Source organism: Nocardia yamanashiensis, assembly GCF_021183565.1.
GTDB lineage: Bacteria > Actinomycetota > Actinomycetes > Mycobacteriales > Mycobacteriaceae > Nocardia > Nocardia yamanashiensis.
The window spans coordinates 4,735,203-4,964,128 of record NZ_CP089226.1; the positions used below are offsets into that span (position 1 = coordinate 4,735,203).

The following is a 228,926-nucleotide window of genomic DNA, read 5'->3' on the forward strand; positions in this document are numbered from 1 at the left end:
GTGGCCGAGGATCTGGGGCTGCTCAAGGAGGGCGTCAAGGTCTCCGATGTGGACGCCTTCGCCGCGGCCCGGGTGGTGGCCGCGAAACTCGGCCTGATGATCGGCGGCTCGGCGGGCGGCTCGGTGTGCGCGGCGCTGGAGCGCATGGACGAATTCCCGGCCGGGTCGACCGTGGTCAGCATCGTCTGCGACGGCGGCGAGAAGTACCTCGACACCGTCTTCGACGACGACTGGATGAGCGATCGCGATCTGATCGACGCCGATACCGAGAGCCGGATCGCCGCGCTGCTGGATCGCTACCGGCCGCGGCACCGGAACCAGCCGCACCGGCCGTCCTACGCCCACACCATTCTCGTGCCCGCCGGACAGCAGGACGGGGTCGTGGCCGAATGAACCTCGGCCTCCGGCAGTCCGACGGGCGCCAGCTCACCGCGCTGGCCACGCCCATCGCGCTGACGCAGCTCGCGCAGGTGGCGGTGTCGACCACCAATATCGCGCTGATGGGCACGCTCGGCGTGCGGCAGGTGGCGGCGGGCGGGCTGGCGCTGGTGCTGTTCAACCAGATTCGCACCATGTGCGTCGGATTGATCACCGGCACCGGCAATCAGGTGGCGACGGTGGTCAGCCGCGCCGAGAAGCGCGGGCGCACCGCCGACGCCGAGGTGCGGGAGGTGGTGCGCTCGAGTTTCCTGATCGCCACCTTCGCCGGAATCGTCGGCGGCGCACTGCTGATCGGCCTGGGCTGGGCGCTGCGCTGGCTCGGGCAGGACGCCGCGGTGCTGGCCGAGGCCCGGCCCATGATGGTGGCGCTCGCCCCGGGCCTGCTGCCCTGCCTGTGGTTCCAGGTGCTGCGCCAGTACACCGTCGGTATGCAGCGCCCGCAGGCGCTGCTGCTGGTGACGCTGGGTTCGGTGGCGCTGAACGTGGTGCTCGCGCTGGCGCTCATGCACGGCTGGTTCTTCCTGCCCGAACTCGGCCTGACCGGTATCGGCGTGGCCACCTCGCTGGTCTTCCTGATCACCTTCGGGGTGTTCTGGGCGATGGTGCGCCGGGACGCGAAACTCGGCGCGACGCTGCCGATCCGGATGTGGCCGGTACACGCCGGAACGGTGAAAGCCGAACTGCGCCTGGGCTTTCCCATCGCGCTCACCTACGGCTCCGAGGCCGGCATGTTCTCGGTGCTGGCACTGGTCATGGGCAGTATCGGGGCCGCCGCGCTGGCCGCGCACAATGTCGTCTACCAGATCGTCTACATCGTTTTCCAAGTGGCGATCGGACTTTCGCACGGCGCGTCCATCCTGGTCAGCAAGGCGGTCGCGAAAGACGAGTTCCCGCATGCCCGTTCGGTGGCGTGGCTGGCGCTGCGCTACGCGGCGGCGGTGGCGGCGCTCACCGGCATCGTCTACGTGGCGGCCCCGGACTGGGTGCTGCGGCCGTTCCTGGACGACACCGACGCCGATACCGTCGCGCTGGCGCACACGCTGCTGCTCATCGCCATCGTGCTGCAGTTCTTCGACGCCGCCCAGAACATCGGCGTCGGCCTGCTGCGCGGCTTGAAGGACACCAAGGCCGGGTTCCGGTTGTCCCTGGTCGGGTACTGGGCTGTGGGATTGCCCACCGCATTGCTACTTGCGTTTCCGGCGCATCTGGGTGCGGCCGGGGTGTGGTGGGGCTTGACCGCGGGGCTCGCCACCACCGCTGTGCTGATGCTGCGCCGCTACTTCACCCTGTTGCACGAACGTGAGCAGGAACATCCGCGGGTGCTGGCCGGTAGCCTCGGGCATTGAGCCGACACGTAAAACTCACCTTCTCGCAAGCATGCCGTCACTGGCCACGGGCACGCTGGAAGAAAGGGCTTCGCTATTCTGGCGAACTGAATCGGCAAGCCAGAGGCGCACACCCAGAGCCGGGGAGGATCCGTGCACATCTCGAGAGTCGCCGAGTACCCGAAGGCCGACCACGTGCTGTTCCATTTCAGCGACACCCACCTGATCGCGCCGGACGAAGACCTGTACGGCGATGTGGACGCCGTGGCGCGGTTGCGGGACCTGCTGGGGCAGGCCGAGCACAGCGGGATCCGGCCGACGGCCATCGTCTTCACCGGTGATCTCACCGATCGCGGCGAGCCCGGCGCGTACCGCAAGCTGCGGGAGCTGGTGGAGCCGTGGGCCGCCCGCATCGGCGCGCCGCTGGTGTGGGTGGCGGGCAATCACGACAATCGCGCCGAGCTACGCCAGCATCTGCTCGACGAAAAGCGTGCTGTCACACCGCTGGACAGCGTGCACATGTTCGACGGGCTGCGGGTCGTCGCGCTCGACACCACGGTGCCCGGGCAGCATTGGGGCGCGGTCACCGACAAGCAGCTGGAATGGCTGCGCGACGTGCTGGCCGAACCGGCGCCCTTCGGCACCGTGCTGGCCATGCACCATCCGCCCATCCCGTGCGTGCTGGATCTGGCGGTCACCGTGGAGCTGCGCGATCAGCGCCGGCTGGCCGATGTGCTGGACGGCACCGATGTGCGCGCGATTCTGGCCGGGCACCTGCACTTCTCCACCAGCGCCACCTTCGCCGGCATCCCGGTCTCGGTCGCCTCGGCCACCTGCTACACCCAGGATCTGGCCGTGGAGACCGGCGGCCTGCGCGGGCGCGACGGGGCGCAGGGCTTCAACTACGTGCACATCTACCCGGACACCATCGTGCATTCGGTGGTGCCGATCGGGGCCGGTCCGACGGTCGGCGAACCGGCCACGCCCGAGCAGGCGGCCAAGCGGCTCGCCGACGCCGGGATCGTGATCCCGCCCGCCGGCGGCATTCCGCACGTGCTGCGCCGCCGCGCCGCCGCCACCGAAGCCGACGGCGAGACCGTCGGCTAGCGGTTCCGGCCGGCGCGGTGAATCCCGTTCAGGCCGCGCCGGATTCGAAGGCGGCGAGGCCACCCGCGACGGTGTCGGGCTTCTCCCACGGCGCCGGTTCCGGGAAATAGGTCTCCAGGAACTCCGACACCGCGCGCACCCGTTCCACCTCGGGGACTTCCGGGAAACTGCCGTCGTTGAGGCAGAAGAAGTCCACATTGCGGCGCTTGGCGAGCCCGTCGAGATGCGCCAGGCCGGTGTAGAGCGTGGTGTCCACGTACCGCACCTTGGCCGCCTCCTGCGGCACCGCGCGGCCGGTGAGCAGCGCGTAGTAGTGATACAGCGAATTGGTCACCGAGATATCGGTGGCGGCGCGGAAACGGCTGGCGCGAGTGCGGGCGAAATCCTCCGGGAATGCCGCCTCCATCTCGTGCAGCACGCTGCGCCGCAACGGCACCGGGGTGTGCTCCAGATGCCGGATGATGATGTGGCCGAAGCGATCCGCCAGCAGGCGGCGGTTCACCCGGGCCGCGTTCTCGAAACCGCTGCGCCGTTCGTTGTTGGCGCCCGGGCCGATTCGGGTGCCCGCCTCGATATAGCGGCTGATCCCGGCCGGGGTGAAGAACATCGACGGCCGCACCGGGCGGGCGAAGAACATATCGTCGTTGGAGTACAGGAAATGCTCCGACAGGCCCTCGATGTGCTGCAGCTGGCATTCCACCGCATGGGAATTGAAGACCGGCAGCGCGGACAGATCGGAGAAGTGATCCGCCGCGCGCACGATGGTCACCTTCGGATCCTCGGCCAGCCAGTCCGGCACCCGGGAATCGGTGCAGATGAAGATGCGGCGGATCCACGGCGCGTTCTTGTGCACCGAACGCAACGCGTACCGCAGTTCGTCGATCTGCCGGATGCGGGCATCGGCGTCATCGCCCTCCCCGACCACCACTTGCGCGAGCATTCCCGCACGGCGCGCGCGGAATTCGGGATCGGTGCCGTCCACCCAGGAGAACACCAGATCGATATCGAAGCCGACATCGGTGGGATGCGGCGCGAACATGCCGGCCAGGGTGGGCCAGCCGACGTCGTAGAGCAGCACCGTGGTGTGCTCGACATCGGCGACGTCGAAGACATTGCGGGTCAACGCGTTCGGCCGCGGGCATTCCACGGTGTCGCCGTGGTGATCCCACAGTTCGAGCTCCACGTGATGCGCCGGATCCAGGTCACGACCCAGCCGGAACACATTGTGCTGCTTCTCGTTACAGGAGAAGCCCGCCACCATCGCCGCGCCCAGCACCCGGCGCAGGGCGGCGCGATGCGTACTGTCGACCGCCAGCACCAGCCGATGATCGGCATCGCGGACCAGCAGGAAGGACACCTCGGCCGCGGTCAATTCGGCTCGCAGATAACGCAAGTCGTCGATCACCGCCGCCGACACCACCAGATTCGCCACCGTGGCACTCGACACCATCTCCACCGCACCCGGTACCGGCTGCTGCCCCGAACCCATATCCACCATCACCGTCTCCGCTCTGTTGTTGCGCTGCTACACCTCACGACCGATCACCACGTGGCCGCGGCCCGCGCCGGTCCCGGAAGACCCGGAACCGGCGCTCGCCACGAAACCCGGTGTGCGCATTCAGAAGAACGGTGCGGAGAGCGTGACGCCCGAGGTAGCGGGCAACTGATCTGGATCGGTCCGGAACATCATTCGGGTTCACCTCTCTCACTCGATGGACGCGGGCGCGTCACCTTCGCATTGCTGGTTTGCGTTCGTCTCCGCCGAGAACTGGACGGACGATCTTCACCGGGCGGTCATCGGCCGGTTACTCGCAAGGCCCCGACTGGACGGGGGACTGTAACGAATGATGCAGCCGTTATCGCTTCTCGTCAATCCATTACCCCGCAGGTCCGGCCGTGTTTTCACACTCGTAACCGGCGAGTCGCGCCGGACGCGCCTGGCAGCCACTCGATTCGGACCCCAGCACGGTACGGCGGCAACGACATACACTCGTGACAGCACAGTCCAGCCCGCTGTGCGAAACCGATGGTGAGGTGACGCGGATGGTAGCCGAAGCGCGGGAACGTCAGGAGCCCTCGACGCATATGCACCCGGACCACCCCGAACTCGACACCCTGCCGGAGTGGCCCCAGGACACCATCGCGGTGCTGGTGACCACCGATCCGGCGCCGCACGCGATTCCGGTCTCGTGGCCGGTGCGCGCGGGTGACCGGCGGGTGCTGCTCAGCTTGAAATCCGATCGCGGGTCACTGGCCCGGCTGCGGGAGCGGCCGGAGGTGGCGCTGTTGATTCTCGGCGGCGGGAACGTGGCCCTGTGCGCGCGCGGCCGGGCGCGGGTGCTCGCCGATCCGATGCCCGGGACCGCGGACTACGCGGCGGTCGCCATCGACGTGGAGGTGATCGACGATCACCGGCAGTCCGCGTTCGCGGTACTCACCGGCATTCAGCGCACGGTGCTCGACCCCGCCGAACTGAAGTACCTGGAATCGCGGGTGGCGACGCTGCAGGAAATGGCGGCCGGACGGCGTAATTGAACGTGCGCGAGGGGTCCCCGCATCGACCATAATCGGGTGGGGATGCGGTGTGACGGCACCGCGGGGAAGGAGAACTGTGAGCGTCAGTCTGGCCAAGGGCGGAAATGTTTCGCTGTCCAAGCAGGCCCCCAATCTGACCAAGGTCGCGGTCGGCCTGGGCTGGGATGTGCGGACCACCACCGGGGCGGATTACGACCTGGACGCGAGCGCGCTGGCCTGTGGAGCGAATATGCGGGTGCTGTCGGACGCGCATTTCGTGTTCTACAACAACCTGCGCTCGCCGGAAGGCACCATCGAGCACACCGGTGACAATCTCACCGGCGCGGGCGAGGGCGACGACGAGACCATCAATGTCGATCTCGCGGGTATGCCGCCGCACATCACGAATATCTTCTTCCCGGTCTCGATTCACGAGGCCGAGATCCGGCGGCAGTCCTTCGGCCAGATCCGCAATGCCTACATTCGCGTGGTCGACGCCATGACGGGCGCCGAGCTGGCGCGGTTCGATCTCACCGAGGACGCCTCCACCGAGACCGCCATGGTGTTCGGGGAGCTGTACCGGCACGGCAACGAGTGGAAGTTCCGGGCCATCGGGCAGGGGTACGCGTCCGGGCTGGCGGGGATCGCCCGCGACTACGGGGTCAACGTCTGAGAGCCGGCGTGACATCGCCGAGCGGCGGCGCGGGCAGGGTCCGCGCCGCCGCTGCTCATTGCGGACCGGCCGGCGATCCGGAGCACCCCTCGAGCCCCAGTACCGCGTTGCGTACGAATGCCTTTCGGGTGGTCGGGGACAGACTTGTACTCACGGTAGCGACCGAACGCAACGACCGAATCCGCCGAATTACTCATCCGCTACTCATCGCAATCCGGTGACCCAGGCGGCGATTCGGCTGCGGCTGCCGAAACCGAGTTTGGTGAGAATGTGCTGCACATGGTTCTGGGCCGTGCGTTCGGAGATCACCAGTTCGCGGGCGATGGCGCGGTTGGTCGCGCCCGCCGCCACCAGCACCGCCACCTGCCACTCTCGTTCCGACAGTGGGGCCGCCGCGGGCGGGGGCGCGTCGGCGGCGCGCAGCCGCGCCACCGGTTGCGGCGGTTCCAGGACGGCGCACAGGCGTTCGGCCCACGGGATCATGCCGAGAGCGTGGGCGGCGCTGACCGCCGGTTCGGCGAAAGCCGTTGCGGCCGTGTGGTCTCCGGACCCGCGGGCGACCTCGGCTTGCAGGCAGGCGATCTCGACGGCGTAACCGGCCGCGCCGCTGCCGACGCAGGCCGTCGCGGCGGCGGTGAGTTCGGCGGCGGCCTTGTCCCCTTCGCCGAGCGCGATGGCGCAGACGGCGAGGGTCAATTCGACCGGCCCGAGACTGCCCGCGGTGCAGGTGATGTGGCGGCCGCGCCACGGGCTCAGCCGGCCGTGAAAGAAACGGACGGCATCGAGATCGCCGATCGCGGCGGCGATCCGGGCGCCGACGGCGTAGTAGGCCAGCCGGAGATCATCCGGAACATCCCACGCGGCAGGCGGTCCCGCGCGGCGGAACAGATGCTCGGCCACCTCGACGCGACCCTGATCGGCGGCGATCCAGGCGGGTGCGAGCAGTACGAACAACTCCGCCCGCACCTCGCCTTCGGCCCGGGTCAGCAACTCCCCCACGAACTCCGGCCGATGCCCATAATGATGACCCACCATCGTCAGCAGCCCCGCATAGGCGAGCACCCGCGGATACCCACCGGGTTCCAGCGTCTCGAACGCCTCCCTCCCGAGCCGCAGCGCCGCCTCGAATTCCCCACGCGCCTGCGCCATCCCGGCCCGCGCCCGCAGCAACTGCCACCGCGCCACCGGCCCGCCCACTCGTTCCACACACCACCCCATCCGGATGATCTCCCGATCCATCCGATCCAGCCGCCCCCGCTGCCCGTACACCTCCACCGCCCATAATCGCCCCCGCAACTCCACCTCCGGCCGATGCTCCGCCACCCCGATCTCGATCAACCGCCCCGCCAGCCGCGCCCCCTCCTCCACGAACTCCGGTCCCCCACAGGCACACTGCCGCGACCGCAGCGCATCCACCACCGCCTCGCCCCCAGCCCGATCCGCCGCGATCAACGCCGCCGCCGACATCACCTCCGCATCCCCGCCCGCCCCGCAATAGACCGCCGCCTCGGTCCGCCGCGCCACCAACCGCGCCCGCAACTCCCCTATCGTCGGTCGATCGTCACTGGCTGCGAGCACTTCCACCATCGACGTGCGATCCGGACCGGACAGCGGGAGGGCGGCGAGGGCGGCATCACACCAGTCTCGAAGGTCGCGGTCCCAGTCCAGGCGGCCGATCGGTTCCAGGGTGAGGGCGGCGGTCGCCAGGAGCAGCGGGTCGCCGGCGCGACGGGCGGCGAGAACGACATCGCGGCAGCATTGGCGGGCGGCAGGGAGCCGGCCGGCTCGGAACGCGGCGTCGGCCTTCGCCAGGGCCAGGTGACCGCGCGCGGTGAGCGGCAGGGATTCCGCGGCGGTCGCCGAGGCCAGGTCGTACAGGCGTTGCGCTTCGTCGAAATCGAGTTGCGACAGAGCGTATTCGGCGGCGCGGGTGCACCAGGCAACGGCGGTCGGGCGGTCGCCCGTCACCGCCACCGTCGACCAATGGTGGGCCAGTTCGGCGAGGTGGGCGTCCAGGCAGTCCCGGTACAGCGCTTCGATCGCCACCGCGGCGCGGTGATGGAGTTCGGTGCGGCGGTGCAGCGACAGGCCGGACATCAGGACCGAACGCACCAGACCGTGCACGAATTCGACGCGGCCCGGCGGCGCGGTCTCGGCCAGCACACCGGCGTGGACCGCTTCATCCACCTCGGGCAGGCATTGCGCCGGGGTCCGCTCGACCAGTCGCGCCGCCACCGCCAGGTCGAACTCCTGGCCGAGAATCGCTGCGGCGCGCAGGAATTCCTGGGTCGCCGGGGACAGTATCGAGATGCGGACGGTCACGATATCGGTCAGGCGGGGCGGAACGTCGAGGCCGGCGGTCTCGGAGATCTCGTCGTCGCCGGGGCGCAGCGGCGGATCCTGTTCGAGGGCGGCGGGCACCGTGAAGGTGAACGGCGCCGGGTCGCTGCGGCGGGACGCGTGCGGTTCCGAAGTGAGCTGCGGGAGCATCGGATTCGGGGTGGGATGGCGCAGGCCGCGGGCGAGTTCGCGGATGTAGAAGGGGTTTCCGGCGGTGAGCGCGTGGGCTTGCCGCACGAGCGGCACGGGTAGTTCGCGGCCCGATTCGCGGCGCAGGTAGGCGGCGGTGTCGGGGTGTGAGAGTCCTTGCAGCAGGACCGTTTCGACATCGGCTTCGGGGAGCAGGCGGGGGCGGACGGCGCGCCAGCCGGGTAATACCGTGTCGGCGGCGGTGCGTTCGGCGGCGCAGATCAGCAGGCGATGGCGGCGCAGCGAGCGGACCAGGTGCAGCAGCGCGTCCAGGGAGGGTTCGTCGGCCCATTGGATGTCGTCGACGATGAGCAGCGCGCCGTGCGCGGCGGTGAGCTCGTCCAGCCAGGCGGCGATGCGCTCGAAGAGCAGGGCGCGCTCGGCGGCGTCACCGGCTTCGGAAAGCGTGTCGGCCACGCCGGATTCGCCCATCATCTGCCGCCACAACCAGAACGGCGGGGAATCGTGGAGTTCGACCGAGCGCGCCCACAGCACCGGGACCGCGGCATCGGCGGCCTCGCGGGCCAGTGCGCCGAGCAGCCGGGTCTTGCCGATGCCCGCTTCCCCCGAGCACAGCACCATGCGAGAGCGCCCGGCCAGCGCCGCCGCGAGTTCGACCCGCAGCAGCCCGAGTTCCGCGTCCCGGCCGATCAATTCACCCTCGCCGGACATGGCGGAAGGGGTGGGAGTGACGCGGGACACATGGTCTGGGCACAACCTGCTAATCAGCGCCGATGCCGCCGGTGTTAGCCGCTCCCGCAAAGTCGACCGGAATGTCCGGTACGTGAAAGTCAGTGCTGTTGTTTGATCTTCGCCGCGATTTTGTCGGCGATGATCGCGGCGGTGCGGGCGTCCGCGGTGGCGCAGCTGGCCGTCTCGATCACCGCATTGCCCACCGTGCGAATGGTGTTCGAGCAGAACCATTTGTTCGACTTCGAGGTCAGCACCCAGTCCACCGACACCGCCGACGGATCGGAATTGTGCTGGATCGCCGTCACCCGCGTGGTGTTGGACTTACCGGTCTCGGTCGAGGTGTTGGTGACATCGCTGTCCTTGCAACTCGCCAGGAAAGCGCGATACTTCGCCACCAGATCCTCGGCCACCACGAAATTCTTGTAGGTGGTGACGGCCTGGAAAATATTGTGGTCGTAGTCGTCCCCCGGTTCCTGATACGACCGCAGCCGGTACCCGGTCCAGGTGTCGCCGTAGCTGCGCTTGTCCCCGCTGTAGAGCAGCGAACCGCAGTCCGGCGGACTGTAGGTGTACTTCGGGACGGTCGGCACCGTGTTCTCGAATTTCTGCACCAGCTTGCTCGACGCCACGATCTTGCCCGTCTCGTCGGGCGTCAGCAGCATGTCCGGGATCTTGTCCGCGGTCAGCTTCGGCAGCTTCACCACCGCCGGATCCGGTGCCGCCGTACCGTTCACGACCCCGCCGCAACCGGTCACCAGAAACAGCAGCGCCAGCCCCATGGCGATACCGCGCCCCCGCATATGCCCTCCTCGCGCCGCGGTCAACCCGAGCATAGCGGCGAACGGGTCGAGCGGCCGAACGTCCGGTGCGGACAGGTCCGGCATCCGGCGCGCCGGGCGTTTCAGGCGATGCGCTCCCGCATCCACTGCGGGATCTCGTCTCCGGCGCGCGGGAAGGCGGCCAGTTCGCGGCGGCACTGATCCGGTTCCGGGACCGGCACCCACTCCGGAATCTCCTTGCGCGACAACTGGAATTGCACGCCGTCGGCATCGACCTTGGTGGCCACCCGGCCGCTCAGCCAGGTGCCGGTCATCTGGTCGTAGGACAGCTCCTTGTGCCGGCCCAGCAGGGCCAGCAGCTCCTCGGCCAGCACCATGTCCTCGTCGGTCTCGTCGGCCAGCTTCACATTGCGCACCGATTCGTCGGCCAGCTGCACCTGGATGCCGGCGTGCCCCTCCTCGCCGACCAGCACGAACCACAGCACCGCGAACGCCCAGCCGGGCGGGAGCATATCGGTGAGCACGCCGACCAGCGCGGCCTCGACCATCTCCAGATCGGCGGACAGGTCGCCGGAGCGCGCCATCGGGGCCTCGTCGCCGTCGGCCAGCACCAGCGGCGGATAGTGCGCCACCATGGCCTCGACCGCCTCGGCCACCGGCACGGGTAGTCGCTCGGGCAGGATGTACAGCGGGCGATCCGGATCGCGGCGTTTGCGCACATCGCCCAAAGCCACTACCCGGGACCGGAATTCGATGGGATCGCGCAGGATCACCTCGGCGAAACGCTCCTCGTGGCCGCCGCGCCGCAACCGCCCCACCCGCAACCGCAGCCGCTCCACCTCGTGCCAGCCGACATGCGGAAATCCCCGATAGGTGAAGCCCGCGTCGGTGATCACCAAGGTCGGCTGCGGTCTGAACAGCTCGTGCAGCATGCCGTACACGCCGAAACCGAAGAGCGCCACGGTCACCAGCCCGCCCAGCCGCATCGCCGGATGCTCGGCGCTGTCCAGCACGACCGGCAACGGCAGGACGGTCAGCACCAGGAAGAACAGCAGCGCGCCGACGGTACCCGCCCGGGACGGGTAGAACTCGGTGACAGATCCACGCTCCTCGTCACTCACCCCAGTGACGCTAGCTGCTCCGCCTCCCCGGGACTAGAGCGCCCGGCCAAGTGCCGCTAACTCTTCGCAACGCGTGCAGGCGGCCAGGAGCCGAAACCATTTTGGGCGTACCCGGGGAGTTACCCCGATTCCCGCGAGATCAGTTGTCACCTTGGGCTGGGCCTTTCGGCCAATATTCGACCCAATCCTCGGCGGTGAGGGGGGCGCGTTCGCCGCGGGCGGATTCGGCGGCGTCTTCGGCGGTGCGGATGGCGGTGGCGAAGGTGAGGGTGGCTTTGCGGAGGCGTTCTTCGGCGCTGTCGGGGCCGCCGAGTTCCACGGTGCGGAGGGCGGTGGGGATCAGGGTGGCGGGGAGGCCGGCTTTGGCGCTGCGGGAGCGGACCTTCTCGGCGAGGGCCAGGGCGGGCTGGGCCATGGCGATGCCGTCCAGGCAGGAGCGGCGGGCCTTCTCGGCGGATTTGCGGATTTCCCAGGCGGATTCCTGGGCGGCGATCTTCTCCGCCAGAGGCGCGGCGGGGTCGATGGCCTGATCGCTGAGGTGGGGGCTGCGATTGACCAGTTTGGCGACCAGGGCCGCCGCCACGTCGGCGACGGTGAATTCGCCTGCGGCCTCGGCTATCCGGGAGTGGAACAGGACCTGCAGCAGCAGGTCGCCGAGTTCCTCGCGGATGGTGTCGGCGTCGGCCTCCTGGATGGCGTCGAGGAGTTCGTAGGTCTCCTCCAGCAGGTACGGGCGCAGCGAATCGTGGGTCTGGGTGACCTCCCAGCCGCCGAAATTCCACAGCCGGTCCATCACCTCGACCGCTTCGCCGAGCGCCTCGGTCATCCGGGCGGTCCCGAGCGCGGCGGTCATGGCCGCATCGCCGGTGCGGTCCGGGCTCACCGCGCCGCCGTGGCCTCGGTCGCGACCCGCACGTCGACCGCGCCCGGGGCCTTGCCGTCCAAGGCCAGCAGCAGGTCGGCGACGAATTGCAGCACCTGCACATCGCGCACCCGCTCCGCGCCCACACTGTCCTCCACCCGCGGCAGCGGCAACTGCACGATGCCGGTGGTCGGGCGGTAGGTGGCGTTCGGGTAGAGCCGCTTGAGCCGCAACTGCTTGGAGTCGGGCAGCTGCATGGGCGACACCTTGAGAGTGGTTCCGGTGACGCCGATCTCGGCGATCGAGTACTCGCGCGCCAGCAGCCGCAGCTTGGCCACCGACACCAGCCGGCCCACCTCCACGGGCAGCGGGCCGTAACGGTCCACCAGTTCCTCGACCACGGCCGCCAGCCCGGAATCGTCCTGGGCGGCGGCGAGTTTGCGATACGCCTCCAGACGCAGGCGGTCGGAGCCGATGTAGTCGGGCGGGATGTGCGCGTCCACCGGCAGGTCGATGCGGACCTCCTTGACCTCCTCGTCCACGGTGATGGGCCGGCCGTCGGCGGCGGCACGGTACGCCTCCACCGCCTCGCCGACCAGGCGCACGTAGAGGTCGAAGCCGACGCCCGCCACGTGACCGGACTGTTCCGCGCCGAGCACATTGCCCGCGCCGCGAATCTCCAAGTCCTTCATGGCGACCGCCATACCCGCGCCCAGATCCGAGTTCTGCGAGATGGTGGCCAGGCGGTCGTAGGCGGTCTCGGTGAGCGGCTTCTCCGGCGGGTACAGGAAGTAGGCGTACCCGCGCTCGCGGGACCGGCCGACGCGGCCGCGCAGCTGGTGCAGCTGCGAAAGGCCCAGCGCGTCAGCGCGTTCCACGATCAGGGTGTTGGCATTGCTGATGTCCAAACCGGTTTCGATGATGGTGGTGCACACCAGCACGTCGAACTCGCGCTCCCAGAAGCCCTGCACGGTCTTCTCCAGCATGTCCTCGTTCATCTGGCCGTGCGCCACCACGACCCGCGCCTCCGGCACCAGATCGCGAATCCGCTTGGCCGCCTTGTCGATCGAGGCGACCCGGTTGTGCACGTAGAACACCTGGCCGTCGCGCAGCAGTTCGCGGCGCACCGCGGCGGCCACCTGCTTGTCGTTGTACGCGCCGACATAGGTGAGCACCGGGTGGCGTTCCTCGGGCGGGGTGAGGATGGTCGACATCTCGCGAATGCCGGCGAGGGACATTTCCAGGGTGCGCGGAATCGGCGTGGCGGACATGGTGAGCACGTCCACGTGCGTGCGCAGCGCCTTGATGTGCTCCTTGTGCTCGACGCCGAAACGCTGTTCCTCGTCGATGATGACCAGGCCGAGGTCCTTCCACCGCACACCGGTCTGCAGCAGCCGGTGGGTGCCGACCACGATATCGACGTCCTTGGTGGTCATGCCCTCCAGGATTTCCCGGGATTCGGCGGTATCGGTGAAGCGGGACAGGCCCTTCACCACCACCGGGAATCCGGCCATGCGCTCGGTGAAGGTCTGCAGATGCTGTTGCGCCAGCAACGTGGTCGGCACCAGCACGGCGACCTGTTTGCCGTCCTGCACCGCCTTGAAGGCCGCGCGCACCGCGATCTCGGTCTTGCCGTAGCCGACGTCACCGCAGATGACGCGGTCCATCGGCACCGACTTCTCCATATCCGATTTCACTTCGGCGATGGCGGAGAGCTGGTCCTGGGTCTCGGTGAACGCGAACGCGTCCTCCATCTCCTGCTGCCACGGGGTGTCCGGGGCGAAGGCGTGACCGGGGGCGGCCTGGCGGGCGGCGTAGAGCTGCACCAGTTCGGTGGCGATCTCGCGAACCGCCTTGCGGGCCTTGCGTTTCGTGTTCTGCCAGTCCGAGCCGCCCAGCTTGGACAGCGACGGCATCTCGCCGCCGACGTAGCGGGAGAGCTGGTCCAGGGAGTCCATCGGGACGAAGAGGCGGTCGCCGGGCTGGCCGCGCTTGCTGGGCGCGTATTCGATGACCAGGTATTCGCGGCGGGCGCCGGCGATGGTGCGCTCGATCATCTCCACGAAGCGGCCGATGCCGTGCTGGTCGTGCACCACCATGTCACCGGCGGTGAGGGCCAGCGGATCGACCTGGTTGCGGCGTTTGGCGGGCAGTTTCTTGCCCTCGCCGGGTGCGGTGACGCGATTGCCGGTGAGGTCGGATTCGGCGACGACGACCAGTTTGGCGTCGTCGAAGACCACGCCGTCGTGCAGCGAACCGCACAGCACGCCGACCAGTCCGCGCACCGGTTCGGCGCCCGCGGCCAGGGGTGCGGCGGGGACCTCGGCGTCGGCCAGGCGTTCCTGAATGCGTTGCGCCGTACCGTGTCCCGCCACCACGATTACGGCGCGGCCGCCGGTGGAGACGTGGGCGCGCAGCGAGGCGAAGATGGTGGCGACGAGTTCCTCGGAACCGCGCGCGGACGGGGCGGCCAGCACCGCGAGCACGATCTCGTCCGGGTGGTCGGCGGCGAGCGGGCTCAGCGTCCACCAGGGCAGGCCGTGCCGGTCCGCGTCGGCGTGCACTTCGTCCAGGCCGCGGTAGGAGGACGCGGCGAGGTCCAGGCCGTACGCGCCGAGCGGGGCCGCGCCGCCGAAGGACGCGGCCGTCCAGGAGGCTTCCAGGAACTCCTGACCGGTGCGGACCAGGTCGGCGGCGCGGGTGCGGATCTTCTCCGGATCGCACAGCAGCACATGGGTTTGCGCGGGCAGCACGTCGGTGAGCAATTGCAGTTCGCCCGGCTGCAGCACCGGCAGCAGCGCTTCCATGCCCTCGACCGGTACGCCCGAGGAAAGCTTGTCGAGCATTTCCACCAGGGCGGCGTCGGCCGGGTTCTCGGTGGCGACTTCGGCGGCGCGGGCTCGCAGCTCGTCGGTCAGCAGCAGTTCGCGGCAGGGCTGCGCGACCACCATGTCGACCGGATCATCGTGCAGCGACCGCTGGTCGGCAACCGCGAAGGAGCGCAGCTCCGACACCTCGTCGCCCCAGAACTCCACGCGCACCGGATGATCGGCGGTCGGCGGGAAGATATCCAGGATGCCGCCGCGCACCGCGAACTCGCCGCGCTTGCCGACCATGTCGACCCGCTCGTAGGCGAATTCCACCAGCCGCGTGAGCAATTCGTCGAAATCGAACTCGGTGCCGCGCCGCAGCACCACCGGCTCGATATCGCCCAGCCCGTGCGCCATCGGCTGCATGAGCGAACGCACCGTCGTCACGATCACCCGCAGCGGGGCGCCGTAGATCCCCTCGTCCGGATGCGCCAGCCGCCGCAGCACCTGCATCCGCTTGCCGACGGTGTCCGCTCCCGGTGACAGCCGCTCGTGCGGCAGCGTCTCCCAGGACGGGAACAACGCGACGCTGTCCCCGAGTATCTCCGCCAGCTCCGCCGCCAGATCGTCGGCCTCCCGCCCGGTGGCGGTGACCACCACCAGCGGCCGCTCCCCGGCAATGGTGGCGGCCACGAACGGCCGCACCGCCGAGGGCGCCACCAGCATGGCCGAGTCGCGCCCGATCAGGTCTCTGACCTGCTGGAGAGCGGCATCGGCACCAGCCACCGCGGCCAGTCCCGCCAAAGGTGGACGATGCTCGGGCATAAGGAGACTCCTGGGCGCAGATCAGCGTTTCAGCACGACCAACCCACTCTAGTCGCCCACCCCGACACCCCCGTCAACCAACTCTCGGAGCTCTCAGGGGCAAGCCCCTGAGGACCCCAGGAGTGGGTTTACTGCACGTAGCGGCGGAGGCGGCGGGCGGCGAATTCGCGGAAGTAGGCGACCTTCTCGTCCGGGACGATGGAAGGGAGGAGGAAGAACCAGGCGCGTTCCATGCGGGTCGCCATCTGGTCGATGGATTCGGTGCTGACGGCGACGATGTGGACGCCGGTGGTCATCTCCTGCAGCAACAGGCCGATGGTCTCCGGGTCCAGGTCCGGCTTCAGGTCGCCCTGCTGGATGGCGCGTTCGGCGAGCAAACGGTGCGTCTCGCCCCAGGTCTTGGCGATATTGTCACCGGCCGCGCCGCGGTAGTCGCCGATCTGATGGGTGAGCTTGAGCATCGCGCCGACCATCGGATCGTTCATGGTCAGATCCGCCACCACGTAGGTGATTCCGATGCAGGCCTCGAGCGCCGGCACGCGGGGATCGAAGAAACCCTGGCAGGCGCTGACCAGTCGCTCGTTGCCCTGATCGACGACGGCGCGCGCGAGTTCTTCCTTGGAGCCGAAGTGAAAGTACAAGGCGCCCTTGGTCACATTCGACTGCGCGATGATCTCGGACAGGGACGCGTTCGCGTAACCCAGCCGCAGAAAGACATCGGCCGCGCCCGCGAGCACGGAATCGCGAGTGATCTCCGCACGCGCTTGCCTAGCCATCAGATCCGCCTGTCATCAAACCAGCCATCCTGAAGTAGACCGACATCCCGAAGTTGACCGACATCACAGTTCGAACAGCACTCGAAGGATGGGTGAACCGTACCACCCGGCTGCGCGATGCCAGCCGATTCGAGCATTCGGCCCGTCCTCCTTCGCAATTCGCTGGTTAACTGTCCAGTTCTACCGCCCGACAACGGACGTATCAGACCGTTGGGTTCTTTAAACCTTTGCCGCTCGGCCATTCCGAGGCGAGTTTCGGTTCCGACTCCAGATGGGTCAGACCGTTCCAGCACAGGTTCACCAGATGCGCGGCAACCACTTCCTTGGAGGGTTGCCGTTCGTCGAGCCACCAGGTGGCCGCCGTCGCGACCATCCCGACCAGCGCCTGCGCGTAGAGCGTGGCAAGCGAGGTGTCGAACCCGCGGCGCTCGAAATCCCCGGCGAGAATGTGCGCCACCTGATTCACCGCCTCGTTCAGCAGCGAGGAGTACGTGCCCTCGGCCGCCGACACCGGTTGATCCCGCATCAGAATCCGGAACCCGTCGGTGCGCTCCTCCATATAGGTGAGCAACGCCAGCGCCACCTGCTCCAGCCGCACCCGCGACCGGTTCTGCGTCAGCGATTCCCGGATCATCTCGAGCAAGGTAGACATCTCGCGATCGACCACGACCGCGTACAACCCTTCCTTGCCCCCGAAGTGCTCGTACACCACCGGTTTCGACACCTGCGCCCGCTGCGCGATCTCCTCTATCGAAGTCGCGTCGTACCCACGCTCCGCGAACAGCGCCCGCCCGATCTCGATGAGCTGCTGCCGCCGTTGGGTTCCGGTCATGCGCGGGCGGGACACGCGGCCCCCCTCACCCGAACTCATCGCTCCGCCTCCCTGCACATTCCGTACGTCCGTCCTGCTAACTGTTCCAGACACTCGCAGTCAAAGCATCGTGGGGACCGCCTGCGAGCTCCTCGAGACTTCGCAAACCTAACAACTGATCACGCAAGATCCGGGTAACTCACCGGGGACGAGCCGAGTCGGGCACGTTCTGAACAGGGACTCCGCGACGAGACCGGACACGGCACTTGCCCGTCGGCAAAAATTCCCGGAGAGGCGGGGGAGTAAAAATTCGCGGAGAGGCGGGGGAGCATGCGAGTATCTACATCGCAATGCCAGTCATGCAGCCGCGCGAACCGTACGGTCCGCGGGGTGATTGATCCGCCGTAGTGTAATGGCAGCACCACTGATTTTGGTTCAGTTAGTCCAGGTTCGAGTCCTGGCGGCGGAGCTCTCGAGCGGGGGCACTATCGTTGCCCCGGCACATAGCCGACACAGCAAAACTGTGGGCGGCGCAACCAAGAACTCAGCACGATGACCGGCAGCCGAGGGAGATCCATGCCACAGCAGACCGCCGTCGTCGTTCTCGCAGCCGGTGCCGGAACTCGAATGCGGTCCAAGACCCCCAAGGTATTGCACCCGCTGGCCGGCCGCAGCATGCTCGCACACGCGCTGCACGCGGCGAACGAGATCGACCCGACGTACCTCATCACGGTGGTGGGACACGACCGCGAAGCGGTCGGCGCCGCCGTCACCGAGGTGGCCGCAGAACTCGGCCGTGACATCGACCGCGCGGTCCAGGAAGAACAGCTCGGCACCGGCCACGCCGTGCAGTGCGCGCTCACCGAGATCCCGGAGGATTTCGACGGCGACCTGCTCGTCACCTACGCCGATGTGCCGCTGCTGGACGGACATACGCTCTCCGCCCTGCTCGACGAGCACCGCAGCTACTCCGACGGTTCGGCCGCCACCGTGCTGACCTTCGAACCCGAGGACGCCAACGGTTACGGCCGCATCGTGCGCGATGCCGAGGGCCGGGTGCTGGAGATCGTCGAACACGCCGACGCCACCCCGGAACAGGCCGCCCTCACCGAAGTCAATTCCGGCGTATACGTTTTCGACGCCCGGGTGCTGCGGGTGATGCTCTCCCAGATCACCACCGCCAACGCCCGCCACGAGCTCTACCTCACCGATGTGCTGAAGCTGGCCCGCGAGGCCGGGCACGCCGTTCACGGTGCGCGCCTGCTGGATTCGGCCAAGGTCACCGGCGTCAACGACCGGGTGCAGCTGGCCGACGCGGGCCGCACGCTCAATCGCTACATCGTGGAACGGCACATGCGCGCCGGGGTCACCATCGTGGATCCGGCCAGCACCTGGATCGACGGGAATGTGCAGATCGGCCGGGACGCGGTCATCCGGCCGGGCGTACAACTGCTGGGCCACACCGTGATCGGCGAGGACGCCGAGATCGGCCCGGACTCCACCCTGACCGACGTGGTGGTCGGCGACGGCGCGAAAGTCGTTCGCGCGCACGGCGAGAAGTCCACCATCGGCGCCGGCTGCAATGTCGGCCCCTTCACCTACCTGCGGCCCGGCACCGTCATCGGCGAGGACGGCAAGCTGGGCGCGTTCGTGGAGACCAAGAACGCCACCATCGGCGCGCACTCCAAGGTCCCGCACCTCACCTATGTCGGCGACGCCACCATCGGCGAGCACAGCAATATTGGCGCGTCGAGCGTGTTCGTCAATTACGACGGGGTCAAGAAGCATCACACCGTGGTCGGTTCGCATGTTCGCACCGGCAGCGACACCATGTTCGTCGCACCTGTGACAGTGGGTGACGGAGCGTATACCGCAGCAGGTACTGTGCTGCGTAGAAATGTTCCACCGGGGGCTCTCGCGGTGTCGGGTGGAGCACAGCGCAATCTCGAAGGCTGGGTGCAGCGCAATCGCCCCGGCACCGACGCGGCCAAGGCAGCGGAAGCGGCACTGGCGGCCAACGAAATTTCCAACGAGCAAAAGGATGGCGAACGTCCGTGACCGCGTTCTCTACCGACAACCAGAAGAACCTGATGCTGTTCTCGGGACGCGCTCATCCCGAGCTGGCGGAAGAGGTGGCGAAGGAACTCAATGTTCACATCACCCCTCAGACCGCCCGGGATTTCGCCAATGGCGAGACCTTCGTCCGGTTCGAGGAATCGGTTCGCGGTTCTGATGCCTTCGTGCTGCAGAGCTTCCCGGCCCCGCTGAACCAGTGGGTCATGGAGCACCTGATCATGATCGACGCACTCAAGCGCGGTTCGGCCAAGCGCATCACCTCGGTACTGCCGTTCTACCCGTACGCGCGCCAGGACAAGAAGCACCGCGGTCGTGAGCCCATCTCGGCTCGCCTGATCGCCGACCTGCTGAAGACCGCGGGCGCGGACCGCATCATCACCGTCGACCTGCACACCGATCAGATCCAGGGCTTCTTCGACGGGCCGGTCGATCACATGCACGCCATGGTGCAGCTGGTCGAGTACATCCGGAACAACTACGCGCTCGACAATATCGCCGTGGTGTCCCCGGACGCCGGTCGCGTGAAGGTCGCCGAGAAGTGGGCGAACGCGCTGGGCGACGCGCCGCTGTCGTTCATCCACAAGACCCGCGACCCGCTGGTGCCGAACCAGATCACCGCCAACCGCGTGGTCGGTGAGGTCGAGGGCCGCATCTGCATCCTGATCGACGACATGATCGACACCGGTGGCACCATCGCCGGCGCCGTCAAGGTGCTCAAGGAAGCCGGCGCGCTCGACGTGGTCATCGTGACCACCCACGGCGTGCTCTCGCACCCGGCCGCCGAGCGCCTCGCCAACTGCGGCGCCAAGGAAGTCGTGGTCACCAACACGCTGCCGATCAGCGAGGACAAGCGCTTCCCGCAGCTGACCGTGCTCTCGATCGCCCCGCTGCTGGCGCAGACCATCCGCGAGGTCTTCGAAAACGGCTCCGTCACCGGCCTTTTCAACGGGTCGGCGTAGAGACAACTCTCGTAACTCTCAGGGGCTACGCCCCCGAACCCCCAGATCGACAGCGCCGCCGTGCCAGTAGGTACGGCGGCGCTTCGTTGTGTGGTGGAGGAGGAACGCCTCCGCACCGGGCACATCGCCGCGGCACTGCCCCACCACCACGGGCCTCCCACGGCGGCGCTCGGCTCCAGACCTCGCGCGGCGCTTCGACCCTCCCTCTACCCGATCCTCACGCCCGCCGTGCCGCCAAGGCACGGCGGGCGTTTTCGTTTTCTGCTCACCGGGCACTTTGGTATCGAGCGGGTGCCAATCGACACCTGTGCCGGGGCGCGGCGGTAGCGTTGAGCGCGAACTCGGCGGTTTGCTACTGGTGCGCTGATGCGCGGAGAGGTGAGGCCGTATGGACGACCGGCGCAACGATGACGAGGACCAGTTGATGGACGAGGTCTTCGACACCGACGACGTCGAGGACCTCGACTACGACCTGGGTGACGATGATCAGGCCGATGAGGTTCGCGAGTACGAGCGGTACATCACCGACCCGCCCGAGGATCTGGTGATCCGCAATCGCGAGAGCGACGACGACGGCCGGTTGGGCATCGGCGAGGAACTCGATCAGGAATGGACCCGGCGCCGGCGGCGCGAGGAGTACCGGTCCGAGGACGACCGGCCCGCCGAGGTCGCCGCCATGGACATCATCGACGAACCCGGCGACTGAGGCTCCACTGTTTCGTTTCGGGCGCCCGGCTGTGATAACCATGGGGGGCTGTTCACACCACATCGAGGAGGGCGCGACATGAGCACGCCGCCGAATGAACCGCAATCCGACTCCGGCTCGGGTGAGCTCTTCAAGAAGAAGGACGCCCCCGAGGCCGCCGAATCCGCACCGGCGCCGAGCTCCGAAGCCGCCACGGGCTCCGAACCCACACCGGGCACCACGTCCACGCCTGGCTCCGAATCCGCGCCGGGCCCGCGTGCCGAACCCGTTCCGGGTATCCCGCAGCCGCAGGACGACATCACCATGCACTACCGGCCCGGCGCGGCGCCCGATGCGGGGTATCCGCCGTACCCGGGCAGCACTCCCCCGCCTCCGCCGGGCGGACAGCAGCAGGGGTATCCGGCGGGCGGTCAGTACGGCTACCCGCCCATGGGTTCCCAGCCCGGGGGTTATCCACAACCGGGATACGGACAGCAGGGATACGGGCAGCAGCCGGGCGCGGCGGGGCAGCCGGGTGGATTCCCGGCCTATCCGCAGCAGCCCTACGGTCAGCAGCCGTACGGCCAGGGCTATCAGCCCTACGGCCAGCCGCCGCAGCAGCACACCGGCCCGCAGGTGTTCTCCATCATCGGATTCATCTGCGCCGCCATCGCATTGATCTTCTGCCCGCCGGGGTTCGGCATCGCCGGCATCGTGCTCGGCATCGTCGGCCACAACAAGGGCGAGGCGCTGGGCAAGTGGGCGGCCATCGCGGCGGGCGTGTGCATGGTGCTGGGTTTGGTGATCGGTTTCTTGATCATCGACAGCGGAATGATCCCGACCGACAGCTGATATGACGCGATTCGACGGATTCCCGCTCGCCGGGCTCGATTTCTACGAGGACTTGGAAGCCGACAATTCCAAGGCCTTCTGGAATGCCAACAAGAAGGTCTGGGAGGAGTCGGTCCGGGACCCGATGAAAGCCCTTGCCGCCGAACTGGAAAGCGATTTCGGCACGGCCAAGATCTTCCGGCCGTACCGGGACGTGCGGTTCGCGGCGGACAAGACGCCGTACAAGAACCATCAGGGCGCGATCGTGCACACCGCGCAGTTCGGCGGCTGGTACGTGCAGATCAGCGCGGCCGGGCTGTTCGTGGCGGGCGGGATCTACGCCGCGCCGCCCGCCCAGCTGGCGGCGCTGCGCATCGCCATCGCCGATGACGTGCGCGGGCCGGAGCTGGAGGGCATACTGGCGCGGCTGATCTCGGCCGGCTACGAGATCGGCGGCGACAAGCTCAAGACCAAACCCAAGGGTTACGAGCTCGACCATCCGCGCATCGATTTGCTGCGGCACAAATCCCTCACCGCCGGAAAGCAATTCGGCGCGCCGAAATGGCTGACCACGCCGCGCGCCCGGGACGAGATCCGGAAAGCGTGGGAAAAACTGCGGCCGCTCAACGATTGGCTGGCGGCGGTCACCGAGCAGAAGTAGCTCAGTCCGGTCCGTCCTCGCGCGCTTCGCGCCGGATGGACCGGACGCTGAGCCCGATCGTCATCAGGGCGCTCGCCGCGATCAGCGCGGCAACCTGGGTGCGCGCCAGGCGATTCCGGCGGCACGGGACCACGAAGTCGGGTCCGGTGCAGCCGGGATCGCGGCAGATGGCGGGTCCGGTCCATTCGTGCCGGGGCGCGACCACCGAACCGCAGTCCACATCACCGGCCGGATGCGGGAGCGGGAGCAACAGCAGCGCACCCGCGCCGGCGAGCAGCAGCAAACCCGCCACCAGCCACAACCGGGCCCGGCGCCAGCCCAGCAACGACGGCAGAGCTACGCAAAAGGCGGCGACTCCGAGGACGAGGCCGAAAATCTCCCACGGCTTCACTGTCCCCGATCCTAGATCGGGGACAGGTCAACCACCGCCGGAATTGCCGGTTTACTACCGGCGCTCGGCCAGCAAAAGCGCGAACCGCTCATCCGGATCGGTCCACACCCGCTCGGTCGCGAAACCCGCTGCGCGCAACTCGGATTCGAGTCCCGCACGCTGAAACTTCGCGGAGATCTCGGTGCGCATCTGCTCGCCCGCCGCGAACTCCACGGTCATGTCGAGCTCCGGAATGCGCACGGTCATATCGGCCGTCGCCTCCAGCCGCATCTCGATCCACTCGTTCTCGGCATCCCATAGTGCGATGTGCCGGAAGCGTTCCGGATCGAAGTCCGCGCCCAGCCGCGCGTTGAGCACATGCAGCACATTGCGATTGAACTCCGCGGTCACGCCGGCCGCATCGTCGTAGGCCGGCACCAGCACCGCCGGGTCGATCACCAGCCCCGCACCCAGCAGCAACTGTTCCCCCGGCTCCAGCACCTGGTGAATCCCGCCCAGGAACTCGGCCCGCTCCTGCGGCACCAGATTCCCGATGGTCCCGCCCAGGAACGCGATCATGCGCCGCCCGCCGCGCGGCAGGTTCTCCAGCGTGGCCGTGAAGTCGCTGACCACCCCGTGCACGCTCAGCCCCGGGAACTCCGCCGCCACCTCGTCCGCCGAAGCGGTCAGCGCCGCCACCGAAACATCCTGCGGCACATACTTCTTCAACGGCCCTTCGGCGGTGAGCGCCTCGAGCAGCAGCCGCGTCTTGGCCGCCGACCCCGCCCCCAGCTCCACCAGCACCTCGGCCTGCGCGATCCGCGCGATCTGCCCGACCACCCGCTCCAGCAGCGCCCGCTCGGTCCGGGTCGGGTAGTACTCCGGCAGTTCGGTGATCTGCTCGAACAGTTCGCTGCCCCGAGCATCGTAGAACCACTTCGGCGGCAACGATTTCGGCGAAGCGCTCAGTCCCTGGCGCACATCGGCCCGCAGCGCCGCGGTCATATCGTCGTCGGTCAGATGAATCTCCAGCGTCGCCGAGGTCATGAACCAGCCCTTTCGTCATCGGTTTCGAGCGATTCGACGGTCAGCGACCCTGGCCGGACGACCACCAGCTGCCGGTCCGCAAGGGACCGCCAGCGGGCATCGTCGTCATACGGCTCCGAGGCCACCACCGCGAATTCATCGGTGACCAGCACCGCCAAAGAGTGGTGCCACGTTGTGGCCCACACCGTTTCCCCATCCCCCAGCAATAAGTTCAATCGCGCCTGCGGCGACCGAGCCAGCACCGCCCGAACCACTTCCCGCAGCACGGTTCCCGGTGTCGTCTCCCCGGCTGCCGATTCCGGCGCGTCCGCGCGGGTGAGCAGGCCGTGCAGGATCACCCACAGCGTGGCGGAATCGGTGAGCGATTCCGCCTCCAGCAGCGACGGCGCACCGAATTGCGCCGCGACATCGGTCAGGGTCCGGCGCCAATCCGGAATCGCCCCGTTGTGGCTGAAAGCCCAGTGGCCGTGCGTGAACGGCGCACAGGCGCCACGTTCGACCGGCATGCCGACCGTCGCCGATCGAATCGCCGCCAGTACGGCGGTGGATCGAAGTTGCGGCAGCACTTCCTCGACCGCCGGATCGGTCCAGATCGGCGCGGCATTGCGGTAGCGGCTCACCGTCGCCGCGCGATCCACCGCGGTATCGCGGGGATCGCCGGTCGCGCCGCCGTGCCAGGTGACGCCGGCGCCGTGGTCGGCGGGCGCCGCATCGGCGGGCAGCCACCAGGCGACGCCGAAACCGTCGGCATTGATGGTGCCGCCATCCCGCATTTCACGCGGCGCCCAGGACTGGGTACGCAGGGAATGCGTGCCGCGGGTGAGCAGTTCGCCGACCGCTGTCGGCGGGCCCAGGTAGGCCAGGTGACGGCACATCAGTATTCGTCCGGGCGTAGGTCTCTGGCCAAGCGGAAGCCGGAGAAGATCTGGCGGCGGATGGGGTGATCCCAATTGCGGAAGGTGCCGCGGACCGCCACCTGATCGGCGGCGAAGGAACCGCCGCGCAGCATCTTGTAGTCGCCGCCGAAGAAGACATCGGAGTATTCGGCGTAGGGGAAGGCGCGGAAACCGGGGTAGGGGTCGAAACCCGAAGCGGTCCACTCCCAGACGTCGCCGATGAGGTGGTGCACGCCGGACGGGGAAGCGCCTTCCGGATACGCGCCGATGTCGGACGGTTCCAGGTGGCGCTGGCCGAGATTGGCGGTGGCCGCGGTGGGATCGGCGTCGCCCCAGGGGTAGCGGCGGGTGCGGCCCGACGCGGGGTCGAAGCGGGCGGCCTTCTCCCATTCGGCTTCGGTGGGCAGGCGCTTGCCCGCCCAATTGGCGTAGGCCTCGGCTTCGAACCAGCAGACGTGCACCACCGGCTGATGCGGGCGGACCGGCTGCATGGTGCCGAAAACCCGCCGCCACCACTGGCCGCCCGCGTCCCGCTCCCAGAATTGCGGGGCGGTGAGGTTCGCTTCGAGGCGGTGCGCCCAGCCGCGCTCGGACCAGAGTTCGGGGCGGTCGTAGCCGCCGTCGGCGAGGAAGGCCAGGTACTGCTCGTTGGTGATCGGCGCCGCGTCGATGGCGAAGGCGGGCACGTGGACCGGGTGCGCGGGGCGTTCGTTGTCCAGGGCCCACGGGTCGGTGTCGGTGCCCATGACGAATTCGCCCGCGGGGATGATCACCTCGCCGGAGACGTGCACCCGGGACGGCGGCGGGGCGGGCGCCGACAGCACCGCCTCGCCGGTGCGGAGCTGATGCGTGGCCAGCATGGTTTCGTCGTGCTGCTGCTCGTGCTGGGCGATCATGCCGAAGGCGAACCCGCGGTTCACCAGCTCATCGCCGCGTAACGGACTGTGCTCCAGCACATCCAGCACCTTGTCGCGGACGGTGCCCACATAGGTGCGCGCCTCCACCGGGTTCAGCAGCGGCAGCGCGGGGCGATCCGCGCGCGCGTGCTTGAAGGCGTCGTAGAGGTGATCGATATCAGCGCGCACGGGTTCCCGGCCGCCGACATCCCGCACCAGCCACAGCTCTTCCTGATTGCCGATATGCGCGAGATCCCACACCAGCGGGCTCATGATCCGCGAATGCTGGGCCACCAGTTCGGCTTCGTCCACGCACTCGGTGAGACCGGCGGTGCGGCGGCGGGCGCGATCCAGGGTGTCGGCGATCTTGGTGCGGAGCTGTTCGGTCTCGGCGCGATCCGCGCCCGGGAGGTGAATGGTCATGAGAGAACTCCGAATTCGGTCATCGAGGTCGGGACGGCGGCATCCTCGGCACGGCGGCGCGGCGCGGGACGGCCCGGCGCGGGCAGCCCGGCCTGACGGTGGCGCGGTGGCGCGGTGCGGGTGCCGATCACGAGTGGTCCTCGGTCGGGGTGCGGCCACTGCGACATCGCTCCGCCGCGGCGGTCAGTTCGGCTGCCGCCGTTTCGGTTTCGGCGTGCGCGGCGGCCAGGTCGAACAGATCCACCGCGGCGGCGCGCAATTCGGGATCGGCCAGGCCGTATCGAGCCGCGTCGGTCCATCGGTCGGCGGTGGGCTTGGCCAGGGTGGTCGCCTCGGCGACGAGCTCCGGGCGAGACAACAGCGCGTCGAAGACGTGGATCGGCACCGTCCAGGTGTCGCCCGGCTGCGCGTCCAGGTAGCGGACCTCGAGGTGCCCCGAGGCCCGGACCGGCGGAAACAGCGTGGTCAGGTGGTAGTCGAGGTCGGCGCGGGTGGGCCGGCGGCCGAGTTCGTCGTCCAGCGCACCGCACAACCAGTCCGCGAAGGTGGCGCCCGGCGGAGCCGTCCAGTCCACGTCCTGGTCGCAGCGCACGCACAGCAGCGGAACGTCCAGGGCCCAGTGCGCGTACCCCGCGATCGGATCGGCCCAATCCTGTACGGAGGGCCGGGTGCGCAGCGGATCGAGCCGCATCCAGGCCCGCATGCGCTGCGAGGCCCACTCCCCCGGCGGCGCGCCCGCCAGCACCGGTGAGCAGGCGAAACCGGCCAGCAGCGCCGGTCCGACGCTGTAGAGCAGGGTCCAGCGCGCCGCCACTTCGGCGGCATCGGCCCCGGCGTCCACGCTGACCTGGGTGGCGGCGGTATTGCACATCATGAGCGCGCCGAACGGCCCGATACCGGCGAAGGACCGTTCCATGGCGCGATAGCGCGGTAGCCGCAGCACACGCTGCGCGGTCCGACTCGCGTCGGCGGCGGCGGAAAAGGTTCGAATGCCCCGGGATTCGAGCAACTCCCGCAGGCGGGAGGCATCGGCGCGCAGACTCGCGGCGAGCTCGGCGGCGGAGGCGAAAGGGGCGCTGGATAATTCGATCTGACCACCCGGTTCGATGGTCACCCGACTGCCACCCGGCAGCGCCACGGCCGGGGAATCGGGCGAGATGGACTGTGGCGTATGGATTCCCAGCGCGTCCGCCAGCACAGTCAGGTCCGGACGCGGATCCGATACCGAACTCCCACCCTGGGCGGTGAGCCATTCCAGTTCGGCCCCGATCAGGCTCGGTGGGCCCACCTTGAAGCAGACGCCGCCGATATACGCCTCGGCGGCCGCGCGGGAGGAGAACCCGACATCGGGCGACTGTTCGGTGCGGGATTCGGGCATCACCGTCACTGCCATGCCAACCTCCACTCCTCGGGCCGGCGGTCAGCCGACCCAAACCAGGGTAGCGACGGACTCCGACAACAAATCTGACGTTTTGGAGAACACACCACCCGTTATGGTCGATTCCATGGTGAACATCGCGCGGTTGCGCGCCGATACCCCGGGCTGCGAGAACCAGGTGTTCCTGGACAGCGCCGGTTCCTCCCTGCCCCCGCGGATCGTCGTCGACACCACCGTCGCCCACCTGCGCCGCGAGGCCGAGATCGGCGGTTACCGGGCCGCCAGCGAGCGCCTGGAGGACCTGCACGGCGTCAAGGTAGCCATCGGTGAACTGATCAATGCCGGGCCCGAAGCCATCGCGCTGAGCGACAGCGCCAGCCGGTCCTGGACCGACTTCTTCTACTCGATTCCGCTGGGCCCCGGCGACCGGATCCTGATCTCCGGCGCCGACTACGCCAGCAATGCCATCGCCGCCCTGCAGCGCGCCCGGCACAGCGGCGCGGTGGTGGAGGCCATCCCCAGCGACGGCAGCGGGCAGCTGGATCTCGACGCGCTGGCGGGCATGCTCGACGAACGCGTGAAAATCGTGTCGCTGGTGCATGTTCCGACCAACGGCGGCCTGGTGAACCCGGTCGCCGAGGCGGCCCGCATCGCGCACGGGGTGGGCGCGCTGGTACTGCTGGACGCCTGCCAGTCCGCCGGTCAGCTACCCCTGGACGTGGCCGAACTGGAGGTGGACGCGCTCTCGGCCACCGGCCGCAAATGGCTGCGCGGGCCGCGCGGCACCGGTTTCCTGTACGTCCGGCCCGAGCTGGCCGCCACCATGGAACCGGGCCGGCTGGACCTGCACAGCGCCGCCTGGACCGGTCCGGACGAGTACACCCTGGCCCCCGACGCCGGTCGTTTCGAGTTCTGGGAATGCGATGTGGCGGCCCGGCTCGGTCTCGGGGCGGCAGTGCGCTATCTGCTCGACCTCGGCCCCGCCGCGGTGTACGCGGCCATCGCCGAGCGCGCGGAGTACCTGCGCAAGACCCTGCAGGAGATCTCCGGCGTCACCGTGCGGGATCGCGGCACCCAGCACGCGGGCATCGTGTCGTTCACCGTGGACGGGCTGGAACCGATCGCGGTGCGCGACCGCCTGGCGGGCGAATCGATCACGGTGACGGTCAGCCATCGCGGTTCCACGCTGCTGGACATGACCGATCGCGGGCTCGGCTCGGTGGTCCGCGCCTCCCCGCACTGCTTCGTGAGCTTCGAGGATCTCGACCGATTCGCCGGAGTTCTCACGAATCTCACCGCCTGAACACGTACCGACCTCCCCGAAACGGTTAACAGGGTCCGCCGGCAGCGGGATAGTTAGAGATATCCCGGCCGGAATCTGCGTTGAGGGAGTTGGACCATGAGCCGGTTCACCGACGAGATGTACGCGACGGCCCAGCACTCTGCGCGCGGCTTGGTGACCGGCGAGCCGGACGCACCACTCCGGCAGACCTGGGGCGAAATCCACGGCATCGCACGGGCAATGGCGGGCGGACTGGCCGCGGCGGGCATCGGGCGGGGCGACGCCGTCGGCGTACTGGCCGGTATGCCAGTCGATATCGCGCCCGCCTGCCAGGCGGTCTGGATGCGCGGCGCGTCGATCACCATGCTGCATCAGCCCACTCCGCGCACCGATCTCCAGATGTGGGCCCACGACACCGAAACCGTGCTGAACATGATCGAAGCGCGCGCGGTGATCCTGGGCGCGCCGTTCGAGATCGCCGAGCCGCTGCTGCGCGAACGCGGCATCAATGTGGTGACCATCGGCGCCATGCGGGCGGGTGAACCCATCGACCCGCTGCCCACCGGCGAATCCGATATCGCCCTGCAGCAGTTGACTTCCGGATCGACCGGTTCACCGAAAGCGGTCCGCATCACGCACGGCAATTTCTTCGTCAATGCCTACGCCATGTTCGACCGCGTGAAATTCCAGCTGGACGACGACGTCATGGTGAGCTGGCTGCCGCTCTTCCACGATATGGGCATGGTCGGATTCCTCAGCGTCCCCATGCAATTCGGCGCGGAAGTGGTGTGCGTGACGCCCCTGGACTTCCTGGCCCGGCCCATCCTGTGGGCGGAACTGATCTCGAAATATCGCGGCACCGTCACCGCCGCACCGAATTTCGCGTATTCGCTGCTCGCGCGCCGGTTGCGCAACGCCCCCGACGGCGCGGTGGATCTGAGCAGTGTGCGCTACATGTGGAACGGCGCGGAACCGGTGGACGCCGACACCATGGACGCGCTCGCCGACGCCGGAAAACGGTTCGGGCTCAATCCCATGGCGCTCACCCCGGTGTACGGCATGGCCGAAACCACCCTGGCGGTGTCCATCCCGGATCCAGGGCTGGGCCAGGTCCTGGACGTGGTGGACGCCGACCTGCTGGAAGCGCTCGGCAAAGCGGTCCCGGTCCGGCATCCCGAACACCACCACGGCGGCATCCGGCGACTGCCCACCCTCGGCTATCTGGTCGACAATCTGGAGGGCCGGGTGGTGGACGCCGACCGGCAACCGCTCCCGGTGCGCAGCGTGGGCCTGATCGAATTGCGCGGCCCCGCGGTGACTTCCGGCTATGTCACCACCGCGGGCTTCCGCCCGGCACAGGACGCCGACGGCTGGCTCGACACCGGCGATATCGGCTATTTCACCGAGGACGGGCTGGTGGTGGTCTGCGGGCGCGTCAAAGACGTCATCATCATGGGCGGCCGCAATATCTATCCCACCGATATCGAGCGAGCGGCCTTGCGCGTCAAGGGAGTTCGCCCCGGCAATGCCGTCGCCGTGCGCCTGGACGCGGGCCAGAAACGCGAAAGTTTCGCGGTGGTGGTGGAATCCAACGACCACCAGAACCCGGACGAGGTCAAACGCATCGAGCACGAGATCGTGCACGCGGTGTTCTCGGAAGTGGGAGTACGCCCGCGCAGCGTGACCGTGCTCGGCCCCGGCGCGCTCCCGAAAACCTCGTCGGGCAAACTCCGTCGCTCCGCGACGGCAACGGCCTTACGTGACAACTGATTTCGCGACACTCAGCCGCGCGCTGAAGTCGCGGAGAGGCGGGGGCGCTCAGTGCAATTGGTTCTGCGCGGCTTCCAAGCCGACGCGGAGCAGCAATTCCACGGCGTCGGCGGCCTGCTCGACGATGACCGGGACTTCCTTGCGCTCCGGCGCGGAGAAGGGCTTGAGCACGTAATCGGCGGGATCCTGCCGGCCCGGCGGACGGCCGATGCCGAAGCGGACCCGCAGATAATCCTTGGTGGTGATGGCCTGCGAAATGGAGCGCAGGCCATTGTGCCCGCCCTCGCCGCCGCCCAGCTTGAGCCGGACCGCGCCGAAGGGCAGATCCAGCTCGTCGTGCACGACGATGATGTCGGACGCGGGCACATTGAAGAACTTCGCCAGCCCGGCGACCGGGCGGCCGGAGAGGTTCATATAGGTGCGCGGCTTGGCCAGCAGCACCTTGCGACCGTCCAGGCGCGCTTCCAAGAGGTCCGCACCGGACTTCTTGTGCACACCGAAACGGCCGCCGACGCGCTCCGCGAGCACATCGGCGACCATGAAACCGACATTGTGCCGGGTGCGCTCGTACTCGGGTCCGGGATTACCCAGTCCGACCACGAGCGCGGGCCCGGCCGTTGCCTCAGTCATAGGACAGCTGTCGCCTCAGTCCGGAAACCGTTGGGAGACGGAATTACTCGGCGGCTTCCTCGGCGGGAGCCTCGGCCTCTTCCTCGGCGGCGGCGGCCGGGGCGGCGATGATGTTGACGATCAGGGCCTCGGCATCGCCGGCCAGGGTGACGCCCTTCGGCAGCGCGATGGAGCCGGCGAGGATCTGGGTGCCGGCCTCGGCGCCCTCGATCGAAACCTCGATGGACTCGGGGATGTGCAGAGCCTCGGCCTCGATGGAGAGGGTGGTGGTCTCCTGGGTGACCAGGGTGCCGGAGGCGGCATCGCCGGTCAGGGCGACGTGCACGTCGGCGGTGACCTTCTCGCCACGACGCACGATCAGCAGATCGGCGTGCTCGATGTAGCGGCGGATCGGGTGCACGACGACCGACTTGGTCAGCGCCAGCTGCTTCTTGCCCGCGATGTCCAGGTTCAGCACGGCGTTGGTGCCGTGCTCACGCAGGATGGCGGCGAAATCGCGCGCGTTGATCGACAGGTGCTGCGGCTCTTCGTTGTGGCCGTAGAGCACGGCGGGCACATTGCCGTCACGACGGGTGCGGCGGGCAGCGCCCTTGCCGAACTCGGTGCGTACAGAGGCTGCGAGAAGGCTGGCGTCGGACATGATTGTCTACTCCTACGGCTCGTCCGGGCTGTAATGTCAGCTGTCGCCAGGGGACGGTGCACCCTGACTGTGTTCGTCTGCTTCGTCATCGGCGAAGAACGAACGGGGACGGCTGAAGTGGCCGAGCCGCGTCGATCACGGTGGGCAGCTAGTGCCACACCCTCGCCGAGACAACCTGAGAACTCTAACATGCAGAAATTCCCTCTTTGCAGCGGGGGGCTCCGCCCCCGGCCCCCCGAAAGAATTAGGGGATTCGGGGGCGGCCCCCGAACCCCCGTCCCGGGTCGGTACGTCCGCTATGCGGCGGATCTCTTGAAAGAGGCGGCGTAGCAATCGACGTAGGGGCGGCCGGAGCGGCGGACCAGTTCGGCCATGAGTTCGTCGGTGGCGGTGCGCACCCCCTGCTGGTCCGCGGGGAGGAAGTAGCGGGGGCGGCCGAAGGAGACTCGGACCTTCGCGAAGCGCAGGAGTTTGCGATTGCGCGGGTTGACCTTGTCGGTTCCGGAGAGGACGACCGGTACGACGGGAGCGCCGGTTTCCATCGCGACCCGGATGACACCGGTGCGGCCCCTATAGATACGGCCGTCGGGCGAGCGCGTGCCTTCGGGATGAATCCCCCAGATGCCGCCGCCTTCGAGAATGCGGGTGGCCGCGGCGAGGGAAGCGGATCCGGCGGTGCCGCCGGTGCGATCGACGGGAACCTGACCGGTCGCTTTCATCACCCAGCGATTGATCCGGCCGCGCACGCCTTCACCGGTGAAGTACTCCTGCTTGGCGATGAAGGTGACCGGCCGATCCAGCACCAGGCACAGGTAGAGCGAATCGACCACCGCCAGATGGTTGGCCGCGATGATCACCGGCCCGTCCTTCGGAACATGGTGCAGCCCTTCGACCTTCGGCCGCCCGACCAGCCGCAGCAGCGGACCCACCAGCACGTGTTTCAACAGCCAGTACCACATGATTACCTCCCCGGATGAGCTTGTAGACACTGTCTACCATCGGATAGACAGTGTCTACAACACTTTCGGGGAGGTTGCGATGAGAATGACCGGCATGGGAGTCGAGGAACCACTGCGCGAACGATTGGTCAGCGCCGGCGTCGACCTGCTCGAGCAGGTGGGCGCGGGACAACTCGGCCTGCGCGCCATCGCCCGCGAAACCGGCGTCTCGCACGGCGCGCCCCGCCGCTACTTCCCCACCCACAATGCGCTGCTGGCCGCCGTCGCGGTGCGCGGCTACGCCGATCTGAAGTCCAGACTCGAAGCGGCGCAAGGGAATACGGCCATCGAACGGGTGGAACGCGCCTGCCGAGCCTACCTCGATTTCGCCGTCGAGCGCCCCGAGATGTTCACCCTCATGTTCCGCCACGACCTCCTCGAAGGCGCGGGCGCGGACCTGCGCCGCACCACCACGCTCCCCATGTTCCGCTGGTGGCGCGAGCTCGTCGCCGCCTGCGCCGACGACCCCACCGGCGAGCGCGCGCTCAACCTGTGGACCAACCTGCACGGCATCGCGACCGTGGTGGTCAACCGCAGTATCGAGGCCGTCGCCCCGGGCGCGGACCCCGGACGCCTGGTGGCCGGGGCGGTCGCGAAACATCTGGCCTAGTACCCTGGACCGGTTGCCTCGTCCGCACAAAAGGAGTCCCCCGTGAGTTCCCCGACCTCCAGCGCGCCCGCATCGTCTTCCGGGCGGCTGGCCGACGAGGCGGCACGGCGGCGCACCTTCGCGGTCATCTCGCATCCGGACGCCGGTAAATCCACGCTCACCGAAGCGCTGGCGTTGCACGCCAAGATGATTTCCGAGGCGGGCGCCATCCACGGCAAGGCGGGCCGCAAGGCCACCGTCTCGGACTGGATGGAAATGGAGAAGGCGCGCGGCATCTCGGTCTCCTCCACCGCGCTGCAGTTCGAATACGGCGACTGCGTGATCAACCTGGTCGACACCCCCGGCCACTCCGACTTCTCCGAGGACACCTACCGGGTGCTCACCGCGGTCGACGCCGCGGTCATGCTGATCGACGCCGCCAAGGGCCTGGAACCGCAGACGCTCAAGCTCTTCCAGGTCGCGCGCGATCGCGGCATCCCGGTCATCACCGTCATCAACAAGTGGGACCGCCCGGGTCAGGCGCCGCTGGAACTGCTCGACGAGATCATCGAGCGGATCGGCCTCACCCCCACCCCGCTGTTCCTGCCGGTCGGCATCGCGGGCGACTTCCGGGGCCTGCTGCGCCGCGGCGAAGAGGGCGCGCCCACCGAGTACATCCACTTCACCCGGACCGCGGGCGGCGCGACCATCGCGCCCGAGGAGCACTACACGCCCGAGCAGGCCGCCGAGCGCGAAGGCGACGTCTGGCTCAATGCCGCCGAGGAGAGCGAACTGCTCTCCGCCGCCGGTCAGGACCACGATCAGGAACTGTTCCTGGCCGGGCACACCTCGCCGGTCATCTACGCCTCGGCCATGCTGAATTTCGGTGTGCGCCAGCTCCTCGACACGCTCGTCGAACTCGCGCCGCCGCCGCGCGCCCGCAAGGACGTGAACGGCAATCCGCGCGAGACCACGCAGCCCTTCAGCGCCGTCATCTTCAAGGTGCAGGCCGGGATGGACACCGCGCACCGCGACCGGCTGGCCTTCATGCGCATCGTGTCCGGCGAATTCGAGCGCGGGATGGTGGTGACGCACGCGCAGACCGGGCGGCCGTTCGCCACCAAGTACGCGCTCACCGTGTTCGGCCGCGAGCGCACCACCGTCGACACCGCTTACCCGGGTGACGTGGTGGGTCTGGTGAACGCCACCGCGCTCGCGCCCGGGCACACGCTGTACGTGGACAAGAAGGTGGAATTCCCGCCGATCCCGTCCTTCGCGCCCGAGCATTTCGCGGTGCTGCGCGCCCAGTCGGCGGGCAAGTACAAGCAGTTCCGCAAGGCCATCGACCAGCTCGATTCCGAGGGCGTGGTGCAGGTGCTGCGCAACGACGTGCGCGGCGACGCCTCGCCGGTGCTGGCGGCCGTCGGTCCCATGCAGTTCGAGGTGATGACCGCCCGCATGCTGGGCGAGTACAACGTCGAGACGCAGCTGGACAATCTGCCGTACCAGCTGGCCCGCAAGACCGATGCCGCGTCGGCGGAGGAATTGCATCGCCAGCGCGGCGTCGAGGTGTTCACCCGGACCGACGGGGTGCTGCTGGCGCTGTTCTCGGACAAGTGGCGGTTGCAGTACATCGCCAAGGAGATGCCGGAGCTGACCCTCGAATTGCTGGTCGCCGGAACCGAATAAGGCTCAGCCGAGCGTTCCCGAGCCATCCGGATTGGATGGTTCGGTGCGCGGGGCGTCCGCCGGATCGCGGGCGATCAGGCCCCAGCGGCTGGAGGTCAGGCGCAGGCTGGGCAGATCCGACAGCGACAGCACCACCTCGTAGGTGCGCTCGTATCCGGTGTGCGCGATCCGCCATTTGCCGTCTTCGCAACGTACGTACTGGTCGGAATAGAAGGCCGCGCCGCGCAGCAGCATATTGTGGCCCGGAATGAGCACGGTGTCGGCCAGATACCAGGTCCCGGTGGCAGTATCCCCGTCCACATCGATTTCCGGGTGGTCACAGCGGTGTTCGGTGATCACGTGCGGGCCGAGCGTATTGCGCATGAAGGCGAGGAAGGCATCGCGCGATTCGAACTGGAGGTATTCGCTGTAGGTAGCGGTGGCCTCCGGGATCATCGTGTCCGCGAACTCCTCCCACGCCTTGGTGTCCAGGGCGCGGAGGTACCGGAACTTCAACCGGCTGATAGCGGCGACGGCCTCGGAGTCCATACCTCCCACAATCCCATCAGGGATGCGGAACCTTCGCCGATTGCGGCAGATCTGTACCGGATTGCTATCAGAGCGCCACGTACGGAAGGGGGTTCGAGGGCCCGATCCCCACGAGCCCCCCGCCGGATCCGGATCCGCTCAGTTGCCGATGCTGAAGCAGGTGTTGCAGAAATCCTCGCCGAACTCGGTCAGCCGCAGGCTCTTTCGGACGATCTTGGGGACCCGGCCGGCCTTCTTCAGGGCGGTCTCCACCACCGGCTGCACCTCGAGCACCATGTAGCGCGACAGCACCACCGGATCCTCGGAGGTCATGGTCAGCCCGAGCCGGCTCAGGTTGATCAGATAGTGCCGCGCCCGGTCCGGATACCGGACTCCCGCCTGCTCGGGCACCGAAGTCAGATCGCCCTGGACCAGTTCCGAACCGATGCCGAGCGGCCGATTGGTTCGCACATCCACCGACGGCTGCGGCCCGTTCAAGGCCATGAACCGCAGGATGCGCGCCTCATCGGGGGCGAGCTGATCGAGAATCCGGTCGTAGGCCGGGTGCACGTCCTCGGTGAAATACACGTCCGCGGACCGCGCCAGCAGCGCGTCCCCGCGACGGCGCAGTTCGTCCCCGCTCCCGGACCGCACCAGCCCGCCATTGATCGACGGCGGCGGCGCGCCCATGGGAGTCGGCACGTAGCTGACGATCTCGCGGACCGACCCCTCGGTCACGCCCAGCGCGCTGCGCGCGATCGAACGCAGCGCATTGCCCGTGCGTTCGGCGATATCCTGCGATGATTCCCCGTCGAGCGCGGCCTGGGTCAGTTGTTTGGTGATCTCGAGGCTGGTTCCGACCGCCCATTGACTACCGCGCACCGCGGTACCGGCGGCGAGACCCGCCGCCCGGAACACCCCGCGAATCAGTCTGGCCTCGTTACTGATAGCCCGCTGCTCCACATCGGCACTGCGTTCCACGGCACGGGAACCCGGACGGACCACTTCGCCGGTCCTGTCGTCTGCCACGTCCATCTCCGAATATCGCCAGGTGAACTAGATCGTTCACAGATTATTGCCGTCGCGGGACCCCCAGGCACCCCGAACCTGGCGAACCATGCGAAGGCTACCGCCTTCATGTCCGGCGTACCCCGCCGACCATGACCCCCAACACCCCCAAAGCACAGGCGATATGGATGTGGTCAGGGCCATTCTCGTGGTCTCATCTGAGGTAGGGAACATCGGGGCCCGACACTGTGACCGAGATCTCCGACCCAGACACTCCGTCACTGGACTCGATTCCTAAAGAACCAGTAAGGTCCGAATCGGCCGATGGGGTTGATGCGCCGGCGGCGGTTCCGGTGTGCGGGTCGGCAGGAGGGTGTCGTGCTAGAGAGTGTTTTCGGAGTTCATCCGACAATTCTGCTGGAATTGATCACGATCCCCTTGTTCACCGGTGTGATCGGTTACATCACCAACTGGACCGGCGTGCTCATGCTGTTCAAGCCGATCGCGTTCCACGGTTTCCGGATGCCCGGTCTGGCGGCGCTGTTTCCCTACTTGCCCAAGCGGATTCAGGTGCTGCCGCTACTGCAGTACGACGGGCGAATGGGCTGGCAGGGGATCGTTCCGTCACGCGCGGACAAGATGGCGTCCATCGCCGTCGACAAAGGGCTGGCGAAACTCGGGAATGTCGGCGACTTCTATCGGGAACTGGAACCCGACAAGCTTGCTGAACATTTGACCGAAATTGCAGAACTTCAGATCCGCGACATCGTCGAAGAGATCTTGAAACGCGAACATCCGCAACTTTGGTACAACCTGCCCAATGGCGTGCGCGAGATGGTGCACGCCCGGGTGCGCGAGCAACTGCCGAGCATTCTGCGCGAACTCACCGACGAACTCGGCAACAACATCGATCAGCTGCTCGACGTCAAGTCGATGGTCATTCGCTATTTCCAGGCCCGCCCGCAGATGCTGAACTCGGTGTTCCAGGTGCTGGGGGCCAAGGAACTGCGGTTCATGCAGAACTTCGGGTTCTACTTCGGCGCGCCCATGGGCCTGGTGCTGGTCGCCATCCTGCACCTGACCGGCTGGTCGGCGCTGCTGGTGCTGCCGCTGGGCGGGGTGATCATCGGCTGGGTGGTGAACTGGATCGGCATCAATATGATCTTCGCCCCGGCCTATCCGAAGTGGTGGTGCCCGTGGCGGCAGGGGCTGCTCATCAAGCGGCAGGGGGAGATCACCGAGGGCTATGCCGATCTGGTGGCCAGCGAGGTCATGACGTTCGCCAATATCGGCGACGAACTGCTCAACGGCCCGCGCTCCGACCGCACCATGCAGATGCTCGAGGACACCCTCAAACCGGCGGCCGACCGGGCGCTGGGACCGGCGCGTTCGGTGGTGAAGTTCGCGCTCGGCAGCCGCGAGTACGACTCGCTGCAGGCCAGCATCACCTCCGAGACCATGCAGATCGCGCCCGTCGCGTTCGCGGACCCGGCCTTCAATGTCAAGCAGGGTAAGCAGGTTCAGGAGTACATCGCCAAACAAATGTCGGCGCTGCCCCCGCCCGAGTTCGTGGACATGCTGCGTTCGGCCATCAAACAAGACGAATGGCTTTTGTTCGTCCATGGCGGCGCGCTGGGGCTGCTGGCCGGATACGCTCATCTCCTGATCTTCGGAACGGGAGTGGCTACCACATGGGTATGAGCGAATCCGGCTCGGGCGAGGACGATCCCGCGGATTTCGGCGTGGACGGCGCGGACACCTCCACCGAGATCGTGCTGCGCGCCAGCGCGCAGCTGCCGGTGCCGGTGGAACCGCGCGCGCCGTCGGCGGGGCCGGTCCGGGCCACCACCAGCGTTGTGCGCGTGGCCGTGTCGGCCGCGGTCGAGGCGAGCGTATGGAGTCTGAGCACGGCGCTCGGGGTCACCTCGGTGGTGCTGCGCGGCAGTATGGCGGGGCAGGCGCCGCGCGAGATTCTCTCCGAAGCCGGTGCGCAGGTACGCCATTCGGTGCGGCAGGCGCTGGGCGTGCCCGCTCCCGCCGTCCCCGATCTCGGGGCGGCCGAGCCGGTGGGCGAGGCCGGGCACTCCCCCGCCACCGCACTGCGGGCGCGCGGGGCCGAATTGCTGCGCCGCTCGGCGGATTTCCACGAGGAGGACGACTCCTGTCATCCGGCCTACGCGCGGATTCTCGGTGAGCTGGCGCCCGACGAAGCGCGCATCGTGCGTTTCCTCTACCTCGACGGTCCGCAGCCCGCGCTGGCGGTGCGAACCGGACGTACTTCCGGCAGAGCCGAATTCACGCTGCTCGGCGAGGACGCGGGGCTGCGCTACCCGAACCGGGTCGAGGAGTACCTGACCAATCTGGATCGGCTCGGGCTGATCGACGTCTCGCGTGAACCGCTCGGCAATCCGAACCGGTATCAGCTGCTGGAGGCGCTGCCCGAGGTGCGCAAGCTGTTGAAGCGCACCAGTTTCGGGACCAAGGTGCTGTATCGCACCGTCGAATTGACCTCTTTCGGCGCCGGTTTCGTCCGCACCTGCCTGCCGGTGCCGGTGCTGGATCAGCAGCTCGAACAGCACGGCTAGCGGAACAGTTCCGGAACCGCGGCGGGGAGCAGCGGCAGCCGTACGTTCGGGGTCGAGATGCGGCCCTGTGCGTGTAGTACGGCTTTGATCACGGTCGGATTGGGTTCGGCGAAAAGGGCTTCCGCGGGGGCCACCAGGCGATTGCCGAGTTCGCGCGCGGCCGGAACATCGCCGTCGCGCCACAGCCGGTGCAGTTCGGCGAGCTCGGCCGGGAAGATGTTCGCGGTGGCCAGGATGCCGCCCGCGGCGCCCATCGCCAGTAGTGGTGAGACCAGCGTGTCCTCGCCCGCGAGCACCGAGAACGAGGCGTCCCCGAGGTGCGCGAAGAGCTGAGCGGTGTCGGCGTCCACGGAGCCGACGGCCTGTTTGATGCCCACGATGCGCGGGTGCGCCGCCAGCCGGACGATGGCCTCCCAGCCCAGGACGCGGCCGGTGCGATAGGGAACGTTGTAGAGCACCAAGGGAAGTGGGCCGTGGTCGGCGGCGTATTCGAAGTGCGCGACGATGCCGGCTTCGGAGGGACGGGTGTAGTACGGGACCACCGTCAGGGCGGCCGTCACCTCGGCTTCGGCGGCCAGTGCGGTGAGCGCCCGCACGGTGCCGGCGGTGTCGTTGGACCCCGCGCCCACGAGCAGCGGGAGATCGTGTTCCCGGCAGACCTTTCCGCAGATACGCACCACTTCGCGGCGCTCCTCGGCGGTGAGGGCGGCGGCCTCGGCGGTGGTGCCCAGGGCGACCAGTCCGGCCGCGCCCGCTTCGATCACGCTGTGCGCGAGGCGTTCCAGGTCGGCGGTGGCGAGTTCGCCGCTGTCGGTGAAGGGGGTGATCAGCGGGGCGAAAATGCCGGTGGGGTGGAAGGTCATGGGCCAAGTCTGGGCGGCTCGCTAGTGAAGATCCAGTTACTCTTTTCGATGCCATCCGTAAGCTGAACTGATGCTCGACATCCGCAAACTCCGGCTGCTCCGCGAACTCGCCCATCGCGGCACCATCGCGGCGGTCGCGGAAGCGCTGTCCTACACCCCTTCCGCGGTGTCACAGCAGATCGCGGCCCTCGAACGCGAGGCGGGCCGGGCGCTGCTGACCCGCACCGGACGCCGGGTCACGCTCACCCCGGCCGGGACGCTGCTGGTCGAGCACACCGAAGCCGTGCTCGCCGAACTGGAACGAGCCGAAGCGGCGCTGGTGGCCGGGACCGCCCTGTCCGGCTCGATCCGCCTGGGCGCGTTCCCCACCGCCCTCCCCACGATCGTGCTGCCCGCACTCCTGGAAATCGGCCGCACCGAAAAGGATCTGGAGCTGACGGTCACCGAGGTCGACCCCGCCGAGGTACCGGACCTCCTACGCAGCGACCGGCTCGATATGGCTCTGGTGCACGAGTACGACAACGTTCCCTCCGCCATGGGCTCCGGCATCGAACTCGAACCGCTCCTGGACGAAGTGGTGTACCTGGCCTCCGACACGCCCCCGGACGTGCCGGGGGACCAGGTGATCCGCAGCCACGCCGAAAGCCGCTGGATCGTCGGCAATCACGGCACCCTCTGCCATTCGATGGCCATGCGCACCTGCCACTCACAGGGTTTCGAGCCGCGCATCGCGCATCGCATCGACGACTTCGCCACCGTGCTGCGCCTCGTCGCCGCCGGGGGTGGGGTGGCGGTGGTGCCACAGCTCGCTGCGATCGATGTGCCCGAGGGAGTGGTGCTCACTCCGCTCCCGATCGGCCGGCGCACGCGCATCGCCTACCGGCGCGGCAGCCGGAACCAGCCGGCCTTCGCGGCGGTGAGCGCTGGACTTCATTCCGCCGCAGCGCAGTTCGGCAACGCGAGCGCACGAGATTAGTGGAGTCGCCTCGCCTGCCGTCCCCGGCTGTGGTCCCCCAGCAATGGCCGTTCCCTCGCCTTCCGGCGTCGTTCCGGCCGTTGTCGCCATTTCGAACGGAGAGATCCGGATGAGTGGCACATGAGTGTTGGGGCCTGTCGGCGTGTCACCGCACTCATGTGCCGTTGATCATGGTGGGAAGGGTTTCCCGGGGTGGTGTTTCGGATTGGTCAGGCGTTGTCGGCTAGTTCTAGCCAGCGTTCTTCGGTGGCTTCCTTTTCGGATTGGACTTGCTTGAGTTCGGCACCGAGGGTGACCAGTTTGTCGGGGTCGGTGGCGGCTTCGGCCAGGGCGGTGTGGAGTTTGGCTTCGCGGTCGGTGAGCTTTTCCAAGGAGCGCTCGAGTTTGGCGAGTTCCTTGCGAGCGGCGCGGTAGGCGGCCGAATCCGTTGCGGGGGCGGCGGTATTCGATGCCGAGGCGGGGGCGGCGGCGGGTTTGGCGGGGGCGGTTTTGCCGACGGCGAGGGCGGCGCGCTTCTTCAGGTATTCCTCGATGCCGCCGGGGAGGTTGGTGAGTTTGCCGTCGCCGAAGAGGGCCCAAGTGGTGTCGCAGACTCGTTCGATGAGGTAGCGGTCGTGGGAGATGACGACCATGGTGCCGGGCCAGCCGTCGAGCATGTCTTCCAGCTGCTGGAGGGTGTCGATGTCCAGGTCGTTGGTGGGCTCGTCGAGAAGCAGAACATTGGGTTCGCTCATCAGGATTCGGGTCAATTGCAGGCGGCGGCGTTCGCCGCCGGACAGGTCGCCGACGGGGGTGCGCTGTTTGGCGGGGGTGAAGCCGAGGCGTTCGGCCAGCTGGCCGGCGCTGATCTCCTTGTCGCCGAGCATGGTTCGCATGGCGACGTCCTGCACCGCTTCCAGGACGCGCATGTCCAGGGGGAGGTCGTCGAGTTCCTGGCGCAGCCAGCCGATCTTGACGGTTTGGCCTTGGATTCGCTTGCCGGACTTCAGTTCCTGCTCGCCCGCGAGCGCGCGCAGCAGCGTGGTCTTGCCGGAGCCGTTCACGCCGACCAGGCCGACGCGTTCGCCGGGGGCCAGCCGCCAGGTGAGGTCGCCGACCAATTCGCGGCCGTCGGGGGTGGCGAGGGTGGCGTCCTCGAGTTCGATCACGACGCGGCCCAGGCGCTTCCGGGCGAAGGAGGCGAGTTCGACGCTGTCGCGCGGCGCGGGAACGTCGGCGATCAGGGCCTCGGCGGCCTCCACGCGATAGCGCGGCTTCGAGGTGCGGGCGGGAGCGCCGCGGCGCAGCCAGGCGAGTTCCTTGCGGGCCAGATTGCGGCGGCGGGCCTCGGTGGCGTCGGCCTGGCGAACGCGTTCGGCGCGCGCGAAGATCCAGTCGTTGTAGCCGCCCTCGTAGGTTTCGACGGCGCCGCCCTGCACTTCCCAGGTGCGGGTGGCCACGGTGTCGAGGAACCAGCGGTCGTGGGTGACGACGATGAGGGCGCTGCGGCGGGAGACGAGATGCTCGGCCAGCCATTGGACGCCTTCGACATCCAGGTGGTTGGTGGGCTCGTCGAGGACCAGCAGATCGAGATCGCGGACCAGGGCGGCGGCCAGCGCGGTGCGGCGGCGTTCACCACCGGAGAGGTTGGCGACCGGGGTGTCCATACCGAGGTCGGCGATGCCGATGCCCTCGACGACCGAACGGATGCGGGTGTTGGAGGCCCACTCGTGCTCGGCCACGCCATCGGTCATCTGGTCTTCGGCCAGACCCGCGAGCACCACCTCGCCGACGGTCGCGCCCTCGGGCAGCACGCCGCGCTGGGTGACCACGGCCATGCGCACGTCGGAGCGCTTGCTCACCCGGCCGCTGTCCGGCTCCTCGATCCCGGTCAGCACCTCGAGCAGGGTGGTCTTGCCGCCACCGTTCAGACCCACGACACCGATGCGTTCCCCCTCCTGAACTCCGAGGGAGACATTGTCGAGCAGCGGCTTGATGCCGAAGCTCTTGTTGACTTGTTCCAGGTTGATGAGGTTGGCCATGGGTCCTCTGTGTCGTGCGAACGGCGAATTGCCCTCGGCCAGCCTACCGAGGTGGACCCACGGGTTTTCTCAGCGCTTTGCGGTATCGGCCGGATCGGCGATCACGCGGGCTCCGGGGACCGGGCCGTGGGCGGTGCGAACGCTGCGGCAGACGCCCGCGCCGGAGAGTTCGGCGGCGACCGCGACGGCCGTTTCCTCGTCTTCGCAGAGGAAGGCGCAGGTGGGGCCGGAGCCGGAGACGATACCCGCGAGCGCGCCCGCCGCCACGCCGCCGCGCAGGGTGCGGCGTAGTTCGGGCTTCAGGGACAGGGCCGCGGCTTGCAGGTCGTTGCCGAGGAGCGGGGCCAGCTGTTTTGCATCGCCAGAGGCCAGGGCTTGGAGGAGTTCCTCCGGCTGGCCGAGGCGGGGCGGGTCGCCGACTTCGCGGAGGCGATCGAGTTCGCGGAAGACGGCGGGGGTGGACAGGCCGCCCTTGGCCAGGGCGAGCACCCAGTGGAAGGTGTTGCGGGACAGCACCGGGAGCAGTTTCTCGCCGCGACCGTGACCGAGGGCGGTACCGCCGTGCAGGGCGAACGGGACATCACTGCCGAGTTCGGCTGCGATTTCGGACAATTCGGTCCGGCCGAGGCCCAGTTCCCAGAGTTCGTTCAGGCCGACCAGGGCCGCGGCGCAATCGGCGCTGCCGCCCGCCATGCCGCCGGCCACCGGAATGCCTTTGGAAATCCCGATTTCCACCAGCGGCGCGCGGCCCGCCTGCTCGGCCAGCCGCACGGCCGCCTTCCACACCAGGTTGGAGCTGTCGGTCGGGACCTCGTCCGCGCCCTCGCCGGTCACCCGGACCCGCATGGCGGAGGCGGACGAGATCTCCAGATCGTCACCGAGCGAAAGGGCTTGGAACACCGTGGTGAGATCGTGATAGCCGTCATCGCGGAGATCGCCCACGCCGAGGTGCAGATTCACCTTCGATGGGGCGCGCACGATCACGGGACTCGGCACAACAGACAGCACGGGGCAAGCCTAATCGCCCTCAGAGCAGCGCACCGCCCGTGGCGTCGATCCACTGGCCGGTCACCCAGCGCGAGTCGTCGGAGGCCAGGAAGCCGACGATATCCGCGACGTCGGCGGGCTGGCCCACCCGATTCAGCGGCGAGAGCGCGGCGGTCGCGGACTGGCCCTCGGGGGTGCGCAACCAGTCGGCGTTCATATCGGTGTCGATGGCCCCCGGCGCGACCGCATTGACGGTGATGCCGCGCGCGCCGAGTTCCTTGGCCAGGATCGAGGTCAGCGAATCGATGGCGGATTTGGTCATGGTGTACGCGATCAGCGAGGTCATGTGCCCGCCCTTGGTCAGGCCGGTGGACACGTTCACGATGCGGCCGCCGTCGCGCAGCCGGTCCAGGCCGAGCTTGGTGACGAAGAACGGGGCCTTGGTATTGATCGCGAAGACGCGGTCGAAGGACTCCTCGTCGGTACCCCCGATGGGTTCCCGGATGCCGTCGGTGCCGGCGTTGTTGACCAGGATGTCCAGGCCGTCGGCGTGTGCGTCGAAAGCCGCCCAGAGGGCTTCGGCGTCACCCGGCACGCCGAGCGGGGCCGCGAACGCGAAGGCCTGGCCACCCGCCGCCTCGACGGCCGCGACGGTTTCCTCGGCCGCCGCGTCGTTCCCGTTGTAGTGCACGCCGACTCGCGCGCCGTCCCGGCCGAGTCGTTCCGCGATGGCCCGCCCGATACCCCGCCCGCTGCCGGTGACCAGTGCCGTCTTGCCGGTGAGTGCGCCCATTGACCTGCTCCTTCATCCGTCGATCGATTTATATAGCGATCGTTACAGAAAGGACCGTAACACATTGTTTAGCGAGCGCTATAAAATTGCCGCATGGCCATCCACACCCGGGGCCGGCCCCGGTCCTTCGATCGCGCAGCCGCGCTGGACAAAGCGCTTCGCCTGTTCTGGGAACGCGGCTACGAAGCGACCTCGGTCAGCGATCTGACCAAGGAACTCGGCATCGGCACCCCCAGCCTGTACGCGGCGTTCGGGGACAAGCAGAAGCTGTTCAACGAGGCCCTCGAGGCGTACGGCGAGCGGTACGGCGGGTTCGCGGCGCGCGCGTTCGCGGAGGAACCGACCGCCCGGGCGGCGGCGGAGCGGACCCTGCGCGAGGCGGCCGTCATCTACACCACGCCGGAGCAACCGCCCGGGTGCATGGTCATCCACGCGGGCATCAACACCACGAATGCCGAGATCCGCGACCTGCTGACCGGGCTGCGCAATGGCAATGTCGAGGCGTTCGAACAGCGGATTCGCGCGGACATGGCGGCCGGGCTGCTGCCCGCGGACACTGATGCGCGCGCGCTGGCCCGCTTCACCGGGGGGATGCTGAACGGCATGTCGCAGGCATCCCGCGATGGCGCCGACCGGTCGGAACTCGAGCGAATGGCAGCCTTGGCCATGCTGAGCTGGCCCGATGCGCCGGAGCCGGACGAGGCCTGAATCACTTCGGCGAAGCACTTGCGCCAGGTACCCATGGGGGGTATGTTTCTCGGTGTCGGGGATACCCCCTCACCGTATGAAAGCGCGAGCGAAGGAGTCGAACAATGGCCACCAGCACCTACACCGTCACCGGAATGACCTGCGGCCACTGCGTCGGATCGGTCAAGAAGGAGATCGGCAAGATCGACGGCGTGACCAGTGTCGACGTGGACCTCGCCTCCGGCCTGGTCAAGGTCGAGTCGAGCGCTCCCCTCGTGGACGCCGATGTGGTCGCGGCCGTGGACGAAGCCGGTTACGAGGTGGCGAGCTGAGATGAACGATCGACTCAAGTTCGCGGCCTTCGGTGGCGGACTGGTCGTTCTCTTCGGGGCCGCGCTCGGAATCGGGGCCCTGGTGGGCGACCCGTCCGGGCCGGCCTCCACCGCGAGTGACCACAGCCGGCACGCGAGCGAGGCGGCGCCGGGCCTGCTGGACAACGAATCCGGCTACGCGCTCGGCGAGATCAACGCTCCGGCCGCACCGAATCAGCAAGGGACCCTGAGCTTCCGGATCACCGGACCGCAGGGGGCCGTCACCCAGTACAACACCCTGCACGAGCAGAACCTGCACCTCATCGTGGTCCGCTCGGACGCGACGCAGTTCCGGCACGTGCATCCCAACCTCGCCGCCGACGGCACCTGGTCCCTGGATTGGAAGTGGGCCGAACCCGGCAACTACCGGGTCTTCGCCGACTTCTCCCCCGCGGGCGGGCCGGGCGAGCTGACGCTGAGCCGGGTCGTGAACGTCACCGGCGACGCCAAGCTCCAGCCGCTGCCGGCGCCGTCCAAAACCGCCAAGGTGGACGGTTACGAAGTCACCCTCACCGGTGACATGTCCACCGCCGGAAGCGAATTGAAGTTCACCGTCAAGCGCGACGGCAAGCCGGTCACCGACCTGCAGCCCTATCTGGGTGCCTACGCGCACCTGGTCGCACTGCGGGCGAGCGACCTCGCCTACCTGCACGTGCACCCCGAAGGCGAAGTCGGCAAGACGCCGCCCGGACCCGACGTGGCCTTCCACGCCCAGGCCCCGAGCGCCGGCGACTACCGCCTGTACCTCGACTTCAAACACGGCGGCGTCGTCCGCACCGCCGAATTCACCGATGCCACCGGCACCGGTGCAACCACCACTGCCGCAACCGAATCGGGTGCGCATACGCAACACGGAGGAGGTCACTGATGAGCGCCCCAGCCCCGGAGCGGTCGATCGAGCTCGATATCGGCGGAATGACCTGCGCCTCCTGCGCGTCCCGCATCGAGAAGAAGCTCAATCGCCTCGACGGCGTCACCGCGACCGTCAACTACGCCACCGAAAAAGCCAAGGTCAGCTTCCCGGAGTCGGTGACCCCGGACAAGCTCATCGAAACCGTGGTGGACACCGGCTACACCGCCGCCGTCCACCACAACGAACCGGTGAAAACCGCGGAATCCGATGGTGATTCGCCGCGCACCGCCACCCAGGAACTACGGCACCGGCTGCTGGTCAGCCTGGCGCTGGGCCTGCCCGTGGTGGCCATGGCGATGATCCCGGCGCTGCAGTTCACCAACTGGCAGTGGTTGTCGCTCACGCTGACCGCGCCGATCGTGTTCTGGGGCGGGGCGCAATTCCATCGGGCCGCCTGGGTGAACGCCAAGCACGGCGCGGCCACCATGGACACCTTGATCTCGCTGGGCACGCTGGCCGCCTTCGGCTGGTCGGTGTACGCGCTGTTCTGGGGCGACGCCGGCATGGCGGGCATGAAACATCCGTTCAGCCTTGCCATTTCGCGTGGCGATTCGTCCTCGGCGCTGTACTTCGAAGTGGCGGCGACGCTGATCGTGGCCATTCTCGCGGGCCGGTACTTCGAGACCAGGTCCAAGGAGAAGGCCGGGTCCGCGCTGCGCGCCCTGCTGGAACTCGGTGCGAAGGACGTCGCGGTCCTGCGTGACGGCGTCGAAATCCGGATTCCCGTGGGCGATTTGAAGGTCGGCGAGGAATTCCTGGTCCGGCCGGGCGAGAAGGTCGCCACCGACGGTGTTGTGGTGAGCGGTAATTCGGCGCTCGACATGAGCATGCTGACCGGTGAATCGGTGCCGGTCGAGGTCGGGCCCGAGGATGCCGTGGTCGGCGCGACGGTGAACGCGGGCGGGCTGCTGACCGTGCGCGCCACCCGGGTCGGCGCGGACACCCAGCTGGCGCAGATGGCCTCGCTGGTGGAGGAAGCACAGAACGGCAAGGCCCCCGTGCAGCGGCTGGCCGACCGGGTGGCGGGCGTGTTCGTCCCGATCGTGATCGCCATCTCGGTTGCGGCGCTGGGCTTCTGGCTCGGCACCGGCGCGGCGGTGGCGACCGCTTTCGGCGCGGCGGTGGCGGTGCTGATCATCGCCTGCCCGTGCGCCCTGGGCCTGGCCACCCCGACCGCGCTGCTGGTCGGCACCGGGCGCGGCGCACAGCTGGGCATTCTGATCAAGGGCCCGCAGGTGCTGGAGTCCACCCGGCGCATCGACACCGTGGTGCTGGACAAGACCGGCACCGTGACCACCGGCAGAATGACCCTCGCCGAAGCGATTCCGGCGGCGGGCCAGGAGGTCGACGAGCTGATCTCGATCGCCGCGGCGGTCGAGCACGGTTCCGAGCACCCGGTCGCCAAGGCCGTGGTGAGCGGCGCCAAGGAGCGCGGGCTGGACACCGAACGGGTGGAGCAGTTCGTGAGCCACGGCGGCAAGGGCGTGCAGGGTCTGGTGGGTGAACGGGCGGTCGTCATCGGCCGCACCGAACTCCTCGCGGATTGGTCGGTCGAACTGCCGGAAGCCTTGGCGGACGCCAAGACTCGGGCGGAACGCGCCGGGAACACCGCAATTCTGGTGGCGTGGGACGGTAAGGCGCGCGGCGTGCTGGTCATCGCCGACGCGGTCAAACCGACCAGCGCCCAAGCCATTTCGGAGATGCGGGCGCTCGGGCTCACCCCCGTGCTGCTCACCGGCGACAATGCCGCCACCGCCCGCACCGTCGCGGACCAGGTCGGCATCGAGCAGGTCATCGCCGAGGTGCTGCCCAGCGACAAGCTGGACGTGGTCAAGAAATTGCAGGCCGAAGGCAAGGTCGTGGCCATGGTCGGCGACGGCGTCAACGATGCGGCCGCCCTGGCCCAGGCCGATCTCGGCCTGGCCATGGGCACCGGCACCGATGTCGCCATCGAAGCCGCCGACCTGACCCTGGTCCGGGACGACCTGCGCGCGGTGCCCACCGCGATCAAGCTGTCCCGCGCCACCCTGCGCACCATCAAGGGCAATCTGTTCTGGGCTTTCGGTTACAACGTTGCGGCGATTCCGCTCGCCGCGGCCGGGCTGCTGAACCCGATGCTCGCCGGTGCGGCGATGGCACTGTCCAGTGTGTTCGTAGTCAGCAACTCGCTGCGGTTGCGGCGGTTCCGCGGTTGAACCGCTCGCACGGGAACCTGTTGCCCGGCGGGGCCGTTCGGATCTCGGATCCGGACGGCCCTTTCGCATTCCGGGATCAGACGCCCACCGGAGCCTCGTTCCCCGCGAAGGCGGCGAGCAAGGTCCGGGCCTCGAGGACCAATCGTCCGGAGCCGCGGCGTTGCGCCAGTTCCACCACGGCCGGATAGTCGGCCACCGCGCCACAGCGCCGGGCGCAATCGGCGGCCACCGCGAGGACGTCCGCGAGACCGGTTGTCTTCTCGCGGGCCAGCAATGGCGGCAGCAGGACGTCGATGACCGGCCAGGCGCGGTGCGCGCCCAGAGCCAGCACGGCGTCGCGGAGCGAACCCGCCAGGCGCTTCCCGGAAGTCCATTCGGGCAGCTCCAGCAGGTCCGGTTGCAGCTGCGCGGTGGCGGCCAGCGTGACCAGGGCATCGACGCCGGCGGTTCGGGCCCGCGCGTCCTCGGCGACCAGGGCCCACATGACGCGGCGGTGGACCCCCGGGCCCTTGACGCCCGGGAGCTCCGCCAGCACCACCGCCGGGTGGATGTCCCGTGGTTCCCAGTCCTGCCAGCGGGCCAGCACCTCCGGGTTCGGGAAGTCGACGGCTTCCACCGGCATCCAGCCCCATTCGTGGTCGGGGCCGCGCTGCACGCCGTCCAGGATCGCGGGGAGATCGGCGGGCGGTTCACCGTTCAGGACGGCGGCCAGCCGGAATCCTTCCGGCATGCCCAAAGCGGCTGCCGCCATGGCTGTTTCGGCATCCGCTTCCGGAGCGACCCGCGCCAGCGCCTGACCGAATTCGAGATGTCCGGGACGCACCCCCGCCTCGCGATACCGGCGCAGGCGATCCACCAGTTCGGCGGCGGCGATCTGACCGTTCTCGAAGGTGGGGGTGGCCAGCGCGCAGGGCGGTAGCGGGGCGCCGGTCAGCGCGTACTCGCCCCATTCGATCATGCGCAGGGTCACCATGTCCGAATGTGAACTGCCCTGCGGGCGATCCTGGAGCAGGCCGGTGGCGACGGCGGCGACGGTCAGTTGTTCCCAGCCGCGGTTCTTCCACCATTTGTCCTGCCACCACGCGGTTCCGGCGGAATTCACGACGGCCAGGTCGGCTTCCACCAGTGGGCGCAGGGCCGCGGTCAGTCCGGGACGGTCGGTGGCGGCGAATCGGATGAGGCCGTCGAGGAAGCGTGCGCCGTAGAACTCTTCCTCGTCGTCGGCGGCCTTCAGCCAGCGGTACAGCTCGGCCGTATCCGCCGGGGTCTCAGGCAGACCCGTGAGGACGGCAGGCGCCGGGGGGAGCGGCAGCGGGAATTCCTCCTCCAATTCCGGCGCGGCTTCGACCGCCAGATCCATGCGGGTGTCGTCGTCCGCCTTGGGCAGGTAGCGGGCGATCAGCTTCTCGATGCGGGCGCGCAGGGCCGCGTCCTCGAGCGTCGCGAGGGCGGCCGACCAACTCCGGATCGCGGCCGAAGCGTGTGCGGGCTCGGCGCGCACTATCCGTTCCATCCAGCTCAATTGGGCGCGAACGAGTTTCTTCTCGGTCCGGGCGAGCGCCTCATCGGACAGCGCCAGCGCCTCGTCGTCGGACAGCAGGCCCGCGCCGTGCAATCCGATCAGGACCTCCTGGGCGTGCCCGGCGACCGTCGAGCGGCCTTCGGCGAGCAGCCGCGCGTAAGCGTCGGTGCGGCCGGCACATTCGCTCGGCTCGGCATGCAGGGCGGTGAGCACGCCGAGCCGGTTGGTCGCGTCCAAGGGGCGGCCGTCATTGCGCAGCAGGGCGTTCAGGGTGCTGGTGTGCAATAGGTCCCGATCGACTACGCCTTCCCGGGACAGCACGTCGAGGGTGTGCGGCCAGGAATCATCCGGGAGGTGGGGATTGTCGTTGAGGAACAGGCCGGTCACCTCCACCACGCGGCGGGCCAAGGCGGGCAGGAAGGGGTCGATGCGCAAGCGCGCCACCAGGTTCGGGCCGGACGGCAGCTGATGCGCCCGCCACGGGTCCGGCAACCCGTCCTGGCCGAAGCGGCTCCGCATCCAGGCTCTGACGAACTCGTCGGTGGTGGGAACCGGTGCGCCCGAGGTGCGGATCAGGTGCACGATCAGCGGGAAGTACGGCAGGCCCTGCCAGCGTTCGGCCCGGCCGGCGGCCAGCTGTGCGGCCAGTTCGGCGCGCCAGGCATTGTCGCGGTCGCCCGCTTCCAGGCAGGCCAGCAGGACTTCCGGGCTGGTGTCCGGTAGCCGGGTGACGCCGACGGACAGCCAGCGGGCGACGGAGGTCGGCGTCGACAGGCAGCCGAGACCCCAGAGTTGGACCGCCACATGCTTTTTGGATGGTTCTTCCCACCAGTCGCGGCGGGGCAGCGCGGAGCGTGCCTGCTTCAGCGCGGACGCCATGGTCTTGCGCTCCGCGGCCGTCATCCGGGCGAGCCGGTCGGGAATGTGCGCCGGTTCGATCTGCAGCAGACGATCGGCGTCGATCGTATCGGTCATGAATTCACCTCGGGGTCAGAGCTTTTCGACTATCAGAGCAAAACGGGCGTGGCACGGCGGACGATCCGCACCGCGAGGGCGTGCCGACACGGCCCCCGATTGCCGCGGGTTTCCGCCCACCAATCACAGGTGCAGACGAAGGTGCCGTCCGAGCCCGATCGAACCCGGTGGGTGTACCCGCCGGACACCACGTCCGCCAGTGCGGGATCACGTGCATCCAACCGCACCGCGTCGGCGGCGACCAGCTCGCGGGCCGCTTTCAGGCGCGGATTGTGCCGCTCGACTCGCCCTGCGGCATAAGGCAGTTCGCGATGGTAGTACGCCGCCTCGGCCATGTCGTAGCCGATGCGGCCATCGACGCCGAGCCGGGTCAGCGCCGCGCGCACCCGTTCCGGCGTGAGCCCGGACCGCTCCGCCAGCTCACCGATCTCGATGCGCGGATCCCAGGCCAGCAGCACAGACAGCAGTTCCGCGTCCGATTCGGCGTCCGCATCGGCGAGGCCGTCCAAAACCGTTCCCTCGCCGGAGAATCCCCGCCCCGCCTCCGGGGAAAGGGTGAGCGTGAGCCGCATGCCGGGCAGCCCGATCTCCCAGGCGGAGGCCAGCAGCGGGCTGTCTCCGGCGGCTTGCGGACCGTAGATCCGCAGCGAATCCGCATGGCGCAGCACTCGTTGCAGCGCACCCAGTCGCTGCGGTCCCGGCAGGCACACGGCCCCCGGCACCGGCCGCGAGGTGATCCGCAACCGCCCGCCGGCGGCCACCACCCACTGTCCGCCCCGTGAGGCATTGGTTCCCGAGCGCGGCAGGCCGCGCAGGAACCGCACCGCCTCGGTGGCCGAAACCTCCGCTCGCACATCGAATCCCGCCGTGATCACCTGCGTCTCGGCGAACCCGCGCAGCCACCGGTCCGGCAGCGGCACCTTCTTCTCCACCACCCGATCCCCGATGGTCGCCACCGCCAGCTCGTCCGGCCCGACGGTCAAATGCAGGGGATCGCCCGCCCCCACCCCGTTCAACGCGTCCCGCAACGGCGTGTTCACATCGACATTCGTTGTGCCGTAGCCGATATCGCCGTCGATTCCGTTGTCCAGCACGTCGAGTCGCGCATGCACTCCGCAGCAGGCCGAGAACGACTCGAACCGCAACCGATCCCCGTTGGCCGTCACCACCGGATCCAGCGAAGCCGCCCGAGTCTGCCGCGGATCGTAATACCGCGCACCCGCCACATCCGCCACCGCGAGCAACCCGCCCGCCGCCACCTCCGGCCGGGTGACGAACCCCCGGAAGAACGTCGGATTGGCCACCGCCCCACCGGGCGTACTCCCCCCACTGGTCTGCAACCCGAGCAGATCCCGTCCCCCGGACCGCTCCAGCCCCGAAGGCCGGAGATACGTAAGCGAATGCACCGCAGTCGAACTCATGCCCCGCACCGTAAATCCGCCCACCGACAGACCGGAAGCCCCCGCCGCCCCCGCACCCCGATGTCACCACCCCCGACTACCCTGGCCCCCACCCGGATTGGAGCCCGCCATCGCCACCGTCACCGCCGAAACAACAATCGCCGCCACCCCCGCCCAGGTATGGGACGCCCTCCGCGACACCGCCAACGTCCACACCCGCCTACTCCCCGGCTACGTCATGGACACCCGCATAGACGGCGACACCCGCTACCTGACCATGCCCACCGGCAACATAATCCGCGAACTCATCATCACCGTCGACGACGAAACCCGCCGCCTGGCCTACTCCGCCATCGAAGGCTTCCAACTCCCCCTCACCCACCACCACGCCTCCTTCCAAGTCCTCGACACCCCCACCGGCCAAGCCCGCCTCCTCTGGATAACCGACGTCCTCCCCCACCCCGCCGCAACCGAAGCCCGCCTCCGCATAAACCGTGGCATCCAAGTGATGCGCGAAACCATCGAACGCGCCACGACCTCCTGACCTGCGACAACCCATCGCCCCGCAATTGCCACAAATTAGCTCGATCGGTACTGTCACTGCTCGAAGTGACAGGTAGAGCAGCCCGCGCCCACCGTGCGCGGCTGCGGGGCAAAGGGGGACGCGGTGGCATTCGAAGTGAATCCGGAGGGCCTCCGCATGGCGGCGGGCGCGCTCGCGCTGCTGCCCAAGGACATCGATGACGCGCCCCATCTGGGGGCGGAACCCGTCGCGAAGGGGCTGGTCGGATCGGCTGCCGGGGCGGCGCTCGGGACGGCCGATCCAGCCAGCGGGACGGCAAAGGATGTGCTGAAAGCACGGTTCAACGAGTTCTCGTGCCTGCTGGCGCTGTGTGCCGACCAGTATCACGGGACCGATCTGGACGCGGCGCGACGGCTGGCAGCGATCACCGATCTCAATTCCGGCGACCCGCACGCGGAGAAGTAGCGGAATGCCGACGCCTGCCGAAGTGCGGAACTGGTCCGTCGACGGGCTGTCCGAGGTCGGTGCTGCCGCCACGAAAATCGCGGACGCCGTACTGCAAGCCTCCGATTCCATGTACACGGCCATTCACGACGGCTTGGCCTGGCAGGGCGAAGCCAAGACGGCGGCCGACGCCAAGTCCGAAACCGAACGCACCCAGATGCGCGCCATCGTCACCGCCTACGACGATCTCGGCACCGCCTGCACCACCGCGTTCGGCGCGATGGAACACCCGCTCGCGGAGATCAAGACCATCCTGAAAACCTATGTGGTCGCGCCGGTTTCGATTTCGGACGACTGGACCATCACCGGTGTCGAGGACTGGGATTCGGAGGCCGGGCTGCAACTGGCGCGGATTCCCGAACTGCTGTCGACCCTGCTGGCCGCCGACGCCACCGCCGGTGCGCAGATCACCGCGGCCGTCGGCGAACTCGATCGGATGGCCCCGCCGTCCGCGCTGGCCACGCTCACCGCCGAGATCCAGAAGATCAAGGCGCAGGACCCGAACGCCGTCCCCGATGCCATCGCGACCTCACCGGCTTCGTTCTGGGCGCCCGACATCCCCGCGACCACCGCCAACACGATCATCGGGGTGATGACCGATGTCACGCGCGACGGGCTGGAGACCTCGGCGCAGGCCGCGGGGCGAACCGGCGTGCTGCGCTGGGTCGAGAACTGGGGCAAGCTCGGCTCCTCGGGTCGCTTCACCTCGGGCCTGAGCCATTTCGGCATCGTCGGAAATGCCGTCGGCACCGTCCCAGCGATCGTGAACGACGTGAACGGCGGGATGAGCAAGCCCGAAGCCATCGTGAGCGAGAGCGCGGGCACGGTGGTCGGAATGGGGCTGGGCGGGCTGGCCGGTGCGGCGGTGAGCGGCGGAACCATCGGCGCCACGCTCGGGTCGATCGTGCCCGGAGCGGGGACGGCGGCCGGTTTCGTCGTCGGCGCCGCGGTCGGCGCGGGTGCGTCCTATCTGACTTCCAAACTGATTCAGAGGTGGTGGTGATGGCAAGCGACTCGGTATTCCCAACGGTGCCTTCAACATCGGTTTGGCCGGAGCGCCGATCATCCCGGCGCACAAAGGTAATCGGCGCGACCCTGGCGGCGATACCGGCCGTAGGCGCAGTGCTGTGGGTGATCGCGGTGCTCGGCGCCGAACCGAAGACTTTCGCGAATGTGCTGGGTGCGATAGGTGGCGCGCTGCTCGCGCTGGGAGCGGCGTTCCTGATCGTCAGCGTCGCTGGGCTACTACGCGGCCGGGACGTCGCCGCACGCGCGCAGGTCGATCCGGTGCGCGGCGCGGGTGTCGAATTGACCATGCGGCGGACCGACTTCCCGATCCTGATGCTGCTGGCCGGCTGTGCGCTGTACGGGTTCGCCGCCTGGCTCGGTTGGCGGGTAGGACAGGGCAGCGTGCTGCTCCCGCTGTCCAAGGACAATTCGACCGGCGCGACCTTCGCTTTGATCTTCGGTCTCGGCAGCGCGCTCGTACTGGTGCTGCTGGCGGTGGTGCTGCGCTGGAAGGTCTCGGTGACGGTGTATCCGGCCGGGATCCTGCGCCGCGTTCCACTGCCGTGGCAAGCCGTGAAGGAACAGTTGGTCGCGTGGGACGACATCGAGTCGATCACGCCGTCTCAGGTCCGGCCGTCCGCACAGTCCGGTTCGATGCCGTTGATCGCGTTGGGCATCGGCGACACACCGATTGTGGTGCCCCACAAGCTGTTCGACGAATCAGGCGCATTCGGAATCCCCGTGTACCTGATGACGGGTGAGCCCAATACGGCGCTGGCCGTGCTGCGCTTCCTGCATTCCCATCCCGAATCTCGGCAGCTTCTCGCCCGGCCCGACGCGGCCGACTGGTTCGCCACGGCGGGCGCGGACCGATGACCACGGCCGGAACGCCGCAGACCCTCGCCGAGCAGCTCACTGCCGCGGGCGTCGTCCTCACTCCGATCCATCCCGATTCGGTTGGAGCGCCGGAGGTTTCGGTCCCGATACCGGACGAGTGGTTACCCCTCGAGCCCTCTCTCGTGCCGGGCGCCTACCGGGTCTGGGCGCAACCGCCGGCAGACGCGGTGCCGTGGGCCGACAATGCGGTTCTTCTCGTGGGCGGCCTGTCGACCGGAGTGGACTGGTCGAACATTGCCGGTAGCGCCTTCACCGATTCGCAAAAGCTACCCGGCTGGGCCGATATTCGAACCGGCAGCGATCCGTATCGGGGATTTCCGTCGGCGGCGATCACCGGCACCTACACGGTGGACGAGCTCATGCTGTGGGCGCACACCCGATATGTGCTGTGCGAGTTCGGCGCAACGCAGTACTTGGTCCAGCTCACCGTGACGGTGCGCGCCGAGCGGGCGAACGCTGCCGTGCAGGAAATCTGCGACGGCCTCACCATTACCGATCCGGCAGCCGAGTCCTATCGCCCGTTCGAGCTGTCCTGAGCGCCCTGGTGCGGGGGCGCGGCGGTAGGGTTCACCCCGCCGTCCTGGTACGGGATGGCCGACCGCTGCCTGAGGAGGAAAGCTGATGACGTCTGTCAATCCGGCCGATGCGCATCCGAGCATTGCCGAGTATCTGGCCGGGGCCGGGGTGGAGGCCGCGCCGGTGGCGGCGGGGACGCCCGGGGCGCCGGTGGTGACCATCGCGGTGCCGGCGGGGTGGCAGCAGGTGCCGGCGCAGTTGTTCCCGGGGGCCTACGGGGTGTGGACGCAGGCGCCCGAGGGCGGGTGGGCCGATAACGCGGTCGTGCTGGTGGTGAAGTTCTCGCAGGCCGTGGATGCGAAGGAGCTGTTGAGTTACGCGTTCGGGGATGCGCGGCGGCTGCCGGAGTGGCGGGACAGTGAGACCGATGTCGCGGACTTCGGGGGTTTCCCGTCGGCGGGGATCACGGGGAGCTACAAGGTCGAGCCGTTCCAGTTGTGGACGTATCACCGGTATGTGGTGGTGGAGAACGGGGATGACCAGTTCTTGGTGCAGCTGACCGTCACCATTCGGGATGATCACGACGGGGCGGACGCGGCGACCGTGATCGAAGGGTTGAGCGTTTCGCTCTGACGCCGGTGGGTCCGGCTCGCTCAGTTCTGTGCGGCGAGCCGGACGAAAGCGGCGGTGTCGAGGGTTTCACCGCGGGCGGTCGGGGCGATTCCCGCTGCGGTGAGTCGCTTTTCGGCTTCGGCGGGGGAACCGGCCCAGCCCGCGAGGGCGGCGCGGAGGGTTTTGCGGCGCTGCGCGAAGGCGGCGTCCACGACGGCATACACCTTGCGGCGGAACTCCTCGTCCTGCGGCCAGGGGGAATCCTCGAAGCGGTCGATGCGGACGAGCCCGGATTCGACTTGCGGTACGGGCCAGAAGATCTGGCGGCCGACGGTGCCGGCGCGGCGGACGGTGCCGAAGAAACCGGCCTTCACACTGGGGACGCCGTAGATGCGGCCGCCGGGGGTGGCGGCGAGGCGGTCGGCCACTTCCAGCTGCACCATCACCAGAGTCGTTCGGATACTGGGCAATTCGGCCAGCAGGTGGAGCAGGACGGGGACCGCCACGTTGTAGGGCAGGTTCGCGACCAGCGCGGTGGGCTCGGCGGGCAGGTCGGCGCGGGTCACCTTCATGGCGTCCATGCCGACCACCGTCAGCCGGTCGGCCAGCTCGGGCGCGCGATCGCGGACCGTTTTCGGCAGATGCTTCGCCAGGGTCGGATCGATCTCCACGGCGATCACCCGATCGGCCACGTCGAGTGCGGCCAGGGTCAGCGAACCCAGCCCCGGCCCGACCTCGAGCACCACATCGTCACGCCCGACCCCGGCGGTCGCCACGATCCGGCGCATGGTGTTGGCATCGTGCACGAAGTTCTGCCCGAGCTGCTTGGTCGGGCGGACGCCGAATCGCTCGGCCAGCTCGCGGACTTCGGCGGGGCCGAGCAGAGCGGCTTTCCCGCGGCCGGCGTTCTCGGGTTCGGACATTCCGGTAAACCTATCAACCCGCCAGCTCAGGACACGGTCGGGGTGGCGAGGACACGCGTGGTGAAGGCGTCGATGGCCGCCCACATCGCCGGATTCAACTGGCAGTGCTTGCCGGTGCCGACCACGGTCGAGAAGTCCACGCCGTTGGCCGCGAACTGGGTGGCGAGCAGTGCGTGCAGCGGCGACGGGACGGTGGTGTCGGTGGCATTGGCCAGCAGCAGAATCGGCTGGTCATAGCCGCGCACCGGCACCGCCATGTAATCGTTCAGCACCGCGGGCAGCGGTCCTTGCGACAGCGGCCGCGACAGCAGTGCGCCGATCGACGCGGCCTGCATGCGCCGGGTGATCTCCGGCTGGCACACGTCCCCGATGCTGTCCAGCAGCTGCCGCCCGGTATCGGTCAGGTAGCTGTCCACCTGCGCGTCCGGCCGCGCGGCCCGCAGGCCGGCCAGGATCCCGGCGATGAATCCGTCTATCCCGGAACCGGATTCGCCCGGCAGCGCCGGCACCCACGGCCCGGCCACGGGCAGGAACTTCTCCACATCCGACGCCGGATCGATGGCGATGGTGCCCCGGAAGTCCAGCTCCGGCGCGGCGCTCACCTGCAGGTTCGAGGTGCCGAGCGCCGCCTGCCCGCCCTGCGAGGCCCCGGTGACGGCCCAGGTCCGCGACAGCGCCGGCTCGGCCGCCCGCGCCGCCCGCACCAGATCGATGGTGGCGGTCGCCTCGCTGCGCAGTTCCAGATACGGATGCGGCCCGGTCTCGAACAGCCCCAGCCCCAGATAGTCGGGCGCGACGACCGCGAAGCCACGGCTCACGAAGTACCGCATGATCTCGTCTTCGTTGGCACGTTCGGTGGGCCAGGGCGCGGTGGCGGGATCGGATTGCCCACCGCATCCGGCGCCGAGCCCGGTGGTGCCGTGGTCGTAGGCCATGATCGGCCAGCCGCCCGCCGGCGCCTGCCCCTCGGGCAGGAAGAGCGCCCCGCTGGCCCGCACCGGCTCGCCATTGGACCGGGTCGTCCAGTACGTCACCACCGACCCATTGGGAATGTCGTGAAAGCTCGACGGCTGTGCGGTTGCCGAAATCAGGCTTCCCGCCGGATCGGCCTGCGCGACCGTCGCGGGCAGCGTGAACAACACCCCGGCCGCGACCGCCGCAGCCATCGAACTTTTCACAAAACCACTGGTGAACAAGACAATTCCTCCATCAGCCCCGCCCGCAGCATCCGTCAGATCAGTTCAGAGCTTAACGAATCGGGAGTTTGCCGATGAATTGCCTTGCTGGTCAAGCCGATCTCAGGAAACCGCCGGGGTAGCCAGGATCCGATCGCTGAACGCCCCGATGGCATCCCACATCTGCGGGTTCAGCTGGGTGTGCGAACCGGTGCCGACGACGGTCTGGAAATCCACCCCGTTGGCGGCGAACTGCGCGGCCAGCGCGGCGTGCAGCGGCGAGGGCACGGTGATGTCATTGGTGTTCAGCAGCAACAGGATCGGCGCGTCGTAACCGCTGGTCGGCACGGTCATGTACGAATCGATGGCAGTCCGGAAGCGCTCGTCGTTCAACGGCTTGTTCACCAGCTCGCCGAGGCTCATACCCTGCACCGAGCTCATGATGTCGCGGAAGCACAGCCCCGAGATCCGATCCAGGGTCTGCTGTCCGACCGGCGTCAGGTAGCTGTCGAAGTCCAGCTCCGGATGGGTGGCGCGCAACCCGGCCATGATGCTGACCACGAATCCGTTGACGGCCGTACCGGCATCGCCCGGAATCGCCGGGACGTACGGCCCGACGAAGGGCGCGACCTTCTCGATATCGGAGGCCGGGTCGGAGGCGATGACGCCGCGGAAGTCCAGGTCCGGGGCTTCGGTGCGCTGCAGGTGGCCCGCGCCGAGCGCGGCGTGACCGCCCTGCGAGAACCCGATGGCGGCCCAGGTGCGCGAGAGCCGCGAGTCGCTGCTGCGCGCCGCCTTCACCAGGTCGATGGTGGCGGTGGCCTCGGTCCGGATCTCCAGGTACGGGTGCGGCCCGGTCTCGAACCGACCCAGCCCGACATAGTCCGGCGCGACGACGGCGAAGCCCTTGTTCACGAAGTACTGGATGACCCGATCCTCGATGGGCCGGCTGAATTTGGTGCTGGTCTGCCCGCCGCATCCGGGACCCATCCCGGAGGTGCCGTGGTCGTAGGCCATGATCGGCCACCCGCCCGCCGGCGCCGGACCGTCGGGGACGAAGAGCGCGCCGCTGGCCTGCACCGCTTCCCCGTTCGACCGGGTGGTCCAGTAGTCGACGATGGTGCCGTTGGCGAGTCCGCGGAAGCCGTCCGGCGCGGCGACGGTTTCGATCACGCTGCCCGGTGCGGCCGCCTGTGCCGGTACGCCCGGCAGCACCAGCAACGCACCCGTGGACGCCACGGCCGCGGTGAAAATCCGCGTCCGCCAACCGAACAACCGCATGAAACCCTCCATCAGCCCCGACCCATGATCAACAAACCCGATCGAGCCTAAACGATTTGAACAACGGACCAGTTTAAAAACTCTCTGGCAATTCGCTTTCCCCGCAAGCATTGACGCCACCTGAAACTTGTTCTAATTTCTCGCCATGTCGAGCAGATTTGATGGACGTCGGGTACTCGTCACCGGAGCCGGGTCCGGCATCGGCCAGGGCATCGCCCTGCGCCTGCTGGCCGAGGGCGCGCAGCTGGTGGCGGCGGATGTGAGCGAAAACGGCCTGGCCGCAACGGTGGAAGCGGTGCCGGCGGACCAGCGGGATAAATTGAAGACGGTCGTCCTGGACGTGGCCGATCCGGAATCGGTGGCCGCCGCCACCGCGACGGCCTTCGAATTCCTCGGCGGTTTGGACGTTCTCGTGAACGCGGCGGGCATCATGCGCGCCGGGCACACCCACGAATTGCCCCTGGAGACCTGGAACAAGGTGCTCGCGGTGAACCTCACCGGAACCTTCCTCATGGTGCAGGCGGGCATTCCGCGATTGCTCGATTCGCCGCACGGCGGGGTGATCGTGAACTTCTCCTCCACGTCGGCATTCGGCGCGGCGCCGTACATGGCGGCCTACACCGCGTCCAAGGCCGGTATCAACGCCCTGACCCACACCATCGCCCTCGAATACGTGAAGAAGGGCCTGCGCGCGGTGAACATCGTGCCGGGCGGTATCGGCACCAGCCTGACCGCGGGCCTCGATCTTCCGGCCGATGCCGATTGGAGCCTGATGGCCCGGCTCCCCGGCTGGCTGGAGGGCGGCACGCTGGGCAAGCCCGAGGACATCGCGGGCGTGGTGGCCATGGTGGCCTCGGACGACGGCCGCTACATGACCGGCACCGAACTCCGCATCGACGGCGGAGCACTGATGTAGTCGAGAAGAAGAGGGGGCGTGGGGTTGAACCCCACGCCCCCTTCTCGTTTCAGCTGATACCGAGCCGGCTGGTGCAGGCGGGCCAGGCGCCCCACCCCTGCCGCGCCCGCGTCACCTCGGCGATGGCGATCTGCTCTTCCCGGGTGGCGAGATCGGCGCGCGGCGCGTACCGCGTCCCGCCCTGACGCTCCCAGGTGGACTGGTCGAACTGGATCCCGCCGTAGTACCCGTTGCCGGTATTGATGGCCCAGTTGCCGTTCGATTCGCACTTGGCCAGCGCGTCCCAGGTGGTCCCGTCGCGCACTTCCGGCACCTCGGTCCCGGGCTTGGCGCCCTTGCGAATGGTCTTGGGCGCGGCCGGGGTGACCACGGTGGCCTTCACCGGATCCTTGCCCGCCTCTTTGCCGTTCACGATGGACACCGCGAAGGTCACGTCCTGCACGCCCGGAATCCCGGGGTTCTCCACCACGGTCCGGCTCATATTGAGCGTCGGGTCCTCGATGATGTTCTCGGTCGGTTCCAGCGGCACCCGCTCGGTGCGGTTCTGCACGATCTTGCGGGTGACGGTGATCTTCATGCCGTCACGCAGCGCGGTATCGGCCGACGGCTCCACGAAGTCCTGATTGATCAGCGGCCGGCCCTGCAGCTCCAGCAGCTGCCCGACGGTCGGCGCGGCCAGCCGCACCAGCGAATGCGCGCCGCCGTTGTCGGCCAGCTCGACCGTGCGCGGATTGGTGATCAGCAGCTGCGCGCCTTCCAGGGGCAGCGGCGTGGGCCGGGCGGGCGAGGTGAATACGTCACCGGGCAGGTTCAGTTTCACCACGGCCTCGGCCACGGTGAGCGCGGTGGTCCACGCCTTGGAGGGCGATCCGTCCACGATGAGCGCGACCTCGCGGGCCCGGTTCAGCGTGATGGTGGACCCGTCCGCGACTTTCGAAGCGGCCGAAGGGGATACGTCGTCGCGTTCGGAGATGCCGAACCCGGCGTCCTTGAGCACGCCGCGCACGTCACCGAACATGGTGTGCTGCACGACCCGCTGACCGTCCACCACGACCGTGACGGTCTTCTTGTTCATGATGGCCAGGCCCGCGCCCACGGTGAGCGTGACGAGCATCGCCGCGATGGCTCCGTACAGGAGCGGCGATCGCGACGAGTTGATCTTCGTCAGTGCGTTCATCGGAAATCCCGGCATGGTCACAGTACGATAACGACGGCTTTGGCGATTGACAACCGATCCGCGCCGACCAGCGAAATCCAAGATCACGAGAAGATATCGCTCAGCAGGCAAATCACGATCGCGACACAGCATAGTGAGCTATCCCACACGGCGCTAATCGGGCAGGGCGTTTCGCACCGAAGATACGAAACGCGAAAAAAGCTGCGAGCGGCCGTATTCCGCCGGGCGGCGCGCTAGATGCCGTAGACCCTGCGCGCATTGGCGGTGGTGATCTTGGCGAGCTGCGCCGGATCCTGTTCGCGCAACTCCGCCAGCGCCCGCACCGTGTACGGCAACACGTACGACTCGTTCTGCGCACCCCGGAACGGATGCGGGGTCAGGAACGGCGCGTCCGTTTCGACCAGAATGTGATCGTCGGGAACGAGTTTCGCGGCTTCCCGCAATTCGTGGGCATTCTTGAAACTCACCGTGCCGGAGAAACTCAGCACATACCCCTGCTCCACGCAGGCGAGGGCCATGTTCGCGTCCGACGAGAAGCAATGGAAGATCACCTCTTCCGGCGCGCCCTCATCCAGCAGCACCGCCAGCAGATCGTGATCGGCCTCCCGGTTGTGGATCATGAGCGGTTTGCCGAGACGCTTGGCGAGATCGATGTGCCAGCGGAAACCCTCCACCTGGGTCTCGATATCCGCGCAGCCGTCGAGCTTGCCGGGCCAGTAGTAGTCGAGCCCGGTCTCGCCGACCGCGACCACGCGCGGGTCCGCGGCGAGCTGTTCCAGTTCGATCTTGGCGGCTTCGTCGAGCGCGTTGGCGCGGGTGGGATGCAGCGCCACCGCCGCGTACACCCGGTCGTCCCAATGGGCGGCGCGCACCGCGAACCGGGCGGCTTCCAGATCGTCGGCCACGGTGACGATCTCCCGCACGCCCACCGCGCGGGCCCGATCGACCAGGGCGGCAACCGCTTCCGGCGTGGTCGCGCCGCACGCGTCGATATGGGTGTGGGCGTCGATGAGCGGCGACAGCGGCTCGGGCGGTTCGGGCGCAGGTCGGCGGCTGCTCTTTGCGGACACGCCGTTTAGAGTAGACAGCACCATGAGCGCATCCGAACGCCCCGCCTTCTACCTCACCACGGCTATCGCGTACCCGAACGGCGCGCCCCACATCGGGCACGCCTATGAGTACATCTCCACCGATGCCCTGGCCCGCTTCAAGCGGCTGGACGGGTTCGACGTGTTCTTCATGACCGGCACCGACGAGCACGGCCAGAAGGTGCAGCAGGCCGCCAAGGCCGCGGGCAAGCCGGAGCGGGAGTACGTCTCCGGCAACTCGGATGTGTTCGAGCGCATGGACCAGGCCCTCGACGTCTCCTTCGACCGGTTCATCCGCACCACCGACGCCGACCATCACGCCGCGGCCATCGCCATCTGGGAGAAGATGGCCGCCAACGGGGACATCTACCTCGACACCTACGCGGGCTGGTATTCGGTGCGCGACGAGGCGTTCTACACCGACGAGGAGACCACCGTCCTCGAGGACGGCACCCGCATCTCCACCGACACCAAGACCCCGGTGGAGTGGACCGAGGAGTCGAACTACTTCTTCCGGCTGTCCAACTATCAGGACAAGCTGCTGGAGCTGTACGAGACGCATCCGGAATTCATCGCGCCCGGCACCCGCCGCAACGAGATCGTCTCGTATGTGAAGGCGGGGCTGAAGGATCTGTCCATCTCCCGCACCACGTTCGACTGGGGCGTGCCGGTGCCGGGTGATCCGGCGCACGTCATGTACGTGTGGGTGGACGCGCTCACCAACTACCTGACCGGCGCGGGTTTCCCGGACGTCGAGTCCGAGCAGTTCCGCAAGTTCTGGCCAGCCGATCTGCACATCATCGGCAAGGACATCACCCGCTTCCACACCGTCTACTGGCCGGCGTTCCTGATGTCGGCCGGAATCGAGCTGCCCAAGCGCGTTTTCGTGCACGGGTTCCTCTACAACAAGGGCGAGAAGATGTCGAAGTCGGTCGGCAATGTCGTCGACCCGATGGAGCTGGTGGACACCTACGGGCTGGACGCGGTGCGGTTCTTCCTGCTGCGCGAGATCTCCTACGGGCAGGACGGGTCCTACAGCCACGAAGGCATTGTGGGGCGGATCAATTCGGATCTGGCCAACGAGTACGGCAATCTGGCGCAGCGCTGCCTGAAGATGGTCGGGCGTGATTTCGGCGGGGTGCTGCCGACGCCGGGCGCGTTCACCGCCGACGATCAGGCGCTGCTGGATCGCGCGGGCGGGCTGCTGGAGAAGGTGCGGGCCGAATTCGACCAGCAGCAGATCCATTTGGGGCTGGAGCAGTTGTGGCTGACCCTGGGTGAGACGAATCGCTATTTCTCGGCGCAGGCGCCGTGGACGCTGGCCAAGGAAGGCACGCCGGAGGCCACCGAGCGCGAAGGCACCATTCTCTACGTGACCTCCGAGGTGCTGCGGATCGTGTCGATTCTGGTGCAGCCGGTGATTCCGGCGTCGGCGGGCAAGATCCTGGATCTGCTCGGTCAGACCGGACGCGATTTCGCCGATATCGGCACGCCTTTGAAGGGCGGGATCGCGCTGCCGGAACCGCAGGTGGTGTTCCCGAAGTACGTGGAGCCCAAGGCTTAAGACTCGTCCGGCAGGCGCGCCGGTGTCAGCATGAACAGCTGGTACTGGCGGTCGTTCGGGTGCCAGGAGTTGTAGGAACGCATGGTGAAGGCCAGGCGGCCGCCGTCCGGGGTGCGGACCAGGGCGGTCGCCCGGTTGTAGGTTTCCTCGTCCATTTCGGTGTTCCACATGGTTTCGAATTCCGGGATTTCGCGGCGGCAGGTTTCCAGGATCTGCGCCAGCCGCACCGGATCGGCGATGCCGGGGGCGCTGGTCTTGAGGATGTAGATCAGGCGGTGCACGATCTCGTACCAATTGATCAGGCTGGCACGGGCTTCCGGCACACTGGCCATCTGCTCGATCACATTCGTCGGGCGTTCGGCGTCGAGCGGTGCGGGGCGCAGCCACGGGAATGCTTCTCGGGCCACCTGATTGGCGGCGAGCACTTCGTATTCCGGGAACTTGTGATAGAACGCCGGAAACGGAAAGCATTCGAGATGGTCGAGATCCTCCTCGGTGAGCACCGGCGGCCATTTCCCGACCGCGATGGTGGAAATGCCAGGCAAGGCCAGGGTCGCCATCTTTTCCATCAGCCAGACCGGTGCGTCCATGGCGCGGCACCAATCCTCGAGCCGGCTGCCGGTGAGCGGGCGTTCGCCCTTCTCCAATTTCCGGTACAGCGACAGGCTGACGAACATGCGGTTGGCCACATCCTGCTGGGTCAGGCCGAGGCTCTCCCGCCGATACCGCATATACGCACGCAGCAGCGGCTTTTCCGTCCCCTGATCGATGGCTCCCAGCACGGGCTCGGACGATACCCGATTCGGAACTGAGGTCACCCGCCAGCAGCACCGAACGCAACAGTTTCACACCGCGGCCGATAATAAGGAAGCGGTTGATATCGGTTGGGCGAAAGAGGGCAGCATGCGGGAGCAGCAGGTGCGGGCGACATTGCAGCGCACCAGTTTCGACGAGCGGCATCGCGCCGCCCGGGACGCGGTACTCACCTCACAGCGCGGCCGCCTCATCGAGGCGATGGTGGAATGCGTGGAAGCCAAAGGTTATGCCGCCACCACCCTCACCGATCTGGTCGCCCGCGCCCGCGTCTCCCGCAGCACCTTCTACGAGCACTTCACCAACAAGGAACAGTGCTTCGTGGAGGCCGTGCACGCCGGCATGGACATCGTCCAAGCCCGCATAGCCGACGAACTCTCCCAGTTGCCCCCCGACGCCGATGCCGTCACCCGCATCGAATGCATCGTCAACACCTTCTGCGAAACCGTAGCCACCGAACCGGATTTCGCCCGCCTCATCCTCGTCGAATCCTTCAAGGTCGACGCCAGCGCAGTCGGCTTCCGAGACCAGGCCGTAGACGGTTTCGCCGCCCTCTACCGCCTCTTCTACGAACAAGCCCGCAAATCCGACCCCGCCCTCCCCCACCTCTCCGACACCATGCTGGCCCTCATCCCCGACGCCATAGCCGAACGCACCCGCCGCGTAATAGTCACCGAAGGCGCCACCCAAGTCCCCACCCTCGCCCCCACCTTCATCCAATTCGTCCACGCCGTCCTGGGTTTCACCCCCACCCGATGACCCGAGTGGCGCTTTTCGCCCACCCGACGATCTTGCTGGGTTGGCATCGGGGATGCCGGCCGGGCTCGATCGCCGGGTGATCGGCAGGGGTGTTACTTGGCGGAGAGGCTGCTCAGGATGCCGGCGAAGGGGTTGCCGTCGAAGGAGCCGGTGCCGCCGCCGGCGGGGGTGCAGTCGACGACGGAGACGGTGGTCGTCTTGCTGCTGATTACTTCCTGGACGGCTTTCAGGGTGTGGGAGCCGGTGGTGGTGGGGGTCCAGGAGAAGGTGGCTTTGCCGTTGGAGGGCTTGGCTTTTCCGACCTCGGTGCTGCCGTCGGACAGGGTGACGTCGAACAGGAACGAGGTGACCGTGACGTCGACGGTGACGGTGTAGGTCTTGCCGGTGCAGAACTTGTCGCCGGATACGGAGATGCCGGTGACCAGGGCGTTCGCGCTCGGGGCGGCGAGGACCGCGGTGGCGGCCAGGGCGCCGAAGGCGGTGGCGCCGAAGCCGGCCCGGTGGAATTTCGTCATGAGTGTGCTCCTTCGGTACTCACAGCTGCGTGAGTAATCCGAAACAATAGTGCTTCACTCATTCATCGGTGCAGTTTTCGACGGAAAGCCACCGAGACCCTGACCATGATCGTCGCCGCCGCCCGGCCGCCGTTCACCGAACCCGGTCGTAAACCACGGCGATCTCGCCGAGCTCCCCGATTTCCTGTTGTACCACTGTCCATTCCGATCCCGGCAGCCCGTCTTCGAAAAGCCGGTCACCACCGCCGGCGATCTCCGGGCAGATGACGAGGTAGAGGCGGTCGACAAGGTCTGCCGCCAGCAGCGGCTTCAGAATGCTCGGACTGGTGTTGACGAGAATGTCCCCGGCCCCGCCGGACTTCAAATCGGCGACGATATCCGCGACCGAACCGTTCACGATGCGAGCGCGGTCCCACGGCGCGTCGGCCAAAGTGCGTGAGAACACCACCTTTTCGGTATCGATCAACCACTTCGCGTAGCCGCGGTCCCGCGCATCCGCGTTCTCATCGGCCGCCACCGTCGACCAATACCCGATGAACCCTTCGGCATTCCCCCGCCCGAGCACCGCCGTGGTGGCATGCTCCCACATCCGATTCATCTGATTCCGAGCCACCTCGGCCGTCGCATACTTGACGATGCGCCCCAGATCAGCCGCACCTCCGGGCCCGTTGTACCGCCCATCGAGGGTGATGCTGATATTGGCGGCAACTCTGCGCGCATTCATGATTCCGCTCCTTCATCGTCGGTGTGTGCGCCGATGAGCTCGGCGAGATTGTCGAGAACCTGCCCCCATCCGGTTTCGATACCGGCAATGAAAGGCGCAGCCCCGATGGTCGTTTCGGTAATGGTCAACCCCAGTCGCAGCCGGGTTCCCCGCGAGACCGCGGCCAGGCTCAAGTCGTAACGACCGGTGAACGAAATTGCCCCGGCGGCGTCGAGCACCGCGAGGTCGAAGACGAGCGCATCGGGCTCATCGGCCGCGAGCACCTGCCCTTCGGAGCGGTATCGCCGCCCCTCCTCGTCGCGATACTCGAGCACGACCCGCCCGCCCGCCCGAGGCTCCAGGACGCATTCGGCGATGGTCAACGGCGTCGGCGCCCACCAGGATCCGAGCAGATCCGCATCGGTCCAATACCGCCAGACCCGATCCCGCCCCGCGTCGAAGGTCCGCTCGAACGCGAACTCGCGCCCATCCGCCCACCGATCCCGATCCGCCGCAATGACTTCCCGATCGATGGCCGCCCGGTACCGTGCGATCACATCCCGCTCGCCCGCATGCGCCTCGGCTGTCTCGAGCAGCTCCCGCAGCCGAGCCGAAAAGGCTTGCAAAGACCCGGTTTCCAGCGCATAGACCCGCCGTTGCCCGAGGGGAAACACGGTGACCAGCCCTGCCCGCGCGAGCGTCTGCAGATGCTTGGTCGCCTGCGGCTGCCGCAACCCGGTCAGCTCGGCCAGTTCACCGACCGCCCGGGGCCGCTCCGCGAGCAGCTCGACCATGCGCCAGCGCGCACTGTCTCCGAGCGCTGCCGAGATTTCGTCCATGCCCAAAATATTCCACCAAGAGAATATTCCTGTCAAGGAATACTTTGCTGGGCGGCCCCGATTACCGCGCCCAGGGCGCGATGACCGGAGGCTGCCCGGGGATCAGCCCTTGACCGCCGACCGGCAACACGACGATCGCTTCGAAGGGTTCGGGATTGGGGTTGGCCATGGCGAATTGGTGATGGGCCGGGACGATGAGGGCGTCTCCGGCCGCGACGGTGAGGGTTTCGCCGTCCATGGTCACGGTCATCGAGCCGGCGAGGGCGATGAAGATCTCCTCACGGTCGAGGGCATGCGGCGGGGCGTCGACACCGGGCTTGATGGTGAGGCGCCATGCGCAGTTCTCCTTGGAGCCGCGGCTGGGGGCGGCCAGGCCGACGAAGGAAGCGTGGTCGTTCTCGAAGCGCGGGGCCTGGTCGGCGGTGATGTGCGGCATGAATCCTCCTGGGGCGGTGCGGAATCGGGGTTGGACTATTGCGCCCAGGGCGGCCTGACCGGGTCGCCGCCGGGAGCCTGGGCGTAGGCGCCGACCGGCAGGATGGCGACGGCTTCGAGGGGTTCGCCGCCCGGCACCGACAGCCGGAAGACGGTGTGGGCGGGAATCACCAGAGCGTCGCCGGCCGCGAAGTCGCGGGTCTCGCCGTCGATGGTGATGCTGCCGCGGCCGGAGAGCGCGATGAAGATCTCCTCACGGGAAACCGCGTGCTCGTGGCCGGGATTGCCCGGGTTCAAGGTGAACCGCCAGACGCTGTTCTCGGTGGAACCACGACTGGGCGCGGCCAGCCCCACGGCACGCATGCCGGGACCTTCGAACACGGGCGCATCTGCGGACTTGATGAGTGGCATGCTGTGTCTCCTAGTATTCAACCAAGGTGTTCAACTAAGGTGTTCAACTGAAGTTGAAGATATCGGAACGAGGAGAGAAGAGTCAAGGATGGATTTCGGAGTCCTGCTCGGCCAGGCGTATCAGACGTTCGTCCAGGACATGCACGCCGAGCTGGCCGCCCGCGGCCACCGCGTGCTCGGCGCCTCGTACGGATACGTACTGCGCAGCCTCGCCGAGACCGCGCTGACCGCAAGCCAATTGGGGGAACGACTCGGAATCACCGCACAGGGCGCGGCCAAGGTGGTCGACGAGATGGTGAAACACGGCTACGTCGAACGTCGCGCCGACCCCGCCGATAAGCGAGCCAAACTCCTTCATCTTTCCGACCGCGGCCAGGACATGCTCGATACCGTCAGGGCTTTTCACGCCGAGTACGAGCGAACACTCATCGAGAAGGTCGGCGCGGACCAGGTCGCGACGGTTCGAGCCGTACTCGGCGAGATTGTCAGCACCGCAACGGATTCCGGTTCCGACCGCGCTTTCCGACCGCTATGAGGTGAGTGCAGCGGCCAGTTGCTCGGTGCAGTCCACGAGCCAGACGGGATCACCGTGGGCACGCCCCCACAGCGCTTCCCGGACCGCACCGGCCTGCATCCAGCGGCGCGCCCGATCGAACTCTATTCCGGCTGCTTCGCAATAGATTTCGAGGAGACGCAAGACCGCGGGACGAAGGTTCGGCGCATCGAGAAGCACGGATGCGAAACGCGGACTCCGAATCACGTTCAGCGCATCCTGCGCAGGGTCGCCGACCTGGCCTTTGGGATCGACCGCCAGCCAGGGTTCACGGTCGGAGGCCAGCACATTGGCGTCGTGCAGGTCACCGTGCACAAGGGTGGCGGGCTGATCCGGGCCGAGGTCGCGGAGAGTAGCCAGCGCGGCATCGAGGATGCGGGACGGTATGCGAGAGTGCGGTCGGTGGCTCGCTCGAGCAGCATGGCGAAATGCTCGTCGGCGCGTGCGTAGAGGTAAGTGGCGCCCCTGCCCTGCCCCAGCGTTGCAGGAGCTCGTCGACCACACCGGGAAGCGCCGCGATCCAGGCCCGCCCCGCTTCGCCCTCACCTGCGATTTTGGTGTGGGCGAAGGCTTCCGGGATTTCGATCATGGTCAGGGGGTGAGGCGGGTGACGGTGCCGAGGAAGCTGGTTACGTAGGCGGACTTGGGGTCCCAGCCGGGGCCGGAGCCGAAGCGGATGGAGCTGGAGAGGGGGAGGTTGTCGGCGATGGTGCAGGTGGCGGCGGTTTCGGGGTCCAGGCGGACGATGCGGCCGGCCAGGTTGAGGGCCACGTAGACGGCGCCGTCGGGGCCGACGGTCAGGTCGTCGGCGGAATTGAGGGGACCGAAGCCGGGGAGGGTGTAGCGGGTGGGTTCGGCATTGGGATGGTCGATGTCGACGGCGGCGATGGTGGTGGTCATGTCGAAAGTGGTGGAGACGAACAGCTTTCGACGCGCCGGATCGTAGGCGAGGCCGTTGGTGGAGGTGAGGCCGGGCGCCAGCACCTTGGTGCTGCGGTCGGGCGCGATCTCGGTGAGGGTGGTGCCGGACCCGAAGTCCTTGCTGACCACGAAACCGCCGTCGGGCAGCAGCGCCAGGCCGTTGGGCATGCGCAGGCCGGTGGCCATGGTGGTGAGCGCGCCGGTGGTGAGATCGAGGGCGACCACGGTGCCGTCGGCGGTGTCGGTGAGACCGGAGCGGGTGCTGTTGCCGGTATTGATGTAGGCGGTATTGCCCGACACCACGATGCCGCCGGGCGAATCCACCTGTGCCGCAGTCGAACGCTTGCCGTCGACGCCGAGCCGCTGGACGCCGCCGCCGGATCCGGTAAGGGCGGTCTCCGACAGCAGCAGATTGCCGCGGCCGTCGAAGGCCAGATTCTCCAGCAGCCCGTAGCCGCTCGCCACCGTCGATCTGCTCCACGCGCCGCAGCCGCCCGGAGTCGTTTCGGCCGCCGCCGTGCCCTGCGTGGCCAGCGCCAGGCCCGCGCACAATTGCACGGCCACAATGCTTCCGGCCAGTACCCGCCTCAATCCCATCAGGACAAACTAGTCAGTACGACCGACGAATTCCATGACGGATTCGCGACAACCTGCGAAGACTGTGTGCACCGGGCGCTCCGGAACCCCGGCGGCACCGGTCCGCCGGGCCCGAAAACCGGTGCCGCCCAGACAGTTTCGCCCTGATTTTTCTGTAACTGTGAGTTACATTCGCAATCCCCAGGATTCGAGGTGAGGTCCCTCACAGGGAACCCGCGCGTTCCTATCCCCTACCGGCCCCATTGTCCCCGTGCACAATGTCTCAGACGATTTCTGTGTATTCGCCCGGTCGCAGGTCTAGTTACCGTCCGGTAGCCTCATCTCGGTCACAGTTTCGGATTGCCATTCTTCGCACTTTCAGGAGTCCCCAGTGCCGCATTCCCGATTCGAGTCGATCGGCGCGTATCTGCCGACGAAACGCGTCACCACCCAAGAACTCATCGCGCAATTGAAAGAGACCCCGGGCTTCGATCTCGAACGCATCACGGGCGTCAAGGAACGGCGCTTCCGCGATACCAGCCCGGACCATCACGAAGACTCGTTCACCCTCGCCATGAACGCGGTCGAGGACTGTCTTTCCAGGTCGCAGTACACGGCCGACGATATCGACGTCATCATCTCGACCTCGATCACGCGCAGCAAAGACGGCACCAAAATGTATATGGAACCGTCTTTCGCCGGTTCCATCGCGAAGGCGATCGGCGCCCGCGCCGATGTCATCACCTTCGATCTGTCGAATGCCTGCGCCGGAATGCTGACCGGCACCTACATTCTCGATCGCATGATCCGCTCCGGCGCCGTGCGCCGCGGAATTGTGGTCAGCGGAGAAGCGATCACGCCCATCGCGGAAACCGCGGTCGCGGAAATCAGCGAGAAATACGATTTGCAATTCGCCTCGCTAACCGTGGGCGATTCCGGGGCCGCCGTGGTGCTCGACCAGGCCGTGGACGACAACGACAAGATCCACTACATCGAGCTCACCACCGCCTCGGAGTATTCGCACCTGTGCCTGGGCATGCCCAGCGACAAGTCCCAGGGCGTGGCGCTGTACACCGACAACCGCAAGATGCACAACGAATCACGCTTCCTGCTGTGGACCGATACGCAGGGCGGATATCTGGAGCGCGAAGGCCGTTCGTTCGCGGACGAGAACTTCGACTACATGATTCACCACCAGTTCGGCGCGGGCGCGATTCCGTTCATCAACGCCATTGCCGAACGCGAGTTCGGCGCACCCATGCCGCCGGATCTGAATGTGCTGGAGAAGTACGGGAACACCTCCACCACTTCGCATTTCATCGTCCTGCACGATCAGCTGAGCCAGCAGGCCATTCCCACCGGCTCCAAGCTGCTCATGGTCCCCGCCGCTTCCGGTGTCGTCGCGGGATTCCTGTCCACCACGATTTCGTCGCTGAAGGTCTGAGGTCTGTCATGGGTGTGCGCATCAAATCCACCGGCGTCGGCCGGGCCACGGACGAGTACAGCATCGTCGAGCTGTCGGCGCGGGCGGCGCGACAGGCCATGGAGCGGGCGGAGATTCGGCCCGACCAGGTCGGCGTGCTGATCAACGCGGGCATCTTCCGCGATTCCAATACCGTGGAGCCCGCGGTGTCGGCGCTGATCCAGAAGGCCGCCGGAATCGGGCTGGACTACGAGAAGTCCGATCCGCGCTCGTTCTCCTTCGACCTGATGAACGCCGGCGTCGGCGTGCTGAACGCGGTGCAGGTGGCGCAGTCGGTGCTGGAGACCGGCAGCGCGTCGCATGTGCTGATCGTGTCCGGGGATACCCATCCGTCGCTGAAGCGGGCGGCCGCCGATGACGAATTCCCCTATGCCACAGCGGGTGCCGCGCTGCTGCTGGAGCGCACCGACGAGCCCGAGGGGTTCGGCCGGGTGCACACCCTCACCGCACCGGGCACGCCGGGCGTGCAGTCCTACGTGGATGTGAACACCATGGGCAATCGCGGGCGTGAGCTGATGACCGTGGAGCGGGAGCCCGACTTCGAGGCCCGGCTGCTCGGGCTGGCCGTCGAGGTGGGCCGCACCGCGCTCGCCGAAGCCGGAATCGACCCGGGCACAACGGCTCTCATCGCGTCCACGCCGAGCGACAGCTTCCCGGCCGAGCTCGCCGACTCGCTCGGCATCCGGTCCGAGGCGGTGTTCCGGCCAGACCTGTCGCAGGGCGATCCGCACACCGCGGCGCTGCCGCTGGCGTACGACCTGGCCGCCGAGGCGGACGACCTGCGCGAGTACGAGCACGTCCTGTTCGTCGCCGCGGGCGCCGGTCCGTCCGCCGCGGCGGTGGTCTATCGCCTCCCGGCGCCGGTGGGAGCCGCCGCGTGACCGTGGCGACCTATTGGCAGGCCATCGACCGCTTCCGGGCGGTCGTGGCCGCGGAGCCCGAGCGGGAAGCCGTCATCTACCCGGACGGCACCACCGCCGCGGGCCTGCCCGACTACCGGCGGCTCACCTATCGCGAGCTGGATCGCTGGTCGGACACCATCGCCCAGCGGCTCACCGCCGCCGGGGTCGGCACCGGCACCCGCACCATCGTGCTGGTGCTGCCCAGCCCCGAGCTGTACGCGATCATGCTGGGACTGTTGAAGATCGGCGCGGTGCCCGTGGTGATCGACCCGGGCATGGGCGTGCGCAAGATGCTGCGCTGCCTGCGCGCCGCCGACGCGGAGGCGTTCATCGGGATTCCGGCCGCGCACGCCGCGCGGGTGGCGTTCCGGCGCTACTTCAAGGACGTGCGCACCGTCGTCACGGTCGGCCGCCGCTGGGGCTGGGGCGGGCCGACCCTGGCGAGCTGGGGCCGGGAACCGAACGGCGCTGTGTCGCAGCAGGTTCCGGAACCCGCGCCCGCCGACGCGCCGCTGCTCATCGCCTTCACCACCGGCAGTACCGGGCCCGCCAAGGCCGTGCGGATGACGCACGGCAATCTCAGCGCCATGGTCGATCAGGTGGATGCCGCCCGCGATCGGGTCGCGCCCGGCACCTCGCTGATCACCCTGCCGCTGGTCGGCATTCTCGACATGCTGATGGGTTCGCGCTGCGTGCTGCCGCCGCTCATTCCGAGCGCGGTCGGGTCCACCGATCCGGCGCACGTGGCCGATGCGATCAACCGGTTCGGGGTGCGCACCATGTTCGCCTCCCCCGCCGTGCTGATCCCGCTGCTGCGGCATCTGGAGCGCACCGGCACGCAACTGCCCACGCTGCACAGCATCTACTCCGGCGGCGCACCCGTCCCGGACTGGTGCATCGCGGGGCTGCGGCGGGTATTGGCCGAGGACGCGCAGGTGCACGCCGGATACGGTTCCACCGAAGCGCTGCCCATGTCGACCATCGAATCGCGGGAGCTGCTGGGCGGGCTGGTCGAGCGCGCCCATCGCGGGGAAGGCACCTGCATCGGACGGCCGGCGGAGGGGGTGCGGGCGCGGCTGGTCGCCATTACCGAAGAACCGCTGCCGACCTGGGAGCAGGCGGCGGCGCGGGAAGCCGATCTGGTGCGCACGCGCGGCATCGGGGAGCTGGTGGTGGCGGGGCCGAATGTGAGCACCGAGTACTACTGGCCCCGGACGGCGAATATCGCGGGCAAGATCCGGGACGGCGAGACCGTCTGGCATCGCACCGGGGATCTGGCCTGGATCGACGACGAAGGCCGGATCTGGTTCTGCGGGCGCAAGAGTCAGCGGGTGGAGACCGCGGCCGGGCCCATGTTCAGTGTGCAGGTCGAACAGGTCTTCAACACGGTCGACGGCGTGGCGCGCACCGCGCTGGTCGGCGTCGGCGCACGCGGCGAGCAGCGGCCGGTGCTGTGCGTGGAGCTGGAAGCCGGAGCCGACCCGGACTCCGTATCGGTGGAGCTGCGCAAGCTGGCGCTGGAATTCGAAGTCACCCAAGCGGTTTCGGTTTTCCTGTTCCACCCGGAGTTCCAGGTCGACATCCGCCACAATGCCAAGATCGGCCGGGAACAGCTGGCCGTCTGGGCTTCGGGCCAGCTCGGAAAGGACGAGGGAAAATGAGAACTGTTGCGCTGCGGGCTGTTCCGGTACTCGGCTGGCTTTACCTGTTCGCCGGGCTGGTGGCGGTGCTGGCGAAGCGTGCGCCCGCCAATCGATTCCTGCGCGCCGTGTGGTGGATCGACGCGTTCCTGAGCATCGTGGTGCACGCGGCGCAGATTCCCGCCGCCCTGCGCGCCGCCGAGGGCGGTGACCGGTCGGCGGTCGAAACCGCCGTACTGACCCAGATTTTCGGACTCACCTGGTGGAAGACGCAGGAGGCGGCATGAAGGCGCTGGTGACCGGGGCGTCCGGGTTTCTGGGCGGGGCGATCGTGCGCCGGCTGGTGGCGGACGGGAAATACGAGGTCGCGATCCTTGCCCGGGCGAGCAGCAAGCTGCGGGATCTGGAGGAGGTGATCGACCGGATCGAGGTGATCACCGGCGATCTCACCGACCAGGTTTCGCTGGAACGCGCCACCAAGGACGTGGACGTGGTGTTCCACAGTGCCGCACGGGTGGACGAACGGGGCACGCGGGCGCAGTTCGTGGCCGAGAACCTGACGGCCACCGAGTCGCTGCTGCGCGCCGCACGCCGCAACGGGGCTTCCCGGTTCGTGTTCATCTCCAGCCCCAGCGCGCTCATGGACCGCGATGGCGGCGATCAGGTGAACGTGGACGAGTCGCTGCCCTATCCGACCCGGTATCTGAACCTGTACTCCGAGACCAAAGCGGCGGCGGAACGCGCTGTGCTGGCGGCGAATACGGACGGATTCATCACCACCGCGCTGCGGCCGCGCGCCATCTGGGGCGCGGGTGACCGGTCCGGGCCGATCGTGCGGCTGCTGAGCCGGGCGGCGGCGGGCAGCCTGCCGGACCTGTCGTTCGGCAACAAGGTGTACGCCTCGCTGTGCCATGTGGACAATATCGTGGACGCGGCCGTCAAGGCGGCGGGCCCCGAGAACGTCGGCGGGAAGGCGTATTTCATCGCCGATGCCGAGCAGACCGATGTCTGGGGATTCCTGGGCGAGGTGGCGAGCGGGCTCGGGTACGCGCCGCCGTCGCGGCAGCCCGATCCCGTCGTGGTGAACGCGGCGGTCGCGCTCATCGAAACCATATGGCGCATACCGTATGTCGCCACCCGCTGGTCGCCGCCGCTGTCGCGGTACGTGGTGGCGCTGATGACCCGCACCGCCACCTACGACACCTCGGCCGCCGCCCGGGATTTCGGTTATCGCGCGGTCGTGGATCGAGCCACCGGACTCACCGAGTTCCTGGCCTGGCTCGAAACCCAGGGCGGCGTCGTGGAATTGACCAAGGAGCTGCGGTAGCCGGTTCGCCGGTCACCGTGCAGGAGAGGGAATCGTGAGCACCTTCCGCCGACCCATCACCCCCACCGAACTCATCTACTTCCCCATGCGGGATCTGGCTCCGCCGTTCCTCATGCAACTGGCCGTCGAAGGCGTCGGCGCGATCGACGCCGAGCAGTTGCGGCGGGCGGTCGCCGTGGCGGCGGCCGCGAATCCCGGTGCGCGCCTGGTGCGGGACGGGAAGTACTGGGTGGACAGCGGGGTGGCGCCGGCGGTGCGGGTGCTCGAGCATCGCCTGGAATACCCGCTGCTGGAAGGCGATCCGGTGCTGACCTCGCCGATCGGTCCGACGCCGGACGCGACCGTCGAACTGCTGCTGCTGACCGGCGACACCACCACGCTGGTGTTCCGGGTCTTCCACGGCGTCATGGACGGCATGGGCCTGATCATGTGGTTCACGGATGTGCTGCGGGCGCTGCGCGGGGAGGAACCGCTCGGCGCGCCCGATCCCATCGCCGATGCCGAACTGGTGCGCAAGGTCGGAGCGCCCGGGCGGCCGACGCTCATGCTGCCGCGCTATCGATCCGCCACCGGGCGCGGGCGGCAGGAGCCGGGCGTGCACCGGCATCTATTGCGGCACCGCACCATCGCGGCCACCGGGCGCGGGGCGCTGGAACGGGTCGCGGCCGTGCTCGCCTCCGAAGGCGGACCGATCTCCCGCATCATGGTGCCGGTGGATCTGCGCCGCCACGATCCCTCGGTCCGGTCCACCGGAAATCTGGCGCTGCCGCTCTTCATCGACGCCACGCCCGGTATGACCTGGCAGGAGATCGCCGAGATCAAGCGCACCGGGCTGCGGGAACGGCGGGAACTCGACCAGATGGACAATGGCGGGCTCACCGCGCTGCCGCCGGCCGTGGGGCGCGGACTGCTGCACACGCTGAACGCGCTCGGCTCCCGCTGGGGACGAAACCTGGCCTCCGCCACCGTCTCTCACATGGGCCGCTACGACTACGACGCGCTCGCCGTACCCGGTTTCACGCCCACCTCCATCCGTATCCTGCCGCAGCACAGCGTCGCCATGCCGCTGCTCATCGGTATGACCGAGGGTGGCGGGCGCACCGAGCTGACGGTATCGGCGCGCAATGGGCGGGGCATCGAGGAACGGCTCGACGCGCTGCTCGACCGGATCGTCCGGACCTTGGAAAGCGAACTGGCGGAGGCGGATACCAGCGTCAGCTGATGAAGCAGCTCCCGCCATCCCGGCATGTTCTTAGCCGGCCTCCACAACCTCGGCCACTCGTATGGATTCCGGCTAGAAGCACGCCGGAATGACGAGTGGGAGGCCGGGTCACGAGTGGCTGGCCCGATCACAAAAGGCAGGCCGAATTGAACGAGTGGCAGGCCGGAGCCCGAATGGCAGCGCAGCAATACCGATCGGAGTGCTTGATGACTACGTGGGCGCGACTGGTGGTCGCCCGGCCGAAGACGGTGCTGGTGGCGGCGGTGTTGTTCGCGCTGGCGTGCGGGCTGTTCGGGACCGGGCTGGCGGAGCGGGTGAGTGCGGCCGGGTTCACCGATCCGGGTGGGGAATCCAGTGCGGTGGATCAGTGGGTGAAGGAGCGGCTGGGGCCGCAGAACCCGGACGTGATCGCTATTTACACCGCGCCCGAAGGGAAGTCGCTCGCCGATATCGGTCCGCAGGTGACCGCCGCCGTGGGAGGGATCGATCCGGCGCTGCTGGATCGGCCGGTCGAGAGTTATTGGAACAGTTCACGGCAGCAGTACCTGCGCTCGGCGGATGGGCGGCAGGCCGTCGCGGTGGTGTTCGCGGCCGGTGACGACAATCGGCGGATCGCGGTGTATCCCGAACTGGCCGAGCATCTTCGCGTGCCCGGCGTCGATACGAAGCTGACGGGGTACAGCGCGCTCGCGGATGCGATCAGCACGCAGTCGCGGCACGATCTGATCGTCGCCGAGTCGATTTCGATTCCGCTGACGGCGCTGGTGCTCGTGCTGGTGTTCGGCGGCGTGGTCGCGGCTTCGCTGCCCGTGCTGGTCGGCTCCCTGGCGGTGGTGGGCGCACTGGGCACGGTGGGCCTGCTGGCGCGGTTCACCGAGGTGAGCATCTTCGCCATGAACGTGGTGTCGCTGCTCGGGCTCGGATTGGCCATCGACTACGGGCTTTTCGTGGTCGGGCGGTACCGGGAGGAGCTCGGGCAGGGACGCACGCCCGCCGAGGCCATCGCCCGGACGCTGCACACCGCCGGTCGCACGGTGCTGTTCTCAGCGCTACTGCTGATCTGCGCGTTCGCCGGTACTTTCGTCTTCCCGCAGGCCGTCCTGCGGTCGCTGGGTTTCGGTGCGATCGCCGCCGTCGCGCTGGCGGCGCTGCTGTCGGTCACCGCGCTGCCGGCCGCGCTGGTGCTGCTCGGCCCGCGCATCGGCAAATGGAGTTGGCGCGCGGACGCTTTCGAGCGTTCCGAAGCCCGCGCTCAGCGCTTCTGGGGGCGTGTTGTGACGGCGGTGATGCGCCGCCCCGGTACGGTCGCGATCGTCGTCGGCGCGATCCTGCTCGTCCTGGCCGCGCCGGTGACCAGCGTCCGTCTCGGCGATGTCGACCACACGGCTCTGCCCGCCGGCAACGAAACCCGGGCTGCGGTCGAGGAATTGACCTCGCACTTCCCCGCCGCGAACAGCGGTGCGACCATCCTGATCCGCGAATCCGACGGCAGCCCACTGCCATCCACGGCGATCACCAAGGCGCTCCGCGAAATCGGCGGCGTCCCCGGCGTCAAACAGGCGCTGCACCTGGAAACCCGGGACGACACCGCCGTAATTCACGCGGCCCTCACCACCCCCGACCGCTCCCCCGCCTCCCAGGACGCCGTCCACCGCCTCCGAGCGCTCGCCATCGACGGCCTGGACCTGCGGGTCGGCGGCGAAAGCGCGGCGACGGCGGACAGTGTCACCGCCGTTCTGTCCCGGCTCCCCCTCATGCTCATCGTCATGGTCGCCGCCACCCTGCTCATGCTGGCGCTGGCCTTCCGGTCGGTGGTCCTGCCGATCAAGGCCGTTCTCATGGCCTTTCTCAGCCTGGCCGCCACCTTCGGCGTCCTGACCTGGATCTTCGACCAGGGTCACCTGGCGAGCGCGCTGGCCGTCAGCCCCGGCCCGCTCTCCGCCGGGATGCTCGTCCTCATCATCGCGGTGGTGTTCGGCCTGTCCACCGACTACGAGGTCTTCCTGCTCTCCCGCATGGTGGAGGCGCACGATGCCGGGGCGGACACCGAGCAAGCCGTTCACACCGGCACCGTGCAGACGGCCCGCGTGATCACCGCCGCCGCAACGCTTCTCGTTCTCATCACCGGCGCATTCACGCTCTCGCCGCTGACACCGATGCGCTTCCTCGGGCTCGGCATGGTCATCGCGCTGATCATCGACGCCACCCTGGTCCGCATGCTGCTGGTCCCGTCCTTGGTCAAGCTGATGGGACCGGCCAACTGGTGGACCCCGCTCGCGGCACGCCGGAAGTCCATTCCCGCACAGGTGCTCGAGTCCGAGGACGCCGTCAAGGTGCGGGGCTGACCTCCGGGAAGAGATCGGGGGCGTCCAGCTCCGGGGCGGGCAGCCCGCGCAGGAAGCGGTCGAACATGGCCGCCACGTACGTTCTGGTCACCAGGTGCGCCCGCTCCGGACCGATGGTGCCGAACACCCTGGTGAGCAGCGGAGATTCGGTGATCACCCGGGGCGCGAAGGCGATATCGCAGAACGACCAGTGCCCCGCGCCCGCGAGCACGAGGCGGCGCGTCCACCCGGTACGGCCGGCCAGTAGCTGATCCACCGACTGCCGCCGCACCGCCGGATCCGGGGTGTCGCCGAACAGGAACAGCAGGGGCCGCTGCGGATCGGCGACCAGCCCGGGGGCCAGATACGACGGCGGCGGATAGCCGTCCAGATCGATACCCGCGCGAATACGCGCGTCACCGACCACTGCCATCGTCCCGCCCAGCGAATGACCGACCATGCCGACCCGGCCCGCATCCATCGCCACGGCCAATCCGGTCGGCAGTGTCCGATGCCCGCCGTCCGCCATGGCCGTCAACTCGTCGAGCACGAACCGGATATCCCCGGCGCGCGCCTCCGACGAAGTACGCACTGCCGCACGAATATCGGTCAGATTGCGCAGGTCGTACCACTCGACCCGCCCGTCCGGCAGCACCGTGCCGGGCAATGCGCCATGCGTGTCCTCCACCGACACCACCACATACCCGCGCCCCGCCAGATCCTCCGCCAGCGAAGTCCCAGTGCGCGCCGGAAACCCCACCGCGGGCGAGAACAGCACCACCGGAAGCGTTCTCGCCGCACCAGCCGCCGGCGCACCCACCCGCGCCCGCGCCGCCACCAGCGGCTGCGGCAACCCGACCAGCCGATTGTCGGCCACCGGATAAGACCCCCCGCCCACCGCCGGATAGTGCATCGTGACAATCAGTTCCCGCCGCGACCCCCGCCGCCAAGGATCCGCACGCTGGCCGTCCACCAAATGCATGGTGGTAACCCCGACCTGCACCCCCGCCACCGAATCCGGCTCCGCGACAGCCGTCCCAGCCCCACTCACCACGATCGACAGTCCGGCCGCGACCCCCGCAACCCAGCTGGTCAACCCCATTCCCGAACGGTATCCAAGATCACCCGCATTGCCGCTCAGCGACGCGCCCACCCAGAGCATCGCCCCAATCGGCGTGTCAGGGGCCGAACTAGACTGCGACCGTGGCAAAGCGGCGATATGTGGCCCGCGGCGTGCCCGGCGGCTACCAGATCTGGGACAACAAGGCTCGCCGCTGGTGGGGCGAACGCGTCGAGCTGTGCCCGGACGAACTGGTCGCGGAACTCAACGGCGCCCATCGGCCCGAGCAGATCACCGACCTGACACGGCAGGCACGATCTCGCAGGCGCTGAGCGCGTCAGTCCGCGGCGCGGGCGGCCAGGACGGCGTCGTAGAGTTCGCGGCGCGAGGCTCCGGTGCCCGCCGCTACCTCGGCGCAGGCGTCCTTGAGGCGCATGCCGGTGGCGGTGAGGGCTTCCACCTTGTCGACCAGGTCTTCGGGGGCGGTCGAAATCGGTTGGGCGCCTTCGAGGACGACGGTGATTTCGCCGCGGGCGCCGTCGACGGCCCAGGCGGCCAGTTCGGCGAGGGGGCCTCGGACTACTTCTTCGTAGGTTTTGGTGAGTTCACGGCAGACGGCGGCGCGGCGGTCGGGGCCGAGGATTTCGACGGCGTCGGCCAGGCAGTCGGCGAGACGGTGGGGGGCTTCGAAGAAGGCGACGGCGCGGGGTTCGGTCAGGAGGGTGCGGAAATACTCTTTGCGCTGACCGGACTTGCGGGGGACGAAACCGTCGAAGCAGAAACGTTCGACCGGGAGGCCGGACAGGGCGAGCGCGGTGGTCACGGCCGACGGGCCCGGCAGGCAGGTGATGGGGAGGTTCCGCTCGACGCAGGCGGCGACCATGCGGTAGCCGGGGTCGCTGACCGACGGCATGCCGGCGTCCGTCACCAGCAGCACGGTGCTGCCGGATTCGATTTCCTCCAGGAGCATCGGGATGCGGGCGGTTTCGACATGGTCGTAGAAGCTGACCACGCGGCCGGTGATCTCCACGTCCAGGGCCTTGGCCAGCGAGCGGGTGCGGCGGGTGTCCTCGGCGGCGACGATGTCGGTGGTCGCTAGGGCGTCGCGCAGGCGCTGCGAGGCGTCGCCGATATCGCCCATGGGGGTCGCCGCGAGCACCAGCCGTCCGGTCGAGGTCGGCTCGCCGCTCACATCGCACTCCTTGTCGTCGGTGAAACCCGGCGCGGATATCGCGGAAACCCGGGCGGGTCGGCACCGCGGCCCGGGCGGGCATCCGCCCCAGCATACGGGCGGGCGCCGGGGCGGCCGGGCGGCGAGGTTCTCACCGTGGCGGACCCGAGCACCCCGCACCGCCTACGATCGAGGCCGTGACCCAGGTGACCGACACGCGACCGCAAGCCTCCGAAGACGCGGGTGTGGCGCTGTCCAGTCCGGCACCGCTGCTGCCCTCGCCGGACTACGGTCCGCTGGATCGGGCGCGCGGATGGGCGGTCACGCTGTTCCTCACCGCGGTCGCGATGCTGACCCGGTTCATCATGCTGAACTATCCGACCGACGGTAAGACGCCGGTATTCGACGAGAAGCATTACGCGCCGCAGGGCTGGCAGGTGCTCAACGGCGGCGGCACCGAGGACAATCCGGGCTACGGGCTGGTGGTGCATCCGCCGGTCGGCAAGCAGATGATCGCGCTCGGCGAATGGCTCTTCGGCTACAACGGCTGGGGCTGGCGGTTCACGGCCGCGGTATCGGGAACCATCCTGGTGCTGCTGGTGATTCGCATCGTGCGGCGCATGACCCGCTCCACCCTGATCGGCGCGTTCGCGGGCATCCTGATCATCTGCGACGGTCTCACCTTCGTCTCGTCGCGGCTCGGCATGCTCGACATCTTCCAAGCCCTGTTCGTGACAGCGGCTTTCGGCTGCCTGATCGTGGATCGCGACGATATCCGCGCCCGCATGGCGCTGGTCGCCGCCGAAGGACGCTTGGGCGACAGCGATTTCGGGCCCCGCTTCGGGGTGCGCTGGTGGCGGTTCGGCGCGGGCCTCATGCTCGGCCTGGCCTGCGGCACCAAATGGTCCGGCGCGTATTGGGTGGTCGGATTCGCCGCGCTGAGTTTGGGATTCGACCTCGCGGCCCGGCGCGGCTACCGGGTGCGGCGGCCATTCGCGGGCGTCGCGGTACGCGATCTCGGACCGACCGTGTGGGCGCTCGCGGTGGTGCCGGTGACGGTGTACCTCGCCTCGTTCTACGCCTGGTTCGCCAGCGAGACCAGCTACGACCGCTGGGCGGTCGGCGTGAAGGTGGGCCGGGACGGTGCCTTCTCGTGGGTGCCGGCGGCGCTGCGCTCGCTCTGGTTCTACGGCGGGGAAGTGCTGACCTTCCACAAGGAACTCACCAATTCCGCAGGTAATCACCACCCTTGGGAATCCAAGCCGTGGACCTGGCCGATGGGGCTGCGGCCCATGCTCTATTACTATGCCGACACCAATGTGGGCGGCTGCGGCCAATCCCAGTGCGTGAAGGCCGTGATGGCGATCGGCACCCCCGCCCTGTGGTGGGTGGCGTTCCCGATGCTCGCCTGGGCCATGTGGCGCAGTATCGTGCGCCGCGACTGGCGCTACGCGGCCGTGCTGGTCGGCTACGGCGCGGGACTGCTGCCCTGGTTCCTGTCGCTGGATCGGCAGATGTACTTCTTCTACGCCGTCCCGCTCGCCCCGTTCCTGGTGATGGGAGTGGCTCTCGCGCTGGGCGATATCCTCGGCCACGCGCCGCCCAGCGGGCGACGGCTCTCGGGTGCGACCGATCTACAGCAGTTCACGCCACCGAGCGAACGCCAAGGCCTGGGCCTGCTCGCGGTCTGCATCTACCTGGCGCTGGTGATAGCGAACTTCATCTGGCTGTGGCCGATTCTCACCGCCATGCCCATCACCCCGGCCAGCTGGCACGACCACCTGTGGTTGCCGAGCTGGAAATAGCGCGAGGGCTGCGCCCCCGCACCCCCGTAGGAAAATGGGGCAGCGCCCCGACCTCCAGTATTTATGGCGCGGAGCGGGTTTCGCCCAGCGCCGCGCGTAGGTAACGCAGCGCGGCCTCGTCGTCCAGGCCGAGACGGCGGATCACCGATACGTATTCGGTGGCCGCCCGGCCGGCCAGATCGCGGGTCGGATCGCCGGAGGAGGCGATGAAAGACCCCAGCCGCCCGCGGGTTTCGAGCACCCCGTCCTGTTCCAGCTCGCGATAGGCCCGCGCCACCGTATTGGGCGCGAGCTTCAATTGCGCCGCCAGCGCCCGCACCGTCGGAATCTTGGTCCCGGCCGCCAGCTCACCGGAGCGGACGCGGGCTATCAGCCCCTGCCGGAGCTGCTCGTACGGCGGAACCGTCGAGTGGTGGTCGACCGGGATGTCCAGCATGGCTTCTCACACCTCGTCACGCGACAACGGGCAGGACAGGCAGCGCGGGCCGCCGCGGCCGGAACCGAGTTCGGACCCCGGAATGGGCAGCACTTCGATTCCGGCGTCGAGCAGCCGGGCATTGGTCATCTCATTGCGTTCGTAGGCGACCACCACGCCGGGCGCCAGCGCCAGGGTGTTGTTGCCGTCGTCCCATTGCTCGCGTTCGGCGGTGACGCCGTCCAGGCCGGTGTCCACCACCCGCAGCCGGCCGATGCCCATGGCCTCGGCGGCCATCTTCAGGAAGGGATCGGGTCCGGCGATGCTCACCCCGCCGCCGTCCTGACGGCGAATGGTGAACGCGCACAGCGAATCCTGAACGGCCGGGTACATGACCACCGCGTCCACGTCCACCATGGTGCAGACGGTGTCCAGGTGCATGGTGGCGCGGGTCTGGGCGATCGGCACCACCAGCACGGTGTGCGCCAGCTCGTCCTCGAACAGGCTGCGCGCCAGGGCTTCCGCGCCCGCGGCCGTGGTGCGCTCACCCACCCCGACCGCCACCACGCCCGGCGCGAGCAGCAGCACGTCCCCGCCTTCGATGGGCGCGGTATGCGATTCGTAGGCCCGCCGCACGCCGAGGAAACGCGGGTGGAAAGCGTAGATGAGATCGGTCAGCGAGGTTTCCCGCACGCGGGCCGGCAAGGCGAGCGAGGTGATGGCCACCCGCGGCCCCACCCAGAACGAGGAGTCGCGGGTGAAGAGCAGATTGGCCAGCGGATCGATCACGAAATCGTGGCCGTGGTGCATGCGCCGCACCAGCGAGGTCGCGTCGGCGCTGAACGGCAGTTCGTCGAAGGTCATGCCCGCGGTGAGAATGTGCGCGAGTTCGGGTGCCGGCACCGTGCGCAGATAGGCGGCCAGCTCGTCGGCCAGCCCGTGACCCAGCCGCCGCGCGTCCACCGCGCCGGAGATGCCCTGTATCCGCGCCGCCCCGCTCACCTGGATGGTCTCGGTGAGCAGATCCGCCAGCAACAGCACCTCGACGCCGCGCCCGCGCAACACCTCGGCGAAGGTGTCGTGCTCCTGCTGCGCGCGTTCCACCCAGGGGATGGCGTCGAAGAGCAGCTGATCGTTATTGCGCGGGGTGAGCCGGCGCAGCTCGTCACCGGGACGGTGCAGCAGCACCGTGCGCAACGCGCCGACCTCCGAGGTCACGGAAAACGGTCGCGCCGTCGGCGCAGCCTTTGTTCCCATATCCTGACGGTAGTTCCCCTGGGCAAAGATGGCATGCAATTCGCACCCGGGAAAAACCTCGAGTAATCTTCAGGTATGCAGACCGCGTCGTGGCAAGCGAAGGAATTGACGCCGGGCCAGCTGGCACAACGGGCCGGAGTTTCGGTGTCCGCCTTGCATTTCTACGAGCGTGAGGGGTTGATCACAGCCCGCCGCACCAGCGGCAATCAGCGCCGCTACCCGCGGGAAACCCTGCGCCGGGTGGCCTTCATCCGCATCTCCCAGCGTGTCGGGATTCCGCTCGGTGAGATCCGCGCGGCCCTGGACACGCTGCCCGACGGGCGCAACCCCACCCGCCGCGACTGGGAGACGCTGTCCACCAACTGGCGCGCGGACCTGGACGAGCGCATCGAACAGCTGATTCGCCTGCGCGACAACCTGACCGGGTGCATCGGCTGCGGATGTCTGTCGCTGGGCAGCTGCAAACTGGTCAATGCACACGATCATCTGGGCGCGGCGGGCCCGGGGGCGCGGGTGCTGGACGTGCACGCCGCGGAGAACTGCGCCGAAACCAAAACCTGCGGCCCCGCCACCGCATGACCCCCTCCCCCGTGTCCCGCAGGATCGGCCCCTACCGCTGATCCTTCGGGAGGAACGTGGTGAACAGGTCGTTGGCCTTGGCCATGGCGAACTCGTACGGCCAGGCGAACTTGCGCGCCCACCAGTAGCCGAAACGGATGTCGAACTGGGTGTGGATCAGGTAGGTGCCCTTCTCCACGCCCTTGAGGATCGAATCCGCCACCTGCTCGGGCTGGCGCGCGTGCCGGCGGAATCGCTTGATCCAGGCCTGGATTCGCGGATCGTCGCGGTCGGCGCCGACAATGTCCACCGACTGCACCAGCGGCGTGTCCACCGCACCAGGCACCACCAGGTGCACCTTGATGTCGTGCCGCGCCAGATCGAATCGCAGGACCTCCGACACCCCGCGCAAGCCGAACTTGCTGGCGCTGTAGGCGGCATGCCACGGGAAGGCCAGCAGCCCGGCCGCCGAGGACACGTTCACCAGCGCCCCGCCGCGCCCCGCCGCGATCATCGGCGGCACGAAGTTCTCGATCACGTGGATGGGGCCCATGAGGTTCACGTCCACCATGAGCTTCCAGTGCCGGTGCTCGAGATTCTCGACCGTGCCCCAGGTGGACACGCCCGCGATGTTCATCACCACGTCCAGCGACCCGAGCAGTTCGTGCGCCTGCTTGGCGAACGCGGTCACCGCGTCGTAGTCGCTGATGTCGAGGGCTTGCGAGTACTCGACGATCCCGCCCTCGGCGCGCACCGTGGCCACCGTGTCGTCGAGGCCCTCGGCGTTCAGGTCGGTCAGGACCAGCCGCGCCCCCTTGCGTCCCGCGGCCAGCGCGGTCGCTCGGCCGATGCCGCTCGCGGCCCCGGTTATCAATGTCTTCTTGCCGCTCAGGCTTCGATCACCCACGCCGATCCATCCTCGAATTTGACAGCTCTGTCAGACGGCACGCTACTCGCGAACATTATTGTTCGCGAGTCGGTCATTCTCAGGTATATGCCCCTAATTTCAGGGGGCCGAGTTGCGGCCGGTACCCGGAAGATCCAGATCCAACGCTATCCGGCCCGCGCTCAAATGTGCTTCGACTTCTTCGGCGGGCATCGGCCGCGCGATCAAGAATCCCTGCGCCCGATAACATCCCAATGCCACCAGGGTACGCGCCGCCACGGTGGTTTCGACGCCTTCGCCGACCACGCCCAAACCGAACGAACCCGCCAGTCCCACAATGGATTTCACAATGGCCAGATCGTCGGCGCTGGCGCCCAGCCGCTGCACGAAGCCGCGGTCGATCTTCACCGCGTCCACCGGCAGCGCTTTCAGATGCGACAGCGACGAATATCCGGTGCCGAAATCGTCGATGGCGATCTGCACGCCCATCCGCTTCAGCCCGCGCAGCGTCACCTGGGTGCGCGCCAGATCCTGCACCACCACGTGCTCGGTGATCTCCAGGCACACCGACGACCCGTCGATGCCGAAGCGACGCAGAATATCCTCCATGGTCTCCACGAAATCCAGCGAAACCAGCTGCACCGGAGACACATTGATGCGAATGACCACATTCGAGGCCAGCCCGCGCTTACGCCACTGCGAGAACTGCTCACACGCCGTGCGAATAACCCACCGCCCCAGCTCCCCCGCCAGATTGGTGGCCTCGGCGACGCCCACGAACGCCCCCGGCGGCAACAGCCCGCGCGTCGGATGCTGCCACTGCACCAGCGCCTCGAGCGCCACCACCCGCCCGGTCCTGAGGTCCACCTCCGGCTGGTAATGCAGCAGCAGCGACCCGTCCGACACCGCGCCGCGCAGGTTCAGCTCGACATCGTCCTGCAACTCGAACTGCGCCCGCATCGCATCGGTGAACACCGCGACGCCATTGCCGCCGCTCGACTTGGCGGACAGCAGCGCATGGTCGGCCCGGCGCAGCACATCCGCCACCGTGGTCTCCCCCGGAATCCCCAGCGCCACACCCACACTCGCGCCGCGGCTGACGGTCTCCTCGCCGACGGTGACACGGCGGCCGATCAGCTGCTGAATGCGGGTGGCCTCCTGGTCCGCGGCAGCGGCATCGAGGGGTTTGGCCGGCACGATGACGAATTCGTCGCCGCCCAGCCGGGCGATCATGTCACCGGGATCGAGATTCTCGCGCAGCCGGGTGGCCAGCGTGCGAATGAAATTGTCCCCGGCGGTGTGGCCGAGAAAGTCGTTGAGCGCCTTGAGGCGGTCCAGGTCGAGGAAGAAGGTGGCCACCGGGCCCTGGCTGCCCGGCTTGAGCCGGTCCTCCATGTGTTCCAGTAGCGACCGGCGGTTCGCCAGCCCCGTCAGATCGTCGTGCATGGCGATGTAGCGCAACCGCTCTTCGGCCACCACGCGCGCCTGCAATTGCGCGAACAGCGCGGCAATCGCCTTGAGCACATTGAGTTCCCGATTGCTCCACTCGCGGTCGCCCGCCTTGATGAAGCCCAGAATGCCGGTGGGTTCGCCGCGCGAGACCAGCGGCACCGCCGCCACCGATACCGATTCGATTCCGGTGGCCTGCTGGATCAGCTGCTGATAGTCGGCGAATTCGGGGATCGGCCGGATGATGATCGGCTCGGTGGTGTGCGAGAGCTGACCGAGCGCCGAGGTGGGGTCGTCGAGATGAGCCACATGCAGCGGATCTTCGTCGTCGGCGTCGGGTACGACGCGGCGCGGCCACTCCGCGACCATCACCGAGACCCGGCGGACCTGATCGGTGAAGCGCAGAAAACTGAAATCGACGTCGAAGTGCTCCACCAGCCAGGACAGCACCTGCTCGCTGGCCGCCGTCATCGTGGTGGCATCGACCGACATCAACTCGGAGGCGACCTGGGTCACCAGTGAGTCGAGCGTTCGCCGAGGCACCTTTTCTCCGATCTCACAAACCGCGGGTGTCCGCGCCCGGTATTGGAAGTCGCCTGCTCCGAACCGCTGGTTTCGGTGCGTATCCCAATCGCAGAACCGACACCACCGTTTCGTCCTCAGGCACTCCCGACAGCTCCAGGAAGCGGCCCTGAAGTGACGCTAGTGTATCGGCGAACTCCGGGGAAACCGTATGCAGTTCCTCGGGGCGTCGGGCGAACAGGAATACCGGCGAAACGGGCTGAACGGCCAATCCGCGGCGTTCCGCCTCGATCCAGACGCGCTGCAGCATCGTGCCGGCGCGCGCGTAGGCCGCCAGCTCCGCGGGGTCGTCCAGGGGCGGAGTGGGCATGGTCAGCACCGCCAGCGCTGAACTGGTGCGCAGTTTGTCGCGGGTGCCGTCGACCAGGGCGCTGCCGCCGGACCAGGTGCGCAGCAGGGCCATCACATCGGCGCGGCGGGCGATCTCCAGCTTGGCGATCTCGTCGGGGGCCAGGTCCAGGGTGCGCAGGTCCATGCCGGTGCGCAGATCGTCGCCGGGCCAGCGCAGCTCGGAGATCATCTCGGTGTGCATGGCCGGGGTCAGATAGCGGGTGCGCTCGGAGGCGGCCAGCATGTCGGCTGCGTACTCGACCTCGGTCCGGTCCGAGATCCAGCGCAGCCCGCCGCCGGCGTGGGTCACGACGGCGTCGAGGGCGTCGCGCACCGCCGAGGGCAAGGGAGCGCCGGATCCGTCCCGGCGATTGGTGTGCCGGGTGAGCAGCGCCGGATAGTCCTGGGCGAGTTGCGGATCCGAGTCCGAACCCAGGTGCAGCACCGCGGTGAGCAGTTCCGGTCCGCCGGTACGCAATTCGTCCGCACCGAGGCGGCCTTGCGCGGCAGCCGCGGCGCGCGCGTTGTACAGCGCCGCGCCCAGCGCCAGCGCACTGCCGCGGTAACCGATATCCATCATCGAGGTACGTTCGCGGGCAAGCGAAATGGTGATCTCCGTGGCATCCGCGCGCAGGTTCCAGGGCTGCGCGTTACCGCCGGAGGGGGCGCGCTGCGCACAGGCCAGCACGGCCGCGATCCCGGATTCCGGTTCCGGCTCGGTGTCGGATTCCTCCGGCCACACCAGATCCTCGAACGCCTCCGGTTCGACGATCTCGTCGAGGGCGCGTTCGACATCCACCCGGGTCCGGCCGGATGGCAGCTTGATGCCCAGGCCGATCCGGCGCACCGCACTCGCCACGCTGGCGCCGCCGAGCTGCACCTCGCCGCCCAATTGCGGCCAGCTGTTCAGGGTTTCACCGACCTCGACCATGCTGGCCGCAAGATTCTCGGACAGGTTGCGGCCGTCCAGGATTCGAATCACGTGCGGGGCCTTGTCCCGGGTGGACAGGCCGCGCAGCTCGGCCGAGCTGGTACCGCCGAGCATGCCGTGGAACGGGCGGCGGTTCGGGTCCAGGTCGAAACGCTCGACATCCAGCAGTCCGCGATCGTTGGACTGCATGAGCAGCGGCAGCCGGTGCCGGCGCGCGCCCTCGCGCACGGCGAGCTTGATATCGAGCGAATCGCATTCCTCGACCACGATCGACAGGCCGGACAGGAAGGCATCCATATTGTCTTCGCCGACACCGGTTTCGAAGATCTCGACGGGCAGGTACGGATCGAGTTCGGCGATGCGGCGGGCGGTGACCACGGCCTTGTTCTCGCCGATGTCGAACACCGTGCCGGGAATGCGATTCAGATTGGACAGCTCGATGGTGTCGAAGTCGGCGAGCCGCAGCCCACCGCAAATGCCTTCCAGCGCCAGGGTGTACGCGACGGCGTGACCTACGCTCTGCCCGACCACGCCGATGGTCAGCGCGCCGAGCTTTTCCTGTTCCGCGCGAGTGAGGTGATTGCGATTGCGGTCCAGCCGGAGCGCCCGCAGTATGCCCGGACCGGGTAGAGCAATGACCGAGCGACGCCATGGGTAATACACCCAGCGATCGAGCTCCGGTCCTTCGGAGAATTCCGGCGGAGATAGCAAACCGTCGAATTCGGCGCGCAGCAAATCGCGGCGGTCGGTGAATTCGATTGCGGGATCAGCGCGTAATGCCGCGAGTTGTACAGCGTCATCCGGATGGAATTCATCGAACAGCAGCGGTCGGTGCGCACCGGCCGCGAACGAGCCGGCGCTCATGCCTGCGCCAGTCCCTCGCCCCGGGTCCGATGGACCGTGCCGCCTGCGGTGAGTTCGGCCATCTCGGCCTCGATCAACCGCACCTGCTCGGGGGTTCCGACCGACTTATACGTCTGCATGTCCCACCACACCGGATGGGTGATGTAGCGCTCGTTCGGGTAGCCCGAGGACGGCACCCACCAGACCACTTTCATACCGCTGCTGGCGTAGCGGTCGAGCACGTGGGACGGGGCGATGCCGGTCGAATAACGCACACCCAGGAGCAATGCGCTCTGCACGATGGCGCGGGCCACCCAATCCGCCAGGGCGTGGCGATGTTCCGCATCGCGGGCCACCCAGCCGGTCTTGGCTTCGACCACACCGCTGGGGATCTGGTCGGCGACCATTTTGCGGAAGGCGGCGTCGCCTTGGCGTCCGGCCCAGCTGCGCACGGCGTGCACCTGGTCCACGTGGCGGTGCGGGCCCTCGGCGCGTACGCCGGCGACCACCCGGCCATCGGAATCGAGGGCGACGCAGAACAGCGAGGTGGTGCGGCCGTCGAGCCAGGCGTCGTACTCGACCGCCTCCTCGGCGCCGAAGGAACGGTAGACCTCGAGCGCGCCGTCCAGGTACTCGCGCCAGAGCCGCGGATCCGCGGCCGGCGGACCGATCAAGATCGTGCACCCGGATCGCGCATCACGGCAACGGAGCATCCCGCGACCTGCACCTTCGGCCGGGATGAGCGAGATCGGTTCGACTGCCATATAGTTCCCACTCCACTACTGCTGACTTCGCGCGACGAGCGCGCTCCCGCCCGATACGGTCATGTATCGACCGCTCCTGGCTTGGGCACCTAGGGGAGTATCCGTCAGGTGACCAAAATTGTCCAGATATCCGGCAAACGGTCCGATACCCGAATGTGTATCCAGAAATCCCCCCTGGTCAAACCATTGCTATTAGTCATGAAAAGCAACGACAAGACTGGTTGGTTCTCGTCTAGCTAACAGTTGGTTAACGGTCGGTGGTCAGACCAGAATCGAGATGAAGAGCTCCAGATCCGCGGGACCGGTCCAGATCTCGATCTCCTCGCGGTAGGCGCGGGTGATCTCGGCCGATGCGGTGGCGTCGTCGACCTGGGCCCAGACGTCCTCGGCCGGATCGTGATAGTCGCCATTGGGGCGGAAGCGGGCGTAGACGCCCTTGGGGACGCGGATCAGGACATCGCCGACGGGAGCCTGGTGCGGGTCCGCGTATTCGTAGGAGACCAGCACGTTGTAGTTGCCCGCGGGGTCGGGGACGTAGACCGTGGCGAGGGGGCGTTCGACGCCGTCGCGGTCGCGCAGGCGATCGCGGAGGAACTCGATCAGGTCGCTGGTGCTGATCTTGAAGCTGGGGCGCACGCGCGGGACGACGAGACCGCCGTAGACACCGCCGGGGCGCACCACGATCGAATAGCTCACGGCTCCACCGCCAGGTACAGGTCGATCTTGTAGGCGTGCGGATAGCACTCGAAATCGCCGGTGTGGATGCGCTTGATCTGGTTGTGCTCCTCGGCGTAGGCGATCTGCGTCCACAGGTCGGTCATGACGCGCGGGAAGTTGCCGACCGAGGAGAAGCGCGCGTAGGTGCCGGCGGGGATGCGGGCCACGATATGGCCGCGGGTCACCCGGTCGAAGGAATCGCACTGGTAGCCGACGATCTGGGTGTTGTAGGTGCCCAGTTCGGCCGCGTAATCGGTGTACGCGGACGCCAGCGGGCCACCCAGTTCCTGATGCAGCACGGCGGCCCAGGCCACTTCCAGATCGTGGTCGCGCAGTTCTCCGAGGGCGCGTTTGGGGCTGCGTACCGGCAACCCCGCGACCCACGTCTCGTCGCGTTCGACGATCTCAAACTGCATCGGAAGTAGTAGCTCTCTCTGGGTGTTTTCCACAGCCCGTCGGGCGGCCTCAGCCATGCTATCAATCGAGCACAAGGGTGTTCGGCGACACGACTGAGGATGGGCTAAGTCGAGGGTCCGTGCTCCGGTGTTTCGATCCTCCGGCGGTGCGGGCGGGCGAGTGGGGCGCGCCAGTGCCGCCACAGCGCGAGCAGCCGCAGGCCGACCGCGCCGGCGCCCGCCAAACCGCCTGTCCAGAAGGTGTATTGGCCGTAGTGCAGCAGCAGCGCGGTCACCACCGAGCCCAGCAGCGCCGGCACCGCGTACAGCTCACCGTCGCTGAGCACGCTGGGCGTCACGCCGGCCAGCACATCGCGGATGACGCCGCCGCCCACCGCGGTGACCACGCCGAGCGCCGCCGACGAGGTGGCCGACATGCCGAACTGGAAGGCGGTGACGGTGCCGGTCACGCAGAAGATGCCGAGGCCGATCGCGTCGGTGACGAGCAGCGGGGTGCGCACCAGGCGGACCGGGGGATGCCAGAAGAAGATGAGCGCGGCGGCCAGCAGCGCCACGCCGCCGTAGCTCAGTTGCACGAAGGCGGCCGGGGGCGTGCGGCCGATGATCAGATCCCGGATGATGCCGCCGCCGGTGGCCGTGGCGATGGCGAGCACGGTGATGCCGACCACGTCGAACCGCCGCCGCACGGCCAGCAGGGCGCCCGACACGCCGAATGCGAACACGCCCAGCAGGTTTCCGGCGCGCTGTGCCGCGTCGACGGCGGTGCCGAGCTCCACCAAATCAGCCATGTGTGCGGGTTCCCTTCGCAATCGCAAACTCTCGGCTACCCGCGAACCCTATGCTGTTGCCGCCACGCCGGGACCTCACACCCCGGTTCCCGCCCGGGTGCGCTTGAATCGACCCGTGTGCCGCACAATTGCCGAGCTGGATGCCCAGCTCACAGCGTGTCGCGCCTGCCCGCGCCTGGTGGAGTGGCGGGAACAGGTCGCACATGACAAGCGCGCCGCCTTTCGTGACGAAAATTACTGGGGCAAACCGGTTCCCGGCTTCGGTCCGGACGACGCCCGGGTGCTCGTGGTCGGTCTCGCGCCCGCGGCGCACGGGGGCAATCGCACCGGGCGCATGTTCACCGGTGACCGCAGCGCCGATGTCCTCATCGCGTGCATGTACCGCGCCGGCCTCGCCAACCAGCCGACGAGCCTGAGCGTCGATGACGGCCTGCGCCTGCTCGGCACCCGCGTCACCGCGCCCGTGCACTGCGCCCCGCCCGACAACAAACCCCTGCCGTCGGAACGCGACAACTGCCGCCACTGGCTGGTCACCGAACTCGGCCTGCTCGCTCCCACCCTCCGCGCGATCGTCGTCCTCGGCGGCTGGGGCTGGCAGGCGCTGCTGCCCGCCCTCACCGAATCCGGCTGGACCGTACCCAAACCCAAGCCCAAGTTCGGCCACGGCGCCCACTACGAACTGGCCCCCGCCCGCCCCGACCGCACACCCCTCCACCTCTTCGGCACCTACCACCCCAGCCAGCAGAACACCTTCACCGGCCGCCTCACCCCAGCCATGCTCGAAGCCGTGCTCGCCGAAGCGGCCCGCACCGCCGGACTTCCCGCACGATAGGTAAGACCCACGCGCATTTCGCCCAGGCGCCTGTCCGTGCTCTCGCCGGCGCGTGCCCCGCCGAGTTCGGTCCGCTTGCTACTACGCGCCCTTTGGCCTTACCTCGTCGACCGGGTTCCTTGCCGACTGCGCACTCTTCACCGCGGTCCGCCGAGTTCGGTCCGCCCCTCGCTGATTCGGGGTTTCCGGGCTTGCCTCTGAGAGTCACGCCCCGCTGATTCGGGGTTTCAGGGGCTTGCCCCAGAGAGTCACACCCCCGCTGATTCGGGGTTTCAGGGGCTTGCCCCAGAGAGTCACACCCCCACTGATTCGGGGTTTCAGGGGCTTGCCCCTGAGAGTCACGAGAGTTGTCTTAGCTACTATTTGGTCGTGAGCAGGGCCGATAACTCCGGAGTGGGCGGCGGCATCGATGGTGCCGGGGCCGGGGCGGCGGATCGCGGGGGCGTGATGACGGACGAGACGGGTGCGGTGGGCGCGCCGCCGAAACGGCGGCGGGCGGCGACTCGGCAGCGGCTATTGGATGCGGCGTTCGACGCTTTCGCCGAGGACGGGCTGGGCCGGTGCACGGTCGAACAGCTCTGTGAGCGGGCCGGATTCACGCGCGGCGCGTTCTATTCGAACTTCAAATCGCTCGAGGAACTGTTCCTCGCCATGTGGGAGCAGCGCTCGGCGCAAATGCTGACCCAGGTCACCGCACTGCTCGATGTCGATATCGAAGTCGGTGATCCCGGCCAGGCGGTGGAATTCGCTTTGCACGCGGTCCCCATGGACGACAAATGGTTTCGCATCACCGCCGAATTCACCGCGCACGCCCTGCGCAATCCGGAACTGCGCCGGGTGATGGTGGCGCGAGAGGAAGCCATCAGCAATGCGCTGACTCCCGTGGTGGTGACGCTCCTGGAACGTGCGGGCCGCCGCGTCCCCGACCCGGTCGCCCTGGGCCGCTCCCTGATCGCCGTGCACGACGGCACCCTCACCCAATGCCTGCTGGAGCCCGACAATCCCGCGGTCCGCGACCATCGGGTCCAGCTGTTCCGCCGCGTGGTCGAGTCCTACAGCGAACCGCTCGCCTGACCCCCGAACCGCGTCACCGCCTCGCGCACCCCCGCGATCGCGATCTCCCGGAATTCCCTCATCTCGTGCTCGATGGCATGCAGCACATCCACCGCGTGATCGGCGCATGCCCAGAAGTCCAGCTTGGCCCGCAATCGGGCGTCGAATCCCAATCCCTGTGCCGCCCGGACTTTTTCGACGAACCCCACGCCCGCATCGGACCACAGATAACACAGGTCGTAGTCGGGATCCCCCACCTGCACATCCCCGAAATCGATGACGCCACTGATCGATTCACCGGTGACCAGCAGATGATCCAAACTCACATCCGCGTGAATCAGCGCCGGCTCGTACTCGAAGTTCGCGTCCTCCGCCAGATACTCCTCCCAGATCTCCGCCAGCCGCCGCCCTTCCCGCTCCGGCAGCAATGGAATCACCTGCGCCCGAACCAATTCCAGATCAGCCGCGAAATCCTTCCGGAAGTCCACCTCCTCCACCCCCAATTCCACCGCCCGCCGCACCGGGAACCCGTGCACCGAATCCAAGAACTCGGCCACCGCTCTCGCCACCGCATCACTCCCCAACAGCCCCCGCGCCACCCACTCGTCGTCACTCAACGACTCCCCCGGCACCGCCGGATACACACAGCACTCCCCCGGCCCCAGCGGATTCGCCGCCGTGAACGCGAACCGCGGAATCGGCAATCGCACCCGGGCCGCCAACTCCGGCAGCAACCGAGCCTCCCGCGCAATCCCTTCCACCGCGTCCTCCCCCTTAGGCAGCCGCACCACCCACCGCCCGTCCCCCGCCTCCACCAGCACCGCCAGCGAATCCATCCCCGCCCCCAGCACCGACAACCGCCCCTCCGCCAGTTCCGGCCGCGCCGACCCCGCCAACATCCCCCCAACCCGCTCCGCCCAATCCGCCACCGTCTCCGTATGCGCACTCATATCCACCGCCCCATCCTAGGAAAACCACCCCTAACCTGCCGATTCGTTTTCCCGCCCGACCACCTGATAAAGTTCTGCAAGCGCAGGCCGGAGACGGACTTCGCGGGGCTATAGCGCAGTTGGTAGCGCGTCTCGTTCGCATCGAGAAGGTCAGGGGTTCGATTCCCCTTAGCTCCACAAAAACAGGTGAGGCCCGGCGAATCGCCGGGCCTCACCTGTTTTTCGTGTCATTCGGACATCAGGGTTGGGTGGGGTTGCCCAGGAGGGCGTTCAGGACGCGGACTGCGCGGTCGGGGTCGGCGGGTTCGCCGATGATGGTGGGCATGTAGTGGAAGGATTCGGCGACTCGCAGGACGGTGTAGGCGAGGTCGTCGAGGGTGAGGGTGGAGTGGATGCGGGACGTGTCCAGGTCGGCGGCTAGTTTTTCGCGGACGTAGGCGAGCATGCGGGGCTGGAAGCCGTGGGAGGCGACGGTCAGCAGGGTCATGTACATCGCGTTGTCGCGTTCGATGGATCGGCGCGAACCGGGCTGATCCCAGATGGCGTGCAGCAGATGGCCGAGGAGGGCGGGAACCCTTGGGCCGGGCTGGGATTCGAGTTCTTTCCAGCCGGCGTCGAGGGTGCGTTCGGTAAGCCACCAGACGACTTCGACGATCAGCTGTTCGCGGGTGCCGACCCAGCGGTAGAGGGTGACGCGGCTGACGCCGAGGCGCTGGGCGATCGAGCCGAGGTCGATGCGATCGCCGGCCAGGAAATCGGCGCGAGCCAGGGCGAAGGCGTCGAGTGCGGTGGGGCGGCGCGGATCGGAGTCCTCGGCCAGTTGTCGCTGGAGCGGTGTCGGGGCCACTCATGCAGCATATCGGTCGCTGCTTTTCTTCATGTAACACCTTGCCCAGATGTTGCATGAGCTCTAGTCTGTGAAACATATCATCAAGATGTTTCATCTCTGAAATTCGGTGCTCAGATGTTGCACCACGGGTTTCGGGTGTCCCGCAGGCGAGGAGGCCGCAATGGGAAGCACGGTGACGGATACGGTGACCGTCCGGCAGGGCACGGTGCGCGGCAGGCAGCATGGCGATCTGCTCAGCTTCCTGGGTATTCCGTATGCCGCGCCGCCGTTCGGCGAGAACCGCATGCGCCCACCGGAACCCGCGCCCGCGTGGACCGGGGTGCGCGACGCCGGAGCGTACGGGCCGACCGTGCCCAAGGCCGACTACGTCGCCGGATATGTGCCGTTCTATCCCGAGGTGCGCATCGCGGGCGCGGAGTGCCTGAATCTGAACGTGCACACCCGGGTCGACGCGGACGGACTGCCCGTCCTGGTGTGGATTCACGGCGGCGCGTTCACCAACGGCTCGAATTCGCTTCCGGAATACGAGGGTTCGGCTTTCGCCCGGGACGGCGTGGTCACCGTCGTCATCAACTATCGGCTGGGCGCGGAAGGTTTCCTGTACACCGGGGACGAGATCGCCGACCTCGGCATCCTCGACCAGATCGCCGCCCTGCACTGGGTGCGCGACAATATCGCCGCCTTCGGTGGCGACCCCCGGCGGGTGACGGTGGCCGGGCAGTCCGCGGGCGCGTGGAGCGTGAACACGCTGCTCGCCGCGCCGGGCGCGGAAGGGCTGTTCCAGCAGGCGATTTCGCAGAGCGGCGGCGCGCACCACCACCTGCCGCCCGAGCAGTCGCTGGCGGTGACGTGCGAGCTGGCCCGACTGCTCGGCATCGAACCCGAGCGCGAGGCGTTCGCGGCCGTGGACCCGCAACTGCTAGCGGAGACCTGCAGCTCGGTCATCACCGAGATCCAGACCGCCCCCGATCCGGAGAAATGGGGCGAACTGGCATTGTCGCAGCAGCCCTTCGTCCCGACCGTGGACGGCGTCGTGCTGCCGCGGCCGACCCTGGACACGATCGCCGACGGTGGCCGGTCGGGTATCAAACTGCTGATCGGCACCACCGCCGACGAGGCCCGCGCCATCCTGGTCGCCTCCGGCGCAATGGATTTCATCGACGACGCCGCCTTGGCGGCCACCATCGCGGGCTACGGACTGCCCGTCCCAGAGACGCTGGCCGCCTATCGCCGCGATCGTCCCGGCGCCACCCCGGGCGATCTGCTCTCGGCCGTCATATCCGATTGGTACTTCCGCATCCCGTCGATTCGCGTCGCCGAGACGGCGGGCGCCGGCGACACCTGGCTGTACCGCTTCGACTGGGCCTCGCCCACCATCGGTTCCGGGCACGGCGTCGAGATCCCGTTCGTCTTCGACACCATCACCGATCCGGGTCTGACGCCACGGCTGGGACCGAACCCGCCGCAATCCGTCGCCGACGTCACCCATCGTGCGTGGGTCGAGTTCATCACCCACGGCGATCCGGGCTGGCCGCCCTACGACACGACCGCGCGGGCGACCGCGCTCATTTCCGACACCGTCACCGTGGTCGCCGACCCGGCCGGTCACGAGCGAATCCTGTGGGAGGGCAAGCGATGACAGTCTCCACCGAACCCGTTCTCTACGAGGTCCCCGTGCCGAAGGTGGCGCGGATCGTGCTGAACCGGCCGGAGCGGCGCAATGCCCAGGACACCGCGCTGCTGTACGCGCTCAACGACGCGTTCGACCGCGCCGCGCACGACGACGACATCGTGGTGATCGTGCTGGCCGCCAACGGGCCGCACTTCTCCGCCGGACACGATATGCGGGAGCCCGAACCGCTCACGGCCACCACGCGTTTCGATACGGTCGGCCCCGGCGGCGGGTTGGTCGCGCCGGGTGCGGCCGGGGTGATGGCGCGCGAGGAGGAGATCTATCTCGGCTTCAGCGAGCGCTGGCGCAATATCCCCAAGCCGACCATCGCCGAGGTGCACGGCAAGGTGATCTCCGGCGGGCTGATGCTGGCCTGGCCGTGCGATCTGATCGTCGCGGCCGAGGATGCCGAGTTCCTCGACAATGTGGTGTCGATGGGTGTGAACGCGGTCGAGTTCTTCAACCACCCTTATGAATTCGGCGTCCGCAAAGCCAAGGAGCTGCTGTTCACCTCCCGGTCGCTGAGCGCCGCCGATGCCGAGCGCATCGGCATGGTCAACAAGGTGGTGCCGCGCGCGGAACTCACCACGGCCACTCTCGAATTGGCGGCCCACATCGCCCAGCAACCGCCGTTCGCCTTGAAGCTGGCCAAGCAGTCGGTGAATGCCGCTCAAGACGCGGCCGGCCGCCCCGAGGCGATCCGGAACGCGTTCGCCCTGCATCAGCTGGCGCACAGCCACAATATGCAGGTGCACGGGCTGGTCGTGGAACCGGCCTTCGTGGACAGGTTCCTGCATGGCTGAGCCGATTCCGCTGGGGCGGCTGCTGACCGAGCTGGCCGCCCGCTCCCCCGCGGCGGCCGCGATCACCGACGCCCGGGGCACCTGGACCCGCGCCGAGCTGGAAGCGGCGGCGAACCGCCTGGCTCGCGCCTACCGGGAGCTCGGGGTGCGGGCCGGAGATCTGGTCACCGTCGCGCTGCCGAACGGGGCCGAGTTCTATACGGCGCTGTTCGCGCTGTGGAAGCTCGGCGCTGTGCCGCAGCCGATTTCGGCGCTGCTGCCCGCACCGGAGCGGGAGGCGGTGCTGGCGCTGGCGGGACCGGTTCTGGTCGTCGGGGTGCGCCCCGGCGATCCGGGATTGCCCTGGGTACCGGCCGGATTCGAGCCCGACCCGGGCACTTCGGATGCCGCATTGGACGCCGGTATCGTCGCCCCGGCGTGGAAGGTCCCCACCTCGGGCGGAAGTACCGGGCGGCCGAAACTGATCGTGCCGACCCAGCGCGGAGAGCTCGACGTCACCAGCACCGCAACGATCCTGGACCAGCGCGACGGCGACACCCAGCTGGTCTGCGGACCCCTGTATCACAATGCGCCGTTCAACTTCTCGGTCTACGGCCTGCTGGCCGGGCAGCACCTGGTGGTACTGCCGAAGTTCGACACGGTCACCGCATTGCGCGCCGTCGCCGGTCATCGGGTGAACTGGATCAGCCTGGTGCCCACCATGATGATCCGGATGGCACGCGAATTACAGCGTGCCCCGGCGGAATACGACATCACCTCGTTGCGATCGCTGTGGCACGGCGCCGCGCCGTGCCCGGACTGGGTCAAGCGGGCCTGGATCGATCTGCTGGGCGCGCCGGCGGTGCACGAGATGTACGCCACCACCGAGGGCACCATGATGACCCATATCGACGGCACCGAATGGCTGCGCCGGCCCGGATCGGTGGGCCGTCCACTGTGGGGCCGGGTCCGCGTGGCCGGCCCCGACGGCGCGGACCTCGCGCCCGGCGAGATCGGCGAGATCCTGGTCCGGCCCGAGAGCGACACTCCCACATACCGTTACGTGGGAGCGGAGGCGCGGCTCGTGGACGGCTGGGAGGTGGTGGGCGACCTCGGCGCCCTGGATGCCGACGGCTACCTCTACCTGGCGGATCGCCGCACCGACCTCATCGTCACCGGTGGCGCGAACGTCTATCCGGCCGAGGTGGAGGCCGCTCTGAGCGAGCATCCGGCGGTGCGCGGGGTCGTCGTACTGGGCCTGCCCGACGAGGATCTCGGGCAGCGGGTCCACGCGATCGTGGAGACCGCGACCGCCCTCACCGATGCCGAACTACACGACTTCACGGCGGCGCGGCTGGCGCGCTACAAGGTGCCCCGCAGCTTCGATTACACCGCCGCGCCGCTCCGTGACGATGCGGGCAAGGTGCGCCGCGCATCACTGGTCGAATAGCGAATACCCTCGGCGCACCGGCTCTCTCATTCGGGAGAGTCGGTGTGCCGCAGAGCGGTGACGATGGCGAGGGTGGGGGCGCGGCCGGCTTCGGTGTGGCTGAGCATGGCGTATTCGGCGAGGCGTTCGTCGCCGGAGGCGATGGCGTCGATGAGGTGCTGGTGTTCGTCGAGTTGGACGGCGGTGTCGCGGCTGGTGGTGATGAAGAAGAGCCAGGCCATGCGGGCGAGGATGGTGCGCATCAGCTGGGTGAGGAGGGTGTTGCCGGCCAGTTCGACTATCTCGCCGTGCAGTTTGGCGTTGGATTCGGCGATGCGCAGGGGGTCGCGGGGGTCGTGAGAAGTGATGGCGGCGTGGGATTCCCGGAGGGCGGCCAGGAGTGGGGTGATGTCGGCGCCCTGGCGGATGCGGGCGGCGGCGAGGCGGGCGGCCAGGGGTTCGAGACCGATGCGGACGTCGAAGAGTTCTTCCACCGCGGTGCGGTCCCACCGGCGGACGACGGCGCTGCGCCGGGGTAGCGCGGTGACTATGCCGTCGAATTCGAGAAGGGTGAGGGCTTCCCGGACCGGTAGGCGGGAGGTGCCGAGCATTTCGGCGAGGCGGGCTTCGGGGAGTTTCTCGCCCTCGCGGTAGACGCCGGTGATGATGCTGCGGCGTAGGTCGTCGTAGATGCGGCGCGTCTGGGAGGTGTCGTCGACGGCGCGCGGCGACCGGGGGTCTGGGGGCACCCGCTCAGTCTACGAAGCGGATTCTGTCTACCGTTTTGATCGACAGACGGAACGCGCCGCGCAATTCACTAGGTAGAAACATCATCATCACGACAGAGACACTCTTCGCTTCGATTCTGTATACCGAATGGCACGGAGCGAGGAGAGTTGAGCTTGGCCGTCTATCTACTGCGACGTCTGATCCAGGCCGTGGTCACCGTCTTCGTCGTGGTCACGCTGGCCTTCGCGCTCGGGCGGTTGACCGGCAGCCCGGCGGCGTCGCTGCTGCCGGATACCGCGAGCGAGGCGGATATCGCCGCGCTCAATGCCCGGCTCGGCTTCGACAAGCCGCCCCTGACGCAATACTTCGACTACTTGGGCGGGGTGCTGAGCGGGGATTTCGGGGATTCGTACCGGCAGCAGGGCACGTCGTCGATGACGCTGGTCCTGCAACGGCTGCCCGCCTCGCTGCAACTCGGCGGCACCGGATTCCTGGTGGGTGTGGCGCTCGCGTTCCTGGTGGTGCTCGCCATCCACCTGAGCGGATTCTGGTCGCTGCGCGGGCTGGCGCTCGGGCTGGGCGCGGCGCGACTCGCGGTGCCGGACTTCCTTTTCGGTCTGCTGCTGGTGCTGGTGTTCTCGGTGACGCTGGGCTGGCTGCCGTCGCTGGCGAGCGCGAACCCGCTCTCGCTCGTCATGCCCGCGGTCACCATCGCCACCGCGCAGTTCGTCGTTTACACACGGCTGCTGGACAATTCGCTCACCGCCGAGGCCGGTCAGGATTACGTGCGCACCGCGTACGCCCGGGGCGAGCGGCGCTCCACCGTCATCCTGCGCGAAATGCTGCCCAACGCACTGCTTCCCGTGCTCACCGTGTCCGGCATCCAGCTCGGCACGCTGCTGGGCGGGCTGGTGATCGTCGAAACCGTGTTCGCCTGGCCGGGTTTGGGCCAGCTGATGCTCGGTTCGGTGTTCAGCCGCGACTTTCCGGTCGTGCAATCCGGACTGGTGGTCATCGCGGTCATTTTCGTCGTCGTCAACCTGTGCGTCGACGTGCTGTACGGCATCGTCGACCCGAGAGCGAGAGTCCGATGAAACCCCGAAATATCGCCGCTGGATTGGGTCTGGCGATGATCCTCACGGTCGCGCTGTTCGCCCTGGCCTACCCGTTCACTCCGGGATACGACCCGTACGCACAGGAACTCTCGGACTCCTTCGTCCGGCCGTTCACCACCGCGCACTACCCGCTCGGCACCGATTCCCTGGGCCGCGATCTGGCCAGCCGCCTCGCGCTGGCGGGCCGCATCACGCTCGGGCTGGTGGCGGTCATCGTGCTGGTGAACGCCGCGATCGGGGTGGTCATCGGCACGGTGTCGGGCTACTTCCGCGGCGTGCTCGACAGCCTGCTGATGGGTTACGCCGATGTGCAGCTGGCGGTTCCGATGAGCCTGGTCATCATGGCGCTGTCGGCGATCCGCGGCCCGAGCGTCGGGCTGATGGCCACCATTCTGGGGCTCACGTTCTGGGTGGGGTACGCCCGGGTCGGCCGGTCGGTGGCGCTCGGCCTGTCCGCCCGCGACTTCGTCATCGCGCCGCGGCTGCTCGGCGCCCGCTCGACCTGGGTGATGCGCAAGCACATCGTGCCGCACGTGCTGGTCCCGGTCGGCATTCTGGCCACCGCCGACCTCGGCAACGTGATGATCATGATCTCGTCGTTCGACTACCTGGGGCTCGGCGTCCAACCGCCCACGCCCAGTTGGGGTCTCATGATCACCGACGGCCAGAAGTACATCCGGCAGGCGCCGTACCTGACCATCGTCCCGGCGGTGGCGCTGCTGCTGGTCATCGCCGGCACCCTGCTGGTCGGCGCGCGGTTCACCGAGACGGGACAGGGCCTGCGCCGTACGGTGCGCGCCCCGCGACGGTCCCGGCGCGGCCTCCAGGCGGTGACGGCATGACCGCCGCACCCCGCGCCCGCCTGCTCGAGGTCACCGACCTCACCGTCGGATACCTCACCCCGGCCGGCGAGCGGGTGATCCTGGTCGACGGCGTCGGCCTGACCCTCGACGAGGGCGAAGTGCTGTGCCTGGTGGGCGAATCCGGTTCCGGCAAGTCGGTGACCATGCTCGCGGTGCTCGGCCTGCTCGCCCCGCCGCTGACCGTCTTCTCCGGCAGCGTCCGATTCCGCGGACAGGAGCTGGTCGGCGCGGACGACGAGACGCTGCGCCGATTGCGCGGCGCGGAACTCGGCATGGTGTTCCAGGATCCGATGACCTCGCTCAACCCGGTGCGCCGGGTCGGCGTCCAGATCGAGCGGGCGCTGGCCGTACACCAGCGCCTGGACGCCCGCGCCCGCAAGCGCCGCGTGGTCGAACTGCTTGCGGGCGTGGGCATTCCGCAGCCCGAGGAGCGTTCCCGCGCCTATCCGCACGAATGGTCGGGCGGCATGCGCCAGCGCGCCGTCATCGCCATGGCCATGGCGAACGACCCGTCGGTGCTGATCGCCGACGAGCCGACCACCGCGCTCGATGTGACGATCCAGGCGCAGCTCATGGAGGTGCTCGCCGCCGCCCGCGAACGCAGCGGCGCGGGCATGGTGCTGATCACCCACGATCTCGGATTGGTGGCGCAGCACGCCGACCGGGTCGCGATCATGTACGCCGGGCGGGTCGTCGAAACGGGCACGGTGTGGCAGGTGTTCGACGAGGCCGCCCATCCGTATACCCGTGGGCTGCAACGGAGTCTGCTCGGCGCGGCGGGCGACAAGCGGGAACGCGCGTACGCGATTCCCGGCGCTCCCCCGGCCCCGGTAGACCGTCCGGCCGGCTGCGGATTCGCCCCGCGCTGCGACTTCGCGGGCAAGGACGGCGCCTGCGATACCGCCGTGCCGGTCCTGATCCCGCTCGGGACGGACCGTGCCGTCGCCTGCCCGCCCGCGCTCGCCGCCACCGCCATCCGACAGGACGTGTCATGAACCCCGCAGCCGTCGAGGAGGTCATTCGCGTCGAGGACCTGTCGGTGACCTTCACCAGCCGCCGCGGCCTGCGGGCCAAACGCACCCTGCGCGCACTGGACGGCATCAGCTTCGGGGTGCGCCGCGGCGAAACCTTCGGCCTGGTGGGCGAATCCGGCGGCGGCAAGTCCACGCTGGTGCGCACGCTCTTCGGCATCAACGAGCCGAGCGCCGGGCGGATCCGCCTGCTCGGGCACGATCCGCGGCAGTTGGGTCCCCGGGAGCGGCGGGCGCTGCGGAACCGGGTGCAGCTGGTCTTCCAGGATCCCTACTCCTCGCTCGATCCCCGCATGACCGCGCACGAGATCGTCGCCGAACCGCTGCGGATCGCGGGCGGCTACTCCCGCGACCGGGTGGTGCGCCTGCTCGCCCAGGTCGGGCTCACCGAGGACGCGCTGGCTCGCCGGCCCGCCGAATTCTCCGGCGGGCAGCGGCAGCGGCTGGGCATCGCGCGGGCGCTGGCGCTGGAACCGGAAGTGCTGGTGCTCGACGAACCCGTCTCCGCGCTCGACGCCTCCGTCCAGGCCCAGGTGATCAATCTGCTGGAGGATCTCCAGGAGCGGCTGGGGCTGTCGTATCTGTTCATCGCACACGACCTTTCGGTGGTGCGGCACCTCGCGGACCGGGTGGCCGTCATGCATCTGGGGAAGCTGGTCGAGATCGGCGACACCGAGGAGATCTTCACCCGGCCCCGGCACCCGTACACCCGGGCGCTCATCGCCTCCGCGCCGATTCCGGACCCGCACCGGCGGATTCGCGATGCCGCGTTGCTGGTGCGCGGGGAGATGCCCGATGCCGCGAATCCGCCCGGCGGCTGCTCCTTCCGCACCCGCTGCCCGATCGCGAAACCCGCGTGCGCGCAACGCGAACCGGCCCTCGAACCCATCGGCGCGGACGGCCACACCGTGGCGTGCCTGTTCCCCCTCCCCACTCTCGACCAGGAGAACTCGTGATATCCCGAACCCATTCCGCCATAGCCGGATTCACCGTCCTCGCCGCCGCACTGGCCTTGACCGGCTGCGCGCCGGCGGGCAGCTCCGGCGGCTCCGGCAACGAGATCGTGGTCGGCGCGGTCACCGAACCGGAGAAGGTGGCGGACCCGATCGTCGACGGCTCGCTCGCCGGATACAACTACTATTTCGCCGAATTCGATCAGCTGGCGCGCTTCGATCCGGACGGCAAGCTGAATCCGCTGCTGGCCACGGCCTGGGAGCACAATGCCGACTTCACGCAGTGGACGTTCACGATTCGCGACAATGCCAAATTCCAGAACGGCGATCCGGTGCTGCCCTCCGATATCGCCTTCACCTACAACACGATCAAGGCGACGCCCTCCGGCGATCCGGCCTCGTACATGGAGATGTTCGACAAGGCCGCGGTCGGCGCGGGCAATACCGTCGTCTTCACGCTGAACGCGCCGTTCTCGGCCTGGCCCTCGATCGTCACCGGCGTCTCGATCGTGCCCGAAAAGGTGTACACCGCACTGGGTTCCGCCGGATTCGCGGCCGCACCGGTCGGCTCCGGGCCGTTCATGTTCGACCATTACACGCGCGGGGTCGAATACGTCGTCAAACGCAATCCGAACTATTGGGGCGCCGCGCCGGCGGTGGAGAAGGTGACCTTCAAGACGGTGGCCGACGCGGACGCGCGGCTCAACGGCGTGCAGTCCGGCAGTCTGGATGTGGCGCTCATCGCGCCCAACCAGGTCTCGGCGGTCAGCGGATCATCCAGTGTGACGGTGAAATCCAATGTGTCCAACGGGGTCACGTTCCTGGGGATGAACTCGTCGGCGGGGCCGCTGGCCAATCAGAAGGTGCGCGAGGCCATCGCGCTGGCCATCGACCGGAACAGCATCGTGAAGAATGTGCTCGCAGGTAAGGCGAAGGTCGACAATCAGCTGATCGCGCAGAGCGTCGGCGGGTTCAATCCTGCCTATCCGCAGGCGGTTTACGATCCGGTGAAGGCCAAGCAGCTCGTCGCGGAGTCCGGATACACCGGGCAGGCGATTCCGTTCCAGTACGCGACGAACGGGCGCATTCCGCTGAGTTCCGAAATCGCACAGGCGGTTCAGGGCGATCTCGCCAAGGTGGGCATCACCGTCACGCTGAACGGCACCGATCAGGGCAGCTTCTCGCAGATCATCTACGGCAAGAAGTCCGCGCAGGGGCTGTACCTCAATACCTACGCCCCCTCCACCATGGACGGCGACGCACCGGTCGCGTCCATGTTCGGCGGGCAGCAGAACGATTACGCCATGCTCCCGGCCACCGCGGCGCTGGTCGCCAAGACGCGCACGGTCGGCGGACAGGGCCGGATCGACGCCTACAGCGAGCTGTTCCGGTTCAATGACGCGCAGTCGCTGCTCATCGGGTTGTACACGCCGGATACCAATTACGCGGTGGATCCCAAGCTGAAATGGTCGCCACGGGCCGACGGGATGATCACGGTGGACGCCGCGAGCTTCGGGAGCTGAACCAGGTGAACAGTCTTCGTATCGGGAATGTGCGGCCGTGGGGTGGCGAGGCCGTCGATATCGCCATCGAAAACGGTGTGGTGGCAGCGGTTTCCGAAGCTGATGCCGCAGTTGCGGCCGGGCTGGACGGTGGCGGGCAGCTGATTCTGCCCGCGCTGTCGGATGTGCACCTGCACCTGGATTCCAGCTGCCTCGGCCTGCCGTTCCGCGCCTATACGGGCGAGCCGGGGCGGTGGGGGCGCATCATGAACGACCGCAAGCACTGGCGGACGGCGGATCGGCCGGTCGCCGAACGGGCCGCCTTCACCCTCGCGGTGGCGATCGCCAACGGCGCCACCCGGATTCGCACCCACGCCCAGGTGGATGCCGATTCGGGACTGGAGAAGATGGAGGGCGTGCTGGCGGCGCGCGAGCGTTATGCCGATGCCGCCGACGTGCAGATCGTCGCCTTCCCACAGGTCGGGATTCTGCTCGAACCGGGCGTGGTGGATCTGCTCGACGCGGCCCTGCGCGCGGGCGCGGACCTGATCGGCGGCATCGATCCGTGCGAGATCGACCGCGACCCGGTGCGGCATCTCGACGCCGTCTTCATGCTGGCCGAACGGCATCAGGTGGAGGTCGATATTCACCTGCACGAGGCGGGCGAGCTCGGGCTCTTCACGCTCTCGCTCATTCTGGAGCGGGTGGAGGCGCTGAGTATGCAAGGGCGCGTGACGATTTCGCATGCGCGTTGCCTGGCGAGCGGGCTGCCGGGGGTGCCCGCCGCCATCGCCCGGCTGGCCGCCGCCGGGGTGGCGATCACGCATGCGGCCGGTGGGCGCGGCTGGGAATTGCCGTTGGCGGAGCTGGCGGCCGCGGGGGTGCGGGTCGGGGTCGGGATGGACGGTCAGCGCGACTTCTGGTCCCCGTACGGCAATGGCGACATGCTGGATCGGGCCTGGCAGCTCGCGTTCGTGCACGGGTTCGCCGCCGATCCGGAGATCGAGCATGCGCTGGGGGTCGCCACCTGGGGCGGGGCGAGCGTGCTGGATCGCGGATTGCGGCCGCTGGATCGGTTCGGATCGCATCCCGGTTTCGCGCCGGGCGATCCGGCCGAATTCGTACTAGTGGATGCGTTGAGTCCCACCGCGGCGGTGATGGATCGGCCCGCCGAGCGCACCGTGGTCCATCACGGGCGGGTCGTCACCGTGGATACCGCGTTGCCGGGGTTCGAGATTCCCGGTCGCTGGGCGGTGCGGTGAACGGGCGTCGCAGTATTCGCGCCGCGCACGTACTCGCGTATGCCGACGGCGGGCATGTGCTGCTCACGGACGCGGAGGTGGTGGTCGAGGGGGCGCGGATCGTGGCCGTCGGGCCGGCCGGTGCGGCGGCGGCCGACGAGGTGATCGAGCTCGGCGCCGTGTTGCTGACGCCCGGTCTGGTGGACCTCGACGCGCTCACCGATATCGACCACACCATTCTCGATTCCTGGCAATCCCGCGAGCTCGGGCTGGGATTGCAGTGGTCGCGGGACTACGCCGAGCAGCGGCGGCGGGCCGTATTCGATGCCGGGGAGCGCGCTTTCATCCGGGAGTACGGTTTCGTGCAACTGCTGCTGCACGGAGTGACGACGGCCATGCCGATCGCCTCCGAGGTGCACAGTGATTGGGCGGAGACCTTCGAGGACGCCGTCGCCATGGCCGAGGCAGCGCGGCGGCTCGGGCTGCGCGTCTACCTCGGGCCGAGTTACCGCTCGGGGGTCAATGTGGTGGATTCGGACGGCACACGCTCCATCTATTGGAATGAACCGTTGGGGCGCAGCGGGTTCGAGGACGCCGAGCGGTTTCTGGAGTGGGCCGCCGCGCAGGAGTCCGACCTTGTGCATGGCGCATTGCTGCCGTGCCGCATCGAGACGTTGAGCGAGGAGCTCATGCGCCGCACCGCCGCATTGGCCGAACGGACGGGCGTGCTCGTGCGGCTGCATGCGCTGCAAGGGCTGCTCGAACGCGAACTCGTGCTAGCCGAATACGGTGCGCCGCCCTTGGCCGTGCTGGAGCGGACGGGTCTGCTCGGTCCGAAACTGCTGGTGCCGCACGGCATCTACGTCGATTCGAATCCGCTTGTGGACGCCGACACCGACACCGATATCGCCACGCTGGCGGCGGCGGGCGTCACCGTCATCCACTGCCCGCTCACCATGGCCCGGCACGGTGCGGCGCTGGACAGCTTCGCGCGATATCGGGCGGCCGGGGTGCGGATGGCGCTCGGCACCGACTCGTTCCCGCCGGATCTGGTGCGCGGCATCGATATCGGCGTCACGGTGGCCAAGGTCCTCGCCCACCGCACCGATGCCGCCACCTACGCGGACTACTTCGCGGCGGCGACGCTCGGCGGTGCGGAGGCCCTGGGGCGGCGCGATCTCGGTCGCATCGCCGTCGGCGCCATCGCCGATCTGGTCGCCTTCCGGCTGGATGATCCCCTGGACGGCGTGCTCGACGATCCCGTCCGCACGCTGTGCATGAACAGCACCGCCCGCGCCGCCGACTTCTCGATGATCGCCGGCCGGATCGTGCTGCGCGACGGCGTGATCGCGGGCATCGACCTGCCCGCGATGACCCGGCGCGCCCAGCAGCTGTTCGACCGGATGCGGGCGGCCTACTCCGAACGCGACTATCTGCGCCGGCCGGTCGGTGAGCTGTTCCCGCCGTCGTTCCCCAGCGGGTGATCCGGACCGGTCACGACGCTGTGCGAGCCGGCTGCAGGCGGCAGCGCGCTATCTCGAACTCGGGGACGCGGTCGATGCGGTAGCCGGCGTAACTCAGTGATCGGTGGATATTGCGGCGGAAGCGGTCGAAGGTGAGGGGTGCTCGGGTGGAGGCCAGCAGGTCGCGGGTTTCGGGGCAGGACAGGGCTGTTCGGATGCGGGTCGTCCAGCCTTCGTCGAGGTACCAGGGCAAGCGGGGGTGCTCGGTCGCCATGCCGGCGTCCACGACCGCCCAGTCCGAGTCGAGGTTCTTGTCGTGGCCGATTCGAGCGTCGGGGAAACGGAAGGTGTGGGCGGCGAGCGGGTAGGCCAGGCCCATCGGGTCGAGGACGCGGACTTCCAGGGGGAGGTTCATGCTGATCATGCCGAGATTCATGTAGAACACGGTGTTGGGGGCGGTGTCGTCCGGATTGTGGGGCGGGACCGTTCGCCAGTCCTGGAAGGACGGGGTGTTGATGAGCAGGCCGCCGTCCGGGTGGCGGGCGACCTCGCGGAGCATGGGACGGATGCGCGGATAGTCCAGGTAGTCCTCGGCGCGGATCGGGTGGGGGTGGCCGGTGGAGCGGGCGTAGTAGAGGCGTTCGTCGGCGATGCCGGAAGGGGTTATCGCGTTGGGGGTTTCGATGGCGGTCACGTCCGCGGCGAGCAGTGCCCAGCCTGCGATGGCGGAGAATGCTCCCGCTGCTGCCAGGCGGCTGCGGCGCGAATTCTGCTGGTCGGCAATTGCTTTCAGTGGCAGCACCATGACCGGCAGTAGCAGGCAGAACAGTGGCGGCAGCAGCATACGGCCGTGCATGAAATCCCCGCCGACGCGAAGTTCGTAGAGGGTCAGCAGTAGACCTGCGCCGACCATCAGCGTGACCACGGCGGACGGCGTTCGGAGCCGGGCACGGATTCCGCGAATCATTTCGCGCGCAGTTGGTTTCACGTCGGCGGAGATCAGCGAGACAACGTCCGATAGCCAGGATCGGAGTGCGAACAGGGCGGCGACGCCCAGTATGACCAGGGGAACCCATAGCCAGTACGGGCCGACGAAATTCCAGAGGTAGACGAGTCCCTGCCGCCATTTCGAGCCGCTCGCGTCCTTGGCGACGGCGGTGTTCGGGTAGGGCAGTCCGTAGTAGCCCATCCGCCAGATCTGGTAGCTCACCGGCACGAGACCTGCCGCTGCCACGGTCGCTACCCGGAATAGCCACGGCCGCGATCGGCTCTCCGGCAGCGGAGCACAGCAGATCATGAAAACCGCTGGTGCGCCCACGAGTACGAGTTCCGGCCTGGCCAGCGGGGCCAGGCCCGCGAGGAATGCCAATGCGAGAGAGCGTGTCATCCCGGGCTTTTCCGAACGACTCCACGTGATGAGCCCGCACCACAGCACCGCCAGCCAGCAGAGGACCAGACTGGATTCCAGTCCCGAGGTGACGTAGTCGCGTGCGGGAGGCAGCGCGATATAGACGAGAACGCCTGCCGGAAGCAACAATCCGGCGCGACCGCCGCCCCACAGCCGAGCAGTGCCCAGCATGGCGGCGGCAATGGCCACGACCGACAGGATCAGGCCGCTGCCCACCGCCACGTACTCCAGTCGCGCCCGCGTCACCCAGCTGCCGAACCAGATGAGGTACGTCCAGGCCGTGCTGGTGTTCACTTCGACGCGCTCGCCCGCATTGAACACCGGGCCGTTGCCCGCCAGCAGATTCCGCACCGTACGGAGCACGGTCAAGCCATCGTCGGCGATCCAGCGCCGATTCCAGCCGCCGATCGTGAAAAGAATTGCGGCCGCGGCGATTCCACCGATCAGACTGATTCGGTACGGACGGTGCGCTACCGTTCGGGGCGCGACTTCCTCGTCCGCCGCCACGGCAGGCAGCAGCGACAGTCCCACGCGAGCCATCTCCCTCTCATCGATCCCCCCGGCCGTCCGAATCCGACAGCCCGAACGGCAATCTTGAGGTCCCCGGCCACGACCGGGCAGGCCACAGGAATCGGGGGCATGACATTCTCCCCAATGTCGTTAGCATGAGTAAATTTCTCGGGGTTCGAAGCCACGCACCCGTTTTCCGGTCCGCACGTTCCCGCCCGGGCTACCGTCGGAACATGGCACCGTACGAGCACGTGCTCGCCGTGCGTGACGGCGACACCATTCACATCACCATGAACCGCCCCGACCGCCGGAATGCCTTGTCCGCCGGCCATCTCGGCGACCTGCGCACCGCGTTCCGCGCCGCCGCCGACACCGACGCGACCGGCATCGTGCTCGCCGGCGCGGGCCCGGTCTTCTCCGCCGGCCACGACTTCGCCGACGTCGCCGCACGGGATATCGACCAGGTCCGCGAACTGCTCGAACTGTGCACCGATCTGATGCGCACCATCCAATCCGTACCGCAGGTGGTGATTGCCCGCGTCCACGGCCTCGCCACCGCCGCCGGCTGCCAACTCGTAGCCTCCTGCGACCTGGCCGTAGCCGCCGCCTCCGCCGGATTCGCCCTCCCCGGCGGCAAAGGCGGCTGGTTCTGCCACACCCCGGCCGTCCCCGTCGCCCGCGCCATCCCCCGCAAACAGCTGATGGAACTGGCCCTCACCGGCGACCCCATCACCGCCGCCACCGCCCTCGACTGGGGCCTGATCAACGCCGTCACCCCCGACGATCAACTGGACACCGCCGTCACCGACCTCCTCGCCCGCGCCACCCGAGGCAGCCGCGCCAGCAAAGCCCTCGGCAAACGCACCCTCTACGCCCAACTGGACCGCCCCGAAGCAGACGCCTACGCCATCGCCATCGAAGTCATGGCAGCCGCATCCCAACTCCCGGGCGCGAAAGAGGGCATGCAGGCATTCCTGGAGAAGCGGCAACCGGTCTGGCCCGACTGATAGTCCCGGCGCGACCTGCCAATTCCGATCAGGACCGGACAACACCTGGACATCGGCCGCCAAAGATGTCCAGGGCGCGGAATGACCGAAGCCACGAAATCTATTCTGGTCCAGACAATTCGCGAATTCCTGGGGGAACAATGAATGTTCGGGCCCGGCTCCTGCGCCGTCGTGGCCGTGCACTACTGGGTACCGGGCTGTTGGCCGGGGCGCTGGCGACAACCACACCCGCGCTCGCGACGGCGTCGCCGGAGTGTGTGGCGGCGGTGGATATGGCGATCGTGACCCGGCTGCCGGTGGTGGATTGGGCCGAGAATCTGGCTTATGACCGGCAGGGCGATTTGTGGGTTTCGCGGCCGTTGCGTAGTGAGGTGGATCGGTATGACAGTGCGGGGAATTTGACCGCGGCGGTGGCGGTGCAGAACCCGATGGCTGTGCGGGAGGGGCCGGACGGGTGGATGTATGTGGTGTCGAATCCGGTGCCGGGGGCCTTGGTTGGGGACTCGGAGGTGGTTCGGTTCGATCCGGCGGCGAATGATCCACGGCCGCAGCGGTTCGCGGCGGGGCTGCTCGCGCCGGATGGGGCTGTCTTCGATGCCGAGGGGAATCTCTATGTCACCGATCTCTATACGGGGGTGATTCGGATCCGGCCCGACGGATCGCTCGATGACGCGTGGAACGCGCGGGCGAATCTGTTCTCCGGCAATGGTTTGGTCGTCATCGGGCGCTATCTCTACATCAACATCACGGCGAGTTTCGGTGGCCAGATCGTGCGCATGTCGATCGACGATCCGGCCGATCGCTCCGTTCTGACAGATCTGCTGCCCGGTGGAGTACCGGCGTTCCCGGATGATCTCGCGGTGGGGCCCGACGGGAAGCTGTATGTCGCGACCGGTGGGATCGGCCGGCTGATGCGGGTCGATCCGAACACCGGGGGCGTATGTCAGCTGGCCGCTACCGAACCCGTCACGGCCATTGCCGTGGGACCTACCGGCGACCTGATGCTCTCGACTCAACTCGGCAATATTTTGCGGGGACGGGTGTTTTAGAGAGTGCCGTTTTCGATGTCGCGTTTCAGCGCCGCTTGGTAGGCGAGGTGCGATGAGACGCCGTTCTCCACGGTGAAAGACAGGAGCAGTGGGTTCGTCGTGAACGTTATGTGTTCGTTCACCGCGGTGGTGCCGTCGCCGTTGTCGGTGAAGGTGATCTTTTGGTGGGTGAAGACGCCGGGGTCGTCGTAGCTGTCGGAGAGGTAGTAGTGGTCGGCGGGGTATAGGCGTTGCTGGGCTTGGGTTTTGGCGGGATAGGTTACGGAGCCCATCGGGATGTTTTCCAGCGCGGTGAAAGCGATGGTCTGGACGGCGTTTTCGGTGCAGTCGCGATGGGTGGCGATACCGGCCAGGAAGGGGTGGCGGCCGATGTCGTTGTGCAGGTTCGAGTACACCGTCCAGACCTTCTCCAGCGGGGCGTCGATGGTGATCGGCAGATCGACGGTTCGAGACGAATCCGCCGACGAGGGATTGGTTTCCGCGGCCTGGTAGGTGGCCCACGCGGATTGCCAGGCGGCGGTTTCGGGGTTCGGTGTTTCGACGCAGGAGGGGGCGGAATCCGCCTGTGCCACGGGCGAAACCGCGGGAACGAACAACAGGGTCAGGGTGCAACCCACGAGATACTTCACGGGCGGACAGTAACGCGTTCCCGCCCGCTTCGCCGATCTGCGTGGGTTGCGGTCAGCGGTTGCGGCGGGCGGGCGGCGCGGGCGGGGCCAGCAGGTCGCCGTGGGTGATGGTGCCGGCCTGCTTGACGCGGCGCAGGACCGGGGAGAGTTCGAAACTGTGAATGCCCTGCAGGGTCGCCATTTTGGTGGACATGAAGTGGTACAGGGCTCGGGTGCTTTCGCAGAAGAGGGTGGTGAACATGTTGAAAGGACCGGTGACGGCGGCGGTGTACGTGGTCTCCTCGAAGTCGGCGACGGTGGTGCCGATCGAATCGAGCTGGGCGGGAGCGACATTGAGCCAGAGGAAGGCGGCAATGCCGGAACCCATTGCGGCCGGAGCGATATCGAGGTCGAAGTAGAGGATCCCGGCGTCGTGCAGGGCCGCGATGCGCCGTACGACGCGGCCTTCGGTCAAGCCGGTGGCGCGGGCGAGGGTGGCGTAGGAGGTGCGGCCGTCGTGCGCGAGCAGGTCCAGCAGTGCGCGATCGGTGTCTTCGATGTGGACGGCGCGCGTCACCGGCTCACCGGATCTGTTGCCGGAGTGCAGGTCTCGGCGTCCGCGATAGTCGATGGCGTGACGGCCGACGAAGCGGTGCAGGATCAGCGCGGCGGTGATATCGAGAACCGGGGCGGTGCGCTGCAGGCGCTGCACCAGTAGATCGTCGCGGTCCTGCTGGGTGCGTGGATGCAGGGAGAAGGCGACCTCCGCGCCGCCCGCGGCAATGCTGATCCAGGCGGCGTCGTCCCGGCGGGCCAGCGCCTCGGCCACTTTCACGGCGCCTTCGGGGCGGCAGCGCACCCGGATCAGCCAATCGTCCTCGCCGAGCGCGGGGGCATCGACCGAACCGATCACCCGAACCAGGCCCTCGCGGCGCAGGCGGCGGTAGCGGCGGGCGATGGTCTGCTCGGCCAGCCCCAGCTCAGCGGCTATCTGCCGGAAGGGGGCACGTGGATCGAGTTGCAGCTTGCGCACGATCGCCAGATCGAGGGGTTCGAGAATGGAAGTTTCCGCCGGAGAAGTAGCCGCCATTGCACGAATCCTACGTCGCGGCCCAGCGCAGGCGACTTTCCATACCGCCCGACCTGAGACTCGACGCCGACTTGTTCGCACTCCGGAAAGGACACCGGCACATGCGCAAATGGCTTCCGCTGCTGACCATCTGCCTCGGCACCTTCATGCTGCTCATCGACGTCACCATCGTGAACATCGCCCTGCCGAATATGGCGGCCGATCTCGGCGCGTCCTTCGGCTCCCTGCAATGGGTGGTGAACGCCTACGCCGTGGCCATGGCCGCACTGCTGCTGGGGGCGGGATCGATCGCGGATTCGTTCGGGCATCGGCGGATCTATCTGGCCGGACTGGCGATGTTCGCGACATCGTCACTGGTGTGCGGGATTTCGCCGAATTCGGCGGTGCTGATCGCGGCCCGGGTGACGCAGGGCATCGGGGCCGCGGCCATGGCGGCCACCACGTTTCCCATGCTGAATCGCGCCTACGACGGCCGGGAGCGTGGCATCGCGTACGGCATGTGGGGTGCGGTCGCGGGCGCGTCCTCGGCGGTCGGGCCGATCGTCGGCGGGGTGCTGACCGAAGCGGCGGGGTGGCGGTGGATCTTCTTCGTGAACCTGCCGGTGAGTGTGGGCGTCATCGCGCTGGGGTGGTGGGTGTTCCGGGGCGGCGAGGAAACCCACCGTGCCCGAATCGATTTCGCGGGCATGGCGAGTTTCGCGGTGGCGGCGGCGACGGCGACCTACGCGCTGATCCGCGCCAATGAACACGGCTGGTCCGATACCGGCGCGTGGTCGATGTTCCTGGTGTCGGCGGCCGCGCTGGCGGTGTTCGTGGTGGTCGAACGGCGGGTCGCCGAACCCCTGTTCGAGCTGGCGCTGCTGCGGCAGCGTTCCTTCGCCGGGGTGCTGATCGCGGCGGTCACACTGTTCTTCGCCGCGTTCGCCGCGCTCATGTACACCTCCATCTGGTTGCAGTCGGATCAGGGTATGACGCCGATCCAAACCGGCCTGATCGGATTGCCCCTGTCCGCAATGGCTTTCGCGGTGTCGGCCGGATTCGGGCGATACCTGCACGCCATGCACCCCGGGCGGATCATCGGCGGCGGACTGCTCGTCATCGGCCTGGGTGGCGTGGTCGGCGCGCTGCTGATGCACGGCGATGCGAGCTGGCCGGCGCTGGTGCCCGGCTTCCTGCTGATCGGCGCGGGCGTCGGATCCGCCACCGCCACACTGGGTTCGGCGACCATGGCGGCCGTCGAACCGCGGCGCGGCGGCATGGCGACCGGTGCGGTCAGCACCGCCCAGCAACTGGGCATGGCATTCGGAACCGCCGCGCTGGGCAGTGTTTTCACCGCCCGCGCGCAGCGGATCCTCACCGACGATGCCTTCGCCGATCCGGCTGCGGCGGCGCGGGCGGTGGCCGGCGGACGTGCGGGATTGCTGACCGCCGAGGCTCCCACCGCATTGCGGGCGGCCGTGACGGACGCGACCCACACCGCCGCAGTGGCCGGGGTCCAGAGCGTCCTGGCTGTATCGGGCATCGTGGGCCTGCTGGGTGGCGCACTGGCACTACTGCTGATCCGGCCCGCCGCACAACCCGACTGGTCCGACACCGCAGTCGAATCCGAGCCGACGAACGCCTGACAGAAGCACTCGCCGTCGCGCGGCGCCACATGCGGGCCGAGCACCGCTCCCGCGCGTCAAAGCGCCCAACACGACGCGTCGATCGTGAACATCACACGCCGTGTGCGAACGCACCAGCAACTGCACACGGGCCGAGCACCGCGTGCCATCGCACCCGCCACCACATGCCATCGTGCACACCGTGGCGGGTGCTGTTCGTGGTTGCGCTTGGGTAATGTCGCGACCGGTTCGTATGTCGTGGACGGGCCAGGAGGAGAGCGCTACCCATGCCGATGTTCGGACGAGACAGTGAGCTGAAGGAACTCGGCGCGCTCGTGACCGGAACCGATGGGCGGAGCGGGGTGCTCATCGAAGGGGAACCGGGGATCGGGAAGTCGGCGCTGGCCGACGCGGCGGTGCGGGATGCGGCGGCCGCGGGGGTGCGGGTGTTGCGGACCAGCGGGGTCGAGGCGGAGCACGGGCTGACCTTCGCGGGATTGCATCGGCTGCTGTATCCGCTGCGCCGGGCCTTCGACGGGTTGCCCGCTCGTCAGTTGGAGGCGCTGACAACCGCGCTGGGCATGTCGGACGTGATCGACGAACCGAGCCCGCATCTGGTGGGACTGGCGGCGCTGACGCTGCTCACGGATCTGGCGGCCGAGCAGCCGTTGCTGGTGGTGGCGGAGGATGCGCACTGGCTCGATCCCGCGAGTGCCGAGGTGCTCGCGTTCGTGGCACGCCGCATCGAGTCCGAGCCCGTCGCCATGCTCGCCACCGCGCGGACCGGCACCGCTTCGGCATTGCACGAGGCCGAACTGAGCGTCATGCGACTCGGCCCACTGCCCGACGATGACGCGCATGCGTTGCTGGACAGCATCGCTCCCGGATTGAACGCCCAGGCCCGCCGCCGGGTACTCGCCGAAGCGCACGGCAATCCGCTGGCGCTGAGCGAACTCCCCACGGCGGCAACGGATCTCGCGGAGTCCGCCGACACCCTTCCTTTGACCGAACGCCTCGAACGGGCATTCTCGGCACGCGGCGCGATGCTGCCCCCGCGCACCCGATCGGCGCTGCTCGTCGCCGCGCTGGATGACGACGGCGCGCTGACCGAAACTCTCGCCGCGGCCGCGATCCTGCTCGGCTCCGAGGTGACGGCAGATGTGCTCGCCCCTGCGGTGCAGGCCCGTTTGATCCACATCGACTCCGGCACAGTCACTTTCCGCCACCCGCTGGTGCGTTCGGCCCTGGTCGCGGCGGCCGCGCCCGAGGATCGCCGGAAGGCGCACCTGGCACTCGCCGAACTGCTGACCGACGCACCGGACCGCCGGGTGTGGCATCTGGCGGCGGGCGCCGCCGGTGCGGACGAGGACGTGGCGGCCGCGCTGGAGGAGGCCGCCGAACGTTCCCGGCACCGGGGCGGCGCGATCGCCGCACTGGAACGCGCGGCCGCGCTCAGCGCCACCCCCGCCCGGCGCGCGGATCGCCTGCTGCGCGCGGCGGAACTGGCCGTCGACTCCGGTCACCGTGGCACCGCCGACCGCCTGGTCGATGCGGCGCGCGCCCTCCCCCTTACCGCCGAGCAAGAGGCCACCGCGAAGTGGCTGCTCAGCGGCTTCGAGGACGGTATGCGCGAAAGTCCCACGCGCATAGCCGAACTGGCGGCACTGGCCACGGCCGTCGCCGCCGACGGATATCCGGATCCGGCCTTGCGCATCCTGTGGGGCGCGGCCATGCGGTGCTTCTGGTCCGAGCCCGGACCCGATACCCGGCGCGTGGTGCTGGCCGTCGCCGACAGCCTCGGCATCCCGGACGGCGATCCGCGCAAGCTGGCCATCGACTCCATCGTGGCCCCGCTGGAACGCGGCGAACAGGTGCTGGGTTTCCTGCGCGGGCAGACCGCGAGCATGGGCGGCGACCCGGAAGTGGATCACTTCCTCAGCAGCGCGGCCTATCAGGTCGGTGCGTTCGACCTCGCGGCCCAGTTCGCGGCGGCCGCCGCACCCGGTTTCCGCTCCGCCGGACGGCTGGGGCTGCTGTGCCGGGCGCTCGCCATCGAGGCCTGGAGCCTGGCCCGGCTCGGCGATCTCGCGGCCGCCGCGCCCATCGCGGCCGAGGCGGCGGCCTTCGCGCGGGAGACCGGCGCACCCTTCATGCACGCGGTGGTGATCGCCGTGCAGGCCGAAATCGCCGCGCTGCGTGGTGATTACGCGCGAGCGGTCGAGCTGGCCGCGGAGGCCGAGCGCATCGGATTGGCGGCCGGCGCCCGCCCGGTGCTGGCGACCGTGCAGCTCACCCGCGGTCTGATCGCGCTCGGCGAGGGCCGGTTCGAGGACGCCTTCACCGATCTGATGCGGATTCACGACCCGCGCGACCCGTCGCATTCTCCGGCGCTGGGCGCGTATTTCCTCACCGAACTCGCCGAGGCGGCGGTGCGGGCCGGGCGCGCCGACGCCATGACGGAGCTGCTGGGCGAGTTGGAGGTCACGGCGGCGACCACCTCGTCGCCCGCCCTGCACATCGGAATGCGTTACGCACGTGCGGTTCTCGCCGGTGACGCGGCCGCCGAACTGTTCGCGACCGCGCTGGCCGCGGATCTCACCGGCTGGCCCGCCGAACGCGGCCGCCTGCACCTGGCCTACGGCGAATGGCTGCGCCGCCAGCGCCGGGTGGTCGAATCGCGCACCCATTTGCGCACGGCGCGTGAGACTTTCGACGCTCTCGGCTTCACCGCCTGGAGCGAACGCGCACGCCTGGAACTGCGCAGCGCCGGCGAATCCAGCCCGAATCGCGATCCGGACGCCCGCGAGCGCCTCACCCCGCACGAGCTGAGCATCGCCCAGCTGGCGGCCCAGGGCCTGACCAACCGGGAAATCGGCCAGCGCCTCTACCTGTCCCACCGCACGGTCAGCACCCACCTGCATCGCATCTTCCCGAAACTCGGCATCAGTTCCCGCGGCGATCTGGCAGCGCTGCTGCCGACCTTGACGGAGACGGCCGGCTGACCGATCAGCGCAGCCGGGAGCTGATCGTCCGGAGTTCGGTGAATCGGCTGAGGGTGTCGTGTGCGCGGGCGGTGTCGAATTCTGCCGGGGTGTCGGCGAATCCGGTCGGTGCCGCGTTGACGGCGACAGTTACGGCGTGCATGCGCCGGGCCACCGCTGCGGCGGCTGCGGGGTCGGCCGACCATAGCGCGCCGGAGAGGCCGGGGCCGGAGCGGTTGGCGATGCGGAGTGCGTCGTCGATGTCGTCGTAAGCGATGACGATCAGCACTGGGCCGCAGATCGTTTCGCCGGCGATGCGCATGTCCGGCGTCACGTCGGCGAGGACCGTCGGGGTGACGTAGAAGCCGTCGCGCAGGCCGGGCGGGATTCGCGAGCCGCCGAGTGCCGGGTGCGCGCCTTCGGCGATCGCGGCGTCGATGTACTCGCGGAACCGTTGCTGCTGGTCGCCGCGCGCCATCGGGCCGATTCGCGTCGCCGGGTCACCCGGATCGCCGACCGGCAGCGATTCCGCCAGCCGCACCACCGTGGCCACCACTTCCGGGTAGCGGGAACGTGGTGCGAGGAAACAGGTTTGGGCCGATCCGAGCCGCGCGAGTGCGGGGACGGCATCGAGCTCGGCGTCGGGCAGCACCATCACTACCGATCGGCCGCACACCCCGATATCGACTCGCTTCAGTCGCGCACCGGCGAGCGCCGCGACCCGGCTGCCTGTCTCTGCCGACCCGGTGAAGGTGATCATGTCCACCGCCGGTTGCGTGATCAGGTACTCGCCGACCTCAGGTTCCGCGGGCAGCACGCTGATCACCCCGTCGGACAACCCGATTCGATCCAGCAGTTCGGCCAGCAAGCCCATGCTCAGCGAGTTCTCCGGGGATACCTTCAGTACCACCGAGTTTCCGGCGAGCAGTGCGGGCACGATCTTGGACGTCACCGCGAAGCACGGCGAATGCCACGGGACCAGTGCGGCGACCACGCCGACCGGGGCTTGCCGAATCAGACTGTGCGCCCGCGTATCCGGCATGCGCTCCCACTCGAAATGCTCGGCCGCCGTGAGATAGGCGTTCACCTGCCTGGTCAGATCGTCCTGCCCCGCCCGGGTGAACCACACGGGCCGACCGGTTTCCGCGGTGATAAGTCCTGCCATCAGCTCGGCCTGTTCTTCCCGCAGCCGATTGAATCGCCGCAGCACCGCGATCCGCTCCCCCGGCGGCAGCTCCCGCCACGCACCGCCGTCGAAGGCCGTACGCGCCGCCGCCAGCGCTCGATCCATATCGTCGGGCCGGGCCTGCGCCGCCCGCCCGAGCACCGATCGATCGTGCGGGGACAGGATCTCCAGCAGCGCCGGTTCGCTGGGTTCGACCCAGCCCCCGCCCGCGTACAGCCGGTCGTAGGTGATCAATTGTCGCTCCTGGCGGGCGAATTCCGTGGTCGCGCCCTTCACCTCCACTCTGGGGCGCGCGAGCCGGCCCCGGCATCCGTCAGGTGACGCCGTGCCTGACGTACTCAGGTGACGATGCGGCGGGTGTGGGCGTAGACGGCGGCCTGCACGCGATCGCGGACGCCGAGCTTGGTGAGCACATTGGAGACATGGGTTTTCACGGTCTGCTCGCCGACCCCGAGCGCGGCGGCGATCTCCGGATTGGTGTACGCCTTGGCGATCAACTGCAGCACCTCGTGCTCGCGCGCGGTGAGCGACCGGAGTTCCGGTGCGGCCGGGAACGGTTCGATACCGGTGGTCAGCCGGGTGATGAGACTGCGGGTGAGCCGCGGATCGATGAGCGCGTCCCCGCGCGCGGCGGTGCGAATGGCGGCGATGAGGTCCTGCGCCGGTAGGGCTTTGGAGAGGAACCCGGTCGCGCCCAGCCGCAGTGCCCGGTAGAGGTTCTCCTCGGTGTCATCGCTGGTCAGGGTGAGAATGCGGGTGTCGTTCGCGAGTTCCGCCACCGTTTCGACGATGGCCGCCTCGTCCAGCCCGGGCATATCCAGGTCCAGGATGGCGATATGCGGCCGCTGCCTGCGCATTTCGGCGATGGCGGCTGCCCCGTCCCCGACCTCGGCCACGCAGCGGAAGTCCGGCTGAGTGAGGATGGCGGCGCGCAGCCCCGACCGGAACAGCACGTGCTGATCGGCGAGCAGTACCGAGATGACCGGGTCGGGATCGTGCGGATCGAGTCCCGCCGTAATGGTGCGCGCGGTCGCGGGCATCGCGGCTTGTGCGTAACCGGTGGAGAGCACGGTGGCGGCGAGCGCGATCAGGATGGACGACACCACCCGGATCAGGGTGTGCGCCGATTTGGTCGAAGCCATCTCCAGAGTCTGCTTCAGCGGAGGAATCCCGCATAGTTGGTATTCAGCAATTGGCTCTCGACCTGCTTCATGGTGTCGAGACCGACGCTCACCACGATCAGCACCGACGTGCCGCCGAACGCGAGATTGCGGGCCGGGCCGGAACCGCCGGCGGCCAGCAGCAGGGTCGGCAGGACGGCGACCGCACCGAGGTAGAGCGAGCCCGGCAGGGTGATCCGGCTGAGCACATAGTTCAGGTAGTCGACGGTCGGCCGGCCCGGCCGATAGCCCGGAATGAATCCACCGAACTTCTTCATCTCGTCCGCGCGCTCCTCGGGGTTGAACGTGATCGCGACATAGAAGTACGTGAAGAAGACGATGCAGCCGAAGTACACCGCGACATAGACCGGGTTGGCCGGATCGACCAGATATTTCGCGATGAACTCCTGCCACGCCGCCGGATCGCCCGAACTCCGCTGGGTCAGCTGCGCCAGCAGATTCGGCAGATACAGCAGCGAGGACGCGAAGATCACCGGGATGACCCCGGCCTGATTCACCTTCAACGGCAGATAGGTCGAGGAACCCCCGTACAGCTTCCGCCCCACCACGCGCTTGGCGTACTGCACCGGAATCCGCCGCTGGCCCTGCTCGAAATACACGACACCGATCACGATCAGCAGCACCGCAGCACAGATCGCGGCGAAGGTCAGCCCGCCGTGGCTGTCCAGAATCGCCTTGCCCTGACTGGGAATTCGCGCCGCGATACCGGCGAAGATGAGCAGCGACATGCCGTTGCCCACCCCGCGCTCGGAGATCAGTTCGCCGAACCACATGACCAGCGCCGCGCCCGCGGTCATGACCAGCACGATGACGACCATCCCGAAAATCGAATCGTCGGAGAGGATCCGCTCGGCACAGCCGCGGAAGAGCTGTTTACGCGCGGCCAGCGCCACCAGGGTCGTGCCCTGCAGCACCGCCAGCGCCATCGCCAGGTAGCGGGTGTACTGGGTGATCTTGGCCTGTCCCGCCTGGCCTTCCTTGCGCAGCTCCTCGAAGCGCGGGATCACCACGGCCAGCAATTGGGTGATGATGCTCGCGGTGATGTAGGGCATGATGCCGATCGCGAAGACCGACAGTTGCAGCATGGCGCCGCCGGAGAACAGATCGATCAATTGATAGATCCCCGCCGACGATCCGCCCGAGGCGAGTTCGGCGCACGCGCGCACCTTGGCGTAGTTCACCCCCGGCGACGGTAGCGCCGCACCGAGGCGATACAACGCCAGCAGCCCGAGTGTGCAGAGGATCTTCCGCCGGAGATCCGGGGTGCGCAGAGCCGGTACGAAGGCGGAAAGCACCGCGTCCTCCAGTCGAATGACATTGGCGGACAGCGATTGTCGGTCCGGCCCGAGGTCTTCGACGCTACGGAGCGCGACCGGGCCCGGCGTCGGTCACGAGGCGGATTTCGGCCTCCCCCGATGGAGGGAGCGATCAGTCGCGATCGTCGTCCTGGCCGCCGTCGGCGCCCTCGCCATTGTCGATCCGGCGCGGGCGCACCCGCCGCCGATTGCCCGGAGCCGGGGCGTCCTCACCGGCTCGCTTGCGGCGCAAGGCGCCGAGATCGATCACGCTGCCGTCGTGTTCGGCCGCGCCCGGCTCGGATTCCGGCGCGGGATGGCCCGCGCGGCCGGGGTCGACCGGCCACCAGCCGGTCTCGCGTTGCAGTTCCTGGCGGGTCACCGGCCGGGTCGGCGCGGGGTCGTAGGCCGAACCGCCTTCGCGCAGCCACGGCCGCTGCGGCGGCTCGCCGACTTCCTCGGAGGCGCGCCGGGGGCGGCGCGGCAGCCGGATGACCTTCGAATCGTCTCCCGTTTCGGGCGTCGCGGTCTCGGCGGGCTTGAAAGCCTCCAGCTTCCGGCGCAGCCGCTCCACCGCATCGAACCTGTTGCCACCGGGTCCCGGTAAGGATCCGCGTCCCGGTGTTTCCCGATCGGACATCGAACTAGCCGCCGGCGAGTGCCGCGGCACCCGTCCGCACTACGACCGCCGATCTTCCGATCCGGTCCCCGAATTTCTCGCTGATTGCATAACTCACGACCACATTCTCCCCCAGTTCTCCCGCCCCATGACACCGCGTGGATCCGGCAATGGTCAAGGTGACATTCCGTAGCGGGTGGCCAGCTCCGCGGCGCGGTCGCGCAGGTTGTCGCGTAACCATTGCGGGGCAAGGGCTTCCGCGTCGGTGGCGAGCTGCCACAACGCCCATTCCGCGTGCCGCCGATCCTGGAACGCGGCCTCGATTCGCAGCCGGCCGTCCGTGTCGGAAGTCTCATTCCGGATGGTCAGCGCGGTGCCGAGCAATTCCTCGCGGCGCGCCGGGTGCAACCGGATCAGCACGCTGACCTGGTCGCCGCCGGTCCGGAAACGGTTGCTGCGTTCCTGCCAGGCGCGGCCCAGGTCGACGCGGTCGGGGCGGTCGGCGGGTTCGGGCAGTTCCTCGGCGGCCAGCACCCGCGACAGCCGGTAGGTGCGGTCCTCGCCCGCGCGGATCGCCAGCAGGTAGACGTGGTCGCGGACGGTGACCAGGCCGATCGGGTCGACCGTGCGCCAGCGCGGGTCCTGATCCACGGCCGCGTAGTGGATGCGCAGTTTGTGCCCGGCGAAGACGGCGCGGCGCACCTGCGCCACCACCGCGCCGGAGCCTTCCTCGGGGTGCACCCGGCGGGCGAGCAGGTCGGTCTCCGGGTCGATGAGCAAGCGCTCGGCGGCATCGGTCGCGGTGTCGCGATGGCCCTCCGGCAGCGCGTCGACCACCTTGCGCATACCGGAGGCGAGGGCCGAACCGAGGCCGAAAGCCTGTGCGCCCCGGCGTGATCCGGCGACCAGCAGGGCGAGGGCCTCGTCGTGATTGAGTCCGGTGAGCTCGGTCTGGAAGCCGGGCAGCAGGGCGAAGCCGCCGTGCCGGCCGCGTTCGGCGTAGACCGGGACCCCGGCCGCGGACAGCGCCTCGATATCGCGCAGCACGGTCCGGGTGGAGACCTCCAGCTCGCGGGCCAGTTCGGGGGCGGAGAGCCGGCCGCGGCGGCGCAGCAGCAAAACCAGTGAGACCAACCGGTCGGCGCGCATGAAAAAAGTCTATCGGAATACCTGACACAAGATGTCGTGATTAGCCGGAAGGCTGGTGCTCATGACGAACAAGACCGCTGCGAATCACCCCGACGACCTGGCCGGGCTCTTCATCGAACGCGCCAATGCCGGCGATGTCGACGGCCTGGTGGCGCTGTACGAACCGAACGCCGTGCTGGCCTTCCCGCCCGGCAGCCTGGCCACCGGGCACGCGGAGATCCGCAAGGTATACGAGCAGTTCGTGGCGGCCGCCCCGGTGCTCGTGCCCGGCCGGCAGCATCCGACCCTGGTCAGCGACGACCTGGCGCTCACCGCGGTCACGCTGACCAGTGGCGAGGTGACCGTGGAGATCGCCCGCCGCCAGCCGGACGGGACCTGGCTGTGGGCCGTGGACCAGCCGGCCCTGCTGCCGTAGCGGGACCGCCGGTTTCGCGGGCGTCGGCGAAACCGCCGGCGCCCGCGGTCGCCAGCACGCCGTCCGCATCGGCGATCAGCCATTTGCCGCAGACACAGCGCAGGTAGCGGATGGCGCCGTGGGTGGAGACGACGGCGGGAGTGGGCCAAGAGCAAGCCGGGCAGGTAGCGGACATGACTTCACCCTGATGTAATGAGTCAGTGCATTTCAACCCTTACGGCGGGGTGGCCGCCGAACTAGCCGCCCGGCTGGTGAACGCCGCACCCGGACAGGATCTCGCGCGGCTGCTCGCGGAGTGCGGATACAAGCCGATCGGGACCATCGACGCGCGGCAGGATGCCGAATTGCGGCGGTGGGCCGGAGAACTCGGCGCGGTGTTCCACGATCCCACCGTCGACCGCCTCAATGCCCTGCTCGCCAAAACCGCCGGGCGGCCCTACATTTCGACCCACGACGGCCGCGCGCCACACCTGCACTACTCCGACGAATCCGCACCGATCGACGAAAGAGTGAAGGCGTACACCGCCTTCGGCCTCGCCGCCCTCTTCTGCGAGGACCCCGCCCGGATCGGCAGCTGCGCCCGCACCGGTTGCGACACCGTCTTCGTGGACACCTCACGCAACGGCCGGCGGCGCTTCTGCACCACCCGCTGCTCCACCCGGGTACACGTGGCCCAGCACCGGCAGCGCGCGGCCTCCTGAGATCGCGGTGGAAGCGGACTTGGTGGCACTACCCTGGGCGGAATGGCTGCTCCTGCCGATGCCCTGGTGCCGATCGTCGCTGATCTGGAGGCGGTGACGGCTACCGGCTATGAGGACGATCCGGCTGCGGCCGGGCTGGATCCCGCCGCGATCGAGTCGGTGTGGGAGGCGGTGCGGGATTGGTATCGGCTGGGGACCACGCCGGCTATTCAGGTGTGTCTGCGGCGTAATGGCAGGGTGGTGCTGAATCGGGCGATCGGGCACGGGTGGGGGAATGCGCCGGGGGACGGGCCGGATGCGGAGCGGGTGCCAGTTACCACCGAGATGCCGTTCTGCGGGTTCTCCACCGCCAAGGGGGTTTCGGCGGCGCTCATGTTCATGCTGATCGAGCAGGGGGCGTTCGCGCTGGAAGATCCGGTCTGCCATTACATTCCGGAGTTCGCGGCCAATGGCAAGGCGGGCATCACCATCGGGGATGTGCTGTCGCATTCGGCGGGGGTGCCGTTCGTGACGCCGCCGTACAAGGGGTATCAGCTGGTGGTGGACGAGGAGCTGGCGGTGCGGGCGCTGGCCGATCTGAAGCCGAGCTGGGGGCCGGGGCGGTTCCGGGTTTATCACGCGCTGACCAGCGGGCTGATTCAGCGGCTGCTGGTGCAGCGCGCCACCGGGAAGCCGATGCGGGAGCATTTGAGTGAACAGGTGTTGCGGCCGTTGGGGTTCCGGTGGAACAACTTCGGCGTGCGGGACGAGGACGTCGATCTGGTGGTGCCGAGCGTCAAGGTCGGGGCGGGGCCGTCGCGGGTGTGGAGTTATCTCGCCAAGCGGGCGCTCGGCGGCGGAATGGGCGGGGCGGTTTCCGAATCGGCGACGCGGGCTTTCCTGACCGCGGAACTGCCCTCCGGGAATCTGGTGACCACCGCGCAGGAATTGTCGCGATTCTACGAAATCCTCGCGCGCGGTGGGGAATTGGACGGTGTGCGGATCATGCGGCCCGAGACGCTGCGGGCGGCGGTGCGGCCCGCGAACCGGATTCCGGGGGCGGCCGGACGGGTCAGCCGGGCGGGGTACGAGCTCGGGGCGCGGCGGTCCAAGTTCGGCCGCCATACCGAAACGCATTTCGGCCGTAGCGGTTTGACCACCCAGTACGGCTGGGCCGATCCGGCGCGCGGCTTGTCGGGGGCGATCCTCACCAGCGGTAAGGCCACCACCGACAGTGACCGGCCGTGGCGGTTGTGCGCGCGGATCTCGGCGGCGGTCGGCCTACTCGACCCCGCCGACCGCGTCTTCGACCTGTGAGCGGCCGGGCAGCAGCAGGCCGGTCGCGGCGATGAGCACGCCGATTCCGGCCGCCACCAGGAAGACTCGGTCGTAGCCGGTGGCCTCGGCGTGCTGCCCGGTCACCGGACCCGCGACGGCCGCGAGCACGGCCAGGCCGATCGATCCGCCCGCCTGCGCGGCCGTATTGGCGAGACCGCCCACAATGCCCGCGTCGCCCACGGGCGCATCGGCGGTCGCGGTGGCCATCAGGGTCGGGAAGGTGACGCCGATACCGATCGCGATCAGCAGCGTGGGAACGAGGAATCCGGTGAGATAGCCGGTGTCCGCGTGCGCCCGGGCGAGCCAGCCGAACCCGAACAGGAAGCCGGCACCGCCGGCGAGCAGCAGGGGGCGAGCGCCGAGACTGGGCAGCCGAGCGGCGGCCGAGCGTGCGACGAGCAGGAAGGTGACCGCGGCGGGCGTCTGCCCGAGTCCGGCGCGAAGGGCGCTGTAGCCCAGCGCATTCTGCAGGAACAGCGAGGTGAAGTACCACATGGCGATGGCGATGAACCCGAAGAGCAGCAGCATCGCATTGCCCAGGACCACGCGCCGGACGCCGAAGAGCCGCAGGGGCATCATCGGCCGGGACGCGAAGCGCGCCTGCACGACCACGAACACGGCCAGCAGCAGCACACCGGCCGCGATCGGCCAAAGCACCTCGGCGGCGTCCCAGCCGTGTTCGGCGCTGCCCATCACCCCGTAGATCAGCGCGGCCAGGCCGGACGTTCCGGTGACCGCCCCCAGCACATCGAGCGATTCCCTTGCCCCCGTGCGGTTCTCACTCAGCGCGAGCACGGCGAGCGCAATGAGCGCCGCACCGATCGGCACATTGATCAGGAACACCCACCGCCACGACAAGCCGGTGGTGATGGCCCCGCCCGCGACGGCCCCGGCCATCCCGCCCACTCCCCCGGCCGCCGACCACGCGCCGAATGCCTTTGCCCGCGAATTCGGTTCGGCAAAACCGGTATTGATCACCGCCAGCGTCGCCGGAGCCAGCAGCGCAGCACCCGCGCCCTGCACCACCCGGGCCGCCACCAGCAACTCCGGACCGGTCGCCAATCCCCCGGCCAGGCTGGCGGCGGAGAACACCAGCAGGCCCGAGATCAGCATGCGCCGCTGCCCGAACAGATCCGCGGCCCGGCCGCCCAGCAGCATGAATCCCGCGAAGGTGAGCAGATACCCGTTCACCACCCACGCCAGCCCGGACGCACTGAACCCGAGATCGCGCTGCACCGAAGGCAATGCGACGTTCACAATGGACGAATCCAGGATCACCATGAACTGGCAGGCACAGACCAGCGCCAGCACCAGCCCGGCGGCACGGGGTCCCGCCTGCCGGATCGCGGTGCCGCCCAAAGCTTCCCCCGCTATGTTCCCGTTCATGATTTCACCACTCCGGCATCGGCGAGCCGGGCGTCACCATCACCCGCGAAATCGCCGGCCTCCGCGTCGACGCGCTCCGATCCCAGCAGCCGGATGGTGATCTCGGCCAACCGCCGCCCCTGATAGGCGGCCGCCGCCAGCGTCGCCGCGTCCGGCCCCGCTCCGGCCGGACCGCTCACATGCGAAGTGCCGTACGGGTTTCCGCCCGCCTCGGACACCGACGGATCGGTGAAACCCGGCGGAACAATCAGAGATCCCCAGTGGTAGAAGACATTTCCGAGCGACAGCAGCGTCGCCTCACTCCCGCCGTGCCGGTTGAACGCGGAGGTGAACGCGGTCACCGGCTTGTCCGCGAGCCGCCCCTCCCGCCAGAGGCCCCCGGCCTGGTCGATGAATTGCTTGAGCTGCGCGGCGGGCGCCCCGAACCGGGTCGGCGTGCCGAAGGCGAACGCGTCGGCCCACGCCAGATCCTCGAGGTTCGCCTCGGGTACGTCCGCGGTGGCATCGATGTGCTTGCGCCACAGCGGATTCTGATCGATCGCACGGTCGGGCGCGAGTTCGGCCACTCGCCGCAATCGCACCCGGGCCCCGGCCGCGGCGGCCCCCTCGGCCACGGCTCGCGCGAGTTCGTGCACCCCGCCGGTGGCGCTGTAGTAGATGACGGCGACCTTCACGGCCATGTGCGGCTCCCTCGGTATAGAATTAGTTACGCACATAACTGTTATGCACGTAACTAAAACCTGTCAAGGAGCGCCCGTGGACTTCGAGCAAGTCGATGCCCTCAACCAGGCCATTCGCCTGCTGACCCTGCGCCACCGCGCCCGGGCCGCCGCGCTGCTGGCCCCGCTCGGCCTGCATCCGGGACAGGAGGCGCTACTGCTCGAACTGGCCCGCACCGGCCCGCGCATCCAGGCGCAACTGAGCGATGCCCTGGGCTGTGAGCCGCCCAGCGTCACCCTGATGACCCGCAAACTGGAAGCCTCCGGCCACATTCGCCGCACCCCCGCACCGGGCGACAAACGCGCGACCGTCGTCGAACTCACCGACAGCGGCAGGGATCTGGTCGATCGGGTCAAGCGGATCTGGCGCGAGCTCGCGCAGGAGACCGTGACGGGCCTGTCCCCCGCGACCGTCGCCGGACTGCCCGGCCTGCTCGCCACCCTGACCGCCAATGTCGACAACCGGCGGCCGCGGGCGCAGTGATCGCCCGCACGGCGCGGAAGCCGTTCAGCCGCCGTAGGTTCCGACGATGACGGCCCGGGCGAGCGCGGTGGCGAAGAGGTTGAAGCCGAGCACCGCGCCGCTGGTGAACTCGTCCACGCCGAGGGTGTCGACGCCGACCGCGTGCACCGCGAAGTAGTAGCGGTGCGGGCCGGTGTTCGGCGACGGGGCGGCGCCGGTGTACTGCGCGATCCCGGCGTCGGCGCGCAGGGTGACCGCGCCGGGCGGGAGCGCGGAGCCGTCGCCCGCGCCGGTGGGCAGCGAGGTCACGTCGGGCGGGATGTTCGCCACGCACCAGTGCCAGAAGCCGGACACCGTGGGCGCGTCCGGGGCATACATGGTGACCGTGAAACTCTGGGTGTCGTCCGGGAATCCGGACCAGGACAGCTGCGGCGAGATGTCCAGGCCGCCGACCGCGGCCGCGGCCTGATCCAGGCGCAGGGCGCCGTCGTCGGCGATGTCGTCGGAAGTCAGGGCGAAGCTGGGCAGCTCGGGTAGATAGGCGTAGGGATCAGCGCGCACCAGAACTCCTCTCGATGGCCGTTTCCGCCGCACCGCAACCGTCCGCGCATCCCGGTGGCTGCGTCGGCACCGCGTGCCGAAACATAGCAAGACCTGCGCGAACAACCGCGGATCCGGGCCGGGTCGGTGCGGCGGCCGGAATTCGTATGCTGGATGGGGCAATCCCGCATGTTTTCTGTTGGAGGTAGTTGGATATGGCTCGGATTCCCTCGGTTCCCACCGCCCTGCTCGCGGCCGGCGGCCTCACCGGCGGCTTCGCGCTCGCGCAGGCCACCAAGAAGCGTCAGCTGGGCGGTGTCGTCTTCGGCGCCGGTGTGGCGGCGTCGGTGCCGCGGTGGCGCCAGACCGTCGGGACCGGCGGGGCGGCCGCGCTGACCGGGCTGTCGATCGGCGCGATGGGCGCCTCGCACCCGCTGGCCAAGATGATCGGCGCGTGGCCGTCGGTGGCCGTGGTGTCCGGCGTGGTGGCGCTGACCGCCTGGGCCGCGGTGGACCGCAAAGCCTGATACCCGGTCCGCTGTGCGCGGGGGCGCGTCGGCAATCGGTTGGCTACCCTGAGTACGGTGAGCCTCAGCGCTCGTTGCACCCACCGAGAACCCGATTCCGTGGAGGGCGAAGCATGCTGCACACCGATATCCCCACGCACAGCGAGATCCTGGTCCTGGCCCGGCAGGCGGGCCCCTGGTGCGTCACCGTCTACACACCGACCGAGGTCGATACGCCCACGCCGGACCGGAACCGGGTGGCCGTCGAGAACCAGGTGAAGCAGGCCCTGGACGCCGTCGAGGACAAGGAGGCGCGCGCCGCACTCGCCGAGGAGTTCGCCGATCTGCTCGAGGACGAGGACTACTGGCGCTTCCAGTCCCGCACGCTGGCCGTATTCGCAACCCCGGAGCAACTGATCACCTACCGGGTGCCGAACCGGCTCGAACCCGCCACCACGGTGGGCGGGAAATTCCTCGTCAAACCGCTGCTGCGCACCGTCACCTTCCCGCAGGCGGCATTCGTGCTGGCGCTGTCGGAGAACGCGGTCCGGCTGGTGGAGATCACCGCCGATCAGCCCGCCCAGGACGCGCCGGTGCCCGGCCTGCCCGCGAATATGCAGGCGTACCTGGAACTTCCGCCGCTGGGCCGCAATCCGCACGGGCGGTTGCAGGGCAGCGAGGGCCGTAAGGTCCGGGTGCGGCAATACTGCCGCGCGGTGGATCAGGCTTTACGAAGTGTATTGACGGGCTTGGACATTCCCTTGATTCTGGCCGCCACCGAACCCACCGCCTCGTTGTTCCGCTCGGTGAACACCTATCCGCAGCTGCTGGACGAAGGCATTTCCGGCAATCCCGAGCGATTGTCAGACGCGGAGCTGGCCGATCAATCGCGCGCCCTGCTGGACAAGCATTACGCCGCCGAATTGGCCGAGCTGCGTGGTGAATTCGAACAGCGCCGCAGTGACGGCCGGGGCGTGATCGAGCTGTCCGATATCGCGCGCGCCGCCACCTACGGCATCGTGCACGCGCTGTTCGTGGATATCGACGCCGCGGTGCCGGGCGGGCTGGCCGACGACGGTTCGATCACCCAGGTCACCGGCGCGAACGGGGATGCACCGGGCGTACTGGACGAGATCGCGCGACGCACACTGCTTTCCGGCGGCCGGGTGCTCGCCGTGCGCGCCGAGGACATACCCGAGGGCGGTCCGGCGGCGGCAATTCTGCGTTACGCGCCCTAGCCGTAACGAATTCGGCCGATCACCATCCGATTCGCCCGGCCGGACCGGCCGGGCGTGGAATACTTCGGCCCTATGCAGTACAGGGGATTCGACGATCCCGATGAGAACGAAGATCCCGAGTCGGCTCAGGCCCGAGTGTTCCTGGGCGAACTCGAGAAACAAATCGCCGCACTGCTCCGCCGGATGCAGACCGCGCCCTCCCCCGAAGCCCGGCAATCGCTGAATGCCGAACTAACTCAGCTGCGCCGCTACGTCGAGCGAATTCATCGCCGGTTCCCGGATATTGCCGTCGTGCACCATTTCCGGCCCGGTCCACCCGGGTCGCCGGTGCTGTGAACGCCGATACACCCAGTGCAGCAGGCCGATTCCGGTGAGCCCGGCGGCGGCCGTGCCCAGCCCGGCGTACAGGCCGGGCTGCGTCCAGGTGAGCTCGAGTTCGGCATCGCGGGTGCCCGCCGGAATATCGACGGCGAGGAAGGTGCCGGCCACCGTGGTGTGCGGAATCTCCCGACCGTCCAGCGTGATTCGATAGCCGGGCCAGGCCAGCCGGGCGAACACCAGCCGTCCGCCGGCGCCGGAGGTGACCCGGGTGACGGCGTCCGTGCCGTCGGTGGCGACCGGCGTGGCGAGCACCTGTGCGGTGTGCGCGATCAGATTGTTGTCCGCCGACACGATGCCGCCGGTCCGCTCCAGCACCCAGATGTAGCGCTCATGGCCCGGATAGGACGCCCACTCCCAGCCCTCGGGAGCCGGGCGCTCGCCCGCGTCCGGGTACTGGGCACGGTGCAGCACCACCCGGTCCACCCGCATCAGGTCGACAATGGTTCGCCCCGTGGAGGATTCGACGGCGAACGCCTTGCGGAAGGCGTCCGGGCAGGTGCTGCCGTCCCAGGCCATGCACAGCAGTCCGGCGGGCGAAGGCGGCGTGCCCGACCGGGGTGTAGGCGTTCACGTACCGCAGCCCGAGCGCCTTGCCGTAGTTGCCGATGGCCAGCGAGCCGTAGGCGGCGCTGATATCGCGATCCTCCGGGGTCAGCACCGCCCGGTCCGCGAGTTGCAAAGTGACGCCGGGGAAATCGGGGAAGGCGGCGGCCATCTCCGAACGCCGTTCCGGGAAGTTGTAGGACAGCGGCGTGGACGGCGCACTGCGCACCTGCGCGTAGGCGATGGGGAACATGGCGGCGATGATCAGCCCGCACGCCACCGCCACCCCGCGATTGCGCGCCAGCCACAGCGCCGCGAACCCGAGCCCCGCCACCGCGGCCACCGCCAGCACGTGCCGCACCGCGATATCCGGCGCGGCCGACACCGATCGGATGAACAGCAGGCCGATCAGACTGCCGGCGGCCAGGTTCCGCCGGCGCGAGGACGCGAAAACGCCGTGGCGGCTGAGCAATACGCACACCAGCACCAGCAGCACGATGGCCAGCATGGGCAGCACCCGCGCCGGCCAGCGCAGCGGCCCGATCGCGCCCGGACCGGCCGTCCACATCAGCACGGCCACCGCGAACAGCCCCGGCCCGGCCAGCTCGCGCGCCGAATGCAGCGCCGCCCGCCAGTCGATGAAGGCCAGCGCCGGAATCAGGAACCAGGCGATATAGACCATGGGCAGCGGCTGCACATGACCCCACCAGGCGGTGAAAGCCGGTGTGGTGCTGGGCAGGCTGGCATTGAGCGATTCCGACCACGGCACCGTCAGGAACGGATCATTGTGGATGCGGGCATTGCCGCGCCAGGTCACCTGTGAGGACAGGAAGCCGTTGAGATTGGCCGCCAGCGCCGTCAGCACCGCGAAGCCGGAGGCCAGGACCAGCCGCAGCACCGGCCGCCACTGCCTTTGATAGATGTACTCCCCGGCCAGCACCGCGACGATCATCAGCGCGGATTCGACCGCGGGAAAGGCGTATTGGATGGTGAGCGCCAGGTACAGGAAGATCAGCAGCGGGATCGGCCCGCGCCGCCCGCGCGCGTAGAGCACCGCCGAGGCCCAGGCGTGCAGCAGCCACGCCGTCCCGGTGTGCGAGGTGAACCAGCTGGCCTCGTCGAAGAACAGGAACCAGCCGCTGAGCGGGAACGCCACGCCCGCCACCGCCGCCCACGGGGCCCGCGCGCCGTAGGCCAGGCAGATCCGGAAGACGCCCAGCGCCGCGATGATCGAGAAGATCAGTTTCACCACGGTGGCGTAGACCGCGAGATTGTCCATCGACGGCGCGAGCAGATAGACCAGCAGCTGGGGCGGGTTGTAGAGCCCCGCTTCCTCCAGGGTGTAATTGCCCGCCATCCATTCCCACGGCAGCAGTGCCGGAAAGCGGCCCGCGCGCAATTGTTCACCCAGGGCCACCCACATGGGGGCGTATTGCGCCTCGGTGTCGTCGGTGTAGAAATGGCGGGCGTCGGCCAGCAGAACTACCGCATAACCGGCGATTACCCCGAGTGCGGCGACCGCTCCCCAGATCCGAATCCGTGTGCTCGATTCGCGTGTCGCACTTGTACTCACGAGCGGCGAACTGTAGGCGCGATCGCCGCCGGCCGCAAGACCTTCGCTCACGAATTCATCAATCGGACGTCTTATCCGGAACGCAGGATGCCGGCGATCAACAGCAGCAGCGATTGCTGGGCTTGCGCGCCGGCGGTATCCGGGTCGTCGGCGTGCGCGACGATGAGCGCGGCCTCGCTCAGCGCGCTGATCAGCAATTGCGCCAGCACCGGAATCGGGGCCTCGGCGATCAGCCCGGCGGCGCGGGCGCGTTCCAGCTGGGCGGTGATCAGCCCGAGGCTGTGCTCGGTCTCGAATTCCCGCCAGGCCTGCCAGCCCAGCACGGTGGGCGCGTCGGTGAGCATCATGCGGAGCATGGCGGGGCGGCGGCAGATCTCCAGGAAGACGTTCAGGCCGACCGCCATGCCGCCCAGCAGATCCTCGGGATCCACGGTGGCGATGGCGGTTTCGATCTCGGCGGTGATCTCCACCTCGAGTTGCTCCAGCACGGCCAGGAACAGACCGCGTTTGTCGCCGTAGTGGTGATGCAGCGCGCCCCGGGTGACACCGGCCGCCGAGACCAGATCCTCGGCCGAGGTGCCCGCGAAGCCGCGCTCGGTGAACAGCCGGCGACCGGCGTCCTCGAGCGCGGCCCGGGTGGTGCGCGAGCGGTCCTCCTGGCTACGGCGTGGCATGCAGCCGAGTGAACTCCAGGATCGCCTCGGTGAGCAACTCGGGCTGGTCTTCGGGGAGGAAGGTGTAGGAATCGTCGATGAGCCGCAGGGTGGCGTCGGGGAATTCGCGGGCCAGGCGTTCGGCATTGGCGACGGGGAAGAGTTTGTCCTCGCGCGCCCAGGCCAGCAGGACCGGGATATCGATGGCGCCGAAGTGTTTCGCGGCTTCCATGGTGTAGCGCTTGTTCAGGGTTTTCAGCAGGCGGCGCAGGTCTTTTCGAATGGCGGCGGAATTGCGGCTGGGCAGCAGATAGGAATCGGCGATCTGCGGGGGCACCGGGCGTTTGGCGACCCAGCCGAACGCCATGGGCAGGCGGTGCAGGGCGCGGATGCGCATGGACTCGGTGAGCGGGCGCAGCGCACCGGGGATGCGGGCCAGCGGCGGGAGCAGCTTGAACGGTTGCGGCAGGAAGTACTCGTGGCTGTCGACCGAGGCCAGTACGACGCGGCCGATGCGGGATCGGTCGCGGGTGAGCAGCACCTGAGTGATGGCGCCGCCGGTGTCGTTGGCGACCAGGGTGACGTCGGTGAGATCGAGGCGTTCCAGGAAGGCCGCGATCAGATCGGCGACGCCGGTGGGACTGAGATCGGCGGTGGGGAGCGGGATTTCGTGGGAACCGAGCGGCCAGGTCGGGGTGAGGCAGCGGTAGCCGGCGGCCGCGATGCCGGGCACCACCTTGCGCCAGAGATCGGCATTGACGAGGAGGCCGTGGACGAAGACGACCGGCGCGCCCGCCCCCGTTTCGTGGTACCTGATGCGGCCGCCGGGAAGATCGACCTGCTGGGCCCGGCCGAGTGATGCGCTGAGAGCCATCGCTTCTCCAATGTTGGGGTACCTCCCCACCTTTACATACATACGGTATGTATGTCTATGGCAGGCTCGAAGAAGGTCGGCCGGCCGTCGCGACAGCGACGGTCGGCGAATACATTCGGCGAGATGGCCGTGGCTGCCCGGCCTCAGCCGCTCAGCTTGTCCCGCCAGAGCTCCGCCGAGCGGACCATGTCCCGGCCGACCTGATCGAGGTACTCGCTCATGCCCAGCAGGCGCATGCCCGCCGGAGTGGCGATGCCGAGCGAATCCGCGCCGTCCCGGGCCTTGGCCGCGAGGCGCTCGTTGGACCGCGCGCCCGCGATAGTCGCCCGGTACCAGGCGGATTCGTCGATGAAGTAGCGGTCGCGCCGGGTGCCCGCATCCCGTTCACGGCGGATCAGCTCCTGGCTCTCCAGATAGCCGACCGCGGCGGAAACCGTTGCGGGACTGACGCTCAGGTGCCGCACCAGCTCGCCCGCCGTCACGCTGCCGGAATCCGCGGCGTACAACCGCGCCAGCACCGCCGCCGCCATCTTGGGCAGCCCGGTCTGGGTGAACAGCTCGCCGAACTGCGCGCTGAACTCGGCGATCTGTTCGGAGCTGCGCCCGTATTCGTCCGCGCCGGTGACTCTTTCGACGCGTTTGGGGCGCGGAATCCGGCGGCGGGAACGCACCACGGTGGCGGCGTGCGCGAGATCGGCGCGATAGCGGCCGGGGCCGCCGTTGCGGGTCACCTCGCGGCTCACGGTGGAGGTGGGCCGCCCGAGCTGCCGGGCGATCTCGGCGTACCCCAAACCCTGTGCCAGCCCGGAGGCGATGCGACGCCGATCATCGGGCGTGAGTCTTCCTCCGGGCATGGCGGCTCTCCTTCATCAGTGCTGCGAGGCGGCTCGAGCTTTGCGCAACGGGGCCCTCCTATTGCAACACACGACCAGGGGAATTGCCTTGGGGTGCAGCGGGTTCGATAGCTTGTATAGTGTATCTACCTGGCTTTATACCGTTCTCGTGTTCATTCGTTCATTATCAATAGTGTGAACGCAACGTAGCGTTCGCGATCATTCGAACGACCGGACCGGCTCAGTCCGCGAGCGCCGCGACCGCCAGTTCGGCGACCGCCCGGGTGCCGCTCGCATTCGGATGGAAGGGCGTGGTGGCCGCCGCGGGGAGCAGCGGCTCGATCCAGCGGGTACCCACCGGCTGGCACATGTCATGTCCGGCAACGACATTCGCGTCCACACCGATCGCGCCGACGGCCGCGCCCACCTCCAGCTGCATCGTCGCGAACCGGCGCAATGCCGCGGTCAGATACGCGACATCGCCGCGCGCGAACGGCGCGGCGGGCCAGCAGCCGTCCGCGACCGGGAGCGGGGACAGGTAGTTCACCACGACGATGGTGGCGTTCGGCAGGCGATCCCGAATCCCTTGCAGCACAGCGGCGACCCGCGGCCGGATCTCGTTCTCGATCCAGGCGGTGAGCTGATCGAATCCGGCGCTCGAGTTGTACCGCTCGCACGGATTGCCTTCCGGATCGGTGACCGCCAGCGCCGCGCACGGGCCGAGGGTGAGCGGCAGGCTGAGATCATTGCCGCCGATGCTCACGCTCACCAGGTCGGTGTCCGGCGTCAGCGCGTCGAACTGCGGCGGATTGAAGCCGAGGCCGACGAACTGCGCCGTGGTCATATTCGCGGTGGTGGCGTCGCCGCAGGTGCTGTCCACGAACTGCCCCGGTCGCAGTGCGGCCGCCAGGTAACTCGGATAGTTCTTGTGCGATCGGAAACAGCCCGGGGTGCCGTACTGGTCGAGCAGGTCGCCCACCGCCGCGTACGAATCACCCAGGGCGACATAGCGTTCGAAGCGCGGGGCGGCCGCGGCGGGCGGGGCCGAGAGCAGCGCGCTCGCGGCGAGACAGGTCAGCGCGGTCAGGGCGGCGGACAGTGATCGCATATCGTTTCCCTCGGGTCGCACCGGGTTCCAGCAGGTCACGAGTTAATCAGATTCGCTTAAATCTGGAAGCCACTTTGCTTAATCCGTGTCCGGAAAGCGCTATAGTGGCTCCGTGACCAGCCCAGACGCCCGGGAACTCATCCTGCTCGCCGGTGAGCGCACCATTGCCGAACGCGGACCCGATGTCGCCCTGCGCGATATCGCGGTGGCCGCCGGCCAGCGCAACAACTCCGCCGTGCACTACCACTTCGGCTCCCGCGATGGGCTCATCGGCGCCATCATCGAACGGCACCAGCCCGCACTGGAATCGCGGCGCACCGAACTGCTCGCCGATCACGAGGCCGCCGACGCGCCCGATTCGGTGGCGGCGCTGGTGGGAATCCTGGTGCGGCCCATGTTCGATGTGCCCTACAGCGAGGGGTCCACGCATTACGCGCGCTTCCTCGAACAGGCCCGCGCACATCCGGCGGTGAGCGGACCCGATCTGCACGAGCAGCGCTGGTCCGCCACCCGGGTGCTGGTCGGGCGGCTCTACAAGGCCATGTCGGCGCTGTCCCCCGCCATGCGGCGCTACCGGCTGAAAGCCATGAGCACGGTCATGTTCGCGCTGCTGGCCGACTACGAACGCCAGCAGTTCGAGAGCGCGGCCGACCGGGCCGAGGCGCAGGACCACATCATCGCCATGATCGTGGGCCTGCTCACCGAACCGGTCGGCGCCGCGGCTCAGGGCGTGGCGGTGCGGGCGTCCGGGTCGAATCCGCCGGGGATCTCGTAGACCTGGCCGGTGAAGGTGGCCCCGAACAGGCGGCCCGCCGAAAAGCCCTGGGCGCCACGGCCGTAGCTGAGCACGCTGGTGAACTGCGGGCCGACGCCCAGGACGCAGAACTGCTGCGGAGCGTCGATGCGGACCACCTGGCCGGAGGGATTCAGCGGCACCACCGGGCGGTCCAGGGAATCCAGGGTCAGGCCGTCCGGCGCGGCGAAGTAGTCACCGCCGCCCAGATCCAGCATCGATTGCGGGGCCCACGGGGCGTTGGTCGGAATCCTGCTCACGCCCGGATTGACGAAAGTCCGTGACACATAGAGGAATTCGTCATTACCGGACAGAACGGCGCCGTTGGCGCTCGGCAGACTCCCCCAATCCGCCTGCACCACGCCGTTCGGGTACACCCGGCCGATGAGATTGCCGAAATCATTGGTGGCATAGACGATTCCGTCACCCGCGACATCCATACCGTCGGCGGCGCTCAGGCCGCTCGCATACGGCTGGGTGAACCCGGTGTCCGGATCGATCTGCACGATCCCGGCGTGCCGGATGGCGTCGCCGATCAGCACCCGGGCGTCCGCGCCATAACCGACCAGCAGTTTCCCGTCCGGCGTCCAGGCCAGCGCACCGCCGCCGCCACTGGGCACGGTGGCGATCTGCACCGGCGGCGCGCCCGGCGCGTCGATGCGATACACCCGCCCGGACCACAGATCGGTGGTGAAGGCCCGGCCGGCCGCGTCCACGGTCAGGCCTTCCAGGGCCGCGCCGCCGACCACCCCGACCGTGACGGTCGGCTGTCCCGCGCCCGCGCATACCGGCGCGGCCTGTGCGGGTGCGCCGGTCATGACGCTCAGCGCGGCGAAGGTGATCGTCGCCAGGGCGGCCGCCAGGGGGTGGCGGGCCGCCAGGAGAGCTTTCCTCGTGCTCATTCCGCACCTCGGATTCAGTCGATCGAAGTGTTGTCACCCCAGTTCCGGGGGTAAATCGGTATATCGCTCAGGGGGCTTTACCCGTGACAGGATCCTAGTTCCGATTCGCCGAGTCACCGGGACGAATCGGGCAACGCTGGTACTTTGTGCCGGTCTCGACACCTTGCCGAAGGGATCAGGATGTCCGGCCTCACCCGTCCGCCCCGCCGCCGATTCCGGGCGGCGGCCTGCCTGTCGGCGGCAATCGCCTGCGCCCTGCTGAACGCGCCGGCCCTGCACGCGAATCCTCCTGCGCCACAACAACTTCCAGACACGGTGCCGAGTATTCGCGAATGGTCCGGGGGCGGAACGGATTTCCGGCTCGCCGCCGACGCCCGGGTGATCGCCGACGCGGAACTGAGCGAGACCGCCCGGCTGCTGGCCGCCGATCTCACCGCGGCCGGGAAACCCGCCGCCACCGGCGGCACCGCACGCACCGGCGACATCGTGCTGCGACTCGACGCCGCCGCGCCGGCAGCCGCCGAGGCCTACCGGATCTCGGTCGGCGACCAGCTCACCATTACCGCGACCACCCGGCTGGGCATCGTCCACGGCACCCAGACCGCGCTGCAATGGCTGCGCCAGACCGATACCGTTCCCGGCGGCACCGCCCAGGATTGGCCGGACTATCCCGAGCGCGGACTCATGCTCGACACCGCGCGCGAGTTCTTCCCGGTCGACTGGGTGAAGGCCCGCATCCGGGAAGCCGCCTACCTGCGCATGAACCTGCTGCAACTGCACCTGTCCGATTCCCTCGGGTTCCGGCTGGCCAGTACGACGCATCCGGAGATCACCTCGCCGGAGCACTACACGGCCGCCGATATTCGCGAGATCGTGGACTACGCCTCGGCTTACGGGATCGAGATCATTCCCGAGATCGATATGCCGAGCCATATGAACGTCATTCTGGCCGGGCATCCGGATCTGATCCTGCAACCGCAGCGCACCAGCGCCACCGACGCGATCCAGGACAGTCTCATCGGCGGCGGCATCCCGGGGAAGGTCGATCTCACCAACCCGGACGCGTACCGGCTCATCGAGGACATCCTGCGGGAATTCATTCCGCTGTTCCCGGGGCGGTACTGGCATATCGGCTGCGACGAATACGTCTCGGACTACAGCCGGTATCCGCAGTTGAGCGCGTACGCCGCCCGGACCATCGGACCCGATGCGGTCGCGGGCGATGTCATCGTCGCCTTCGCCGATTGGGCGGCCGGGATCGTCGAATCCTTCGGCAAGATCCCGCGCGCCTGGAACGACGGCTTCGACCATGCGTCGGCGCTGACGCCGAAATCCGAGATCGTGGTGCAGTACTGGTCCTCCAGCGCGGGCGGACTGCCCTGGCTGCCCGGCGGGCGCACGCCCGAGGAGTTCACCCGGCGGGGCAATCCCATCCTCAATGCGGCGTTCACGCCCACGTATTTCGCCTCCGGCGGCTGGGCCGCCAATCTGAACGCGCCGCCCGAATTGCTGTGGGCCTGGGAACCCGGGCTTTTCGTCAACGGGCAACGCCTGCCCGAATCCGATCGGCGCCTGCTGCGTGGCTCCATGGTCTTCCTCTGGTGTGATGATCCGACCGTCATGACTCCCGATCAGATCGTCGGGCCGTTGCGGGCCCGGTTGCCGGTGATGGCCCAGCACCTGTGGACCGGAATGAACGGCATCTCGTATCCGGAACTGGTGCGGCGTACGAACTCCGCGGGACTGCCCTGACGACTCAGAAGCGGCGCGCTCCGGTGACCGGCATATTGTCCATCGGCGAGACGGTCACGCCGCTGCCGTAGGTGGAGGCGTGAATCACCTGGCCGTCACCGGCGTACAGCGCGGAATGGCCGCCGCCGTAGAAGGACACCAGATCGCCGGGCTGCAAATCGTCCAGCGCGACCGGGGTGCCGGAGTTCAGCTGCGAGTAGCTGGTGCGCGGGAGATCCACGCCCGCTTGCGCATACGACCACTGCACCAGGCCGGAGCAGTCGAAGGAATCGGGGCCGTTGCCGCCGGCGCGATAGTTGGAGCCGATCCGGGAGCGGGCGGCCTCGACGGCGCGCTCACCCTTGGACTTCGGCATGGTCGCGGGGGCGGCGTGGAAAGTCGTGACCGGCACATCGGTCACGCCGGGAATTCCGGTCAACAGCGGCAGGCTGTTCGGGATCGCCACATTTCCGAAACCGGCGACCATGACATTGCGGAATTCGGGAACCGCCGGAGCTGGAATGGGTTCCACCGCGGCCACGGCGGCCGGCGCCGGGGCGATCGTTTCGTTTTCCGGGACCGCGGTCATTTGCGCGGCGTCGGCATCGGCCACCCCGGGAATCGTCACGGGACGGAATCCGAAATTCGCGGCGACCTCGGCGATCTCGTTCGGTACCTCGAATTCGCCGATACCGGGAACGCTCACCGGCTTCGCCTGGGCCTCGCCCGCGGTGCACATCATCGCCACCGTTACGGCCGCCGCGCCCAGCAGCACCGCTGCCAGCGCTCGCCAGCTCGGGCGAGGCAAGAAATCCAGAACCCTCTGTCTGTCACCGATCGTATCCATGTTGCGGTCCTCCGATCCAGCCGTGAAAGCTATTCGGTTTCCCTACACACTTCGTCCAGTTCGGTACTGCCAGCAGATCCGAGATTGCATATTTCGCCGGAACATCGAGGGCCGCAACGAATGACACGCGTGTTATTCATAACGGAATCGTAAACATCAGCGGCTGTGTCCAATTGGACACAGCCGGAATTCGTCTCGATCGAGCGATAAAAACCGCGAAACAGCGCGGCGAATCCGGGACGTCACGCGCGCGCGTGTGAGACTGGACCGCGTCTACAGTGCCCTCCCCATTCTCAGGAGGATGTCCATGACCGAATCCATTGCGTCCCCGAAACTTCCCGAACCGCTCGTAGTCACGCTCGGGAATCTCAAAGGCGGCGTGGGTAAGACCACCTCGGCGTTCTTCCTCGCCGCCTATTTCGCCAACACGCACCGCTTGCGGGTGCTGGTGATCGACGCGGATCCACTGAGTCAGACCGGGTACTCCTGGTACCGGCGGCTGCAGAAGGCCGAGATCCCGGTGCCGTTCGAGCTCATCGCCTTTCCGTCCCGGCACGTCAACGACTGCATCACCGACAATGCCGGGAATTACGACGTGATCATCGTCGACGCGGGCGGGGAATCGGCCGATATCTTCAAGGCCGCCGTGCCCGAGAGCGACGAACTGATCCTGGTCACCAGCGTCAGCCCCTCCGAGGTCAAGCGGGTGCCCAGTACCTACCGGGCCGCCGAGGAGGCCGCCGCGGAGAGCTCGCGCGAGATCCGGGTCCGGGTGCTGATGACCAAGGTGCCGGTCACCATGAAGAACGGCGTCAATGTCTCCACCGAATACCGTTCGCAGCGCGGAAATCTCGAAGACGCGGGCTACGAGGTGTTCAATTCCTATGTGAGCGCTTGGAAGTGGTACCGCGAGGCCGCCGACGGTGAGGTCGGAGACGGAGCCGAGAATCCTCTCGAGGATCTCGGCGAGTACAGCCAGGTCGGCGACGAACTCGTCGCGACCTACCTGACCGCCGCCCGCGTTCCCGTGGAGGTGCCCGCCTGATGCCCCCACAGCGGCGCAAGTCCTCGATCGGCGGCGGGTCCGCGCCCGCCGCCGCCCGCAATCCGCTCGCCGACGAAGCCGAGCACACGCCACCGGTCTCGCCGCTGCGCGACGCCGAATGGCATGGGGCGGCGCAGCTTCGGGCGGTGACCTCCGAGATGCGCGGCGGGTCCGACGATCCCATCCTCACGATCATCGGGCCGGCGGCGGTCGCGCCGGCGGCTCCGCCCGCACCGCAGAACGTGCTCGACATGCCGTTGCCGGAGGCCGGCGACGGGCCGCTGAGTACACGGGAGCGGGAACAGCTCGAAGTCTGCGAATCCTCCATCGACGCACTGCGGGTGGCGTTCTGGACGGCGGGACGGGCCCTGCAGATCGTCCGCGACGGGCGGCTCTACCGGTCCGATCACGCCAGCTTCGACGACTATGTCGAGAAGCGCTGGGATATGCAGCGGTCGTACGCGCACAAGCTGATTCGGGCCTGGCCGCTGGCCGCCAAACTGCATCCGCTGGCGCCGTCCATCAACGAGGGGCAGATTCGCGAGCTGCTGCCGGTGGCGGCGGCGCACGGCGAGGACGCGGCGGTGACCGTCTACACCACCCTCGCCGCCGATGTGAAGGTCACCGCGGGCAAGCTGCGGGAGGCGGTCGGCGTGCTGCCCGCCGACTACGACGAAGGTGAAGTGGTGCAACGGCTGCGCGCCTGGCTGCGCGGCGATCTGCCGGACGATCAGCCGCGCACCGCGGATGTGTTCAGCACCGCGGAATCCCGGCTCACCGCGCTCACCCAGAAGGTAGTGCGCGGCTCGGGTGAGGATCCCGCCGCCGCGCGCGAGTTCGCCGCCAAGCTCCGCACCATGGCCGAACTCATCGAGCGGCAGATCCCGGCGGGCGACCGCAGGGGCTGAGCCCACCCCGTCGCGCTTGTCGCGTCCCCCGTTGATCAATGGGGGACGCGACAACTGATTTCGCGAGAATCGGGGTAACTCCCCGGGCACGCCCAGAATAGGTTCGGCTCGCAACCGCCGGCACGCGTTGCCAACGCATATCGGCTCTCAGCCGCGCGCTGAAGTCGCGGAGAGGCGGAGGAGCTATTCGCCGACCGCGCGGCGTTCCCGGGCGGCGGTGGCGCGCTGGCGGGTGGCGCGGGCGGTGGCGGCATCGAACAGTTCCAGATGTTCGAAAGCCGGGTCCTCGTCATCGGGTTCGACCAGGACCGCCCGGCGCAATTGATTGCGGGTCTCCTCGCGATCGGGCGCGGGCGCGGCCGCGGCGCGCGACGGCTCCTCGTCCTCCGTGGAGACGCGCGGACGCGCGAGCCGGGCCAGACGCCGGCGGCGGATATCGGATTCCAGGCGGACCTGGCGGCGTAGGTAGGCCAGATAGGCCACCAGCACCGTGCCGGACAGCGCACACAACCACCACAGCGTGGCGGACATGGCGAAACCGGCGGCCGCGAAGATCAGCGTGCTCAGCACCAGGCCGAGCACGGCGCGCTGGCGGAAGGTGTAGCGGGCGGCCTGGGCGATCGCATCGGCCTCGGGGTCGTAGCCGCCGCGGCCGCGCCGGGAGGGCACGAAATCGCCGTCGTCCTCGTCGGATTCGTAGCCGAGGTCGTCCTCGGGCTCGGGCTCGCGCAGGGCGGGGACCCGGGCGCGCTGCGGGGACTCCGGGCGGACCCGTCGCCGGCCCGTGCCGGACTCTGCCGAATCCTCTTCTAGCACAACGGAATCCGCGTCATTGTCGCGGTCTTCCGCACGGGCCTCACGGTCCGCATCCTCTTCGCGGTCCTCGGACTCGGCACGCGCCTCGCGGTCTGCACGATCATCATTGTCGGAGTCCGCGCCGAGTTCGGCATCGGATTCCGCTGTCTCCGCCTCGAATTCGTCCCCGGCCTCGATTTCGGCGGCCGAGTCCGCGGCGGAGCCGGGGTTTTCGGGCGGCGGTGCGGAAGCCTCGCCGGTGGTACGTGCGCGGGCGGTGTCGAAATCCTTCTCGTCCGATTCAGCGGTGGAGCTGTCGTCCGATCTGGTCATCCGATCCTCCGGATCATCGCTGTGGTGATGCTTCCTGCGTACCGGCACGTAGTCCGGGTCGGTGTCGTGTCCGGCGGCCGGACCTTTCCTGGTGCGCGGCTTGGCATCCCCGCGGTGCAGCACCCGGGTGGCCAGGGCGGCGTCGGTGTGCTGGCGGATGCGGGGATGGCGGGTGGTCAGCATGGGGAACAGCACGAACACCCAGAGCACGACCAGACCAATCCACAAGATCGAATTCGGCATCGTGCTCACACCTCCGTCCCCGCCTGACAGTTCTCCATTCGACGTGCACCGCAGCGCCTTCCAGCGGTACTTCGGACGCACCACCGACGTCCGTAGGCTAATTCCACACCACAGGAATATCCCTTAGGCGCGCCGACCACACCTGCACCATTAGTCACACTGTGCTCAATTTGCCGCCTCCGGCAATCGAAGCAGTGTTCGCTGTGGTCAAGCCCGCGCGGCGCGCCCGGTGCGAATCAACCTGTCCACCACTGTGCCCGAAACTTCCTCCACCGTCATGGCCACCAGGAGATGGTCGCGCCACGCGCCGTCGACATCCAGGTAGCGCTGCAGCAAACCCTCCTCGCGGAAACCCACATTCCGCAGTACGGCTTGGCTGGCAAGGTTTTCCGGGCGCACCGTGGCCTCCACACGGTGCAGGCCCACCTCGCCGAAACAGTGGTCCAGGCCGAGCGCCAGCGCGGCGGTCGCGACGCCCTGGCCGCCCACCTCCTTGGACACCCAGTAGCCGATCCAGGCCGAACGCAGCGCGCCGCGCACGATATTGCCGACCGTGAGCTGACCGCTGAAGGTGCCGTTGACCTCGATCACCAGCGGAATCATCGCGCCGCGACGGGCTTCGGCCTTGAGCGAGGACCACAGCGAGGGCCAATTGCCGCCGTGATTGCGCGCCTCCCACGCGCCGCGACCGGTCGGTTCCCACGGCTCCAGGTGCTCCCGATCGCGCGTGCGGATCCGGCTCCACGCCGAGGCATCGCGTAAACGGATGGGCCGCAAAGTGACCGTGCCCGCCGCCACCCGCACCGGACCCAGATGCGCCGGCCACCCCGGGTGCTGGGCGGCCCGGAAGACATTCATGTCCACGCCTACCCTCGCTGCGCGAGAAACGCGACCCGGACCTCGTCACCCGTGCGCACCTCGGTGACATCCGGATCGATCACGATGAGACTGTTCGCCTCGGCCATGGTCGCCAGCAGATGCGACGACGCGCCGTTCGGGCCGCCGAGCGGCTGCACCAGGTATTCGCCGGTCTGCTCGTCGCGCATGAGCTGGGCGCGCAGATAGCCGCGGCGGCCCGGAATCGAGGCGATGGGCAGGATGGTGCGGGCACGCACGATGCGGCGCATGGGATGGCGGCGGCCCAGGGCGATGCGGATCAGCGGCCGCACCATCACCTCGAAAACCACCAGCGCGCCAACCGGATTCGAGGGCAGCAGGAAGGTCGGCACCTCGTCGCGGCCCAGCAGGCCGAAGCCCTGCACCGAACCCGGATGCATGGCGACGCGGGTGATCTCCAGTTCGCCCAGGCCCTCCAGGGCCTCGCGGACCTGCTCGGACGCCCAGCCGCCGACCGCACCCGCGATCACCACGACCTCGGAGCGGACCAGCTGGCCCTCCACCACATCGCGCAGGCGCTTGGGGTCGCCGGAGACGATGCCGACCCGGTTCACGTCCGCGCCGGCATCACGGGCGGCGGCGGCCAGGGAATAGGAATTGACGTCGTAGACCTGGCCGGGGCCGGGAGTGCGATCGATGTCGACGAGTTCGCCGCCGACCGACAGCACCGACAGCCGCGGGCGCGGATGCACCAGCACCTTGTCACGGCCGACCGCGGCCAGCAGGCCCACCTGGGCCGGGCCGATGATGGTGCCGGCGCGCACGGCCAGATCGCCGGGCTGCACATCGTCACCGATGCGGCGCACGTAATCGCCGGAACGCACCGGTTCGTACACCTTGACCCGGGCGCGGCCGCCGTCGGTGAAGTCCAGCGGCAGTACGGCATCCGCCAGTGTGGGCAGCGGCGCGCCGGTGTCGACGCGCACGGTCTGCCTGGGCTGCAAGCGAATCGGCTGCCGGGAACCGGCCGCCACCTCCCCCACCACCGGCAGGGTCAGATCGACGGGTTCGCCGTCCTCGTCACGGATTTCCGCACCGGCGCCCGCCACGTCCACGCTGCGCACCGCGTAGCCGTCGATGGCGGCCTGATCGAATCCGGGCAAGGGGCGCTCGGTCACCACGTCCTCGGCGCACAGCAGGCCCTGCGCTTCCGAGATCGCGACCCGCACCGGCCGCGGCGCGACAGCCGCCGCGGTCACCTTGATCTGCTGGTCCTCAACCGAGCGCATGCCGCCCTTCCCTGGTCTCGCGCACTGCACACCTCGTCAACGGTTGTCCCGTCGTCAACGGTTGTCCCGTCACTCGTACGAGGTGAGCTGCGGATTCCAGCTCGGTCCCAGCCGCTGCTCCAGCCACTCGCGCAGGGCGGGGCCGTATTCCTCGCGTTCCAAGGCGAAATCGACCGCAGCACGAAGATAACCGCCCGGGTTGCCCAGATCGTGGCGCGACCCACGATGGACCACCACGTGCACCGGGTGGCCCTCGGAGATCAACAGGGCGATGGCGTCGGTCAGCTGCAGCTCGCCGCCTGCGCCCGGGGTGATGCGGCGCAGGGCGTCGAAGATGGCGCGGTCCAACAGGTATCGGCCGGCGGCCGCGAAAGTCGAAGGGGCATCGGCCAGGGCGGGCTTCTCCACCATGCCGTTGACCTTGAGCACATCCTTGGACGCGCCCTCGAGGACCTCGACGTCGAACACGCCGTAGGCGCTGACCTGATCCTTCGGCACGTCGATGGCGCACAGCACCGAACCGCCGTAGGTGTCGCGCACCTTCGCCATCACCGACAGCACGCCCGAGGGCAGCACCAGGTCGTCGGGCAGCAGCACCGCGATGGCGTCCTCGTCGTCGTCCAGCACCGACTCCGCCTGTGCCACCGCGTGTCCCAGGCCCAGCGGCTCCTCCTGCACGACCGAGGTGACGTCCAGCAGGGCCGGGGCCTTGCGCACCTTCTCCAGCAGATGGAACTTGCCGCGCTCGGCCAGGGTGCCCTCGAGGACCAGGTCCTCGACGAAATGCGCTACCACGCCGTCTTTTCCGGGCGAGGTGACGATCACCAGCCGATCGGCGCCGGAGTCCGCGGCCTCGGCGGCGACCAATTCGATGCCCGGGGTGTCGACCACCGGCAGCAACTCTTTGGGAACCGTCTTGGTCGCGGGCAGGAACCGCGTGCCGAGCCCCGCCGCGGGCACCACCGCGGTGCGGAAGCAAGACCCGGTTCCGCCGCCATTAGCTGTCATGAACTTCACCCTATCCATCCGTGATATCCACCGGGACGGCGTCGACGCCGTCCCGAGTTCCCCGAGAGCCTAAGGCGCGCGGGCCCGGTGAGCCCACCGAACGCCCGACCGCTCCCTCAACTTCGCACCCTCGGGTCGAGTTCGCACCCGCAGGCGCACTTCCCGCAACGTGCGAATTCTCACGAACGCGGCGAGTCGGGGCACCCCTCACGCAATAGCCCGACCGGTACGCCCGCAAACCCCCGGGCCCACACGGCGGTAGCGGACCGTCGTTCCGACGCGCTTTCGGCCGGGATCGCACGGCCTCCTAGGCTCGAGGGCGTGAATGCGGGCGATCGGGACAAGCGGGCCTGGCGGGAGGAGATCCTCGCCCGGCGCAAGGCGGTGCCGCGCGAGGTGCGCGATCGGGAAGCCGAGGCGCTCGCGGCAGCGGCGCACGAGATCGCGGGATCGATCGCGGAATCCGGAGGCGGGCCGGACACGGTATGGGTCTGCGCTTACGTGCCGGTCGGCAGCGAACCCGGATCGGTGGCGATGCTGGACGCGCTGCGGGACGGCGGGGCGCGGGTGCTGTTGCCGGTTACCGGCGCACCCGGGCCGCTCGACTGGGCGGAGTACCTCGGCCCGGAGCGCCTGCGGCCGGGGCGGTTCGGGTTGTCCGAGCCGGACGGGGAGCCCGTACCCGGCGGATTGGCGAATGCCGCGGCCATTCTGATTCCGGCGCTGGCGGTGGATCGGCGTGGAGTGCGATTGGGGCGCGGGGCGGGTTATTACGATCGCAGTCTGAGCACCTGCCGGGCGGATGCGCGATTGATCGCCGTGGTGCGCGACGATGAAGTCGTGGAGCGTTTGCCGGAAGAGGCGCACGACCATCGAATGGGATGGGTGCTCACTCCCGCTGGCGGGTTACGAAAGCTGCACGAACCGGCCGGGAATTGACACCCGATTGGCAGTGTTGGCACTGTCAGCTGTAGAGTGCTAAATCGACGAAGACTGTGGAGGTTTCCCGATGCCTACTTACTCGTATGCCTGCACCGAGTGCGACAACAAGTTCGACATCGTGCAGTCCTTCTCCGATGACGCGGTGACCACGTGCCCCGCGTGCTCCGGCAAACTGCGCAAGCTGTTCAACTCCGTCGGCATCGTCTTCAAGGGCAGCGGGTTCTACCGCACCGACTCGCGCAACGGGTCCACATCCTCCGAGGCGGCCAAGCCTTCGTCCGCCGCGGACAGCAGCTCCTCCTCCACCCCGGCGCCCGCCGCGTCCTCGACCCCGGCGCCGAGCGGCTCCAGCACCTCCGCAGCCTGAGAACCCGCGAAAGTAGGGACGGGGGCTGAGCCCCCGCACCCCCATATCGGGGCCACGCCCGAATCCCGTTCTACGGGCTAAGTCAAGCCCCACACTCCCGTTCTTCGGGCCATCCCCGCACCCCGTTCTTCGGGCTGCGCCTCGAACCGTGGTGACACGTCTGTCTTACCGCTCGGTGGCTTCTTGTCATCCCGGTGTGGTGTCGGCCTGGATCTCGCTTGGGTCGGCGGTTTTGCACAGGCTGGGCAGTTATCCACATCCTGGGTTTTCGGAAATTGGCGGCGGGCTTGGAGTCCTAAGCTGCCCAGCATGATTCGGGTGCGTGGGGTGGCGGAGCGGTGGCCGGGGTGGGTGGATGCGATGGCGGCGCGGCGCGGCGTCGCGGGGGTATTGGTGGTGGCGGCGGGGGTGATCGCGGTCCGGGGGGATCCTGCGGAGCGGCGAGTCGAGGTTGTGGTGGCGGCGCGGGAGATGCCGCCGGGGCATGTGCTCGAAGCGGCGGATCTGCGGGTGGTGGGGCGGGCGGCGGACAGCTTGCCCGGTGGGGTGGTGCGTCAGGTCGGGGCGGCGATCGGGGCCACCCTGGCGGGGGCCGTGACCGAGGGGGAAATGGTGACTGACGTGCGGGTGGTGGGGACGCGGCTGGCGGGGGTGGCGGCGGGGGACGGGGATGGGCGGATCGTGCCGATTCGGTTGGCGGACAAGGCTGTTGCGGAGGTGCTGAGGGGTGGGGATCGGGTGGATGTGGTGGCCGGGGAGGAGGGTGGCGGGCGGGGGGCTCGGTTGCTGGCGTCCGATGCGGTGGTGGTACTGGTTTCGGGGGTGGGGTCCGAGCGTGGGGAGCCGGAGCGGGTGGTGCTGGTGGCGTTGGATGCGCGGCGGGCGGCGGTGGTCGCGGCGGCTTCGCTGCGGAGCGCGCTGACGGTCGTGTTCCACTGAGCTGGACGGTTGGTGAACTAGCATCGCGGGGGTATCGCACGACTTCGCTGGACCCTGTGGGGGCTTCACCCCACCGCACGGATGCTCTCCATCACGCAGAGGAGTTTTCGGCAATGTTCAAGGGTTTTCTGCTGCGCGGCAATGTGATCGACCTGGCCGTGGCCGTCGTCATGGGCACCGCGTTCGTCGCCATCGTCACCGCGTTCAGCGACGGGGTGATCAACCCGCTGCTGGCGGTGTTCGGCGGCACCAACCCACTCGGCCTCGGCTTCCAGCTGGTGGCCGACAAACCCGCCACCTTCGTCGCCATCGGGCCGATCATCACCGCGGCCCTCAACTTCGCCATCATCGCGGCACTGCTCTACTTCATCGTGGTGCTCCCCGCCACCCACGCCAAGAAACGCTGGGGCGCCACCGACGACTCCCTCACCGACAACGAACTGCTGCGCGAGATCCGCGATCTGCTCGCCCAGAACAGCGGCGGCGGCAAACACGAGAACTGAACGGTCTCAGGACAAACGAATGGACCCGGTGCGGAAAGCACCGGGCCCGTTCGTTTTACAGCAGTGGGCAGATCAGCCGAGGCTGAAGGGCTGGCCCCACAGGGTGACCCAGCTGACCACGTTGTCGGTCTCGACCTCGACCGAGACGAACGCGCGAGCCTGGGCGTAACCACCACAGCCGGACAGGCCGATGGTCGAGTCGGCCCAGGTGACCGAACCGCTGGAGCCCGAGAACTTGTTGCGCACCTTGTGGGTTTCGCTGCCGAAGTCGTCGGCCTGCTCCAGATCCAGGACGTAGAACGCCTTGGCCTGGCCGGGGCCGAGGGTCAGGTTGCCGCCGGTGTTGACGCTGGCGGACGGGGTGACATTGCCTTCGGAATCCCACGACGCGCCACCGGTGACGCCACCGTTGGCACCGCCGCCGGCGATGTTGACCTGGCAGCCGACGACGTAACCCGGGAAGATCTTGCCGCCGACATCGCTGTTGTTGCCGGAGATCTCGACCTGCGCGGAGGCCGACACCCAGGCGTTGCGGTGCACCGGGGTGGCACCCATCGACCCGGAGATGTTCGCCGACTCGCCGACCAGCTTGACGGTCACGACGGTGCCGTCGGACAGGGTCTTGGTGAGTTCGCCGCCCGGCAGCGGCACGAAGGTATCGGCGTTGGCGGCGCCGGTGGAGAACAGGCCAAGGGCGGCGGTGGCGACGGCGCCGATACCGGCAGCCCGCGCCACGGTCTTACGGATGTTCATTTCTTATGTCCCTCAGGGGTTGAATTCGCTTGCGCGAGAAGGTTTTTGGCGGGCAGACCACTATCAGCCGATGGAGAACGGCTGACCGTACAGGGTGGTCTTGGAGTAGTGATCGCCGATGACCTCGACGACCGTGTACGCGCGCGCCTGGGCGTAACCCGCGCAACCCTGGATCGTGATTTCGGCATCCTGGTACTCGACCGAGTAGGTGCCCGGCTTCAGGATGTCCTTGTAATCGATCTGGACGAACTTCACCTCGCCCGGACCGAGGTTGACGCCGAGGGAGCCGCCGACCGACGCGTCGGTCAGCGAGACGCCACCGGAGATACCGGCGGAAATGGCGTCTTCACCGATGTTGATCTGGCAGCCGACGATGTAGCCGGTGCTCAACTGCGAAGTGCCGTGGGTGGACGAGTTGTTCGACCCCGGGCCGTTGGCCGGGCCGTTGTTCGGGCCGACCGTACCTTCGGGAGTGACGGTGACTTCGGCGGTGGCGTTGCCACTGACCCACACCACGCGACCGGCGCCATTGGCCGAAAGCGAAGGTGAAATCAGGGCGCGCTCACCGGTGCGGGTGATGGTGACCGTCCCGCTCGGCGAAACCTTCTGACCGTCCGGCAACGGCACGAAGGTATCGGCATTAGCAGCACCAGTGGAAAAAAGGCCCATGGCCACGGCCGCCGTCGCTCCGATGCCCGCAATACGGGCACCGCGACGAAGACCGTTGGTGCGGTTCTCGCTCATACTTCCCCTCATCAGGTTCTTGCGGTCAGCCTCGACCACCGAGGCTGAAATGGGTTCCTGGCCAGAACCCAGTTGAGTTTGTCGCCACATTGTTGCCGCCGTGTTACTGCTAACGAATTCTTTATGTGGAGCGACGTGGGGCACTTTACATCACAGATGTGGGCTTTGATGCGTGAGCGAACATAGATGCTGTTCTAGTACACAACAACCCGCACTTATGCCGGGGACGCTATGAATACGCGAAAGGGGCCCGGCGCTAAACGCGCCGGGCCCCTTCGGGTTCCGCTGAGCGGGAAGTATCAGCCGATGCTGAAGGGCTGTCCCCACAGGGTGACAGCGGTGATGATGTTGTCGGTTTCGACCTGCACCGCGACGAACGCGCGCGCCTGGGCGTACCCGCCGCAACCGTTCAGGTTGATGGTCTCGTCGGCCCAGGTGACCGAACCGCTCGAGCCCTTGAACTTGTTGCGGACGTAGTGGGTTTCGCTGCCGAAGTCGTCCGCGGCTTCCTGATCGAGCAGGTAGAACGCCTTGGACTGGCCCGGACCCAGGGTCAGGTTGCCACCGACATTGCCCTTGGCGGACGGGGCGCCGTCGGCGAACGCGGCGCCGGCCTCGCCACCGCCGGAGGCGCCGCCACCGGAGATGTTGACCTGGCAGCCGACCACGTAGCCGGGCACGATCTTGCCGCCGACGCTGCCGTTGGTGCCGGACAGCTCGACCTGCGCGCTACCGGAAACCCACGCATTGCGGTGCAGCGGAGTGGAACCCAGCGACGGGTTGATATTGGCGGATTCGCCGACCAGCTTGACGGTCACCACGGTGCCGTCGGACAGGGTCTGGGTGAGCTGGCCGCCGGGTAGCCCGACGAAGGTGTCGGCATTGGCCGCACCGGTGGAGAACAGGCCGAGAGCGGCAGTGGCGGCGAAGCCGGCGCCGGCGACCCGCGCCATCGTCTTACGGATGTTCATGATTTTCCCTCTAGGGTCGAATTCGCTTGCGCGAGGAATGAATTGACTTCGGACCGGCACGTCAGCCGATGCTGAACGGCTGCCCGTAGAGGGTGGTCTTGGAGTAGTGGTCACCGATGACCTCGACCACGGTGTAGGCGCGCGCCTGGGCGTAACCGGCGCAACCGTTGATCTCGATCGGCACATCCTGGTATTCGACCGAGTAGGTCCCAGCCTTCAGGATGTCCTTGGAGTTGATCTGGACGAACTTGACCTCGCCCGGGCCCAGGTTCAGGCCGACCGACGCGCCCAGGCTGCCGCCGGAGAGGTCGATGCCGCCGGAGACGCCCGCGGAGACCGCGTTGTCGGCGATGTTCACCTGGCAGCCGACGAGGTAGCCGGTGCTGAGCGCGGAAGCGCCGTGGGTGGAGGAGTTGTTGGAACCGGGGCCGTTGGCCGGGCCGTTGTTCGGGCCGACGGTGCCTTCCGGAGTGACCGCGACATCCGCGATGGCCTTGCCGCTCACCCAGGCCACGCGTCCGGCGCCATTGGCGCTCAGCGACGGGGAGATGACGGCGTGCTCGCCGATCCGGGTGACGGTGACGTTCGGGCCGGCCTTCTGACCGTCCGGCAACGGCACGAAGGTGTCGGCGTTCGCGGCGCCGGTGGACATCAGGCCCAGGGCCACCGACGCGGCGGCGCCGATGCCCGCGATACGGGCGGCGCTCCGCCAACCGGCGGTGCGGTTCTCGCTCATGTTTCCCTCATCAGTTTTTTCGCGGACAACCTCGACCACCGAGGTTGAAGCGGGCCGCTACGCGACGAGTTCCGACAGGAGCAATGCGGAAGCACACTACTCAAACTCGTTGGAGCCGTAGCTTTGGTGACCCGATCGAGACCTTAGCCACAACAGCAACTGTTTGGCAACAAGGGCAACAGACATGCGAGTAGCCACATGTGTTATTGATGAGCGAATTATCAGCGAATTAAAGAAATTCAGCCGTGATGGGGCGGCACCTGATTGCGCAACCATTCATCCGAGGACGATCGCGAATCCCGTTCGGGCGTGCGCTCATCGGAGGTGGTGTCGGGCAGCGGGTCGCCGAAGATCCGCGCCAGCTTGGCCCGCTCGGCGGGCGTGAGACGACGCGACCCCGCCCGGCGCGCGGCCGGACGGGGTGCGTCGGAAGCGGTCTCGGACGCGTCCGAGGACCGGTCTTGCTCGTCGGTCATTCCGCCAGACCGGAGAGTTCGTCGATGACCTTGCTGGCGAGCGGTGTGAGCGTGGCCATGCCGTCGCGGATGGCGGCGCGGGTGCCCGGCAGGTTCACCACCAGGGTGCTGCCGGAGATGCCGGCCAGGCCGCGGGACAGACCCGCGTCGAGCGAACCCGACGCCAGGCCGGACGCGCGCAGCGCCTCGCTGATACCGGGCAGCACCCGGTCGAGCACTTCGGCGGTGGACTCGGGGGTGACGTCACGCGGGGACATGCCGGTGCCGCCGACCGAGATGACCAGATCGACACCGCCGATCACCGCGGTATTGAGCGCATTGCGGATCTCCACCTCGTCGGCCGCGACCGAGACCGAGGCGTCGACCAGGAAGCCGGCCTCGGTGAGTAGCTCGGTGACCAGCGGACCCAGCGAGTCCACGCCGCCATGGGCGGTTCGATCGTCGACGACCACGACAAGAGCACGGCCCGCCACGGGGGCATCGATTTCCATGGTGCTCACCGTAGTGCCTTTGTCCGACAACAGCTCCCATCCCCCGTCGGCTGTAACCCGGATCTCGGGTACCGGGGTCAGTCCACTCTGGTGCCGCATCATCGGCCTCCCTCCACCTGGGCTTCGCCGAGGGTCACCTCGACGGTCTTGGAATTCTTGCCCTGCTCGTCGGCGTAAGTGACCTTGACCTTGTCACCCGGGCGGTGCGAGCGCACGGCGGCGATCAGCGCATTGCCCGAATCGATGATCTGGTCGTCGAGTTTGGTGACCACCGCGCCGTTCGGGATGCCCGCCTTGGCGGCCGGGCCGTCGGGGGTCACCTCCAGCACGCGCGCGCCGTTCACGTCGTCCTGCGCCCGCACCTTCACGCCGATCTGCGCGTAGGTGGCCTTGCCGGTCTTGATGAGTTCGTCGGCGACGCGGCGGGCCTGATCGACCGGGATGGCGAAACCGAGCCCGATGGAACCGGATTGCGCGCCCGCGGCCTCGGAGCTGCCGAGGGTGGCGATGGCCGAGTTGATGCCGACCAGTTTGCCGTTCATATCCACCAGCGCGCCGCCGGAATTGCCCGGGTTGATGGCGGCGTCGGTCTGGATGGCGTCGATGACGGTGCCCTGCGAGCCCTGCTCGCCGCTGGTCGAGACCGGGCGGTTGAGCGAGGACACGATGCCGGTGGTCACGGTGCCGGCCAGGCCGAGCGGAGAACCGATGGCCACCACCGATTCACCCACCTGGAGGTTGGCGGAGGAACCGAGTTCGATCGGGGTGAGGCCGGTCTTGCCGGACACCTTGATGACCGCCAGGTCCGAGACCGGGTCCGCGCCGACCAGGGTGGCCGAGGCGGTGCTGCCGTCGTTGAAGGCCACCTGCATGGTCGCGTTCGGGCCCGCGCCGTTCACCACGTGGTTGTTGGTCAGGATCAGGCCGTCGGAGGACAGCACCACGCCGGACCCCTCCCCCTCGGCGCGATTGCCCGCCACCTTGATCATGACGACGCTGGGGAGCACCTTCTGGGCGACCGCCTGCACCGAACCGGACGGGGCGTTGGCCGCCGTCTTCACATTCGGCTTGGGCGCGTCGAGGGCATTGCTGACCACCGAGCTGCCGTTGTCGTCGCCGGTGGCGAGTGCGCCGACCACGCCGCCGATGCCGCCGCTGAACAGCGCCAGCGCCACCGCGCCCGCGATCAGGCCCTTCGACACCGACCGCTTCGGGGCGCCGCCGCCCGCCCCGCCGGGGCCACCCGGATAGCCCGGCATACCGGGCATCCCCGGTCCCCCGGGACCACCCGGACCACCGGGCTGCCCCGGCACTCCGGGCTGCCCGGACCCGCCGAACATCGGCTCGGTCGCATGCTGCCCCGGCTGCCCGTACCCGGCCCCCGACGCCGCGTACGCGCCGTAGGCGCCGACCGGCAGCTGTTCGGTCGCGCCGACCGGAAGCTGTTGTGTGGCAGGCCCGCCGAAGCCGGCGTGACCCGGCGCGGGCGCGCCGAAGGCCGCACCGGGATGCTGAGCTCCCGGGCCCCAGTGCCGCGCCGAATCCGAACCGCCTTGCGCCGCAGCGCTTTGACCACTGTGGGGTGCGGCGGGCGCACCGAATCCGCCGGCGTCGGGAAGCCCGGCGTCGAGGCCGAATTCGCGATCGAAGCTCGCGCCCAGCGGCGCGCTGGGCGCCGGACCGGAACCGCTCGCGGGCGCACCACCGCCGGAGCCGAACTCGGACGTGGCTGTGTCACTGCCGAATTCACGATCGAAGCGCTCGCGCGCCGCGGCGGGATCCGCGCCGGGGGTTCCGGCATCGGCCGCACCGCCCGAACCGGCCGCCGCCGCACCCGCCGCGAAATCGCCGGCCGCGCCGAACACCCGATGCGTGCCGCCCGCGCCGCTTCCGGGAGCGCCCGGGTTGCCGCTCGCGGCGCTCGCCGATTCACCGAAGGCGCTGTCCGCACCGCCGGTCGGCGCACCCGGGCCGTTGCTCGCGGCACCGGACGCGGTGGCCGGAGTGGGCGGGTTGGCGGCGGCGAAGCCGTCGAAGGGCTGGTCCTCGAAGTCGGCCTCCGGGGCTCCCGCCGGGGCGCGCTTGGGCAGGCCGGAGGCGGTGGAGGATTCGGGGGCGGGCGGCAGGTCGGGGCGGGCCGACCGTGCGCCGCCGCCCAGGTCGAGCTGTTCGGACTGGGTGCCCAGGCGCTGCGGGGCCGCGTCGGACTGGGCGGGATGCTGTCCCTCGGGCTGGGCGCCGCGGGTGTCCTTCGAATCCTCGGTCATTTCTCGTTTTCTCCTCGAGTCTCGTGCCAAGCCTGGCGGTGACGACTGAGAGCGGACTGAGACCGTGCTTGGGTTTCGCCGAGCCTTTTCGCCGATTCAGTTCTCGGGGACCGCGGGTGGCGTGCCTGCTCCGGGCAGAACGATACGGATCAGGGTGCCCCCGCGCTCGGAACCATCGACGGTGATGGTGCCGCCGTGCTTGGTCACCACCTGCTTCACGATGGCCAGGCCGAGGCCCGAACCGGGCATGGAGCGGGAGGCGGTGGTGCGGTAGAAACGTTCGAACACCAGCTCGCGTTCGGCCGGCGGAATGCCCGGCCCGGCGTCGTCCACGGTGAACTCCAGCAACCCGCGGCCCGTCTCGCGCATGGTGACCAACACCTTGGCCCCGTACGGGCTCCATTTGGCGGCATTGTCGAGCACGTTGAGCAGGGCGCGTTCCAGGCCCGCTTCATCGCCGAAGACGAACCAGGGGCGCAGCTGGGATTCGAATTCGATGCCGCTGCGCCGACGGCGCACCCGCTCCAATGCGCGTTCGGCCACATCGCCGATATCGACCTGTTCGTAGACGGTCTCGGGGGCGTCCTCGCGGGCCAGATCCACCAGATCGCCCACCAGCGTGGACAATTCCTCGATCTGCGCCATCACATCGGTGCGCAATTCGGCCATGTCCTCGTCCGGAATGCGCGGCGCGCCCGGCCGGGAAGAGGCGATGAGCAGTTCCATATTGGTGCGCAAAGACGTCAGCGGCGTTTTCAGCTCATGACCGGCATCGGCCACCAAACGCCGTTGCCTTTCGCGGGATTCGGCCAATGCGCGCAGCATTGTGTTGAAACTCTCGGTGAGCCGGGCGAGTTCATCATCGCCGGTGACGGCAATGGGCGTCAGATCGTCGGTGCGCGCCACGCGTTCGGTCGCGGCGGTGAGCCGGGCAATCGGCCGCAAACCGGTGCGGCCCACCGCGGTTCCGGCCGCCGCGGCCAGCATGACGCCGCAGCCGCCGACCACGAACAGCAGCCAGGCCAGCCGGTCGAGCACCTCGCGGGTGGGCTGCAGGCGCTGCGACACCACCAGGGTGGAGCCGGAGTGCGTGCGGCGGGCCAGCACTCGCTGATTGTCGACGGTGCGCAGCGAGTACGCGATCTCGCCCTTGGCGACCGCCAGCTCCTGGGTGCCGACCGGCGGAATCGTGGTCTGCGGCGGGATGTAGGGGGTCTGCAGATCCGGGAAGATCAGCGCCACACCGACATCGCTGGAGTACAGCCCGGCCAGCACGATCGACTGGAAGCCGAGGCTGTCGAAGTTGTTGTCGATCATCAGCGAGGCCCGGGCGCGCAATTGCGAATCCACGTCCGCGTACAGCGAGCGCGCCACCATGGCGTAGGCGGCGATCGAGGTGAAGGCCACGGCCACCGCCACCACGGACGCGGCCAGCAGCGTGACCCGCCAGCGCAGCGACACCGAACTGGTCAGCGGCATCGGCGGCCGCATCTCCGCGGACTCGCCGCGTTGCCCGCCCAGCGCGGCGACCACGGGGCGTTTCGGAATGGTTCTACCCACGAGCCCGGCTCCTACGGCGGCGTCTCACGCAGCACGTAACCGACGCCGCGCACGGTGTGGATGAGGCGGGGTTCGCCCTCGGCCTCGGTCTTGCGGCGCAGGTAGCCGATGTACACCTCGAGCGCATTGCCGGAGGTCGGGAAGTCGTAACCCCACACCTCTTCGAGGATGCGGCTGCGGGTGAGCACCCGGCGCGGATTCGCCATCAGCATCTCCAGCAGCGAGAACTCGGTGCGGGTCAGGCTGATCTGGCGTTCGCCGCGCAGCACCTCGCGGGTGACCGGGTCGAGCGAGAGATCGGCGAAGGTGAGCGTCTCGGAGTTCTCGGCCGCTTCCACCGTGGTGCGGCGCAGCAGGGCGCGCAGCCGGGCCAGCAGTTCCTCCAGCGCGAACGGCTTGGGCAGGTAGTCGTCGGCGCCGGCGTCCAGGCCGGCCACCCGTTCGGAGACCGAATCCCGCGCCGTGAGTACGAGAATGGGCAGATCGTCGCCGGTGCTGCGTAGTCGGCGGCACACTTCCAGGCCGTCCAGGCGCGGCATCATGACGTCCAGGACCAGGGCGTCGGGGCGGGCGCCGGCGACTTTCTCGAGCGCGTCCATGCCGTCGACCGCGAGATCGACGGAGTAGCCGTTGAAGGTCAGCGAGCGGCGCAGTGATTCCCGGACCGCGCGGTCGTCGTCGACTACGAGAATGCGCATGGGCACCAGTCTGCCCACAACGACTGAGAGGTGACTGAGAAGCCCCCATTCGACACGCCGAGCAAACGGCATTCGGCGCGTCCGCGGGCGCGGCGCTGTGACCTGCTAACTCTTCAGTAACCCCGGCTTCGGCAACTTTGCGGCACTCGTATGCCTATTCGAAAGATGTTGTGGCAAACCGGCATTCGGAGTCTCATACACCGAGTCGCCCGAATTGCCGTTAGTCATCCCACGCGGTATGTTGCAGGCCGTAAAAGAAGACCTCTAGTTGGTTCCGGGCGGGTATTCGACCCCAAAACCGTACAACCGCATACGACCTGGGGGTCACTCGTGAAAAGCGGAGGCGACGGCAGCGGGATGGAAGCAGCACCGCGAACCTGGCAATTCAGCCTGTCCAACTGGCCCGTCACGCGCAAGGTCGGCATCGTGCTGGTGCTGCCGGTGCTCCTGGCCGCGACCTTCGCGGTATTGCGAATCAACAGCGAGTTGCAGACCATCTCGCAGTTGAGCAATGGCAGTGAGCAGTCGGACCTGGTGAGGCCCACGGTCAAATTCATGTCGGCCACCGACGAACTGGCGATCACCGCCATCGCCGGATTCGGCAACCAGAACGCCGACCCGGCGCTGGAAGCCGCGGCGAGCAAGTTCGATCAGGCCGTGGCGGAACTGGAAACCCAGATCCGCGCCACCAATGCCGAGGTGCTCGACACCAAGAACGTCAGCGAGGCCGTCGCGATGGCCCGCACCATGCGCAACAGCCTGCGCTCGCTCGCGCCCGCCGCCATCGGCGATCAGGCCGATCAGGTCGGCACCAAGGTGCAGAACGCGCTGGCGACCTCGCCCAGCATCGCCGACCTGCGGGTGCAGCGACTGTTCCTGCAGATGGGTTCGGCGAACACCGCCCGGCGCGTGCTCACCACGCAGCGCGTGATGCTGGCCATGCCGGACGCGGACCGGAACCCCATGCTGCGCACCAGGTTGCTGACCGCCATCGGCGCCGAGCTCACCCTGATCGAGGTGTACCGCGGCATGGCGCCCACCGCCAATGCCGACGCCGACATCCTCAAGGACGCCGCGCAGACCCGCGCCGGAATCCTCGCGCAGACCGGTTCGGACCTCGGGCAGATCCCGGCCATGCAGGACGCGCTGCACGCCAGCGCCGCCGCCTACGACCGCGAGATCTCCTCGGTCATCGAGGCCATGGACGGCAAGCTCGCCTCGCTGACCACCGAGGCCCGCAACAACGTGCTCCGCGATACCTCCATCGTGATCGGCATGCTGCTGGCCGGTCTGGCCATCGCGCTGGTGGTGGCCCGCTCGCTGGTCGTGCCGGTGCGGCGCCTGCGGCGAGATGCCTTGCAGGTGGCGCACATCGACCTCCCGCAGGAACTCGAGGTGGTGCGCGCCGGCGGCGTGACCCCCGAGATCATGCCGGTGGACGTGCACACCACCGAGGAGATCGGGCAGCTGGCCCGCGCCGTCGACGACATCCATTCCCAGGCGCTCCACCTCGCCGCCGAACAGGCGCGACTGCGCCTGCAGATCGGCAATATGTTCGAGACCCTGTCCCGCCGTAGCCAATCGCTCGTCGAACAGCAGCTGTCGCTGATCGAGGAGCTGGAGCGCGACGAGGACGACTCCGAGCGCCTGCAGTCGCTCTTCCGCCTCGACCACCTCGCCACCCGCATGCGGCGTAACGGCGACAACCTGCTGGTGCTGGCCGGAACGGCCCTGCGCCGTGGTCATCTCGCGCCGGTGCCGCTGTCGGACATGCTGTGGTCCTCGGTCTCCCAGGTGGAGGACTACCAGCGCGTCGAGATCGGGACCGTGCCGGACGGCATCGTCGCCGGTGAGCCCGCGGTCGATATCGAGCACCTGCTGGCCGAGCTGATCGACAACGCGCTGCGCTACTCGCCGCCCTCCACCCCGGTGGCGGTATCGGTGGCGCGGGCCGTGGACGGCGGCTACCTGATCGAGATCACCGACCGCGGCCTGGGCATGAATGCCGAAGACCTGCAGTCCATCAACGATCGCCTGGCCTCCGGTGGCGAGGTCAATGTCGAGACCGCGCGCCGCATGGGCCTGTTCGTCGTCGGCCGCCTGGCCAAGCGGCACAACATCACCGTGAGCCTGCGCCGCACCTCGGCCATGGTGCAGCAGCCGGGCATCACCGCCAGCGTGCACCTGCCGGGTTCGCTGGTCTCGCCCGCGCCGGAACGCAATGGCGATCCCACCGGGCAGTACCCGGTCACCGCGACGCTGCCGGTGGCCCCGGCCCCGGGTGCGCAGGGACCGGTCTCGGGCCCGCAGCCGGTGGTCACGCCGCCGCGCCTGACCCCGGTGCCGAACCTGCCGGAGACCACCCCGCCGCAGCGTTTCGGCGTCACCAGTTCCGGTCTGCCGCAGCGCAAGACGCCGGGCGCCGATACCGGCGAGCACCCCGTGACCGGCGGTTTCGCCCGCGGCGGTGCGGACCGCTTCACCGATGCCTTCGTCGAGAGCACCGAGCCCGGCCCCTACGGCGGCAATGGATCCGAACCCAGCAAGGTCGACTTCTGGGGCGACAATTCCGACGCCGCCGAACCGCCGCTGCGCCCGGTCCCCCCGATCGGCCAGGGCGGCAACGGGAACGGCGACGGCTTCGACGCGGGCGCCTTCAACGGTCCCGCCACCACCCGCTTCGATCTGCGCGACACCGAGGGATTCGGGGCGGGCGGCCAGCGGAACGGATTCGGCAACGGCTTCGGAAACCCCGAAGAACGCAACGGCTTCGGCGCCCCCGCGCGCGGCGGCAATGACCGCGGCGGCTTCGGCGGCAACAACGACCCGGCCAACTTCGCGGGCAGCAGCACCGATCTCGGCCGGCGCAACGAAGAGGTCTTCAGCCGCGATGCCGGTGCACCGGCCGGCGACGACCGGACCGGCGGCCCCACGCGCGGCGGATTCGGCGGGAATGTCGCCACCGGCAATTTCGGTGGGGCGAGCCCCGCGAACGGCAACGGCGGCAACGGCAATGCCGCCCGCGGCGCGAACGGCTTCGACAACAACGGCGGTTTCGGATATCGCACCGGCGACTTCCCCAGGCCCACCGGCGGCTTCGCGGCTGCCGGCGGAGCCGAGAGCGGGAACAGCTTCGGCAACGCCGATGGCAGGAACGGGTTCGCCGGCGCCGAGGGTGAGAACAGCTTCGGCAACGCCGACGGCCGGAATGGGCCCGCTGGTGCCGAGGGTGAGAACAGCTTCGGCAATGCCGGTGCGGCCGACGGGAACAGCGGGTTCGACCGCGGCGCTGCGGCGGACGCCGACGCGACGGCGGGTAACGCGGGCGACGGCATCGCGCCGGGCAACGGCCACCACACCGGGTCGTTCGCCGCGGCGGATACCGGCGTCACCGAATTCGGCGGGGACAACGGGCGTCCGGCGCTGGACCCGGCGACCACCACCGGCGCGCACGCGCTGCAGGACATCGCCGCCGCCGGGCCGGACGGAGCGGTGGCCCCGCCGCGCCCGCAGCACGATTCGCCGATCTTCCAGCGGATGGTTTCGGAGTGGCTGGTGGAACCGGCGGCGGATGAGCCGAGCGAGTCCGTGTGGTCCTCGGAATCCGATGCCGGCTGGGCCGCGGCCGAGGAAGCCGCCAATCCGCAGGGTAGCGGGCGGACGCAGGGCGGTCTGCCGATCCGGCGGCCCGGGGCCCAGCTGGTGCCCGGTGCGGCCGCGCAGGAGGACGACGGCAGCGCCCGCAATCCGGAAGAGATTCGTAACAGCTTGACCAGGCACCTCAGCGGCGTCCGCTCCGGGCGAGCCGATACGCAGTACACAGACGGAGGGCATGCATGACCGACGCACAGCGCACCACCACCGACGAGAATCTGAACTGGCTCGTCACGCGATTCACCCGGGAGGTCCCGGGGGTCTCGCACGCGGTTCTGGTTTCCGCCGACGGTCTGCTGCAGGCCACCAGCCCGCATCTGCCGGCCGATCGCGGTGAGCAGCTGGCCGCGGTGACCGCCGGTCTGGCCAGCCTGTCCACCGGCGCCGCACAGCTTTTCGAGGGCGGCAAGGTGATGCAGTCCATCGTGGAGATGCAGCGGGGCTATCTGCTGGTCATGACTGTCGGAAACGGCTCGCACCTGGCGGTGCTGGCCAACAAGCAGCACGACATCGGCCGGATCGGCTACGAGATGGCGCTGCTGGTCGACCGGGTCGGGTCCGTGGTTCAGGCCACCGCCCGCACTGCCTAGACGAGTCCGCCGATGACCATTTCCAACGGTGCCGGCGGCAATCGCCCGACCAGCCGGGTCCGGCCTTACGCGCTGACCTCCGGCCGCACCGAGCCGGCAGTGGACCTGCCGCTCGAGGCGGTCGTCGAAACCCTGTCCTACACCGCCCATTTCGATTGGCCCGCGGGTGACATCCGCACGGAGATCCTGCGACTGGGCACCGCCCGGCTGTCGGTCGCGGAGATCGCGGCGCACCTGCAGCGGCCATTGGGCATGGTGCGGGTGGTGATCGGCGATCTCGTCGTCGCCGGCACCCTGCGCCTGCATTCGACCTTGAGCGACCAAGCGACCTTCGATGAGCGCCGGTCTTTGATGGAGAGGACTCTGCATGGACTCCGCGCCCTTTGACGGCGGGGGCTACACCGGCGGGCCGCAACCCGGCGGAAGCCAGTTCCCGCCGGGGCAATTCGCGGCTGGCGGCCAATACACGACCGGCCAGTTTGCGAGCGGAGGTCAGTACACGACCGGCCAGCTCCCGCTTCCGGGCGGCGCGCCGGTGTACCCGCCGCGACCGGGTGAGGAACCGCGCTCGGTAGCCTCCACCAAGATCGTGGTGGCGGGCGGTTTCGGCGCCGGCAAGACCACCTTCGTCGGCGCGGTCTCGGAGATCGTGCCGCTGCGCACCGAGGCCATGGTCACCGGCATGTCCGAGGGGCACGACGACCTGGCCGCCACCCCGGGCAAGGAAACCACCACGGTCGCCATGGATTTCGGGCGCATCATCCTGCCCGGCAATCTGGTGCTGTACCTGTTCGGCACCCCCGGCCAGCGGCGTTTCTGGTTCATGTGGGACGACCTGATCAAGGGCGCCATCGGCGCGGTGGTGCTGGTCGACACCCGGCGCATCGAGGACAGCTTCGCGGCCGTCGACTTCTTCGAAGCCAAATCGCTGCCCTTCCTGATCGCGGTCAATCGCTTCCCCGACGCCCCGCGCTTCCCGGTGTCGGAACTGCGCGAGGCGCTCAGCGTGCGCGAAGGCGTGCCGATCGTCGATATCGACGCCCGCGATCCGGGCGAGGTGCGGCGCGCGCTGGCGGCGGTCACCGAGTACGCGATCGAGCGGCTGATGGCGGCGCAGCGCGGCTGACCGCGCGCGATACGTCGTCCCGGCTGCTCGTCACACGCCGGAACGACGTCCTGGACAGGGATTACGAAGAGGCAGGGGTTCTGGGTGATCTACTTCTCGATGGGTTTCTGGGTGGTCGGTCTGGCGCTGATCACCTCGTTCGCCGGGGTGGCGTGCGGACTGGCGTGCATCCGGCAGTCCACCAAATCGGTGACCGCGAAGTTCCGGCTGGTGTGGGTGCTGGTGGCCTCCTCGTCCATCGGCGGCGTCGGCATGTCCATGCCGGTGTTCATGCTCATGCTGGGCGTGGAGCTCCAGAACGCCGAGGCGCTGCGCTACGAACCCGCCCTGACCAACCTGTCGTCCGTGGTCTCGGGCGTCGCGGTGTTCGTGGCGCTGCTCATCGCCGGCAGCAAGCTGAACTGGGTGCGCCTGGGCATCGGCGCGGTCGTGATGGCGGGCGGCCTCGGCACCTCGCATCTCATGCTGCTCTCCGCGATTCACGTCCCGGGCAGCGTGGACCGCAGCCTGGTCTCGATCATCGCGGTGTACGTGATCGCGCTGGTGCTCTCGGTGCTGACCATCTGGTTCAGCCTGACCGTGAAGTCGGTGCCGCTGCTGCTCGGCGGTTCGGTGGTGTACGCGGTGCTGGTGATCGCCATGCACTACGCGGGCCTCACCGGGGTCGAGGTGCACGTGACGGCCGGTGCGGCGCCGCCCGAGGGCCAGCAGCTGTTCGACTTCTTCGTGCCGTTCTTCATCATCGGCGCGCTGTCGCTGACCGTGCCGATCACCGCGATCCTGGTGGCGCCGGACCGGCGCGAGGCGCGGCGGCCCTTCCTGGCGCCGGATTCCGATAGCGCGCACAGCACTTCGCTGGCCGCCGCCTCGCGCGGCGCGGCCTCGCAGCGGGGACGCACCCCCGAATCGGTGCGCTGACGCACCGCTCCACGTCCGGGCCGGATCGCGCTACCGCGGTCCGGCCCTTCGTTTTCACGCCACCGTGGGCGGCACCTCGCCTACCGCCTGTGCGGGGTCGAGCAGGGCGAACAGCTCCCCCTGCGGGGCCGCCAGCACCGCCATCCGGCCGAAGGGTCCGTCCTCGGCGGCCATGACCACGGACGCGCCCAGTTCCTCGGCGCGCTTCAAACCCGTGTCCAGATCATCGAATTGGAACCAGGTGAGCCAGTAGGGGCGGGCCGGGGTGGCGCCGTTGAGGGTGTCGTCGTTGATACCGGCCACCAGGTCGGTACCGCCGGGCGGGGTGATGACGGCGTAGCGCATGGCCTCGTCGTCGTATTCGGTGCAGGTGAAGCCGAAGACCTCGGCGTAGAAGCGCTTCGCGGCCTCGAAATCGCCGGTGTGCAGGTCGTTCCAGACGTACGCGCCGTGCTCGTTGTGCACGGCGGCGCCATTGTGCGCGTGGGCTTCCCAGACCGCGAAGGGCGCGCCCGAGACGTCGGCGGCGACGAACATGCGGCCGGATTCCATCACGTCGAACGGCGGCACCAGCAGGCTGCCGCCCGCCGCGGTGACCCGCTCGGCGGTGGCGTCGGCATCGGTGACCGCGAAATACGTGGTCCACACCGACGGCGCGGCCGCGTCGGGCTTCGGCCCGATCCCCGCGACGGCCTGCCCGTCCCGCAGGGCCATCAGGTATCCCCCGCTGTCGTCCCCACCACCCTGCACTTCCCAGCCGAACAACTCACCGTAGAACGCACCGGCCTGCGCCGGATCATCGACCTGACAGTCGACCCAGCAGGGCGTACCGGGGGGCCAGGCTTCGTCGCGTACGGGCATAAGGGCATCTCCGTTCCGCCTCCCCGCGACTTCAGCGCCCGGCTGAGAGCCGTTGACAGGCATGCATGCGTGCCGGCGGTTGAGAGCCAACCCGATTTTGGACGTCCCCCATGAGTTACCCTCACCTGGCCAAATCAGTTGTCGCGTCGGCGTATTTTGGCGCACAGTCAACCACCAAGCAGTGCAAGATCGCTGGACTTTCGCTGCAAATACGGGGAAATCAGGGGCGAAATCGGGCGATGCTCCGCGCTTGTCCGCATTGCGAATTACAGTGGTAGACATGCGTTTCGGGCTGGATTACGCGGCAGGTCGACCCAGTGCGAGCGCCATCCGGGCCGCCGGCTACGACTTCGTGGTGCGCTACCTGTCCTCGGGCGGCCCCACCCTTCCCGGCAAACTACTCACACCGGACGAAGCGGACGATCTTCGCGCACACGGCATTTCGATCGTGTCCAACTGGGAGACCACCGCCGCGCGCATGCTCGACGGGTACGGCGCGGGAGTCACCGACGCGCGCGCCGGGCTGGCGCAGGTGCTGCGCTGCGGCGGGCGGCGCGACCGGCCCATCTACTTCTCCGCGGACTTCGACGCCACCCCGCAGCAGCAGGAGCCCATCAATGCCTACCTGGACGGCGCGGCCAGCGTGCTGGGGCGGGCGAATGTCGGTATCTACGGCGGCTATTGGCCGTTGAGCCGGGCCCTGGACGCGGGCACCGCCAGCTGGGGCTGGCAGACCATCGCCTGGTCGGGCGGCAATGTGGACCCGCGGATCAGCATCTTCCAGACCGGTGAACAGGTTTATGTGGGCGGCGTCGAATGCGACGTGAACACCAGCGACCGTGCCGATTTCGGCCAATGGGATTTCGTGCAGGAGGAACCCGAGTTGACACCCGAACAAGACGAGATGCTGCGCGATGTGCAGATCCAGTTGCGCGGGCCGGGACTGGCCGGCTGGCCGCAACTGGGACAGGACGAACAGGGCCGGAACCGGACCGTGGTGGACGGGCTGGCGGCGGCGCTGCAGCAGATCGACGAATTACGCACGGAGATCAGTGAACTTGAGGCGACCACCGCGGAGCTGAAGGATGAGGTGGAACGGCTGGGCGGGCATCACTGGCCGTGGCCCTTCTCGCTGATCGAGGGACCGGCGACGGTGGTGGCCGAACAGCTGGCCAAGCTGGAGCAGGCGCTGCCGGACCTACCCTTGCCCGGGTGGGGGGCGAGCCCGAACGGAAACGGGAAAGAATCCGAACAAAAGGGACAAACGCCGGAAGCTGCCGGTCGTATTGCCGCTTCCGACAGTTGATTCGACGGCCGGGAAACCGGCCCGAAAGTGGCGATGAGCGGGTTCTCCGATACTCAGGAGAACCCGCCCTCGCCGACGAGAATACCGCCGGTAGAACACGAATTCACAACTTTGAGGGGACTTTTTCGCGCCTGCAACACAAACCGGACATCCGCGATACAACCGCAACACGTCGCGCAGATCCCTGGTGACACAGGGATATTGCCACTATCGTCGGCCTGGTCCGATCTTGTGCTCTACGAAGGAGGCCCGATGGCCGTCAACGTTGTGCTCGACAAGGCTCTCGACAAGGCTTACGAAACCAAGTCCCTGCAGGACATTCTCGCCGCTCCCCCGTCCGCCCTCGCCGGGCTGACCGAGAAGCACGACGCCCAGTCGCTCGAGGCGCTCGGCATCAAGACCATCGCCGATCTGGGCAAGAACAAGTACTTCCGGCTCGCCGCGACGCTGGCGGATCTGGCGGCCAAGGAGGGTTAACGCCCCCGGCTGCACCCCGTGCGAGAAGGGGGTTCGGGGTTTCATCCCCGGACCCCCTTTTCCGTGCCGGGCACCTGCTCAGAGCTTGTCCAGATCGATCAGACCGCGCTCGACCGCCCGCGCCAGCTTGCGCGGGACCTGATGGACCACGCCGTTCACCTTGACGGGGATCAAGTCCACGGGGGCCGCCTTCCACTGGGAACGGCGACTGTGGGTATTCGAGCGGGACATCCGCCGCTTCGGAACCGCCATTGTCAGTTCTCCTTTCCGGTGGCCGAATTTCGCATGCGCTTACCGTAGCGGCGTTCGAACTTCTCCACGCGACCGGCGGTATCGAGCACGCGCTGGTTGCCCGTCCAGAACGGGTGGGAATCGGACGTGACATCCACGACCAGGAGCGGATAGGTATTCCCGTCCTCCCACTCCACCGTGCGCATCGACACCGCGGTGGACCGGGTCAGGAAACGCTTCCCGGTACTGACATCTTCGAACACCACCGGGTGGTAATCGGGATGGATTCCTTGTTTCATCACATCACCTTTCGTTATTGCGAGACGTGCCTTCGCCGCTGACCGGCGTGGATTTCGTACTGTCACAAGGCTCTTCGTGCTGGTCGCCGAACGGGTCCTGCCATAGCGCGACGCGTTCGGGCGCGAACCGCACCTGCCGCAACTCGTCCTCGTCGACCAGCGCCCAGTGCAGGGCGTGCCGGATCTCGTCCGGATCGGCATCGGCGACCAGGATCACCAGCGAAGTGTGGCGGTCGCCGAAGTGCTCGTGCCAGCGCAAAGAGGCCATCAGCTGCCGCTCCGGATCGACCTCGGCGAGCTCCTCGGAACTCATTGCGGCCAGCCACTTTCCGGCCCCGCCGACCCGCAGCCCACCGCCGGCCGACTCCAGCCAGACCACCTCCGCGGGCTGGGTCGCCAGCCAGACCCGTCCGCGCGCACTGACCACGCCGTCGAGCAGCACGTCGATGGCCGAATGCAGCCGGTCGGGATGGAACGGCCGGTCGGTCTCGAATTCCACCAGTGTCACACCGGAATCCGATTCCAGCGGCGGCTGGCCGCGCAGCAGCGGCGCGTGCGGATCGAAGGGCGCGCCCCGGCGCGAGGACTCCGGGATCAAGCGCAGCAGCCGGCCGAGATCCTCGGCATCGAGGGCATCGGGCGTGGTGACGAACGCGGTCGGCGCCTGCGGCACCAGCCGGGCCAGCACCGCGCAGGTGCGCAACCGGTCGCCCAGCTCCGCGCCGCCGTCGAAAACCACCAGCGCATCGGCGAATTCGGCCTGGCCGACGGCCAGCTGGGCGATGGTGCGCTCATCCTCGGCGGTGGCGTGCCCGCGCTCGGCGAGGGTCTCGTCACCGGTGGCGTCGGCCAGCCAGTCGCGGGCGTCGAGGCAGGTGAGCACCGCCTCGACGCGCACGCTGCGCCCGGCCGGGCCGTCCACCCGGCCCACCACCCCGGACACCACCACATCGGTGATGGCCTGGCACACCGCTTCCGCCTCGAAGGCCGGATCCAGGGCGAGCACGATGCGCCGCACCGAATCCCGTTCCGCCAGCAGGCACAGGTAGGGCAGCAGGTCGGCGCGCAAGGTGCAGGACACGCAGCCGTGCGCGAGTTCCAGCACGCTGACGGTCTCCCGGCCGTCAGCCGACACCGTCCGGCGCACCACGCCTTCGCGCAGTTCGGACAGATCGTGACGGACCACGACGGTGCCGGGTTCGGCGCCGAGCAGGCGCGCGGCCCGGTCCACGCCGTCGGCGGCGCGGCCCGGGAGTCCGGCCAGCAGCACGACGGGCGTGCGGCGGTCGCGCTCGGGTTCTGGCGTGGGTCGGATGGCCACCGGGACCCCTTTCGACAACGATTTTCATTTACCGGTTGCCGAGGGTACCTTGGAATACATTCGTTGTCGAAAACGATTGTCATCTACAGGAACGACCGGAAGGAAGTGCCCATGTCGGCGATCTGCCAGGTCACCGGCCGGAAGCCGGGATTCGGCAAGTCCGTGTCGCACTCGCACAAGCGAACCAACCGGCGCTGGGACCCCAATATCCAGCGCAAGACCTACTACCTGCCCAGCGAGGGTCGGCGCATCACGCTGAACGTCTCAGCCAAGGGCATCAAGACCATCGACCGCGACGGCATCGAAGCGGTCGTGGCTCGGCTGCGGGCGCGCGGCGAGAAGATCTGAGAAAGGACCACTTAGATGGCGTCGAAGTCGACCGATATCCGTCCGGTCATCAAGCTCAAGTCCACCGCCGGGACCGGGTACACCTATGTGACGCGCAAGAACCGGCGCAATGATCCCGACCGGATGGTGCTCAAGAAGTACGACCCGGTCGTCCGCAAGCACGTCGACTTCCGCGAGGACCGCTGACGTGGCCAAGAAGTCGAAGATCGCGAAAAACGAAGAGCGCAAACTGATCGTGGCGCGCTATGCCGCGCGGCGGGCCGAGCTCAAGGAAATCATCCGCAAGCCCACCTCCACCCCGGAGGAGCAGGCCGCCGCGCAGTCCGCCCTGGCCAAGCTGCCGCGCGATGCCAGTCCGGTACGATTGCGCAATCGGGACGCCGCGGACGGACGCCCGCGTGGTCATCTCCGGAAGTTCGGTCTCTCGCGAGTGCGCGTGCGTGAGATGGCTCACCGCGGAGAGCTGCCCGGTGTGCACAAATCGAGCTGGTAAGCATCCACGATCTCGTGAGTAAGGAACCGCTGACATGGCAGTGAAGCGAGCACCGTCGAAGAAGGTCCGCGCCGAGCAGGCCCGCCGGCCCAAGAAGAACCCCCTGATCGCCGCCGGCGTCGAAACCGTCGACTACAAGGACGTGAACCTGCTCCGCACGTTCATCTCCGACCGCGGCAAGATCCGTTCGCGCCGCGTGACCGGCCTGACCCCGCAGCAGCAGCGCCAGGTCGCCGTCGCCGTGAAGAACGCCCGTGAAATGGCGTTGCTCCCCTTCACCAGCCGGTAGGCCGGCGATGCTTCCCCTCCGGGGATGAAAAGCCAAGGGCCCCCGATGCTTACGCATCGGGGGCCCTATTCGCAGGGGGAGAGACTCGGGGGCTCCGCCCCTGAAACCCCGAGGCGGGAGCGGCATCCCTCCGAAAATGCGAGTCCCCCGAGTGCGTCAGCACTCGGGGGACTTCGTTTTTCATCCCGCGGTTGACGCGTTTACGGGATGGTCAGGACCTGGCCCGGGTTGATGAGATCCGGGTTGTCGATGCCGGAGGCGTTGGCGATCTCCTGGTAGCGGTTGCCGTCGCCGTAGAAGCGCTCGGCGATGGCCCACAGGGTGTCGCCGGGCTCGACGGTGTAGGTCTGCGCGGCCGGGGGCGGCGGCGGGACATCCTCGACCGCGGCGGCCTCGGTGTGGATCTCCTCGACCGGAGCCGGGAGCGGGTTGTCGGTGTTGGTGCCCGAGCTCCACAGCGCCGAACCGTCGGTGCCGTACAGCACGACATTGCGGTCGGGCTGGACGACCAGGCGGTCGGCCGACTTGCCGTTGGTCTCGGTGGACCAGGCGGCGCCGTCGGACTTGTAAACGACGAAGTTGCCGTCGTCCTGCAGGGTGGCGCGTTCGACGCCCTGACCATTGGTGCCCGCGGCCCAGACGACGTTGCCGTCAGGCTCCGACAGCACCAGGTTGCCGTCCTCTTGCAGAGTGAGGGAGTAAGCGCCGCCCTTGAGCGACTCTCCCAGTTTGAGTTCTTCGCCGGCCTTCAACGAGTCGCCCACGGTGCGTCCTTTCCGGAGGGGGATCAAGCAGATAAGTCGATGGCACTGAACTGCATTCGCACATCTGTCACAAAATTACCAACGAACGACCGGTCACCGCAGGGATACGCGCCGCGTGAATCAAAGTTTTGACAGCGTGTCGCTAGATGTTCGCCACATCCTCATCTCCAGCGCTCGAAACCGGCTGTACGGTGTCGGCGAGCTAGGGTGTTCGCCATGTACGGGACTCGCGGACGCCGCAAGATCGCTATCGCCGTCGCCCTGCCGCTGCTGCTGGCCGCCGCGGCCTGCGGCGGGTCGGATTCCGATGGCGGGCAATCGAATACCAGCTCCCCCACCACCACCGTGGCCCCCGCCCCGACCGAGGCCCCGGCCGGGCAGCTGGGCCGGATGTTCACCGCCGACCCGACCATCGTGAAACCGCACGCCATGGCGTTCGACAGCTGGACCCGGATTGCCCCGGACAAGATCGCGGTGAACTTCCAGACCGGGATTCCGGAGTGTTACGGGGTCGACGCCACCACCACGGAAACCGACAAAACGGTCAAAGTCGAACTGCGCGGCGGGACCAAAGCCGATGCGGTCGGCAAGATGTGCACCATGAACGTCGTCTTCGGCAGCCTGGAGATCCAGCTGAAGTCGCCGCTCGGCGACCGGCAGGTCGTCAGCGCGCAGTAGGAGTTCACGCGTACACGCAACAGCCCGGCGGGATCCAGGATCCCACCGGGCTGCGAACTTCCTTGCGCTACAAGCGCTTACGACTCAGTGCGCGAAGTGCCGCGCCCCGGTCAGGTACATGGTGACACCGGCCGCCTTGCACAGCTCGATGGTCTCGTTGTCCCGCATCGACCCGCCCGGCTGCACGATGGCGCGCACACCCGCGTCGATCAGGATCTGCGGACCGTCGGAGAACGGGAAGAACGCGTCGGACGCGGCCACCGCGCCTCGCGCGCGCTCACCGGCGCGATCCACCGCCAGCTTGCAGGAATCGACCCGGTTCACCTGCCCCATGCCGATACCGACGGCGGCGCCGTCGTCGGCCAGCAGAATCGCGTTCGACTTCACGGCACGGCAAGCGCGCCAGGCGAATTCGAGATCCGCCAGAGTCTGCGCATCGGCCGGTTCGCCGGTGGCGAGGGTCCAGTTGGCCGCGCTGTCGCCCTCGGCGTCGAGGATGTCGCGGTCCTGCAGCAGCACGCCGCCGCTGACCGGACGCAGCTCCGGGCCCTTGCGGGTGGCGGGCTCGGCGATCAGCACGCGCACGTTCTTCTTGCGCTGCAACACTTCCACCGCACCGTCGGCGTAGGACGGGGCCACGATGACCTCGGTGAAGATCTCGGCGACCTGCTCGGCCATCTCGATCGAGACCTCGCGGTTGGCCGCGATCACGCCGCCGAACGCCGACACCGGATCGGTGGCGTGCGCCTTGCGGTGCGCCTCGGCGATATCCGCGCCGACCGCGATGCCACAGGGATTCGCGTGCTTGATGACCGCGACGGCCGGGCCGTCGAAGTCGTAGGCGGCGCGCCAGGCGGCATCGGCGTCGGTGTAGTTGTTGTACGACATCTCCTTGCCGTGCAGCTGCTTCGCCTGCGCGAGACCGGCCGGGCCGCCCTCGTTGGTGTACAGCGCGGCGGCCTGATGCGGGTTCTCGCCGTACCGCAGCACCGCGTCCCGATTCCAGGTCGCGCCGATCCACTCCGGGAAGCGCTGCGCGGCAGCGGTTTCCACGCCTTCCGCGGCCTCGGCGGCCGGGACGGCGACGCTGGTCATCCAGCTGGCGACGGCCACATCGTAGGTGGCGGTGTGCTGGAAAGCCTTGGCGGCCAAGGCGGTCCGCTCGGCGAAGGTGAAACCGCCGGACTTGACCGACTCGATCACGCTGTCGTAGTCGCCGGTGGAAACGACCACGGCCACCGACGGGTGGTTCTTGGCGGCGGCGCGCACCATGGACGGGCCGCCGATATCGATCTGCTCGACCGATTCGTCGATGCTCGCGCCCGAGGCGACGGTCTGGGTGAACGGGTACAGGTTCACCACGACGAGCTGGAAGGCCTCCACGCCGAGCTCGACCAGCTGGTCGACGTGCTCGGACTTGCGGGTGTCGGCCAGGATGCCGGCGTGCACGCGCGGGTGCAGGGTCTTGACCCGGCCGTCCAGGGTCTCCGGAAAACCGGTCAGGTCTTCCACTTTGGTGACCGGGATGCCGGCGTCGGCGATCTTGCCGGCGGTCGAACCGGTCGAGACCAGCTCCACGCCCGCATTGTGCAGACCGGTGGCCAGTTCGATCAGACCGGTCTTGTCGTAAACACTTACGAGGGCCCGCTTGATCGGCTTGCGTTCACTCACCGGAGAACTCGCTCATCTGGGATAACTGCCTTTCGTCCATCGGAGACAATGCCTCGGATCGCGACGGCGGCGACGGTCTCCGCCAGCAACCGCCGCTCCACGACCTTGATGCGTTCGTGCAGGGTCGATTCGTCGTCATCCGGCAGTACGGTGACCGCCTCCTGCGCCAGAATCGGGCCGGTGTCGACACCGGCATCGACCAGATGCACGGTGGAACCGGTGACCCGCACGCCGTACGCGAGCGCGTCCCGCACCCCGTGCGCGCCCGGGAAAGCCGGCAGCAGCGCGGGGTGGGTATTGATGATGCGACCGCCGAAGCGATCCAGGAAAACCGGGCCCAGGATCTTCATGAATCCCGCCGAAACCACCAGGTCGGGGGCATAGCTCGAAACCGCCTCGGCAAGCGCCCAATCCCATTCCGCACGGCCGTCGTAATCGCTCAGCGCGGTCTTGAAATGCGGGATCCCGAACTCTGCGGCATGCTGGGTCGCGGCGCACTCCCGATCCACCCCGACGGCGACCACTCGCGCCGGATAGTCGGATTCCTGGGTCGCGGCAAGCAGCGAACGCAGCAGTGAACCGGTGCCGGAAGCCAGCACCACGACGGACGCGGGCGCGGTCGGCGGCAGCAGCTGGGCGGGCGTGGACGTCAGCGCACTACTCCCTGTGTGTCGGAGCGGAAAACAAGCAGCCGGGGGGCGAGGCCGCCGTCTAGAGCCTAGCCGGGCCGCCTTCCGCGATCGTCAGCGGCCAGCCGGGGCGCCGATGCGGCTGAATTCCATACCGCGAGCGACCTCCCTCGCCGACCCGCGAGCGCCCAACATCGGGTGAGGCGCACGGGAACAGCGAGGGGATGAGACCGGAGCGATCAGTTGTCGCGGTCGGCGCCTTCCACGACTTCGGCATCGAGGATGTCGGAGTCCTGATCCGGGTCGTATCCGCTCGCGGTCGCTACGGGCTCGTCGTCATCGTCGAGGAGTTCGCCGTCGAGTTCGATCGTGCCGGAACGTTTCGCGGCGTCGTAGTCGTCGTCGTAATCGTCTCGATCGTCGTAATCCGCGGCCGGGGCGGCGTCGTCATCGTCGTAGTCGTCGTCTTCGTAGTCGTCGTCGGCGTATTCGTCATCCGCGTACTCGTACTCGTCGTCGTAGCTGTCGTCGTAGTCGTCGTACGCGTCATCGGTGTCGTCGTAGGCGTCTTCGGCAGGTACGGCGCGGGTGGATTTGCGGCCGAGCAGGCCGAGGGCGCCGCCCGCGGCGGGGAGCAGGAACCAGCGGCCGCCGAGCATGCCGATGTAGCCGGCGACGGCCAGCCAGACGAAGGCCGCGGCGGTGGTGAGCAGGACGTCGGGGCCGATCCAGCCGAAGGTGCCGAGGTCGCCGCCCGCCATCACACCCAGTGCGGCGAGGAGGACGGCCGCGACGCCGGACGCGGTCAGGGTCGCCCAGGGGGCGGTGGGCCGATCATCGCTCGCACGAGCGCAATCCAGGCCGGTCAGGACGCCGACGGCGGCGGGCACGATGAGCAGCGCCAGCCACCAGATCGCGACCGGGCCGGAGGGAACGGCGGCGACCAGGGGGACGGCGGGCACGGGGGCGCCGTCGATGGCGAAGAGGCTGAGCGAGCCGGAACCGATGTGGACCTGGCCGCCGGCCAGGACGCTGATCGCGTCGATCAGGACATTGGGCAGGTAGGCCAGGGACAGCAGGATCAGGCCGATGACGCCGACGAAGTTGCCGGACGCGTGGAAGGTGTCGCCGATGCGCGACCAGTGCGCGAGGAACGAGACCACGGTGAGCACCCCGGCGGCGGCCAGCAGCCGGCCGATCGCGCGGACGCCCGCCTGCGCGCCGGGAATCACCCAGCGCGGCAAGGGCATCGGCAGCAGATAGGTGAATTCGCGCCAGTGCCGGGAGCCGATGCCCGCCACCGCGGCCGCCAGGTGCAGGGCGATCACCCAGGCGAAGGCGGACAGCGTATCGGGGGCTTGCAGCGGTGTGACCCCGGAGGCGTCGTCGGCCACCGCCAGGCAGACCGCGGTGATCAGCAGCGGGCCGCCCACCGCCGCGCCCGCGATCCAGCCCAGATCCGTACGCGTGCAATCCGGTTCGGCGGCGCGGGCGCAATCCCGCGCCACCAGCCACAGGATGAATCCGGTCGGCACCAGCGGCCACAATCCGATGGCGGTCTTGCCGATCACCAGCGGAACCTGGTGCACCGCAAGCCAGCTCGCCGCGATCGCCCCCGAGGCGCCCGTCATGGCGCTGCCCGCCGCGAACAGCGTCCCGAACACCAGCACCACGATCACCAGCAGCGTCACCGCCGAGGCCCGCGCCGCCACGAACATCAGCACCCGGGCCCGATCCGGCGTCAACGACCCGAACCCGCCCCCGCTCGCCCGCACCGGCTCGCGCGGCCGATCACGCGCATCGCTGTCGCTCAGGCGAACCAGGGACGTTCTGGAGGAGCTCATGGAAAACCAGCGTGGCAGCATCTCACAAACGAAAGGGTCAGGCGCGCCGCACCGGAAGGCGTTCCGCACGGCATCACAGCGGATCGGTCAGTCGAGCGAACCGCCCGGTCCGCTCCCCCATCCGAGCGTATAGGCAACCGCCCCGGCAACGGGCCGTAGAACCCGATCGCGTGCGATACGCGCCGTCACCGACGCAGCTCCAGCGCCTCCGTCCAGACAGCACAGGCGTACCGGCATCGAGCCGATCCTCGCCTGCCCAGCCGGCTCGTTCCGAAAGGGCGGCCGCGGTCGGCGGGATATCGGTGGATGGCTCGAGGCCGGTATGCGAACGGCCCCGGGATATCCCGGGGCCGTTCGCATTTGCGCGATCTCGCGCGACCCGCTACCTGGTGCGCGGCGGACGGGCTAGTTGTTGTCCGTACCCGAACCGGATTGTGGCGCGGAGGTATCCGGCGGCGTGGGCGGAGCGTAGGGCGAGGACTGGTCGGGCGCGGCGGGTGCGCCGTAGCCCGGTTGGCCGCCGTAGCCGGGCTGGCCGCCATAACCCGGTTGACCGCCATAGCCGGGCGGGGGCTGGCCGAAGTCGTGGCCGGGCTGCGGATGAGCGCCGCTGTGGCCGTGCGGCTGCGGGGCGTAAGGCTGTGGCGGCGGCGCGGATTCGCCGAATTGCGGGGGCTGGCCGAAGGGCTGCGGGTGCGAGCCCGACTGGCCGTAGCCCGGTTGCGCGTGCGGACCCGACTGCCCGAAACCTGGTTGCGATTGCGGGCCCGACTGGCCGAAACCGGGCTGGGACTGCGGGCCGGTCCAGCCGAAGGGCTGGGGCTGGGCCGGAGTGTAAGGCGCTTGGCCGTAACTGGGCGCGCCGTATGCCTGCGGGGCGAAGGTCTTGGCGGGCGACTTGATGATGCCCAGTTCGAACAGCAGCACGACCACCGCGAGCACCGCTTGCACGAAGAGCAGGAAGATCAGCAGCCAGCCGCCCCACTTCATTTCGGTGTCGTCGTCCAGGGACTTCAGCACGTAGCAGAGGAAGCCGAGGAACCCGACCACGGTGAGCACGGCGACCGGTGCGGCCCATTTCTGTTGCGGCAGTATCGACAACGCCGCCAGCAGGCCCGCCGCCAGCGCCAGCCCGAGCAGCGCCGCGCCGCCCGGGGTATCGAGCAGATAGAAGTTGTAGCCGCCGGTGGCGATTCGGCCCCCGATGTCGTACGGCTTGCTCGCCAGATACGGCGCGAAGCCGAGCCCGAAGGCGATGAGCCCGAGGACCGCGACACCGAGGTTCAGCCCGAACGCCGGTCCGCGACCCCCGGCCGGCGGGGCGCCGAGACCGGGCCCCGCCTGCGGAGGAGTGATGCCATACCCGGTTCCCGGAACCGGTGGAGGTGAGCCTGGAACCTGGTACGACATCGGAGCTCCTTACGCGAGTAGGGAATTACTTGTCGTCCTGCCCGGGGCGGAAAGCGCGGGTGGCATCCGCGGCCGGATCGGAGTTCTGCTCGCCGCCGAACGGCTGCGCCGGCCGCTGCTGCGCGCCGAAATGCTGCGTGGCCTCGGCGCTGCCGGGTTGCGGCTGCTGGCCGTAGGACTGGCCGCCCTGGCCGTAACCACCCGGCTGCTGCTGGCCGTAACCGGGCTGCTGGCCGTAGGTCGGCTGCGAACCGGTGCCGTATCCGGCCGACGGCTGCTGCTGCCCGTACGGCTGCTGCTGCCCGAAACCGCCGGGCTGCTGCTGGCCGTAACCGGCCTGACCACCCGGCTGCGGGGCCTGGCCGAAGGACGGCGCCTGGCCCGGCTGCTGCCCGAAGGCGCCCTGCTGGCCGAAGCCCTGCTGCTGGTAGCCCTGCGGACCGGTCTGGCTGAACGGCTGGCCGTAACCACCCTGCGGCGCGGCCGGTTTCGGCGCGGGCGGCTTGACGATGCCCAGCTCGAACAGCAGCGCCACCACCGCCGCCGCGGCGGTGAAGAAGGCGAAGGCCACCAGAACCCAACCGCCACCGGCCAATTCGACATAGCCGGGCAGCGAGAAGGCCTGGAACAGCACGACCAGGAAACCGGTCACCGCGGCGGCGGCCGAGAGCGCGGTGTAGCGCTGCTTGGTCAGCAGCGACAGGCCTGCGATGAGGCTGGCCAGCAGCAGCAGGGCCAGCGGCGTGGTGCCGCCCTGCGAGAACAGGCTGGCACTGAAATCGATGTCGTCGAGGTTCTTCTTCTGCTTGACGAACGGCAGCAGACCCAACAGGAAGGTGATCACGCCCAGCGCGGCCACACCGATGGTCAGGAAGAACGGCAGGCCCTTGCCGGTGTCAGCCGACCCGGTAGCCGCGGTGGAAGCGCTGCTCGCCGGAGGCTGGCCGTAGCCGGAACCTGTGGGCGGCGTCGGCTGGGGCGCGTTGTATCCCGAGCCCCCGGTCGGGTATGACATGTCGTCGTCTCCTATCGAGTCGTTCACGAACCTCCATCGACGCTACTGCACTCGACGCCGCAGGTCACCACCAACCGCCCGCGCGCCGAGCGGCTCGAATGCGCCGAACATCACGGTTTGAACACCGTGCGACACGCCCACTTGATCGTGCGCCACAACGGATTCCGCACACCCGGTTCCGGGAACGAGAAAGGCCGCCTGCCGAAAACAACAGGCGGCCTTGAGCTTTCGGCCGAACAGCACCGAGCAGGCTTGGGCTGCGCGGCGGGGCACGATCCTCGCGCCGCTACCTCGCCCTGTGCACCGCTGCCGTCAGGCAGCGGTGCACGAAACCATCAAGCGCTGATGGAAGCCTTCTCCAGGATCTCGCGAGCGAGGGCGGCGGTCTCGGACGGGGTCTTGCCGACCTTCACGCCCGCGGCCTCCAGGGCCTCCTTCTTGCCCTGCGCGGTGCCCGCACCGTCGGAGACGATGGCGCCGGCGTGGCCCATGGTCTTGCCCTCGGGCGCGGTGAAGCCCGCCACGTAGCCGACGACCGGCTTGGTGACATTGGCCTTGATGTAGGCCGCGGCCCGCTCCTCGGCGTCGCCGCCGATCTCGCCGATCATGACGATGAGCTTGGTCTCGGGGTCCTTCTCGAACGCCTCGATGGCATCGATGTGGGTGGTGCCGATGACCGGGTCGCCGCCGATGCCGATGGCGGTGGAGAAACCGAAGTCCCGCAGCTCGAACATCATCTGGTAGGTCAGGGTGCCCGACTTGGAGACCAGGCCGATCGGGCCCTTGCCGGTGATGCTGGCCGGGGTGATGCCGACCAGCGACTCGCCCGGGGTGATGATGCCGGGGCAGTTCGGGCCGATGATGCGGGTCTTCTGACCCTTCTCCACGTTGTAGGCCCAGGCGTAGGCGGTGTCCTGCACCGGGATGCCCTCGGTGATGACCACGAGCAGCGGGATCTCCGCGTCGATGGCCTCGATGATGGCGTCCTTGGAGAAGGCCGGCGGCACGAAGGCGATCGAGGTGTCGGCCCCGGTCTTCTCCATGGCCTCGGCGACCGAAGCGAACACCGGCAGCTCGACGGTGTTGCCGTCCTTGTCGGTGTGGGTGACGGTGGTGCCCGCCTTGCGCGCGTTGACGCCGCCGACCACATTGGTGCCGGCCTTCAGCATCAGCGCGGTGTGCTTGGTGCCCTCGCCGCCGGTGATGCCCTGGACGATGACCTTGTTGTCCTTGTTCAGGAAGATAGACATGTTGGTTCGTGTCCTTTACTTGGCCGCGGCCAGTTCGGCGGCCTTGTCGGCGCCTTCGTCCATGGTCTGGGCGAGAGTCACCAGCGGGTGGTTGAAGTCGGCGAGGATCTTGCGGCCCTCTTCGACCTTGTTGCCGTCCAAGCGGACGACCAGCGGCTTGGAGGCCGCCTCGCCCAGGGTCTCGAGCGCGCCGACGATGCCGTTCGCGACCGCGTCACAGGCGGTGATGCCGCCGAAGACGTTCACGAACACGGACTTGACCTGGGAGTCGCCCAGGATGACATCCAGGCCGGCGGCCATGACGGCGGCCGAGGCGCCGCCACCGATGTCGAGGAAGTTGGCCGGCTTGACGCCGTTGTGGTTCTCGCCCGCGTAGGCGACCACGTCGAGGGTCGACATGACCAGACCCGCGCCGTTGCCGATGATGCCGACCTCGCCGTCGAGCTTGACGTAGTTGAGGTCGTTCTCCTTGGCCTTGAGCTCGAGCGGATCGGTGGCGTCGATGTCCGCGAACTCGAGGTGGTCGGGGTGACGGAACTCGGCGTTCTCGTCCAGGGTCACCTTGCCGTCGAGGGCCAGGATCTCGTCGTTGGGGGTGCGCACCAGCGGGTTGACCTCGACCAGGGTCGCGTCTTCCTTGATGAAGACTTCCCACAGCTTCTGGATGGTGACCGCCGCGGCATCCAGGATGTCGGCCGGCAGGTGGCCCTGCTCGGCAATGCTGCGGGCGAAGGCCAGGTCCACGCCCTTGACGGCGTCGACCGGAACCTTGGCCAGGCGGTCGGGCTTGGTGGCCGCGACCTCTTCGATCTCCATGCCGCCCTCGACCGAGCACATGGCCAGGTAGGTGCGGTTGGAACGATCGAGCAGGAAGGAGATGTAGTACTCCGCCGCGATGTCCTTGGCCTCGGCGACCAGGACCTTCTTGGTGATGTGGCCCTTGATGTCCAGGCCCAGGATGTTGGACGCGTGGGTGAAGGCGTCGTCCGGGGTGGCGGCGTACTTCACGCCACCGGCCTTGCCGCGGCCACCGACTTTGACCTGCGACTTGATCATCACAGGCTTGCCGATTTCTTCCGCGATGGCACGGGCGTCCTCGGCCGAGTCCGTGACGCGGCCCTCCGACGAAGGCACTCCGTGCTTCACGAAGAGTTCCTTCGCCTGATATTCGAAGAGATCCATGTACTCACCGTCTCGTCTGCGTTGTTGTGACAACGTCTTGGTTGGCGGCCCGTCGTCTGGCCGTAGCGACTGCTTGCAGGTCGCTCGAAAAGGTCAGCCGGGTCAGGGTCGGACTCTAATCAGTCACATGGAGCCGAAATCAGCCGCATACAGCCTAAGTGGCGCAGGTCACGGTACTGTCTCCGCTGCTGGTAGAGACCGCGTTTTTGCTACTCGCGAGTAGCTTGTTGACCACGCGCCAGGTAGGACACACGAATCCCGGAGAGTGATACGGGGTACTACGGTTTGTAGTGGAACCGGCTCACTTGGTTACCCGGAGCACAGTGCGGAAATTCGTGCGCGCAAGGTGATGAATGTCACAGCAGCGTGTCGAACCGGGTCCATCGCTTGCTGACCCGCAATCGTTTCGTTACCGTCGATGCGGTCGATGTCACAACCCGGTCACGACAGGAGGACGGCAGGCTTGACGCAGCACAGCGCTCCGCAGGTGAAGAGCAGCTCCGCAGGCGCACCGCCGGCCTCACCGCTCTACTCGGGACAGATCGCATGAACGACGATTCCTTTCCCTCGCCCAATCGCGCCAAACACGGGCACCGTTATCGCGAGGATTCCGAGAACTACGGCGGGGCAACGCATTTCGGGGCTTCCGTGAATCACGGGCAGGGCACCGTGCATCAGTGGGACGCCCGCTCCTGGTCCGCTCCGGCCGATTCCGGCTGGGCCGCCGACGCCGATTGGCAGCAGCAGTCCGACTGGCAGGCGGGGCAATCCGACTACCAGGCCGCCCAGTCCGGCTGGGATGCGCAGGGGCAGTGGGACAACGCCGCCGCCGAATGGGACAACTCGGGCGCCGCGGCCGCCGCCGAGACCGGTTGGGACGATTCGCAGTCCGACTGGCAGGCCACCGAGACCTTCGCCGCGCCGACCGCCAATGGCTGGGCCGCGCCGAACCCGAACGCCTGGGCCTCCCAATCGCGTTCCAACTGGGACCCTTCCGCGGATCCCAGCCCCTCCGGCGATTACCGGCCGGTCTACAGCTTCCGCACCGCCTCCGGGGAAGAGCTCCGGTTCTCCGGTGACGGCGCGCGTCTCGATCACAGCGAGCCGGAAGCGGATGCCGACGAGGCCGCGCCGCGTTCCGGTGGCCGCCGCCGTGCCGCCGGTGGCGCGCACCGCCTGCCCGCTCCCCCGACCGCGCTCAAGGGCCGTGCCGCGGTGGTCGCCGTGGCCGCCGGTGCGGTGGTCGCGGCCGGGCACACCGGACTCGAATCCGCCGCATCGCCTTCCGACACCGTCGAATTCCAGGCCGCCGCGCAGGTCAAGGAGATCGCCTCGGCGGAGACCATCGGTCTCACCGAGAACGCTCCGGCCGGCGCGCCCCAGGTGCTGAATGTCGGCGCGCCCGTGGACCTCAACCAGTTCAACGACATTCTGCGCAAGGGTCAGCAGTACGCCGCCGACCTGGCCGCGCAGGAGGCCGCCAAGCTGCGCCCGCTGTTCATGAAGTTCACCAGCGGCAACTACACCTCCGGGTACGGCATCCGCTGGGGCGTACAGCATCTCGGCGTCGACGTCGCGGCCCCCATCGGCACCCCGATCTACGCGGTCGCCGACGGCACCGTCCTGGAAGCCGGCCCGGCCTCCGGCTTCGGCATGTGGGTCCGCCTCCTACACGACGACGGCACCGTCACGATCTACGGCCACATCGACACCGCCACCGTCTCCCAGGGCCAGCGCGTCATGGCGGGCGACCAGATCGCCACCGTAGGCAACCGCGGCTTCTCCACCGGCCCCCACTGCCACTTCGAAGTCTGGCTCAACGGCGTAGACAAGATCGACCCCCTCCCCTGGCTGGCCTCCCGAGGCATCTCCCTCGGCGTACAACGCGACTAGCCCCCTGAACACGAATTGCCCCGGACTCCAATGGAGCCCGGGGCAATTCGCATTGTGTGGAAAGAGAAAGGGCGGGCGCGCCGCAGAAGCGGCGCGCCCGCACAACACCATGGAGAGGGATGTCCGCGCGGGACACGATGCGGCTGGGTGTCGCAGGCGGTTCGGGTCAGCGGCGGGGGTCTACGCGGTCGACGGTGTCGCCGTAGATGCGAGGGGAAGTGTCGCAGCCGGTTACGAAGTCGTAGGGGAAGCCGGGTTCGAAGGGGGCGGCGGCTTCCAGGGTGGCGATGGCTTCGGCGGGCAGGGTCAGGGCGGCTGCGCCGAGACTTTCGGTGAGTTGGGCGGCGTTGCGGACGCCGATGATGGGGAGCACCGCGTGGGAGCGGTGGCGGGTCCAGGCGATCGCGACATGGGCTGGGGGGACGCCCAATTCGGCGGCCACCTTGTCGACGGCGGCCACGGCGGCTTGCTGGCGCGGGGTGCGCTGCGCGGGGTCGGTTCTGCTGCCGACACGACCCGAGAGGGTGCCCTGGGCCAGCGGAGCCCAGGTGGTCACGCTCATGCCGAAAGCCTCGGCCATGGGCAGCAATTCGCGCTCGATATCGCGCCACAACAGGTTGTACGGGACCTGGAGTCCGGCGAACGGAGTCTGATTGCGGTACTGCGCAAGGGTATTCGCCTGCGCGACCACCCACGACGGTGCGTCCGAGATGCCGATGTGCAGCACCTTGCCCGCCCGCACCACATCGTCGAGCGCCCGCATGGTCTCCTCGATATGCGTGTGCCGATCCCAGATGTGCACCCAGTACACGTCGATGTAGTCGGTTCGCAGCCGCCGCAGGCTCTGCTCGAGCGTCAGCACCAGGTTCTTGCGTTGATTCCCACCGGCATTCGGGTCCGCCGCATCCCGAGTCGGCGTGTACTTGGTCCCGATCACGAACCGGTCCCGATCCGTCAGCACCGACCCGAGCAGTTCCTCACTACGCCCGTACGACGCCGCGGTATCGATGAAATTCCCGCCCGCGTCCGCGAAAACACCCAGCACCCGCCGATATTCGTCGGCCTCGTCCAGCACCATGGTCCCCAGCACCAGCTCGGAAACCCGCAACCCGGTCCGGCCGAACAGTCGGTATCGCATCATGCCGCCAGTCTTTCGCCCACCGGCCCCATGAGGGAGACCGCGACAGGGCCACCCTCAGGACGGGGCGGTAGTTCTCACCCGCGAGGTTCCGGATCGGAACGCGGCGGTAGCACCGAATCCGCGTCGATGGGCGCACCGAAAACAAGTTCTCCGGCCGCGGCGGCGGCAGCGAGGTCCGCAGCCTCCGGATCTTCGCCGAGATGGTCATGCTGTGCGCTCACGATGTCTCCGTTCAGGATTCGCCGCGCTGTGCCTGGCGCTTGGCCCGCGCCATGCGCACCAGGTAGGCGGGGCTGGGCGGGATCCAGCCGAGTTGGGTGGCCTGGCCCATATCGTCGCGGTTGGCCCAGTGTTCGATGATCAAGCCGTCCTGGATTCGGAGCCAATGGGATTGGGTGACGGCGAAGGTTTTTCCGGTGGGCGGGAAGACCTGGTCGATCTTGCCGGATGCGTCGTACATGACGAAGGGGCCGGTGTGGCGGCCGTGCATGACGGTGTGCAGGGCTACGAGATCTCCGTCTACCACGGCGGTTTCGATGGTGTGGCGGAGTTCGGTGTAGGCGGCGCGTAACCACTGGGCGGTCGCGAAGTAGGCTTCGGGGCCTTTGCCTCGGCAGGCGGGCGGTTCCATCGAACCTTCGCGGTTCACCGCGTCCGGGTGGATCACGGTGTCGAATTCGGCGCGCTCGCCCACGGCCATGAGATGGATCGAGCGCTCGGCGAGCGCCTTACGCTCGTCCGCTGACAGGTCGGCCATGGGAACCCCCGGTGAGATGCGTTCGGATCGCTTTCACAGGGAGACTACGTTCCGAACGCCGTCCGGGTTCTGTCGAAAACCGGCCGGGCGCTCAGAGTTTGGCGAGGGGGGCGTGCTGGGGCATCAGGCGGATGGTGCCGGCGGTGCCGAAATCGATGGTGGCGGTGGTGAGGGCGCCGATGCCGTCGGTGGCTATGACGCGGCCGAGGCCGTACTTGTCGTGAGTGACGCGGTCGCCGACGGCCAGCACGATGTCGTTGTTGCGTTTGGCCGCACCGAAACCCGAGGGGGCGGGGCGGCGATCACCGCGGACACCCGGGCGGGGTTCGTTCCAGCTTTCGCCGCGGGTCCAGTCGCGTTCCAGGCCGTCGCCTTCGCCGCGGCGGCGGAAACCGCGTCCGCCGGACTGCGACGGGGTGGGCTCCAGACGGCGCCAGTCCATCAGGTGGCCCGGGATCTCCTGCAGGAAGCGGGATTCGGGGTTGGAGACGGGCTGGCCCCAGCCGGAGCGGATGACCGCGCGGGAGAGGTAGAGGCGTTTGCGGGCGCGGGTGATGCCGACGTAGGCGAGGCGGCGTTCCTCGGCCAGTTCGGTCGGGTCGCCGAGGGCGCGCATGTGCGGGAACTGCCCGTCCTCCCAGCCGGTCACGAAGACCACCGGGAATTCCAGGCCCTTGGCGGTGTGCAGGGTCATCATGGTGACCACGCCGGAGCCCTCTTCGGGGATCTGGTCGGCATCGGCCACCAGCGAGACGCGTTCCAGGAAGGCGGCGAGCGAGCCGGGGTCCGGTTCGCCTTCGGCGGCCTCGGGCAGGATGCCTTCCGCGCGCGCCGCCTCGACATTGTTGCGGGCCTCGGAGCTGAATTCGCGGGCGACGCTGACCAGTTCGTTGAGGTTGTCCAGCCGCGCCCCGTCCTGCGGGTCGTCGGAGGCCTCGAGTTCGGCGCGGTAACCGCTGCGGTCCAGCACGGCCTCGACCACATTGCCGACATCCGGGAAGTCGAGATCCTCCTGCACCCCGGCGGTGCGGATATCGGCCAGGATGTCGAGGAAGTTCGAAATGGCGCGCTGCGAGCGGGTATTGAGCAGCGCCACCTTGCCTTCGGCGGCATCGCGCAGCGCCTGGGCGAAGCCGATGCCGCGCTGTTCGGCGTGCACGGCCACGCAAGCTTCGGCGCGATCGCCGATGCCCCGGCGCGGGGTGTTGAGAATGCGGCGCAGGCTCACCGCGTCGTCCGGGTTCTCCAGCACGCGCAGATAGGCCACGATGTCGCGGACTTCCTTGCGCTCGTAGAACCGCACGCCGCCGACCACCTTGTAGGGCAACCCCATCCGGATGAAGATCTCTTCCAGGGCCCGGGAGTTGTTGTTGGTGCGGTAGAACACGGCCACGTCGGCGTAGTTGGCCTCGCCGGCATCGACCAGCCGGTCGATCTCACGAGCCACGAACGAGGCTTCGTCGTGCTCGTTGTCGGCCACGTAGCCGACGATCAGATCGCCGTCGCCCTGATCGGTCCACAGCTTCTTGTCGCGCCGGTTCTCATTGCGCGCGATGACCGCGTTGGCGGCGGTGAGGATGCGCTGGGTGGACCGGTAGTTCTGTTCCAGCAGAATCGTTTCCGAATCCGGGAAGTCTCGCTCGAACTCCTCGATATTGCGGATGGTCGCCCCGCGGAATGCGTAGATGGACTGGTCCGCGTCACCCACCACGCACAGCTCGGACGGCGGCACCCGGTCCTCGGAGTCCTTGGGCAGGTGGTACCCGACCAGTTCGCGCACCAGCACGTACTGCGCGTGGTTGGTGTCCTGGTACTCGTCGACCATGACGTGCCGGAACCGCCGCCGATAGTACTCGGCGACCTGCGGATGCTTCTGCAGCATGGCCACGGTCTCGCCGATCAGGTCGTCGAAGTCCAGGGCGTTGGCCGCGCGCAGCCGGCGCTGGTATTCGCCGTAGACCTTGGCGACCAGGCGCGGCAGTTCGGCTTCCTCGGTCTCGGCGTCGGCGGCGGCCTGGTCCGGGTCGATGAGCTCGTTCTTGAGATTGGAGATGGCGGTGGCGAGCAGCCGGGGCGTGTACTTCTTGGCGTCGATGTCGAAGTCGCGGCTGATCATGCCGAGCAGGCGGCGCGAGTCGTCGGCGTCGTAGATGGAGAAGTTGGTGTTCAGGCCCGGAATCAGCGCGGCCTGGGTTCGCAGAATTCGCACGCAGCTGGAGTGGAAGGTGGAGACCCACATACTCGCTGCTCGCGGCCCCACCAGCCCGGCCACGCGCTCGCGCATTTCGGCCGCGGCCTTGTTGGTGAAGGTGATTGCCAGAATTTCGCCAGGTCGGACATTCCGGGCGGCCAGCAGATAGGCGATGCGACGGGTCAGCACCGCGGTCTTACCCGAGCCGGCGCCTGCGACGATGAGAAGCGGAGACCCCGAATGCACCACCGCCGCGCGCTGTTGCGGGTTCAGCCCTTCGAGCAACTGCTCGGTCTTCTGCGCGTCTGCCACCGTCGTGTTCATCGTCCATCCACGTTACCGACGCGCACCGACAGCCGTCGCAGCGGATCGCACAGGTGTCCGAATAATGCCGGTCTGGCGAACATCGGGTGAACCTGAGCGGGGAAAATACTCAGGAGATTCACAAACGAACACTTTTTGGTTTGACCATCCCACGTGGCAGACTCGTCCTCGTGACCGGCACTCGTGGGGGCGATTCACTCGAGTGCTCATCCGGGGGGAGAATGAAAGACTCAACAGGTCTGTTTCTTGGTGAGGAACCGATCGGTAACGGGTCGGGACTACCGGCCGATCGATGTTCGGGACCACGAGGAGTGAAAGCATGAGCATCTCGACTACGGGACAAACCGAGCCTGCCACCGGGGCGGACGCCGCCCTGCCCTCCGAAGCGGAGATCGACACGCTTCGCAAGGAGATCGACAAGCTCGACGCCGAGATCCTGGCCGCCATCAAACGGCGGACCGAAGTCTCGCGCATCATCGGCCGCACGCGGATGGCCAATGGCGGCCCCAAGCTGGTGCATTCCCGCGAGATGAAGGTGCTCGAGCGCTTCAGCGAACTGGGCCAGGAGGGTCACACCCTCGCCATGCTGTTGCTGCGATTGGGTCGCGGCCGCCTCGGCCACTAACCCCCTAGAACCACGCGGTACCTACGTTGACGCGCGGGTACCCCGCCCCAGGCCGCCCCGGGTGTGTAAACCCCGGGGCGGTTCTTCATTTCCGCCCACCGGCGAGCAGGCCCGGGCGCGGCCGAGCGGCCGCGCCCGGAAAGCCTCACGGCAGGGCGATGTACTTCGTGTCGAGGTATTCCTCGATGCCCTCGAACCCACCCTCGCGGCCGAAGCCGGATTCCTTGACGCCGCCGAAGGGCGCGGCCGGGTCGGAGATAACGCCGCGATTGACGCCGACCATGCCGGTCTCCAGGCCCTCGGCGACCCGCAGGGCACGGTCCAGGCTCCGCGTGTAAACGTATGCGACCAGGCCGAATTCGGTGTTGTTGGCGGCGGCCAGGCCCTCTTCCTCGGTATCGAAGCCGACGATGGGGGCGACCGGTCCGAACACTTCCTCGCGCAGAATCCGCGCCGAGGCCGGCAGATCACTGAGCACGGTGGCCGGATAGAACCAGCCCGGACCGCCCGGAGCCTTACCGCCGAGCTTCACCTCCGCGCCCGCCGCGACCGCGTCGTCGACCAGCTCGGTGACGGTGTTCAGCTGGTCCTCGTTCACCAGCGGTCCGAGCGTGGTGGCGGGGTCGGTGCCGGGGCCGAGTTTGTATTCGCCCATGGCGGCCACCAGCTTCTCGGTGAACTCGGCGCGCACCGAGTTCTGCACGTGGAATCGGTTCGCGGCGGTACAGGCTTCGCCGCCGTTGCGCAGTTTGGCCAGCAGCGCGCCCTGCACGGCGGCATCGAGATCGGCATCGTCGAAGACCACGAAGGGGGCGTTGCCGCCGAGTTCCATGGAGGTGCGCAGCAGGCCGTGCGCGGACGCCTCGACCAGCTTCTTACCGACGCCGGTCGAGCCGGTGAAGGTGAGCTTGCGCAGGCGCGGATCGGTGAGCAGCGGGGCGGTCACCGCACTGGAGCGGCTGGTGGTGATGACCGACAGCACGCCGTCGGGCAGACCCGCCTCGCTGCACAGCTTGGCCAGCGCCAGCATGGTCAGCGGGGTTTCGCCGGCCGGCTTGACGATCATGGTGCAGCCGGCGGCCAGGGCGGGGCCGATCTTGCGGGTGCCCATGGCGAGCGGGAAGTTCCACGGGGTGATGGCCAGGCAGGGGCCGACGGGCTGCTTGTGCACCAGGATGCGGCCGGTCCCGGCGGGCGCGTGCTGATAGCGCCCGTGCACGCGCACGGCTTCCTCGCTGAACCAGCGGAAGAACTCCGCGCCGTAGCGGACTTCGTTGCGGCTCTCCGGGAGCGCCTTACCCATCTCGAGGGTCATCAGCAGCGCGAATTCCTCGGTGCGCGCCGTGATCGCCTCGAACACCCGGCGCAGGATCTCCCCGCGCTCGCGAGCGGGAGTCCCCGCCCACTCGGCCTGCACCGCCGCGGCCGCATCAAGGGCCCGCACGGCGTCCTCGGGACTGGCGTCGGCAACTTCGACCAGGGTCTCCCCGGTCGCCGGGTTGTGCACCGGGAAGGTCTTACCTCCCGTGGCATCGACCGGCCCGCCGATCCAGAGCTGCGTAGGAATGGACTCGAGTACTTCGCGTTCCGACACCATGTGACCCAGCCTATTCCTCACCACTGTGAGCGATGTCCGGTCCGCCCATCCGGGCGGACCGGACATTTCCCGAAAAGAACATGCGGGCGGACCGGCGTTCCCCCACGAAAGCCCCGCCCCCGCTCCGGTAGGAGCGGGGGCGGTCTGCGCGAATACGGGTCGCCCGAGCCGTCCTTCGGCCCTGCGGGAACCCGCGAATAACCTGTTGTTACCTGCGGGTCGCAGGAGAGGGTTGTACCCTCGGCGAACGTGAGCAGCGACATCACCGCATCGGCGGCCTGGCGGAAACTGCACGACCATCATGCGTCCATCGCGGGTCGGCATCTGCGTGAGTTCTTCGCCGAGGACACCGAGCGCGGGCGGGAGCTGATCGTTGGGGTGGGCGATCTGCACATCGACTATTCGAAGCATCGAGTGACGCGCGAAACCCTGGACCTGCTGGTCGAATTGGCGGAGACCGCCGGGGTGGCCGAGCGCCGGGACGCCATGTTCGCGGGTGCGCGCATCAATACCTCCGAGGACCGGTCGGTCGGCCATGTCTGGCTGCGGCGGCCCGCCGGGGGCGACCTGGTGGTGGACGGCGAGCAGGTCGACGCCGAGGTGCACGAAGTCCTGCGGCGCATGGGCGAATTCACCGATTCGGTGCGTTCCGGCCAGTGGCGCGGCGCGACGGGCGAGCGCATCACGACGGTGGTGAACATCGGCATCGGCGGCTCGGATCTGGGGCCCGCCATGGTGTATCAGGGTCTGCGGCATTACGCCGACGCCGGCATCTCCGCCCGCTTCGTCTCGAATGTCGATCCCGCCGACCTGGTTTCGAAGCTCGAAGGCCTGGATCCCGCCACCACCCTGTTCGTGGTGGCGTCCAAGACCTTCTCCACCCTGGAGACGCTCACCAATGCCACGGCGGCCCGGCGCTGGCTGGTGGCCGCGCTCGGCGAGGCGGCGGTGGCCAAGCATTTCGTGGCGGTGTCCACGCACGCGGATCGGGTGGCGGCCTTCGGTATCGACACCGCCAATATGTTCGGCTTCTGGGATTGGGTGGGCGGCCGCTATTCGGTCGATTCCGCCATCGGCCTGTCGGTCATGACGGTGATCGGCAAGGAGCGGTTCGCCGAGTTCCTGGCCGGAATGCACGCCGTGGACGAGCATTTCCGGACCGCGCCGCTGCACGAGAACGCGCCGGTGCTGCTGGGCCTGCTCGGCCTGTGGTACTCCGATTTCTTCGGCGCGGAATCGCGTGTGGTGCTGCCGTATTCGAACGATCTGGCGCGCTTTCCCGCCTATCTGCAGCAGCTCACGATGGAGTCCAACGGCAAGTCGGTGCGCGCCGACGGCACCCCGGTCACCTCGTCGACCGGTGAGATCTTCTGGGGCGAGCCGGGCACCAACGGCCAGCACGCCTTCTACCAGCTGCTGCATCAGGGCACCCGGCTGGTGCCGGCCGATTTCATCGGATTCGCCCGTCCCACCGACGATCTGCCCACCATCGACGGCACCGGCAGCATGCACGACATCCTGATGAGCAATCTGTTCGCCCAGACCAAGGTGCTGGCGTTCGGCAAGACCGCCGAGGAGATCGCCGCCGAGGGCACCCCGCCGGAACTGGTGCCGCACAAGGTGATGCCGGGCAATCGCCCCTCCACCGCCATTCTGGCCCCGCGGCTGACGCCGTCGGTGCTGGGACAGCTCATCGCCCTGTACGAGCACCAGGTGTTCGTGGAGGGCGCGATCTGGGGCATCGACAGCTTCGATCAGTGGGGCGTGGAACTCGGCAAGCAGCAGGCGCTGGCGCTGGAGCCGCTGCTCACTTCGGCCGAAGCGCCCGAGCCGCAGGCGGATTCGTCCACCGACGCGCTGATCCGCTGGTACCGCGAGCACCGCGACTGATCACCAGTCGTCGATGGTGTACGGCTCCGGCTCCACCGCGGCGGGCGGGGTGTCCGGAGCCGGCGTCGAATCCGCCTCGGTGACAGCCGGATCCGGGTCCGCCGGCGGATGCGTCAGCACCCGGAACCCGGCGGCCAGCGCGGCGCTCAGCAGCACCCCCGCCAGGACGAACGCGAGAGCGCCTGGACCCAGCCGGACTTCGAGCAGACCGCGATACAGGTATTCGTGCCGGTCCCGGTAGGTGGCCCAGTCGGCGGCGAGCACGTGTACGGCCGGTCCCAGCCCGACGCCCGCGAACAGCAGTGCGGCGGTGCGCAGTTCGGGCCGGGGCGTGGTCAGCCGGTACTGGCTGCCGATGGCGAGCAGCACGCCGGCCCCACCCCACACCCCCAGCCAGGGTAGGTACACGTGCAGGCTGGGTAGCAAGTCCAGTGCGGTGAAGGCATCGACCCGGGTCTGGGTCTCGCCGAAAGAGAACGGTGTCGGTTCCAGCTGAGTCCGCAGATAGCACTGGGTGAGAAAGGTACCGGCCACGGCGGCCAGGACCCCCGTCAGCAGCAGCAATGCCAGCAGCCGATCGGATCGGGCCACGCGCGGGCCGACGCCGGAGCGCGCGCCGGTTCCGCGCGGCCGGTCCACCACGGCGGCCAGCACACCCAGCACCCCCGCCAGCGCCGACACCCCGGCCAGAATCACGCTGACCCAGAAGCGAACCAGCAGTCCGGTCCGGTTCAGCTCCAGGCTCGAATCCAGCACCACCGACAGTTTCAGCCCCGCCCACAGGGCATTGCCGAAGAGCAGCCCGATCGCCACCGCCCCGACCCCGCGCACCAGGGTGGCCCGGAAGCGCCGGCGCAGTACCAGCGGCACCAGCAGCGCCCCCACCAGCAGAATCGCCACGCCGGGCGGCAGATAGATGAGCGCGTCCAGATACCAGGTCTGATACCGATCGCGCGCGTCGCCGAGCAGCATGGCGACCAGTTCGGCCAGCGCCAGGGTCGCGCAGAACACCAGCAGCGCGGCGAAGGCCCGATCGACCACGGTTCCGGAATCGCCGGCGCGCCCGGGATCTTGGTGTGTGGTGACCATGGCCTCCCCCGAGGTGGCGATGCGGAACCCCCGTACCTACGGTTACCCGATCATTGTGAATCGAATCCCGCTGCGGTGGTGGCGGTTCCGCACGGCTCGCCAGGCGGCGCGCCCGGCGCTCAGGCCAGCCGCAGCCGCGCCAGCTCCACCCGATTGCTGACGCCGAGCTTCGGAAACGCCCGATACAGGTGGTGGCCCACGGTTTTCGGACTCAGGAACAGCTGGGCGGCGATCTCCTTGTTGGTGGCCCCCTCCGCCGCCAGCCGCACCACCTGGAGTTCCTGCGGGGTGAGCAGCGCGACCACATTGTTCTCCGGTTCGGGCACGGAACCCTCACCCGCGGCGCGCAATTCCATCCGGGCGTGTTCGGCCCACGGCGTCATGCCCAGCCGGTCGAAGGTCTCCAGGGCCTTGCGCAGCTGGGTGCGGGCCTCGGCCATCCGGCGTTCGCGGCGCAGCCATTCGCCGTAGACCAGCGCGGTGCGGGCGTGGTCGTACCAGCGTTCGGCGGTGGCGTGCAGTTCCAGGGCGCGGGCGAACAGCTCGCCGTCCCCGTTCAGCAGGGCCCGCGAACCGCACACCAGACCGTCGGCCCACGGACTGTCGATGGCCTTGGCCCACTCCGTCATCTCGGCCAGGGCGGCGTCGGCGCGTCCGGGCTGCCGGGCGCGCACGGCCGCTTCGACGAGATCGGACAGCAGGTCCAGCCAGTGCCCGCGCGCCTGCGACGGCAACTGGTGCTGCGCCTCGAGCCGTTCCAGGGCCTGTCCGTGCCGTCCCTGGCCGAGGTCGAGCAGCGCCAGCGCCCATTCGCAATGGGTGGCGTCGACCGCGCTGTGATCGCCGGTGGCGCTGCGCAGATTGCGTTCGGCCAGTTCGCGGCAGCGCTGTTCGTCGCCTTGCAGCGCGGCGATGAGCGCCAGGACGGACTCGGCCCCGGCGACCCGGTTGGGATGCCCGATATCGGTCGCGATGCGCACCACTTCGGCGGCGATCACCTCGGCTTCGCGCAGTCGCCCCAGAATGAACTCGGCGGTGGCAAGCGTGCAGCCGATGGTGGGCCACCAGCCGACCATGCCGCGATCACGCACCACATCGGACAGTTCGGTCAATTGCTCACGCGCGCTGACCATATCGCCGATCAGTGCGGCCTGGAGCGCGAAAGCCATGCGCAGCGAGATCATTTCGAGCGGCACCGCCGGCGCGAACGCGACATTGGCCCGGATCAGGGCGACGCCCTCGGCCAGATCGCCCTCCAGAATGGCCATCCCGCCGCGCAGCGCCGACAGCGGTATCGCCACCTGATCCGCGGGCAGCGCCGCCAGCCGATCGTGCGCCACCACGCAGCTCGCGGCGTCGCCGGCGGTCCAGGCGATGCGCCCGGCCTCCACCAGCAGCCAGGAGGCCCGCGCCGGTTCGGCCTCGGTGACGTACCCGGCGGCGTCCAGCATGAGCTGATGCGCCCGGCGCAGCGAACCGAATTCGAATTCGATAGTCCCCGCGTGCCCACCACCCGGGCCCGTTCGCTGGGTCCGAGCGGCAGCCGTTCGGCTTCGTCGGCCAGGCGTTGCGCGCGCTCGGTGTGCCCGCCGTACGCGGCGGCCTCGACGGCGAGCACCATGCGCCCGGCGCGGGCGGCCGGATCGGGGGTGAGCCGGGCGGCGCGTTCCAGGGCGACGGCGGCCGAGGCGTGCCCGGTGCGTTCCCGGGCCAGTTCCGCGGCGGCTTCCAGTGCGGCCGCGGCGGATTCGTCGGGTCCGGTGCTGGCGGCGGCGAGATGCCAGGCGCGCCGGGCCGGGTCGTCGGCGAGCACGGTGGCCAGGGCGGCGTGCACGGCGAGCCGCTGGGTGAAGGACGCGGCGTGATAGGCGGCCGAGCGCCGCAGCGGATGCCGGAAGGTCACGGCCTGCCCGGTGATCACCACCATGCCGGCCTGTTCGGCGCGGGCCAGCGCGTCGGCGCCGTGCCCGAGCAGTTGCAGGGCGTGCAGCACCAGGCCCAGGTCACCGCTCTCCTCGGCGGCGACCACCAGCATGGCGATGCGCGCGCCTTCGTTCTCCCGCCCGATCTGCTGTTCGTAACCCGATTGCAGCCGCACCGGCAGCGGCAGCGGTTCGGCGGGTGAGGCGTCCCGGTTCATGTGCGGGAATTCCAGTAGCGCCAACGGGTTTCCGGCGGCTTCGGCGAGCACCCGGTCGCGCTGGTCGGGGGTGAGGCCGGGCCAGCGGTCGTGCAGCAGTTCGGCGGCGGCGGTGGCGTCGAGCGCGCCGAGGCGCAGTTCGGGCAGTCCGCCGCAATCGAATTCGCGGCGCGCGGCGAAGAGCATGGCGATGCCTTCCGCGCCGAGCCGGCGGGCGGCGAAGCGCAGCGCGTCCGCGGACGGGCGGTCCAGCCATTGGGCGTCGTCGATCAGGCAGAGCACCGGGCCGTCGGCGGAGAGTTCGGCGAGCAGGGTGAGGGTGGCGACGCCGATCAGGAAGCGGTCGGCGCCGTCCGAAGGGCAGAGCCCGAGCGCGCCGCCGAGCGCGCGATGCTGCGGATCGGGCAGCTGGCCGATGCGTTCGAGGGCGGGGCCGAGCAGCATCTGCAGGCCCGCGAAGGGCAGTTCGGATTCGCTCTCGACGCCGGAACAGCGCAGCACCCGCCAATTCGGGCCGGCCAGCTCCCGGGCGTACTGCAGCAGTGCGGATTTGCCTTCGCCGGCTTCGGCGACCAGTGCCGATACGGCGCTGCGGCCCGCGGCGGCGGCATCCAGCAGGGTGCCGAGCTGCTGCATTTCGCGAAACCGACCGTACAGCACCTCGACAACCTAAGCCCCTGGCCGGATCGGGGGCAAACGAAGGGAAGCGCGGGGTCCCGGAGGGATGTGCCTCCGAGACCCCGCCCGAGCGCTGCGGGGGTGCCCGCCGGTCCGGCGTCGCGGCGGTTGGGAACCGCGATGGGCCGAACCGGCCGACCAGCACTCAGTTCAGGGAAGCCGCCGCGGCTCCCGCAGCGGGCGGCCACGGTAGGCATATCCATTCGATGCGGCGTGAATCATCGGCGGCTTCTGTTCATGAGGGGAAGCGCCCCGGCGGCGCTCGTACCCATATGACGATGCTGCGGGTTGAAACGTGGCGGGTGGTATCGGGCGAATGACCTAAAGTGAGGGACCAGGCAACAGACGGAGTGCTACCGGGAGACGGCCGAAACAGTTTGAGCACCATGCTTTACGGCCGGGCGGCGGAGCTGGGGCGGATCGGTGCGCTGATCGCGGCGGCCGCGGACGGCCGGGGTGGGGCGCTGGCGGTGCTGGGCGATCCGGGCGAAGGGAAATCCGCGCTGTTGGGGCGCGCCGCGGAGCTGGTGGACGGCTCTTGGCGGGTGCTGCGCTGCGCCGGGATCGAGAGCGAATCCGAATTGCCGTTCGCCGGGCTGCAATTGCTGCTGTACCCCATGCTGGGTCGGGTAGAGCAGCTGCCGGCGGTGCATCGCGACACGTTGCGCGGGGCGCTGGGGTTGAGCGCCGTGACGCCCATCGACCGATTCATGGTGGGGCGGGCGACGGTGGCATTGCTGGCGGAGCTGGCGGCGGACGGTCCGCTGCTGTGCCTGATCGACGACGCCCAATGGCTGGATCGGCCTTCGGCGGACGCGCTGCTGTTCGCGGCGCACCGGCTGGGCGGCGATCGGGCCCTGCTGATCTTCGCGGCCCGGCCGCCGTACGCCCCGCGGGTGACGCAGCGGATGCGCCTGTCGCCGTTGGATGCCGAGCAGTCGCGGGCGCTGCTGCGGGATCGTTTTCCCGCGCTGCTGCCGGAGCGGCGCGACCGGGTGCTGGCCGAGGCGGCCGGAAATCCGCTGGCGGTGCTGGAATTGCCGCGCATGGACCTCGACGCCCATCCGATCGGCCCACTGCCGCTGCCGGATCGGCTCCGGCTCGGCTATCAGGATCAGATTGCCGCGCAATCGGAAACGGCCCGGCTGGCGCTGCTGGTGGCGGCGGCCGAGGAGACCGGGGACGCGCGGGTGGTGCGGGGCGCGCTGCGGCGGCTCGGGCTCGGCGACGAGGCGCTCACGGCGGCCGAGCACACCTGCATGCTCTCGGTTTCCGGGGACACCGTGTCCTTCCGGCATCCGCTGAAACGGGCGGCGGCCTACCAGCTGGCCCCGTTCACCCAGCGCCTGGCCGTCCACGCCGCACTGGCCGAAGCGCTGGCCGGCGACCCGGACCGGCAGGCCTGGCATCTCGCCTTCGCCACTGCCGCACCGGACGAAACCGTCGCCGCCACGCTGGAATCCGCCGCGGACCGGGCCTACGATCGCGCCGCCTATGCCGCCGCGGCCTCCGCTTTCGAGCGGGCCGCGAATCTCAGCCCGGATCGAGTCCGGCGCGGCGCCCGGCGGATTCGCGCGGTCGAGGCGCTCGCCGACGCGGGCCGCCCGGAACAGGCGCTGGCGCAGGCCGATCGCATCGATTCGACCGCCCTGGATGTCGTCGACCGCGCCAATATGCGAAACCTGCGCGCCCGCATGGCTTTCGAATACGGGTCCATCGCCGCCGCCTACGAACTGTCGCTGGGCGCGGCCGACGAGCTCGCCGCCACCCATCCCGAACAGGCGGCGGTGGCGTTGATGGATGCCGCTCGCGCGGCCTGGACCACCGGCGATCTGCCCGCCGCGCAGGTGGCGGTGCGACGCATGCGCGAGCTCCGGCTGGATGCGGCGTGGGAACCGCTACTGGCTGCCGTCGAAGGCCCGAATCTGTTGTTCACCGGGCAATTCGCGGCGGGCGCGGCGGCCATCCGGGCGGCGGTGGCGGCCTGCCGGGAGCTGCCCGATCCGGCGCTGCGTTTCCTGCTGGCCCTGCTGGCCGCGCTCACCGGCGATACCGGCGACGCCCATGATCTGCTGCTCGGGGTCGCCGGGGCCTACACCGCGCGCGGCATGATCTGCCGCACCCCCGCCGTGCACGCCTCGCTGGCCACCACGCAATTGCTCCTCGGCCATTTCGCCGCGGCGGAGGCGTCCTGCCTGCTCGCCGCGCAGACCGCGGAAGCGTCCTGCCTGGACGTCGGCCGGTTCAACGACGGCGGCGAACTCCCGAACCGGGTGCTGCACGCCGAATCGATCCTGGCCGTGCTCAATGCCATTCGCGGCGACGCGGACCGCTGCCGGGAATTGACCGAACGCCAGGCGCGGCGGGCCGAACGCGGCCGCAACACCATCGACGCCGCGCACTGCGAATGGGCGCTGCTGCTCCTGGATCTCGCCCAGGGCAATTTCGAGGCCGCCGTGCATCGCGGCGAAGCGCTCGGCACCGGTCCCCTGCGCCCCCTCGGCCAATGGCCGCACCTGCTCGCCGACCGTGTGGAAGCCGCTGTGCGCCACCGCACCCCGGACCGCGCCGCCGCACCGTATGCCGCCCTCGCCGCGTTCGCCGACGCCACCGGCACCACCTGGATCCGCGCCCTGCGCCTGCGCTGCCAGGCCCTGCTCGACGGCGACCCCGCCCGCTTCGAACAGGCCCTCGCCCTGCACGCCACCGACGAACGCCGGTTCGATCACGCCCGCACCGAACTGCTCTACGGCGAATGGCTCCGCCGCAATCGCCGCCTCCTCACCGCCCGCGCCCATCTGAGCTCCGCCTCGGCCACCTTCGAACGCCTGCGCGCCCGCCCCTGGGCCGACCGCGCGTACGCCGAACTGTGCGCGGCAAGTGCCCCATCCACCACACACCCTCTCCGCGGTGCGGCGGGTTCCCTGTTTGCCGTGCACGGCTCTCGCGGCGTCGCCGGCTTCCCGCCCCGCGCGAATACCGCTGGCGCGGGGTCGAACTCCGCCGGGATATCACCGTCCGGGTGGCTGATTTCCCCGCCTGCGGCGCGTCCGCATACACCCGGAAAGCCGGCGAAGCACACGGAAGCGACCATTGCCACACGCGGAACAAGCGGTGTGCTGGACGTGTTGACGCCGCAGGAGATGCAGGTGGTGCGGCTGGCGGCGCGGGGCGCTACCAATAACGAGATCGGGACGCGGTTGTCGATCAGTCCTAAGACGGTGGGGCATCACCTGTATCGGGCATTCCCGAAATTGGGGGTGCGGAGCCGGGTGGAGCTCGCGCGGCTGGTGCCGATCGAGGAGGAGTAGTCCGTGGTGCGGCTTTACGGGCGGGATCGGGAAGAGGAACGGATCGCACGACTGTTGGCCGCGGGGATGGCGGGGCGCAGCGGTGCGGTCGCGGTGATCGGCGAGCCCGGGGCGGGCAAGTCGGTGCTGCTGGAGCTGGCCGCGGAGGTGGCGGATCCGGCGTGGCGGGTGCTGCGGTGCGTGGGGATGGAATCGGCGGCGCCGCTGCCGTATTCGGGATTGCGACGCTTGCTGGAACCGGCGCTGGAGCTGCTGCCGGGACTGCCGCAGCCGCAGGTCAGCGCGCTGTCCGCGGCTTTCGGGCTGGATGCGGCGGAAGATCCGGAACGATTTCTGGTAGGGCTGGCGACGCTGTCGCTGCTGGCCGAATTGTCGGCGCGGGGGCCGGTGCTGTGCCTGATCGACGATGCGCAATGGGTCGACCGCGCCTCACTGGACGCGCTGTTGTTCACGGCGCGCCGGCTGGGAGCCGAGGGCGTGGTGATGGTTTTCGCGGGGCGGCCCGACTTCACGGCGCCGGGTTTGGAGGTGCTGGTGCCGCGCCGGCTCGACGCCGAGCAGACGCGGTCCCTGCTGGCCGAGCGGATTCCCAACCTGCCCTTCGAGATCCGGGAGCGGGTGCTGGCCGAATCCGGCGGTAATCCGCTGGCCGTGCTGGAGCTGCCGGGGATGAATCTGGACGCGCCGCCGGTGGGTCCGCCGGAGCTGTCCGAACGGCTGCAATCGGGGTTCCAGGAGCACATCGCACACCTGCCGGAACCGACCCGGCTGGCCTTGCTGGTCGCGGCGACCGACGAATCCGGGTCGCTGGGTTTGGTGCTGCGCGTGCTGGCGACCCTGGGTTCCGGCGCGGAGCCGCTCGCCGACGCCGAACGCACCGGCATGATCACGGTGACCGGCCAGTCGGTGCTGTTCCGGCATCCGCTGGTGCGCACCGCGGCCTATCGCATGGCGGCCGAGCCCGACCGGATGGCGGTGCACGCCGCACTGGCGGCGGCCTTGGACGGCGATCCGGACCGGCAGGCCTGGCATCTCGCCTTCGCGACCTCGACCCAGGACGAGAAGGTCGCCGCCGCACTGGAATCCGCCGCCCGCCGGGCTCGCGATCGCACCGGTTACGCGGCGGCCGCGAGCGCCTGGGAACGCGCCGCGCAATTGACCCCCGATCCGGCCGAACGCGGCCGCAGACTGGTCTGCGCCATCGAAACAGCGTGGGACGCGGGCCGTTTCCAACGCGTGCGCCGCCTGGCCGCGGCGGCGGAACCGTACACCCGGGAACCGGAGCGCTGGTCGCGGATCGCGAAAATGCTGGGCAATATCGAATTCGACGTCGATGCCCTGCGCAATGCCTATCACCTGTTCACCGACGGCGCGGCCCGGATCGCGGAGCGGGAACCGGCATTCGCGGCCGTGCTGCTGCTCGACGCCAGCCGCGCCGCCTGGACCCTGGGCGATCCGGACGGCCTGCGCACCACCCTGGACATGCTGCGCGCGCTGCCGCCCGGCGCCGATCGCGATGTCATGATCGCCGCCGTGGACGGCACCCTGGGCCTCGACGAGCCCGACCCGTCCCGTGGGATCGCCCTGCTGCGCGGCAATTTCACCGCGCCGGCCCTGCGCGCCGAGTGCAATCCGAGCCTGCGTTTCTCCCTCGGCCTGCAAGCGCTGCTGGTGGGCGCGGTGGACGACGGCCGCGCCATTCTCACCGAGATCGCCGACGACTACCGCACGCACGGCCGCCTGGCCTGGCTGTCGGCTGTCGTATTGTCGCTGGCCGTAGTCGAATTCCTGGCCGGCTGCCTGCGCGAGGCGGAGGCGCTCGCCACCGAGGGGCGACGCCTGGCCCTCGATATCGATCAGCCCGGGCGGGTCGCCATGGCGGATTCCATTCTGGCGCTGGTGGCGGCCGTGCGCGGCGCGGAACAGCCCTGCCACGACCTGATCGCGAACGTGCGCGGCGCCGAGTCGCCCGAGGGCAATGCCTTGCACGACTCGCGCTGCGAATGGGCGCTCGCACTCCTCGACATGGGTTACGCCCGTTACGGTTCCGCGCTGGACCGGCTGGAGGAACTGGATCGCGGGCCGATGCGCGGCCACGCCCAATGGCTGGTGGCCCACGCCGACCGCGTGGAGGCGGCCATCCGCAGCAACCAGCCGGAGCGCGCCAAAACCGCCTTCGAACGGTTGGAGAAGTGGGCGACGGCGCTGGACGAACCGTGGGCGGAGGCGCTGCTGCTGCGCGCCCGCGGCGTAATCTCCGGTGACGCCGCGGATTTCGGCCGCGCCCTCGAACTGCACGCCCGCCAGCACCGCTGGTTCGACCGGGCCCGCACCGGCCTGCTCTACGGCGAACTGCTCCGCAAGCAACGCCGATATGCCGAGGCCCGCACCGAGTTACGGGAAGCCTTCGAAGCTTTCGAACGACTCGGCGCGCGCCCGTGGGCCGAGCAGGCCCGCACCGAGCTCCGCGCGGTCGGCGAATCCGCGGTGCCGGAGGCGGGCGTGCGGACGGATGCGCTGAGCCCGCAGGAACTTCAGGTGGCGAGGATCGCGGCGGCGGGCGCGACCAACAAGGAGATCGGCGCTCGCCTGTTCATCAGTCCCAAAACGGTCGGGCATCACCTTTCGCGTGTCTTCCGCAAACTGGGTGTGTCGAACCGGGTCGAGCTGGCCCGGCTCGACTTGGATTGAGCAAGAGTCGGTTTCGTCAGTCGCGATACGGTTTGCGGGTTGCCCGGCCACCTTTGGACATGCCGGTGGGGCGCAGCAGTCCGAACAGGCCCTTCATCTTCACGAAGGTCACCGGCGGGGTGGAGCTGACCCATTCCTTGTAGCGGACGGCCCACTTGCCGGTCAGGACGAACCGGCCCGGGGAGTCGTCGTGGTGGGTGAATTGGATGACCGCGTCGTGACGGCCGAGGCTGACGGGCTGATGGAAGTAGCCGAACCGGAACGGTTTCGGGACGCCGCCGTGCAGTTCCCGGGCGATGGAATCGGCGGCGTGCGCACCGGCGGGAATGCCGCTCTGGCAGGTGCCGTGCACCGCGCCCCAGGGCTGGCGAATCGCGGCCGCGTCGCCGACGGCGTAGATGTCCGGGTGGGTGATCGACCGCAGGGTGGGATCGACGGTGACGACACCCGCCGCGTCCGTGCCGATTCCGGCTTCGGCGGCCAGAGCCGCGACTCGCACGCCGGTGGTCCAGAGCGTGAGATCCGAAGGCAGTAAACCGGTTCCGCCGATCTCGACGGCATCCGGCAGCACTTTGGTGACGCGACCGCTGCGCACCGTCACCCGGAGCCGGCCGAAGGCCCGATGCATGTGCGCCCGCGCCCGCGGACCCATCATGGCGCCCGGCTCCCCCGAACTGACCAGTGAAACCCGCAGCGCCGGATAGGCTTCCGCGAATTCGGTGGCGGCCTCGATGCCGGTGAGCCCGCCGCCGCACACGGTGACCTGGCTGCCGTCGGGTAGTTCCGCCAGCTTCCGCGCCACCCGCGCCGCCTCCTGCGGGGAGTTCAGCGTGTACGCGTGCTGATCCGCGCCCGGGACGATCGCGGTGTCGGTGACGCTGCCGATCGCGTACACCAGGGTGTCGTATTCGATGCCGCGCACCTGTCCGAGGGTTTCGACCGTCACCCGCCGGGTCTCGGTGTCGATATTCGTGGCCGTCCCGCACACGAATTCGATGCCGGTGCCGTCCAGCAGCTCCTCGATGGGCAGGTCGGCGCTCGCGTGCCCCGCGGCCTGTGCGTGCAGGCGCAGCCGTTCGGTGAAGCGCGGCGAGGGCCCGACGACCGTGATGGCCACCTTGTCGTAGGCGCGCAAGCGGCGGGCCAGCCGGGTCGCGCAGGCCAATCCGGAGTATCCGGCGCCCAGCACGACCACGTGAAGCTCGAGGCTCATGATCCCTCCGTCGGTGAATCGGCAGCACATGTCGTACTACGGTTCAAGACGGTATTTCGAGCGGCTTTCCAGCGGTATCGGGCAGATGACCTAATGCGTGATCGCGAGCGCCAGCGTCCCGGCCGCCAGTATCAGGAACCCGATCGGGAATCCGATGTTCCAGAACACCCGCTCCTTCACGTGCGTGGCGACGGCCAGCACATAGAACACGGTGAGCCCGGCCGCCGCCGCGATCCCCACCTCCCGCATCCCGAGCAGCCCCGCCGCCAGTCCGAGCGCGCCCGCGGCCTTGGCCGTGGCGAGCACCGGCAGCAGGGATCCCGGCACCCGGACCTCGGTCATGTTCTCGACGACGAACTTCGCGCGCGCGAAGTTCGCCACCGACTCGAAGGCATTGGCGCCGATGGTGATCACCGCGACCACGATGTAGAGAATGGACATGCCCTCAGCCTCGCGAGGGCCGATCCATCGCGCCAATACCTGTGCTCATAACCGGCGGTTATGGAGATTCAGCGCGGCAGCAGGTTCGCGAGCGCCTCGTCCAGCGTCGGATACCGGAACCGGAATCCCGCCTTCCGCAAGACTTCCGAGGTCGCGTACCGCCCCGTGAGCCCGAGCGCCGGATCCGTGCGCAAGAACACCGCGCCGATGGTGAGCGCCGGGGCCGGTGTCGGCGGCGACCACGGCCGCCGCAACCGCCGCCGCAGCGTGGCCATCAATTCCCGGTTCCGCACCGGGAAATCGGTGGCCGCCACCACCACCCCGTCCGGCAGACTCACCCGCGGATCCAATCCCAGCGCGGCCCGCACGATGGCCAGCCAATCGTCGAGGTGAATCCAGCAGAACCACTGCCGCCCGTTCCCGACGCTGCCGCCCAGTCCCGCCTTGGTCAGCGCCGCAAGCCTTTTCAACGCGGGCGCGTCCGGGTCCAGCACGATCGAGGTCCGCAGGATCGTGTGATGCGAGGTGTCGGCGCCTTCGAAAGCCTTCTCCCAGGGCGAGGCCACCCCTGTCATCTGCGGCAACCCCGGGACCGGCAGTGGCGTGGTCTCGGTGCACCGCGTCTCCCCCGCGTCGGACCAGATAGCGGTGGTGCTGGCCTGAATCCAATAGTCCAGGGGCCGATCCAAAGTGTGCGAGGCCTCGACCAGCGCCCGCGTCGAGTCCACCCGGCTGTTCCGCAGTTCGGCGATATTCCGCTCGGTGGGCCGGCAGTCCACCAGCTTGCCCGCCAGATTGATCAGCGCCGTCGGCCCCGGGTTCCGCAGCGCCCCAACCCATTCCCCGACGGTCTGCCCGTCCCACACGAACTGCTCGTACGGCAGCGCGTCGTCCTTGCGCCGGGTGAGAATCCGCACCCGATGGCCCCGGCACGCCAGATCGGCCGCCAGAATCCGTCCCAAAGCCCCACTGCCTCCGGCGATGACCACTGTCAGCGCATCCGTCCCCGGTTCCAGCCCGGCCAATTGCGCCAAGCGCGTGAACGCGGTGTGCACATCGGTCTGGAAGTTGACTCCCGCCACCTTCCGGAATACCGCCGCCGAAGGTCCCGCGAAGGTGAGCTCCTGCACCAGCTCGGTTCCGCCGTCCCGAGGCGTCAGCACCCACCGCAATCGCATGGTCCCCGCCGGCTCCGGCTGCTCGACCCCGAGCTCCCGTCCGGGCACGAAGTTCGTGATCACGAACGGCTTCGCGAACCTCCTGTGCACTGCCCCCGCGACCCGCCCGCCCGGCACATAATCCCCCCGCGCGTCGACCGCGGGCTCACTGCGCAGATCGACCGCGGCCACACCCGGATTCCATTCCGGCCAGCGCCGCGGATCCCCCAGCACCGCCCACAAGCGCTCCGGCGGCAATGCGATGAACTGGGTGTACGTCGTTGTACGAGGCATACCCCGACGCTAATCCGCTCCGCCGCACACCAGGAAGCGTGGGCTTGGTCTCAGCGCGGTGCTAGGTCCAGACCTCGCCGATCGGGGTGATCCCGGTCGGCGCCGGTGCCGGGAGGGGCGGGACGGTGCGGGAGAAGCGCGGGGCCGGGGCGGGCTGGCGGATGCCGTCGAGTTCGATCAGCGAGCCGCGGGCGAGCAGGTGATCGTCCTGGGCCGCGTCGGCGAAGCTGCGGATGGGGGTGACGCAGGCGTCCTGGCCGTCGAAGATTTCCGCCCATTCGGCTTGGGTTCTGGACCGGAACTTCTCGGTGAAGGTCTTGCGCAGGACTTCCTGGCCGGCCGGATCCATTTGGTGCGGAAGGGATTCCGGGTCCAGTTCGAGCAGGCGCAGCAGTTCGGCGTAGAACTGGGGCTCGAAAGCGCCTACGGCCAAGTACTTTCCGTCGGACGTCTGATACGTGTCGTACCAGGCCATGCCGGTATCGAGGAGGTTGGTGCCGCGGTCGTCGGACCAGTAACCGCCTTGATTGAGGGACCAGATGGAGTGGGCGATGGTGAGGACGCCGTCGACCATGGCGGCATCGACCACCTGGCCCTGGCCGGAACGCTCCCGCTCGTACAACGCGGTGACGATGCCGAGCACGAGGAAGACCGAGCCGCCGCCGTAGTCGCCGAGCAGATTGATCGGCGGCACCGGGCGCTCACCCTTGCGGCCGATGCCGTGCAGCGCGCCGGTGAGGCCGATGTAGTTGATGTCGTGCCCGGCCTGCTGCGCACGCGGGCCGTCCTGGCCCCACCCGGTCATGCGGCCGTACACCAGGCGAGGGTTACGAGCCTGCGCCACTTCCGGTCCCAAGCCGAGCCGTTCGGCCACGCCCGGCCGGAAGCCCTCGATCAGCACATCGGCCTTCTCGATCAGGGTCAGCACCGTCTCGATATCGGCGGGATTCTTGAAATCGGCCTCCACCACCCGGCGGCCACGCATCTGCGCCCGCATCGGCCCGTGCCCGGACCGGTCGCCCGGCCGCTGCACCCGCACCACGTCCGCGCCCAGATCACCGAGCATCATGCCCGCGTGCGGCCCCGGCCCGATGCTCGCCAATTCGATGACCCGGACCCCGTCCAGCGGTCCCTTCGTCGCGCTCATGCGGCAACCCCCTGAGAATTCTGCGGATATCCCAGAAGTAGAACACGTTGCAGAAATTGCCGCCACCGGCAGATCGCCCGGTTTCCAGGCGCGGATCTAGGCTCACTGCATGAGCGAAACCGCATTGCCCCGGGGTATCGGCGCGCCCGCCACGCGCGCCCTCACCGGCGCCGGCTACACCTGGCTGGAACAGTTGGCCGGGGTACCCGAAGCCGCGCTGCTCGAATTGCACGGCGTCGGACCCAAGGCGATCCGCATCCTGCGGGAGGAGCTGTCAGCCCAGGGGTTCGCCCTGGGCTGACCGTTCGTTCAGGAGACGTAGGCGCGCTGCAGGATCGCCTCGGTGTCGACGCCGACCGGCAGGGTGCCGAAGGCGATGCCCCAGTCACCGCCGAAACGGCTGCCGCAGAAGGCATCCGCGACGGCGGCGTGGCCGTGGCGGACCAGCTGCGCGCCCTGGAGCACCAGCGCCATCAGTTCGATCACGCGGCGGGCCCGGTATTCGATATCGGCGAAATCGGTGAGCTCCTTGCCGATTCGGTCGATGGCCTCGTCCAGGTAGCGGTTGCCGCCGCGGGCCAGGTTCACCTCGTTGAAGAAGGCTTCCACCGTCTCGGGCTGACGGCCCATAGCGCGCAAGGCATCCAGCGCCGCCACATTGCCCGAGCCTTCCCAGATCGACATGAGCGGGGCCTCGCGGTAGAGGCGCGGCATGCCGGACTCCTCGACATAACCGTTGCCGCCCAGGCATTCCAGGGCTTCCGCGGCGTGCGCGGGGGCACGCTTGCACACCCAGTACTTGGTGACCGCCAGCGCGATCCGGCGCAGCGCGGCCTCCGCCGGATCGGTGGAGGCGCGGTCGGTGGCGCCGGCCAGCCGCATCATGACGGTGGTGGCGGCATCGGATTCGATGACCAGGTCGGCCAGCACATTGCGCATGGCGGGCTGGTCGATCAGCTTCTTGCCGAACACCTCTCGATGCCGGGCGTGATGCAGCGCGTGCACCACACCGGCGCGCATACCGGTGGCGGAACCGATCACGCAGTCCAGGCGCGTCATGTTCACCATCTCGATGATGGTCTTGACGCCCGTGCCCTCCGCGCCGACCAGCCAGCCGGTGGCGTTCTCGTATTCGATCTCGGAGGAGGCGTTGGACTTGTTGCCGAGCTTGTCCTTGAGCCGTTGCAGGCGAAGGGGATTGCGGCTGCCGTCCGGGAGTACCCGGGGCAGCAGGAAACAGGACAGGCCGCCGGGCGCCTGCGCCAGGGTGAGGAACATGTCCGACATCGGGGCCGAGGTGAACCACTTGTGGCCGACGATCCGGTACGTGCCGTCGGGCTGCGGGGTGGCGGTGGTGGTGTTGGCGCGGACGTCGGAGCCACCCTGCTTCTCGGTCATGGACATGCCCGCGATCAGGCCCGACTTGGTGGACGGTTCGCGCAGGCCGAAATCGTATTCGCGGGAGGTGAGCAGCGGCTCGTACTTGGCCGACAGCGCCGGATTGTGGCGCAGCGCGGGAATCACCGCGTAGGTCATGGAGATCGGGCACATGTGCCCGGCATCCACCACGCCCCAGGTGTAGAACTTGGCGGCGCGGGCGGTGTGCGCGCCCGGGCGGTCGTCGGCCCACGGGGAACCGTGCAGGCCCTGCGCCACCGCCACATGCATCAATTCGTGCCAGTAGGGGTGGAATTCGACCTCGTCGACACGATTACCGAAGCGGTCGTGGGTGTGCAGCACCGGCGGGTACTCGTTGGCCAGCAGGCCCCACTCCCGCGCCATGGCGCCGCCCGCCAGCACGCCGAGATCCCGGACCTCCTGCTCGGCCCAGCCCGCGCCTTCCCGGTGCAGGCCCTCGATCAGGGCGGGATTGCGGGAATTGTCGAACGGGACGATGTCCGGCACCTGGTTGAACACATCATGGGTGTGCATGGGGACTCCTATTTCCGAGGCGACCCGGCGGCATCGCCGGGCACGCCGAGTGCGCGCAGCGCGAAAGCGACGAGTTCGGGGACCACCGACTCGCTCTGTAGTTGTTCGGCCAGCGGCCCGACCAGCACCTCACCGATGGCGCCGACCAGCGCGGTGGCACTGGTGCGCGGATTCTGCGGCGGCAGTTGACCTTTCGCCACGCCCTCGGCGATGGCGTGCTCGTAGATCTCGGCGAACGCGCGCCGGAAGCGCAGGCGCTCGGTGTCCACCGCCGCGTCCACGGGTTCGGCCAGCAGCACATAGGCGAGCTTGGGGTTCTTCAGCGCGCGTCCCGCGAAGGTCTCGACCGCGGCCGTAACCCGTTCGACGACACCGCGTTCCGCCGCCGGGACGCTCACCCACGATTCGTCGGAGGCGGGGCCGCCGAGTGTCCGCGTCCCATCCTGACTCTCGCCGGGGACGGCCTGGCTCTCGTCGGGGACGGTGCCGCCGCCCGCTACGGCGACCGCCGCGACTTCGCGGGTGACGACCTCGCGGAAGACGGCGGTGACCAGTTCGGCCTTGCCGCGGAAGCTCTTGTAGACGGTCCCGGTGGCGACGCCGGCCTCGGCGGCGACCGCAGCGACCGAGAGCCCGGCGTAGCCGTCGCGGGAGAGCACGGTCATGGCGGCCCGCACGATCGACCCCGCCTGGGCGTCGAGGCGGGCCTGCACGGCGGGTGTTCTCCGGTAGGCCACGAAAGAAGTGAACCATAGATTCATTTCTTGACGCCAGCCCTCCCGTCGCCCACCACCACCCTCAACCGGGTCGCTGCGCGACGCTCCCCCAGATTCAATTTACGGCGTATGTTGAGCCGGTGAGCGTACGAGTGGAACGCAAAGGCCCCGTCTACACCGTCATCCTGCACCGCCCCCAGGCTCGCAATGCCGTGGACGGCCCCACCGCCGCGGCCCTCGCCGACGCCTTCCGCGAGTTCGACGCCGACCCCACGGCCGCGGTCGCCGTCCTCTGGGGCGAGGGCGGCACCTTCTGCGCCGGCGCCGACCTCAAGGCCCTCGGCACCGAACGCTCGAACGCGGTCACCACGGACGGCGACGGCCCCATGGGCCCCACCCGCATGCAGCTGTCCAAGCCGGTCATCGCCGCCGTCTCCGGCTACGCGGTGGCGGGCGGTCTCGAACTCGCCCTGTGGTGCGATCTGCGAATCGCCGAGCAGGACAGCACCTTCGGCGTCTTCTGCCGCCGCTGGGGCGTACCGCTCATCGACGGCGGCACCGTCCGCCTGCCCCGCATCATCGGCACCGGCCGCGCCATGGATCTGATCCTCACCGGCCGCGCCGTCACCGCACCCGAAGCCCTCCAGATCGGCCTGGTCACCCGGGTCGTCCCGCCGGGCGAATCCCGTACCGCCGCCGAACAACTCGCCGCCGAACTGGCCGCCCTCCCCCAGACCTGCCTGCGCTCGGACCGCATGTCGGTGCTGGAACAGGACGGCCTGGAGGAACCCGCCGCCATCGCCAACGAGTTCCAGCACGGCCTGAAAGCACTCTCCGACGGAGCACTCGACGGCGCGGCGCGCTTCGCCTCCGGCGCGGGCCGTCACGGCGCTTCCGCCTGACCGGCCCGACGCCGCGGCGCTGATGGCGCAATACCGGATACCGGCCGGTACGCTGCTCGGGCGATGAATCGGTTGAGCGTGGTGGACGAAATGTTCCTGCGGGCGCATCGGGGTATGGGAACTCCGATCGTGTTGCAGGGACTTTGGCGCACCGCGGAACCGGTCGAGACCGAGTTGCTGGCGCGGGTCCACGAGGCGCTGCGGCGCGGGCCGCTCGGACGGCGCGTGGTGCGCTCGCGGGTGCCGGGAGCCCGGCCCCGCTGGGTCGTCAACACCCAGGCGCACCCGCTGGAACTCCCCTCCGACCCGATACCCGTTGCCGCACTGCTGGATTGGGCCGATCAGCAGGGCGGCGACCTCAACCCGGAAACCGGCCCGGGCTGGCGGCTCGCCGCCGCACCACTGGACGACGGCGGCTGCGTGGTCGCCCTCACCTGCTCGCACGCGCTGGCGGACGGCCGCGCGGTAGCGCTCGCGGTCGACCACGCCCTGACCGGCACGCCCCTTGCGGCACCCATTGCACCGCAATCCGATTGGGCCGACGCACGCCGACAGTGGCGCACCGTCCTCGGCGGCACCGCGCGGGCCCTGCGACGCGGCCTGCCACCCCGCCCGACCCCGGTCGCCCCGCGCCGAGCCACGAACCCGCCTGCAGTCACACCGCTCGCGCATTACCCGGGTTCGGAGAGCGCCGCCACGAACAAGACGGCCGCAGGCGCACACCAGCCCTACACCGGCGCGACTTCGACACCCACCAACACAACTCCCGCAGGCGCGGACCAGACCCACATCGGCGCGGCACCCGCGCACAAGACTTCCGACGGCGCGAGTCCGGCCGACCCCCACACCGGCGCAACAATGGCATTCACGGATTCAGCCGGTGCGGGTGGCGGGCTTTTCATGCGGAAGGGGTCGGCGACTGCTGGTGCGGCGCTGCAGATTCCGGTGCGCGAGTGGAATCGGGTGGCGGTGGCGCGGGGCGGGACCGCTAACAGTTTGTTCGTGCATCTGGTCGCTGATTTGCTGTGGGCCAGCGGTTTTCAAGGAGAGACGATCGTCGCGAGCCTGCCGGTCGATACCCGCGACGAGCCGCGCGTGGACAATGACATGGCCATGACCGAGGTGGCGATCGAGCGCGCGGATACGCCGGCGACCTTGCGGCGCAAGGCGCGTGCCGCCTATGAGCATCGGATGACCAGTCCGGGTGGGATTCCGGAGGAGTTGCTGCAGGTCATTCCGGATCGGTGGGCGTACGCGCTCGCGAAGGGCGCGGGTGAGCGGGACATTCTGTGCAGCAATATCGGCTGCCTGCCGGATTCGCTGCTGTCGCTCGGCCCGCACCCGTGCACGGGCGTCACGGCGCGCGCCATTCACCCGGGACTGCACCTGGACCGGCTGCCGCGCACCCGCCTGTCGGGGTATCTGACGCGGATCGCCGACACCTACACGCTGGCGCTGGTCAGCCTCGATCCCGATGCGATTGCGGACTCGACCGCCCTGACGGAGCTGGCGCGCGCGGGCTTGGCCGAGCTGGGGCTCACGCCGGTCGCGATCTGGTGATCACACCAGCGCCGGGATGTGCACTCCTTCCCAGGCGAGCCGCTTGGCCTTCTCCGGGTCGTATTCCACCCGCGCGGGATAGTCGATGATCATCGTCGCCCGGTCGGTCTCGGTGTAGGCGGGCCAGTTCGGCAGCGGAGATCCCTTGCGCGCGAACGACAGCCAGTTCTCCTGGAACTGCTCCGACACCGCCCGGAACCCGCGCTGCCCGCCCATGGCGGTGAAGGCCCGCCCGACGGTGGTCCCGGTCGCGCCGAACACCGGGATCAGATCCAGCGCGTGCGTGGCCCCGAACCCGGACACCCGCATGGCGCGCGGGGCGAAATCGAAGCGGTAGGCGTAGGTGGGCGCGAACCGGCTGTGCCCCGCCATGACCCGCACCGCGGGCCGCCAGAAGGTGAAGTCGCCGCCCATCCGGATCGCCACCCGCTTGGCCGGGAAGCCGGGATAGGCCGCCACCACCCGCGATTCGACGGAATCGGCACTGGCCGCCAGCGCCCGGTGCAGCCGCACGGGCGTGGTCGGCAGATGCTCGCCGAAATTCGGATAGACCGAATCGTCCTCGCGGCTGCCGCCGGCCGTCTCGGGATGCCGGAGCAGCCAGTGCATGCGCTCGGCGGTGGTGGGCAGCGTGTCGTCCAGCCGGCTGAACAACGTGCCTTCATCGCGATTGGTGCCGATGATGAGCGGCACCCGGTGCGCGTTCCCGGCCACGATCGCCTCGATCGGCGCCTGCGGCAGGTACTCCCCGTCCACGGTCGGCGCGATCGGGAAGATGCCGGGCTGTTCGCGCAGGATCGCGTTCACCGCGCGATCCACGCCCCGCCGGATATCGTTCGCGCTCGCGGCCAGCAGCGTCGCCGCCTCCGCGCCGGGCGCGGCGCCCAGCCGTTCGGCGCAGCGCCGCGCGAACAGGTGCGCGTCGGCCTGGCTGATGCCCCAGTCGGCGGGCGGGCTCTGCGAGATGGCCCGATGGAACAGGCCCGCGGCGGCCGGGGTGGCCAGCAGTGCGAGCACCGCGTGCGCCCCGGCGGATTCGCCGAAGATGGTGACATTGTCCGGGTCGCCGCCGAACGCGGCGATATTGCGCCGCACCCATTCCAGCGCCGCCACCTGATCGCGCAGGCCGAGGTTGGCGTCGAATCGGTGTGCGGGCGTGGAGAATTCGCTGAAGTCCACGTAACCGAACGCCCCGAGCCGGTAATTCACCGACACCACGATCACATCGCCGCGCACCGCCAGCCGCGAGCCGGAATACAGTCCCAGCGCGGAGGTCCCGATCATGTATCCGCCGCCGTGGATGAACACCATGACCGGTCGCGGCGTGGCCGACGGCGCATTGGGCGCCACCACGTTCAGCGTCAGGCAGTCCTCGCTCGTCGGCTGCTGCCTGCGCGGCCCGATCTGCGCCCCGCTGCGATGCTGCATTGCCGCGTAACCGAATTGGGTCGCATCGCGCACCCCGGTCCACGGTGTGACGGGTTGCGGGGCGCGAAACCTCAGCTCTCCCACCGGGGGTGCGGCGAAGGGAATGGACCGCCAGCGTGAAACGCGGCGGCCCCGGAGACCACGGACCATGCCGTCAGCGGTCTTGATATCAGTCGTTGCCACCATGGAAACCCTCATATCAGCCACCATCGGCTCGCAAGGAGCCGATGCGTGTCGAGAAACATGGCGCTTCTTGCCACCATCAATCGATGGTAGACCCGGTGGCGGCAGCGCTCGCGGCCTTCGCCGCGGCACCGCCGGTGCGACTACTGCAGATAGCCTTCGACTTGGCGGGCCGAGCCGGCCTGCGCCTCATCGGGATTGCGGCCCTGATCGAGCCGGGCGCGCCGCTGGCGCAGCAGATCCCAGCACTGGTCGAGCTGGACTTCGAGCTCGGCGAGCTGGGCGCGTTCGGTTTCGGGATCGAGTTCCCCGCTGGTGGTCTTCGAGCGCAGCTCGTGCTCGCGATCCACCAGGTTCTTGATGCGCGCGAGAATGTCCTGGTCGCTCATGCAGCCTCCGCTCCGTAGGTCGTCGCGCACCCGGCTCGAGGCCGGGCCCGCCTGCTCACCCGGTCCACTCTACGACCCGGGAAAGGACATCCCCGGCCAACCGGACCGCATGCGGCAGGTCCGCGCTCGGCAGGGCGGCGTAACCGAGCGCGATTCCGAAGGTGTGCCGCGGTCCGATGTGATGGCGGCCGAGCGCGTCCAGGTAGAGACCGGCGGCGCGGGCCGCGGCGACGGCGCGTTCCTCCTGTTCCAGCGAGGCCAGCGGCACCACGATGTGCGAGCCCGCGTCGTCACCGCGCACCCGCAGCCCGCGCCCGCGCAATTCCGCGACCACCAGGGCGCGCCGGGGCGGCATCTCCCGGCGCAGGCGGCGCAGATGCCTCGCCAGATCACCGCTGCGCGCGAATTCGGCGACCACCTGCTGCCCGGCGGGCGCCGGGGAGGTGCCGGTGAGTTCGCGATAGCCGAGCACCGCATCGGTGATGGCCGGGGCCGCGACCAGCCACCCCACGCCGAGGGTCGGGGTGAGGATCTTGCTCGTGGTGCCCAGGTGCACGACCAGGTCCGGCGCGAGCGTGGCGAGCAGGGGCAACGGCGCGGTGTCGTAACGCAATTCGCCGTCGTAGTCGTCCTCGATGACGAGCGCGCCGGTGCGGCGGGCGAATTCGATCAGCTCGATCCGGCGCGCGGCGGGCATGCGCGCACCGATCGGAAACTGATGCGCCGGAGTGCAATACACCGCCTTGACGCCATCCGGCAGCAGGTCCACCCGCAGTCCGTCGCCGTCGACCGGTACCGGCACCAGCCGCATTCCGGCCGCCCTCAAGGCCCCGGTCGCCCGCGAATATCCGGGATCCTCGATGGCCACCGCGTCCCCGGGCCGCCACAGCGCCGCCGCGAGTTCGCCCACCGCCGCACTGGTTCCGGCGGTGGCCAGTACGGCGTTCCCGCTGCTGACCCCCAGCCCGCGGTGCCGCAGCAGGTGTTCCGCCACCGCCGCCCGATACTCCGGTTCGCCGCCACGGTCCTTGCGCACCACCGGCATTCGATCCGACGCCGCCCGCCAGGCGCGCCGCCACGCCGCCGGGTCCAGGGTCTCGACCGACGGCGCACCGGCCCCGAGATCCAGCAGACCGGCCAGCGGATCCCGCCGCGAGGCGCCCGCGGCCTGCCGTTCCACCGGCGGCGGCGCGGCGGTCAGATATGTTCCCGACCCGTGCCGGCCGCTGAGCCACCCTTCGGCGTGCAATTGGTCGTAGGCGGCGGTGACCACGGTCCGGCTCACCCCCAGTCGCGCCGCCAGCTCGCGCGAGGACGGCAGCCGATCGCCTCCGGCCAGCGCCCCGGTCGTCGCGGCGCGCCGCAAACCGTCCGCGACCTGCGCGGCCAGCGGCGTGGCCGAGGTCCGATCGATGCCGAACGGCAGATCGTCGACCACGAGCGCGCGCGTCTGTCCCATGAAGTGGACCTCCGTGAGTCGGCGAAACAAACCACCTCAGCATGCCATTCGCCCAGGAGGCAGCCCGAAGTGGTCTGCGATTTTCGCCAGGAATTGGCTATTCAACAATGCCATTCCGCCCGCGATGCTGGTCTCATGACCGAGCCAGCCCAGACCCGGCCCCCGCTGTCCCCCACCCCGCGCAGCAGCCTCACCCGCTCCAAGGAACGCGGCCGCACCGACCGCGCCGATCTCGAGGCGATCCTCGACGCGGGCCTGCTCTGCCACCTGGGCGTGGTCCTGCACGGCGCCCCGGTCGTCATCCCCACCACCTACGGCCGCGACGGCGACACCCTCTACCTGCACGGCTCCACCGGCGCCGGCAACCTGCGCGCCGCCATGCTCGGCGACGTCTCCGTCTCGGTCACCCACGTCGACGGCATCGTCTACGCCCGCTCCGCCATGCACTTCTCCATGAACTACCGCTCCGCCGTAATCCACGCCCGCCCAACCGAACTCACCGACCCCGCCGAACGCCTGCACGCCCTGCGCGCCATCGTCGAACACGTCGCCCCCGGCTCCTGGGACGACGTCCGCCCACCCAGCAAAAAAGAAATGGCCGCCACCACGGTGCTGTCCCTCGACCTGACCGAAGCCTCGGTGAAAATCCGCACCGGCGGCCCCCGCGACGACGAATCCGACATCCACCCCGCCTCCGCCTGGGCCGGCGTCCTCCCCATGCGCCAGATCTTCGAAGCCCCGATCCCCTCCGAAGACCTGGCTCCGGGCATCGCGATCCCGGACTACGTGAGCGCCCGCGCGGACGTGGTCAGCCGCTAGCGCTACTTGAGCAGCCGGGACATGCGGCGGTCGGCGAGGATTTTGCCGCCGGTCTGGCAGGTGGGGCAGTACTGGAAGGACTTGTCGGCGTAGGCGACTTCGCGGATGGCGTCGCCGCAGACCGGGCAGGGTTCGCCGGTGCGGGCGTGGACTTGGAAGCCGGAGCGTTTTTCGCCTTTGAGGCGGGCGGCGTCCTGGCCTACCGAGCGTTCGATGGCGTCGGAGAGGGTGAAGCGCATGGCGTTGTAGAGGCGGGAGGTTTGCTCTGCGTCGAGGTTGCCGGCGTTGGCGAAGGGGGAGAGTTTGGCGCGGTGCAGGATTTCGTCGGAGTAGGCGTTGCCGATGCCGGCGATGAGCATCTGATCGGTGATGGCGTTCTTCACGCGCTGGGAGGTGCTGTGGATGATCTCGCCGAACTCGGTTTCGCTGACCGCCAGGGCGTCGGGGCCGAGTCTGGCGATGCTGGGGATGGAGAGCGGATCGCTGGTGACCCAGACCGCCATGCGTTTCTTGGTGCCGGCTTCGGTGAGGTCGAAGGCGGGGGTGGAGCCGGCGGGCGTGAAGAAGTGCACGCGCAGGGCCAGCGGGCCTTTGCCGGGTTTGGGGGCGGCGGCGCTCGGTTCGTCGATCCAGCGCAACCAGCCGCCCCGGGACAGATGAGTGATCAGCCAAATGCCGTCGCAGTCCATGCCGAGGTGTTTGCCCCAGTGGCCGACGCCGGTCACATCCCGCCCGGACAGTGCCGTGACCGGGGGATCGAAGGTTTTCAGCACGCTCAGCGCGGCGACATCGACCCGCCCCACGACCGCACCGACGGCATGCTCGGCCAGGAACTGCTCGAGCGCCACGATTTCCGGTAATTCGGGCACAAGAAGCAGCCTACCGACAAACAACGACAACCTCCGGTCTACGCGCAGCGGGTCGCTGACCCTGAACAGGGTCACCAGGTCACCGGTAGTTCGACCGTGGAGGGTGAGGCGAAAACCACGGTGCTGCCCAGCGGGGTGGAACTCTGGAACGGCACCGGGTCCTGGGAAGTGACGGTCAGGGTCAGGCGATGGCCCGGGGCGAGATTCCAGTACGTCGGTTCGAGTTCCCAGCTCAGAGCGACGGGATCCGATGGGGTGAGGCCGTGCCGCGTCAACGGCCAGTAGGTGATGGCTCTGCCCATGCCGTCCGGGCCTTCGTCGTAGAGGATGCCGATCAAGGTGAGGTCGGCGGTGGCGGGCGCGACCGTGAGGTTCAGGCGCGGGCGCCCGGAGACCACCGCACCCCGCTCGAACGGCGCGCCGCGCCACACCCCGGCCAGATTGCGATCCACCCCGTCCAGCGCGATGGCCGGGGAGAGACCGAACTGGGCGAGCGTGCCGGTCAGGTACGGCACCGCCGCCACCGCGCTGGTCGGCCCGGAAACCAAAGGCTGCGACCAGGTTTCGCCGGGATCGACGCCCATGACCCCGGTCGCGGGGGCCGACAGCGCCAAGGTGCGCGCCGCCTGCCGGGCCTCGGCGACCGAATCGAAGGTGACGTACGGGCCGGTGCTCGCGGGCTCGAAGGTGACGGCGGGTTCGGCGTCGATACCGTTCTCCGCGCCGTTCACATAGTGGTCGAGCCAGCGAATCGCCCTGTCCCAGATGGGATTCGACAGACCGACGATCTGCCCCGCTCCACCCCCGGTGGAATGGTCGCCGGGTTGCAGGAAGAGCTTCTTGGGCCCGGTCAGCTCGTCGAAGAGCGTGTACACCGGATCCACCGGCAGCAGGCTGTCCTGCCAGTCGTGTGCGAGGAACACCGCGGTCCCATTGGCATTGAGCCGCGGCACCGCCCGCGCGAGCAGCCGCGCCGACGCCAGCGTGTCGAAGGCCTGACCATTGCCGCGCAGGATGGTATCCAGCCCGCGCCGCACCAGCTCCGCACTGAACCGGTTGGTCGAGGCCCCGGCCAGCGCGAGCGCGATCGGACCACCGGTTTTCGGAGTTCCGTTGGGCGCCAGCGCTTCCGCCGGATCGCCGGGCGGGGAATCGGCGACCAGCGCCTTGATCCGGGGATCGTGCGCGGCCGCCAGAATCGCCATCCCCGCCCCGTAGGAACCCCCGGCGATGGCGATGCGATCCGGATCCACGTTCAAATTCGCGATGGCCCAGTCGATTACCGCGGAAGCGTCGGCGGCGTCCCGATCCCCCAGCAGATCCACTTCCCCACCGGAGAGATACATGCCCCGCGCCGTGTACTCGATGGACACGAAACTCTCGCCGGTCGAAAGCCGGTACGCCGAACCGAGACTGCCCATGGCGGGCATCCCCCACCCGGACGGTTGCAGCACCAGCGGATTCTTGTGCACAGCCAGGTCGGCGGGCGCGGTGATGACGGCATTGAGCGAGACGCCGTCCGCACCCGGAATGAACATGGTGGTGGCCTGACCGCCCGGAATCGGCACGGCGGCGGCATCGCCGACGCCCAGCGCGGCCCCGCCCACCGCGAGCAGCAGCGCGGCCAATACGTTCGAAAGTCTTGTCGCCATGGCCATCTCGCTCACCCGAGACCGAGCAGGTCGGCGATGACCAGCCCGAGATTGTGCAGCAGCGAGTTCGGTGTCATCAGGAGGTAGCCCAGCAGCGTGCCGGTGATATCGGGAGCGGGAAGGTCGTGCATGGTGCGCCTACTCGTCGATGGTCGTGCCCGGCGGTCGAGGGGCCGCCGAGTGGCAAGAGCGTAGCTCCGACTGCTTGTTTCTGACTCGTTTAGAGCGAAATCGCTCACAAATGAGCAATATTGAGCGATTCGGTAGCCTCGATCAGATGACGATTCTGGTTACCGGAGCCACCGCGAATATCGGCCGGAAAGTTGTCGATCATCTGATTGCGCAGGGCGCCAAGGATATTCGGGCACTCACCACCGATCCCGCGAAGGCGGCGCTGCCCGCGGAGGTGCAGGCCGTGCGCGGCTACCTGCGCCGACTCGACACCCTGCCCGCCGCTTTCGAAGGCGTGGAGCGGATGTATCTGGCGCCCGCACCGGAGCACGCCGCGAAGTGCTGGCTCTGGCGAAAGCCGCGGGGGTCCGGCACATCGTCGATCTGTCCGGCGAGCCCGAAAGCTGGTGGGGCACGGTGTGCACGGCCGTCGAACAGAGCGGCCTGGAATGGACGCACCTGTGGCCCGCCGACTTCATGGAGAACACCCTGATCTGGTCCCGGCAGATCCGCGAAACCGGTGAGGTGCGCGAACCCTGGCCGGACGCCGCCACCGCCCCCATCGCCATGGACGATATCGCCGCCGTGGCCGCCACGGCACTGCTGTCCGACGGCCACTCCGGCCGCGCCTACCCGCTGGCGGGCCCCGAAATCCGCAGCCGCGCCGAGCTGGTCGAGCAGCTCGGCGCGGCGCTGCGGCGCGATATCGGCTTCCGGCAATCCACCCGCGAGGACACCATCGCCGCGCTCACCCCCACCATGGGCGACAACGCAACCTGGTACGTCGACAATGTCCTCACCGGCTACACCCCCGATCCGGAATCGCTGCCCATCACCAGTGTCCGGGACATCACGGGGCGGCCCGGCACCACGTTCGCGCACTGGGCCGCCGCGAATGCCGACCGGTTCACCACCGCCTGAGCGCTACACCGGTTCACCGGTCTCGAACTGCCGGCGCAGCAGGAAGCGCTGGACCTTCCCGCTGGGCGTCTTGGGCAGTTCGGGGAGGTAGTGGATGCGGCGCGGGTAGACGTGCGCGGCGAGCTTCTGCTTCACGAGTTGCTGGAGCTCGCCGGTCAGGTCGGCGTCCGGGGTGATGCCCGGTGCGGTGACGGCGATGGCGATGAGCACCTCGCCGCGCAATTCGTCCGGCACCCCGATCACCGCGGCCTCGGCGATCGAATCATGGCCGGTGAGAACGCTTTCCACCTCGAACGGGCCGATACGGTACCCGGCCATGAGAATGACGTCGTCGTCCCGCGAGGCGAAGGTGAAGTACCCGTTGGCATCCCGCGACGCCACGTCTCCGGTCACATACCAGCGCCCGTCGGCGGTGAACCGGGCCGCGGACCGCTCCGGCGCGTTGCGATATCCGCGGAAGGTGAGCAGCGGACTGTCGGTCGCGATAGCCACCCGCCCCGCGATACCGACGGCCGCGGGCTCATCCGATTCCAAGCCCAGGATCTCGACGGTGTAGCCCGGCATGGGATGCCCCATCGACCCCGTCTCAAGGTCCGCGATCAGATCCGGATGCCAGGCGTTGACCACCGTCATCCCGGTCTCGGTCTGCCCGTAGTGGTCCCGGATCTCCACACCCAGCGCCTGTTTCGACCAGGTGATCACATCCGGCGTGAGCGGCTCGCCCGCCGAGGACAGGTGCCGCAACACGAGCCCGTCCGGCACGGGCGCATTGCGCAGCGCGCGGTACACGGTCGGCGCGGCCGCGAAATTGGTGACGCCGAAATGCCGCAGCACCCGCCAGGTCAGCGCGGGTTCGAAAGGCGCACACAGCAACAGGCTGCGCCGGCCGGTCGCCATCGGCGCGAGTATCGCGATGTAGAGCCCGTACGCCCAGCCCGGATCGGCGATATTCCAGAACACGTCGCCGTCGGCGTAATCGATCCCGTATTCGAGATACATGACCACGCCCGCCATCCCGGCCAGCCGCATCGGCACCGCTTTGGGCGCGCCGGTGGTCCCCGACGTGAACAGCTCGACCAGCACGCCGTCCCCGCCGATGGTCACGGATTTCGGTGCGGCACCGGTGTTTTCGAGCAGCTCCCCGAAGGCGATATCGTCACCGACCGGCTCCCCCGTGGTGACGATCCGCCAATCCCGCTCGGCCGGCAGCTCCTGACTCGGTTCCAGTTTCGCCCGCTGCGCCCCGTCGGTGACGACCAGCGTCGTGCCGTTCCCATTGACCCGCATGGCGATCGCCCCGGGCGCGAAGGCGGTGAACAGCGGCACGTGCACCGCCCCGATCCGCCAGATCGCCAGCAGCGCCACCACCAGCTCCTGCGACTTGCCCATCAGCGTGGCGACCCGATCCCCTTCGCGCACACCGAGTTCCAGCAGCCCGGCGGCCACCCGTTCGGAGCGTTCCCGCAATTCCCCGAAGGTCACGTCCACACTGGACAGATCGGGTTGCACGAAGCTGAAGGCCACGGCGTCGGCGGGATGCCGATCGCACAGCAGCTCGGCCGCGTTCGCGTCCGCCGCACCGTATTCGTCGCGTAGTTGCCCGGCCCGTTCGATCGGGGTTGCCATGCCGTACCTCCCGCTGCACGCGGCGGGCCACCACGGTGTGACCCGCACAACACCATCGACCGACTATTGACGGTGCGCCAGTAGCAAGTCAAGGGCCGCGGCGGTCACCTATTTCGCGCGCCGCAACAGGTAGATATCCATGATCCAGCCCTTGCGCTCGCGCAGGGCGGCCCGGCGGCGCACGATCCGCTGCTCCACCACCCGCAGCGGGCCCTCCACGATCACCTCGTCCGGCATCCCCAGATACGCGCCCCACCAGATATAGAGGTCGTCCCCCGGCACCTCGGTGAAGGAGGTGTCGCCGTCGAGCATGACCAGACTGGACTGCCCTGCGGCCAGACCTTCCTCACGCAGCCGCCGCCCGGTGGTGATGTGCACCGGTTCGCCGATCTCGTGCAACACCATCCGATGCGCCGCCGCCAGCGCCTGCACGCTGGTGATCCCCGGAATCACCTGGTAGTCGAAATGGATGCGCTCGCGCTCCAGCACCCGTTCGACGATCCGCAGCGTGCTGTCGTACAGCGACGGATCACCCCACACGAGAATGCCGCCCACCCCATCGGTCTCGGCGAAGGCCTGTTCCAGGATCTCGGCCCGGCGCTCGTGCCAGTCCTCGACCACCCCGCGATACGCGGCATCGGCCCCGCTGCCCGGCACCGTCCGGTCGCGCGGCGGATCGGCGATCTCGACCAGCCGGTGGGGCTGCGGCACATGCTCGGCCAGGATGGCCGTCCGCACGTCCACCAGCTCCTGCTTCTCGGCCCCCTTGCCGATGACGAAGAACACATCCACCTGGCGCATGGCCTTGATGGCCTGCACCGTCACCTGGTCCGGATCCCCCGCTCCGATTCCGATCACAAACAGCTTTCGCACGGTGCGTAAGCTTGCCAGGCGTGGAGAGCGCCCGAGACACCCAGTACGAGGACCTGCTCCGACTGGTGCTGGAGCACGGCACGCCTAAGGCGGATCGGACCGGCACCGGCACCCGCAGCATCTTCGGTCACCAATTGCGATACGACCTCTCCCAGGGGTTTCCGCTGGTGACCACGAAGAAGGTGCACCTGAAGTCGATCGTGTACGAGTTGCTGTGGTTCCTGCGCGGCGATTCGAACGTGAAGTGGCTGCAGGAGCACGGGGTCAGCATCTGGGACGAATGGGCCGGCCGCGACGGCGAACTGGGTCCGGTCTACGGCGTGCAGTGGCGGTCCTGGCCGACGCCGGACGGCACCCACATCGATCAGATCTCGCAGGTGCTGCAGACGCTGCGCACCGATCCGGATTCGCGTCGGATCCTGGTGTCCGCGTGGAACGTCGCCGAGCTGGACAAGATGGCGCTGGCGCCCTGCCACGCCTTCTTCCAGTTCTACGTGGCCGACGGGAAGCTGTCCTGCCAGCTGTATCAGCGCAGCGCGGACCTGTTCCTGGGCGTGCCGTTCAATATCGCCAGCTATGCCCTGCTGACCCATATGGTGGCGCAGCAGACCGAGCTGCTGCCCGGCGACTTCATCTGGACCGGCGGCGATGTGCACATCTACGACAACCATGTGGAGCAGGTGCGCGAGCAGTTGAGCCGGGAGCCCTACCCGTTCCCGAAGCTGAACCTGCGACCGGCGCCGACGCTGTTCGATTACGCGTACGAGGATGTGGAAATCGTGGATTACCAGCATCATCCGGCGATCAAGGCGCCGGTGGCGGTGTGAGCGATCGTACGGTTGGCCTGATCTGGGCGCAGACACCGGACGGGGTGATCGGGCTCGACAACACCATTCCCTGGCGGGTGCCGGAGGATATGGCGCACTTCAAGGATGTGACCTGGGGGCATCCGGTGGTGATGGGGCGGCGGACCTGGGATTCGCTGCCCGCGCGGTTCCGGCCGCTGGAAGGCCGCCGCAATATCGTCGTGACGCGGCAAGCCGACTGGTCGGCCGAGGGCGCGGAGCGGGCCGGATCGCTGGAGGACGCCTTCGAACTCGCCGGCGACGACACCGTCTGGGTGATGGGCGGCGGCGAGATCTACCGGGCCGCAATGCCTTTCGCCACCGAACTGCGAATCACCGAGGTGGACGCGGAGATCGACGGCGATTGCCATGCCCCGGGCATCGGTGCGGAGTGGCACGCCGATGAGGAACCGTGGCGGGAATCCAGCAAGGGTCTGCGTTATCGCATCCGGCGTTATACGCGCGAGAACGGATAACGCGGACGTTCCGCGTTCGCCAAAACCTGCATACACACCCGCCAAACAGCCGAATGGTTCGGACCTCGTCGGGCATACTCAGCGATATTCCGGCGAAAGGCAGTCCATGGACAAGAAATCGCTGACCGCGGTCGCTCGCCAGCAGCTCAAGCTGGCGGCTTCGGCATCGAGCGGACGCAGCTCCCAGACCATCTACGGGGGCCACACCCACAGCCTCCGGCAAACCGTGATCGCGCTGACGGCGGGGCAGAGCCTGGCCGAGCACGAGAACCCGGGCGAGGCGACCCTGCTCGTCCTCAACGGCGTCCTCACCCTCATCAGCGGCGCGAACGAATGGAAGGGCTCCGCCGGAGACCTGATCGTTATCCCGAACGCCCGCCACAGCGTGAAAGCCATTGACGACGTGGCGTTTCTGCTGACGGTCGCCAAGTAGCAGGGGGTTTTCGGGGGCGCCGCCCCCGAACCCCGGAGGGATCGAAAACCACCCCGCGGAGTGGCGATCGCAACACGTAAGCAACCGGGCAACCGGTCTGTCGGCCCAGCCCTCTAGGCTGGAGCCCATGGTTGAGCCACAGCCGCTTCTCGACCCGCTTTCGCCCGCCGCGATGTTCCTGGTCGCCACCATCGACGAGGGCGGTGAGGCGGCGGTCCGCGATCTGCTGGCAGACCTGCCCGGCCTGCGCCGCTCGGTCGGTTTCCGCTTACCCGGTTCCGGTCTGGCCTGTATCACCAGCATCGGATCCGCGGCCTGGGATCGCCTCTTCGCCGGGCCGAAACCCGCGCAGCTGCACGAATTCCCGGGCTATGCCGGTGAAAAGCACCAGGCCCCCGCCACTCCCGGCGACCTGCTGTTCCATATCAAGGCCGAAGCCCAGGACGCCGCTTTCGAGCTGGCCATGAAGATAGCCGAAAAGCTCTCCGGCGCAGCCACCATCGTCGACGAGACCGTCGGTTTCCGCTATTTCGAGCAGCGCGACCTGCTCGGCTTCGTGGACGGCACCGAGAACCCCGAAGGCCAGCTGGCCGCCGCCGTGGGCCTGATCGGCCCCGAGGATCCCGAATTCACCGGCGGCAGTTACGTCATCGTGCAGAAGTACCTGCACGACCTGGACGCCTGGAAGGCGCTCTCCACCGCCGAGCAGGAGCGCGTCATCGGCCGCACCAAACTCGACGACTACGAGCTGGACGACGCCGACAAGCCGCTCAATTCCCATGTGGCCGTGAACGATCAGGACGACAACGGCACCATCGTGCGCGCCAATATGCCGTTCGGCAGTGTGGCCGACGGTGTGTTCGGCACCTACTACATCGCTTACGCGGCCACCCCCGCGGTCACCGAGGGCATGCTCGAGCGCATGTTCCTCGGCAGCCCCGACGCCGCCTACGACCGCATTCTCGATTTCTCGACCGCCGTCACCGGCACCCTGTTCTTCACGCCGCCCAATGCCTTCTTCGACGCCCTCCCCGACGCGCCGGCTCCGGCCGCCGCGGTGCGGGAATCTTCGGAAACCAATGGTGTTGGTATGTCATCGAACAACGGATCGCTGGGTATCGGCACTCTGAAAAGGAGCTGAGGCATGAACAACCTCCATCGCGAACTGGCGCCGATCACCTCCGAGGCGTGGGCCGCCATCGAGGAAGAGGCGACCCGTACCTTCAAGCGGCACATCGCCGGCCGTCGCGTGGTCGATCTGTCCGGGCCGCACGGCGCGGACTTCTCCGCGGTCGGCCGCGGCCGCACCACCGCCATCTCCGCGCCCGCCGAGGGCGTACAGGCCCGCCAGCGCGTGGTGGTGCCGCTGGTCGAGCTGCGGGTGCCGTTCACGCTGTCCCGCGAGGAACTGGACAATATCGAGCGCGGCGCGCAGGACGCCGATCTGGACGCGGTGAAGGACGCCGCCAAGAAGATCGCCTTCGCCGAGGATCGCGCCATCTTCGAGGGTTACGCGGCGGCCGGTATCGCCGGCATCCGGGCCAGCACCGATTGCGAACCGGTCAAGCTGCCCGGCGATCCGACCCTCGCGCCGGAGGCCGTCGCGCAGGCGCTGAGCAAGCTGCGGCTGGCGGGCGTGGACGGGCCGTACTCGGTGCTGCTGTCCGCCGATCTGTACACCGCGGTGTCGGAGACCTCCGACCACGGCCACCCGATCCGCACCCATATCGAGCGGCTCATCGACGGCGAGATCATCTGGGCGCCCGCCATCGACGGGGCGTTCGTATTGTCCACGCGCGGCGGCGATTTCGATCTCCAGCTGGGCCAGGACCTGTCCATCGGCTATCTCGCGCACGATGCCGAATCGGTGCGGCTGTACTTCCAGGAGAGCCTGACCTTCCTGGTCTACACCGCCGAGGCCGCGGTAGCGCTCGAAGCGTAGTACCGCACCACCGGGTACGGTGTGTCCCGCAACACAGTGCGGGAGGGCGGTAGGCGAATGGTGCGTGCGGGTGTGGTGTCGGGACGCCGATCGGCGTTGTATCTCACCACCGCGGTGCTGACGACCGCGCTGATCTGCGGTGCGGTCGTCGCCCTGTTCAGTGTGAACCGGGTGTTCACCGGCCTGCTGCTGGGCCTGGCGGCCGGCGGCGCGCTGCTCATCCTGCTCTTCGGCCGCGATGTGCTGGTGCTGACCGATCAGCGCATCGAGCGGCGCACCCCGTGGCGGGCCTCGACCATCGATTGGGATCGGGTGGTGGCCGCGCGCTTCGCCCTGGACGAGAAGTCGCGCTGGTCGCTGGCGCTGGACCTGAACGGCGGCGACGAGCCGCATCAGGAACTGGTGCTGCTGTCCATCCCGCCGGTGGTGCGTCCCGTCGCGAACGCCTACGACATGCGGAAACGCGAGCAGGTCAATGAGATTCGGACCATGCTGCGGCAGAAGAGGATTCCGGTGACGATTCTCCCGGAGATCGCCGACGCGCTGGTGCGGCACTGGCGGATCGCGCCGCCGTCGGTCACCTAGCCGGCCGTCGCCTGCGCGAGGATGGCCGCGCCCATCCAGCGCCGCAGGTACCGGCGCAGTTCGGCGTCGGTGCGCGGCGGATGCCCCGGCGAGACGAAGAACGACTGCATGGTGCGCAGCACGAATTCGACCAGCTCGTGCAGTGATTCGTCGTCGTAGCCG

At 68.5% G+C, this 228,926-nt stretch carries 213 protein-coding genes, 2 tRNA genes and 3 pseudogenes (2 of these 218 cut by a window edge); 101 read left to right on the forward strand and 117 right to left on the reverse strand.

Annotation, left to right across the window (positions count from 1 at the left end; translation table 11 throughout):
- The 3 genes from LTV02_RS22430 to LTV02_RS22440 form a co-directional block, all read left to right on the forward strand.
- Positions 1-393: the 3' end of a PLP-dependent cysteine synthase family protein gene (locus LTV02_RS22430; RefSeq protein ID WP_233033570.1), read on the forward strand. Its footprint begins 735 nt before the window's first position; only the last 393 of its 1,128 coding nucleotides appear in the window; the start codon falls outside the window, past its left edge; it ends in the stop codon at positions 391-393.
- The gene (locus LTV02_RS22435; RefSeq protein ID WP_067710591.1) at positions 390-1,787 is read left to right on the forward strand and encodes an MATE family efflux transporter; all 1,398 of its coding nucleotides are present in this window, start codon (positions 390-392) and stop codon (positions 1,785-1,787) included. The genes LTV02_RS22430 and LTV02_RS22435 overlap by 4 nt, the downstream gene beginning before the upstream one ends.
- 132 nt (positions 1,788-1,919) lie before the next feature.
- On the forward strand, positions 1,920-2,873 hold the full coding sequence (locus LTV02_RS22440; RefSeq protein ID WP_233033571.1) for a phosphodiesterase: 954 nt from the start codon (positions 1,920-1,922) through the stop codon (positions 2,871-2,873).
- Between the two features lie 28 nt (positions 2,874-2,901).
- On the opposite strand, the gene LTV02_RS22445 is transcribed toward LTV02_RS22440, so the two are convergent.
- On the reverse strand, positions 2,902-4,362 hold the full coding sequence (locus LTV02_RS22445) for a stealth family protein (protein WP_408639415.1): 1,461 nt from the start codon (positions 4,360-4,362) through the stop codon (positions 2,902-2,904).
- Between LTV02_RS22445 and LTV02_RS22450 the strand changes: the two genes are divergently transcribed.
- The 3 genes from LTV02_RS22450 (at position 4,307) to LTV02_RS22460 (ending at position 6,060) form a co-directional block, all read left to right on the forward strand.
- Positions 4,307-4,540 carry a hypothetical protein gene (locus tag LTV02_RS22450; protein ID WP_233033572.1) on the forward strand — a complete coding sequence of 78 codons (234 nt, stop codon included), beginning with the start codon at positions 4,307-4,309 and terminating at the stop codon, positions 4,538-4,540. The genes LTV02_RS22445 and LTV02_RS22450 overlap by 56 nt on opposite strands.
- A 376-nt stretch (positions 4,541-4,916) precedes the next feature.
- Positions 4,917-5,408, forward strand: coding sequence for a hypothetical protein (locus LTV02_RS22455; RefSeq protein WP_233033573.1), 492 nt, complete (start codon positions 4,917-4,919; stop codon positions 5,406-5,408).
- A 76-nt stretch (positions 5,409-5,484) separates the two neighbouring features.
- The gene (locus LTV02_RS22460) at positions 5,485-6,060 is read left to right on the forward strand and encodes a TerD family protein (protein WP_067710588.1); all 576 of its coding nucleotides are present in this window, start codon (positions 5,485-5,487) and stop codon (positions 6,058-6,060) included.
- A 204-nt stretch (positions 6,061-6,264) separates the two neighbouring features.
- Here LTV02_RS22460 and LTV02_RS22465 read toward each other — a convergent pair whose 3' ends face one another.
- From LTV02_RS22465 to LTV02_RS22495, 7 genes are all read right to left on the reverse strand, one after another.
- Positions 6,265-9,261 carry a helix-turn-helix transcriptional regulator gene (locus tag LTV02_RS22465; RefSeq protein ID WP_233033574.1) on the reverse strand — a complete coding sequence of 999 codons (2,997 nt, stop codon included), beginning with the start codon at positions 9,259-9,261 and terminating at the stop codon, positions 6,265-6,267.
- A gap of 119 nt (positions 9,262-9,380) precedes the next feature.
- Positions 9,381-10,082 (reverse strand): sensor domain-containing protein, encoded by a 702-nt coding sequence (locus tag LTV02_RS22470; protein ID WP_067710586.1) that lies wholly within the window; start codon positions 10,080-10,082, stop codon positions 9,381-9,383.
- 101 nt (positions 10,083-10,183) lie between these two features.
- On the reverse strand, positions 10,184-11,182 hold the full coding sequence (locus LTV02_RS22475) for a hypothetical protein (RefSeq protein ID WP_233033576.1): 999 nt from the start codon (positions 11,180-11,182) through the stop codon (positions 10,184-10,186).
- 139 nt (positions 11,183-11,321) lie between these two features.
- The gene (locus LTV02_RS22480; protein ID WP_408639416.1) at positions 11,322-12,035 is read right to left on the reverse strand and encodes a MazG family protein; all 714 of its coding nucleotides are present in this window, start codon (positions 12,033-12,035) and stop codon (positions 11,322-11,324) included.
- Between the two features lie 26 nt (positions 12,036-12,061).
- Complete coding sequence (mfd, locus tag LTV02_RS22485) at positions 12,062-15,679, reverse strand: transcription-repair coupling factor (RefSeq protein WP_233033578.1); 3,618 nt, start codon at positions 15,677-15,679, stop codon at positions 12,062-12,064.
- Between the two features lie 128 nt (positions 15,680-15,807).
- Positions 15,808-16,455: a TetR/AcrR family transcriptional regulator gene (locus LTV02_RS22490; RefSeq protein ID WP_067710583.1), complete on the reverse strand. Its 648-nt coding sequence runs from the start codon at positions 16,453-16,455 to the stop codon at positions 15,808-15,810.
- Between the two features lie 202 nt (positions 16,456-16,657).
- The gene (locus LTV02_RS22495; RefSeq protein ID WP_067710582.1) at positions 16,658-17,287 is read right to left on the reverse strand and encodes a TetR/AcrR family transcriptional regulator; all 630 of its coding nucleotides are present in this window, start codon (positions 17,285-17,287) and stop codon (positions 16,658-16,660) included.
- Positions 17,288-17,664: 377 nt separating this feature from the next.
- Between LTV02_RS22495 and LTV02_RS22500 the strand changes: the two genes are divergently transcribed.
- From LTV02_RS22500 to LTV02_RS22525, 6 genes are all read left to right on the forward strand, one after another.
- Positions 17,665-17,735: transfer RNA gene (locus tag LTV02_RS22500), tRNA-Gln, on the forward strand.
- 107 nt (positions 17,736-17,842) lie between these two features.
- On the forward strand, positions 17,843-19,324 hold the full coding sequence (gene glmU, locus LTV02_RS22505; protein ID WP_067710581.1) for a bifunctional UDP-N-acetylglucosamine diphosphorylase/glucosamine-1-phosphate N-acetyltransferase GlmU: 1,482 nt from the start codon (positions 17,843-17,845) through the stop codon (positions 19,322-19,324).
- A 32-nt stretch (positions 19,325-19,356) separates the two neighbouring features.
- Positions 19,357-20,301 (forward strand): ribose-phosphate diphosphokinase, encoded by a 945-nt coding sequence (locus tag LTV02_RS22510; RefSeq protein WP_408639417.1) that lies wholly within the window; start codon positions 19,357-19,359, stop codon positions 20,299-20,301.
- Between the two features lie 388 nt (positions 20,302-20,689).
- Complete coding sequence (locus LTV02_RS22515; protein WP_233033580.1) at positions 20,690-21,007, forward strand: hypothetical protein; 318 nt, start codon at positions 20,690-20,692, stop codon at positions 21,005-21,007.
- 78 nt (positions 21,008-21,085) lie between these two features.
- Positions 21,086-21,838, forward strand: coding sequence for a hypothetical protein (locus tag LTV02_RS39305; RefSeq protein WP_269821550.1), 753 nt, complete (start codon positions 21,086-21,088; stop codon positions 21,836-21,838).
- A 1-nt stretch (position 21,839) separates the two neighbouring features.
- Complete coding sequence (locus tag LTV02_RS22525) at positions 21,840-22,478, forward strand: DUF2461 domain-containing protein (RefSeq protein ID WP_233033582.1); 639 nt, start codon at positions 21,840-21,842, stop codon at positions 22,476-22,478.
- Position 22,479: 1 nt separating this feature from the next.
- On the opposite strand, the gene LTV02_RS22530 is transcribed toward LTV02_RS22525, so the two are convergent.
- Genes LTV02_RS22530 through egtA form a run of 6 tightly spaced genes read right to left on the reverse strand, consistent with a single transcriptional unit; the run spans position 22,480 to position 27,503 of the window.
- Positions 22,480-22,869 (reverse strand): hypothetical protein, encoded by a 390-nt coding sequence (locus LTV02_RS22530; RefSeq protein WP_233033584.1) that lies wholly within the window; start codon positions 22,867-22,869, stop codon positions 22,480-22,482.
- Positions 22,870-22,923: 54 nt separating this feature from the next.
- Positions 22,924-23,895, reverse strand: a complete 972-nt coding sequence (gene egtD, locus LTV02_RS22535) for an L-histidine N(alpha)-methyltransferase (RefSeq protein WP_233033587.1) — start codon at positions 23,893-23,895, stop codon at positions 22,924-22,926.
- Positions 23,892-24,770, reverse strand: a complete 879-nt coding sequence (locus tag LTV02_RS22540; protein ID WP_233033589.1) for a class II glutamine amidotransferase — start codon at positions 24,768-24,770, stop codon at positions 23,892-23,894. Before LTV02_RS22540 ends, egtD begins: the two co-directional genes overlap by 4 nt.
- The gene (gene egtB / locus LTV02_RS22545) at positions 24,770-26,110 is read right to left on the reverse strand and encodes an ergothioneine biosynthesis protein EgtB (protein WP_233033591.1); all 1,341 of its coding nucleotides are present in this window, start codon (positions 26,108-26,110) and stop codon (positions 24,770-24,772) included. The genes LTV02_RS22540 and egtB overlap by 1 nt, the downstream gene beginning before the upstream one ends.
- Complete coding sequence (locus LTV02_RS39310; protein WP_269821551.1) at positions 26,107-26,241, reverse strand: hypothetical protein; 135 nt, start codon at positions 26,239-26,241, stop codon at positions 26,107-26,109. The genes egtB and LTV02_RS39310 overlap by 4 nt, the downstream gene beginning before the upstream one ends.
- Positions 26,238-27,503, reverse strand: a complete 1,266-nt coding sequence (egtA, locus tag LTV02_RS22550; RefSeq protein WP_233033594.1) for an ergothioneine biosynthesis glutamate--cysteine ligase EgtA — start codon at positions 27,501-27,503, stop codon at positions 26,238-26,240. The genes LTV02_RS39310 and egtA overlap by 4 nt, the downstream gene beginning before the upstream one ends.
- Positions 27,504-27,615: 112 nt before the next feature.
- On the opposite strand from egtA, the gene LTV02_RS22555 reads away from it, so the two are divergent.
- Both LTV02_RS22555 and LTV02_RS22560 read left to right on the forward strand, forming a co-directional pair.
- Complete coding sequence (locus tag LTV02_RS22555; RefSeq protein WP_233033596.1) at positions 27,616-28,791, forward strand: aminotransferase class V-fold PLP-dependent enzyme; 1,176 nt, start codon at positions 27,616-27,618, stop codon at positions 28,789-28,791.
- A 96-nt stretch (positions 28,792-28,887) separates the two neighbouring features.
- Complete coding sequence (locus LTV02_RS22560; protein ID WP_233033598.1) at positions 28,888-30,540, forward strand: fatty acyl-AMP ligase; 1,653 nt, start codon at positions 28,888-28,890, stop codon at positions 30,538-30,540.
- 48 nt (positions 30,541-30,588) lie between these two features.
- On the opposite strand, the gene pth is transcribed toward LTV02_RS22560, so the two are convergent.
- The 3 genes from pth to LTV02_RS22575 all read right to left on the reverse strand — a co-directional run bounded on the left by pth (position 30,589) and on the right by LTV02_RS22575 (position 32,769).
- Complete coding sequence (gene pth / locus LTV02_RS22565) at positions 30,589-31,170, reverse strand: aminoacyl-tRNA hydrolase (RefSeq protein ID WP_233033606.1); 582 nt, start codon at positions 31,168-31,170, stop codon at positions 30,589-30,591.
- A 43-nt stretch (positions 31,171-31,213) separates the two neighbouring features.
- Positions 31,214-31,810: a 50S ribosomal protein L25/general stress protein Ctc gene (locus LTV02_RS22570; RefSeq protein ID WP_067710571.1), complete on the reverse strand. Its 597-nt coding sequence runs from the start codon at positions 31,808-31,810 to the stop codon at positions 31,214-31,216.
- 296 nt (positions 31,811-32,106) lie between these two features.
- Positions 32,107-32,769, reverse strand: a complete 663-nt coding sequence (locus LTV02_RS22575; RefSeq protein WP_233033608.1) for a lysophospholipid acyltransferase family protein — start codon at positions 32,767-32,769, stop codon at positions 32,107-32,109.
- Positions 32,770-32,863: 94 nt separating this feature from the next.
- Here LTV02_RS22575 and LTV02_RS22580 point away from each other — a divergent pair, with 94 nt between their 5' ends.
- Together LTV02_RS22580 and LTV02_RS22585 are read left to right on the forward strand one after the other, a co-directional pair.
- Positions 32,864-33,418 (forward strand): TetR/AcrR family transcriptional regulator, encoded by a 555-nt coding sequence (locus tag LTV02_RS22580; RefSeq protein ID WP_233033611.1) that lies wholly within the window; start codon positions 32,864-32,866, stop codon positions 33,416-33,418.
- Positions 33,419-33,460: 42 nt separating this feature from the next.
- A complete protein-coding gene (locus tag LTV02_RS22585) occupies positions 33,461-35,086 on the forward strand; it encodes a peptide chain release factor 3 (protein WP_067710569.1) in 1,626 nt (541 codons plus the stop codon).
- A 3-nt stretch (positions 35,087-35,089) separates the two neighbouring features.
- On the opposite strand, the gene LTV02_RS22590 is transcribed toward LTV02_RS22585, so the two are convergent.
- Together LTV02_RS22590 and LTV02_RS22595 are read right to left on the reverse strand one after the other, a co-directional pair.
- Positions 35,090-35,614 (reverse strand): nuclear transport factor 2 family protein, encoded by a 525-nt coding sequence (locus LTV02_RS22590; protein ID WP_067710568.1) that lies wholly within the window; start codon positions 35,612-35,614, stop codon positions 35,090-35,092.
- A 138-nt stretch (positions 35,615-35,752) separates the two neighbouring features.
- Entirely contained in the window at positions 35,753-36,628 is an 876-nt protein-coding gene (locus LTV02_RS22595; RefSeq protein WP_067710567.1) for an Abi-alpha family protein, read from the reverse strand.
- A gap of 351 nt (positions 36,629-36,979) precedes the next feature.
- Between LTV02_RS22595 and LTV02_RS22600 the strand changes: the two genes are divergently transcribed.
- Together LTV02_RS22600 and LTV02_RS22605 are read left to right on the forward strand one after the other, a co-directional pair.
- Entirely contained in the window at positions 36,980-38,302 is a 1,323-nt protein-coding gene (locus LTV02_RS22600; protein ID WP_067710727.1) for a hypothetical protein, read from the forward strand.
- A complete protein-coding gene (locus LTV02_RS22605) occupies positions 38,299-39,186 on the forward strand; it encodes an Abi-alpha family protein (RefSeq protein ID WP_233033613.1) in 888 nt (295 codons plus the stop codon). Before LTV02_RS22600 ends, LTV02_RS22605 begins: the two co-directional genes overlap by 4 nt.
- On the opposite strand, the gene dapA is transcribed toward LTV02_RS22605, so the two are convergent.
- Positions 39,183-40,049 carry a 4-hydroxy-tetrahydrodipicolinate synthase gene (gene dapA / locus LTV02_RS22610; protein WP_233033615.1) on the reverse strand — a complete coding sequence of 289 codons (867 nt, stop codon included), beginning with the start codon at positions 40,047-40,049 and terminating at the stop codon, positions 39,183-39,185. The two genes, LTV02_RS22605 and dapA, sit on opposite strands and share 4 nt — an antisense overlap.
- Before the next feature lie 70 nt (positions 40,050-40,119).
- Between dapA and LTV02_RS22615 the strand changes: the two genes are divergently transcribed.
- Positions 40,120-41,025: a LysR family transcriptional regulator gene (locus LTV02_RS22615; RefSeq protein WP_233033617.1), complete on the forward strand. Its 906-nt coding sequence runs from the start codon at positions 40,120-40,122 to the stop codon at positions 41,023-41,025.
- A 209-nt stretch (positions 41,026-41,234) separates the two neighbouring features.
- On the opposite strand, the gene LTV02_RS22620 is transcribed toward LTV02_RS22615, so the two are convergent.
- The 3 genes from LTV02_RS22620 to LTV02_RS22630 all read right to left on the reverse strand — a co-directional run bounded on the left by LTV02_RS22620 (position 41,235) and on the right by LTV02_RS22630 (position 44,826).
- Entirely contained in the window at positions 41,235-43,046 is a 1,812-nt protein-coding gene (locus tag LTV02_RS22620; RefSeq protein ID WP_233033619.1) for an ABC-F family ATP-binding cassette domain-containing protein, read from the reverse strand.
- 69 nt (positions 43,047-43,115) lie between these two features.
- On the reverse strand, positions 43,116-44,054 hold the full coding sequence (locus tag LTV02_RS22625) for a 4-(cytidine 5'-diphospho)-2-C-methyl-D-erythritol kinase (RefSeq protein WP_233033621.1): 939 nt from the start codon (positions 44,052-44,054) through the stop codon (positions 43,116-43,118).
- 19 nt (positions 44,055-44,073) lie between these two features.
- Positions 44,074-44,826 carry an SDR family oxidoreductase gene (locus LTV02_RS22630; protein ID WP_233033623.1) on the reverse strand — a complete coding sequence of 251 codons (753 nt, stop codon included), beginning with the start codon at positions 44,824-44,826 and terminating at the stop codon, positions 44,074-44,076.
- A gap of 93 nt (positions 44,827-44,919) precedes the next feature.
- On the opposite strand from LTV02_RS22630, the gene LTV02_RS22635 reads away from it, so the two are divergent.
- From LTV02_RS22635 to LTV02_RS22650, 4 genes are all read left to right on the forward strand, one after another.
- Positions 44,920-45,534 (forward strand): TetR/AcrR family transcriptional regulator, encoded by a 615-nt coding sequence (locus LTV02_RS22635; protein ID WP_233033625.1) that lies wholly within the window; start codon positions 44,920-44,922, stop codon positions 45,532-45,534.
- A gap of 104 nt (positions 45,535-45,638) precedes the next feature.
- The gene (locus LTV02_RS22640) at positions 45,639-45,845 is read left to right on the forward strand and encodes a heavy-metal-associated domain-containing protein (RefSeq protein ID WP_067710560.1); all 207 of its coding nucleotides are present in this window, start codon (positions 45,639-45,641) and stop codon (positions 45,843-45,845) included.
- A 1-nt stretch (position 45,846) separates the two neighbouring features.
- Positions 45,847-46,752, forward strand: coding sequence for a FixH family protein (locus LTV02_RS22645; protein WP_233033627.1), 906 nt, complete (start codon positions 45,847-45,849; stop codon positions 46,750-46,752).
- Positions 46,752-48,992: a heavy metal translocating P-type ATPase gene (locus LTV02_RS22650; protein ID WP_233033629.1), complete on the forward strand. Its 2,241-nt coding sequence runs from the start codon at positions 46,752-46,754 to the stop codon at positions 48,990-48,992. The genes LTV02_RS22645 and LTV02_RS22650 overlap by 1 nt, the downstream gene beginning before the upstream one ends.
- Positions 48,993-49,068: 76 nt before the next feature.
- Here the strand turns inward: LTV02_RS22650 and LTV02_RS22655 are convergent, their stop codons facing one another.
- Complete coding sequence (locus tag LTV02_RS22655) at positions 49,069-51,489, reverse strand: hypothetical protein (protein ID WP_233041917.1); 2,421 nt, start codon at positions 51,487-51,489, stop codon at positions 49,069-49,071.
- Positions 51,490-51,521: 32 nt separating this feature from the next.
- Positions 51,522-52,910, reverse strand: coding sequence for a winged helix-turn-helix transcriptional regulator (locus LTV02_RS22660; RefSeq protein ID WP_233033631.1), 1,389 nt, complete (start codon positions 52,908-52,910; stop codon positions 51,522-51,524).
- On the opposite strand from LTV02_RS22660, the gene LTV02_RS22665 reads away from it, so the two are divergent.
- From LTV02_RS22665 to LTV02_RS22690, 6 genes are all read left to right on the forward strand, one after another.
- The gene (locus LTV02_RS22665) at positions 52,909-53,433 is read left to right on the forward strand and encodes an SRPBCC family protein (protein ID WP_269821552.1); all 525 of its coding nucleotides are present in this window, start codon (positions 52,909-52,911) and stop codon (positions 53,431-53,433) included. The genes LTV02_RS22660 and LTV02_RS22665 overlap by 2 nt on opposite strands.
- Before the next feature lie 123 nt (positions 53,434-53,556).
- Positions 53,557-53,877: a hypothetical protein gene (locus LTV02_RS22670; protein WP_233033633.1), complete on the forward strand. Its 321-nt coding sequence runs from the start codon at positions 53,557-53,559 to the stop codon at positions 53,875-53,877.
- A 4-nt stretch (positions 53,878-53,881) separates the two neighbouring features.
- Entirely contained in the window at positions 53,882-54,919 is a 1,038-nt protein-coding gene (locus LTV02_RS22675; protein ID WP_233033635.1) for a hypothetical protein, read from the forward strand.
- Positions 54,920-55,038: 119 nt separating this feature from the next.
- Positions 55,039-55,800, forward strand: coding sequence for a hypothetical protein (locus LTV02_RS22680; RefSeq protein ID WP_233033637.1), 762 nt, complete (start codon positions 55,039-55,041; stop codon positions 55,798-55,800).
- Entirely contained in the window at positions 55,797-56,357 is a 561-nt protein-coding gene (locus LTV02_RS22685) for an LpqN/LpqT family lipoprotein (protein WP_233033639.1), read from the forward strand. The genes LTV02_RS22680 and LTV02_RS22685 overlap by 4 nt, the downstream gene beginning before the upstream one ends.
- Positions 56,358-56,442: 85 nt before the next feature.
- The gene (locus LTV02_RS22690) at positions 56,443-56,970 is read left to right on the forward strand and encodes an LpqN/LpqT family lipoprotein (RefSeq protein ID WP_067710554.1); all 528 of its coding nucleotides are present in this window, start codon (positions 56,443-56,445) and stop codon (positions 56,968-56,970) included.
- A 20-nt stretch (positions 56,971-56,990) separates the two neighbouring features.
- Here LTV02_RS22690 and rsmA read toward each other — a convergent pair whose 3' ends face one another.
- The 3 genes from rsmA to LTV02_RS22705 all read right to left on the reverse strand — a co-directional run bounded on the left by rsmA (position 56,991) and on the right by LTV02_RS22705 (position 60,328).
- Positions 56,991-57,872: a 16S rRNA (adenine(1518)-N(6)/adenine(1519)-N(6))-dimethyltransferase RsmA gene (rsmA, locus tag LTV02_RS22695; RefSeq protein WP_233033648.1), complete on the reverse strand. Its 882-nt coding sequence runs from the start codon at positions 57,870-57,872 to the stop codon at positions 56,991-56,993.
- 26 nt (positions 57,873-57,898) lie between these two features.
- Positions 57,899-59,038, reverse strand: coding sequence for a lipase family protein (locus LTV02_RS22700; RefSeq protein ID WP_233033650.1), 1,140 nt, complete (start codon positions 59,036-59,038; stop codon positions 57,899-57,901).
- A 132-nt stretch (positions 59,039-59,170) separates the two neighbouring features.
- Complete coding sequence (locus tag LTV02_RS22705) at positions 59,171-60,328, reverse strand: lipase family protein (protein ID WP_233033653.1); 1,158 nt, start codon at positions 60,326-60,328, stop codon at positions 59,171-59,173.
- 145 nt (positions 60,329-60,473) lie between these two features.
- On the opposite strand from LTV02_RS22705, the gene LTV02_RS22710 reads away from it, so the two are divergent.
- The gene (locus tag LTV02_RS22710) at positions 60,474-61,244 is read left to right on the forward strand and encodes an SDR family NAD(P)-dependent oxidoreductase (protein WP_233033654.1); all 771 of its coding nucleotides are present in this window, start codon (positions 60,474-60,476) and stop codon (positions 61,242-61,244) included.
- Between the two features lie 49 nt (positions 61,245-61,293).
- On the opposite strand, the gene LTV02_RS22715 is transcribed toward LTV02_RS22710, so the two are convergent.
- Together LTV02_RS22715 and LTV02_RS22720 are read right to left on the reverse strand one after the other, a co-directional pair.
- Entirely contained in the window at positions 61,294-62,421 is a 1,128-nt protein-coding gene (locus LTV02_RS22715; protein WP_233033656.1) for a resuscitation-promoting factor, read from the reverse strand.
- A 233-nt stretch (positions 62,422-62,654) separates the two neighbouring features.
- Complete coding sequence (locus tag LTV02_RS22720) at positions 62,655-63,515, reverse strand: TatD family hydrolase (RefSeq protein WP_408639250.1); 861 nt, start codon at positions 63,513-63,515, stop codon at positions 62,655-62,657.
- On the opposite strand from LTV02_RS22720, the gene metG reads away from it, so the two are divergent.
- Positions 63,514-65,073: a methionine--tRNA ligase gene (gene metG, locus LTV02_RS22725; protein WP_233033658.1), complete on the forward strand. Its 1,560-nt coding sequence runs from the start codon at positions 63,514-63,516 to the stop codon at positions 65,071-65,073. The genes LTV02_RS22720 and metG overlap by 2 nt on opposite strands.
- Here the strand turns inward: metG and LTV02_RS22730 are convergent.
- Positions 65,070-65,855 (reverse strand): helix-turn-helix domain-containing protein, encoded by a 786-nt coding sequence (locus LTV02_RS22730; RefSeq protein ID WP_233033659.1) that lies wholly within the window; start codon positions 65,853-65,855, stop codon positions 65,070-65,072. The two genes, metG and LTV02_RS22730, sit on opposite strands and share 4 nt — an antisense overlap.
- A gap of 121 nt (positions 65,856-65,976) precedes the next feature.
- Between LTV02_RS22730 and LTV02_RS22735 the strand changes: the two genes are divergently transcribed.
- Complete coding sequence (locus LTV02_RS22735) at positions 65,977-66,645, forward strand: TetR/AcrR family transcriptional regulator (RefSeq protein WP_067710547.1); 669 nt, start codon at positions 65,977-65,979, stop codon at positions 66,643-66,645.
- A 92-nt stretch (positions 66,646-66,737) separates the two neighbouring features.
- On the opposite strand, the gene LTV02_RS22740 is transcribed toward LTV02_RS22735, so the two are convergent.
- From LTV02_RS22740 to LTV02_RS22760, 5 genes are all read right to left on the reverse strand, one after another.
- Complete coding sequence (locus tag LTV02_RS22740; RefSeq protein WP_233033660.1) at positions 66,738-67,160, reverse strand: hypothetical protein; 423 nt, start codon at positions 67,158-67,160, stop codon at positions 66,738-66,740.
- 133 nt (positions 67,161-67,293) lie between these two features.
- Positions 67,294-67,884, reverse strand: a complete 591-nt coding sequence (locus tag LTV02_RS22745) for a dihydrofolate reductase family protein (protein WP_233033661.1) — start codon at positions 67,882-67,884, stop codon at positions 67,294-67,296.
- Positions 67,881-68,702, reverse strand: coding sequence for a metalloregulator ArsR/SmtB family transcription factor (locus LTV02_RS22750; RefSeq protein WP_233033662.1), 822 nt, complete (start codon positions 68,700-68,702; stop codon positions 67,881-67,883). Before LTV02_RS22750 ends, LTV02_RS22745 begins: the two co-directional genes overlap by 4 nt.
- Positions 68,703-68,763: 61 nt before the next feature.
- A complete protein-coding gene (locus LTV02_RS22755; RefSeq protein ID WP_233033664.1) occupies positions 68,764-69,138 on the reverse strand; it encodes a cupin domain-containing protein in 375 nt (124 codons plus the stop codon).
- Between the two features lie 35 nt (positions 69,139-69,173).
- Positions 69,174-69,548 carry a cupin domain-containing protein gene (locus LTV02_RS22760; protein WP_233033666.1) on the reverse strand — a complete coding sequence of 125 codons (375 nt, stop codon included), beginning with the start codon at positions 69,546-69,548 and terminating at the stop codon, positions 69,174-69,176.
- 88 nt (positions 69,549-69,636) lie between these two features.
- Here LTV02_RS22760 and LTV02_RS22765 point away from each other — a divergent pair, with 88 nt between their 5' ends.
- The gene (locus LTV02_RS22765; RefSeq protein ID WP_233033668.1) at positions 69,637-70,083 is read left to right on the forward strand and encodes a MarR family winged helix-turn-helix transcriptional regulator; all 447 of its coding nucleotides are present in this window, start codon (positions 69,637-69,639) and stop codon (positions 70,081-70,083) included.
- On the opposite strand, the gene LTV02_RS22770 is transcribed toward LTV02_RS22765, so the two are convergent.
- Positions 70,078-70,647: an aminoglycoside phosphotransferase family protein gene (locus LTV02_RS22770; RefSeq protein ID WP_332909530.1), complete on the reverse strand. Its 570-nt coding sequence runs from the start codon at positions 70,645-70,647 to the stop codon at positions 70,078-70,080. The genes LTV02_RS22765 and LTV02_RS22770 overlap by 6 nt on opposite strands.
- Before the next feature lie 45 nt (positions 70,648-70,692).
- Complete coding sequence (locus LTV02_RS22775) at positions 70,693-71,619, reverse strand: SMP-30/gluconolactonase/LRE family protein (RefSeq protein ID WP_067710539.1); 927 nt, start codon at positions 71,617-71,619, stop codon at positions 70,693-70,695.
- A gap of 370 nt (positions 71,620-71,989) precedes the next feature.
- Between LTV02_RS22775 and LTV02_RS22780 the strand changes: the two genes are divergently transcribed.
- The 7 genes from LTV02_RS22780 (at position 71,990) to LTV02_RS22810 (ending at position 80,517) form a co-directional block, all read left to right on the forward strand.
- Complete coding sequence (locus LTV02_RS22780; RefSeq protein WP_233033670.1) at positions 71,990-73,042, forward strand: 3-oxoacyl-ACP synthase III family protein; 1,053 nt, start codon at positions 71,990-71,992, stop codon at positions 73,040-73,042.
- An 8-nt stretch (positions 73,043-73,050) separates the two neighbouring features.
- Positions 73,051-73,962, forward strand: coding sequence for a beta-ketoacyl-[acyl-carrier-protein] synthase family protein (locus LTV02_RS22785; protein WP_233033671.1), 912 nt, complete (start codon positions 73,051-73,053; stop codon positions 73,960-73,962).
- Complete coding sequence (locus LTV02_RS22790; protein ID WP_233033672.1) at positions 73,959-75,644, forward strand: fatty acid CoA ligase family protein; 1,686 nt, start codon at positions 73,959-73,961, stop codon at positions 75,642-75,644. Before LTV02_RS22785 ends, LTV02_RS22790 begins: the two co-directional genes overlap by 4 nt.
- Positions 75,641-75,910 (forward strand): hypothetical protein, encoded by a 270-nt coding sequence (locus LTV02_RS22795; protein WP_233033673.1) that lies wholly within the window; start codon positions 75,641-75,643, stop codon positions 75,908-75,910. The genes LTV02_RS22790 and LTV02_RS22795 overlap by 4 nt, the downstream gene beginning before the upstream one ends.
- Positions 75,907-76,950, forward strand: coding sequence for an SDR family NAD(P)-dependent oxidoreductase (locus tag LTV02_RS22800; RefSeq protein ID WP_233033674.1), 1,044 nt, complete (start codon positions 75,907-75,909; stop codon positions 76,948-76,950). The genes LTV02_RS22795 and LTV02_RS22800 overlap by 4 nt, the downstream gene beginning before the upstream one ends.
- A 34-nt stretch (positions 76,951-76,984) precedes the next feature.
- The gene (locus tag LTV02_RS22805) at positions 76,985-78,172 is read left to right on the forward strand and encodes a peptide synthetase (RefSeq protein WP_233033676.1); all 1,188 of its coding nucleotides are present in this window, start codon (positions 76,985-76,987) and stop codon (positions 78,170-78,172) included.
- A gap of 206 nt (positions 78,173-78,378) precedes the next feature.
- A complete protein-coding gene (locus LTV02_RS22810; RefSeq protein WP_233033678.1) occupies positions 78,379-80,517 on the forward strand; it encodes an MMPL family transporter in 2,139 nt (712 codons plus the stop codon).
- Here LTV02_RS22810 and LTV02_RS39315 read toward each other — a convergent pair.
- Positions 80,501-81,598 (reverse strand): alpha/beta hydrolase family protein, encoded by a 1,098-nt coding sequence (locus LTV02_RS39315; RefSeq protein WP_269821553.1) that lies wholly within the window; start codon positions 81,596-81,598, stop codon positions 80,501-80,503. The genes LTV02_RS22810 and LTV02_RS39315 overlap by 17 nt on opposite strands.
- A gap of 101 nt (positions 81,599-81,699) precedes the next feature.
- Here LTV02_RS39315 and LTV02_RS22820 point away from each other — a divergent pair, with 101 nt between their 5' ends.
- Positions 81,700-81,888 (forward strand): hypothetical protein, encoded by a 189-nt coding sequence (locus LTV02_RS22820; RefSeq protein ID WP_233033680.1) that lies wholly within the window; start codon positions 81,700-81,702, stop codon positions 81,886-81,888.
- 5 nt (positions 81,889-81,893) lie between these two features.
- Here LTV02_RS22820 and rsmI read toward each other — a convergent pair whose 3' ends face one another.
- Positions 81,894-82,697 (reverse strand): 16S rRNA (cytidine(1402)-2'-O)-methyltransferase, encoded by an 804-nt coding sequence (gene rsmI, locus LTV02_RS22825; protein WP_233041668.1) that lies wholly within the window; start codon positions 82,695-82,697, stop codon positions 81,894-81,896.
- Positions 82,698-82,924: 227 nt separating this feature from the next.
- Here rsmI and LTV02_RS22830 point away from each other — a divergent pair, with 227 nt between their 5' ends.
- A complete protein-coding gene (locus tag LTV02_RS22830; protein ID WP_408639251.1) occupies positions 82,925-84,532 on the forward strand; it encodes a dolichyl-phosphate-mannose--protein mannosyltransferase in 1,608 nt (535 codons plus the stop codon).
- A 61-nt stretch (positions 84,533-84,593) separates the two neighbouring features.
- Here LTV02_RS22830 and LTV02_RS22835 read toward each other — a convergent pair whose 3' ends face one another.
- Positions 84,594-84,968: a GntR family transcriptional regulator gene (locus tag LTV02_RS22835; protein ID WP_067710532.1), complete on the reverse strand. Its 375-nt coding sequence runs from the start codon at positions 84,966-84,968 to the stop codon at positions 84,594-84,596.
- A gap of 6 nt (positions 84,969-84,974) precedes the next feature.
- A complete protein-coding gene (gene arcA, locus LTV02_RS22840) occupies positions 84,975-86,204 on the reverse strand; it encodes an arginine deiminase (RefSeq protein ID WP_233033681.1) in 1,230 nt (409 codons plus the stop codon).
- A gap of 75 nt (positions 86,205-86,279) precedes the next feature.
- Between arcA and soxR the strand changes: the two genes are divergently transcribed.
- Positions 86,280-86,783 (forward strand): redox-sensitive transcriptional activator SoxR, encoded by a 504-nt coding sequence (gene soxR, locus LTV02_RS22845; protein ID WP_233033683.1) that lies wholly within the window; start codon positions 86,280-86,282, stop codon positions 86,781-86,783.
- 31 nt (positions 86,784-86,814) lie between these two features.
- On the opposite strand, the gene LTV02_RS22850 is transcribed toward soxR, so the two are convergent.
- From LTV02_RS22850 to LTV02_RS22880, 7 genes are all read right to left on the reverse strand, one after another.
- Positions 86,815-87,669 carry an SDR family oxidoreductase gene (locus LTV02_RS22850; RefSeq protein ID WP_233033685.1) on the reverse strand — a complete coding sequence of 285 codons (855 nt, stop codon included), beginning with the start codon at positions 87,667-87,669 and terminating at the stop codon, positions 86,815-86,817.
- A gap of 99 nt (positions 87,670-87,768) precedes the next feature.
- Positions 87,769-89,589 carry a putative bifunctional diguanylate cyclase/phosphodiesterase gene (locus tag LTV02_RS22855; RefSeq protein WP_233041670.1) on the reverse strand — a complete coding sequence of 607 codons (1,821 nt, stop codon included), beginning with the start codon at positions 89,587-89,589 and terminating at the stop codon, positions 87,769-87,771.
- A 64-nt stretch (positions 89,590-89,653) separates the two neighbouring features.
- Complete coding sequence (locus LTV02_RS22860; RefSeq protein WP_233033687.1) at positions 89,654-91,804, reverse strand: Rv1355c family protein; 2,151 nt, start codon at positions 91,802-91,804, stop codon at positions 89,654-89,656.
- A complete protein-coding gene (locus LTV02_RS22865; RefSeq protein ID WP_157762130.1) occupies positions 91,801-92,457 on the reverse strand; it encodes a hypothetical protein in 657 nt (218 codons plus the stop codon). Before LTV02_RS22865 ends, LTV02_RS22860 begins: the two co-directional genes overlap by 4 nt.
- A gap of 351 nt (positions 92,458-92,808) precedes the next feature.
- The gene (locus LTV02_RS22870; RefSeq protein WP_067710528.1) at positions 92,809-93,243 is read right to left on the reverse strand and encodes an AraC family transcriptional regulator; all 435 of its coding nucleotides are present in this window, start codon (positions 93,241-93,243) and stop codon (positions 92,809-92,811) included.
- Complete coding sequence (locus LTV02_RS22875; RefSeq protein ID WP_067710527.1) at positions 93,240-93,680, reverse strand: GyrI-like domain-containing protein; 441 nt, start codon at positions 93,678-93,680, stop codon at positions 93,240-93,242. Before LTV02_RS22875 ends, LTV02_RS22870 begins: the two co-directional genes overlap by 4 nt.
- Positions 93,681-93,784: 104 nt before the next feature.
- Entirely contained in the window at positions 93,785-94,468 is a 684-nt protein-coding gene (locus LTV02_RS22880; protein ID WP_067710526.1) for a trimeric intracellular cation channel family protein, read from the reverse strand.
- 115 nt (positions 94,469-94,583) lie between these two features.
- On the opposite strand from LTV02_RS22880, the gene LTV02_RS22885 reads away from it, so the two are divergent.
- Both LTV02_RS22885 and LTV02_RS22890 read left to right on the forward strand, forming a co-directional pair.
- Positions 94,584-95,300, forward strand: coding sequence for a uracil-DNA glycosylase (locus LTV02_RS22885; protein ID WP_233033689.1), 717 nt, complete (start codon positions 94,584-94,586; stop codon positions 95,298-95,300).
- A gap of 447 nt (positions 95,301-95,747) precedes the next feature.
- Positions 95,748-96,374: a TetR/AcrR family transcriptional regulator gene (locus LTV02_RS22890; protein WP_233041671.1), complete on the forward strand. Its 627-nt coding sequence runs from the start codon at positions 95,748-95,750 to the stop codon at positions 96,372-96,374.
- Here LTV02_RS22890 and LTV02_RS22895 read toward each other — a convergent pair.
- Positions 96,353-97,303, reverse strand: coding sequence for an aminoglycoside phosphotransferase family protein (locus tag LTV02_RS22895; protein WP_269821554.1), 951 nt, complete (start codon positions 97,301-97,303; stop codon positions 96,353-96,355). The two genes, LTV02_RS22890 and LTV02_RS22895, sit on opposite strands and share 22 nt — an antisense overlap.
- Before the next feature lie 104 nt (positions 97,304-97,407).
- Here LTV02_RS22895 and LTV02_RS22900 point away from each other — a divergent pair.
- Positions 97,408-97,480: transfer RNA gene (locus LTV02_RS22900), tRNA-Ala, on the forward strand.
- 61 nt (positions 97,481-97,541) lie between these two features.
- Here LTV02_RS22900 and LTV02_RS22905 read toward each other — a convergent pair.
- Positions 97,542-98,150, reverse strand: a complete 609-nt coding sequence (locus LTV02_RS22905; protein WP_233033691.1) for a QsdR family transcriptional regulator — start codon at positions 98,148-98,150, stop codon at positions 97,542-97,544.
- Positions 98,151-98,313: 163 nt separating this feature from the next.
- On the opposite strand from LTV02_RS22905, the gene LTV02_RS22910 reads away from it, so the two are divergent.
- From LTV02_RS22910 to LTV02_RS22920, 3 genes are read left to right on the forward strand one after another with little or no spacing between them, the layout of a single operon-like run.
- The gene (locus LTV02_RS22910) at positions 98,314-99,792 is read left to right on the forward strand and encodes a carboxylesterase/lipase family protein (protein ID WP_233033693.1); all 1,479 of its coding nucleotides are present in this window, start codon (positions 98,314-98,316) and stop codon (positions 99,790-99,792) included.
- Positions 99,789-100,628 carry an enoyl-CoA hydratase gene (locus tag LTV02_RS22915; protein WP_233033695.1) on the forward strand — a complete coding sequence of 280 codons (840 nt, stop codon included), beginning with the start codon at positions 99,789-99,791 and terminating at the stop codon, positions 100,626-100,628. Before LTV02_RS22910 ends, LTV02_RS22915 begins: the two co-directional genes overlap by 4 nt.
- Positions 100,621-102,057, forward strand: a complete 1,437-nt coding sequence (locus LTV02_RS22920) for an AMP-binding protein (RefSeq protein WP_233033700.1) — start codon at positions 100,621-100,623, stop codon at positions 102,055-102,057. Before LTV02_RS22915 ends, LTV02_RS22920 begins: the two co-directional genes overlap by 8 nt.
- Positions 102,058-102,083: 26 nt before the next feature.
- Here LTV02_RS22920 and LTV02_RS22925 read toward each other — a convergent pair whose 3' ends face one another.
- The gene (locus LTV02_RS22925) at positions 102,084-102,785 is read right to left on the reverse strand and encodes a GntR family transcriptional regulator (protein ID WP_233033701.1); all 702 of its coding nucleotides are present in this window, start codon (positions 102,783-102,785) and stop codon (positions 102,084-102,086) included.
- Between the two features lie 153 nt (positions 102,786-102,938).
- On the opposite strand from LTV02_RS22925, the gene LTV02_RS22930 reads away from it, so the two are divergent.
- The 6 genes and pseudogenes from LTV02_RS22930 (at position 102,939) to LTV02_RS22960 (ending at position 110,954) form a co-directional block, all read left to right on the forward strand.
- On the forward strand, positions 102,939-103,859 hold the full coding sequence (locus LTV02_RS22930) for an ABC transporter permease (RefSeq protein WP_233033702.1): 921 nt from the start codon (positions 102,939-102,941) through the stop codon (positions 103,857-103,859).
- Positions 103,856-104,722 (forward strand): ABC transporter permease, encoded by an 867-nt coding sequence (locus tag LTV02_RS22935; protein WP_233033703.1) that lies wholly within the window; start codon positions 103,856-103,858, stop codon positions 104,720-104,722. Before LTV02_RS22930 ends, LTV02_RS22935 begins: the two co-directional genes overlap by 4 nt.
- Positions 104,719-106,730, forward strand: a pseudogene (locus tag LTV02_RS39695) (dipeptide ABC transporter ATP-binding protein). The gene LTV02_RS22935 and the pseudogene LTV02_RS39695 overlap by 4 nt, the downstream one beginning before the upstream one ends.
- A complete protein-coding gene (locus LTV02_RS22950) occupies positions 106,727-108,250 on the forward strand; it encodes an ABC transporter substrate-binding protein (protein WP_233033707.1) in 1,524 nt (507 codons plus the stop codon). Before LTV02_RS39695 ends, LTV02_RS22950 begins: the two are co-directional and overlap by 4 nt.
- 5 nt (positions 108,251-108,255) lie before the next feature.
- The gene (locus LTV02_RS22955; RefSeq protein WP_233033709.1) at positions 108,256-109,491 is read left to right on the forward strand and encodes an amidohydrolase family protein; all 1,236 of its coding nucleotides are present in this window, start codon (positions 108,256-108,258) and stop codon (positions 109,489-109,491) included.
- Positions 109,488-110,954 (forward strand): chlorohydrolase family protein, encoded by a 1,467-nt coding sequence (locus LTV02_RS22960; protein WP_233033711.1) that lies wholly within the window; start codon positions 109,488-109,490, stop codon positions 110,952-110,954. The genes LTV02_RS22955 and LTV02_RS22960 overlap by 4 nt, the downstream gene beginning before the upstream one ends.
- Positions 110,955-110,964: 10 nt before the next feature.
- Here the strand turns inward: LTV02_RS22960 and zomB are convergent, their stop codons facing one another.
- The gene (zomB, locus tag LTV02_RS22965; RefSeq protein WP_233033713.1) at positions 110,965-112,881 is read right to left on the reverse strand and encodes a flagellar motor control protein ZomB; all 1,917 of its coding nucleotides are present in this window, start codon (positions 112,879-112,881) and stop codon (positions 110,965-110,967) included.
- A gap of 203 nt (positions 112,882-113,084) precedes the next feature.
- Between zomB and LTV02_RS22970 the strand changes: the two genes are divergently transcribed.
- Complete coding sequence (locus LTV02_RS22970) at positions 113,085-113,858, forward strand: enoyl-CoA hydratase-related protein (protein ID WP_233033715.1); 774 nt, start codon at positions 113,085-113,087, stop codon at positions 113,856-113,858.
- A gap of 200 nt (positions 113,859-114,058) precedes the next feature.
- Positions 114,059-114,907, forward strand: coding sequence for an SMP-30/gluconolactonase/LRE family protein (locus LTV02_RS22975; RefSeq protein WP_233033717.1), 849 nt, complete (start codon positions 114,059-114,061; stop codon positions 114,905-114,907).
- Here the strand turns inward: LTV02_RS22975 and LTV02_RS22980 are convergent.
- Together LTV02_RS22980 and LTV02_RS22985 are read right to left on the reverse strand one after the other, a co-directional pair.
- On the reverse strand, positions 114,904-115,536 hold the full coding sequence (locus LTV02_RS22980) for an SRPBCC family protein (protein WP_233033719.1): 633 nt from the start codon (positions 115,534-115,536) through the stop codon (positions 114,904-114,906). The genes LTV02_RS22975 and LTV02_RS22980 overlap by 4 nt on opposite strands.
- Positions 115,537-115,588: 52 nt before the next feature.
- Positions 115,589-116,605 (reverse strand): Lrp/AsnC family transcriptional regulator, encoded by a 1,017-nt coding sequence (locus LTV02_RS22985; protein ID WP_233033721.1) that lies wholly within the window; start codon positions 116,603-116,605, stop codon positions 115,589-115,591.
- A gap of 101 nt (positions 116,606-116,706) precedes the next feature.
- Here LTV02_RS22985 and LTV02_RS22990 point away from each other — a divergent pair, with 101 nt between their 5' ends.
- Positions 116,707-118,230: an MFS transporter gene (locus tag LTV02_RS22990; RefSeq protein ID WP_233033722.1), complete on the forward strand. Its 1,524-nt coding sequence runs from the start codon at positions 116,707-116,709 to the stop codon at positions 118,228-118,230.
- A 266-nt stretch (positions 118,231-118,496) separates the two neighbouring features.
- Complete coding sequence (locus LTV02_RS22995) at positions 118,497-121,211, forward strand: AAA family ATPase (RefSeq protein WP_233033724.1); 2,715 nt, start codon at positions 118,497-118,499, stop codon at positions 121,209-121,211.
- Between the two features lie 4 nt (positions 121,212-121,215).
- On the opposite strand, the gene LTV02_RS23000 is transcribed toward LTV02_RS22995, so the two are convergent.
- From LTV02_RS23000 to LTV02_RS23020, 5 genes are all read right to left on the reverse strand, one after another.
- On the reverse strand, positions 121,216-122,610 hold the full coding sequence (locus LTV02_RS23000) for an aldehyde dehydrogenase family protein (RefSeq protein ID WP_233033726.1): 1,395 nt from the start codon (positions 122,608-122,610) through the stop codon (positions 121,216-121,218).
- 104 nt (positions 122,611-122,714) lie between these two features.
- Entirely contained in the window at positions 122,715-123,518 is an 804-nt protein-coding gene (locus LTV02_RS23005) for a response regulator (protein ID WP_233033728.1), read from the reverse strand.
- Between the two features lie 14 nt (positions 123,519-123,532).
- On the reverse strand, positions 123,533-124,852 hold the full coding sequence (gene secY, locus LTV02_RS23010) for a preprotein translocase subunit SecY (RefSeq protein ID WP_233033730.1): 1,320 nt from the start codon (positions 124,850-124,852) through the stop codon (positions 123,533-123,535).
- Between the two features lie 133 nt (positions 124,853-124,985).
- Positions 124,986-125,426, reverse strand: coding sequence for a hypothetical protein (locus tag LTV02_RS23015; protein ID WP_233033732.1), 441 nt, complete (start codon positions 125,424-125,426; stop codon positions 124,986-124,988).
- A gap of 219 nt (positions 125,427-125,645) precedes the next feature.
- A complete protein-coding gene (locus tag LTV02_RS23020; RefSeq protein WP_233033734.1) occupies positions 125,646-126,620 on the reverse strand; it encodes a helix-turn-helix transcriptional regulator in 975 nt (324 codons plus the stop codon).
- Positions 126,621-126,681: 61 nt separating this feature from the next.
- On the opposite strand from LTV02_RS23020, the gene LTV02_RS23025 reads away from it, so the two are divergent.
- The 3 genes from LTV02_RS23025 (at position 126,682) to LTV02_RS23035 (ending at position 129,032) form a co-directional block, all read left to right on the forward strand.
- Positions 126,682-127,035: a YybH family protein gene (locus LTV02_RS23025; RefSeq protein WP_233033736.1), complete on the forward strand. Its 354-nt coding sequence runs from the start codon at positions 126,682-126,684 to the stop codon at positions 127,033-127,035.
- 200 nt (positions 127,036-127,235) lie between these two features.
- Positions 127,236-127,736 (forward strand): CGNR zinc finger domain-containing protein, encoded by a 501-nt coding sequence (locus LTV02_RS23030; RefSeq protein ID WP_067710492.1) that lies wholly within the window; start codon positions 127,236-127,238, stop codon positions 127,734-127,736.
- Positions 127,737-127,778: 42 nt separating this feature from the next.
- Positions 127,779-129,032: a beta-lactamase family protein gene (locus tag LTV02_RS23035; protein ID WP_233033738.1), complete on the forward strand. Its 1,254-nt coding sequence runs from the start codon at positions 127,779-127,781 to the stop codon at positions 129,030-129,032.
- Here LTV02_RS23035 and LTV02_RS23040 read toward each other — a convergent pair.
- Both LTV02_RS23040 and wrbA read right to left on the reverse strand, forming a co-directional pair.
- The gene (locus tag LTV02_RS23040) at positions 128,997-130,439 is read right to left on the reverse strand and encodes an MFS transporter (RefSeq protein WP_233033740.1); all 1,443 of its coding nucleotides are present in this window, start codon (positions 130,437-130,439) and stop codon (positions 128,997-128,999) included. The genes LTV02_RS23035 and LTV02_RS23040 overlap by 36 nt on opposite strands.
- The gene (gene wrbA, locus LTV02_RS23045) at positions 130,436-131,119 is read right to left on the reverse strand and encodes an NAD(P)H:quinone oxidoreductase (protein WP_233033742.1); all 684 of its coding nucleotides are present in this window, start codon (positions 131,117-131,119) and stop codon (positions 130,436-130,438) included. Before wrbA ends, LTV02_RS23040 begins: the two co-directional genes overlap by 4 nt.
- 76 nt (positions 131,120-131,195) lie before the next feature.
- Here wrbA and LTV02_RS23050 point away from each other — a divergent pair, with 76 nt between their 5' ends.
- On the forward strand, positions 131,196-131,642 hold the full coding sequence (locus LTV02_RS23050; protein ID WP_233033744.1) for a MarR family winged helix-turn-helix transcriptional regulator: 447 nt from the start codon (positions 131,196-131,198) through the stop codon (positions 131,640-131,642).
- A gap of 24 nt (positions 131,643-131,666) precedes the next feature.
- Here LTV02_RS23050 and LTV02_RS23055 read toward each other — a convergent pair whose 3' ends face one another.
- Entirely contained in the window at positions 131,667-132,185 is a 519-nt protein-coding gene (locus tag LTV02_RS23055) for a YbhB/YbcL family Raf kinase inhibitor-like protein (protein WP_233041672.1), read from the reverse strand.
- 191 nt (positions 132,186-132,376) lie between these two features.
- On the opposite strand from LTV02_RS23055, the gene LTV02_RS23060 reads away from it, so the two are divergent.
- Positions 132,377-132,688: a hypothetical protein gene (locus LTV02_RS23060; protein ID WP_233033745.1), complete on the forward strand. Its 312-nt coding sequence runs from the start codon at positions 132,377-132,379 to the stop codon at positions 132,686-132,688.
- Between the two features lie 113 nt (positions 132,689-132,801).
- Positions 132,802-133,905 carry a baeRF11 domain-containing protein gene (locus LTV02_RS23065; protein WP_233033746.1) on the forward strand — a complete coding sequence of 368 codons (1,104 nt, stop codon included), beginning with the start codon at positions 132,802-132,804 and terminating at the stop codon, positions 133,903-133,905.
- 231 nt (positions 133,906-134,136) lie between these two features.
- Here LTV02_RS23065 and LTV02_RS23070 read toward each other — a convergent pair.
- The 5 genes and pseudogenes from LTV02_RS23070 to LTV02_RS23095 all read right to left on the reverse strand — a co-directional run bounded on the left by LTV02_RS23070 (position 134,137) and on the right by LTV02_RS23095 (position 139,870).
- A pseudogene (locus tag LTV02_RS23070) lies at positions 134,137-136,366 on the reverse strand (hypothetical protein).
- 107 nt (positions 136,367-136,473) lie between these two features.
- Positions 136,474-137,076 (reverse strand): TetR/AcrR family transcriptional regulator, encoded by a 603-nt coding sequence (locus tag LTV02_RS23075; protein ID WP_233033747.1) that lies wholly within the window; start codon positions 137,074-137,076, stop codon positions 136,474-136,476.
- Positions 137,063-137,929, reverse strand: a complete 867-nt coding sequence (locus LTV02_RS23080; protein ID WP_233033748.1) for an alpha/beta fold hydrolase — start codon at positions 137,927-137,929, stop codon at positions 137,063-137,065. The genes LTV02_RS23075 and LTV02_RS23080 overlap by 14 nt, the downstream gene beginning before the upstream one ends.
- 143 nt (positions 137,930-138,072) lie before the next feature.
- Entirely contained in the window at positions 138,073-138,783 is a 711-nt protein-coding gene (locus LTV02_RS39700; RefSeq protein ID WP_067710472.1) for a GbsR/MarR family transcriptional regulator, read from the reverse strand.
- A 220-nt stretch (positions 138,784-139,003) separates the two neighbouring features.
- Complete coding sequence (locus tag LTV02_RS23095; RefSeq protein WP_233033749.1) at positions 139,004-139,870, reverse strand: SGNH/GDSL hydrolase family protein; 867 nt, start codon at positions 139,868-139,870, stop codon at positions 139,004-139,006.
- A 112-nt stretch (positions 139,871-139,982) separates the two neighbouring features.
- On the opposite strand from LTV02_RS23095, the gene LTV02_RS23100 reads away from it, so the two are divergent.
- Positions 139,983-140,645: a TetR family transcriptional regulator gene (locus LTV02_RS23100; protein WP_233033750.1), complete on the forward strand. Its 663-nt coding sequence runs from the start codon at positions 139,983-139,985 to the stop codon at positions 140,643-140,645.
- Here the strand turns inward: LTV02_RS23100 and LTV02_RS23105 are convergent.
- Positions 140,594-141,565 (reverse strand): SMP-30/gluconolactonase/LRE family protein, encoded by a 972-nt coding sequence (locus LTV02_RS23105; RefSeq protein ID WP_408639252.1) that lies wholly within the window; start codon positions 141,563-141,565, stop codon positions 140,594-140,596. The two genes, LTV02_RS23100 and LTV02_RS23105, sit on opposite strands and share 52 nt — an antisense overlap.
- Before the next feature lie 180 nt (positions 141,566-141,745).
- On the opposite strand from LTV02_RS23105, the gene LTV02_RS23110 reads away from it, so the two are divergent.
- Complete coding sequence (locus LTV02_RS23110) at positions 141,746-143,317, forward strand: beta-N-acetylhexosaminidase (RefSeq protein ID WP_233033751.1); 1,572 nt, start codon at positions 141,746-141,748, stop codon at positions 143,315-143,317.
- A 4-nt stretch (positions 143,318-143,321) separates the two neighbouring features.
- Here the strand turns inward: LTV02_RS23110 and LTV02_RS23115 are convergent, their stop codons facing one another.
- Positions 143,322-144,104: a C40 family peptidase gene (locus LTV02_RS23115; protein ID WP_233033752.1), complete on the reverse strand. Its 783-nt coding sequence runs from the start codon at positions 144,102-144,104 to the stop codon at positions 143,322-143,324.
- Positions 144,105-144,450: 346 nt separating this feature from the next.
- Between LTV02_RS23115 and LTV02_RS23120 the strand changes: the two genes are divergently transcribed.
- On the forward strand, positions 144,451-145,188 hold the full coding sequence (locus tag LTV02_RS23120; RefSeq protein WP_067710464.1) for a ParA family protein: 738 nt from the start codon (positions 144,451-144,453) through the stop codon (positions 145,186-145,188).
- The gene (locus LTV02_RS23125; protein ID WP_233033753.1) at positions 145,188-146,096 is read left to right on the forward strand and encodes a hypothetical protein; all 909 of its coding nucleotides are present in this window, start codon (positions 145,188-145,190) and stop codon (positions 146,094-146,096) included. Before LTV02_RS23120 ends, LTV02_RS23125 begins: the two co-directional genes overlap by 1 nt.
- A 183-nt stretch (positions 146,097-146,279) precedes the next feature.
- On the opposite strand, the gene sepX is transcribed toward LTV02_RS23125, so the two are convergent.
- From sepX to LTV02_RS23145, 4 genes are all read right to left on the reverse strand, one after another.
- On the reverse strand, positions 146,280-147,467 hold the full coding sequence (gene sepX / locus LTV02_RS23130) for a divisome protein SepX/GlpR (RefSeq protein ID WP_233033755.1): 1,188 nt from the start codon (positions 147,465-147,467) through the stop codon (positions 146,280-146,282).
- A 207-nt stretch (positions 147,468-147,674) separates the two neighbouring features.
- Complete coding sequence (locus tag LTV02_RS23135; protein ID WP_233033757.1) at positions 147,675-148,325, reverse strand: GNAT family N-acetyltransferase; 651 nt, start codon at positions 148,323-148,325, stop codon at positions 147,675-147,677.
- Between the two features lie 8 nt (positions 148,326-148,333).
- Positions 148,334-149,593 (reverse strand): molybdotransferase-like divisome protein Glp, encoded by a 1,260-nt coding sequence (glp, locus tag LTV02_RS23140; RefSeq protein ID WP_067710457.1) that lies wholly within the window; start codon positions 149,591-149,593, stop codon positions 148,334-148,336.
- Positions 149,594-149,662: 69 nt separating this feature from the next.
- Positions 149,663-150,601 (reverse strand): UTP--glucose-1-phosphate uridylyltransferase, encoded by a 939-nt coding sequence (locus LTV02_RS23145; RefSeq protein ID WP_233033759.1) that lies wholly within the window; start codon positions 150,599-150,601, stop codon positions 149,663-149,665.
- A gap of 321 nt (positions 150,602-150,922) precedes the next feature.
- On the opposite strand from LTV02_RS23145, the gene LTV02_RS23150 reads away from it, so the two are divergent.
- The 4 genes from LTV02_RS23150 (at position 150,923) to LTV02_RS23165 (ending at position 153,352) form a co-directional block, all read left to right on the forward strand.
- Positions 150,923-151,540: a 5-formyltetrahydrofolate cyclo-ligase gene (locus LTV02_RS23150; RefSeq protein ID WP_233033761.1), complete on the forward strand. Its 618-nt coding sequence runs from the start codon at positions 150,923-150,925 to the stop codon at positions 151,538-151,540.
- Between the two features lie 70 nt (positions 151,541-151,610).
- Positions 151,611-151,910 (forward strand): FmdB family zinc ribbon protein, encoded by a 300-nt coding sequence (locus LTV02_RS23155; RefSeq protein ID WP_233033763.1) that lies wholly within the window; start codon positions 151,611-151,613, stop codon positions 151,908-151,910.
- 309 nt (positions 151,911-152,219) lie between these two features.
- Positions 152,220-152,849 (forward strand): SAF domain-containing protein, encoded by a 630-nt coding sequence (locus tag LTV02_RS23160; protein WP_233033765.1) that lies wholly within the window; start codon positions 152,220-152,222, stop codon positions 152,847-152,849.
- 113 nt (positions 152,850-152,962) lie between these two features.
- Positions 152,963-153,352 (forward strand): large conductance mechanosensitive channel protein MscL, encoded by a 390-nt coding sequence (locus tag LTV02_RS23165; protein WP_233033767.1) that lies wholly within the window; start codon positions 152,963-152,965, stop codon positions 153,350-153,352.
- A 72-nt stretch (positions 153,353-153,424) separates the two neighbouring features.
- Here LTV02_RS23165 and LTV02_RS23170 read toward each other — a convergent pair whose 3' ends face one another.
- The 9 genes from LTV02_RS23170 to LTV02_RS23210 all read right to left on the reverse strand — a co-directional run bounded on the left by LTV02_RS23170 (position 153,425) and on the right by LTV02_RS23210 (position 162,048).
- Positions 153,425-154,105: an MspA family porin gene (locus LTV02_RS23170; protein WP_233033769.1), complete on the reverse strand. Its 681-nt coding sequence runs from the start codon at positions 154,103-154,105 to the stop codon at positions 153,425-153,427.
- Positions 154,106-154,168: 63 nt separating this feature from the next.
- On the reverse strand, positions 154,169-154,849 hold the full coding sequence (locus LTV02_RS23175) for an MspA family porin (protein WP_233041675.1): 681 nt from the start codon (positions 154,847-154,849) through the stop codon (positions 154,169-154,171).
- Positions 154,850-155,148: 299 nt separating this feature from the next.
- Complete coding sequence (locus LTV02_RS23180) at positions 155,149-155,820, reverse strand: MspA family porin (protein WP_233033771.1); 672 nt, start codon at positions 155,818-155,820, stop codon at positions 155,149-155,151.
- Between the two features lie 61 nt (positions 155,821-155,881).
- Complete coding sequence (locus LTV02_RS23185) at positions 155,882-156,556, reverse strand: MspA family porin (RefSeq protein WP_233033773.1); 675 nt, start codon at positions 156,554-156,556, stop codon at positions 155,882-155,884.
- Positions 156,557-156,795: 239 nt separating this feature from the next.
- On the reverse strand, positions 156,796-157,032 hold the full coding sequence (locus LTV02_RS23190; RefSeq protein WP_233033775.1) for a hypothetical protein: 237 nt from the start codon (positions 157,030-157,032) through the stop codon (positions 156,796-156,798).
- Positions 157,029-157,523 carry a MogA/MoaB family molybdenum cofactor biosynthesis protein gene (locus LTV02_RS23195; protein ID WP_218028337.1) on the reverse strand — a complete coding sequence of 165 codons (495 nt, stop codon included), beginning with the start codon at positions 157,521-157,523 and terminating at the stop codon, positions 157,029-157,031. The genes LTV02_RS23190 and LTV02_RS23195 overlap by 4 nt, the downstream gene beginning before the upstream one ends.
- 98 nt (positions 157,524-157,621) lie before the next feature.
- Positions 157,622-158,863: a S1C family serine protease gene (locus tag LTV02_RS23200; RefSeq protein WP_233041676.1), complete on the reverse strand. Its 1,242-nt coding sequence runs from the start codon at positions 158,861-158,863 to the stop codon at positions 157,622-157,624.
- 1,023 nt (positions 158,864-159,886) lie between these two features.
- Positions 159,887-161,281 (reverse strand): sensor histidine kinase, encoded by a 1,395-nt coding sequence (locus LTV02_RS23205; protein ID WP_084534834.1) that lies wholly within the window; start codon positions 161,279-161,281, stop codon positions 159,887-159,889.
- 80 nt (positions 161,282-161,361) lie between these two features.
- Complete coding sequence (locus LTV02_RS23210) at positions 161,362-162,048, reverse strand: response regulator transcription factor (RefSeq protein WP_067710700.1); 687 nt, start codon at positions 162,046-162,048, stop codon at positions 161,362-161,364.
- A 357-nt stretch (positions 162,049-162,405) separates the two neighbouring features.
- Here LTV02_RS23210 and LTV02_RS23215 point away from each other — a divergent pair, with 357 nt between their 5' ends.
- The 5 genes from LTV02_RS23215 to LTV02_RS23235 all read left to right on the forward strand — a co-directional run bounded on the left by LTV02_RS23215 (position 162,406) and on the right by LTV02_RS23235 (position 168,336).
- Entirely contained in the window at positions 162,406-165,888 is a 3,483-nt protein-coding gene (locus LTV02_RS23215) for a sensor histidine kinase (RefSeq protein WP_233033777.1), read from the forward strand.
- Positions 165,885-166,292, forward strand: coding sequence for a roadblock/LC7 domain-containing protein (locus LTV02_RS23220; protein ID WP_067710438.1), 408 nt, complete (start codon positions 165,885-165,887; stop codon positions 166,290-166,292). The genes LTV02_RS23215 and LTV02_RS23220 overlap by 4 nt, the downstream gene beginning before the upstream one ends.
- A gap of 12 nt (positions 166,293-166,304) precedes the next feature.
- A complete protein-coding gene (locus LTV02_RS23225) occupies positions 166,305-166,679 on the forward strand; it encodes a DUF742 domain-containing protein (RefSeq protein ID WP_067710436.1) in 375 nt (124 codons plus the stop codon).
- A gap of 148 nt (positions 166,680-166,827) precedes the next feature.
- The gene (locus LTV02_RS23230; protein WP_067710699.1) at positions 166,828-167,418 is read left to right on the forward strand and encodes a GTP-binding protein; all 591 of its coding nucleotides are present in this window, start codon (positions 166,828-166,830) and stop codon (positions 167,416-167,418) included.
- Positions 167,419-167,502: 84 nt separating this feature from the next.
- Positions 167,503-168,336 (forward strand): MHYT domain-containing protein, encoded by an 834-nt coding sequence (locus LTV02_RS23235; protein ID WP_067710434.1) that lies wholly within the window; start codon positions 167,503-167,505, stop codon positions 168,334-168,336.
- Between the two features lie 54 nt (positions 168,337-168,390).
- Here LTV02_RS23235 and LTV02_RS23240 read toward each other — a convergent pair whose 3' ends face one another.
- Positions 168,391-169,197 carry a VOC family protein gene (locus LTV02_RS23240; protein WP_233033779.1) on the reverse strand — a complete coding sequence of 269 codons (807 nt, stop codon included), beginning with the start codon at positions 169,195-169,197 and terminating at the stop codon, positions 168,391-168,393.
- 280 nt (positions 169,198-169,477) lie between these two features.
- Here LTV02_RS23240 and LTV02_RS23245 point away from each other — a divergent pair, with 280 nt between their 5' ends.
- The gene (locus LTV02_RS23245) at positions 169,478-170,503 is read left to right on the forward strand and encodes a DUF1906 domain-containing protein (protein WP_233033781.1); all 1,026 of its coding nucleotides are present in this window, start codon (positions 169,478-169,480) and stop codon (positions 170,501-170,503) included.
- Between the two features lie 252 nt (positions 170,504-170,755).
- The gene (locus tag LTV02_RS23250; RefSeq protein WP_233033782.1) at positions 170,756-170,980 is read left to right on the forward strand and encodes a hypothetical protein; all 225 of its coding nucleotides are present in this window, start codon (positions 170,756-170,758) and stop codon (positions 170,978-170,980) included.
- A 78-nt stretch (positions 170,981-171,058) separates the two neighbouring features.
- Here LTV02_RS23250 and rpmF read toward each other — a convergent pair whose 3' ends face one another.
- From rpmF to mrf, 3 genes are read right to left on the reverse strand one after another with little or no spacing between them, the layout of a single operon-like run.
- Positions 171,059-171,232, reverse strand: coding sequence for a 50S ribosomal protein L32 (rpmF, locus tag LTV02_RS23255; protein WP_233033784.1), 174 nt, complete (start codon positions 171,230-171,232; stop codon positions 171,059-171,061).
- 2 nt (positions 171,233-171,234) lie between these two features.
- Positions 171,235-171,510 (reverse strand): type B 50S ribosomal protein L31, encoded by a 276-nt coding sequence (locus LTV02_RS23260; protein ID WP_233033786.1) that lies wholly within the window; start codon positions 171,508-171,510, stop codon positions 171,235-171,237.
- A 4-nt stretch (positions 171,511-171,514) separates the two neighbouring features.
- The gene (mrf, locus tag LTV02_RS23265) at positions 171,515-172,831 is read right to left on the reverse strand and encodes a ribosome hibernation factor-recruiting GTPase MRF (RefSeq protein ID WP_233033788.1); all 1,317 of its coding nucleotides are present in this window, start codon (positions 172,829-172,831) and stop codon (positions 171,515-171,517) included.
- Positions 172,832-172,942: 111 nt separating this feature from the next.
- Between mrf and rpmB the strand changes: the two genes are divergently transcribed.
- The 4 genes from rpmB to rpsR are packed head-to-tail and all read left to right on the forward strand — an operon-like array spanning position 172,943 to position 173,961.
- Entirely contained in the window at positions 172,943-173,179 is a 237-nt protein-coding gene (gene rpmB, locus LTV02_RS23270; protein WP_067710394.1) for a 50S ribosomal protein L28, read from the forward strand.
- A gap of 15 nt (positions 173,180-173,194) precedes the next feature.
- A complete protein-coding gene (gene rpmG / locus LTV02_RS23275; RefSeq protein WP_067710392.1) occupies positions 173,195-173,365 on the forward strand; it encodes a 50S ribosomal protein L33 in 171 nt (56 codons plus the stop codon).
- Between the two features lies 1 nt (position 173,366).
- Complete coding sequence (gene rpsN / locus LTV02_RS23280; protein ID WP_233033790.1) at positions 173,367-173,672, forward strand: 30S ribosomal protein S14; 306 nt, start codon at positions 173,367-173,369, stop codon at positions 173,670-173,672.
- Between the two features lie 34 nt (positions 173,673-173,706).
- A complete protein-coding gene (rpsR, locus tag LTV02_RS23285; protein WP_040695439.1) occupies positions 173,707-173,961 on the forward strand; it encodes a 30S ribosomal protein S18 in 255 nt (84 codons plus the stop codon).
- A gap of 200 nt (positions 173,962-174,161) precedes the next feature.
- On the opposite strand, the gene LTV02_RS23290 is transcribed toward rpsR, so the two are convergent.
- Positions 174,162-174,725, reverse strand: a complete 564-nt coding sequence (locus LTV02_RS23290; protein WP_067710388.1) for a LysM peptidoglycan-binding domain-containing protein — start codon at positions 174,723-174,725, stop codon at positions 174,162-174,164.
- Positions 174,726-174,941: 216 nt separating this feature from the next.
- Here LTV02_RS23290 and LTV02_RS23295 point away from each other — a divergent pair, with 216 nt between their 5' ends.
- Positions 174,942-175,403: a hypothetical protein gene (locus LTV02_RS23295; RefSeq protein ID WP_233033792.1), complete on the forward strand. Its 462-nt coding sequence runs from the start codon at positions 174,942-174,944 to the stop codon at positions 175,401-175,403.
- A gap of 84 nt (positions 175,404-175,487) precedes the next feature.
- Here the strand turns inward: LTV02_RS23295 and purH are convergent, their stop codons facing one another.
- The 7 genes from purH to sucC all read right to left on the reverse strand — a co-directional run bounded on the left by purH (position 175,488) and on the right by sucC (position 184,404).
- Positions 175,488-177,074, reverse strand: a complete 1,587-nt coding sequence (purH, locus tag LTV02_RS23300; RefSeq protein WP_233033794.1) for a bifunctional phosphoribosylaminoimidazolecarboxamide formyltransferase/IMP cyclohydrolase — start codon at positions 177,072-177,074, stop codon at positions 175,488-175,490.
- Positions 177,071-177,703 carry a phosphoribosylglycinamide formyltransferase gene (gene purN, locus LTV02_RS23305; protein WP_408639418.1) on the reverse strand — a complete coding sequence of 211 codons (633 nt, stop codon included), beginning with the start codon at positions 177,701-177,703 and terminating at the stop codon, positions 177,071-177,073. The genes purH and purN overlap by 4 nt, the downstream gene beginning before the upstream one ends.
- A 239-nt stretch (positions 177,704-177,942) precedes the next feature.
- A complete protein-coding gene (locus LTV02_RS23310; RefSeq protein ID WP_233033796.1) occupies positions 177,943-179,547 on the reverse strand; it encodes a cell division protein PerM in 1,605 nt (534 codons plus the stop codon).
- Positions 179,548-179,952: 405 nt separating this feature from the next.
- Entirely contained in the window at positions 179,953-180,957 is a 1,005-nt protein-coding gene (locus LTV02_RS23315; protein ID WP_233033804.1) for a DUF5336 domain-containing protein, read from the reverse strand.
- A 25-nt stretch (positions 180,958-180,982) separates the two neighbouring features.
- On the reverse strand, positions 180,983-181,972 hold the full coding sequence (locus LTV02_RS23320) for a DUF5336 domain-containing protein (RefSeq protein ID WP_233033806.1): 990 nt from the start codon (positions 181,970-181,972) through the stop codon (positions 180,983-180,985).
- Positions 181,973-182,307: 335 nt separating this feature from the next.
- A complete protein-coding gene (gene sucD / locus LTV02_RS23325; protein ID WP_067710376.1) occupies positions 182,308-183,222 on the reverse strand; it encodes a succinate--CoA ligase subunit alpha in 915 nt (304 codons plus the stop codon).
- Between the two features lie 15 nt (positions 183,223-183,237).
- Positions 183,238-184,404, reverse strand: coding sequence for an ADP-forming succinate--CoA ligase subunit beta (gene sucC, locus LTV02_RS23330; protein WP_233033808.1), 1,167 nt, complete (start codon positions 184,402-184,404; stop codon positions 183,238-183,240).
- Between the two features lie 546 nt (positions 184,405-184,950).
- Here sucC and LTV02_RS39510 point away from each other — a divergent pair.
- Positions 184,951-186,297, forward strand: coding sequence for a M23 family metallopeptidase (locus LTV02_RS39510; protein WP_332909531.1), 1,347 nt, complete (start codon positions 184,951-184,953; stop codon positions 186,295-186,297).
- Between the two features lie 166 nt (positions 186,298-186,463).
- Here LTV02_RS39510 and LTV02_RS23340 read toward each other — a convergent pair whose 3' ends face one another.
- The 4 genes from LTV02_RS23340 to pcrA all read right to left on the reverse strand — a co-directional run bounded on the left by LTV02_RS23340 (position 186,464) and on the right by pcrA (position 190,710).
- A complete protein-coding gene (locus tag LTV02_RS23340) occupies positions 186,464-187,438 on the reverse strand; it encodes an aldo/keto reductase (RefSeq protein ID WP_233033810.1) in 975 nt (324 codons plus the stop codon).
- A gap of 74 nt (positions 187,439-187,512) precedes the next feature.
- Complete coding sequence (locus LTV02_RS23345) at positions 187,513-187,659, reverse strand: hypothetical protein (protein ID WP_233033812.1); 147 nt, start codon at positions 187,657-187,659, stop codon at positions 187,513-187,515.
- Between the two features lie 11 nt (positions 187,660-187,670).
- Positions 187,671-188,195, reverse strand: coding sequence for an ester cyclase (locus tag LTV02_RS23350; protein ID WP_233033814.1), 525 nt, complete (start codon positions 188,193-188,195; stop codon positions 187,671-187,673).
- A gap of 91 nt (positions 188,196-188,286) precedes the next feature.
- On the reverse strand, positions 188,287-190,710 hold the full coding sequence (gene pcrA / locus LTV02_RS23355; RefSeq protein WP_067710368.1) for a DNA helicase PcrA: 2,424 nt from the start codon (positions 190,708-190,710) through the stop codon (positions 188,287-188,289).
- A 319-nt stretch (positions 190,711-191,029) separates the two neighbouring features.
- On the opposite strand from pcrA, the gene LTV02_RS23360 reads away from it, so the two are divergent.
- A complete protein-coding gene (locus tag LTV02_RS23360) occupies positions 191,030-191,335 on the forward strand; it encodes a chorismate mutase (protein ID WP_067710366.1) in 306 nt (101 codons plus the stop codon).
- Between the two features lie 145 nt (positions 191,336-191,480).
- Here LTV02_RS23360 and LTV02_RS23365 read toward each other — a convergent pair whose 3' ends face one another.
- The gene (locus LTV02_RS23365) at positions 191,481-192,932 is read right to left on the reverse strand and encodes an NAD-dependent succinate-semialdehyde dehydrogenase (protein WP_233033816.1); all 1,452 of its coding nucleotides are present in this window, start codon (positions 192,930-192,932) and stop codon (positions 191,481-191,483) included.
- 249 nt (positions 192,933-193,181) lie between these two features.
- Between LTV02_RS23365 and pgi the strand changes: the two genes are divergently transcribed.
- The gene (pgi, locus tag LTV02_RS23370; protein ID WP_233033818.1) at positions 193,182-194,822 is read left to right on the forward strand and encodes a glucose-6-phosphate isomerase; all 1,641 of its coding nucleotides are present in this window, start codon (positions 193,182-193,184) and stop codon (positions 194,820-194,822) included.
- Here pgi and LTV02_RS23375 read toward each other — a convergent pair whose 3' ends face one another.
- From LTV02_RS23375 to LTV02_RS23385, 3 genes are all read right to left on the reverse strand, one after another.
- Positions 194,823-195,911 carry a hypothetical protein gene (locus LTV02_RS23375; protein WP_233033820.1) on the reverse strand — a complete coding sequence of 363 codons (1,089 nt, stop codon included), beginning with the start codon at positions 195,909-195,911 and terminating at the stop codon, positions 194,823-194,825.
- A gap of 119 nt (positions 195,912-196,030) precedes the next feature.
- On the reverse strand, positions 196,031-197,251 hold the full coding sequence (locus LTV02_RS23380) for a helix-turn-helix transcriptional regulator (RefSeq protein WP_233033822.1): 1,221 nt from the start codon (positions 197,249-197,251) through the stop codon (positions 196,031-196,033).
- Entirely contained in the window at positions 197,137-198,711 is a 1,575-nt protein-coding gene (locus LTV02_RS23385) for an AAA family ATPase (protein ID WP_233033824.1), read from the reverse strand. Before LTV02_RS23385 ends, LTV02_RS23380 begins: the two co-directional genes overlap by 115 nt.
- A 404-nt stretch (positions 198,712-199,115) precedes the next feature.
- Between LTV02_RS23385 and LTV02_RS23390 the strand changes: the two genes are divergently transcribed.
- Together LTV02_RS23390 and LTV02_RS23395 are read left to right on the forward strand one after the other, a co-directional pair.
- Positions 199,116-202,040 carry a helix-turn-helix transcriptional regulator gene (locus tag LTV02_RS23390; protein WP_233033827.1) on the forward strand — a complete coding sequence of 975 codons (2,925 nt, stop codon included), beginning with the start codon at positions 199,116-199,118 and terminating at the stop codon, positions 202,038-202,040.
- 3 nt (positions 202,041-202,043) lie between these two features.
- Positions 202,044-204,731 (forward strand): helix-turn-helix transcriptional regulator, encoded by a 2,688-nt coding sequence (locus LTV02_RS23395; protein ID WP_233033829.1) that lies wholly within the window; start codon positions 202,044-202,046, stop codon positions 204,729-204,731.
- A gap of 16 nt (positions 204,732-204,747) precedes the next feature.
- On the opposite strand, the gene LTV02_RS23400 is transcribed toward LTV02_RS23395, so the two are convergent.
- The 4 genes from LTV02_RS23400 to LTV02_RS23415 all read right to left on the reverse strand — a co-directional run bounded on the left by LTV02_RS23400 (position 204,748) and on the right by LTV02_RS23415 (position 208,983).
- Positions 204,748-205,944 carry an NAD(P)/FAD-dependent oxidoreductase gene (locus tag LTV02_RS23400; RefSeq protein WP_233033831.1) on the reverse strand — a complete coding sequence of 399 codons (1,197 nt, stop codon included), beginning with the start codon at positions 205,942-205,944 and terminating at the stop codon, positions 204,748-204,750.
- A 90-nt stretch (positions 205,945-206,034) separates the two neighbouring features.
- Entirely contained in the window at positions 206,035-206,385 is a 351-nt protein-coding gene (locus LTV02_RS23405; RefSeq protein WP_233033832.1) for a DoxX family protein, read from the reverse strand.
- Between the two features lie 68 nt (positions 206,386-206,453).
- Complete coding sequence (locus tag LTV02_RS23410) at positions 206,454-207,836, reverse strand: DUF1731 domain-containing protein (protein WP_233033833.1); 1,383 nt, start codon at positions 207,834-207,836, stop codon at positions 206,454-206,456.
- Positions 207,837-207,897: 61 nt separating this feature from the next.
- Entirely contained in the window at positions 207,898-208,983 is a 1,086-nt protein-coding gene (locus tag LTV02_RS23415; RefSeq protein WP_233033834.1) for a CaiB/BaiF CoA transferase family protein, read from the reverse strand.
- A 109-nt stretch (positions 208,984-209,092) separates the two neighbouring features.
- Between LTV02_RS23415 and LTV02_RS23420 the strand changes: the two genes are divergently transcribed.
- Entirely contained in the window at positions 209,093-209,284 is a 192-nt protein-coding gene (locus tag LTV02_RS23420; protein WP_233033835.1) for a helix-hairpin-helix domain-containing protein, read from the forward strand.
- 8 nt (positions 209,285-209,292) lie between these two features.
- On the opposite strand, the gene LTV02_RS23425 is transcribed toward LTV02_RS23420, so the two are convergent.
- Together LTV02_RS23425 and LTV02_RS23430 are read right to left on the reverse strand one after the other, a co-directional pair.
- Complete coding sequence (locus LTV02_RS23425) at positions 209,293-210,915, reverse strand: acyl-CoA dehydrogenase family protein (RefSeq protein WP_233033836.1); 1,623 nt, start codon at positions 210,913-210,915, stop codon at positions 209,293-209,295.
- Between the two features lie 8 nt (positions 210,916-210,923).
- Positions 210,924-211,652 (reverse strand): TetR/AcrR family transcriptional regulator, encoded by a 729-nt coding sequence (locus LTV02_RS23430; RefSeq protein ID WP_233033837.1) that lies wholly within the window; start codon positions 211,650-211,652, stop codon positions 210,924-210,926.
- Positions 211,653-211,771: 119 nt separating this feature from the next.
- Between LTV02_RS23430 and LTV02_RS23435 the strand changes: the two genes are divergently transcribed.
- Complete coding sequence (locus LTV02_RS23435) at positions 211,772-212,533, forward strand: crotonase/enoyl-CoA hydratase family protein (RefSeq protein ID WP_233033838.1); 762 nt, start codon at positions 211,772-211,774, stop codon at positions 212,531-212,533.
- 63 nt (positions 212,534-212,596) lie between these two features.
- A complete protein-coding gene (locus LTV02_RS23440) occupies positions 212,597-214,093 on the forward strand; it encodes a hypothetical protein (protein WP_233033841.1) in 1,497 nt (498 codons plus the stop codon).
- On the opposite strand, the gene LTV02_RS23445 is transcribed toward LTV02_RS23440, so the two are convergent.
- From LTV02_RS23445 to pdxR, 3 genes are all read right to left on the reverse strand, one after another.
- A complete protein-coding gene (locus LTV02_RS23445) occupies positions 214,094-215,707 on the reverse strand; it encodes a carboxylesterase/lipase family protein (protein ID WP_233033843.1) in 1,614 nt (537 codons plus the stop codon).
- A 140-nt stretch (positions 215,708-215,847) separates the two neighbouring features.
- Positions 215,848-216,093, reverse strand: coding sequence for a DUF2630 family protein (locus LTV02_RS23450; RefSeq protein ID WP_233033845.1), 246 nt, complete (start codon positions 216,091-216,093; stop codon positions 215,848-215,850).
- A gap of 55 nt (positions 216,094-216,148) precedes the next feature.
- The gene (gene pdxR, locus LTV02_RS23455) at positions 216,149-217,552 is read right to left on the reverse strand and encodes a MocR-like pyridoxine biosynthesis transcription factor PdxR (protein WP_233033850.1); all 1,404 of its coding nucleotides are present in this window, start codon (positions 217,550-217,552) and stop codon (positions 216,149-216,151) included.
- Positions 217,553-217,687: 135 nt separating this feature from the next.
- Between pdxR and LTV02_RS23460 the strand changes: the two genes are divergently transcribed.
- Complete coding sequence (locus tag LTV02_RS23460; RefSeq protein ID WP_233033851.1) at positions 217,688-218,371, forward strand: pyridoxamine 5'-phosphate oxidase family protein; 684 nt, start codon at positions 217,688-217,690, stop codon at positions 218,369-218,371.
- Between the two features lie 2 nt (positions 218,372-218,373).
- On the opposite strand, the gene LTV02_RS23465 is transcribed toward LTV02_RS23460, so the two are convergent.
- Entirely contained in the window at positions 218,374-219,240 is an 867-nt protein-coding gene (locus tag LTV02_RS23465) for an Fpg/Nei family DNA glycosylase (protein ID WP_233033852.1), read from the reverse strand.
- Positions 219,241-219,311: 71 nt separating this feature from the next.
- Positions 219,312-220,892: a CocE/NonD family hydrolase gene (locus LTV02_RS23470; RefSeq protein ID WP_233033853.1), complete on the reverse strand. Its 1,581-nt coding sequence runs from the start codon at positions 220,890-220,892 to the stop codon at positions 219,312-219,314.
- A gap of 277 nt (positions 220,893-221,169) precedes the next feature.
- On the opposite strand from LTV02_RS23470, the pseudogene LTV02_RS23475 reads away from it, so the two are divergent.
- A pseudogene (locus LTV02_RS23475) lies at positions 221,170-221,984 on the forward strand (SDR family oxidoreductase).
- 3 nt (positions 221,985-221,987) lie between these two features.
- On the opposite strand, the gene LTV02_RS23480 reads toward LTV02_RS23475, so the two are convergent.
- Entirely contained in the window at positions 221,988-223,610 is a 1,623-nt protein-coding gene (locus tag LTV02_RS23480; RefSeq protein WP_233033855.1) for an AMP-binding protein, read from the reverse strand.
- 108 nt (positions 223,611-223,718) lie between these two features.
- Positions 223,719-224,483: a precorrin-6A synthase (deacetylating) gene (gene cobF, locus LTV02_RS23485; protein WP_233033856.1), complete on the reverse strand. Its 765-nt coding sequence runs from the start codon at positions 224,481-224,483 to the stop codon at positions 223,719-223,721.
- 20 nt (positions 224,484-224,503) lie between these two features.
- On the opposite strand from cobF, the gene LTV02_RS23490 reads away from it, so the two are divergent.
- From LTV02_RS23490 to LTV02_RS23515, 6 genes are all read left to right on the forward strand, one after another.
- Positions 224,504-225,310: a thymidylate synthase gene (locus LTV02_RS23490; RefSeq protein ID WP_233033857.1), complete on the forward strand. Its 807-nt coding sequence runs from the start codon at positions 224,504-224,506 to the stop codon at positions 225,308-225,310.
- Positions 225,307-225,804, forward strand: a complete 498-nt coding sequence (locus LTV02_RS23495; RefSeq protein WP_233033859.1) for a dihydrofolate reductase — start codon at positions 225,307-225,309, stop codon at positions 225,802-225,804. The genes LTV02_RS23490 and LTV02_RS23495 overlap by 4 nt, the downstream gene beginning before the upstream one ends.
- 106 nt (positions 225,805-225,910) lie before the next feature.
- Positions 225,911-226,237, forward strand: a complete 327-nt coding sequence (locus LTV02_RS23500) for a cupin domain-containing protein (protein ID WP_233033860.1) — start codon at positions 225,911-225,913, stop codon at positions 226,235-226,237.
- Positions 226,238-226,364: 127 nt separating this feature from the next.
- Positions 226,365-227,378 carry a Dyp-type peroxidase gene (locus LTV02_RS23505; RefSeq protein ID WP_233033861.1) on the forward strand — a complete coding sequence of 338 codons (1,014 nt, stop codon included), beginning with the start codon at positions 226,365-226,367 and terminating at the stop codon, positions 227,376-227,378.
- A 3-nt stretch (positions 227,379-227,381) separates the two neighbouring features.
- Positions 227,382-228,179: a family 1 encapsulin nanocompartment shell protein gene (locus LTV02_RS23510; protein ID WP_233033862.1), complete on the forward strand. Its 798-nt coding sequence runs from the start codon at positions 227,382-227,384 to the stop codon at positions 228,177-228,179.
- Positions 228,180-228,236: 57 nt separating this feature from the next.
- Positions 228,237-228,764, forward strand: a complete 528-nt coding sequence (locus LTV02_RS23515) for a hypothetical protein (protein WP_233033863.1) — start codon at positions 228,237-228,239, stop codon at positions 228,762-228,764.
- Here LTV02_RS23515 and LTV02_RS23520 read toward each other — a convergent pair.
- Positions 228,761-228,926 carry the 3' end of a TetR/AcrR family transcriptional regulator gene (locus LTV02_RS23520; RefSeq protein ID WP_067710410.1) on the reverse strand. 446 nt of this gene lie beyond the right edge of the window, so 166 of the gene's 612 nt are visible here — the last part of the coding sequence; the start codon falls outside the window, past its right edge; its stop codon occupies positions 228,761-228,763. The genes LTV02_RS23515 and LTV02_RS23520 overlap by 4 nt on opposite strands.

Coding starts and splice junctions, on each gene's coding strand:
- LTV02_RS22660 (WP_233033631.1), bottom strand. CDS start 52,910: ATGAGTTCGACTGCGGTGCATTCGCTTACGTATCTCCGGCCTTCGGGG.
- LTV02_RS22665 (WP_269821552.1), top strand. CDS start 52,909: ATGCCCCGCACCGTAAATCCGCCCACCGACAGACCGGAAGCCCCCGCC.
- sucD (WP_067710376.1), bottom strand. CDS start 183,222: ATGTCTATCTTCCTGAACAAGGACAACAAGGTCATCGTCCAGGGCATC.
- LTV02_RS39305 (WP_269821550.1), top strand. CDS start 21,086: ATGAGCACGCCGCCGAATGAACCGCAATCCGACTCCGGCTCGGGTGAG.
- LTV02_RS23405 (WP_233033832.1), bottom strand. CDS start 206,385: ATGTCCATTCTCTACATCGTGGTCGCGGTGATCACCATCGGCGCCAAT.
- LTV02_RS22800 (WP_233033674.1), top strand. CDS start 75,907: ATGAAGGCGCTGGTGACCGGGGCGTCCGGGTTTCTGGGCGGGGCGATC.
- LTV02_RS23310 (WP_233033796.1), bottom strand. CDS start 179,547: ATGAGCTCCTCCAGAACGTCCCTGGTTCGCCTGAGCGACAGCGATGCG.
- LTV02_RS22745 (WP_233033661.1), bottom strand. CDS start 67,884: ATGAATGCGCGCAGAGTTGCCGCCAATATCAGCATCACCCTCGATGGG.
- LTV02_RS22575 (WP_233033608.1), bottom strand. CDS start 32,769: ATGTGGTACTGGCTGTTGAAACACGTGCTGGTGGGTCCGCTGCTGCGG.
- LTV02_RS22795 (WP_233033673.1), top strand. CDS start 75,641: ATGAGAACTGTTGCGCTGCGGGCTGTTCCGGTACTCGGCTGGCTTTAC.
- LTV02_RS22740 (WP_233033660.1), bottom strand. CDS start 67,160: ATGACGAAATTCCACCGGGCCGGCTTCGGCGCCACCGCCTTCGGCGCC.
- LTV02_RS23450 (WP_233033845.1), bottom strand. CDS start 216,093: ATGAGCGACCAGGACATTCTCGCGCGCATCAAGAACCTGGTGGATCGC.
- LTV02_RS23250 (WP_233033782.1), top strand. CDS start 170,756: ATGGCCGTCAACGTTGTGCTCGACAAGGCTCTCGACAAGGCTTACGAA.
- LTV02_RS22570 (WP_067710571.1), bottom strand. CDS start 31,810: ATGTCCGACGCCAGCCTTCTCGCAGCCTCTGTACGCACCGAGTTCGGC.
- LTV02_RS23060 (WP_233033745.1), top strand. CDS start 132,377: ATGGCTCGGATTCCCTCGGTTCCCACCGCCCTGCTCGCGGCCGGCGGC.
- rpsR (WP_040695439.1), top strand. CDS start 173,707: ATGGCAGTGAAGCGAGCACCGTCGAAGAAGGTCCGCGCCGAGCAGGCC.
- mfd (WP_233033578.1), bottom strand. CDS start 15,679: ATGCCCGAGCATCGTCCACCTTTGGCGGGACTGGCCGCGGTGGCTGGT.
- LTV02_RS23195 (WP_218028337.1), bottom strand. CDS start 157,523: ATGGAAATCGATGCCCCCGTGGCGGGCCGTGCTCTTGTCGTGGTCGTC.
- LTV02_RS22775 (WP_067710539.1), bottom strand. CDS start 71,619: ATGGGATTGAGGCGGGTACTGGCCGGAAGCATTGTGGCCGTGCAATTG.
- LTV02_RS23120 (WP_067710464.1), top strand. CDS start 144,451: ATGACCGAATCCATTGCGTCCCCGAAACTTCCCGAACCGCTCGTAGTC.
- LTV02_RS23425 (WP_233033836.1), bottom strand. CDS start 210,915: ATGCACACCCATGATGTGTTCAACCAGGTGCCGGACATCGTCCCGTTC.
- dapA (WP_233033615.1), bottom strand. CDS start 40,049: ATGACCTTCCACCCCACCGGCATTTTCGCCCCGCTGATCACCCCCTTC.
- LTV02_RS23180 (WP_233033771.1), bottom strand. CDS start 155,820: ATGAACATCCGTAAGACGATGGCGCGGGTCGCCGGCGCCGGCTTCGCC.
- LTV02_RS22990 (WP_233033722.1), top strand. CDS start 116,707: ATGCGCAAATGGCTTCCGCTGCTGACCATCTGCCTCGGCACCTTCATG.
- LTV02_RS22615 (WP_233033617.1), top strand. CDS start 40,120: ATGCTCGACATCCGCAAACTCCGGCTGCTCCGCGAACTCGCCCATCGC.
- glmU (WP_067710581.1), top strand. CDS start 17,843: ATGCCACAGCAGACCGCCGTCGTCGTTCTCGCAGCCGGTGCCGGAACT.
- LTV02_RS22810 (WP_233033678.1), top strand. CDS start 78,379: ATGACTACGTGGGCGCGACTGGTGGTCGCCCGGCCGAAGACGGTGCTG.
- LTV02_RS23110 (WP_233033751.1), top strand. CDS start 141,746: ATGTCCGGCCTCACCCGTCCGCCCCGCCGCCGATTCCGGGCGGCGGCC.
- LTV02_RS23005 (WP_233033728.1), bottom strand. CDS start 123,518: ATGGCTTCGACCAAATCGGCGCACACCCTGATCCGGGTGGTGTCGTCC.
- LTV02_RS22915 (WP_233033695.1), top strand. CDS start 99,789: ATGACAGTCTCCACCGAACCCGTTCTCTACGAGGTCCCCGTGCCGAAG.
- LTV02_RS22995 (WP_233033724.1), top strand. CDS start 118,497: ATGCCGATGTTCGGACGAGACAGTGAGCTGAAGGAACTCGGCGCGCTC.
- LTV02_RS23155 (WP_233033763.1), top strand. CDS start 151,611: ATGCCTACTTACTCGTATGCCTGCACCGAGTGCGACAACAAGTTCGAC.
- LTV02_RS22490 (WP_067710583.1), bottom strand. CDS start 16,455: ATGGCTAGGCAAGCGCGTGCGGAGATCACTCGCGATTCCGTGCTCGCG.
- LTV02_RS22765 (WP_233033668.1), top strand. CDS start 69,637: ATGGATTTCGGAGTCCTGCTCGGCCAGGCGTATCAGACGTTCGTCCAG.
- LTV02_RS23075 (WP_233033747.1), bottom strand. CDS start 137,076: ATGCCACGCCGTAGCCAGGAGGACCGCTCGCGCACCACCCGGGCCGCG.
- LTV02_RS22620 (WP_233033619.1), bottom strand. CDS start 43,046: ATGGCCAACCTCATCAACCTGGAACAAGTCAACAAGAGCTTCGGCATC.
- LTV02_RS22860 (WP_233033687.1), bottom strand. CDS start 91,804: ATGAGCGCCGGCTCGTTCGCGGCCGGTGCGCACCGACCGCTGCTGTTC.
- egtD (WP_233033587.1), bottom strand. CDS start 23,895: ATGACCTCGGCGACGCTGGAGATTCATCTGACCGACGACGATATGACC.
- LTV02_RS23215 (WP_233033777.1), top strand. CDS start 162,406: ATGGAAGCAGCACCGCGAACCTGGCAATTCAGCCTGTCCAACTGGCCC.
- LTV02_RS22760 (WP_233033666.1), bottom strand. CDS start 69,548: ATGCCACTCATCAAGTCCGCAGATGCGCCCGTGTTCGAAGGTCCCGGC.
- LTV02_RS39700 (WP_067710472.1), bottom strand. CDS start 138,783: ATGCCCGGAGGAAGACTCACGCCCGATGATCGGCGTCGCATCGCCTCC.
- LTV02_RS22700 (WP_233033650.1), bottom strand. CDS start 59,038: ATGGCTGCGGCGGTCGCGGCCGGGGTGTTGTTCACGCTGCCCGCGACG.
- LTV02_RS22715 (WP_233033656.1), bottom strand. CDS start 62,421: ATGAACGCACTGACGAAGATCAACTCGTCGCGATCGCCGCTCCTGTAC.
- LTV02_RS22685 (WP_233033639.1), top strand. CDS start 55,797: ATGACCACGGCCGGAACGCCGCAGACCCTCGCCGAGCAGCTCACTGCC.
- LTV02_RS23160 (WP_233033765.1), top strand. CDS start 152,220: ATGATTCGGGTGCGTGGGGTGGCGGAGCGGTGGCCGGGGTGGGTGGAT.
- LTV02_RS23320 (WP_233033806.1), bottom strand. CDS start 181,972: ATGTCATACCCGACCGGGGGCTCGGGATACAACGCGCCCCAGCCGACG.
- LTV02_RS22920 (WP_233033700.1), top strand. CDS start 100,621: ATGGCTGAGCCGATTCCGCTGGGGCGGCTGCTGACCGAGCTGGCCGCC.
- LTV02_RS22970 (WP_233033715.1), top strand. CDS start 113,085: ATGGCACCGTACGAGCACGTGCTCGCCGTGCGTGACGGCGACACCATT.
- LTV02_RS23340 (WP_233033810.1), bottom strand. CDS start 187,438: ATGATGCGATACCGACTGTTCGGCCGGACCGGGTTGCGGGTTTCCGAG.
- LTV02_RS23420 (WP_233033835.1), top strand. CDS start 209,093: ATGAGCGAAACCGCATTGCCCCGGGGTATCGGCGCGCCCGCCACGCGC.
- LTV02_RS23415 (WP_233033834.1), bottom strand. CDS start 208,983: ATGAGCGCGACGAAGGGACCGCTGGACGGGGTCCGGGTCATCGAATTG.
- LTV02_RS23360 (WP_067710366.1), top strand. CDS start 191,030: ATGAGCATCTCGACTACGGGACAAACCGAGCCTGCCACCGGGGCGGAC.
- LTV02_RS23170 (WP_233033769.1), bottom strand. CDS start 154,105: ATGAACATCCGTAAGACCGTGGCGCGGGCTGCCGGTATCGGCGCCGTC.
- LTV02_RS23445 (WP_233033843.1), bottom strand. CDS start 215,707: ATGGTGGCAACGACTGATATCAAGACCGCTGACGGCATGGTCCGTGGT.
- LTV02_RS22985 (WP_233033721.1), bottom strand. CDS start 116,605: ATGGCGGCTACTTCTCCGGCGGAAACTTCCATTCTCGAACCCCTCGAT.
- glp (WP_067710457.1), bottom strand. CDS start 149,593: ATGCGCTCGGTTGAGGACCAGCAGATCAAGGTGACCGCGGCGGCTGTC.
- LTV02_RS23365 (WP_233033816.1), bottom strand. CDS start 192,932: ATGGTGTCGGAACGCGAAGTACTCGAGTCCATTCCTACGCAGCTCTGG.
- LTV02_RS23190 (WP_233033775.1), bottom strand. CDS start 157,032: ATGACCGACGAGCAAGACCGGTCCTCGGACGCGTCCGAGACCGCTTCC.
- zomB (WP_233033713.1), bottom strand. CDS start 112,881: ATGGCTCGCGTGGGACTGTCGCTGCTGCCTGCCGTGGCGGCGGACGAG.
- LTV02_RS22525 (WP_233033582.1), top strand. CDS start 21,840: ATGACGCGATTCGACGGATTCCCGCTCGCCGGGCTCGATTTCTACGAG.
- LTV02_RS22720 (WP_408639250.1), bottom strand. CDS start 63,515: ATGGTGCTGTCTACTCTAAACGGCGTGTCCGCAAAGAGCAGCCGCCGA.
- LTV02_RS22935 (WP_233033703.1), top strand. CDS start 103,856: ATGAAACCCCGAAATATCGCCGCTGGATTGGGTCTGGCGATGATCCTC.
- LTV02_RS22590 (WP_067710568.1), bottom strand. CDS start 35,614: ATGGACTCCGAGGCCGTCGCCGCTATCAGCCGGTTGAAGTTCCGGTAC.
- LTV02_RS22445 (WP_408639415.1), bottom strand. CDS start 4,362: ATGGGTTCGGGGCAGCAGCCGGTACCGGGTGCGGTGGAGATGGTGTCG.
- LTV02_RS23410 (WP_233033833.1), bottom strand. CDS start 207,836: ATGCCTCGTACAACGACGTACACCCAGTTCATCGCATTGCCGCCGGAG.
- LTV02_RS23375 (WP_233033820.1), bottom strand. CDS start 195,911: ATGGTCACCACACACCAAGATCCCGGGCGCGCCGGCGATTCCGGAACC.
- LTV02_RS22910 (WP_233033693.1), top strand. CDS start 98,314: ATGGGAAGCACGGTGACGGATACGGTGACCGTCCGGCAGGGCACGGTG.
- LTV02_RS23035 (WP_233033738.1), top strand. CDS start 127,779: ATGGCTGCTCCTGCCGATGCCCTGGTGCCGATCGTCGCTGATCTGGAG.
- pcrA (WP_067710368.1), bottom strand. CDS start 190,710: ATGAACACGACGGTGGCAGACGCGCAGAAGACCGAGCAGTTGCTCGAA.
- LTV02_RS22595 (WP_067710567.1), bottom strand. CDS start 36,628: ATGGACGTGGCAGACGACAGGACCGGCGAAGTGGTCCGTCCGGGTTCC.
- LTV02_RS22710 (WP_233033654.1), top strand. CDS start 60,474: ATGTCGAGCAGATTTGATGGACGTCGGGTACTCGTCACCGGAGCCGGG.
- LTV02_RS23025 (WP_233033736.1), top strand. CDS start 126,682: ATGACGAACAAGACCGCTGCGAATCACCCCGACGACCTGGCCGGGCTC.
- LTV02_RS23350 (WP_233033814.1), bottom strand. CDS start 188,195: ATGGCCGACCTGTCAGCGGACGAGCGTAAGGCGCTCGCCGAGCGCTCG.
- LTV02_RS22880 (WP_067710526.1), bottom strand. CDS start 94,468: ATGGCTGATTTGGTGGAGCTCGGCACCGCCGTCGACGCGGCACAGCGC.
- LTV02_RS22835 (WP_067710532.1), bottom strand. CDS start 84,968: ATGCTGGACATCCCGGTCGACCACCACTCGACGGTTCCGCCGTACGAG.
- LTV02_RS22855 (WP_233041670.1), bottom strand. CDS start 89,589: ATGTCGGTCGATGCCACCACGATGACGGCGGCCAGCGAGCAGGTGCTG.
- LTV02_RS23205 (WP_084534834.1), bottom strand. CDS start 161,281: ATGCGGCCGCCGATGCCGCTGACCAGTTCGGTGTCGCTGCGCTGGCGG.
- rsmI (WP_233041668.1), bottom strand. CDS start 82,697: ATGGGCGATATCGGCGACGCCTCGCAGCGCCTGCGCGACGCCCTAGCG.
- LTV02_RS23220 (WP_067710438.1), top strand. CDS start 165,885: ATGACCGACGCACAGCGCACCACCACCGACGAGAATCTGAACTGGCTC.
- LTV02_RS22630 (WP_233033623.1), bottom strand. CDS start 44,826: ATGGGCGCACTCACCGGCAAGACGGCACTGGTCACCGGCAGCGGGCGG.
- LTV02_RS23080 (WP_233033748.1), bottom strand. CDS start 137,929: ATGGCTCTCAGCGCATCACTCGGCCGGGCCCAGCAGGTCGATCTTCCC.
- LTV02_RS39510 (WP_332909531.1), top strand. CDS start 184,951: ATGAACGACGATTCCTTTCCCTCGCCCAATCGCGCCAAACACGGGCAC.
- metG (WP_233033658.1), top strand. CDS start 63,514: ATGAGCGCATCCGAACGCCCCGCCTTCTACCTCACCACGGCTATCGCG.
- LTV02_RS23295 (WP_233033792.1), top strand. CDS start 174,942: ATGTACGGGACTCGCGGACGCCGCAAGATCGCTATCGCCGTCGCCCTG.
- LTV02_RS23040 (WP_233033740.1), bottom strand. CDS start 130,439: ATGAACGGGAACATAGCGGGGGAAGCTTTGGGCGGCACCGCGATCCGG.
- LTV02_RS23440 (WP_233033841.1), top strand. CDS start 212,597: ATGAATCGGTTGAGCGTGGTGGACGAAATGTTCCTGCGGGCGCATCGG.
- LTV02_RS22755 (WP_233033664.1), bottom strand. CDS start 69,138: ATGCCGCACATCACCGCCGACCAGGCCCCGCGCTTCGAGAACGACCAC.
- LTV02_RS23400 (WP_233033831.1), bottom strand. CDS start 205,944: ATGAGCCTCGAGCTTCACGTGGTCGTGCTGGGCGCCGGATACTCCGGA.
- LTV02_RS23500 (WP_233033860.1), top strand. CDS start 225,911: ATGGACAAGAAATCGCTGACCGCGGTCGCTCGCCAGCAGCTCAAGCTG.
- LTV02_RS22495 (WP_067710582.1), bottom strand. CDS start 17,287: ATGACCGGAACCCAACGGCGGCAGCAGCTCATCGAGATCGGGCGGGCG.
- LTV02_RS22540 (WP_233033589.1), bottom strand. CDS start 24,770: ATGTGCCGTCACCTGGCCTACCTGGGCCCGCCGACAGCGGTCGGCGAA.
- LTV02_RS22655 (WP_233041917.1), bottom strand. CDS start 51,489: ATGACCGATACGATCGACGCCGATCGTCTGCTGCAGATCGAACCGGCG.
- LTV02_RS22705 (WP_233033653.1), bottom strand. CDS start 60,328: ATGCGGTTGTTCGGTTGGCGGACGCGGATTTTCACCGCGGCCGTGGCG.
- LTV02_RS22515 (WP_233033580.1), top strand. CDS start 20,690: ATGGACGACCGGCGCAACGATGACGAGGACCAGTTGATGGACGAGGTC.
- LTV02_RS23480 (WP_233033855.1), bottom strand. CDS start 223,610: ATGGCAACCCCGATCGAACGGGCCGGGCAACTACGCGACGAATACGGT.
- LTV02_RS22640 (WP_067710560.1), top strand. CDS start 45,639: ATGGCCACCAGCACCTACACCGTCACCGGAATGACCTGCGGCCACTGC.
- LTV02_RS23390 (WP_233033827.1), top strand. CDS start 199,116: ATGCTTTACGGCCGGGCGGCGGAGCTGGGGCGGATCGGTGCGCTGATC.
- LTV02_RS23315 (WP_233033804.1), bottom strand. CDS start 180,957: ATGTCGTACCAGGTTCCAGGCTCACCTCCACCGGTTCCGGGAACCGGG.
- LTV02_RS23135 (WP_233033757.1), bottom strand. CDS start 148,325: ATGAATGTCTTCCGGGCCGCCCAGCACCCGGGGTGGCCGGCGCATCTG.
- LTV02_RS23515 (WP_233033863.1), top strand. CDS start 228,237: ATGGTGCGTGCGGGTGTGGTGTCGGGACGCCGATCGGCGTTGTATCTC.
- LTV02_RS23245 (WP_233033781.1), top strand. CDS start 169,478: ATGCGTTTCGGGCTGGATTACGCGGCAGGTCGACCCAGTGCGAGCGCC.
- LTV02_RS22465 (WP_233033574.1), bottom strand. CDS start 9,261: ATGTCCGGCGAGGGTGAATTGATCGGCCGGGACGCGGAACTCGGGCTG.
- LTV02_RS22435 (WP_067710591.1), top strand. CDS start 390: ATGAACCTCGGCCTCCGGCAGTCCGACGGGCGCCAGCTCACCGCGCTG.
- LTV02_RS23185 (WP_233033773.1), bottom strand. CDS start 156,556: ATGAGCGAGAACCGCACCGCCGGTTGGCGGAGCGCCGCCCGTATCGCG.
- LTV02_RS23225 (WP_067710436.1), top strand. CDS start 166,305: ATGACCATTTCCAACGGTGCCGGCGGCAATCGCCCGACCAGCCGGGTC.
- sucC (WP_233033808.1), bottom strand. CDS start 184,404: ATGGATCTCTTCGAATATCAGGCGAAGGAACTCTTCGTGAAGCACGGA.
- LTV02_RS22735 (WP_067710547.1), top strand. CDS start 65,977: ATGCGGGAGCAGCAGGTGCGGGCGACATTGCAGCGCACCAGTTTCGAC.
- LTV02_RS22890 (WP_233041671.1), top strand. CDS start 95,748: ATGACGGACGAGACGGGTGCGGTGGGCGCGCCGCCGAAACGGCGGCGG.
- LTV02_RS22580 (WP_233033611.1), top strand. CDS start 32,864: ATGGGAGTCGAGGAACCACTGCGCGAACGATTGGTCAGCGCCGGCGTC.
- LTV02_RS22875 (WP_067710527.1), bottom strand. CDS start 93,680: ATGCAGTTTGAGATCGTCGAACGCGACGAGACGTGGGTCGCGGGGTTG.
- LTV02_RS23210 (WP_067710700.1), bottom strand. CDS start 162,048: ATGCGCATTCTCGTAGTCGACGACGACCGCGCGGTCCGGGAATCACTG.
- egtA (WP_233033594.1), bottom strand. CDS start 27,503: ATGGCAGTGACGGTGATGCCCGAATCCCGCACCGAACAGTCGCCCGAT.
- LTV02_RS22635 (WP_233033625.1), top strand. CDS start 44,920: ATGGCCATCCACACCCGGGGCCGGCCCCGGTCCTTCGATCGCGCAGCC.
- LTV02_RS22480 (WP_408639416.1), bottom strand. CDS start 12,035: ATGACCGCCGCGCTCGGGACCGCCCGGATGACCGAGGCGCTCGGCGAA.
- LTV02_RS23505 (WP_233033861.1), top strand. CDS start 226,365: ATGGTTGAGCCACAGCCGCTTCTCGACCCGCTTTCGCCCGCCGCGATG.
- rpmB (WP_067710394.1), top strand. CDS start 172,943: ATGTCGGCGATCTGCCAGGTCACCGGCCGGAAGCCGGGATTCGGCAAG.
- LTV02_RS22455 (WP_233033573.1), top strand. CDS start 4,917: ATGGTAGCCGAAGCGCGGGAACGTCAGGAGCCCTCGACGCATATGCAC.
- rpmG (WP_067710392.1), top strand. CDS start 173,195: ATGGCGTCGAAGTCGACCGATATCCGTCCGGTCATCAAGCTCAAGTCC.
- LTV02_RS39315 (WP_269821553.1), bottom strand. CDS start 81,598: ATGGGGTTGACCAGCTGGGTTGCGGGGGTCGCGGCCGGACTGTCGATC.
- LTV02_RS22510 (WP_408639417.1), top strand. CDS start 19,357: ATGCTGTTCTCGGGACGCGCTCATCCCGAGCTGGCGGAAGAGGTGGCG.
- LTV02_RS22605 (WP_233033613.1), top strand. CDS start 38,299: ATGAGCGAATCCGGCTCGGGCGAGGACGATCCCGCGGATTTCGGCGTG.
- LTV02_RS22750 (WP_233033662.1), bottom strand. CDS start 68,702: ATGGACGAAATCTCGGCAGCGCTCGGAGACAGTGCGCGCTGGCGCATG.
- LTV02_RS22690 (WP_067710554.1), top strand. CDS start 56,443: ATGACGTCTGTCAATCCGGCCGATGCGCATCCGAGCATTGCCGAGTAT.
- LTV02_RS22675 (WP_233033635.1), top strand. CDS start 53,882: ATGCCGACGCCTGCCGAAGTGCGGAACTGGTCCGTCGACGGGCTGTCC.
- rpmF (WP_233033784.1), bottom strand. CDS start 171,232: ATGGCGGTTCCGAAGCGGCGGATGTCCCGCTCGAATACCCACAGTCGC.
- LTV02_RS23470 (WP_233033853.1), bottom strand. CDS start 220,892: ATGGCGACAAGACTTTCGAACGTATTGGCCGCGCTGCTGCTCGCGGTG.
- LTV02_RS23125 (WP_233033753.1), top strand. CDS start 145,188: ATGCCCCCACAGCGGCGCAAGTCCTCGATCGGCGGCGGGTCCGCGCCC.
- LTV02_RS23510 (WP_233033862.1), top strand. CDS start 227,382: ATGAACAACCTCCATCGCGAACTGGCGCCGATCACCTCCGAGGCGTGG.
- pdxR (WP_233033850.1), bottom strand. CDS start 217,552: ATGGGACAGACGCGCGCGCTCGTGGTCGACGATCTGCCGTTCGGCATC.
- LTV02_RS23260 (WP_233033786.1), bottom strand. CDS start 171,510: ATGAAACAAGGAATCCATCCCGATTACCACCCGGTGGTGTTCGAAGAT.
- LTV02_RS22470 (WP_067710586.1), bottom strand. CDS start 10,082: ATGCGGGGGCGCGGTATCGCCATGGGGCTGGCGCTGCTGTTTCTGGTG.
- LTV02_RS23020 (WP_233033734.1), bottom strand. CDS start 126,620: ATGCGCGCCGACCGGTTGGTCTCACTGGTTTTGCTGCTGCGCCGCCGC.
- rsmA (WP_233033648.1), bottom strand. CDS start 57,872: ATGTCCGAACCCGAGAACGCCGGCCGCGGGAAAGCCGCTCTGCTCGGC.
- LTV02_RS23105 (WP_408639252.1), bottom strand. CDS start 141,565: ATGAGCACGAGGAAAGCTCTCCTGGCGGCCCGCCACCCCCTGGCGGCC.
- LTV02_RS22555 (WP_233033596.1), top strand. CDS start 27,616: ATGGTGAACATCGCGCGGTTGCGCGCCGATACCCCGGGCTGCGAGAAC.
- LTV02_RS23240 (WP_233033779.1), bottom strand. CDS start 169,197: ATGCCCGTACGCGACGAAGCCTGGCCCCCCGGTACGCCCTGCTGGGTC.
- LTV02_RS22895 (WP_269821554.1), bottom strand. CDS start 97,303: ATGAGTGCGCATACGGAGACGGTGGCGGATTGGGCGGAGCGGGTTGGG.
- LTV02_RS23200 (WP_233041676.1), bottom strand. CDS start 158,863: ATGTTCGGCGGGTCCGGGCAGCCCGGAGTGCCGGGGCAGCCCGGTGGT.
- LTV02_RS23095 (WP_233033749.1), bottom strand. CDS start 139,870: ATGCGATCACTGTCCGCCGCCCTGACCGCGCTGACCTGTCTCGCCGCG.
- LTV02_RS22560 (WP_233033598.1), top strand. CDS start 28,888: ATGAGCCGGTTCACCGACGAGATGTACGCGACGGCCCAGCACTCTGCG.
- soxR (WP_233033683.1), top strand. CDS start 86,280: ATGCAGACCGCGTCGTGGCAAGCGAAGGAATTGACGCCGGGCCAGCTG.
- sepX (WP_233033755.1), bottom strand. CDS start 147,467: ATGCCGAATTCGATCTTGTGGATTGGTCTGGTCGTGCTCTGGGTGTTC.
- LTV02_RS23165 (WP_233033767.1), top strand. CDS start 152,963: ATGTTCAAGGGTTTTCTGCTGCGCGGCAATGTGATCGACCTGGCCGTG.
- arcA (WP_233033681.1), bottom strand. CDS start 86,204: ATGGGAACAAAGGCTGCGCCGACGGCGCGACCGTTTTCCGTGACCTCG.
- LTV02_RS23460 (WP_233033851.1), top strand. CDS start 217,688: ATGACCGAGCCAGCCCAGACCCGGCCCCCGCTGTCCCCCACCCCGCGC.
- LTV02_RS23175 (WP_233041675.1), bottom strand. CDS start 154,849: ATGAGCGAGAACCGCACCAACGGTCTTCGTCGCGGTGCCCGTATTGCG.
- LTV02_RS22645 (WP_233033627.1), top strand. CDS start 45,847: ATGAACGATCGACTCAAGTTCGCGGCCTTCGGTGGCGGACTGGTCGTT.
- LTV02_RS23145 (WP_233033759.1), bottom strand. CDS start 150,601: ATGACAGCTAATGGCGGCGGAACCGGGTCTTGCTTCCGCACCGCGGTG.
- egtB (WP_233033591.1), bottom strand. CDS start 26,110: ATGACCATTCACCTCCCGGGCGCGGATCGCGCCGAGACCGAACAGCTC.
- pth (WP_233033606.1), bottom strand. CDS start 31,170: ATGACTGAGGCAACGGCCGGGCCCGCGCTCGTGGTCGGACTGGGTAAT.
- LTV02_RS22650 (WP_233033629.1), top strand. CDS start 46,752: ATGAGCGCCCCAGCCCCGGAGCGGTCGATCGAGCTCGATATCGGCGGA.
- LTV02_RS23065 (WP_233033746.1), top strand. CDS start 132,802: ATGCTGCACACCGATATCCCCACGCACAGCGAGATCCTGGTCCTGGCC.
- wrbA (WP_233033742.1), bottom strand. CDS start 131,119: ATGGCCGTGAAGGTCGCCGTCATCTACTACAGCGCCACCGGCGGGGTG.
- LTV02_RS22785 (WP_233033671.1), top strand. CDS start 73,051: ATGGGTGTGCGCATCAAATCCACCGGCGTCGGCCGGGCCACGGACGAG.